Annotated in this window: 210 protein-coding genes, 1 tRNA gene and 3 pseudogenes (2 of these 214 only partly in view); 88 read left to right on the top strand and 126 right to left on the bottom strand. The window is 58.3% G+C overall.

The features are described from left to right. The 4 genes from BCF11_RS21360 to BCF11_RS21345 all read left to right on the top strand — a co-directional run. Positions 1-1154, top strand: the 3' portion of a protein-coding gene (locus BCF11_RS21360; RefSeq protein WP_158229250.1) for an alginate lyase family protein. 154 nt of this gene lie to the left of the window's left edge; the window shows 1154 of its 1308 coding nt (coding positions 155-1308); its start codon lies off the left edge, out of view; the stop codon is at positions 1152-1154. A gap of 75 nt (positions 1155-1229) precedes the next feature. Continuing rightward, complete coding sequence (locus BCF11_RS21355; RefSeq protein WP_098496522.1) at positions 1230-3509, top strand: carbohydrate-binding protein; 2280 nt, start codon at positions 1230-1232, stop codon at positions 3507-3509. A gap of 97 nt (positions 3510-3606) precedes the next feature. After that, positions 3607-4704, top strand: a complete 1098-nt coding sequence (locus BCF11_RS21350; RefSeq protein WP_233212580.1) for a chitosanase — start codon at positions 3607-3609, stop codon at positions 4702-4704. 97 nt (positions 4705-4801) lie between these two features. After that, complete coding sequence (locus BCF11_RS21345; protein ID WP_098497626.1) at positions 4802-5296, top strand: GFA family protein; 495 nt, start codon at positions 4802-4804, stop codon at positions 5294-5296. Positions 5297-5502: 206 nt separating this feature from the next. On the opposite strand, the gene BCF11_RS21335 is transcribed toward BCF11_RS21345, so the two are convergent. The 3 genes from BCF11_RS21335 to BCF11_RS21325 form a co-directional block, all read right to left on the bottom strand. After that, entirely contained in the window at positions 5503-6537 is a 1035-nt protein-coding gene (locus tag BCF11_RS21335) for an MBL fold metallo-hydrolase (protein WP_098496520.1), read from the bottom strand. Between the two features lie 164 nt (positions 6538-6701). Then, positions 6702-7004 carry a hypothetical protein gene (locus BCF11_RS21330; protein WP_098496519.1) on the bottom strand — a complete coding sequence of 101 codons (303 nt, stop codon included), beginning with the start codon at positions 7002-7004 and terminating at the stop codon, positions 6702-6704. A gap of 13 nt (positions 7005-7017) precedes the next feature. Continuing rightward, complete coding sequence (locus BCF11_RS21325) at positions 7018-8064, bottom strand: NAD(P)-dependent alcohol dehydrogenase (RefSeq protein ID WP_098496518.1); 1047 nt, start codon at positions 8062-8064, stop codon at positions 7018-7020. Between the two features lie 192 nt (positions 8065-8256). Between BCF11_RS21325 and BCF11_RS21320 the strand changes: the two genes are divergently transcribed. Further along, positions 8257-9162: an AraC family transcriptional regulator gene (locus BCF11_RS21320; protein WP_098496517.1), complete on the top strand. Its 906-nt coding sequence runs from the start codon at positions 8257-8259 to the stop codon at positions 9160-9162. A 37-nt stretch (positions 9163-9199) separates the two neighbouring features. On the opposite strand, the gene BCF11_RS21315 is transcribed toward BCF11_RS21320, so the two are convergent. Both BCF11_RS21315 and BCF11_RS21310 read right to left on the bottom strand, forming a co-directional pair. Then, entirely contained in the window at positions 9200-9748 is a 549-nt protein-coding gene (locus BCF11_RS21315) for a metal-dependent hydrolase (protein ID WP_098496516.1), read from the bottom strand. Positions 9749-9890: 142 nt separating this feature from the next. Then, positions 9891-10205, bottom strand: a complete 315-nt coding sequence (locus tag BCF11_RS21310; RefSeq protein ID WP_143751403.1) for a hypothetical protein — start codon at positions 10203-10205, stop codon at positions 9891-9893. A gap of 183 nt (positions 10206-10388) precedes the next feature. Between BCF11_RS21310 and BCF11_RS21305 the strand changes: the two genes are divergently transcribed. From BCF11_RS21305 to BCF11_RS21260, 10 genes are all read left to right on the top strand, one after another. Beyond that, positions 10389-11408: a DUF2157 domain-containing protein gene (locus BCF11_RS21305; RefSeq protein ID WP_098496514.1), complete on the top strand. Its 1020-nt coding sequence runs from the start codon at positions 10389-10391 to the stop codon at positions 11406-11408. After that, on the top strand, positions 11405-12493 hold the full coding sequence (locus BCF11_RS21300; protein ID WP_158229249.1) for a DUF4401 domain-containing protein: 1089 nt from the start codon (positions 11405-11407) through the stop codon (positions 12491-12493). Before BCF11_RS21305 ends, BCF11_RS21300 begins: the two co-directional genes overlap by 4 nt. Then, entirely contained in the window at positions 12490-13041 is a 552-nt protein-coding gene (locus tag BCF11_RS21295; protein WP_098496512.1) for a GDYXXLXY domain-containing protein, read from the top strand. Before BCF11_RS21300 ends, BCF11_RS21295 begins: the two co-directional genes overlap by 4 nt. 119 nt (positions 13042-13160) lie before the next feature. Next, on the top strand, positions 13161-13628 hold the full coding sequence (locus BCF11_RS21290) for a tyrosine-protein phosphatase (protein ID WP_199110986.1): 468 nt from the start codon (positions 13161-13163) through the stop codon (positions 13626-13628). A 210-nt stretch (positions 13629-13838) separates the two neighbouring features. Then, entirely contained in the window at positions 13839-14165 is a 327-nt protein-coding gene (locus BCF11_RS21285) for a CzcE family metal-binding protein (protein WP_158229248.1), read from the top strand. 175 nt (positions 14166-14340) lie between these two features. Next, entirely contained in the window at positions 14341-15579 is a 1239-nt protein-coding gene (locus BCF11_RS21280; protein ID WP_098496509.1) for an efflux RND transporter periplasmic adaptor subunit, read from the top strand. Between the two features lie 14 nt (positions 15580-15593). Continuing rightward, complete coding sequence (locus BCF11_RS21275; protein WP_098496508.1) at positions 15594-18758, top strand: efflux RND transporter permease subunit; 3165 nt, start codon at positions 15594-15596, stop codon at positions 18756-18758. A gap of 1 nt (position 18759) precedes the next feature. After that, a complete protein-coding gene (locus BCF11_RS21270; protein WP_098496507.1) occupies positions 18760-20259 on the top strand; it encodes an efflux transporter outer membrane subunit in 1500 nt (499 codons plus the stop codon). Between the two features lie 305 nt (positions 20260-20564). Next, positions 20565-21245, top strand: coding sequence for a response regulator transcription factor (locus BCF11_RS21265; protein ID WP_098496506.1), 681 nt, complete (start codon positions 20565-20567; stop codon positions 21243-21245). After that, a complete protein-coding gene (locus BCF11_RS21260) occupies positions 21238-22665 on the top strand; it encodes an ATP-binding protein (RefSeq protein WP_098496505.1) in 1428 nt (475 codons plus the stop codon). The genes BCF11_RS21265 and BCF11_RS21260 overlap by 8 nt, the downstream gene beginning before the upstream one ends. 55 nt (positions 22666-22720) lie before the next feature. On the opposite strand, the gene BCF11_RS21255 is transcribed toward BCF11_RS21260, so the two are convergent. Further along, positions 22721-24787 carry a sensor histidine kinase KdpD gene (locus BCF11_RS21255; RefSeq protein WP_098496504.1) on the bottom strand — a complete coding sequence of 689 codons (2067 nt, stop codon included), beginning with the start codon at positions 24785-24787 and terminating at the stop codon, positions 22721-22723. Positions 24788-24821: 34 nt separating this feature from the next. After that, complete coding sequence (locus BCF11_RS21250) at positions 24822-25538, bottom strand: response regulator transcription factor (protein WP_098496503.1); 717 nt, start codon at positions 25536-25538, stop codon at positions 24822-24824. Between the two features lie 344 nt (positions 25539-25882). Here BCF11_RS21250 and BCF11_RS21245 point away from each other — a divergent pair, with 344 nt between their 5' ends. Next, on the top strand, positions 25883-27148 hold the full coding sequence (locus BCF11_RS21245; protein ID WP_098496502.1) for an SPFH domain-containing protein: 1266 nt from the start codon (positions 25883-25885) through the stop codon (positions 27146-27148). Beyond that, positions 27145-28557, top strand: coding sequence for a hypothetical protein (locus tag BCF11_RS21240; RefSeq protein ID WP_098496501.1), 1413 nt, complete (start codon positions 27145-27147; stop codon positions 28555-28557). The genes BCF11_RS21245 and BCF11_RS21240 overlap by 4 nt, the downstream gene beginning before the upstream one ends. 125 nt (positions 28558-28682) lie before the next feature. On the opposite strand, the gene BCF11_RS21235 is transcribed toward BCF11_RS21240, so the two are convergent. Together BCF11_RS21235 and BCF11_RS21230 are read right to left on the bottom strand one after the other, a co-directional pair. Then, positions 28683-28880, bottom strand: coding sequence for a hypothetical protein (locus tag BCF11_RS21235; protein ID WP_143751402.1), 198 nt, complete (start codon positions 28878-28880; stop codon positions 28683-28685). A 69-nt stretch (positions 28881-28949) separates the two neighbouring features. Continuing rightward, positions 28950-29174, bottom strand: a complete 225-nt coding sequence (locus BCF11_RS21230) for a hypothetical protein (RefSeq protein WP_098496499.1) — start codon at positions 29172-29174, stop codon at positions 28950-28952. A 14-nt stretch (positions 29175-29188) separates the two neighbouring features. Between BCF11_RS21230 and BCF11_RS27720 the strand changes: the two genes are divergently transcribed. From BCF11_RS27720 to BCF11_RS21215, 3 genes are all read left to right on the top strand, one after another. After that, positions 29189-29563, top strand: a complete 375-nt coding sequence (locus tag BCF11_RS27720; RefSeq protein ID WP_143751401.1) for a hypothetical protein — start codon at positions 29189-29191, stop codon at positions 29561-29563. 353 nt (positions 29564-29916) lie between these two features. Further along, positions 29917-31515, top strand: a complete 1599-nt coding sequence (locus tag BCF11_RS28400) for a carbohydrate-binding protein (RefSeq protein WP_233212578.1) — start codon at positions 29917-29919, stop codon at positions 31513-31515. A 128-nt stretch (positions 31516-31643) separates the two neighbouring features. Next, positions 31644-32489, top strand: a complete 846-nt coding sequence (locus BCF11_RS21215) for a 2OG-Fe(II) oxygenase (RefSeq protein ID WP_098496498.1) — start codon at positions 31644-31646, stop codon at positions 32487-32489. A gap of 135 nt (positions 32490-32624) precedes the next feature. Here the strand turns inward: BCF11_RS21215 and BCF11_RS21210 are convergent, their stop codons facing one another. From BCF11_RS21210 to BCF11_RS21185, 5 genes are all read right to left on the bottom strand, one after another. Beyond that, on the bottom strand, positions 32625-33383 hold the full coding sequence (locus BCF11_RS21210; RefSeq protein ID WP_098496497.1) for an MHYT domain-containing protein: 759 nt from the start codon (positions 33381-33383) through the stop codon (positions 32625-32627). Positions 33384-33805: 422 nt separating this feature from the next. Further along, entirely contained in the window at positions 33806-35497 is a 1692-nt protein-coding gene (locus BCF11_RS28395) for a carbohydrate-binding protein (protein WP_233212577.1), read from the bottom strand. A 974-nt stretch (positions 35498-36471) separates the two neighbouring features. After that, positions 36472-36729: a hypothetical protein gene (locus BCF11_RS21195; RefSeq protein WP_098496496.1), complete on the bottom strand. Its 258-nt coding sequence runs from the start codon at positions 36727-36729 to the stop codon at positions 36472-36474. An 18-nt stretch (positions 36730-36747) separates the two neighbouring features. Continuing rightward, positions 36748-37164, bottom strand: a complete 417-nt coding sequence (locus BCF11_RS21190) for a cyclic nucleotide-binding domain-containing protein (RefSeq protein ID WP_143751400.1) — start codon at positions 37162-37164, stop codon at positions 36748-36750. A 407-nt stretch (positions 37165-37571) separates the two neighbouring features. After that, positions 37572-38705 (bottom strand): ABC transporter substrate-binding protein, encoded by a 1134-nt coding sequence (locus BCF11_RS21185; RefSeq protein ID WP_098496494.1) that lies wholly within the window; start codon positions 38703-38705, stop codon positions 37572-37574. A 283-nt stretch (positions 38706-38988) separates the two neighbouring features. Between BCF11_RS21185 and BCF11_RS21180 the strand changes: the two genes are divergently transcribed. After that, positions 38989-39903 (top strand): LysR family transcriptional regulator, encoded by a 915-nt coding sequence (locus BCF11_RS21180; RefSeq protein ID WP_098496493.1) that lies wholly within the window; start codon positions 38989-38991, stop codon positions 39901-39903. 74 nt (positions 39904-39977) lie between these two features. Here the strand turns inward: BCF11_RS21180 and BCF11_RS21175 are convergent, their stop codons facing one another. Next, positions 39978-40937, bottom strand: a complete 960-nt coding sequence (locus BCF11_RS21175; RefSeq protein ID WP_233212576.1) for an NADP-dependent oxidoreductase — start codon at positions 40935-40937, stop codon at positions 39978-39980. A gap of 309 nt (positions 40938-41246) precedes the next feature. Here BCF11_RS21175 and BCF11_RS21170 point away from each other — a divergent pair, with 309 nt between their 5' ends. Beyond that, entirely contained in the window at positions 41247-41888 is a 642-nt protein-coding gene (locus tag BCF11_RS21170) for an NAD-dependent dehydratase (protein WP_233212575.1), read from the top strand. Between the two features lie 517 nt (positions 41889-42405). On the opposite strand, the gene BCF11_RS21165 is transcribed toward BCF11_RS21170, so the two are convergent. The 6 genes and pseudogenes from BCF11_RS21165 to BCF11_RS21145 all read right to left on the bottom strand — a co-directional run bounded on the left by BCF11_RS21165 (position 42406) and on the right by BCF11_RS21145 (position 54373). Then, positions 42406-42798, bottom strand: coding sequence for a transposase (locus BCF11_RS21165; protein WP_098496491.1), 393 nt, complete (start codon positions 42796-42798; stop codon positions 42406-42408). 279 nt (positions 42799-43077) lie between these two features. Further along, positions 43078-51057: a YadA-like family protein gene (locus BCF11_RS21160; RefSeq protein ID WP_369827866.1), complete on the bottom strand. Its 7980-nt coding sequence runs from the start codon at positions 51055-51057 to the stop codon at positions 43078-43080. Between the two features lie 93 nt (positions 51058-51150). After that, positions 51151-51255: pseudogene (locus BCF11_RS28705) on the bottom strand (ESPR domain-containing protein); the annotation flags it as partial. A 488-nt stretch (positions 51256-51743) separates the two neighbouring features. Further along, positions 51744-53090, bottom strand: coding sequence for a winged helix-turn-helix domain-containing protein (locus BCF11_RS21155; protein ID WP_098496490.1), 1347 nt, complete (start codon positions 53088-53090; stop codon positions 51744-51746). A gap of 594 nt (positions 53091-53684) precedes the next feature. After that, on the bottom strand, positions 53685-53903 hold the full coding sequence (locus tag BCF11_RS21150) for a hypothetical protein (RefSeq protein ID WP_098496489.1): 219 nt from the start codon (positions 53901-53903) through the stop codon (positions 53685-53687). 29 nt (positions 53904-53932) lie between these two features. Then, positions 53933-54373, bottom strand: a complete 441-nt coding sequence (locus tag BCF11_RS21145) for a transposase (protein ID WP_098496488.1) — start codon at positions 54371-54373, stop codon at positions 53933-53935. A 332-nt stretch (positions 54374-54705) separates the two neighbouring features. Between BCF11_RS21145 and BCF11_RS21140 the strand changes: the two genes are divergently transcribed. Then, positions 54706-54990: a hypothetical protein gene (locus BCF11_RS21140; RefSeq protein ID WP_098496487.1), complete on the top strand. Its 285-nt coding sequence runs from the start codon at positions 54706-54708 to the stop codon at positions 54988-54990. A 164-nt stretch (positions 54991-55154) separates the two neighbouring features. Next, the gene (locus BCF11_RS21135) at positions 55155-55481 is read left to right on the top strand and encodes a transposase (protein WP_098496486.1); all 327 of its coding nucleotides are present in this window, start codon (positions 55155-55157) and stop codon (positions 55479-55481) included. Between the two features lie 31 nt (positions 55482-55512). Here the strand turns inward: BCF11_RS21135 and BCF11_RS21130 are convergent, their stop codons facing one another. From BCF11_RS21130 to BCF11_RS21110, 5 genes are all read right to left on the bottom strand, one after another. Beyond that, the gene (locus tag BCF11_RS21130) at positions 55513-56850 is read right to left on the bottom strand and encodes a winged helix-turn-helix domain-containing protein (protein WP_098496485.1); all 1338 of its coding nucleotides are present in this window, start codon (positions 56848-56850) and stop codon (positions 55513-55515) included. A gap of 277 nt (positions 56851-57127) precedes the next feature. Beyond that, positions 57128-57853, bottom strand: coding sequence for an alpha/beta fold hydrolase (locus BCF11_RS21125; protein WP_098496484.1), 726 nt, complete (start codon positions 57851-57853; stop codon positions 57128-57130). A gap of 143 nt (positions 57854-57996) precedes the next feature. Continuing rightward, positions 57997-58920 (bottom strand): LysR family transcriptional regulator, encoded by a 924-nt coding sequence (locus BCF11_RS21120; protein ID WP_098496483.1) that lies wholly within the window; start codon positions 58918-58920, stop codon positions 57997-57999. A 497-nt stretch (positions 58921-59417) separates the two neighbouring features. Beyond that, positions 59418-60752, bottom strand: coding sequence for a tetratricopeptide repeat protein (locus BCF11_RS21115; protein WP_098496482.1), 1335 nt, complete (start codon positions 60750-60752; stop codon positions 59418-59420). Between the two features lie 632 nt (positions 60753-61384). Continuing rightward, on the bottom strand, positions 61385-63247 hold the full coding sequence (locus tag BCF11_RS21110; protein WP_233212574.1) for a protease pro-enzyme activation domain-containing protein: 1863 nt from the start codon (positions 63245-63247) through the stop codon (positions 61385-61387). A gap of 936 nt (positions 63248-64183) precedes the next feature. Here BCF11_RS21110 and BCF11_RS21105 point away from each other — a divergent pair. The 5 genes from BCF11_RS21105 (at position 64184) to BCF11_RS21090 (ending at position 68775) form a co-directional block, all read left to right on the top strand. Further along, positions 64184-64807: a saccharopine dehydrogenase NADP-binding domain-containing protein gene (locus BCF11_RS21105; RefSeq protein ID WP_233212573.1), complete on the top strand. Its 624-nt coding sequence runs from the start codon at positions 64184-64186 to the stop codon at positions 64805-64807. A 112-nt stretch (positions 64808-64919) separates the two neighbouring features. Then, the gene (locus BCF11_RS21100; RefSeq protein ID WP_098496480.1) at positions 64920-65891 is read left to right on the top strand and encodes a glycosyltransferase; all 972 of its coding nucleotides are present in this window, start codon (positions 64920-64922) and stop codon (positions 65889-65891) included. A gap of 141 nt (positions 65892-66032) precedes the next feature. Continuing rightward, entirely contained in the window at positions 66033-66764 is a 732-nt protein-coding gene (locus BCF11_RS21095; RefSeq protein WP_143751399.1) for a class I SAM-dependent methyltransferase, read from the top strand. A 1034-nt stretch (positions 66765-67798) separates the two neighbouring features. Then, the gene (locus BCF11_RS27705; protein ID WP_143751398.1) at positions 67799-68053 is read left to right on the top strand and encodes a hypothetical protein; all 255 of its coding nucleotides are present in this window, start codon (positions 67799-67801) and stop codon (positions 68051-68053) included. Between the two features lie 278 nt (positions 68054-68331). Then, complete coding sequence (locus BCF11_RS21090; protein ID WP_158229247.1) at positions 68332-68775, top strand: tetratricopeptide repeat protein; 444 nt, start codon at positions 68332-68334, stop codon at positions 68773-68775. Positions 68776-68857: 82 nt separating this feature from the next. Here the strand turns inward: BCF11_RS21090 and BCF11_RS28390 are convergent. From BCF11_RS28390 to BCF11_RS28385, 3 genes and pseudogenes are all read right to left on the bottom strand, one after another. Further along, positions 68858-69208, bottom strand: a pseudogene (locus BCF11_RS28390) (IS21 family transposase); the annotation flags it as partial. Between the two features lie 117 nt (positions 69209-69325). Continuing rightward, positions 69326-69520: a hypothetical protein gene (locus BCF11_RS28210; RefSeq protein WP_199111232.1), complete on the bottom strand. Its 195-nt coding sequence runs from the start codon at positions 69518-69520 to the stop codon at positions 69326-69328. Positions 69521-69598: 78 nt separating this feature from the next. Further along, positions 69599-69778 (bottom strand): annotated as a pseudogene (locus BCF11_RS28385) (hypothetical protein); the annotation flags it as partial. Between the two features lie 133 nt (positions 69779-69911). Here BCF11_RS28385 and BCF11_RS28380 point away from each other — a divergent pair. Beyond that, positions 69912-70310: an NAD(P)/FAD-dependent oxidoreductase gene (locus tag BCF11_RS28380; RefSeq protein ID WP_143751397.1), complete on the top strand. Its 399-nt coding sequence runs from the start codon at positions 69912-69914 to the stop codon at positions 70308-70310. Between the two features lie 397 nt (positions 70311-70707). Next, the gene (gene arr / locus BCF11_RS21070; RefSeq protein ID WP_098496475.1) at positions 70708-71142 is read left to right on the top strand and encodes an NAD(+)--rifampin ADP-ribosyltransferase; all 435 of its coding nucleotides are present in this window, start codon (positions 70708-70710) and stop codon (positions 71140-71142) included. On the opposite strand, the gene BCF11_RS28700 is transcribed toward arr, so the two are convergent. The 6 genes from BCF11_RS28700 to BCF11_RS27700 all read right to left on the bottom strand — a co-directional run bounded on the left by BCF11_RS28700 (position 71094) and on the right by BCF11_RS27700 (position 74089). Beyond that, the gene (locus BCF11_RS28700) at positions 71094-71495 is read right to left on the bottom strand and encodes an elongation factor Tu (RefSeq protein ID WP_098496474.1); all 402 of its coding nucleotides are present in this window, start codon (positions 71493-71495) and stop codon (positions 71094-71096) included. The two genes, arr and BCF11_RS28700, sit on opposite strands and share 49 nt — an antisense overlap. Positions 71496-71684: 189 nt before the next feature. Beyond that, positions 71685-71969 (bottom strand): hypothetical protein, encoded by a 285-nt coding sequence (locus tag BCF11_RS21060; RefSeq protein ID WP_199110981.1) that lies wholly within the window; start codon positions 71967-71969, stop codon positions 71685-71687. A gap of 390 nt (positions 71970-72359) precedes the next feature. Then, a complete protein-coding gene (locus BCF11_RS21055; protein ID WP_143751396.1) occupies positions 72360-72716 on the bottom strand; it encodes a hypothetical protein in 357 nt (118 codons plus the stop codon). Continuing rightward, positions 72709-73185, bottom strand: a complete 477-nt coding sequence (locus BCF11_RS21050) for a hypothetical protein (RefSeq protein WP_098496472.1) — start codon at positions 73183-73185, stop codon at positions 72709-72711. Before BCF11_RS21050 ends, BCF11_RS21055 begins: the two co-directional genes overlap by 8 nt. A 42-nt stretch (positions 73186-73227) precedes the next feature. Then, entirely contained in the window at positions 73228-73560 is a 333-nt protein-coding gene (locus tag BCF11_RS21045; protein WP_369827806.1) for a DUF6678 family protein, read from the bottom strand. Between the two features lie 22 nt (positions 73561-73582). After that, a complete protein-coding gene (locus BCF11_RS27700) occupies positions 73583-74089 on the bottom strand; it encodes a hypothetical protein (RefSeq protein ID WP_143751395.1) in 507 nt (168 codons plus the stop codon). A gap of 103 nt (positions 74090-74192) precedes the next feature. On the opposite strand from BCF11_RS27700, the gene BCF11_RS21035 reads away from it, so the two are divergent. Next, positions 74193-75370 (top strand): IS3 family transposase gene (locus tag BCF11_RS21035; RefSeq protein ID WP_098493244.1). Its coding sequence is split into 2 segments (ribosomal slippage): positions 74193-74454 and positions 74454-75370, totalling 1179 coding nucleotides; the frame shifts between segments, so codons are not numbered across the junction. Between the two features lie 65 nt (positions 75371-75435). On the opposite strand, the gene BCF11_RS21030 is transcribed toward BCF11_RS21035, so the two are convergent. After that, positions 75436-75918: a hypothetical protein gene (locus BCF11_RS21030; protein WP_098496470.1), complete on the bottom strand. Its 483-nt coding sequence runs from the start codon at positions 75916-75918 to the stop codon at positions 75436-75438. 60 nt (positions 75919-75978) lie between these two features. Next, positions 75979-76491, bottom strand: coding sequence for a hypothetical protein (locus BCF11_RS21025; RefSeq protein ID WP_098496469.1), 513 nt, complete (start codon positions 76489-76491; stop codon positions 75979-75981). A 1367-nt stretch (positions 76492-77858) separates the two neighbouring features. On the opposite strand from BCF11_RS21025, the gene BCF11_RS28695 reads away from it, so the two are divergent. Next, complete coding sequence (locus BCF11_RS28695) at positions 77859-78131, top strand: tyrosine-type recombinase/integrase (RefSeq protein WP_158229246.1); 273 nt, start codon at positions 77859-77861, stop codon at positions 78129-78131. A 97-nt stretch (positions 78132-78228) separates the two neighbouring features. Here the strand turns inward: BCF11_RS28695 and BCF11_RS21005 are convergent. The 11 genes from BCF11_RS21005 to BCF11_RS20955 all read right to left on the bottom strand — a co-directional run bounded on the left by BCF11_RS21005 (position 78229) and on the right by BCF11_RS20955 (position 90534). Continuing rightward, a tRNA-Ser gene (locus BCF11_RS21005) sits at positions 78229-78318 on the bottom strand. A gap of 148 nt (positions 78319-78466) precedes the next feature. Beyond that, complete coding sequence (gene serS / locus BCF11_RS21000; RefSeq protein WP_098496465.1) at positions 78467-79768, bottom strand: serine--tRNA ligase; 1302 nt, start codon at positions 79766-79768, stop codon at positions 78467-78469. Positions 79769-79935: 167 nt separating this feature from the next. Beyond that, positions 79936-81546 (bottom strand): ABC transporter substrate-binding protein, encoded by a 1611-nt coding sequence (locus BCF11_RS20995; RefSeq protein ID WP_098496464.1) that lies wholly within the window; start codon positions 81544-81546, stop codon positions 79936-79938. Positions 81547-81557: 11 nt separating this feature from the next. Then, positions 81558-82562 carry a peptide ABC transporter ATP-binding protein gene (locus BCF11_RS20990; RefSeq protein WP_098496463.1) on the bottom strand — a complete coding sequence of 335 codons (1005 nt, stop codon included), beginning with the start codon at positions 82560-82562 and terminating at the stop codon, positions 81558-81560. After that, entirely contained in the window at positions 82559-83596 is a 1038-nt protein-coding gene (gene dppD, locus BCF11_RS20985) for a dipeptide ABC transporter ATP-binding protein (RefSeq protein WP_098496462.1), read from the bottom strand. Before dppD ends, BCF11_RS20990 begins: the two co-directional genes overlap by 4 nt. A 16-nt stretch (positions 83597-83612) precedes the next feature. Further along, positions 83613-84545: an ABC transporter permease subunit gene (locus BCF11_RS20980; protein ID WP_233212571.1), complete on the bottom strand. Its 933-nt coding sequence runs from the start codon at positions 84543-84545 to the stop codon at positions 83613-83615. Next, positions 84542-85552, bottom strand: coding sequence for an ABC transporter permease subunit (locus tag BCF11_RS20975; RefSeq protein WP_061939440.1), 1011 nt, complete (start codon positions 85550-85552; stop codon positions 84542-84544). The genes BCF11_RS20980 and BCF11_RS20975 overlap by 4 nt, the downstream gene beginning before the upstream one ends. A gap of 100 nt (positions 85553-85652) precedes the next feature. Continuing rightward, positions 85653-87263 (bottom strand): ABC transporter substrate-binding protein, encoded by a 1611-nt coding sequence (locus BCF11_RS20970; RefSeq protein ID WP_369827805.1) that lies wholly within the window; start codon positions 87261-87263, stop codon positions 85653-85655. A gap of 127 nt (positions 87264-87390) precedes the next feature. Continuing rightward, entirely contained in the window at positions 87391-88779 is a 1389-nt protein-coding gene (locus BCF11_RS20965; protein WP_098496461.1) for an aminopeptidase P family protein, read from the bottom strand. Positions 88780-88991: 212 nt separating this feature from the next. After that, on the bottom strand, positions 88992-89606 hold the full coding sequence (locus BCF11_RS20960) for a helix-turn-helix domain-containing protein (protein ID WP_098496460.1): 615 nt from the start codon (positions 89604-89606) through the stop codon (positions 88992-88994). Between the two features lie 388 nt (positions 89607-89994). After that, positions 89995-90534: a transposase gene (locus BCF11_RS20955; protein ID WP_098496459.1), complete on the bottom strand. Its 540-nt coding sequence runs from the start codon at positions 90532-90534 to the stop codon at positions 89995-89997. A 171-nt stretch (positions 90535-90705) separates the two neighbouring features. Here BCF11_RS20955 and BCF11_RS28050 point away from each other — a divergent pair, with 171 nt between their 5' ends. The 3 genes from BCF11_RS28050 to BCF11_RS20940 all read left to right on the top strand — a co-directional run bounded on the left by BCF11_RS28050 (position 90706) and on the right by BCF11_RS20940 (position 93632). Then, the gene (locus BCF11_RS28050) at positions 90706-90864 is read left to right on the top strand and encodes a hypothetical protein (RefSeq protein WP_158229245.1); all 159 of its coding nucleotides are present in this window, start codon (positions 90706-90708) and stop codon (positions 90862-90864) included. 495 nt (positions 90865-91359) lie between these two features. Further along, complete coding sequence (locus tag BCF11_RS20945; protein ID WP_098496457.1) at positions 91360-93105, top strand: hypothetical protein; 1746 nt, start codon at positions 91360-91362, stop codon at positions 93103-93105. Next, entirely contained in the window at positions 93102-93632 is a 531-nt protein-coding gene (locus BCF11_RS20940; protein ID WP_143751394.1) for a hypothetical protein, read from the top strand. The genes BCF11_RS20945 and BCF11_RS20940 overlap by 4 nt, the downstream gene beginning before the upstream one ends. Positions 93633-93707: 75 nt before the next feature. Here BCF11_RS20940 and BCF11_RS20935 read toward each other — a convergent pair whose 3' ends face one another. The 6 genes from BCF11_RS20935 to BCF11_RS20910 all read right to left on the bottom strand — a co-directional run bounded on the left by BCF11_RS20935 (position 93708) and on the right by BCF11_RS20910 (position 102220). Continuing rightward, positions 93708-95972, bottom strand: coding sequence for a TonB-dependent receptor (locus tag BCF11_RS20935; RefSeq protein ID WP_158229244.1), 2265 nt, complete (start codon positions 95970-95972; stop codon positions 93708-93710). A 508-nt stretch (positions 95973-96480) separates the two neighbouring features. Then, positions 96481-97440, bottom strand: a complete 960-nt coding sequence (locus BCF11_RS20930; protein ID WP_098496454.1) for a FecR domain-containing protein — start codon at positions 97438-97440, stop codon at positions 96481-96483. After that, positions 97437-97937 carry a sigma-70 family RNA polymerase sigma factor gene (locus tag BCF11_RS20925; protein WP_098496453.1) on the bottom strand — a complete coding sequence of 167 codons (501 nt, stop codon included), beginning with the start codon at positions 97935-97937 and terminating at the stop codon, positions 97437-97439. The genes BCF11_RS20930 and BCF11_RS20925 overlap by 4 nt, the downstream gene beginning before the upstream one ends. 904 nt (positions 97938-98841) lie before the next feature. Then, positions 98842-99576 carry an aspartate/glutamate racemase family protein gene (locus BCF11_RS20920; RefSeq protein WP_098497620.1) on the bottom strand — a complete coding sequence of 245 codons (735 nt, stop codon included), beginning with the start codon at positions 99574-99576 and terminating at the stop codon, positions 98842-98844. Positions 99577-99646: 70 nt separating this feature from the next. Further along, positions 99647-101104, bottom strand: coding sequence for an NCS1 family nucleobase:cation symporter-1 (locus tag BCF11_RS20915; protein ID WP_098496452.1), 1458 nt, complete (start codon positions 101102-101104; stop codon positions 99647-99649). Between the two features lie 42 nt (positions 101105-101146). After that, positions 101147-102220: a porin gene (locus BCF11_RS20910; protein WP_098496451.1), complete on the bottom strand. Its 1074-nt coding sequence runs from the start codon at positions 102218-102220 to the stop codon at positions 101147-101149. A 514-nt stretch (positions 102221-102734) separates the two neighbouring features. Here BCF11_RS20910 and BCF11_RS20905 point away from each other — a divergent pair. Beyond that, positions 102735-103448, top strand: coding sequence for a GntR family transcriptional regulator (locus tag BCF11_RS20905; RefSeq protein WP_098496450.1), 714 nt, complete (start codon positions 102735-102737; stop codon positions 103446-103448). A gap of 347 nt (positions 103449-103795) precedes the next feature. Here the strand turns inward: BCF11_RS20905 and BCF11_RS20900 are convergent, their stop codons facing one another. Beyond that, positions 103796-105103, bottom strand: a complete 1308-nt coding sequence (locus tag BCF11_RS20900) for a replication-associated recombination protein A (RefSeq protein ID WP_098496449.1) — start codon at positions 105101-105103, stop codon at positions 103796-103798. Between the two features lie 192 nt (positions 105104-105295). On the opposite strand from BCF11_RS20900, the gene fdxA reads away from it, so the two are divergent. Further along, positions 105296-105622, top strand: coding sequence for a ferredoxin FdxA (fdxA, locus tag BCF11_RS20895; protein WP_098496448.1), 327 nt, complete (start codon positions 105296-105298; stop codon positions 105620-105622). A gap of 116 nt (positions 105623-105738) precedes the next feature. Here the strand turns inward: fdxA and lolA are convergent, their stop codons facing one another. After that, positions 105739-106437 carry an outer membrane lipoprotein chaperone LolA gene (gene lolA, locus BCF11_RS20890; protein WP_098496447.1) on the bottom strand — a complete coding sequence of 233 codons (699 nt, stop codon included), beginning with the start codon at positions 106435-106437 and terminating at the stop codon, positions 105739-105741. A 5-nt stretch (positions 106438-106442) separates the two neighbouring features. Continuing rightward, positions 106443-108794, bottom strand: a complete 2352-nt coding sequence (locus tag BCF11_RS20885) for a DNA translocase FtsK (RefSeq protein ID WP_098496446.1) — start codon at positions 108792-108794, stop codon at positions 106443-106445. A gap of 361 nt (positions 108795-109155) precedes the next feature. On the opposite strand from BCF11_RS20885, the gene trxB reads away from it, so the two are divergent. Further along, complete coding sequence (trxB, locus tag BCF11_RS20880; RefSeq protein ID WP_098496445.1) at positions 109156-110112, top strand: thioredoxin-disulfide reductase; 957 nt, start codon at positions 109156-109158, stop codon at positions 110110-110112. Positions 110113-110242: 130 nt separating this feature from the next. Further along, entirely contained in the window at positions 110243-110887 is a 645-nt protein-coding gene (locus BCF11_RS20875; RefSeq protein WP_098496444.1) for a Smr/MutS family protein, read from the top strand. Between the two features lie 28 nt (positions 110888-110915). Here BCF11_RS20875 and BCF11_RS20870 read toward each other — a convergent pair whose 3' ends face one another. Together BCF11_RS20870 and BCF11_RS20865 are read right to left on the bottom strand one after the other, a co-directional pair. Next, positions 110916-111458 carry an N-acetyltransferase gene (locus BCF11_RS20870; protein ID WP_158229243.1) on the bottom strand — a complete coding sequence of 181 codons (543 nt, stop codon included), beginning with the start codon at positions 111456-111458 and terminating at the stop codon, positions 110916-110918. Between the two features lie 68 nt (positions 111459-111526). After that, a complete protein-coding gene (locus BCF11_RS20865) occupies positions 111527-112669 on the bottom strand; it encodes a PA0069 family radical SAM protein (protein WP_098496442.1) in 1143 nt (380 codons plus the stop codon). Between the two features lie 101 nt (positions 112670-112770). Between BCF11_RS20865 and BCF11_RS20860 the strand changes: the two genes are divergently transcribed. The 5 genes from BCF11_RS20860 to BCF11_RS20840 all read left to right on the top strand — a co-directional run bounded on the left by BCF11_RS20860 (position 112771) and on the right by BCF11_RS20840 (position 116852). Then, positions 112771-113991 carry a helix-turn-helix domain-containing protein gene (locus BCF11_RS20860; protein WP_098496441.1) on the top strand — a complete coding sequence of 407 codons (1221 nt, stop codon included), beginning with the start codon at positions 112771-112773 and terminating at the stop codon, positions 113989-113991. 46 nt (positions 113992-114037) lie between these two features. Continuing rightward, the gene (locus tag BCF11_RS20855; RefSeq protein ID WP_098496440.1) at positions 114038-114715 is read left to right on the top strand and encodes a hypothetical protein; all 678 of its coding nucleotides are present in this window, start codon (positions 114038-114040) and stop codon (positions 114713-114715) included. Positions 114716-114827: 112 nt separating this feature from the next. After that, on the top strand, positions 114828-115439 hold the full coding sequence (gene gstA, locus BCF11_RS20850; protein ID WP_098496439.1) for a glutathione transferase GstA: 612 nt from the start codon (positions 114828-114830) through the stop codon (positions 115437-115439). A gap of 29 nt (positions 115440-115468) precedes the next feature. Beyond that, the gene (locus tag BCF11_RS20845; RefSeq protein ID WP_098496438.1) at positions 115469-116239 is read left to right on the top strand and encodes a thioredoxin family protein; all 771 of its coding nucleotides are present in this window, start codon (positions 115469-115471) and stop codon (positions 116237-116239) included. 31 nt (positions 116240-116270) lie between these two features. Next, positions 116271-116852, top strand: a complete 582-nt coding sequence (locus BCF11_RS20840; protein ID WP_098496437.1) for a hypothetical protein — start codon at positions 116271-116273, stop codon at positions 116850-116852. On the opposite strand, the gene BCF11_RS20835 is transcribed toward BCF11_RS20840, so the two are convergent. After that, on the bottom strand, positions 116814-117341 hold the full coding sequence (locus BCF11_RS20835; RefSeq protein ID WP_098496436.1) for a hypothetical protein: 528 nt from the start codon (positions 117339-117341) through the stop codon (positions 116814-116816). The two genes, BCF11_RS20840 and BCF11_RS20835, sit on opposite strands and share 39 nt — an antisense overlap. 16 nt (positions 117342-117357) lie before the next feature. Between BCF11_RS20835 and BCF11_RS28520 the strand changes: the two genes are divergently transcribed. Then, positions 117358-117960 (top strand): winged helix-turn-helix transcriptional regulator, encoded by a 603-nt coding sequence (locus BCF11_RS28520; protein WP_369827803.1) that lies wholly within the window; start codon positions 117358-117360, stop codon positions 117958-117960. 82 nt (positions 117961-118042) lie between these two features. Here BCF11_RS28520 and BCF11_RS20825 read toward each other — a convergent pair whose 3' ends face one another. After that, on the bottom strand, positions 118043-118762 hold the full coding sequence (locus BCF11_RS20825; protein ID WP_098496435.1) for an SDR family oxidoreductase: 720 nt from the start codon (positions 118760-118762) through the stop codon (positions 118043-118045). 106 nt (positions 118763-118868) lie between these two features. On the opposite strand from BCF11_RS20825, the gene BCF11_RS20820 reads away from it, so the two are divergent. The 4 genes from BCF11_RS20820 (at position 118869) to BCF11_RS20810 (ending at position 122124) form a co-directional block, all read left to right on the top strand. Continuing rightward, on the top strand, positions 118869-119768 hold the full coding sequence (locus tag BCF11_RS20820; protein ID WP_098496434.1) for a LysR family transcriptional regulator: 900 nt from the start codon (positions 118869-118871) through the stop codon (positions 119766-119768). A 263-nt stretch (positions 119769-120031) separates the two neighbouring features. Next, positions 120032-120886: an AraC family transcriptional regulator gene (locus BCF11_RS20815; RefSeq protein ID WP_098496433.1), complete on the top strand. Its 855-nt coding sequence runs from the start codon at positions 120032-120034 to the stop codon at positions 120884-120886. Between the two features lie 199 nt (positions 120887-121085). After that, positions 121086-121253, top strand: coding sequence for a hypothetical protein (locus BCF11_RS28200; protein WP_199110971.1), 168 nt, complete (start codon positions 121086-121088; stop codon positions 121251-121253). 25 nt (positions 121254-121278) lie between these two features. Next, on the top strand, positions 121279-122124 hold the full coding sequence (locus BCF11_RS20810; RefSeq protein ID WP_233212569.1) for an isocitrate lyase/phosphoenolpyruvate mutase family protein: 846 nt from the start codon (positions 121279-121281) through the stop codon (positions 122122-122124). Between the two features lie 53 nt (positions 122125-122177). Here BCF11_RS20810 and BCF11_RS20805 read toward each other — a convergent pair whose 3' ends face one another. From BCF11_RS20805 to BCF11_RS20795, 3 genes are all read right to left on the bottom strand, one after another. Continuing rightward, the gene (locus BCF11_RS20805) at positions 122178-125180 is read right to left on the bottom strand and encodes a beta-galactosidase (RefSeq protein WP_098496431.1); all 3003 of its coding nucleotides are present in this window, start codon (positions 125178-125180) and stop codon (positions 122178-122180) included. A gap of 234 nt (positions 125181-125414) precedes the next feature. Beyond that, positions 125415-125924 (bottom strand): hypothetical protein, encoded by a 510-nt coding sequence (locus BCF11_RS20800; RefSeq protein WP_098496430.1) that lies wholly within the window; start codon positions 125922-125924, stop codon positions 125415-125417. Positions 125925-126048: 124 nt separating this feature from the next. Continuing rightward, on the bottom strand, positions 126049-128943 hold the full coding sequence (locus BCF11_RS20795) for an autotransporter serine protease (protein ID WP_098496429.1): 2895 nt from the start codon (positions 128941-128943) through the stop codon (positions 126049-126051). A gap of 477 nt (positions 128944-129420) precedes the next feature. Here BCF11_RS20795 and BCF11_RS20790 point away from each other — a divergent pair, with 477 nt between their 5' ends. Beyond that, positions 129421-130272 carry a LysR family transcriptional regulator gene (locus BCF11_RS20790; RefSeq protein WP_098496428.1) on the top strand — a complete coding sequence of 284 codons (852 nt, stop codon included), beginning with the start codon at positions 129421-129423 and terminating at the stop codon, positions 130270-130272. 23 nt (positions 130273-130295) lie between these two features. Here BCF11_RS20790 and BCF11_RS20785 read toward each other — a convergent pair whose 3' ends face one another. From BCF11_RS20785 to epsL, 21 genes are all read right to left on the bottom strand, one after another. Then, on the bottom strand, positions 130296-131411 hold the full coding sequence (locus BCF11_RS20785; RefSeq protein ID WP_199110969.1) for an agmatine/peptidylarginine deiminase: 1116 nt from the start codon (positions 131409-131411) through the stop codon (positions 130296-130298). Between the two features lie 177 nt (positions 131412-131588). Next, positions 131589-132218, bottom strand: a complete 630-nt coding sequence (locus BCF11_RS20780; protein WP_098497617.1) for a bifunctional 2-polyprenyl-6-hydroxyphenol methylase/3-demethylubiquinol 3-O-methyltransferase UbiG — start codon at positions 132216-132218, stop codon at positions 131589-131591. Positions 132219-132271: 53 nt separating this feature from the next. Beyond that, positions 132272-132721, bottom strand: coding sequence for a GNAT family N-acetyltransferase (locus BCF11_RS20775; protein ID WP_098497616.1), 450 nt, complete (start codon positions 132719-132721; stop codon positions 132272-132274). A 125-nt stretch (positions 132722-132846) separates the two neighbouring features. Continuing rightward, positions 132847-133875, bottom strand: coding sequence for an acyltransferase family protein (locus BCF11_RS20770; protein ID WP_158229242.1), 1029 nt, complete (start codon positions 133873-133875; stop codon positions 132847-132849). Positions 133876-133890: 15 nt separating this feature from the next. Then, on the bottom strand, positions 133891-135291 hold the full coding sequence (locus BCF11_RS20765) for a phosphomannomutase/phosphoglucomutase (protein ID WP_098496426.1): 1401 nt from the start codon (positions 135289-135291) through the stop codon (positions 133891-133893). A 32-nt stretch (positions 135292-135323) separates the two neighbouring features. Further along, positions 135324-136745, bottom strand: a complete 1422-nt coding sequence (locus tag BCF11_RS20760) for a mannose-1-phosphate guanylyltransferase/mannose-6-phosphate isomerase (protein ID WP_098496425.1) — start codon at positions 136743-136745, stop codon at positions 135324-135326. A 6-nt stretch (positions 136746-136751) separates the two neighbouring features. Continuing rightward, the gene (locus BCF11_RS20755) at positions 136752-137882 is read right to left on the bottom strand and encodes a sugar phosphate nucleotidyltransferase (RefSeq protein ID WP_098496424.1); all 1131 of its coding nucleotides are present in this window, start codon (positions 137880-137882) and stop codon (positions 136752-136754) included. Positions 137883-137956: 74 nt separating this feature from the next. Next, a complete protein-coding gene (locus BCF11_RS20750) occupies positions 137957-138703 on the bottom strand; it encodes a WecB/TagA/CpsF family glycosyltransferase (protein ID WP_098496423.1) in 747 nt (248 codons plus the stop codon). Positions 138704-138771: 68 nt separating this feature from the next. Beyond that, the gene (locus tag BCF11_RS20745) at positions 138772-140241 is read right to left on the bottom strand and encodes a lipopolysaccharide biosynthesis protein (RefSeq protein WP_098496422.1); all 1470 of its coding nucleotides are present in this window, start codon (positions 140239-140241) and stop codon (positions 138772-138774) included. Between the two features lie 19 nt (positions 140242-140260). Then, the gene (locus tag BCF11_RS20740; protein ID WP_233212568.1) at positions 140261-141097 is read right to left on the bottom strand and encodes a glycosyltransferase family A protein; all 837 of its coding nucleotides are present in this window, start codon (positions 141095-141097) and stop codon (positions 140261-140263) included. A gap of 49 nt (positions 141098-141146) precedes the next feature. Next, complete coding sequence (locus BCF11_RS20735; protein ID WP_098496420.1) at positions 141147-142172, bottom strand: glycoside hydrolase family 5 protein; 1026 nt, start codon at positions 142170-142172, stop codon at positions 141147-141149. Beyond that, on the bottom strand, positions 142169-143251 hold the full coding sequence (locus tag BCF11_RS20730; RefSeq protein WP_098496419.1) for an acyltransferase: 1083 nt from the start codon (positions 143249-143251) through the stop codon (positions 142169-142171). The genes BCF11_RS20735 and BCF11_RS20730 overlap by 4 nt, the downstream gene beginning before the upstream one ends. A gap of 30 nt (positions 143252-143281) precedes the next feature. Further along, positions 143282-144403 (bottom strand): glycosyltransferase family 4 protein, encoded by a 1122-nt coding sequence (locus BCF11_RS20725; protein ID WP_233212567.1) that lies wholly within the window; start codon positions 144401-144403, stop codon positions 143282-143284. Further along, positions 144393-145700, bottom strand: coding sequence for a polysaccharide polymerase (locus BCF11_RS20720; RefSeq protein WP_098496418.1), 1308 nt, complete (start codon positions 145698-145700; stop codon positions 144393-144395). Before BCF11_RS20720 ends, BCF11_RS20725 begins: the two co-directional genes overlap by 11 nt. A 17-nt stretch (positions 145701-145717) precedes the next feature. Further along, the gene (gene epsG, locus BCF11_RS20715) at positions 145718-146590 is read right to left on the bottom strand and encodes a chain length determinant protein tyrosine kinase EpsG (protein WP_098496417.1); all 873 of its coding nucleotides are present in this window, start codon (positions 146588-146590) and stop codon (positions 145718-145720) included. A gap of 21 nt (positions 146591-146611) precedes the next feature. Then, complete coding sequence (epsF, locus tag BCF11_RS20710) at positions 146612-148003, bottom strand: chain length determinant protein EpsF (protein ID WP_098496416.1); 1392 nt, start codon at positions 148001-148003, stop codon at positions 146612-146614. Positions 148004-148079: 76 nt separating this feature from the next. Beyond that, positions 148080-148871 carry a polysaccharide export protein EpsE gene (epsE, locus tag BCF11_RS20705; protein ID WP_233212566.1) on the bottom strand — a complete coding sequence of 264 codons (792 nt, stop codon included), beginning with the start codon at positions 148869-148871 and terminating at the stop codon, positions 148080-148082. Between the two features lie 52 nt (positions 148872-148923). Further along, positions 148924-149829, bottom strand: a complete 906-nt coding sequence (locus BCF11_RS20700; protein ID WP_158229241.1) for an EpsD family peptidyl-prolyl cis-trans isomerase — start codon at positions 149827-149829, stop codon at positions 148924-148926. A gap of 154 nt (positions 149830-149983) precedes the next feature. Beyond that, positions 149984-150499, bottom strand: a complete 516-nt coding sequence (locus BCF11_RS20695) for a hypothetical protein (protein ID WP_098496413.1) — start codon at positions 150497-150499, stop codon at positions 149984-149986. Between the two features lie 95 nt (positions 150500-150594). Continuing rightward, entirely contained in the window at positions 150595-151977 is a 1383-nt protein-coding gene (locus BCF11_RS20690; RefSeq protein ID WP_098496412.1) for an undecaprenyl-phosphate glucose phosphotransferase, read from the bottom strand. A gap of 9 nt (positions 151978-151986) precedes the next feature. After that, positions 151987-153243 (bottom strand): XrtB/PEP-CTERM-associated polysaccharide biosynthesis outer membrane protein EpsL, encoded by a 1257-nt coding sequence (epsL, locus tag BCF11_RS20685; protein WP_233212565.1) that lies wholly within the window; start codon positions 153241-153243, stop codon positions 151987-151989. Here epsL and BCF11_RS27695 point away from each other — a divergent pair. The 3 genes from BCF11_RS27695 (at position 153237) to BCF11_RS28690 (ending at position 155501) form a co-directional block, all read left to right on the top strand. Next, complete coding sequence (locus BCF11_RS27695; RefSeq protein WP_143751393.1) at positions 153237-153437, top strand: hypothetical protein; 201 nt, start codon at positions 153237-153239, stop codon at positions 153435-153437. The genes epsL and BCF11_RS27695 overlap by 7 nt on opposite strands. A 990-nt stretch (positions 153438-154427) precedes the next feature. Beyond that, positions 154428-155111 (top strand): phosphatase PAP2 family protein, encoded by a 684-nt coding sequence (locus BCF11_RS20680; protein ID WP_158229240.1) that lies wholly within the window; start codon positions 154428-154430, stop codon positions 155109-155111. A 90-nt stretch (positions 155112-155201) separates the two neighbouring features. Continuing rightward, the gene (locus BCF11_RS28690; RefSeq protein WP_199110966.1) at positions 155202-155501 is read left to right on the top strand and encodes a hypothetical protein; all 300 of its coding nucleotides are present in this window, start codon (positions 155202-155204) and stop codon (positions 155499-155501) included. 7 nt (positions 155502-155508) lie between these two features. Here the strand turns inward: BCF11_RS28690 and BCF11_RS20670 are convergent, their stop codons facing one another. From BCF11_RS20670 to BCF11_RS20650, 5 genes are all read right to left on the bottom strand, one after another. Continuing rightward, positions 155509-156885, bottom strand: coding sequence for an LLM class flavin-dependent oxidoreductase (locus BCF11_RS20670; protein ID WP_098496410.1), 1377 nt, complete (start codon positions 156883-156885; stop codon positions 155509-155511). 8 nt (positions 156886-156893) lie between these two features. After that, positions 156894-158099 carry an SfnB family sulfur acquisition oxidoreductase gene (locus tag BCF11_RS20665; protein WP_098496409.1) on the bottom strand — a complete coding sequence of 402 codons (1206 nt, stop codon included), beginning with the start codon at positions 158097-158099 and terminating at the stop codon, positions 156894-156896. A gap of 4 nt (positions 158100-158103) precedes the next feature. After that, complete coding sequence (locus tag BCF11_RS20660; protein WP_098496408.1) at positions 158104-159348, bottom strand: SfnB family sulfur acquisition oxidoreductase; 1245 nt, start codon at positions 159346-159348, stop codon at positions 158104-158106. A 358-nt stretch (positions 159349-159706) separates the two neighbouring features. After that, entirely contained in the window at positions 159707-160045 is a 339-nt protein-coding gene (locus BCF11_RS20655; protein WP_038487829.1) for a P-II family nitrogen regulator, read from the bottom strand. A gap of 180 nt (positions 160046-160225) precedes the next feature. Then, positions 160226-162280 carry an NAD(+) synthase gene (locus tag BCF11_RS20650; protein ID WP_369827802.1) on the bottom strand — a complete coding sequence of 685 codons (2055 nt, stop codon included), beginning with the start codon at positions 162278-162280 and terminating at the stop codon, positions 160226-160228. Between the two features lie 147 nt (positions 162281-162427). On the opposite strand from BCF11_RS20650, the gene BCF11_RS20645 reads away from it, so the two are divergent. Then, positions 162428-163603, top strand: coding sequence for a GNAT family N-acetyltransferase (locus BCF11_RS20645; RefSeq protein WP_233212564.1), 1176 nt, complete (start codon positions 162428-162430; stop codon positions 163601-163603). Positions 163604-163629: 26 nt separating this feature from the next. Further along, entirely contained in the window at positions 163630-164508 is an 879-nt protein-coding gene (locus BCF11_RS20640) for an EamA family transporter (RefSeq protein ID WP_098496405.1), read from the top strand. Here BCF11_RS20640 and BCF11_RS20635 read toward each other — a convergent pair. Beyond that, positions 164495-165409 (bottom strand): LysR family transcriptional regulator, encoded by a 915-nt coding sequence (locus tag BCF11_RS20635; protein WP_098496404.1) that lies wholly within the window; start codon positions 165407-165409, stop codon positions 164495-164497. The genes BCF11_RS20640 and BCF11_RS20635 overlap by 14 nt on opposite strands. A gap of 96 nt (positions 165410-165505) precedes the next feature. Between BCF11_RS20635 and BCF11_RS20630 the strand changes: the two genes are divergently transcribed. After that, complete coding sequence (locus tag BCF11_RS20630) at positions 165506-166390, top strand: EamA family transporter (RefSeq protein WP_098496403.1); 885 nt, start codon at positions 165506-165508, stop codon at positions 166388-166390. Positions 166391-166458: 68 nt separating this feature from the next. Here the strand turns inward: BCF11_RS20630 and ppa are convergent, their stop codons facing one another. Continuing rightward, complete coding sequence (ppa, locus tag BCF11_RS20625; protein WP_062114092.1) at positions 166459-166998, bottom strand: inorganic diphosphatase; 540 nt, start codon at positions 166996-166998, stop codon at positions 166459-166461. 408 nt (positions 166999-167406) lie between these two features. Between ppa and BCF11_RS20620 the strand changes: the two genes are divergently transcribed. Genes BCF11_RS20620 through BCF11_RS20595 form a run of 6 tightly spaced genes read left to right on the top strand, consistent with a single transcriptional unit; the run spans position 167407 to position 171737 of the window. Then, complete coding sequence (locus BCF11_RS20620; protein ID WP_098496402.1) at positions 167407-168060, top strand: GbsR/MarR family transcriptional regulator; 654 nt, start codon at positions 167407-167409, stop codon at positions 168058-168060. A 7-nt stretch (positions 168061-168067) separates the two neighbouring features. Continuing rightward, positions 168068-168295, top strand: coding sequence for a cytochrome oxidase putative small subunit CydP (gene cydP, locus BCF11_RS20615; protein WP_098496401.1), 228 nt, complete (start codon positions 168068-168070; stop codon positions 168293-168295). Next, positions 168292-169878 carry a cytochrome ubiquinol oxidase subunit I gene (locus BCF11_RS20610; RefSeq protein WP_098496400.1) on the top strand — a complete coding sequence of 529 codons (1587 nt, stop codon included), beginning with the start codon at positions 168292-168294 and terminating at the stop codon, positions 169876-169878. The genes cydP and BCF11_RS20610 overlap by 4 nt, the downstream gene beginning before the upstream one ends. 12 nt (positions 169879-169890) lie before the next feature. Beyond that, entirely contained in the window at positions 169891-171030 is a 1140-nt protein-coding gene (gene cydB, locus BCF11_RS20605) for a cytochrome d ubiquinol oxidase subunit II (RefSeq protein ID WP_098496399.1), read from the top strand. A 21-nt stretch (positions 171031-171051) separates the two neighbouring features. Continuing rightward, positions 171052-171225, top strand: a complete 174-nt coding sequence (gene cydX / locus BCF11_RS20600) for a cytochrome bd-I oxidase subunit CydX (RefSeq protein ID WP_061540764.1) — start codon at positions 171052-171054, stop codon at positions 171223-171225. Beyond that, positions 171222-171737: a DUF2867 domain-containing protein gene (locus tag BCF11_RS20595; RefSeq protein WP_098496398.1), complete on the top strand. Its 516-nt coding sequence runs from the start codon at positions 171222-171224 to the stop codon at positions 171735-171737. The genes cydX and BCF11_RS20595 overlap by 4 nt, the downstream gene beginning before the upstream one ends. Before the next feature lie 9 nt (positions 171738-171746). Here the strand turns inward: BCF11_RS20595 and BCF11_RS20590 are convergent, their stop codons facing one another. From BCF11_RS20590 to BCF11_RS20575, 4 genes are all read right to left on the bottom strand, one after another. Next, positions 171747-173657 carry a sigma-54-dependent Fis family transcriptional regulator gene (locus BCF11_RS20590; RefSeq protein WP_098496397.1) on the bottom strand — a complete coding sequence of 637 codons (1911 nt, stop codon included), beginning with the start codon at positions 173655-173657 and terminating at the stop codon, positions 171747-171749. A 193-nt stretch (positions 173658-173850) separates the two neighbouring features. Next, entirely contained in the window at positions 173851-174249 is a 399-nt protein-coding gene (locus BCF11_RS20585; RefSeq protein WP_098496396.1) for a DUF779 domain-containing protein, read from the bottom strand. 77 nt (positions 174250-174326) lie between these two features. After that, complete coding sequence (adh, locus tag BCF11_RS20580) at positions 174327-175847, bottom strand: aldehyde dehydrogenase (RefSeq protein WP_098496395.1); 1521 nt, start codon at positions 175845-175847, stop codon at positions 174327-174329. A gap of 257 nt (positions 175848-176104) precedes the next feature. Further along, positions 176105-176356 (bottom strand): hypothetical protein, encoded by a 252-nt coding sequence (locus BCF11_RS20575; protein WP_098496394.1) that lies wholly within the window; start codon positions 176354-176356, stop codon positions 176105-176107. Between the two features lie 142 nt (positions 176357-176498). Between BCF11_RS20575 and earP the strand changes: the two genes are divergently transcribed. Beyond that, positions 176499-177668 carry an elongation factor P maturation arginine rhamnosyltransferase EarP gene (earP, locus tag BCF11_RS20570; RefSeq protein WP_098496393.1) on the top strand — a complete coding sequence of 390 codons (1170 nt, stop codon included), beginning with the start codon at positions 176499-176501 and terminating at the stop codon, positions 177666-177668. A 138-nt stretch (positions 177669-177806) separates the two neighbouring features. Continuing rightward, on the top strand, positions 177807-178376 hold the full coding sequence (locus tag BCF11_RS20565; protein ID WP_098496392.1) for an elongation factor P: 570 nt from the start codon (positions 177807-177809) through the stop codon (positions 178374-178376). A 241-nt stretch (positions 178377-178617) separates the two neighbouring features. Here BCF11_RS20565 and BCF11_RS20560 read toward each other — a convergent pair whose 3' ends face one another. Next, positions 178618-179109, bottom strand: a complete 492-nt coding sequence (locus BCF11_RS20560) for a MarR family winged helix-turn-helix transcriptional regulator (RefSeq protein WP_098496391.1) — start codon at positions 179107-179109, stop codon at positions 178618-178620. A gap of 114 nt (positions 179110-179223) precedes the next feature. Between BCF11_RS20560 and BCF11_RS20555 the strand changes: the two genes are divergently transcribed. Beyond that, complete coding sequence (locus BCF11_RS20555) at positions 179224-180147, top strand: EamA family transporter (RefSeq protein ID WP_098496390.1); 924 nt, start codon at positions 179224-179226, stop codon at positions 180145-180147. A gap of 40 nt (positions 180148-180187) precedes the next feature. Here the strand turns inward: BCF11_RS20555 and BCF11_RS20550 are convergent, their stop codons facing one another. Further along, positions 180188-181435: an MFS transporter gene (locus BCF11_RS20550; RefSeq protein ID WP_098496389.1), complete on the bottom strand. Its 1248-nt coding sequence runs from the start codon at positions 181433-181435 to the stop codon at positions 180188-180190. Between the two features lie 264 nt (positions 181436-181699). After that, positions 181700-182134 (bottom strand): Rrf2 family transcriptional regulator, encoded by a 435-nt coding sequence (locus BCF11_RS20545; protein ID WP_062114065.1) that lies wholly within the window; start codon positions 182132-182134, stop codon positions 181700-181702. Positions 182135-182240: 106 nt separating this feature from the next. Between BCF11_RS20545 and BCF11_RS20540 the strand changes: the two genes are divergently transcribed. The 4 genes from BCF11_RS20540 (at position 182241) to BCF11_RS20525 (ending at position 186115) form a co-directional block, all read left to right on the top strand. Beyond that, positions 182241-182528: a helix-hairpin-helix domain-containing protein gene (locus BCF11_RS20540; protein WP_098497613.1), complete on the top strand. Its 288-nt coding sequence runs from the start codon at positions 182241-182243 to the stop codon at positions 182526-182528. Positions 182529-182594: 66 nt separating this feature from the next. Further along, on the top strand, positions 182595-183509 hold the full coding sequence (locus tag BCF11_RS20535; protein ID WP_098496388.1) for a LysR family transcriptional regulator: 915 nt from the start codon (positions 182595-182597) through the stop codon (positions 183507-183509). A gap of 235 nt (positions 183510-183744) precedes the next feature. Further along, positions 183745-185061, top strand: coding sequence for an MFS transporter (locus BCF11_RS20530; protein ID WP_098497612.1), 1317 nt, complete (start codon positions 183745-183747; stop codon positions 185059-185061). Positions 185062-185125: 64 nt separating this feature from the next. Then, complete coding sequence (locus tag BCF11_RS20525; protein ID WP_098496387.1) at positions 185126-186115, top strand: M14 family metallopeptidase; 990 nt, start codon at positions 185126-185128, stop codon at positions 186113-186115. 81 nt (positions 186116-186196) lie between these two features. Here BCF11_RS20525 and mmsB read toward each other — a convergent pair whose 3' ends face one another. From mmsB to BCF11_RS20510, 3 genes are all read right to left on the bottom strand, one after another. After that, positions 186197-187090 carry a 3-hydroxyisobutyrate dehydrogenase gene (gene mmsB / locus BCF11_RS20520; RefSeq protein ID WP_098496386.1) on the bottom strand — a complete coding sequence of 298 codons (894 nt, stop codon included), beginning with the start codon at positions 187088-187090 and terminating at the stop codon, positions 186197-186199. A 72-nt stretch (positions 187091-187162) separates the two neighbouring features. After that, the gene (locus BCF11_RS20515) at positions 187163-188662 is read right to left on the bottom strand and encodes a CoA-acylating methylmalonate-semialdehyde dehydrogenase (RefSeq protein ID WP_098497611.1); all 1500 of its coding nucleotides are present in this window, start codon (positions 188660-188662) and stop codon (positions 187163-187165) included. A 75-nt stretch (positions 188663-188737) separates the two neighbouring features. Then, positions 188738-189961: an ABC transporter substrate-binding protein gene (locus BCF11_RS20510; RefSeq protein WP_098496385.1), complete on the bottom strand. Its 1224-nt coding sequence runs from the start codon at positions 189959-189961 to the stop codon at positions 188738-188740. Positions 189962-190107: 146 nt separating this feature from the next. Here BCF11_RS20510 and BCF11_RS20505 point away from each other — a divergent pair, with 146 nt between their 5' ends. Then, positions 190108-191052: a LysR family transcriptional regulator gene (locus BCF11_RS20505; protein WP_098497610.1), complete on the top strand. Its 945-nt coding sequence runs from the start codon at positions 190108-190110 to the stop codon at positions 191050-191052. A 26-nt stretch (positions 191053-191078) separates the two neighbouring features. Here BCF11_RS20505 and BCF11_RS20500 read toward each other — a convergent pair whose 3' ends face one another. Continuing rightward, complete coding sequence (locus tag BCF11_RS20500) at positions 191079-192095, bottom strand: hypothetical protein (protein WP_143751392.1); 1017 nt, start codon at positions 192093-192095, stop codon at positions 191079-191081. Between the two features lie 196 nt (positions 192096-192291). On the opposite strand from BCF11_RS20500, the gene BCF11_RS20495 reads away from it, so the two are divergent. Further along, a complete protein-coding gene (locus tag BCF11_RS20495) occupies positions 192292-193128 on the top strand; it encodes a GNAT family N-acetyltransferase (protein ID WP_098496383.1) in 837 nt (278 codons plus the stop codon). A 12-nt stretch (positions 193129-193140) separates the two neighbouring features. On the opposite strand, the gene BCF11_RS20490 is transcribed toward BCF11_RS20495, so the two are convergent. From BCF11_RS20490 to BCF11_RS20475, 4 genes are all read right to left on the bottom strand, one after another. Then, positions 193141-193692 (bottom strand): DUF1439 domain-containing protein, encoded by a 552-nt coding sequence (locus tag BCF11_RS20490; protein ID WP_233212563.1) that lies wholly within the window; start codon positions 193690-193692, stop codon positions 193141-193143. A 143-nt stretch (positions 193693-193835) separates the two neighbouring features. Next, complete coding sequence (locus BCF11_RS20485; RefSeq protein WP_098496381.1) at positions 193836-194363, bottom strand: hypothetical protein; 528 nt, start codon at positions 194361-194363, stop codon at positions 193836-193838. Positions 194364-194411: 48 nt separating this feature from the next. Continuing rightward, a complete protein-coding gene (locus tag BCF11_RS20480; RefSeq protein WP_233212562.1) occupies positions 194412-195305 on the bottom strand; it encodes an alpha/beta hydrolase in 894 nt (297 codons plus the stop codon). A gap of 104 nt (positions 195306-195409) precedes the next feature. After that, complete coding sequence (locus tag BCF11_RS20475) at positions 195410-196420, bottom strand: quinone oxidoreductase (protein ID WP_098496379.1); 1011 nt, start codon at positions 196418-196420, stop codon at positions 195410-195412. Between the two features lie 97 nt (positions 196421-196517). On the opposite strand from BCF11_RS20475, the gene BCF11_RS28685 reads away from it, so the two are divergent. From BCF11_RS28685 to BCF11_RS28045, 3 genes are read left to right on the top strand one after another with little or no spacing between them, the layout of a single operon-like run. After that, a complete protein-coding gene (locus BCF11_RS28685; RefSeq protein ID WP_369827800.1) occupies positions 196518-196928 on the top strand; it encodes a LysR family transcriptional regulator in 411 nt (136 codons plus the stop codon). Between the two features lie 12 nt (positions 196929-196940). Then, entirely contained in the window at positions 196941-197393 is a 453-nt protein-coding gene (locus BCF11_RS28680; protein WP_369827865.1) for a LysR substrate-binding domain-containing protein, read from the top strand. A gap of 41 nt (positions 197394-197434) precedes the next feature. Then, the gene (locus BCF11_RS28045) at positions 197435-197596 is read left to right on the top strand and encodes a hypothetical protein (protein ID WP_158229239.1); all 162 of its coding nucleotides are present in this window, start codon (positions 197435-197437) and stop codon (positions 197594-197596) included. Between the two features lie 199 nt (positions 197597-197795). Here the strand turns inward: BCF11_RS28045 and BCF11_RS20465 are convergent, their stop codons facing one another. Next, entirely contained in the window at positions 197796-198836 is a 1041-nt protein-coding gene (locus BCF11_RS20465; protein WP_143751391.1) for a cytoplasmic protein, read from the bottom strand. 480 nt (positions 198837-199316) lie between these two features. Next, positions 199317-199841, bottom strand: coding sequence for a heme-binding protein (locus tag BCF11_RS20460; protein ID WP_098497609.1), 525 nt, complete (start codon positions 199839-199841; stop codon positions 199317-199319). Between the two features lie 400 nt (positions 199842-200241). Between BCF11_RS20460 and BCF11_RS20455 the strand changes: the two genes are divergently transcribed. Together BCF11_RS20455 and BCF11_RS20450 are read left to right on the top strand one after the other, a co-directional pair. Then, complete coding sequence (locus tag BCF11_RS20455) at positions 200242-200688, top strand: SRPBCC family protein (RefSeq protein ID WP_098497608.1); 447 nt, start codon at positions 200242-200244, stop codon at positions 200686-200688. 19 nt (positions 200689-200707) lie between these two features. Continuing rightward, positions 200708-201127, top strand: a complete 420-nt coding sequence (locus tag BCF11_RS20450; RefSeq protein WP_098496377.1) for a hypothetical protein — start codon at positions 200708-200710, stop codon at positions 201125-201127. 110 nt (positions 201128-201237) lie between these two features. On the opposite strand, the gene BCF11_RS20445 is transcribed toward BCF11_RS20450, so the two are convergent. Then, positions 201238-201732 (bottom strand): hypothetical protein, encoded by a 495-nt coding sequence (locus BCF11_RS20445; protein WP_098496376.1) that lies wholly within the window; start codon positions 201730-201732, stop codon positions 201238-201240. 649 nt (positions 201733-202381) lie between these two features. Between BCF11_RS20445 and BCF11_RS20430 the strand changes: the two genes are divergently transcribed. The 5 genes from BCF11_RS20430 (at position 202382) to BCF11_RS20415 (ending at position 206886) form a co-directional block, all read left to right on the top strand. Further along, positions 202382-202981 (top strand): GNAT family N-acetyltransferase, encoded by a 600-nt coding sequence (locus BCF11_RS20430; protein WP_098496373.1) that lies wholly within the window; start codon positions 202382-202384, stop codon positions 202979-202981. 239 nt (positions 202982-203220) lie between these two features. Next, a complete protein-coding gene (locus BCF11_RS27690; protein ID WP_143751390.1) occupies positions 203221-203667 on the top strand; it encodes a hypothetical protein in 447 nt (148 codons plus the stop codon). Positions 203668-203968: 301 nt separating this feature from the next. After that, positions 203969-204613 (top strand): thiopurine S-methyltransferase, encoded by a 645-nt coding sequence (tmpT, locus tag BCF11_RS20425; RefSeq protein WP_098496372.1) that lies wholly within the window; start codon positions 203969-203971, stop codon positions 204611-204613. A gap of 508 nt (positions 204614-205121) precedes the next feature. Further along, complete coding sequence (locus BCF11_RS20420) at positions 205122-205466, top strand: zinc ribbon domain-containing protein YjdM (RefSeq protein WP_098497607.1); 345 nt, start codon at positions 205122-205124, stop codon at positions 205464-205466. 76 nt (positions 205467-205542) lie between these two features. Continuing rightward, on the top strand, positions 205543-206886 hold the full coding sequence (locus BCF11_RS20415) for a TAXI family TRAP transporter solute-binding subunit (RefSeq protein ID WP_098496371.1): 1344 nt from the start codon (positions 205543-205545) through the stop codon (positions 206884-206886). A 29-nt stretch (positions 206887-206915) separates the two neighbouring features. Here the strand turns inward: BCF11_RS20415 and BCF11_RS28365 are convergent, their stop codons facing one another. After that, positions 206916-208028: an energy transducer TonB gene (locus tag BCF11_RS28365; protein WP_233212561.1), complete on the bottom strand. Its 1113-nt coding sequence runs from the start codon at positions 208026-208028 to the stop codon at positions 206916-206918. Continuing rightward, entirely contained in the window at positions 208025-208654 is a 630-nt protein-coding gene (locus tag BCF11_RS20405) for a hypothetical protein (protein ID WP_143751389.1), read from the bottom strand. The genes BCF11_RS28365 and BCF11_RS20405 overlap by 4 nt, the downstream gene beginning before the upstream one ends. Here BCF11_RS20405 and BCF11_RS27680 point away from each other — a divergent pair. Together BCF11_RS27680 and BCF11_RS20400 are read left to right on the top strand one after the other, a co-directional pair. Then, complete coding sequence (locus BCF11_RS27680; RefSeq protein ID WP_143751388.1) at positions 208653-208937, top strand: hypothetical protein; 285 nt, start codon at positions 208653-208655, stop codon at positions 208935-208937. The two genes, BCF11_RS20405 and BCF11_RS27680, sit on opposite strands and share 2 nt — an antisense overlap. Positions 208938-209077: 140 nt before the next feature. Then, positions 209078-210046 carry a hypothetical protein gene (locus BCF11_RS20400; RefSeq protein ID WP_369827799.1) on the top strand — a complete coding sequence of 323 codons (969 nt, stop codon included), beginning with the start codon at positions 209078-209080 and terminating at the stop codon, positions 210044-210046. Positions 210047-210091: 45 nt separating this feature from the next. Here the strand turns inward: BCF11_RS20400 and BCF11_RS20395 are convergent, their stop codons facing one another. The 6 genes from BCF11_RS20395 to BCF11_RS20370 all read right to left on the bottom strand — a co-directional run bounded on the left by BCF11_RS20395 (position 210092) and on the right by BCF11_RS20370 (position 217100). Continuing rightward, a complete protein-coding gene (locus BCF11_RS20395) occupies positions 210092-210757 on the bottom strand; it encodes an energy transducer TonB (protein WP_098496368.1) in 666 nt (221 codons plus the stop codon). 149 nt (positions 210758-210906) lie between these two features. Further along, positions 210907-211236, bottom strand: coding sequence for a DHCW motif cupin fold protein (locus tag BCF11_RS20390; protein WP_098496367.1), 330 nt, complete (start codon positions 211234-211236; stop codon positions 210907-210909). Between the two features lie 55 nt (positions 211237-211291). Continuing rightward, a complete protein-coding gene (locus BCF11_RS20385; protein WP_098496366.1) occupies positions 211292-212293 on the bottom strand; it encodes an XdhC family protein in 1002 nt (333 codons plus the stop codon). 129 nt (positions 212294-212422) lie between these two features. Further along, on the bottom strand, positions 212423-213724 hold the full coding sequence (locus BCF11_RS20380; protein ID WP_098496365.1) for a c-type cytochrome: 1302 nt from the start codon (positions 213722-213724) through the stop codon (positions 212423-212425). Next, positions 213724-214275 (bottom strand): (2Fe-2S)-binding protein, encoded by a 552-nt coding sequence (locus BCF11_RS20375; protein ID WP_098496364.1) that lies wholly within the window; start codon positions 214273-214275, stop codon positions 213724-213726. Before BCF11_RS20375 ends, BCF11_RS20380 begins: the two co-directional genes overlap by 1 nt. After that, positions 214272-217100, bottom strand: coding sequence for a xanthine dehydrogenase family protein molybdopterin-binding subunit (locus tag BCF11_RS20370; protein WP_098496363.1), 2829 nt, complete (start codon positions 217098-217100; stop codon positions 214272-214274). The genes BCF11_RS20375 and BCF11_RS20370 overlap by 4 nt, the downstream gene beginning before the upstream one ends. 322 nt (positions 217101-217422) lie before the next feature. Between BCF11_RS20370 and BCF11_RS20365 the strand changes: the two genes are divergently transcribed. Further along, positions 217423-218553: a glycerophosphodiester phosphodiesterase gene (locus BCF11_RS20365; protein ID WP_098496362.1), complete on the top strand. Its 1131-nt coding sequence runs from the start codon at positions 217423-217425 to the stop codon at positions 218551-218553. 236 nt (positions 218554-218789) lie between these two features. Here BCF11_RS20365 and BCF11_RS20360 read toward each other — a convergent pair whose 3' ends face one another. The 3 genes from BCF11_RS20360 to BCF11_RS20350 are packed head-to-tail and all read right to left on the bottom strand — an operon-like array spanning position 218790 to position 222860. Then, positions 218790-220244, bottom strand: a complete 1455-nt coding sequence (locus BCF11_RS20360; protein WP_098496361.1) for an NAD-dependent succinate-semialdehyde dehydrogenase — start codon at positions 220242-220244, stop codon at positions 218790-218792. Between the two features lie 54 nt (positions 220245-220298). After that, positions 220299-221405, bottom strand: coding sequence for an ABC transporter ATP-binding protein (locus BCF11_RS20355; protein ID WP_098496360.1), 1107 nt, complete (start codon positions 221403-221405; stop codon positions 220299-220301). Between the two features lie 21 nt (positions 221406-221426). Then, positions 221427-222860: an aminotransferase gene (locus tag BCF11_RS20350; RefSeq protein ID WP_098496359.1), complete on the bottom strand. Its 1434-nt coding sequence runs from the start codon at positions 222858-222860 to the stop codon at positions 221427-221429. Positions 222861-223057: 197 nt separating this feature from the next. On the opposite strand from BCF11_RS20350, the gene BCF11_RS20345 reads away from it, so the two are divergent. The 3 genes from BCF11_RS20345 (at position 223058) to BCF11_RS20335 (ending at position 225969) form a co-directional block, all read left to right on the top strand. Then, complete coding sequence (locus BCF11_RS20345; protein WP_233212697.1) at positions 223058-223855, top strand: transketolase; 798 nt, start codon at positions 223058-223060, stop codon at positions 223853-223855. Positions 223856-223858: 3 nt separating this feature from the next. Further along, positions 223859-224842 carry a transketolase family protein gene (locus BCF11_RS20340; protein ID WP_098496357.1) on the top strand — a complete coding sequence of 328 codons (984 nt, stop codon included), beginning with the start codon at positions 223859-223861 and terminating at the stop codon, positions 224840-224842. A 395-nt stretch (positions 224843-225237) separates the two neighbouring features. After that, positions 225238-225969: a GntR family transcriptional regulator gene (locus tag BCF11_RS20335; RefSeq protein ID WP_098496356.1), complete on the top strand. Its 732-nt coding sequence runs from the start codon at positions 225238-225240 to the stop codon at positions 225967-225969. Between the two features lie 9 nt (positions 225970-225978). On the opposite strand, the gene BCF11_RS20330 is transcribed toward BCF11_RS20335, so the two are convergent. The 5 genes in view from BCF11_RS20330 to BCF11_RS20310 are tightly spaced (at most 24 nt apart) and all read right to left on the bottom strand, a layout consistent with a single transcriptional unit that may run on beyond the window. Continuing rightward, positions 225979-226722 (bottom strand): SDR family NAD(P)-dependent oxidoreductase, encoded by a 744-nt coding sequence (locus tag BCF11_RS20330; RefSeq protein WP_098496355.1) that lies wholly within the window; start codon positions 226720-226722, stop codon positions 225979-225981. Beyond that, a complete protein-coding gene (locus tag BCF11_RS20325; protein WP_098496354.1) occupies positions 226710-227654 on the bottom strand; it encodes an aminotransferase class IV in 945 nt (314 codons plus the stop codon). The genes BCF11_RS20330 and BCF11_RS20325 overlap by 13 nt, the downstream gene beginning before the upstream one ends. 4 nt (positions 227655-227658) lie before the next feature. Next, positions 227659-228474, bottom strand: coding sequence for an ABC transporter permease (locus tag BCF11_RS20320; protein WP_233212560.1), 816 nt, complete (start codon positions 228472-228474; stop codon positions 227659-227661). Positions 228475-228484: 10 nt separating this feature from the next. Beyond that, positions 228485-229723, bottom strand: coding sequence for an ABC transporter permease (locus BCF11_RS20315; RefSeq protein ID WP_098496353.1), 1239 nt, complete (start codon positions 229721-229723; stop codon positions 228485-228487). Positions 229724-229747: 24 nt separating this feature from the next. Continuing rightward, on the bottom strand, positions 229748-230686 hold the 3' portion of the coding sequence (locus BCF11_RS20310) for an ABC transporter substrate-binding protein (protein WP_233212559.1). The gene runs 174 nt beyond the window's last position; the window shows 939 of its 1113 coding nt (coding positions 175-1113); its start codon lies off the right edge, out of view; it ends in the stop codon at positions 229748-229750.

The raw sequence follows: 230686 nt of genomic DNA, 5'->3' as shown, positions 1-230686 counted from the left end.
CAGCCAGTGCGGCCGCCTTCAAGCATCCCGGCGTGCTGGTCGACCTTGCGCGCCTGAACTACATCAAGAACCAGATTAATGCCGGCGCCGAGCCCTTTGCCTCGGCCTATGACGCGGCCAAAAACACGACGCAAGGATCGCTCAGCTACCGGGTGCAAGGACCGCCCGCCAGCCACGTGATCGAATGCGGCTCCGGCTCGGTGCCGGATCATGGCTGTTCGACCGAAGACAGCGACGCCGCTGCCGCCTATACCCAGGCGCTGCTGTGGTTCATCTCTGGCAATGCCACCTACGCCAAGAATGCGATCGCCATCATGAACACCTATGCGCGCAACCTGAGCGGCGGGCATACCGGTTCCAACGCTCCCCTGCAGTCGGCATGGACAGCAGAAAAATGGCCGGCAGCGGCGGAAATCATCCGCTACACCTATAGCGACTGGGCGCCGGCCGACGTCGCCGCCTTTCAAAAAATGCTGTCGACCCAGTACCTGCCCTACATCAATAACAACCAGGGCGCCGGCAAGAACGGCAACTGGGAACTGAGCATGATCGACGGCATGCTCGGCATCGCCGTATTCACCGAAGACAAGGCATTGTTTTCCTCGGCAGTCAGCTTATGGAAGAAATGGGTGCCTGCTTATTTCTACAACCAGGCGCAAGACGGCAGCGCGCCGGTAAAATTCAGCGGCAGCCCGAGCAACTGGAACGGACAAACTGCCTTCAACGCAGCCACCAGCGGTGTATCGCAAGAGACCTGCCGCGACACCCAGCATGTGCAGCTCGGCATGGCGGCCACCTTCAATGGCGCCGAGACCGCCTATATCCAGGGCACCGATCTGTACACGCCGATGCAGGCGCGCCTGACCACGACGCTGGAATACCATGCACGCATGCTGCAAGGCGTGCGCAACACCTCGCAGACCGACAGCGTCCCCATCCCCGCCGGCTTCCCCGGCCTGTGCAACGGCAGCTATATCCCGGTACTGAAAGGCACCATGGAACGGGGCTATAACGCCTATCACAACCGCCTCGGCGTTTCATTGCCGCAGACATTGAAACACCTGGTCAACGATGTCAGGCCGGCAGCCAGTCCTGACGATTTGCACGACGTCATCCTGGAAACCCTGACGCATGGCGGCAGCCCCGCGAAATAACGCCCGCTGCCGGAGTTGCGCATGGAGCAGCGCGTTGCAACTTCTTGCCGCACACCACAAAACCGACTGGAGAACATGTTGAACACTGACGCCCTCGAATACTTATTCAAAAACTTCACGCTGGCGCTTGCCAGCGCCTGCATCCTGGGCGCCTGCGGCGACGGCGGTAGCGCCAGTTCAAGCAGCGTCGCCGGCAGCGCGAAAAGCGCGGTCGCTGCTACTGCCGGTTCTCCTTACGGCGGCACGCCATGGCCGTTGCCAGGAACAATTCAGGCGGAAAATTTCGATAATGGCGGACAAAATGTCGGCTACTACAACGCCGCCAACACCAACCAGGGCGGACAGTATCGCAGCATCGAGGGTGTCGGCATCGAAGCCTCCAGCGACAGCGGCGCCGGCTACGACGTCGGCTGGACTACGGCCGGCGAATGGCTCAACTACACGGTCAACGTCGCGGCGGCTGGCAGCTACACGCTGCAAGTGCGGGTCGCCAGCCTGGGCCAGGGCGGCAACTTCCATGTCAATGTGGACGGCGCGGCAGCGACTTCGCAGCTGACGATCCCGGATACCCAGGGCTGGCAGAACTGGCAGACGCTCTCTTCCAGCATCAGCCTGACGGCCGGCCAGCACGTCATCCAGCTGTACATGGATAGCGCCGGCAGCAGCGGCGCGGTCGGCAACTTCAACTGGCTTGCCATCGGCAGCGCCGGCGCGGCGCCTGATTTCGGGCCTAATGTGCTGATCTTCGATCCCGGCATGTCCGCCGCCACCATCCAGGGCCGGCTCAACACAGTGTTCAGCCAGCAGCAAAGCAATCAGTTCGGCAACGCCCGCTATGCGCTGCTGTTCAAACCCGGCGCTTATAACGTCGACGTCAATGTCGGTTTCTATACCCAGGTCCTGGGCCTGGGAAATTCGCCTGACGACGTCAACATAACCGGCGCGGTACACGTCGAAGCCGACTGGGACAACGGTAATGCGACGCAGAATTTCTGGCGCGGCGCCGAGAACATGGCGATCAATCCGAGCGGCGGCCTGGACCGCTGGGCGGTATCGCAGGGCTCGCCGTTGCGCCGCATGCATATCAAGGGCAACCTGGCGCTGGATGACGGCGGCTGGTCCAGCGGCGGCTTCCTGGCCGACTCCAAGGTCGACGGCCAGGTCCAGTCCGGCGGCCAGCAGCAATGGTTCACCCGCGATTCGCAAATCGGCAGCTGGAGCGGCGCCAACTGGAACATGGTGTTCGCCGGGGTTGATGGCGCACCCGGTGGCGTTGTCTGGCCAAATCCGCCCGACACCGTGCTGGCGACCACGCCTGTGGTACGGGAGAAGCCTTTCCTCACCATCGATGCCGGCGGCAACTATAACGTCTTCGTTCCTGCGCTTGCCAGCAACAATCACGGCGCCAGCTGGGCCAACGGCGCCGCAGCCGGCCAGTCGCTCTCCATCAGCGGTTTCTATATCGCCAAGGAAAGCAGCGATACCGCCGCCAGCATCAACGCTGCCCTGAGCCAGGGTAAGAACCTGATCCTGACGCCCGGAATCTATCATCTCAACGATACGCTGCGCATCACGCGCGCCAACACCGTGGTGCTCGGCCTCGGCCTGGCAACGCTGCTGCCCGATAACGGCGTGGCCGCCATGTCGGTGGCCGACGTCGACGGCGTCAAGATCGCCGGCATCCTGTTCGATGCCGGTCCGGTCAGTTCGCCTATCCTGCTGGAAGTCGGGCCGACGGCAAGCAGCACCAGCCATGCCGCCAATCCGACCTCCCTGCATGACCTGTTCTTCCGCATCGGCGGCGCCGCCGTGGGCAAGGCCGCGGTCGGCCTGAAAATCAATAGCAGCGACGTCATCGGCGACGATTTCTGGATCTGGCGCGCCGACCATACCTACGGCGTCGGCTGGACCAGCAACACCGCCACCAACGGCCTCATCGTGAACGGCGCCAATGTCACTATCTACGGCTTGTTTGTAGAGCACTTCCAGCAATACCAGACGCTCTGGAACGGCAACGGCGGCCGCGTCTATTTCTACCAAAGCGAACTGCCCTACGATGTACCGGACCAGGGCAGCTGGATGAACAGCGGCAAGAACGGCTACGCCTCCTACAAGGTAGCCGACTCGGTCACCAGCCACCAGGCATGGGGAGTGGGCATCTACTGCTACTTCAGCAGCAACAGCAGCGTCAAGGTATCGAGCGCGATCGAAGCGCCGGCCTCCGGCTTGAACGGCGCCATGTTCCACAACATGACGACGGTTTCGCTGGGCGGCGTCGGCGAGATCACGCACGTCATCAACCAGTATGGCAATAGCGCCAACGCCGGCTCCAACGTAGTCCGGCTGACGCAATAAAGATGCGCAGGTTTACCTGCTCGGGGATTGTTCTAGTTGACAAATGTTTGGCTTAAAAAATTGATCAACCGCGACATCATTCATTCTGGAGAATAATTTGCCTAATTTACCCATGAAGAAAATATCGAAAGCCCTGCTGCTTTCCTGCGGCCTGCTGGCCTTGTCCCTGAACGCCGGGGCGCACGGCCTGGCGGCCGGCAGCCAGGCCAGGCTGGACGCCAGGATCGCCCCCTGCGACGCCGCCTGGACAGTCGGCGCGGTGTACAGCGCCGGCAGCAAGGTCAGCTACGGCGGCGTCAACTACAGCGCCGCCTACTGGACCCAGGGGAACAATCCGGCCGGCAGCAGCGGCGCCAGTGCAACGGCACAGCCGTGGATCAGCGGCGCCAGCTGCCAGCAGGCCAAAGCGGCAGCCAACGACCACGATGCAAATTTCTCTCCGGCCACGCTGCAATTCCTGAAAACCAATACCGGTCTGGACGGCGAGCAGTGGGACAACATCATGAAGCTGATCAACAAGCCGGAACAGGATTCTCTCAACTGGACCAAATACTACGGCTACTGCGAAAACATCAATGACGACCGCGGTTATACCATCGGGATTTTCGGCGCCACCACCGGCGGTCCCAACGATGAAGGTCCGGACGGTCCGGCGCTGTTCAAGGAATTCGATGCCGCCAGCGGCGCCGCCAACCCGTCGATCGCAGGTGGCCTGGCGCGCGCCGGCGCGCATGGCAACATGCAAGGATCGATCTTGAAGATCACCGACAGCAAGACGGATTTCTACAAGAAGATCGAGGCGCTGCAAAACAACCCTGCATGGCGCGAAGCCATGTGGCATACTTTTTACAATGTCTATATCAAGTACAGCCTGCAGCAGGCGCGCCAGCGCGGCTTCACCTCGGCGCTGACCATCGGCTCGTTTGTCGATACGGCGCTGAACCAGGGCGCCAGCGGAGATTCCGGCACGCTGGAAGGCGTGCTGTCGCGTTCGGGCAAGAGCACCGATGAAAAAACTTTCATGACCAGCTTCTACGCGCAACGCAGCAAGATCGTCGACACCAATCAGTACAACCAGCCGCCTAACGGCAAGAACCGGGTAAAAGAATGGAGCACCCTGTTGGGTCTGGGAGAAACCGATCTCAAGAATGCCGATGCGGATGTGGTCAAGGTGACTAACTGGACCATGAAGTAAGCCTGGGGACGCCCGGGCCTTGAGCGGCCCGGGCGCGGTGCGCTGATCCGGCTAGTCGATGTCGATGTCGATGCAGCATCACCATCAGGAGATAGCGATGAAACTCAAGGGATCCTGCCATTGCGGCGCCGTCCGCTTCAGCCTGGACAGCGCTACGCCCTACCCTTACCAGCGCTGCTATTGCTCGATCTGCCGCAAGACCCAGGGCGGTGGCGGCTACACCATCAATATCGGCGGCGACGCCAGCACCTTGAAAGTGACCGGCGGCGACGACGTCAGCGTCTACCACGCCAAGCTCAAGCGCAAGGGCGAGCGCCGGGTCCATACCAGCACCGCGCAACGGCATTTTTGCCGGCGCTGCGGCAGCGCCTTGTGGCTGTTCAGTCCGGAATGGCCGGAGCTGGTGCATCCGTTTGCCTCCGCTATCGACACGCCGCTACCGACGCCGCCCGAACATACCCATCTGCTGCTGGCCTACAAAGCGCCCTGGGTTGAAGTCAAAGCCGGCCGCAAAGACCAGCAGTTCGCCGAATTCCCGCATGAGTCATTGGCGGATTGGCATGAGCGGCTGGGCTTGCTGGACGCTGACTAAGCATGCTTGTTTTTGACTCGGCACGGGCGGCGTCAAAAGCGTTGATCAAACCGATCATGTAGTCCATGCGGAGCTGTTCCTGCGCAGTAGTTTTACGTCCCCACAAACCATCAAATTCCGCCACGATCAGCAGGTAGTCCTGCTCGCAAATAATAGCTTTATCCATGTCATCCCCCGGCAAAGTTGTAATTCAGCCGTCCGCTTGATCATCCGGCGTCCTGCTCGCGCCACCAGCGCCGCCCGACTTGGGGCGCGGCGACGCTCAGCATTTCACCCATCTGCGGCGTGCTGACCGGCACGCCCTTCTCCGCGGCGAGCGCGACGATGCGCTCAAACGGGTCTTGCCACGGGTGCAGGGCAAGGTCGAAGGTGCCATTATGCACCGGCAGCAAATGCTTGCCGCCCAGGTCCAGGTGGGCTTGCAGGGTCTGTTCCGGCTGCATGTGGACATCCGGCCAGTCATGGTCGTAGGCGCCGGTTTCTATCATGGTCAGGTCGAACGGGCCGTAGCGCCGGCCGATCTCCTGGAAGCCGTCGAAATAGCCGCTGTCGCCGCTGAAGAACAGGCGCAGGTCGTCATCGATGATTACCCAGGAGGCCCACAATGTACTGTTGCCGTCGCTCAGGCCGCGTCCGGAAAAATGGCGCGCCGGCGTCGCCGCCAGCTGCAATCCGCCGACCCGGGTGCTTTGCCACCAGTCCAGCTGCTGCACCTTCTCCGCCGGGATGCCCCACTTGATCAACGTATCGCCCACGCCCAGCGGCGTCAGGAAGTGCTTTACCTTGCCGGCCAGCTGCAGGATGGCGGCATGATCCAGATGATCGTAATGATCATGCGACAGGATCACGCCCTCGATAGGCGGCAAATCGGCGATGCCGATCGGCGGCTGGTGGAAGCGCTTGGGACCGATCCACTGCAGCGGCGAAGCGCGCTCGGAAAACACAGGATCGGTCAGCCAGAATGCGCCGCGCAGCTTCAGCAGCATGGTTGAGTGACCGAGGCGGAAGAGCGAACGGTCCGGCGCCGCCAGCAGCTGCGCCGTGCTGATCGCCTGCACCGGGATCGGCCGCGCCGGCACGGTGCCGGCCGGCTTGTCGAAAGCGAAGCGCCACAATATCTGCAAGGTCTTGCGTAAGCCGTTCTTGTGCATAGGTTGGCGATTCCTGAACTTGCCGTCGCGCCGCATTGAATATTGGATGGGGAGAGCCGTATCAAAGGCCTCGAGGGTTTCGCTTGCCATGCTGGTTGTCCTGTCCGGATGTCGGTTATTTGACGATTTCTGCTGAAAACTGAAATACGTTACACTACACAGTGTAGTTTATAACATAAAAAAGTAAACTTAGCAGTGCAAATAATTTATATACGGAGCATGGCAGCCATGGCTGGTCCAAGCAGCTAGCGTTTCTATCGCGTCATCCGGTGTCGCACCGGCGCCACGGTCCACGACACCGTATCCTGGGCTATCATTTCGTGCACCGGCGAATCAGCCAGTTCGTCCATCAACCGCTGCATGGCATCCGTACCGTGGGCGACGCTGTCCCAGATCAGCATGTCAACGATGGTGCCGTCCTCCCGCTCAGCCAGGCGGCGCGACTGGAATCCCGGCTGACGCTTGAGCCAGGCGTCGACGCCGGCATTGGCGATGATGAAGTCTGCGCAGGAATAACCTGCCAGCTTGAAGGTGGTGATTTCTATTGCTTCGTTCATATCATGCTCCTGGTCAGTCTTGCAACGAGGCGATGTCGATCACAAAGCGATAGCGCACATCGTTTTTCTCCAGCCGCTCGTAGGCATCGTTGACATCCTGGATGCGGATGGTTTCGATGTCAGCGACAATGCCGTGGCGGCCGCAGAAATCCAGCATTTCCTGGGTTTCCTTGATCGAGCCCATGAGCGAGCCACTGAGGGAGCGGCGGCCCACCACCAGCGGCAAGGCGCTGACCGGAATGGCCTTTTCAGGAATACCGATAATCACCAGCGAGCCGTCGATGGTCAGCAGATTGAGATAGGCGTTCCAGTCCAGCTCGGCGGAGACGGTGCAGATGATCAGATCAAAGCTACCTGCAAGCGTCTGGAAAGTATCCGCCATGCCGGTCGCGTAGCAGTGATCGGCGCCGAAACGCAGGGCGTCATCCGCTTTCGACAGCGACTGGCTAAGCACCGTTACCTGGGCGCCCATGGCATGGGCAATCTTGACCCCGACGTGGCCGAGGCCGCCCATGCCTACAATAGCGACGCGTTTACCGGGGCCCGCTGCAAAGCGGCGCAAAGGCGAATACATGGTGATGCCGGCGCACAGCAGCGGCGCTGCCGCATCCAGCGGCAGCCGGTCTGGGATCGCCAACACATAGCCCTCCTTGACGACGATGGATTCAGAGTAGCCGCCGTAGGTCAGGCTGCTGCCGTCGGCTTCCAGGCTGTTGTAGGTCTGCACCAGGCCGGGCATCAGATGTTCCAGCTCGACGTTGCGCGTGGCGCAGCTGGTGCAGGAATCGACAAAGCAGCCGACGCCGACCCGGTCGCCGGCCTTGAATTTCCGAACCTTGGCGCCGACCGCCGTCACAATGCCCGTGATCTCATGGCCAGGCACCATGGGAAACATCGAAAATCCCCAGGCATTGCGCGACATGGAAACATCCGAATGGCAGATGCCGCAGTACTTGATCGAGATGGCGACATCGTCGTCCGCCGGCAGGCGCCGCTGTATCGTGAACGGGGCTAAGGGGCTGCGCGTGGCGGCAGCGGCGTAGGCTTTGGTGTAATTCATTGCGTGCTTTCTCAGGTGACAAGGCGGGATGACTTGATGTGCTCAATCCTACGGCAGAGGAATGGCCCATCGTTATCATGATCCTGTGCATCTCATGCACGATCCTGCAAATGGATGAACATCCGCGGGCGGCAACCGCAAGAGTCAGGTAGCATCACTGCAGCTATCCCGTAAAGAGAAAGACACACGTTAATGAATCCGCCATCCGAACGTTTCCAGGAGATCGCCGCGATCATCGGCCGCCATGCGACGGCTGACAGCGAATATGCGACCGCGATCGGCAACCTGTTCTTCAACCGCCGCTCATCCCCCACCCTGCCCCTTCATGTCAGCCAGTGGCCGTGCTTCGCCTTAGTGGCGCAAGGCGCCAAAAGCATCATGCTGGGCGCTGACACCTTCAACTACGGGGTCGGCCAGTTTCTGCTGGTGTCGCTCGACCTGCCGGTCGTATCGCGCGTCACCGAGGCCAGTCCGGAACTGCCGCACCTGGGTCTGGGCATGGCGATCGACGGCGCCAAACTGGCCGACCTGATGAGCCGGATCGACGTCCCGGCGGCCGCCGCAGCTGCCGGCAAAAGACTGGGCGTGGCAGTCAACACGGCATCGCCAGACCTGCTGGAGGCGACGCTGCGGCTGCTGCGGTTGCTGGACCGGCCGGCGGATATTCCCGCCCTGGCGCCGCTGATCGAGCAGGAAATCCTGTATCACCTGCTGACCGGCCCCTGCGGCGCGCAACTGATCCAGATCGCCATGGCCGACAGCCCCGGCAACAAGATCGCGTTATCCATCAGCTGGCTCAAATCCAACTACGGCGAGCAACTGCGCATGGCGGAACTGGCGCAACACGTAGGCATGAGCGTGTCGTCGCTGCACCACCACTTCAAGGCGGTGACCGCCATGACGCCGGTGCAGTATCAAAAGCAGCTGCGCCTGCACGAGGCCAGGCGCTTGATGCTGGTCGAGAAGCTGGATGTAGGAACCGCCGGTTATCGCGTGGGATACCAGAGCCCGTCCCAGTTCAGCCGCGAATACGGGCGGCTGTACGGCATGCCGCCGCAGCGGGATGTGGAACGGTTCAGGAAAGCGGCGGCGGGATAAAAGTCGGATTCAACCTTAGAACCAAACCGGGCAGAAATCATTTTTTCCCGGAATAATAGCGCCGGCTCAGCGTACGCGAGAAAACCAGCGTGGCGCAGACAATCGCCGCCGGCAGCCATACCCATGACAGCTCAGACATCATCACCGTTATCCCTCGCGGGCTAAGGATACGATTGAGGCTAAGCGGCGACACTTCGATCACCTGCCATGGCATAAAGAAGCGCGCGCTCGACCACGGCCACAATATGGCGACGCCAAGCCCGCCGTTGGTAAACATGTCCAGCACCCCGTGCGATGCGGCGCATATGGCAACGAACAGAAATGCCGTACGGCGCGTGGCTTGCAGGCGCGCCGCAAACACTGCGGCCAGCGCAGCCAGCAGGATTGCAAACACGATAGAGTGACTAATCCCACGGTGACCGAAGGCATCAGCATATGGCACGTGAAAGCGGAATGCCAGCACGTCGAAGTCGGGTAAAACGGATGCGAGAATGCCGGCGATGAGCAGACGGCGAGGAACTATGCGCGCGCCCAAGCCAATTCCGAGGGCGAGTGGCACCGCAGCATGCGAAAGGATAGTCGGCATAGTTATAAAGTTTTGACAGCGGATTATGTGTGCGTGTGTTGGCTGACTTCGACTAGTCGTCGCGTCCCCTATCTGCTTTCTTGCAAAACCCAGTGATGGCCAGCACAAGATTTCATTTCGCAGATTCCAGGTCACTTCTTTTTCATTTAAGCTGTTTGCGCAAACCACGATAAAGCCACCACAAGAACGCCAGCCCCAAGGTCAGCTGAGCAACCGCAGCCACAATGTTTGTCCGGACCAGTGCTTCGTTACCTGCTGCTTCGTACGTGCTTCCAGCGGCTGACAGCAATATAGGATAAGCAACCGGCGCGACCAATGCTTGCACCCCTCCCAGCGACAGCACGGCCGCAACGAAAAACAAAAATGGGCGCGACAAAGTACTCCAACTGATCACAGTAACCGCAGCAGCCAGAATCAGCGGGAGACAAGCCAAAACAATGGTCATGATGGTCGACATGAAAACCCTAGCGATAAAGCGCAAAAATTCCGCTCGATAGCCCTTAGTGATTCTGGGGCCGGCCGAACGGATATTGCAAAAAAGAAATTACTGCCGTATCCTGCCATGGATATATTGAAATGACAACATTGAATTGATGGCGCGCCCTCCCCGCTATCAATCATCCTTAAATGGAGGCCAACGATGAATGCACGCAGCATTCTTGATCACTGGCAGGACAGCGGAGCACTCGACCAGCCGGGCTATCGGCGCGCGCTGCTGGCTTTGCATCTGGCGCCTGACGCCGAGCGCTGGCGCCGGCTTGCCGCACTGCTGCTGTTGATCAGCGGTGCCCTGTGCTTGCTCGCCGGCACCGTGATGGTATTCGCTTCCAATTGGCTGACCTGGCCGCGCCTGGCGCGGGTCGGCGTCGCCGAAGCCGGCTGGCTGGCGCTGCTGGCCTGGGCTTTCCTGGCCCGGCCTGACAGCGATGGCCGGCGCTGGGCGCTGTTTGCCGTAGCTGCCATGTCCGGCATCTGGCTGGCGGTGATCGGGCAAACCTATCAGACCGGCGCCGATGCCTGGCAGCTGTTTGCGCTGTGGGCGGCGCTGGCCTTGCCATGGGCGCTGCTGGCCAATTTCGCACCGCTGTGGGGCTTGTGGATCGTCATTGCATCGCTGGCGCTACAGCTGTGGCTGCCGCATGCGCCGTGGCGTCCGGCGCTGTCGGCCTGGAGCCTGTTCGATGAAGCCAACCTGCCCTTGATCGGCTTCTGGCTGGCGGCGCTGGCCCTGGTCGAAAGGCTGCAAAGCGCGGCGGCGCCATGGACCGCGCGCATCTTGTCGCGCCTGCTGGGATTAGGATTGGCGCTACTGCTGACGATCCAGGCCAGCATGGTGCTGGCTGGCGCACATCAGCATGTTTTCGGGCTCTCGGCAGCCAGCAGCAGCCCCGTAATCCTGGCCTTATGGTTGGCCTGCGTGGCTGCAGCGCTCTATTTTTATTTACAGCGGCGCGATTTGTTGCTGCTGGCGCTGCCTTTGTTTTCTGTCTGGGTCGCTATGCTGGCCTGGGTGGTCGGTTCCGCCCATGGCGACAACTGGCTGTATCCGGTTTCCATACTGGCGATAGGCGGCCTAGGCGCCATCGGCTGGTGGCTGCACGCCCGCTACCAGGAATGGCAAGCCGCGCCGCAACCTGCACTAATGGAGGCGGCACAATGAGCCAGCCAAACGACCAGATTGCCGGCTGGGACAGCGTGATCGCCGGCTTGCGCGAGAGCGGCGCGCTGCGCCAGGACGCTGCCTTGCCTGAGCACGATGATGCCCTGCCTTGGTCGGTCATGATCCTGCAAACCATCGCAGCCTGGATTGCCGCCGGTTTGCTGGTGGCGGCAGTGGTAGTGCCGGCCTTCATCGCCAGCAACGAAAGCGCCTGGATCGTTTGCGGCGTGCTGCTGATAGCCGTTGCTACAGCCGTGATGCGGCTCAAGCGGCAATCGTTTTTCCTGCCGCAGATGGCGGTGCCGGTAGCGATTGCCGGCGCCGTGCTGGTCGGCGCCGGCCTGAAGCCGGACTCGTGGGAACTACCGGCCTTCGTGCTGGCGCTGATCCTGTTCGTACTGTCCGGACATCGCCTGCTGCGTTTCATTGCGGCTGGCGTCATGCTGGCGGTGCTGTGGTACTGGATGACGCCATGGCTGGGACGCTTCGACGTAAGCAGGCAAGAGCTGGCTGCCTGGAACTGGCAGCTGGCGCCGCTACGCAATCTGCTATTTTCGCTGGCGCTATGGTGGCTGTGGGCCCATCCGCTGAAACTGTTCGGCCTCGGCCCGGCGGTCTGGCAGCCGGTGCGCCATGCCTTGCTGTGGTTCTGGCTTGGCGCACAGCTGTGGCAGACCACGGTTTGGCACGTCTTGATCCGGGTCACAATCAACACAGATCAATGGCTGGCGCCAAATGGACTCTGGCTTGCCTACCGGCTGCTCGATCTACTGCCGTTGCTGCTGGTCGTCTTCATCACGCTGCGCCGCAACCCCGGATTGGCGGCCAGGGTCTGGCCGCTGGCGGTGCTGTTGCCGCTCTGCGTATTGTCGCCAGCGCTGGCGACAGCGGCGCTGGTGCTGTGGATCGGCCTGGCCGAAGGCCGCAGCTACCTGACAGCGCTCGGCATTGCCGCTGCACTGGCCGGCTTCGGCGCTTTCTATTACTACTTGAACTGCCCTCTGCTGTACAAGGGACTGCTGCTGATGGCGAGCGGCATCGTGCTGTTGCTGGTGTGGCTGTTCATGTCGAGGAGAGCAGCATGATGCGCTGGCGCCTGCCCCTTTTCATAATCGCTGCGCTGACCACCTTGCTGTTCCTGAACGGCATCGTCTGGCGGCATGAACAAACCCTGGCGCAGGGCCGCGCCATATTGCTGCCACTGCGTCCGGTCGATCCGCGTTCACTGATGCAGGGTGATTACATGGCGCTTGACTATCAACTGACGCAACAGCTGACTAATGAACTGGTCGTCGCAAAAGCGCCCCCGACCCCAGGTCAAGCGCTCGATGTAATACTCGGCACCGACGTCGACGGCGTTGCGCAGTTTCTGCGAATGGCCCAGGCCGGCGAACAGCCGCAAGCCGGCGAAACCCTGGTGCGCTTGAAATGGGAAGACAATGGCGCACACCTGCCGAGCAACAGTTATTTCTTCGCCGAGGGAGAAGGCGCCCGCTTCGCCCTGGCCCGCTACGCGATCTTCCGCGTGGCGAGCGATGGCACAGCCTTGCTGGCTGGCCTGGCGGACCAGCAGCACCAGGCGATTCCCGACCGCATCAAGAAAACTCTGGCAACTACCAACAGCAAACAATGACATCTCATTTCCTGAAACGCTTGGCCCAATCAGCCCTGCTGATCCAATTTGCCTTTGCACCACATGCGCAAGCAGACACAGGCCAAACGGCCGTCCGCAAACCAGAATGGGCTCAGGCGGTGGACACCTCGGCCAATCTCTATTTGGTCGACAAGAATTTCTATCGCAGCGCCGCCTTGCGGCCCCAGGACATCAAGACGCTCAACCAGCTGGACATCAGAACAGTGGTCAACCTGCGCTCATTCCACTCGGATGACGGTTTACTAAAAAATACTGGCATCAAGGCCGTGCATGTCGGCATCAACACCTGGGAAATCAACGATAAGAATGTGATCGACGCCTTGCGCGCGATACGCGCCGGCGCCAAGGAAGGCCCGGTCTTGCTGCATTGCTGGCACGGCGCCGACCGGACCGGCCTGGTCACCGCCATGTACCGCGTCGTATTCCAGGACTGGACCAAGCAAAAGGCGCTGGAAGAGCTGACTGAGGGCGGCTACGGATACCACTCGCTTTGGAAAAATATTCCGAAATATATGGCCGCCGTGGATGTCGAAAAGATACGTAGAGGTGTTGACAGCAAAAATTAGATAACTTGCCGCTGCCTCTCCTGCAGCGGATCGGCTTGCCCCCATCCTGGCGCGACACGGCCATGCTTGCCGGGCAAGTCCGCAGGTCTCGAACATTAACAATCGTTAATGAACCGCCAATCCGGGGTTAACCCGTCATCGTGCAAAGTGTCACTGCCGCTCTTCACAAAACTGCGGACTACACCATTCCTTTTTTTACTGGAGCACATCATGACTTCGAGATTCCTGATTCCTACCCTGCTTGCCTTGACACTGTCCGTCTCGGCCGTATCGTCCATGGCCGCAAGCAATCACAGCCTGCTCGGCGAAGCTGCCGCCACGACTGCAACCAGCCGCGTCATCACCATCACGCCAGACACCAAATACATCAACGTGCAAGGCGGCCAGGCGGTCCAGTTCAATGCCGGCGGCAACACGTTCACCTGGACTTTCAACGGTCCGGCCAAGTCGTTTGAACTGAACCGCGTCGCGCCTGCCGGCCTGCTTGACCATCCGGTCAGAGTCTATGTTTCGCCTAACCCGCTATATAACGGCTAAGGCGCTCTGAGCGCGGCAATACCGCGGAGCAGCGCTGCGGCAACAATACAGCCTGCCCGCTTTCATCCAGCCCCGGCTACTTTTCTTCAAGCATGGCGCGCGTTACCGAAACTGACGCGAAATCACGCCGCATCAATGGTTTCGGCAATTCGATAAGGCAAATGGGGCTGGAATTATGCATACAGCTAAAACAAATAGATATTCAGTCGGCCTGGCCGCCGCGCTGGCCATCCTGGCGCTCGCCGGATGCTCTCCCAAAAAGCCCGCGGCTGTACAGACAGCGCCGCCGGAAGTCAGTGTAGTCACGGCACGCCGGACCAGCGTCCCGGTCACCATGGAGCTTCCTGGTCGCACCTCCGCCTACCTGATTGCGCAGGTACGCGCCCGGGTCGACGGCATCGTGCAGAAGCGCAGCTTCCAGGAAGGCGCCGACGTCAAGGCCAACCAGGCGCTGTATCAGATCGATCCGGCCCCATACCAGGCTGCCTTGAACAGTGCACAGGCGACGCAGCAAAAGGCGGAAGCGAACCTGGCCGCGACCAGCTCGCAGGCGGAACGCTACAAGATCCTCATCGGCGGCAATGCTGTCAGCAAACAGGCTTACGACAACGCTGTCGCCGCGCAAGGCCAGGCTGCCGCCGACGTCGCCGCCGCCAGGGCCGCGGTCGCCAGCGCCAGCATCAACCTGGGATACACCCGGGTAGTCGCGCCTATCAGCGGCCGCAGCAGCATTTCACAAGTTACCCAGGGCGCCTACGTGCAAGGCAGCGCCGCGACGCTGCTGACCACCGTCCAGCAGATCGATCCGATCTACGTCGACCTCAACCAGTCCAGCGTCGCCGGCCTGCAGTTGCGGCGCGACGTCGCCAGCGGCCAGTTGACCCCGAACGGCGCCGGCCAGGTCAAGGTGGCGCTGACGCTGGAGGATGGCAGCCAATATCCCTTGCCCGGCACGCTGCAGTTCAACGGCGTCACGGTCGATCCGAGCACCGGTTCAGTCACGGTGCGTGCGCTTTTCCCGAATCCGAAATATGTTCTGCTGCCGGGCATGTTCGTACGCGCCCGCATCGAGCAAGGCGTCAACGACAAGGCCATCCTTGTACCTATCCAGGGCGTCAGCCATAACCCGCAAGGACAGGCGACCGCGCTGGTGGTCGGCCCCGACAACAAGGTTGCGCAACGGACGATCCAAACGCAAAACACCTTCGACAACCAATGGGTGGTCACCGGCGGCCTGAACGAGGGCGAAAGGATCATCGTCAGCGGCGTCCAGAAAGTGCAGCCCGGCATGCTGGTGCGTGCGTCCGAGACGCAGGGCCAGTCCGGGCTGCCAGTGGGAAAACTGGCGGCAAGCAACGCTTCTGCCGCAGCGCAAACCAGCATGCCTGCGCCCACCATCGTCGCAGCTAAATAGAGGCAGACCGAGCAATGGCAAAATTCTTCATCGAGCGGCCGATCTTTGCGATCGTGCTTTCCATCCTGATCATGCTGGCGGGAGGGATATCCATTTTCTCGCTGCCGATCGAACAGTTCCCTCCTGTCGCCCCGCCTACGGTCCAGATCAGCACCACCTACCCCGGCGCTTCCGCCACCACCGTGCAAAACACCGTGGTGCAGGTGATCGAACAGCAGATGAACGGCATCGACAACCTGCTGTACATGGCGTCCAGCAGCGACGACACCGGCCAGTCGACCACTACCCTGACCTTCGCCGCCGGCACCAATCCCGACATCGCCCAGGTGCAGGTGCAAAACAAGCTGCAGCTGGCGGTGCCGCTGCTGCCGGCGCAGGTGCAGCAGTCCGGCGTCAAGGTCACCAAATCCAGCAACGCCTTCCTGATGGTGATCGGCTTTGTCTCGGCCGACAACAGCATGAACAAGTTCGACATCGCCAACTACGTGGTATCGAATGTCCAGGACCCGCTCAGCCGCATCAACGGCGTCGGCAACATGAACGTGTTCGGCACCCAGTATGCGATGCGGGTCTGGCTGGATCCGACCAAGCTCAACAGTTATTCGCTCACCCCGCTTGACGTCACCGCCGCCTTGCAAGCCCAGAACGTGCAGATCTCCGGCGGCCAGCTGGGCGGCACGCCGGCAGTGCAGAACCAGCAGCTGAGCGCAACCATCACGGAATCCACCCTGCTGCGCACCACCAAGGATTTCGGCGACGTCTTGCTCAAGGTGCTGCCGGACGGCTCGCAGGTGCGCCTGAGCGACGTCGCCCGCATCAACCTCGGCGCCGAGAGTTTCAACGTCGACAATCAATACAACGGCCAACCGGCTTCCGGCATCGGCATCCAGTTGGCGCCGGGCGGCAACGCGCTGGTCACGGCGGATGCCATCAAGGCCCGCATCAAGGAACTGGAACCGTATTTCCCGCACGGCTTGAAGGTGGTCTACCCGAACGACGTCACGCCCTTCGTCAAGATCTCGATAGAGGAAGTCGTAAAAACCCTGCTGGAAGGCATCGTGCTGGTGTTCCTGGTGATGTACCTGTTCCTGCAGAACGTGCGCGCCACGCTGATTCCTTCGATCACGGTGCCGGTGGTGCTGCTGGGGACCTTCGGCGTGATGTCGGCGCTGGGCTTTTCGATCAATACCTTGTCCATGTTCGGCCTGGTGCTGGCGATCGGCTTGCTGGTGGACGACGCCATCGTAGTGGTGGAAAACGTCGAGCGAGTAATGCACGAGGATGGCTTGTCGCCGCTGGAAGCAACCCGCAAGGCGATGAGTCAGATCAGCAGCGCCCTGATCGGCGTGGCCATGGTGCTGTGCGCGGTGTTCGTGCCGGTGGCGTTCTCCAGCGGCACGGTGGGCGGGATCTATCGCCAGTTTTCGCTCACCATCGTCGCCTCCATGCTGTTGTCGGTATTCGTCGCGCTGTCGCTCACGCCGGCCTTGTGCGCCACCATCCTGAAGCGCCCCAGCCAGGATCATAGCGAGAAAAAAGGCGGCTTCGGCTGGTTCAACCGCAACTTCGACAAGGGGCGCGACAAGTATGTCAAGGGCGTACGCCACGTCGCCGCCCGTTCCGGCCGCTGGCTGCTGGTCTACCTGGCGGCGCTGGTCATCGTCGGCGTGATGTTCGTGCGCCTGCCGGCCTCCTTCCTGCCGAATGAAGACCAGGGCTTCCTCTTCGTCCAGGTGCAAACGCCGCCGGGCGCCACCCAGGCCCGCACCGGCCTGGTGCTCAGCGAAATCAGCGATTACCTGCTGAAAGACGAGGCGGCCATGGTCGACGCCACCTTTGTCGTGAACGGCAACAACAATGCCGGCCGCGGCCAGAATCAGGGCCAGCTGTTTGTCCGCTTGAAGGACTGGTCGCTGCGCAACAAGCCCGAACTGACCGCCAAGGCGCTGTCGGACCGCATCGACAAGCATTTTTCCGCGAACAAGGAGGCCGACATTTTCGCCTCCAGTCCGCCGCCGATCCGCGGCCTGGGCAGCGCCGCCGGTTTCGATTTCGAACTGGAAGATCGCGGCGGCCTTGGCCATGAGGCCCTGGCCAAGGCGCGCGACCAGCTGCTGTCCCTGGCGAAACAGGACCCGGCCCTATCGCAAGTGCGCTTTACCGGCGAAGCCGACAATCCGACCATCAAGGTAAATATCGATCGCGAAAAAGCCGCCGCCCTCGGCGTCAGCGCCGCCGACATCGACCAGACCTTCTCGATTGCCTGGGGCTCGCGCTATGTCAATAATTTCCTCGACACCGACAACCGCATCAAGAAAGTCTACGTGCAAGCCGACGCGCCTTACCGCATGAACCCGGACGACATGCAGCAGCTCTACGTGCGCAGCAGCAGCGGAAGCATGGTGCCGTTTTCCGCCTTCGGCACGATGGAATGGACCTACGGTCCGCCGCAGCTGCAGCGTTATAACGGCGTCGAGGCGATGGAGATCCAGGGCCAGTCGGCGCCAGGCCAGAGTTCCGGGAAAGCGATGGCTGCCATGGAAAAGCTGGTCAAGCAGCTGCCGGCCGGCATCGGCTACGAGTGGACCGGCACTTCAAAACAGCAGGCGCAGTCAAGCTCGCAGGCGCCCTTGCTGTACGGCTTGTCGATCCTGGTGGTGTTCCTCAGCCTGGCCGCCCTGTATGAAAGCTGGTCGATCCCGGTTTCGGTGATCATGGTGGTGCCGCTCGGCATTCTGGGTGCGCTTTGCGCGACCTCATTCATGGGCTTGTCCAATGACGTTTATTTCCAGGTCGGGTTATTGACCACGATTGGCCTGTCGGCCAAGAACGCAATCCTGATCGTCGAATTCGCCCGCGAACTCCAGACAGAAGGCCGCACCGCACTGCAGGCGGCGATCGAAGCAGCGCATATGCGGATGCGGCCGATCGTCATGACCTCCATGGCCTTCGTGCTTGGCGTATTGCCGCTGGCGCTGGCCAACGGCGCCGGCTCCGCCAGCCAGAACGCCATCGGCACCGGCGTGATCGGCGGTACCTTGGCGGCTACCTTCGTCGCCACCTTCATGATTCCGATGTTTTACGTGGTGGTCGCCAACAAGCTGGGCAAGAAAAAGAAAGCACCGGCGCCGGCAGCGTCGCCGCGGATTGCGGCCGATCCAAGTGCGAGAGGACATTAAAATGGCACGATATATACATGCGAAACATGCGAAACATACGAGATATCTCGTCAGCGCGGTTTTGCTGACTTTCATCGCCGGCTGCTCGCTGCAGCCGGTATACCAGCGCCCGGTGTTGCCGGTGGCTGGCGCCTTTCCGGTCGGCCAGGCCTACCAGGATCCCGTCGCCAGACCAGGCGCCACAACCCTGCCGGCGGCGGATATCGGCTGGCGTAATTTCCTACCTGATCCGCGCCTGCAGCGGCTGGTCGAGCTGGCGCTGCAGAACAACCGGGATTTGCGCGTCGCCGTGCTGAACGTTGAAAAAGTCCAGGCCCAATATCGGATCCAGCGCGCATCGCTGTTCCCGCAGGTCAACGGCAATACGGGCCTCTCGGATTCGCGCACGCCAGCCAGCGTCGCGTCCAGCCACAATCCTACGGTCTCCCATGACTATTCGGCAGGTCTGTCCGCATCATGGGAAATCGATTTCTTCGGCCGCTTGCGCAGTTTGTCGGACGCGGCGCTCGAACAATACCTGGCCAGCGCCCACGCACGCCAGGCCGCTGAGATACTGCTGGTGTCCCAGATCGCCGACCAGTACCTCGCCACCCTGGCTTACGACGAACAGCTGGCGCTGACCCAGGGCACCCTGCAGACTGCCCAGGCTTCATACAAGATCGTGAAACTGCAGTTCGATACAGGCACGGCGTCAGAACTGGATTTGCGGCTGTCGCAAACCACGGTCGAACAGGCTCAGGTCAACTATTCGGCTCAGGTGCGCTTGCGGGCACAGGCTGAGAACGCCTTGGTGCTGCTGGTCGGCCAGCCCTTACCGCGCGACCTGCCGCAAGCAGTCAAGCTGGACGCCCAGCCCATCCTGGCGGATATTCCCGCCGGCTTGCCGTCGGACCTGTTGCAGCGGCGTCCGGATATCTTGCAGGCGGAAGCAGTCCTGCGCTCGGAGAACGCCAACATCGGCGCCGCCCGCGCGGCGTTTTTCCCGCGCATCTCGTTGACCGGCACCCTGGGCAGCGCCAGCGCGACCCTGGGCGGGCTGTTTGCCGCCGGCTCCGCCGCCTGGTCCTTCATACCGGCGCTGACCCTGCCGATCTTCAACGCCAGCGCCAACCAGGCTAACCTGGACGTGGCGCGGATCCAGAAGGATATCGGCATCGCGCAATACGAGAAAACCATCCAGACCGCTTTCCGCGAGATATCCGACGGCCTGGCTGCGCGCGGCACCTACGACGACCAGCTGGCGGCGCAGCAGCGTTACACCGATGCCCAGCAGCGCCGGTTCGAGCTGGCCAACATGCTCTACACCAACGGCAGCGACAGCTATCTGAATGTGCTGACCGCGCAGACCGATCTTTACGCTGCTCAGCAGGCCTTGATCACGGCGCGCCTGAACCGCCTGACCAGCCTGGTCGACCTGTATCGCGCGCTGGGCGGCGGCTGGCTCCAGCATAGCGGCGATACAGCGCGCAGCGCCGCCAGCCAAGCACCGAAAGCGGGCTGATTGTGCTGAAACCGTTCCGGCATTAGTATTCCATCAGGCGCGGCACGGAATGCCGCGCAAAAAAACATTTTTTACCTGGAACCGTCAAGCCGAATTTATTGAGAATATCCTAAAACGGAACAAGCCCTCATCCTGAAAATCGATGCCGCAGGGTGGGCACTCCATGCCCACGCAGTGCTGCGAACATTCGCGCTTCGGGCTTCGCGCCCCGCTACGTCCGCGTGGGCACGGAGTGCCCGCTCTAGCGGTGATTTTCGGTGGTTTAAGGAAGCATCAATAAGTTGGATTTAAGCTGAGAACATGCCATGAAGCTGCTGATCGTCGAAGACAACGAGCGCGTCGCCCTGTTCCTGAAGAAGGGGCTGAGCGAATCAGGACACACGTCCGACCATGCCGACAACGGCCGCGACGGCATGTTCCTTGCCGCCAGCGAGCCCTATGACGCCATCATCATGGATCGCATGCTGCCAGGCGGCATCGACGGCCTGGCCATCATCGAGGCATTGCGCGCCACCGGCAACAAGACTCCCATCCTGATCCTGAGCGCGCTTGCCGCCGTCGACGACCGCATCCGCGGCCTCAAGAGCGGCGGCGACGACTACCTGGTCAAGCCGTTTGCCTTTGGCGAATTGCTGGCGCGGCTCGACGCCCTGCTGCGCCGTTCGCAGGACGCCCGCTCCGAAACCACGCTGACGGTGGGCGACCTGTACATGGACCTGCTGTCGCACAAGGTAAGCCGCGGCGGCAAGGCGATTGTGCTGCAGCCGCGTGAATTCAAGCTGCTCGAATACCTGATGCGCCACGCCAACCAGGTGGTGACACGCACCATGCTGCTGGAAAACATCTGGGACTATCATTTCGACCCGCAGACCAATGTGGTCGACGTCCACGTCAGCAAGCTGCGCCAGAAGATCGACGCCGGCATCGAATGCCAGCTGCTGCGCACCATCCGTAACGCTGGCTACATGCTGACCGCCGATGATTGACTCCTTGCGTTTCTCCGCGCGCTCGGTGGCGCTCAGCTTTGTCGCGGTGAGCCTGGTGGTTCTTGCATTCTTCGCCTCGCCGCTCTGGTATGCCTGGCGCGAAACGGTGGAAGAAGACCGGGCCCGCCTGCTGCAGGCCGATACGCACAGGCTGGAAAACGTCTTCAATATGCAAGGCGTGGCGGCGCTGACCGCCGCCATCAATGTGCAGGTCGGAACCCAGGCAGCCGGCGCGGAAGACCTGATCGTGCTGGCCGATGCCTCGCTGAAGCGGCTGGCCGGCAACCTGCCGGCGTGGCCGCATGAAGTATCCGATCTGGTTGCCGATGCGCCCGGGCCGCAGGCCTCCTCGATCGACATCAACGGAATTCCGACCCGGGTTGTACTGCTGCACACCAGGCTGCCGGGCGGCTATCACCTGCTGGTCGCAAACGACGTTGCAAAATATCGCGGCCTGGAAAATCTTTTCCTGTATGGCCTGATATGCGCTACCGGCATCATTCTGGTGCTGGGCGTGGTTGGCGGGATGCTGGTCCGGCGTACGCTGCTGGCCAAGGTCGGCGACATCAACCTGGCGGCCTCCGCCATCATGCAGGGAAATTTTTCGCACCGGCTGCCGGCTTATGGCGGCGAAAACGAACTCAACACCCTGGTCGAGACGGAAAACCGCATGCTGGACCAGATCGAGCAATTGATCAGCGGCGTCCGCAACGTCTCGAACTCGATTGCCCATGACTTGCGCACGCCGCTGGCGGAACTGCGCTCGCGCCTGGAGGAACTGGCGCTGACCCGGCCCGGCCCGGAGCAGACTTTCAACGAGATCGACGGCGCCATCAGCGACGTCGATCGCGTCATCGATATCTTCAACGCCCTGCTGCGCCTGGCGGAAATCGATAGCGGCGCGCGCCGTTCCGGTTTCGTCGACGTGGATGTCGCCAATGTAGCCAGCGAAGTGGCAGAATTTTATCAACCGCTGGCGGAGCTGCAGGGACGCACGCTGTCTTTTACATCGTCCGAGCCGCTGGTGCTGGCCGGCGATCCGCTGCTGCTGGCGCAGGCGATTGCCAATCTTGTCGACAATGCGCTGAAGTACGCACCGGAAAACGGCAAGATCAGCGTCGAGACTTCGCGCGCCCCGGATGGCGCAATCCGGATCGCGGTGTCGGACGACGGCCCCGGCATCCCCGACGCCGAGAAAGCGAAAGTACTGGAGCGCTTCTATCGCGGCGACACCAGCCGCGGCACGCCGGGTGTCGGACTGGGGCTGAGCCTGGTGGCTGCGGTTGCCAAATTACAGGGCGGTGTCCTGACCTTGAGCGACAATCATCCTGGCTTGCGGGTCATGCTGGTTCTCCCCTCGCCGACGAATTTGCTTAACGTCCCGCATCAGCACAGGCACACATCATCTGGCATTGCATGACGCATCCAATGTAGCAAAAGAAAAACTCTCCCATGCCAGAATGCCAATGAAAACATCACACCCGTTGCAATCCCAGTGAAAACACCACGCCATCCGCGACATTTTGGGCGGTAATGGTCCCGCCCATCTTGGCCATATAAGTCTTGGCGACAAACAGCCCTTGCCCCCGGCTGCCGTTGGCGCCGGCGTCAAGCTGGTCGGACACGCCGTATTCGAAAATCTTGTCGATCAATTCATCAGCGATATTCGGCCCGTAATTATGGATGGCGATGGTGGCTGCGGTTTCGGTGGTTTTCAGGTCGATGGAAATCACGGAGCCCGCTTCGCGGCAACGGTCGGCATTGCGCAGGACATGGGTTACCACATCCTCCAGGGAATAGTCATCCGCCCTGACCATCACGCCCTGCTGGCCGCCGGAGAAGCTGACATCTGCGATACCGACCAGCGGCGCATTGTCGGCGACGTTGCCGAGAAAAGCGCCGATGTCGATGGCCGTAACCTGCAGCACCGTGGATTGGAACGCCTCGCTGGGAGAGGCGCTGCCATACAGCACCCGCACTGCCTGCTGCATGCGGTTGATGTAGCGGCTGCTCTGGCTTTCGGCGGCGCCGTGCAGGGCCATCAGCGATTGCAGCGGCGACATGATTTCATGGCCTACCGCATGCCACATTTCTTTTTCCTGCTCGGCGCGGATTTCCTCCCGCTCAAGGTCTTCCTTGACGCGCCTGAGCAGGTCATGCAGGCAGCTTGCCAGCACGCCAAGCTCGTCGGCGCCGCGCAGATCGGTCAGGTCGAACTGGTCGAGCCCGCCTGAACCTTTGACGATCTTCGACACCTTGGCTGCGCGCCGGGTCAGCAATGTGATGCGGCGAATGATGCCAATCTCGATGATCAGCCAGGCGACGAACAAGGCCAGCAGCATGGCGCCGACAAACCACGATACCCGCGCAGCCACCACCCCCAGGCTGCGGTTGACGCTGCGTTCGTCGCCCGTCAGGGTCACATCATAGATCCCCGTCGAAGTCACGACAGATTCCCGGCTTTCGTTCGGCGGCCCGACTTCGTCCACTGGCAGGCGGCGCACCAGGCGGCTTAGCAGGCGCGAGCTATCGTCCGGATGATCTTCGGCCCCGGCCAGGCTGACCAGGTCGGCGCCGTCTGCCGCGCCGCGCTTCCTGATGCGCAAGCTCTCGCCCGGCAACAGCAGCGAGGCAAGGTCGCCCACGGAAAATGCCCTTGCTGCGCCGGCGCTTTTACTGTCGAACAGCAGCGGGCCGTCGCCCGGGGGCAAGACTTCGATCCGCACCTGGATCTTGTCCAGGTCGGCCGGCGGCCAGACCGGATTCTTTTCCTGGAACAGGGCATCCTGCAAGACGCCGACCGGCAGGCGCAACGAGAAAAAAGAACTGCGCGGGCAATCGGCAGCGCCCTGCCCGGGCTTGCTGCATAAGGTGCTTTGCCAGATCCAGCCGCGGAAATCCTTGACCGGCCTCGCTCCCACACGACCGCTATCGTCATCGAGAAAGCCGGTCAGGCGGCCATGCGCGCCACGCGTTTGCACGGCATTCGGATCGCCGTTCTTTTCAAACGGCGCAATCCAGCGGTAGGTCTGCCCGCGCAGCGTTACCGTCACCCGCAGGCGATGGGCGTCGCCGATATCCTGCTCGCCGCGCTGGTGCGGCACCAGTTCATCACTGACGAAACTGCCGGCCGCATAAATGAAGCCGCCGGCCCAAGGGTTGTTGCCGACGGCCACGCAGAGCGCGCCGTCGTCGCCATACTGCACCAGGCAGCCGGACATGGTGATGGCCTGCCGCACCTTGTTCTGGTCGTCGAAATCGAGCGAGGGAAACGGCAGCAATACCGGATGCAGCGCATCCGCGCCGCCATTTTCGGCGCGCGGATTCAACAACGCCAATTGTCCGGCCGGATGGCGCAAGGTGGCCATGATCTGGTCGCTGGTCTTGCTGAAGCTGGTCTGGTAATTCTTGTAGCTCAGTTGCTTTTCCTGCTGCAGCACGTACAGCGCCAGCGCCACCGTAGCCACCGCCAGCAGCAGGAAGGCGCCGCGAAACAGGATACGCAAGCGGTATTGGGCGAGATTCGGAAAACTGATCTTCATGTGCAGTCATTCCCGCTGTTGAAGTGGCCGCGCATCACTTTTCCTGGTCGACCCAGCGAAAGCCGCGCATCGGGATATTTTCAATGCAGGAGAACTCGGCATCGACCTCGCGAAACGCATCGCGGATGGTGCTGACGTGCTTGCGGATATTGTCGCGGTTGCGCCCGCTCTTGACCACCTGGAACAGCTGCTCATAGGTCACCACCTGGCCGCGGTGCTCGTACAGCGCCGCCAGCAAGCGTTGCGCCGTCAGCGGCAGGTTGATGCGTTGCGCGCGCCAGATCGGGGTCTTCTGGCGCAGCGGGTCGATCGACAGTTCATTGCTGCTGGCCGGGGGCATGTTCTCCTTCGCGCCGTTGCGGTCCTTGGCTGCGCGCAGGATTTCCAGGAAGGTATCGATGAAATCGGATTCCTCGAAGGTCGCCTTTTGCAGGTAATCCCAGGCGTCCAGCGCCTTCATGATGCTGCGGTAGATGGTGGCCGGCATGGCCGACACCACCAGCACCGGCGTTGCCTGGCCCTTGTTGATGGCATTGATGATGGCGACGCCGGCATGGCGCTCGCGCCCCAGCTCGATGTCGAGCACCACCAGGTCGTAATTTTCACGCGCCAGCGCCGCCTCGGCATCATCGCGCGTGTACCACTGGTCAACCTGGATGCCAGGCTTGGCCGCCTCGATCCAGCCTTTGAGCTGGTTGCTGGTCGGGATGTCGTCTTCGATCACCGCTACTTTTTGTGCCTGCTTTGACATTTTTTCTCCGCTGCTTCCGCTATCAATGACGCCCCTCCTCTCCCACTTCTTTGGCGGCCCACCCTTGCCTTGTGCATCTGCAAGGAGAGGACACCCGCGTGCGGGATTGAGGATTCATGAAAGTATCCACGCTTTCCCATGAAAAGTCTGCGCCGCGCTGTGAGTATTTCTTCACACGGCTTACCGGACTGCGACGTTGCGGAGCATTCACCACCCCCGGATAACGCGACTGCCCCTGCCTGCCCATTGTTACTTCCGCCACCTGGAGCGCAAGATTCTTCCCAGGGAAAAGCATTGCATGCCGCTCCCGACCATCGAATTACCACATCAACCAGGGGAATATCATGTCTGAACGGCTCGAATCACTGTTACAAGGTCTGCTTGCACTGCTCACCACAACCATTGCGGCAATCGGCGCCACGCTGGCCGGCCTGGGCCGTGCCGCGCGGCGCGCCTGGATACTGTTGCTGGCAATCGGGCTGATAGGCGGCGCCGGCTACGAACTGTTCACCCATCCGCCGTTCAAAACCCTGGAGCCCGGCGAAGTCGGCATCCGCTCCAACAAGCTTACCGGCGCCGCTACCGAGGTAAAAGAAGGCCTGGTGGTGATCATCCCCGGCCTGCATGAGTTGCGGCGCTACTCGCTGCTGGACCAGGTATACCGCCCGGTGCGCAGCAGCAAGGCCAATGGCGAAGCGCCGTTCCAGTCGATCGAGGGCCTGTCGCTGGGCGTCGACCTGACCATACGCTACGCCATCGATCCGGCCAGGCTGGCAAGCATCGCCAAGGAATTGCCTGCCGATATCAACGGCGAAATCGTCGAGCCCATGGTGCAAGGCGTGATCTACAAGTCCTTCACCCGTTATTCGGTGCGCGACATCTTTTCCACCAAGCGCGGCGAGATCCAGAAAGAAATAGAAAACGAGCTAAAACCGAAACTGGCGGCCGACGGCATCATCCTGCGCGGCGTGCAGATGGGTCAGGTCGACCTGCCGCCGGAATACCGCCAGGGCATGGAAAAATTGCTGGCCGAGGAGCTGGAAACCGAAAAAATGAAATACACGCTGGAACTGAAGAGCAAGCAAGTCAAGCAAACCGAGCTGGAAGCCGAAGCCGAGAAGGTCAAGCGCGAAAAATCGGCCGAAGCAGCCGGCAACGAACAAATCATCGCCGCCAAGGCCCAGGAAGAAGCCATGAAACACGTGCTGCCGTTCAAGCAAAAACAGATCGAGCAGCGCCAGTATGAAGCCGAAGCCGAAAAGGTGTCGCGCATCAAGACCGCCGAAGGCAGCGCAGAAGCGCGCCGCATCGAAGCCACCGGCGAAGCCGATTCGCGCCGCAAACTGGCCGACGTCGAAGCCTATCGTCTGGAAACGGTCGGCAAGGTCACCAGCGCCCAGCTGGAACGCGATGGCGCGCTGATCACGAAGAACCCCTTGCTGATCCAGAAAACCATGGCCGACAAGCTGTCCGACAAGATCTCGGTGATCATCGCCGCGCCCCCAGCCAGCGGCGGCTTCATCGGCTCGGCCCTGCTCGGCAGTACGCAGGCGGTTGCCTCCCAAAACCCGCAAACCAGCGCTGCCGCTACTCAGGAGACACAACAATGATGCTCGCCGCCCTGGCCCTGATCGCCATCGTCACCCAAGATAGCGCCGCCCTGCGCGCCGCGCCGCGCGAATCAGCCCAGCAGCAGGCCGTGCTGTGGCAAGGCGACAGCCTGGAAGTGCGCGGCGAGAAGATGGATTACCTGCAGGTCTACGACCACCGCCGCGAACGCGGCGGCTATATCCGCGCCTCGCAAGTACGCACCCAGTCGCTGGAACCGAAAGACGCGCCCGACTTGCTGGCAGTGGTGCGCTTCCTGCGCGACACGCCGGGTGCCGAGGCGCTCGGCATCAGCTACGCGGCGGCCTACCTGAAAGCGGCGCCGGCCGAAGCCATCGGCCCCGAATCGTTCGATGCGCTGGGCGTCATGGCGGATCGCCTGGCGCGCCGTGCCTCCGCCAAACGCGGCAAAACCGACGACACTGTATTGTCAGCCCACCTGGAAGTGGCATCCAGCTATGGCATCGGCATGCAAGGCTTCGAGCGCGACGGCCGCGTCCAGCTTTGCTACAACGGCGAAGCCTTCCGCCGCGTGCTGGCCATGAAATCGAACGACGGCCAGCGCGCCCGCGCCGCCCTGGCGCTGACCCGCCCCGAATGCGTAGACCCTGCCATCACGCCCACCGAGCGCAACAGCCTGGATGCCTGGCGCGCCGACATCCTCGACCGTGTGCAGCTGACCGATTTGCCCGAGTACGAAAAAAACCGCCTACGCCTGCGCCGCGCCAGCGTCTGGGCCAGTATCGCCTTCGAGCGCGCCAGGCAGCATCAGCCTGCGCAGGAAGTCGCCAACCGCGCCTTGCAGGAACTGGCCGGCGTCAACAAGGAAGAAATCGCAGAACCGGACACAGGTGCTTATACCGACGCCGCCGTACGCGTCGCCGCCTCGCGTTGGGCGGCGGAACCTGAACCCGTCAGCGCAGTCGGCAACGGCCTGGCGGTCGTCACCACGCCGGGCGAAAGCGGCGAAACCTGCGTCGCGCTGGTAGACGCCAAGCACGATCAAAAAAATCCGCTCGTCAAGCGCTGCACCTACGGCCTGGTCTGGAAAGCCTCGGCCAGCGTCAACGCCCAGCAAAGCGCACTGGCGCTCGCCGTGCAGCCGCTAGCTTCATGGCGCGAGCTGTGGGTATTTCATCAGGGAGAAAAAGGCTGGACTATCGACATCCTGCCGCCGGCCGCCAATGCGCCCGATGTCGGTTACCTGGAATTTGCCGGCTGGGTGCCGGGTAGCGCCAAGATGCTGGCGGTGCGTGAAGCGCGCGTGGATGGGCGTTTCAAGCGCAGCTTTGAAGTGATACGGATGGATTCCATGGATGTCGAGAAACAAGCCGACAATCCACGCTCGCTGAGCTTGTTTTATCGCTGGCAGGATCCGGCGTGGAAGCGCGGTACCCTGAGTATGCGGTGATGGCGGACAGCTAGGGAACACAGGTTCGCAATAGTGCGGCGGGCGCAACTCCAACGCCCGCCCCCCGTCCGGCAAGAGCCGCCGCATACGGTCCGCAGAACAGGCTGTCCATCATGGGGAACAAGTCATTTGCGGTGGTCAATCATCCATTTAACCTTGCGCTTAGCTTCGCTAAATGCTGTTTCTTCGCTGTCCAGGAGCAGATCCTTGCACTTGCAAACCGGCCCATTCTGAATTTGATAAGACCAGGTCCATCCACCATTTCTCACCTCTGAAACATCGATCGAATAATGGAGGCCTTTGTATTCAAATTGATGCGTCATGTTCGCCATGCTGCCGGGAAGAGAGTTCTTGTACAGCCAGTCTTGCAAGATCGTGATGACAGCATGGAATCACTTACCGCCGTCGATCAGATGTTTCGCGAACGCCAATCCTTGATCGCGAGCGGCGTGCCATGTATTGGACGGCTCAAGCTCCGGCGCTTGCTGCAATACTCCGTCTATCAAAACGGCCCAGCAATACTTCCCGCCTCGGGCAATCGTGCTGGTGACTTTGATCGCACTTCCTTTATGCTCCGTCTCGAATTGCGGCATATATTTCCCATAGATAGTTTTCAAAAGGAAAATTTACCATGTCAAACAGACACTTCATACTGGTAAAAATACAAGCTATTGCTGTAGGATGCGGCGCCGACTGCTGTTTATCGCATTTTGGTATTCCTGATGATGACAGGTTTCTCCAGGATACAGCAGACATACATTCTTTTCTTATATCTAAGGCCACTTGCCGAAATCGCGAAAAGTGGTATCTCACATACTTGATGCGACATTCTTTTTTTCGTTTAACGCCTATGCTGATTTCTATTACGAGCATTGCAAGAAAAGAAGATTTTTTGATTGAATCTCGTCGCCTCATGGCATTAATTTTGTATAAAAATTTTCCACTCGCTTTTCAAATTCATCACACTTCTGAAATTGAAATTTCAGATGTTTTGCAAGTGGCATGATAGTCATAGTAAATTTCCTAAACCACTTGACTACCATTTTTGGTGATCTCATCCTCAGTCCAGCTGCAAGTTTGAAAATTGTATAAACATATAACAGACTCAGCTCAGGGAGTACGTGGATGTTTGCTGGATGTGCGGAAAATTGGCAACAGTGCGGCGGGGAACAGAAGTGACAGACGGGATATCGCCTGCCTGCACGACGATGACGTTATCTATCCGAGTTATGGAAAAACGCTTGCAGGCCTATATATCCTTATAAAAGGCTGCGCAACTTTCATCCCGCATATTTGTTTTCATTCTCACGCTCTGGCTTACTTCTCGTACATCATTATTTTATCGAGGAGAAGAGACGCATGAGAACAAGAGTATGCAGCACCTTGGCGCTGGGACTGATCAGCGGGATGCTGGCAGGTTGCGGCAACGGCGGTTCGTCAGACGCTGCGGCCACCAGCCAGAAGCAGTTTGTCGCCAGCGCAAAATCCAGCGTGCCGGTTTGCGCCGCCGCGTGGGATGCTGTCACCGCCTATAACAAAGACAATATTGCCAGTTATAGCAATGTCAACTACACCGCAAACTGGTGGACGCAAGGGAATAATCCTTCCACCAGCAACGGTGTTAGCGGCAGCGGACAACCGTGGACATCCGACGGTGCTTGCAGCGCTCCAACCCCGACGCCTACTCCAACGCCCACACCGACTCCGACTCCGACTCCGACACCTACACCTACACCTACACCTACACCTACACCTACACCTACACCTACACCTACACCGACGCCAACTCCGACGCCTACCCCGGCACCTGGCTGTGTGCTCTGGACTGACGGCGGTTCTTATACGGCCGGCGAAGTAGTCAGCTATAACGGTTCGACATATACGGCATTGGTCACTCAAACCGATTATGCCGGCGCGGGCTGGAATCCGGCTGCATCGCCGACCTTATGGAAAGCAGGCGGCGCTTGCGGCACACCTACTCCAACACCAACGCCGACTCCAACTCCAACTCCAACTCCAACACCGACTCCGACTCCGACTCCAACACCAACACCAACAGGTTTTGTGTTTAGCCCATACAAGGATGTCACGGCCGATGCAAACTGGAATACCGGCACAATGCAAAGTACGGCAACCGGCACATCGTTGCCCGTCACCACCGCCATGCCATCGCATAACACCGTGCTCACCTGGGCGTTTGCAACTGCCGGCTGCGGCTCGGAGAGCTGGGGTGGCATTTCGCCGGCTATGATCGCTTCCAACGTGCAGTCCTTCGTGTCGGCCGGCAAGAAATACATAGTCTCCACCGGAGGTTCTGCAGGAGCATTCACCTGCACTTCTGATGCTGGCTTCGACACCTTCATCAGCACGTATAACTCCGCCAATCTGATCGGTATTGATTTTGATATCGAAGACGGCCAAAGCCAATCCGACATCAACAATCTGGTGGCGCGCGTCCAGGCGGCCCAGGCCAAGTACCCGAACCTGCGCTTCAGCTTCACCATTGCGACGAATGCAACCAGTCAGAGCGGTTCGTCGGTAGCGGTGGACATGGGATCGGCTTCGCCTAACCCGCTGGGTTCGATGGGCATAGCGGTGATGCAGGCGATTCAATCCGCCGGCCTCAAAAACTACTATGTCAACCTGATGACAATGGATTACGGCTCAACTGGCGCGGCCACCTGCGTGGTAAGCGGCGGTGCTTGCCAAATGGGGCAATCGGCGATTCAGGCGGCGATGGACTTCCATGGCTACTATAAGATTCCATATAGCCAGATCGAACTGACGCCGATGATTGGACCAAACGATACTGCTGGCGAGACTTTCACCATCGCCGACGTAGATACCTTGTCAGCATGGGCCAAAGCGAACGGGATCGCCGGCTTGCACCATTGGTCGTTCGACCGTGATACAAGCTTGTCATACACCAACGAGTTCATCAAGGCTCTCGGACTTTGATTGGAAGTTGCTTTAGTACGGAGCCGGCTCGCGCGAGCCGGCTTTTTTGGCGCCTCAGCTTACGACAGGCAAACAGCATGGCGTTGCGCCAATCCAGGCTCACTCAATTTAACAGCCCCTAGGAAATCATGACAAAATCGGCACTTTCCTCTCTTCCCAACGAATGGCAAAGCTGGATTACGGAAAACCTTGCCCGTTCCTGCGAACCGGATGGCATGGTCAGTTTGCTGGTGCGCGACGGTCGCTTCGATATCGGCCTGGCGCGCGCGGCAATCGAAGAAGCCAGCAATGGCGCCTTTACCGCCGACGTTCCTGCTGCCAAGGAAATGCCCTATATCGATACATCGGCAAATGTCATACGTACCGCCGATCGCGAGGTAAAGGTTTTGCTGACCTTGCGTCAACCGCATATTGTATTGCTGGGCAACGTGCTGAGCGACGAGGAATGCGACGCGATGGCTGCCTATTGCGAGCCGCGCCTGGTGCGCTCCCCGGTGGTCAATGACGCCGACGGCAGCATGCAATTGCATCAGAATCGCAGCAGCCGCGGGACGATGATACAACGCGGCGAAACGCCACTGGTCGCCCGGGTGGAGGCGCGCCTGGCCGCGCTTGCCCATTGGCCGGTCGAGCGCGGAGAAGGCATGCAAGTCCAGCATTATCAAGCCACCAATGAATACCAGCCGCATTTCGACTGGTTTGATCCTGCATTGCCGGGTCCCCGCAAGCACATGGATCATGGCGGGCAGCGCCTGGGAACCTTTATTCTGTATCTGAGCGGAGTGGAAAGCGGCGGCGGCACGTCATTTCCCTCGATCGGACTGGAAGTCTTTCCGAACAAGGGCGGCGCCGTATTTTTCCTGAACACGGATAAACAGCATCTTCCCGATACGTTAACCTTGCATGCAGGCAGTCCGGTGATCGAGGGTGTGAAAGTGATTGCCAACAAATGGCTGCGAGCGCGCAATTATTGATACGCTTTTCAGCAAAAAAATTAATAAGCACATCGCCGTTGGCGATGTGCTGTTGTCGATCTCAGCATGAGGCATCAAAGTCGACGCCGCCATGGCGCCGTAAAATCATGCTTTCGATCCTGCCTACGCATTCAGTCAACTGACCGACACCTTGGCATCATTGATGCCACGCCCCGATACCACCCATAATATATATAGCAGCACCACCGAGGCAACGCCAAAGACCCAGATGCCAAGGTCCTCGCCGCTGATCTGGAATAAGCGTGATGGCGTGTCGGCATTGCAAATCATGCTGGCGGCGCTCATGCCGATATAGTGCATGCAGCATACTGCCAGCCCCATCACTATAGCGGCTATGAACCGATGTGACAGTTTGGTCAAATTGAACGCCAGCCACAGCGCGGCTGCCGCTGCAATGATCGCAATGACCACCGAAATGCCGACGGTGACTGGATCCAAGGTCATGAATGCACTCAAGCGCATTGCGTACATCCCCATATAGTGCATCACGCATACGCCCAGTCCCGCCAGAAAACTACCTGCCAGCCAACCGGATACTGTAAATTTCCCGCCCTTCCCGGCCAGATAAAGAGAGGCCCCAGAAATCACAATCGCCGCAACCAGCGATATGACAGTCAACAACAAATCATAGGTAATTGGTATTGCCAGACGATAGGCCTGCATACCGATGAAATGCATTGACCAGATACCGATGCCACCAAGCGCCACCGCGGCGCAAGTGGCAAATTCCCGATCCAGCGTGCCGTTTTTACGAAACATCCATTTAGCGGATTGCAAGGCGAGCAGAGAGCCAAGAAATGAAGTGAAATAAGACAGAAGTACCAAGGCCAGTGAATATTTCGGCACCAATAACTGACCTAATGCTGATTCCATCGCACATTCTCCTTTTTTAAGTGAAATTTTGGCGCCCTCCCCGTTTTCGGGCGCGTTAAAAACAGAACAGCGAGCATAAAAATGTCAGCTATGCCGCGGACTGGTTTGTCCTCAGATACACCCGGGCAATTCCGTGTTCCTGGCAGCGATGGCAAATCCAGCGCCGGGACTTGTTACGCATTACAAAGCCGCCATTCTGAACCGGCACTTCGCCCTGATGGTGTGCGCAAAATCTCATCCCCGTGACTTTCGCGGTTGCCAGGGTTATCAACTCCAGTCTGTCAGGCCGCTGCAGATCAGTTGTCATGAGCAATCTTCTTTCCACGATAATGAAGGACATCCGTCGTCGGGCAGGCAAACCGTGACGGGCGTGCTAAAAGAGCCGACTCTTGCGAGTCGGCCCTGCACTGAAATGACCCTGACTACAAACCAAGATCGCTCAGGAATGCCTTGCTAAAGCCCAGCGTTCCTGCCGATCCATAGGTATTGCAGGTCGGCGAGGCAGAACCCGGCGCGCAGTCTGTGTCGCGATCGACAGACCAGAAATGCACACCGGCCAGCCCGTTTTGCTTGGCGAAGCTCGCCAAGGTCGCGGCGTCGGTGATCGAGAAGGTTTCATTGCTTGAGTCGTTGCCGCCTATCATCGGCGTTACCTCAATCTGGCTGTACGGGACGCTGTACTGGTTGTGCAGATCGATTGCCGCCTGCACCGCTGACGCTCCCATATCGCAAGCACCGCTGCTGCTGGTCATGCAATTGCCGCCAGCCGGGCTGCCGTAATCCATGGCCATCAGATTGATGATGTAGTTAGTCATGCCATAGGTCTTGATGGCACTCATCACCATTCCGCCGTAATAGCCAAGCGCCGGTGAAACGTTGCCTCCCAATGTCGCCACGGTGAAGCTGAAGCGCAGGTTCGGATAGGTCTTCTGGGCAGTCACTGCGCGCTGGACAAGATTGTTGACATCGGCCTGCGATTGACCTGCTTCGATATCAAAATCGACTCCCACCATGTTAGCGGAGTAGAAGGTCTTGATAAAGGTCGCAAATGCGGCATCACTGGTGCAGGTGAAGGAACCGGCCGAGCCGCCTGTCGAGACAATGTATTTTTTGCCGGCGCTGACCCAGGCTGGCACGTTGGACGCCACCATGGCCGATGTCATGTTGGTTGCGCCGTTGTTGGCGGTGCCCCAGATTTCACTGCCGCAGGCGCCGGTAGCGAACGCCCAGGTCACGGCTGGGAGGTTCGATGGCATCGCAGTCAGCAGCGACTGCGAGGCGCCGGTGACATTCGTAGTCAGCACGTTTGTCGTGGCATTGAAAGCCAGGCTGGTGTCCTTGTATGGACTGAAGACAAATGCCGCTGGCGTTGGTGTTGGCGTTGGTGTTGGCGTTGGTGTCGGCGTTGGCGTTGGCGTTGGCGTTGGTGTCGGCGTTGGCGTTGGCGTTGGCGTTGGCGTTGGCGTTGGCGTTGGCGTTGGCGTTGGCGTTGGTGTCGGTGTCGGCGTTGGTGTCGGCGTCGGTGTGCTGCAGGTACCGCCTGCTTTCCATAAGGTCGGCGATGCCGCCGGATTCCAGCCCGCCCCGGAATAATCGGTTTGAGTGACCAATGCCGTATATGTTGTACCGTTATAGCTGACTACTTCACCGGCCGTATAAGAACCGCCGTCCGTCCAGATCACACAGCCAGGTGCCGGGGTAGGCGTCGGTGTCGGAGTTGGCGTCGGAGTTGGAGTTGGAGTTGGAGTTGGAGTTGGAGTTGGAGTCGGAGTCGGAGTGGGCGTTGGAGTGGGCGTCGGGGTTGGTGCGCCGCAGGCGCCTTGCGAGGTCCATGGCTGTCCGCTGCCGGTAACGCCGTTGCTGGTAGACGGATTATTCCCCTGCGTCCACCAGTTTGCCAGGTAGTTCACGCTGCTGTAGCTGGCTGTTGCGCCGGTTTGATAGGCGATAGTGGCATCCCACACGGCGGCGCAAGCCGGCAAGCTGGCCTTCGCGCTAGAGACGAATTGCTTCTGGCTGCTACTCGCGGCGTCTTGCGTACCACCGTCGCCGCAAGCTGCCAGCAAGCTGCCGATCAGTCCCATCAATACGGTATTGCATACTTTTGTTTTCATGCGTCTCTTCTCCTCGATCAATAATGATGCGCCAGCAGCAAGTCAGAATTGGAGAATGAAGACAAACATATGCAATGGGAATCAGACTTCGTCCCACAAAGGCACAAAGACCAGAACACATTTTTCCGTAACTTGGATAGAGTACGCCGTCGCCATGCAAGCAGCAGATCGTCTCTAACCTCTGTCCCCGACCGCACCGTTGTCAACTTCCCGAGAATCCGACAAGCGTCTACGCTCCCCAAGTAAAGTCATTTATATTTTTTTGCAGCTGGCTGAGAATGCGACCTGCGAAATTGAACGTCAAGTGGTTTGGAATATTTTTCGGGCTTACCATGCCACTTGCAAAGCATCAGAAATTTCAGCTATAAACTTCTACCAACCTCAATATATAGAAGAAATTTTTCATTCGTGATTCGACGTTGCTCAGCTATGCGTTTCCATCAAAAACGCACTCTGTTCCGTCAATTGCACGAAAATTCCGACAGTAGTGGGAAATGAGAAAAGACTGCAGCGGCAGCGCGTGCCATACCACTTTCTTGATTTCATTATGTGGTCTTAGATATGGAAATGTCATCTGAGATTGTCTCGACACCATCGGCTACATTCGTAATGTCGCCAGGTTCGCCTTGATAGCTATCCAGCTCTCAAGGTGAATTTTCAGATCACTCAATATCGTGAGTGGGAGATTGGAGTGATCGATGTGGCATTATTCGACGCTGGCATCTTCGTGACCAAGTCTCCTTGAGGGACATCGCCGGGCGCTCAGGCATCTCCAGAAGCACCGTCAGGCGTTATTGACGCGCTGCCGTCATAGAGCCGGCTTATCTGAATTTGCATCTTTGCAAATTCCTCCCCTATACACCTTAAGCAATCCATAGACGCGCAATCTCACGAGCCAAGCCGTGTAATCCGTGACCAGTAAGGACACCCAGCTTTTACACTTTTCCACCCAAATCATCTCGGCGCTAGTTGGTTCAATATTTCCACCTGATATAGAGAGCCACCGCCACCGGGATCAAAAATACCACAAGGAAAATGGGTAGTTCATCGGCCACCGGATAGCCGGCCCGGGCCACCCCGAACCACAGGTTCGCCGCCGCTCCGAACAGCCACAACACAATGAACACCACGACCGCAGCGCCGATAGCGCCAGGTCCGCCGAGCATACGCCCGATACCGAGACAGATAACCAGCAACAACAGACCGGATGCGATCACCTTAACGGTATGCATGGGACATTTCCTTTTTGGTCAAGGTTTGAGAATCTCGGAATAGAATTGCACGCCGCGCCGCAAATGCAGGTCGAAATCGAAACCCTGGCGTATCATCTCGTTGAAATCTTCCAGCCGGATCTCCATCACGTAACTATCGGCGCTAGCCACCAGGCGCGAAGCAACGGCAGCTGTGTGTACTGTGTCAGCGCCGTACCAGTTGCCCGGATCCGCGTGACCGATTGGATACTTGCGACCGTCCGTCTCGATTTGCCAGCCGCCGTCCAGCAGCACCCAGAAACTGCCGGGGTCGCTGCCGCTACCAGTAATGAGATTGCCCTTGGCGGCTTCCCATTCCTTCGAATGGTCGATGACCCATTGCAGCTGCTTGCGGTTGAGTCCGGTGAAGAATGGCGTCTTAGCCAGCAGATGCAGATAGGTGATGGATGGTTTCATACTGCCTCCTTGCGATGCCAACGCGGCGATTTTCGGACTGGCTGCCGCTGCCATTGGCAGCACCGAATGCTGTGCGACTTGCAGATCTGCGCTCAAGCGGTCACCCGCGGGCTGAGCAGATCTTCCAGGGCGATGCCGCGTGATGCCCCCGTGACGATCGCTGCTTGTTGACTTGTGTTGTTCACTTGAAATTCCTTGATGCTGGTTTTTAGCGTTACTGAAAAGCCGCTTCGTCACTTCCGATGAATTTTTTGTGCAACGCAGCAGGTACATCATGCCGGTTGATTTATTGTAGATAAACCACCTGAAACTGATTTCACAATTCAGCAACCATCAACAATCGCCTTAACTCCCGTGCGAGAAAAGCAGCTGATGTTTCAGGCATCCGATTTCGAGAATATGGAGTGCTATTTTGTTACGCTCTGTAGCACGGTAAGCTTGCCGTTGCGCATACCGACGATTTGCATCGCCGTATGCGCATGATTATTTTTATCCATGGCGAAGGCTCCACCAGAAAGAGACGGCATTGTGCTCGCCTTCAACGCTGCCTGAATGGCCTGCGGAGCATCGGAACCGGCACGACCGATGGCGTCGGCGATTAGTCTTGTCGCTTCGTACGCGAAGAACGCGCGTTGTGTTGGTGCAATGCCATATTTGTCTTGATAGGCGCGAGCAAAGGTTGCCACCTCCGGGACCAACGGCGTGAACGCGGATATTCCCGACGCTTGCTCAAATTCACGCGAGGCCAGGAATTTGGGAGAAAGGGTCGCTGCGGCAACTGAAAAATCAATGCGCCCTGCCAGAGGAATTTTTCCGCCGCTTTGCTCATAGGCGCGGAGAAATGCGGCGCTCGAATTGGTCAGCACTGTAAGGATACGATCCGGGGCAGGCGCCGCAAGCTTCGCGATGACATCATCGATGTCCGTTGCACCACTCTTGATTACTTGCGTGGCGACGGCAGCAATTCCCGATTCAGCGGCAACCGATTCCATGGCATGCGCGCTTGCAAGACTGAAGGCATTGTCGTCCGCGACAATTGCCACGCTGCGAACGTTCTGCGATTTCAACCAGCGCATCGTGGCCATTGCGATGTCCAATTCTGACGGATTGGTCTTGAAAACATACTCGAAACCACCAATGCCCCCCGCAGTAACGAATTCCTGCCCGGCAGAGATATCGATCACAAATGGAATACGCGCAGCGTTTGCGATCGGCATCACTGCTTTTGTGACAGGGGTTGCCAAGGCGCCCAAGAGTACCGAGACGTGTTGTTGTTCAATAAGGCGTCGCGCCGCGGCAATTCCGGTCGCTGGATCTGCAGCGTTATCGGCGTAGCTCGCTTCCAGCTGGCGGCCAAGCACACCGCCAGATTTGTTAATCTCGTTTAGCGCCAATTCGACGCCATACTGTTCGCTTTGTCCACGATCAGCGTTTGGCCCGCTCAGGATGGTTGTCACTCCAATCCGGACCGGAGGGGCGCCGAACGCGGGCACTCCCGCAAACACGCAGCACGATGCCAGTAAGCTCAACAAAAATTTCATTTCCAACTCCCTGTTTCAGTTTTCTCTTAACGAAAAAATTGTACTTGCCCCAGATACCAGTGAATATGCTCTATTGGAAGATTCAGTATTGACTGGCAGTGAGAACTGATAGCCTTGCAAGCTCGCGGCAAGCTGCTCTACGCGCCCAAGTCCGGCGGTGACTGTGCCGCCGACAATTTCGCCGTGGCCAGCGCACCGGCAGGCTCCCGGGTTACGCTCCCACTCAGCGACTGATAATATGCTGAATAATATTTCCAGTTCACACCATAGGTGTTAAATAACCATGCTTGATCGCGTAACAGGAATGCAGGTTTTTTCTCGCGCCGCCCGGGCAGGAAGCCTGTCGGCCGCCGCGCGACAGCTGATGCTGTCGCCAGCGATGGCCACCAAGCACGTGGACGCGCTGGAGCAGCGCTTGGGCGTGCGATTATTCCACCGTAGCACCCGCAAGCTCACGCTGACCGAAGCGGGACAGCAGTACCTGGAGGTTTGCAACCGATTGCTGCCTGATCTGGAAGAAGTGGAAGCCGCGATTACATCGCAGCGCCTGGAAGCTACCGGGCTGCTACGGCTCAATACACCGCTGTCATTCGGCGTGCGTTACGTGGCGCCGCTCTTGCCAGCTTTTAACAAACAACATCCAAGAGTCACCGTGGATCTCGGATTGAATGATCGCGTGGTCGACCTGATCGAAGAAGGCTGGGATCTGACGATACGGGTGGGTCCGTTAAAAGACAGTCGCCTGGTGTCCAGAAAACTGGCCGACAGCGCCATGATCGTTTGCGCAGCTCCCGGTTATTGGGCGCAGCATGGACACCCGAAGCTCTGGTCCGACCTGCAAGCCCACAACTGCCTCAGCTTCACGCTGTCAAACCTGTCGCGGCCGGACGAGTGGCATTTCGGCAAGGCTGGAGATCGGCGCGTTGCTGTGAAGGGAACTTTGCGCACCAACAATGGCGATGCACTGGTCGCTGCCGCCGTCGCCGGGCTTGGCGTTCTTTACGAACCAGAGTTCATCGTCGCCAATGCTATCCGGGGCGGCGAACTGGAGCGGGTCACACTGGATGCCGACAGCGCAGATCTCGGCGGCATACATCTGGTCCGCTCGTCGGACCGGGCGCCGCCGGCAAAGGTCCGTGTCATGACAGACTTCCTGCTCGCGGCGTTCAACGCCAATCCTCCCTGGAAGATAAGCTGATATCTCGCACTCTGTCCGGCGCCCTGCTTCCCTATCTGAACCAGATACCAATCATCTGCCAGAGCATTTCGCATTTATCCCGCAACATGAACCAACACCTTACCCACAGAATGTCCCGACGCAACATGTTCAAGGGCACTACCAGCTTGTTCAAAGCGATATACTCTATCAACGACCACTTTCAGCTGTCCGCTTGCCACCAGCAAAGCGATCCCATGCAACGTTGCCGAATTGTTGGCAAGTGGCGCAAAGGCACCGCGAATCTTGCCACGAATATCGCCACGATTCCCAATCACGCGATCGATTAGCGAAACCAGAACGCCATCTGGCTTGATAACGCTCCACGAGCGTTCTTGCGTTTCCCCACCGATCGGATCCAGCACTAGGTCGACGTCTGTCACGTGCTGCGTAAAATCGTCTTTCTTGTAGTCGATTACTTCGTCTGCTCCCAAATTTTTGATCAGTTCATGATTCTCCAGAGATGCAGTAGCAATCACGTATGCGCCGGCCAGTTTTGCCAGTTGTACGGCAAACGAACCCACGCCGCCAGATGCAGCATGGATCAAGATTTTTTGTTTGACGCGCAGACATCCTATATCGAACAAAGCCAGCCATGCCGTACCAGCCGCCGTAGGCAAAGCCGCCGCACTCTTGAAATCAACGGCCTCCGGAATTGGGCACAAACCGTGCTCAGGAGCGATGGCGTATTCGGCGAATGCCCCGCCAACCCGAGCATCAAGGCGGCCAAACACTCTGTCACCGCATTTGAAACGTTGAACCAGCTCGCCGGTTGCCTCGACTACTCCTGAGATGTCAGTCCCGACGGTATAAGCAAAATCCAAAGGAAAGATGGTTGCCATCTGGCCGGAGAGCAACTTAAGGTCGAGAGGATTTGCGCCGGCAAACTCTATTCGCACTCGCACTTCATGCGGTCCTGGCCGCCTGAGCTCGCACGCCAGCATCCTTACATTATCAAGCGATCCATATTCGCGGAAGCGCAAAGCCTTCATAATTTTCTCAGTCATTAAAGTCATGTTGAATGCAACCCATCTGCAGAGATGGAAAACCTAGTCACATTCAAATCCTACATTTCATCCCCTTAATTGATAACCCAGCACCATTAAATTCAGTTCGCACCAGCAGAAGGAAATGTATCGCCTAGGTAAGCGCCATAATGTCATCCACGCAGCAGGTGCGGTGCTGATACGAGCATTTTTTCCCAGACATCGACTGAAAAAAAATGTCTTCAAGTGCGGCAATCCAGTTTTTAGTGCGACAGACACTTGGCAGGAATCCAGAGCCACGACCGGCGTGCTCCGGCAGGCAAGAAAACGTTAGAGGTAATGAAATCCATGAAAATTTTGGTTCTAGGCGCAACAGGACTCGTTGGGGGAGAAGCGCTCCAGCGCGCCTTGGCAGATAGTCGAATTGAGCAAGTCATTGCACCGACACGACGCCATCTCCCGCGTCATGTGAAACTCGTAAACCCGGTCGCGCCTGAACTCGGCTTGCTGCTGCCGGATGCCGCACATTGGGCTGTGGATGCAGTCATATGTGCGATCGGGACTACCATCGGAAAAGCCGGATCGAAGGTGGCCTTCCGTCACGTGGACTACGAACTGCCGATTGCTTTCGCAAAACTGGCCCATCAGCAAGGTGCGCAGGCCTTCGCGCTGGTTTCTTCTCCCGGCGCTTCGCTTTCCATACCTTTGTACTATTGCCGCACCAAAGGCGAACTTGAGAGAGACATAGTAAACATCGGCTTCAAATCCCTCACGATCGTACGTCCTGGCATGATCGGCGGCGCACGGGATGAGTTCCGGATCGCGGAACGAGGAGTGCACGCATTGGCAACGATCCTGCGGCCGCTGCTGCCACGAGGGCTGCGCATCAATCCCGCCGCCAATATTGCAAAGATCCTTGTAAAGTCGGTCATTGCCCCCGAACCTGGCCGCCGCATGATCACTTCAAGGGATCTTGTATAGAGTTGCCTGCCTTGTTCCTTTGCTTGCTGAATTGCCCCTCTCAAGCTGATTCAGCCGCCATTACCGCGTAAACGCCGCAACGCAGTCATTGTGTTTCATTGTTTAGCGCTTTCTGGGTGTAAGACCGAATGGCATTTTCATTTTCTAGAACTGGTAGGGTTGACACCTTTTCCCACACTACGACCCGCACAAACAGGAATGACATAGCCGAAAAGATTCGAGACCACCTTAGCTGAACGGCATTATTTCCACAGATACCTTTTATCGGATCAAGCAATTCATTGAACAGCTGTCCGGAAAAAGGTAGGGACTTACTATATAAGCGTTCCACGCTGCCAGGCTGCCGATTGAATTTGCGACAGATACGACGCTGAGCGAAATCCCTCCGGCGATTCAACTGCAAGGCCAAGTCGGCAGATTTTCCCGTGTGCCGTTGCACCAGGAACGGGACTCCAAGTCGCCGGGCTTCGCCGTGACCGGCAGACTCCGAATGGAATTCACTCGACATTTTCTTGTGTCAAATATGAGATGACTTATAAATTTCTCTCGCCATTTTCCTGTCGGCCATCCTCTTTGCCATTGCTTTTCGATGCTCGCAGTGATCTTCTATTTTCTGCACTAACGCGCATAACTCGCAATCATCACGCAGATCTTCGACCAGCTCACGCCAATAGCCACTTTCGTTCCAGCGTTTCAAGCGTATAAAAACGGTATTCCATTTCCCGAATTTAGCTGGCAAATCCGTCCATGCACATCCAACTGAAAGATACCAAAGCAATGCATCTATAAACAGACGGTTATTACGCTCAGGACTTCCAAAATCTCTCCCTTTACTTAACAACAACGGCTCCAATTTTTCCCATTGATCATCTCGAAGAGCCGAGGCTGATTTCAAATCCGATTGACTCATAAAATAATCTCCGGGAAGCCCTGAAAAATTGAAGGAAATGACAAATACGAAGCAAAAATGTAAGTAACCTGCAAACTAATTAGACTGATTGGCATTATTAACTAGAGCAGAAATTTTCATGTTTTCTTAAAACGAATGAGCGCCCAAGGACGCTCATTCGAACCACACGCAAACACGGATATATGTCTCATTCGAGAATGAGTACGCTCATCACTTCATCAACTCCTTCCGGGGACCAGAAAGAAGCAACTTTGCGTCAAGCGATTTACCTGCTTATGGCTACCAGGAAAAGCCAACTCCAGCATTGATCAACGTGCGCGTACCGGATGTCGTGCTAACACCGAATTTGATAACGGCGTTCTGACTGACGCGGGCGCTGGCGCCGATAGACAGTGCCGTGTAACCAGCATAACTACCGATTCCCGCACCTAATGCGAACGTCTTGCCGCTATCAACCTGTGGAAGACCTGCCAGAGCCCCTGCCATCGCCACTCCGCTAAAGGCTATGCGCTGCACGTCTCCAACCTGGCTTTGTACAGCCGACAACTGTGAGACATTCACGGCATCGGTTGGATTGACACCTGCCGCCACGTTGGTGATACGACGCTCACTGCCAGGAGATCCCACAGATACGGTATTGGCTTGATCCGCTATCGAACCGGCGCCCAAGGCCACCGAATTGTTCCCGGTGGCTTGCGCCCCTGCACCCGTGGCGACCGAGTTATTCCCCGAGGCCAGCGAATTCTGACCAATCGCGACAGTAGGATCGCCAGTCGCCTGGGCGTTATTACCGATCGCCACCGATCCGGCCTGCGAAGCCAAGGCACGGAAGCCCACAGCAGTGGTATTGGCATCGGTTGCCTGTGCGTTGGAACCGAATGCCGTTGCGCCATCTTTGGTGGCCTGCGCGCACAAACCGGAACCGGTCGCATCGACACCCTTCACCGTGCTGCACGTTGCCGGCGTCACATTGTTGATTACCGTGCCGTTAGTGCCACGCGTCTGTACCGTGCCGTCGCTGTTGACGCCGCCGATCGTAGTGGCGCCAATCGTCGAACCATTCGCGGCAGCGGCAGTAGACGCGTCCGCCAGCGGTTTCAACGATGTCGACAATGAACCGACACCGACCAGGCTTGTTGAGAGCGTGGTCAATTGCCCCAGCCCGGTTGATATTGACGCAACACCGGTTGACAAGGAATTGATACCGCTCGTCGCCACGCTCAAGCCGCTTGAAGTTGAGGTCGACAGCGACGATACGCTACTGTTCGTGGTGCTCAGGCCGGTTGACAGCGAATTGATGCCGCTTGTGGCTGTGCTCAAGCCCGTCGAAGTCGATGTCGATAACGCCGACACATTGCTGTTGGTTGTACTCAACCCCGTTGACAGTGAGTTTACCCCGCTTTGCGCCGTACTGATCCCGGTCGACGTTGAGGTCGACAGCGATGTCACGTTGCTGTTCGTCGAGCTCAAGCCGGTTGACAGCGAATTGATGCCAGCCGACGTTGAAGTAGACAAAGACGATAACTGACTGAAATTGACAGCATCGGTTGGCTTCACACCAGCAGCCACATTGGTAAAAGTCACTGGCGTTGTCGCGCCAAGACCTCCCAAAGTAACGCTGGTGTGACCTGGATTGTCATATTGAACCGAGTTGGCAACCCCTGTCGACAGCGACGACACATTGTTGTTGGTCGTGCTCAGTCCTGTTGACAACGAGCTGATGTTGCTGGTGTTGGTGCTGATGCCGGTCGAAGTCGAGGTCGACAGCGACGTCACGTTGCTGTTGGTCGTGCTCAAGCCAGTCGATAGCGAACCCACATTGCTATTCGTTGTACTCAGGCCAGTCGACAGTGAGTTGACGCCGCTTTGTGTCGTACTGATACCGGTCGAGGTCGAGGTCGACAGCGAGGTCACGTTGCTGTTGGTCGTGCTCAAGCCAGTCGACAACGAACCAATATTGCTGGCGTTCGTGCTGATACCGGTCGAAGTCGAGGTCGACAGTGAGGTCACGTTGCTGTTGGTTGTGCTCAAGCCGGTCGACAACGAACCGATGTTGCTGGCGTTGGTGCTGATGCCGGTTGAGGTCGAAGTCGACAGCGATGTCACATTGCTGTTGGTCGTGCTCAGACCAGTCGACAACGAACCGATGTTGCTGGCGTTTGTGCTGATACCCGTCGAGGTCGAGGTCGACAGCGACGTCACGTTGCTATTGGTGGAGTTCAAGCCCGTCGACAACGAACCTACATTGCTATTCGTTGTACTCAGACCAGTGGACAACGAATTCACACCACTTTGTGCCGTGCTGATACCCGTCGATGTTGAAGTCGACAGCGAGGTCACATTACTATTGGTCGTGCTCAGCCCTGTCGACAACGAACCGATGTTGCTGGCGTTCGTGCTGATGCCAGTCGAGGTAGAAGTCGACAGCGACGTCACGTTGCTGTTGGTGGAGCTCAAGCCGGTCGACAACGAACCCACATTGCTATTCGTTGTACTCAGGCCAGTGGACAGTGAGCTCACACCACTTTGCGCGGTACTGATGCCGGTCGAGGTCGAGGTCGACAACGAAGTCACATTGCTGTTAGTCGTGCTCAGGCCAGTCGACAGCGAACCGATGTTGCTGGCGTTCGTGCTGATGCCGGTCGAAGTCGAAGTCGACAGCGAAGTCACATTACTATTGGTGGTACTTAGCCCTGTCGACAGCGAGCCGATGTTGCTGGCGTTCGTGCTGATGCCAGTCGATGTCGAGGTCGACAGCGAGGTCACGTTGCTGTTGGTCGTGCTCAGCCCGGTCGACAGCGAACCGATGTTGCTGGCGTTGGTGCTGATACCGGTTGAGGTCGAGGTCGATAGCGACGTCACATTGCTATTAGTTGAACTCAAGCCAGTCGACAACGAACCCACATTGCTATTCGTTGTGCTCAGCCCTGTCGACAACGAACCGATGTTGCTGGCGTTTGTGCTGATACCCGTCGAGGTCGAGGTCGACAGCGACGTCACGTTGCTATTGGTGGAGCTCAAGCCCGTCGACAACGAACCTACATTGCTATTCGTTGTACTCAGACCAGTGGACAACGAATTCACACCACTTTGTGCCGTGCTGATACCCGTCGATGTTGAAGTCGACAGCGAGGTCACATTACTATTGGTCGTGCTCAGCCCTGTCGACAGCGAACCGATGTTGCTGGCGTTCGTGCTGATGCCGGTTGAAGTCGAAGTCGACAGCGAAGTCACGTTACTGTTAGTTGAACTCAAGCCAGTCGACAACGAACCCACATTGCTATTCGTTGTGCTCAGACCGGTGGACAACGAATTCACGCCGCTTTGCGCTGTGCTGATACCGGTCGAGGTCGAAGTCGACAGCGACGTCACGTTGCTGTTGGTGGAGCTCAAACCCGTCGACAGTGAACCCACATTGCTATTCGTTGTACTCAGACCAGTGGACAGCGAATTCACACCGCTCTGCGCTGTGCTGATACCTGTCGAGGTCGAAGTCGACAGCGAGGTCACATTGCTGTTGGTCGTGCTCAACCCTGTCGACAGCGAACCAATGTTACTTGCATTGGTGCTGATACCAGTCGAAGTCGAGGTCGACAGCGATGTCACGTTGCTGTTCGTCGTGCTCAGCCCTGTCGACAGCGAACCGATGTTGCTGGCGTTGGTACTAATGCCAGTCGAAGTAGACGTCGACAGCGAGGTCACGTTACTGTTGGTCGTGCTCAGGCCAGTCGACAGCGAACCGATGTTACTGGCGTTGGTGCTGATACCAGCCGAGGTCGACGTCGACAGCGATGTCACGTTGCTGTTGGTCGTACTCAGGCCAGTCGACAGCGAACCGATGTTACTGGCGTTGGTGCTGATACCCGTGGAGGTCGACGTCGACAGTGACGTCACATTACTATTGGTCGTGCTCAGGCCAGTCGACAGCGAACCGATGTTGCTGGCGTTGGTGCTGATGCCGGTCGAGGTCGAAGTCGACAACGACGTCACATTGCTGTTGGTCGTGCTCAGGCCAGTCGACAGCGAACCAATGTTGCTTGCATTGGTGCTGATACCAGTCGAAGTCGAGGTCGACAGCGATGTCACGTTGCTGTTCGTCGTGCTCAGCCCTGTCGACAGCGAACCGATGTTGCTGGCGTTGGTGCTAATGCCAGTCGAAGTAGACGTCGACAGCGAGGTCACGTTACTGTTGGTCGTACTCAGGCCAGTGGACAGCGAACCGATGTTGCTGGCGTTGGTGCTGATGCCGGTCGAGGTCGAAGTTGACAGCGAAGTCACGTTGCTGTTGGTGGTGCTTAAGCCAGTCGAGAGCGAGCCCACATTGCTATTCGTTGTACTCAAGCCAGTGGACAGCGAGTTCACGCCGCTTTGTGCTGTGCTGATACCTGTCGAGGTCGAAGTCGACAGCGAAGTCACGTTGCTATTGATCGCGCTCAGGCCAGTCGACAAGGAACCCACATTGCTATTCGTTGTACTCAAGCCAGTGGACAGCGAATTCACGCCGCTTTGCGCTGTGCTGATACCCGTCGAGGTCGAAGTCGACAACGACGTCACATTGCTGTCGGTCGTGCTCAAGCCAGTCGACAGCGAATTCACGCCACTTTGTGCCGTGCTGATACCCGTGGATGTCGACGTCGACAGCGACGTCACATTACTATTGGTCGTGCTCAGCCCTGTCGACAGCGAACCGATGTTGCTGGCGTTGGTGCTAATACCGGTCGAAGTTGAAGTTGACAGCGAAGTCACGTTGCTGTTGGTTGTGCTCAAGCCGGTCGACAACGAGCCCACATTGCTATTCGTTGTACTCAGACCAGTGGACAGCGAATTCACACCGCTCTGCGCTGTGCTGATACCTGTCGAGGTCGAAGTCGACAGCGAGGTCACATTGCTGTTGGTCGTGCTCAGACCTGTCGACAGCGAACCGATGTTGCTGGCGTTCGTACTGATGCCAGTCGAGGTAGAAGTCGACAGCGACGTCACGTTGCTGCTGGTGGAGCTCAAGCCGGTCGACAACGAACCCACATTGCTATTCGTTGTACTCAGGCCAGTGGACAGTGAGTTCACACCACTTTGCGCGGTACTGATGCCGGTCGAAGTCGAGGTCGACAACGAAGTCACATTGCTGTTAGTTGTGCTCAGGCCAGTTGACAAAGAGCCGATGTTGCTGGCGTTGGTGCTAATGCCGGTTGAGGTCGAAGTCGACAGCGAGGTCACGTTGCTGTTAGTTGAACTCAAGCCAGTCGACAACGAACCCACATTGCTATTCGTTGTACTCAGACCAGTGGACAGCGAATTCACACCGCTTTGCGCCGTACTGATACCGGTCGAGGTCGAAGTCGACAGCGACGTCACGTTGCTGTTGGTCGTGCTCAGACCAGTCGACAGCGAACCGATGTTGCTGGCGTTCGTACTGATGCCAGTCGAGGTCGAGGTCGACAGCGACGTCACGTTGCTGTTGGTCGTGCTCAAGCCTGTCGACAGCGAACCCACATTGCTATTCGTTGTACTCAGACCAGTGGACAGCGAATTCACACCGCTTTGCGCCGTGCTGATGCCAGTCGAGGTCGAAGTCGACAGCGAAGTCACATTGCTATTCGTCGTGCTCAGACCCGTGGACAACGAACCGATGTTGCTGGCGTTCGTGCTGATACCCGTCGAAGTCGAAGTCGACAACGAGGTCACATTGCTGTTAGTCGTGCTCAGGCCAGTCGACAATGAACCCACATTGCTATTCGTTGTACTCAGACCAGTCGACAGCGAACCCACATTGCTATTCGTCGTGCTCAGACCAGTGGACAGCGAATTCACACCGCTTTGTGCCGTGCTGATACCGGTCGAGGTCGAAGTCGACAGCGAAGTCACATTGCTGTTGGTCGTGCTCAGCCCTGTCGACAACGAACCGATGTTGCTGGCGTTCGTGCTGATGCCGGTCGAAGTCGAAGTTGACAGTGATGTCACGTTGCTGTTAGTTGAACTCAAGCCAGTCGACAACGAACCCACATTGCTATTCGTTGTGCTCAGACCAGTGGACAACGAATTCACGCCGCTTTGCGCTGTGCTGATACCGGTCGAGGTCGAAGTCGACAGCGACGTCACGTTGCTGTTGGTGGAGCTCAAACCCGTCGACAGTGAACCCACATTGCTATTCGTTGTACTCAGACCAGTGGACAACGAATTCACACCACTTTGTGCCGTGCTGATACCCGTCGAGGTCGACGTCGACAACGACGTCACATTGCTGTTGGTTGTGCTCAGCCCCGTAGACAACGAACCGATATTGCTGGCGTTCGTGCTGATTCCGGTTGAAGTCGAAGTCGACAGCGACGTCACGTTGCTATTGGTGGAACTCAAGCCAGTCGACAACGAACCCACATTACTATTCGTTGTGCTCAGGCCAGTGGACAGCGAATTCACGCCGCTTTGTGCCGTACTGATCCCAGTCGACGTTGAGGTCGAAAGCGAAGCCACGTTGCTGTTGGTCGAGCTCAAGCCAGTCGACAACGAACCCACATTGCTATTCGTTGTACTCAGACCAGTGGACAGCGAGTTCACACCACTTTGTGCCGTACTGATACCGGTCGAGGTCGAAGTCGACAGCGACGTCACGTTGCTGTTGGTGGAGCTCAAGCCGGTCGACAACGAACCTACATTGCTATTCGTTGTACTCAGACCAGTGGAAAGCGAATTCACACCGCTCTGCGCTGTGCTTATACCTGTCGAGGTCGAAGTCGACAGCGATGTCACATTGCTGTTGGTCGTGCTCAGCCCTGTCGACAGCGAACCGATGTTGCTGGCGTTGGTGCTAATACCGGTCGAAGTTGAAGTTGACAGCGAAGTCACGTTGCTGTTGGTCGTGCTCAAGCCAGTCGACAGCGAACCGATGTTGCTGGCGTTCGTGCTGATGCCGGTCGAAGTCGAGGTCGACAGCGATGTCACGTTGCTGTTGGTGGAGCTCAAGCCCGTCGACAACGAACCTACATTGCTATTCGTTGTACTCAGGCCAGTAGACAGCGAATTCACGCCGCTCTGCGCTGTGCTTATACCGGTCGAGGTCGAAGTCGACAGCGACGTCACGTTGCTGTTGGTGGAGCTCAATCCGGTCGACAACGAACCCACATTACTATTCGTTGTACTCAGGCCAGTCGACAGCGAACTCACGCCGCTCTGCGCTGTGCTGATACCCGTCGAGGTCGAAGTCGACAGCGACGTCACATTGCTGTTTGTTGTGCTGAGGCCAGTGGACAGCGAATTCACGCCGCTTTGTGCCGTACTGATACCGGTCGATGTCGAGGTCGACAGCGAGGTCACATTGCTATTGGTCGTACTCAAACCCGTCGACAGTGAACCCACATTGCTATTCGTTGTGCTCAGACCAGTCGACAGAGAGGTCACGTTGCTGTTGGTGGAGCTCAGCCCAGTCGACAACGAACCCACATTGCTATTTGTTGTACTCAGGCCAGTTGACAACGAATTCACGCCACTCTGCGCTGTACTGATACCCGTCGAGGTCGAAGTCGACAGCGACGACACGTTGCTGTTGGTGGAGCTCAAGCCGGTCGACAGCGAGCCGATTTTGCTAGCATTCGTGCTGATACCCGTCGAAGTCGAAGTCGACAGCGATGACACGCTGCTATTAGTCGTACTCAGACCTGTGGACAGCGAAGTCACGTTGCTGTTAGTCGTGCTCAAGCCAGTCGATGTCGACGTTGATAACGAGCTTAACTGGCTAAAATTTACTCCGTCAGTCGGGGCGGCACCTGCCGCGACATTAGTAAGTTTACTTCCCGCTAGGCTGGCTCCACTAGCAAATGTCGCAAGGAGGCTAGTGGAAAGCGTTCCTGTTACGACTGTATTACCGTTTAAATTTATACCTGATGGACCGTAAAGTGTTATGACTCCGACACCGTTGTTCGCATTTGAACCGACCCATAAATATGCTTTACTGCCTGTCAGACCACCACTAGCGTTAGGACTTTCCGCAAGAATTACACCGGTGTTTGTTGCTAATGTCCCACAATTTCCCTCGCCTCCTGTCCAGCTGCTTGTCGTCCACTGATTAGTACCGATGATGGTACCTGTAGCAGTGCCTGCAGCTGTAGTGCCAGTAACAGGAATAGAAATGGGAACATTAACGTTGCCAACGGTGTATTGACCAGAAGTAGTGACTACTTGACCAGTAGTGCCATATGCATTTGGAACGCCTGAACCGCCTCCACCGAGGCAGTTACCAATGGCGCCCGCCCATGCAATATTCACCATGCCTCCCACAAGGAAGATAGCTGCCCCTCCTCTAACGATCGACCTTGCAAGAAAACCTGATTCTGCTGTATTGGGTAACTTGGAAAGCTCTGACCCAGAAACGGTAGTCGCTCCCGCACCGTTACTCTTTGCCAACTCACCAACTACACAATAGTCACCCGTGACTTTGCTCCAAATAATCCGATAGATTCTGTTCATTTTTATCTCTCCCAAAAATCGTCAATTCAACTCAGATATATGAAATCTGCTCGACACAAGCTCCTCTATCTGACTTGTTGAAATCGAGATAATCGCTTCATGAACCACTAAATCCGCGAGCAATACATTCAATAATTGATAATGTAGGTGGATTTTTCTAAGTTGCGACCTCACAAAACAATGCTTAACGAAACCATCAGGAAGGCGTAAGCATTTGTTGTTTTTGCACTAGATAAAATAGAAAATGGCCTGCTGAAAAAGCCATGACATTGAAAATGCAATGCAAAAGGCAAATGCACTTTTGTCAAAGCGAATTCAGATGCATAGCGCAAAGGGAATTATTGGGGATGTACTCAGCGATACGAGAAGACAGCCGGAGTCAAGCTATAAAACACCTAACTATCATTAGCAAAATATTCTTCTCATCGGCAAAAATGGGCGCGCGTAGCACGTTTCGCCTAGTCCCGACAATCACAGTAATCCACGGATCACGTATTGGATGGTGATTGGCTCGAAAATATGTGCGCAAGAATGGCCGAGTATTCCGAACGCTGCTTAAGCGCCGCATTTTCAACGAAGCTCAACAAAATCGGCAAATTTCCATATCCGACATGCGCAGCCTCTTTCACTCGAAGCACCGCGTCGTCAACCAGGTCAAGCGCAATCAAGGCCGCCAGATGCGTTACGCGAATGTTGACGCTGGCCGTTGCCTGCGCAGCAATGAGTTCCAATGCGCCTTCCCTGTCGCCGCATTGCGCAAGCACGTATGAGATTGTTCCCGCGGCGTAGATCCAGGAAGAGCGGCTTAAAGTTATGTGCCGCGCGGCGTGCGCCAGTTCCGGCTGGGGATCCGCAAACGCCAGCATGCCCAGCAAATACAGATAGACTTGCTGACTGTCTGGATGGATGCGATATGCCTCGCGTGCGTGCCCGACTATATCGCTGGCGCTTGCGCCGGCAGCGGCCAGGGCCCGCGCATGCATGATCGATTGTTCGGGCGAGAAAGGATTCAATTCGATGGCGGAGCGGAACGCCGTGACGGCATCGGCAGCTGCGCCAGTCGCGAGCAGATGCAAGCCATGATTGAAATGCGTGGCAGGACTTTCCGGCGCCAGAAGCAAGGCTTGCTCATGCATCAGCCGAGCTTCATTAAACCGCCACTTGCCATCGAGAAGATAAGCCTTTTGTGAATGCAAACCCGATGCGCCTGGCTCGGCGCGCTCAATAGAGGCCAGTATTTTCAGCGCTTCGTCAATCGCTTGCGGACTGCCAGGCGTTCCACTGATCGCCCGGTTAGCCTTGCATTGGGCCAGCACCAGTTGCGCCGGGATGTAATCGGGGGCTTGAGAGATCACATGGTTGATGATCGATTCCGCTCTATCATAAGCCGTTGGCGAATGATTTTGGAGAACTTGCTGCGCGTAGAAACACGCTGCCGCTACTGAAGGGTGCACCTTGACCGTACCGGATTGCTGGCCACGATCGGCTGGAAACTGAGTCGATGCATCAACATCACCTGGCTGGATGCTCAGGCGATATCCGAGCCCGTACAATGAATCAATTTTTATCATGCCAATATGCGAGAGTACTCGCCGTAGCTGCGCCATGCAACGCGCGAGACTTTCGTTTGACATCCGCCCATTCCATACATGCAGGGCAAAGTCTTTTTTTGAAACCGACTTCGGCCATGCCTGGAGCAAAAGACTTAATGCCCCCCTCTCCTTGGGCGGCAAATCGAGTACTGAATTTTTATAAGCCACAAATCCATATTGATCGACCATAAGCCCAATAGATGCGGGAGCAATGCCCGAAATGTTCCGATGCCAGGGCTGCATTTTCTTTTCTTGTAATATTCGAAAACAACTATTGCTTTTATCTCTCACTGCTCAATATTTTCAACCCAAGCCCGACCTCACAGTCGGCGACATAGGACTTATTCTTTTCAAGAATATTGAAAATCGCTTTACCTTCAGTCCTGTTCTCAGACAGATTTGACCTGGGAAGCTATCGTTTCATCCCAAACGCTATCGAGATCTTTGCTAATGCTATATGCACTTTGCGCCTTTGTAGCGACAATAAACACTAGCTTACAAAATCATCATGAAGACGTAATTATTGGTCGTTGCCGCCCTACTCCTTCTGCTCGACACATATCATCTCCCACGCTCTTATCAGCCTACGGCATCAACGATAATTTCGTAAGGATTCGGTTAGCAATCCCGATAAAAGACACGCATGGCGCCAGATGGATAGCGTGTTCAGCAGCGACACATACTCACACATCACGCCAGTGAAAGCATCGCCAAGAAGGAAGTCCAGTGGTTCTTCTAATGCCAAGATCTGAGCAATCTGAGCGCATTATTTAATTGCCGTCATGATCGCATAAGCAATCGCAAAAGCTAAGCAAGACTCGTCGGCCACGTCTGCTTCTACCTGGCGCTCCACTCGGCCTGGCGCTGCCTGATTTCTTCCAAAGCATCTTCAAGCATTCGACGCGCCTCGACTTTTTTTCTCGCGACAATTTCACATTTCTCTCTTTCTGCATGCATATGAATGCTGGCGTTGTCATCCGCTTGAGTGCCCTGAAAATCAGCCGTCAACTTCTCTTCCAATTTTTCCGCATTAACGATATGTGCAAATCTCTTCATTTTCGTTCAGGATTTTAAATCGGCATTAGTCAAACGGCATCCACCAGCGACAGCCAATGACTGTCTGCCTCACTATCGTTAGACGCTGCTGTTTCTTTTCCAATGTGCGTTACCGATGCCCGATAAATCTCGCGCTCGGCTCTCCTGGTTTTTCTTCTCGCTGCGCTTTGCGTCTGTTGGTCAGCGTATGCCGCAATGCGCCTGATTACGCCAGACAACTCTGTGTCATCCCTCAGATCTTCAAGCATTTGGCGCCAGCAGCCGCTCTGGTTCCAACGCCTGAATCGCATGTAGACGGAATTCCACCCGCCAAATTCAGATGGCAATTCGCTCCAGCAGCATTTGCCGGAAATATGCCAAAGCACGGCTTCGATAAACAGCCGATTATTACGCCCGCTGACTCCAGGATTACCCTTTCTGCCAAGCATTAGCGGCTCCAATTTCCCCCACTGATCATCTCGAAGAAACATGACTGGCACCCATTACATAAGAGAGATAAACCGACCGTCACGCGGCCGACACTGAATGTAATATAAATGATTATTTTCTTCGTGTGACATACAAAAACAATGATTAACTAAATCATCAGGAAGACGTAAACATTGATGAATCTTCGTCTTCAACACAGTGCGCGCAGCACCCGCGAAAACAAAAAGACACGCCGAATACTTGCCGGCGAGCATTGAGTGTTACCAAATAAGATTGGAATTGATAAGCATTGTGAAAGATCGCACAAAGCAATGGACTGATGGCAGCTTGATCTCTAGGATGATTTCCTTAATCATCATGCCGTCTAAACCATATGAAAATTATCTCCAACGACAAAGTGCTCGATGAATGCATCGATAAAATCTCAAACCTGGCAGCGCTTACGCTTTACGGCATGAATGCTATCGGCCAGGTGCATGTCGCGATCAATGAAGTTTGCCGTTATCTGATTCTGAAAAAATCAGGGGATCCGGAAATCAATCTGTTGGCTTTCAAAAATCGCTTAGTGACCTTGAGTCATCTCACGCATCCCAGCCTGCCGGCTTACAAAAAAGTCATCGACTATGCGGCGTCACTGATCGTTATAGAGGCGCCTTAATTTTCCGCTCCACTGAAAATTCGGAGCATCGCTCGTTATAGTGAGCACATATTGAAAAATTCCACTGGGGCTGATCATGACGCACGTCATCGCCGCCATGCTGTCGACACGATCTCGGATGACAACAGTGGGTTAGCCAGGCTTAAATTATTACTGGACAGTAGATGTTGATATACGGCGAAAAACTAGCTGACGATCATTGGAAAAAAATAGACTTCATTCTATCGCGCCCTAAAAGTGCGCATCATTTTCGAAAAGACAATCGCCTATTCATTGAAGCAGTATTGTGGATAGTGTTAAACCATGAATCATGGCGCAATCTGCCGCCCAGGTTTGGCAAATGGCCTGCCCATTACCTCCGCTTGCTCGACTGGCATCAGCGTAAAATCTGGCACGCTTTGGCACACAGTCAGATTGAAGATCGAGAACTGCAATTTCTATTGGATAAAATCGTTCTGTTCTGCGAGCGCTTCGATCAAAACAGGCAATGAAGCAATAGAATATTTCTCCCGTCGATATCATTCATCCCTTAGGCATGCGGGCAAATACCTTGGCGTGCACCTGGGCGTAATCCGGATGTTGTTTCAATGCAGAAGATTCTGGAATATTGAGTAAAAATGGCAAGACGCCAAATCCGGTTTCAGCAGCAGCCTTCACTTTTATCATCGCCTCGTCAAGCATTCCCATGGCGACCAAAGCCGCCAGATGTATCCCATGAATGCTGCTATGCTCTTCAATGATCTCCAGCGCTCCTGCATGATCACCGCAACGCGCAAGTATGTAAGCTACGCCCCTGGACGTGAGGGCGTGCGCATAGCGGTTCTTTTGCACGAAATGACGTGCGGCGTGGGCGAGTTCCGGTTGCGGGTCCACCCAGGCTAAGGTATAGAGCAGGATCACATAAGTCCAGGGACTGTCCGGATGCGCTGAATATGCGCTTCGTGCTTGCGCCAGTACTTCGGCCGGATCCATGTTTGCACAAGCGCAGGCGCGTACCAGCATGGTGGCGATGTTCGCTGAGAACGGATTGAGTTGAGCCGCGAAACGGAAAGCGTTGACAGCCTCGGATCCGGCATTAGTGTAGATCAGATGATAACCATAGCGATAATAGGCGGCGTCATCGTCGGGAGACATTTGCAAGGCCTGTTCGTGCGCAACCCTGGCCTCATCGAAATGCCACTTGCAATCAAGAAGATGCCCTCTCAGTGATTGCAAACCTTGCAGATATGGCTCGGTATCTTCGACGATTCTTAATTGGCCAAGAGCATCGTCAATTTGTGACCGCTGTATATTCGCATCGAAAAAACCCCGTTCGGCGACGTATTGTGCGAGCAACAGTTTAGCCACCATATAGTCGGGAGCCTTGGAGACGACATTCTTGAGTATTGATTCAGCCTGGGAAAAGGCATCTTGCGAACGGCGTTCAAATAATTGCCGGGCGTGGATGCAGGCTTCAATTAGCGCAGCATGGGGTTTTGCCACATCGGATTTGTGAGGGGAATGAGCCATCGCCGGCACAGCGGACAATCGCCGCACTTTGTCCGACAAAATCGCCAGGCGATAACCTTGACCATAAAGGGAGTCGATCTGCACGATGCCAAGATTGGAGAGAGCTCGACGCAGCTGCGTAATACAGCGGGCCAAACTTTCGTCCGACATGCGCCCGGCCCAGACATTTTTTGAAAAATCTTCTTTTGAAACGACTTTCGGCCAGGCATTCAGCAACAGACGGAAGGCGCCGCGTTCTTTGGGGGGTAAAAACAGAAGTGAGTCTTTGTAAGAAACAAAACCATCCCGGTCTATATCGAACCCGGCTGACACAGGATCTACATCGGCAAGTGTGCCTGATGAATTATGCATTTGACTGACCCAAAAAAAATCATGCGATTTTTGCAATCATCGACAAACAAATGTGCATCATTTCCATTCTAGCGGCTATTCAATACTGATTATTACGTTTCCTCGCGAAATTTGCACTATAGCTGGCGAGCCGGATTCCCTCGGTTCGTTACCGACCAGGGCGATAGAGGTCGCGGATGTCGCTTGGGAATCCGAGCTATTTCGGCTTCACAATGCGCCTATGTGACGCCAAAGATATCCGGCGCGAATCTTGACGGCGCCTCTATTTGCAGAGTCCTTACAGCGATGCCCGCTCCAGAAACTTCCTGATCTCGAAAGAGTAGGCGCCAGGATGCGAGAACCTGAACATGTGACCGGTGCGTGGCATGATTACTTCCTGCGAAGCCTTTATGCCTTTCCGGAGGATCCCCGCGGCTTCTTCGCCGATCAGCTTATCTTCTTCGGGAGTCAGGATCAGCGTGGGGACATCGATCTTCTTCAGCAGGGCCGTATAGTCCGCCTTCTCGATCGAGCGTATGCGGTTGACGTAGGCCTTATGCGGCGTCTCGCTGATGAAGAGAGCGCGACTCTTTGCGGTTGACCAAGGTATCTCGCCCTCCTTGTCAAACGACGAAGCCAACTGCGCTGCGTGGAACCGAAGGGTCGCTTGTCGGTAAAAGGACCCGGGGAAGAACGATACAAGTGCTGCCAGCGGCTTGAGCAACGGCGAGGTAATCGGGTTCTTGGCAAAACCGCCAGAGAGCACCAGGCCCTTCAGGCCCGCCGGCTGCCGCGTCGCAAACGCGATCGAGGAGACCGCGCCATACGAATCGCCAACCAACACATAGCGCTCGAGGTCCTTCACCTGGTCAGCGATGAAGTCGGCCAAGGTCTCCAGTTCGCACACGTCGTCGGGCAAACGAATGGTGCGCATGGAGCGATTCTGTAAGTAGGTCAACTGGTCAAGCTGCCACGGAGCTCCTGAGAAGCAAGGGATCATCACCAAGGTGGGTTCTGTTTTCATGGGGTACTCCTAGATGGTTAAATAAACGACAACCGAATTCTAGGAGGCCAGAAGCATTCGATCCAATGGCATTTACGCAGCATGTCGATGCACAAGATTCATATCCTCTTGGTCGCTCCCACCGCGGCAGGCCCCCGCCGCTGTCAGTCGGCGATCATCATGTTCGTAATCCACTGAACGGCGGGTTCGTTGACGCGCCCTCGGGCTCGAACAACGAGCACCTCCCAGGTTGGTAGCGCCAAAGGCTGCTCAAAAAGGCTCAGCTGCGCAGTCTCCTGCATCCGCAGTGCGACCCGCTCGGCGATAACTGCTATCGATAGCGAAGCGCCGACCATGAACGGAACAGCCAGAAAACTGGGACAGGTGGCGTTCACCTTGCGGGTACGACCGAGGGCCTCCAGCGCATCGTCGACAGCGCCCCGCGTATCGCCGCGCGGCGATACCAGAATGTGAGGCAACCGAGCGAAGTCATCCAGTTCCATGTGCAGCTTCTTGCCTCGCTTGACCAAAGCCGGGTGCCCCTTGCGCGCGATGCCGACGAAACGCTCCTTATGGATAAGCTGGCAATCAAAACGCTGCGGGATCTGGGCAAAAGAGCCCGACCCTAGCACAATGTCGAGATCGCCGCTGTCTAACATGCGCAGAGCGGATTCGAGATCGGCTGGCCTGAACCTCAGCACGACACCCGGCGCCGCAGCTTGGATCTTAGCCAGAACGGGGGCGATGACGGTCAATATGGCGTGATCAGTGGCTGCTATTGAAATCATCGCTTGCAAACGGCCTGGATCGAACGGGCCACGTGGACTGGCGACGAGCCTGACCGACTCGAGCACCGCCGTCACTCGCGGCATTAACTCGACGGTCAGCGGCGTCGGTTCGATCCCGCGGGGGTTACGAATGAAAAGCTGGTCATCAAAGGCCGCACGCAGCCGCGATAAAGCATGGCTGGTTGCGGACTGGGACAAATGCAATCTTTCGGCGGCGCGGCCGACGTGTCTTTCGGCCCAAAGCGCCTCAAGTACAACCAAAAGGTTGAGATCGAAATGCGTCAGATCTAGTGGTTTCATGCTTTGCTGGCCTCTTCGTTCATAACCGGGTTTACCACAACAATTTTTACTCATGCAATCAATGAGGTTGCCGCTATCTGATTCTAAAAGAACGGGAGATCCCGAGTTCAATCTATTGGCTTTCAAAAGCAGATTAGTGACCTTGCATGATCTCACGCATCCAAGCCTGCTAGATTACAGAAAAGCCCTCGACTATGCGGCGTCGCTAATCGTTATGGAAGCATCTTGATTTTTCGTTCCATTGAAAAAATTTGACTTCATTTTGTCGCCACCTAAAAATGCGCATCATTTTCAAAAAAATCGCGTGTTCATTGCCGCAGTATTGTCGATAGAGTTAAGCCGTGAATCGTGACGCAGCCTGCCTGCCAGCATTGGCTGGCTGGCGATGCTTTAAAAGATTGTCGGGAGTCTGCCGATATTTTTACTTCAGAAGATCTGGCAATGGCGGTGCCAGCGCAGGATAATGCCACGTCAATTTTATTCAGTTGCGCTCTTCATTATTTCGTGGGAACACGGCCAAATACCTTAGCCTGCACCTGGGCATAATCTGGATGCTGTTTCAACGCATCGCATTCCGGAACGCTGATTGAAAAAGGCAAGACGCCAAATCCGGTTTCAGCAGCGGCATTAACTTTCTCCATCGCCTCGTCGAGCATTCCCATGGCGACTAAAGCCGCCAGATGTATCCCATGGATACTGCTATGTTTCTCAATGATTTCCAGCGCTCCTGCATGATCGCCGCAACGCGCAAGTACGTATGCCACGGCCCTGGACGAAAGGGCGTGCGCATAACGGTTCTTTTGCACGAAATGACGCGCCGCATGGGCGATTTCCGGTTGCGGATCCACCCAGGCTAGCGTGTAGAGCAGATTCACATAAGCCGAAGGACTATCCGGATGAGCTGAATATGCGCTTCGCGCATGAACTAGCACTTCGGCAGGATCCATATTTGCGCAAGCGTAGGCACGTACCAGTCCGACCGCCATATTCGGCGAGAATGGATTGAGCTGAACGGCAGAACGCAAAGCGCTGACGGCCTCGGACGGAGCATTACTGGTCAGCAGATGAAAACCATAACGATAATAGGCGACGTCGTCGTCAGGCGACATTTGCAGCGCCTGCTCGTGCGCGGCCTTAGCCTCATCGAAATGCCACTTGCAATCGAGGAGATAGCCCATCTGTGATTGCAGGCCTTGCAAATATGGCTCGGCATCTTGCACGGCCCTTAATTCGCCAAGAGCATCGTCGATTTGTGAGCGCTGTATGTTCCCGTCGAAAAACGCCCTATCGGCTACGTATTGTGCGAGCAGCAGTTTCGCCACCATATAGTCGGGGGCCTTGGCGATGACATTTTTGAGTATTGATTCGGCTTGAGAAAAGGCATCAGGCGAACGACGTTCAAGTAATTGCCGGGCGTGGATGCAAGCTTCGATTAGTGCGGCATGCGGCTTTGCTGCCTCGGATTTTCTGGATTGCGGGGCCGCCGGCAATGCCGGTAATCGCCTCACTTTATCCGACAAGATCGTCAGACGATAACCTTGGCCATAAAGGGAATCGATCTGCACGACGCCAAGATTGGAGAGACCTCGGCGCAGTTGTGTAATACAGCGCGCCAGGCTTTCGTCCGACATGCGCCCGGCCCAGACATTTTTTGAAAAATCTTCTTTTGAAACGACTTTCGGCCAGGCATTCAGCAATAGACGAAAGGACCCGCGTTCCTTGGGGGGCAAAAAAAGCAGCGAGTTTTTGTAAGAAACGAAACCATCCCGGTCTATATCGAACCCGGCTGACATAGGATCTATATCGGCAAGCGCGCCTGATGAATTATGCATTTCAGTGATCCAAGATATTTCACGCGTTTTTTACAATCATCGGCAGCCAAATATGCATCATTCTTATTCTATCGACTATTCAATGCCGATTGTTACATTTCCCTGCGGGATTTGCACGATAGCTGGACTTCCCTGGAAGTAGCTCCCAAATGAACAGGCGCAATTCTTACCTTATCTTTGCCTACAGGATAATTGTTAGTGCGGCTAAAAAATGGGTTTTCATCACTCGGGAGTGACGCTATGACTCGCACGATGCAGCTTGACCAGGCAAGTGCGCCATTCACCGGCGCAGCGGGGTGACGGCCACAGGATCAGAATCGCCGGGGTCCAAGGACTTGCAACGCCAATGATGTTTGACGCCAGGAGAGGAAAGCGGCATCGTTCGCTTTTCAGCAATCGCCGCCATCACAAGTCAGGTGCATGAGCTTACGTACCTGAGAGAAGAACGAGTCAGAAGGGACGAGACAGCTATCGACTTTTCTTCGGTGACCGATTTCGCCATTCCCTCAATTCCTATAATTAATCATAGATTAATCATAGCGAACACTCGCCCACTACGCAGGCAGCCAGCCTTCGGACCGGATGATCCGAAGGCCGATTTCAAACAAACTCACTACGATCACGCCGAATGATTAACGCGCAAAATCCAAAGTGTTCTTAACAAAAGTATTGAGATTGGAAATGTTCAGGCTACCGAAACCGGTAGTTGCATCCCACCCTTGAGCTGCTTTGTAACCATTTGCATTGGTAGTGCCGTTTGTGCCCGAGATAACGTCGTGCAACAAAGCTGAGTTAGCTGCCAACGGAAAGTACTTGTAGAAACTTGCGGCTGGAAAACCCAATCCGTTGGCGTTAGCCGATTGCAGGCGTGCCCATATGCCAGCGAAAATTGGCGCAGCTACACTAGTGCCGCGAAGGCCGGTGATCTGATTGTTGTAGACAATATTAATGCCAGCGGCATCAAACGCGATGTCAGGCAGGCCTCGATTGGCTTTTCCAGTTAAGCCCTGCCAGGCGGGTGCAGGCTCGTATTTGCTGAAACCGCCACCGGTTGCCCATAAACGTCGATTAAAATCATAGCCGCCTGAATATGAACCAATCGTACTCAGTCCATCATTCCAAACGGTTTCACTACTGTATACGCCGGCATTGGTGTACACAGCCGTGCCGCCAACCGCAATCACATAGGGTGAACTTGCCGGCCAGCTGACATCGTAGCTCCCTGGGCTCGTCACAACCCCTGCCGATCCAGAAACAGGACTGAATTGGCAATTGTAGGCACCTGCATCTCCTGCCGCGATAGAAAAAGTCTGGCCTTGCGCAACCGCCTGCCTGAATACATTGTCTGATGCGGCAAAACCGGTGGCGTTGAATATCGACGATTCACAACCGCCAATTGAAACGTTAATGACCTTGGCCACGCCATCGATTACCGCCTGGTTAAAGGCAGCAATCAGATTATCAGTACCGAAGTCAGGCGACACATAAAATGTCATTTGTTTTACGGCGCCGCCAGAAGCTCCGATGATTGCTTGACTATCCAGACTCCACTCGTCTTGACCATTGACAGCGGCGTAGCTACTGCCCACTGGACCGGTCTGCACCACCTTCGTATTCACGGCTGCAAAGCCGTTGCTCGTTGTAAATTGGGTTAAGTCGTTGAGGGTTGGCGCCAGATTTCCCACCGCGATAATGGCAACGGCCGTCGTCGATGCAGTTGGCGTGTTTCCTCCGTTATACACAGCGGCAATAGCTGCCGCATTTGGCGAAGCTTTTACCGGCGTAGCATTTGGCACAGCCGCAGCTTTGCCCTGCGACGCCAGGCTTGTTTCCGTTGTAGGGATTTGAGAACTTAATGTGTGCGCGATGGCGACATTTTGCAGCCCTAGCACAGACCCGATAATACTACCCAGTGCCGCCGGTACTTGTACTACGTCCGTATTCGCAAACACGCTGCGGCCCTGATGCTGAAAGCGTTTCAGCGAAGTGCGAAAGCCTTTCTGAACTGTTGCAGCTGTGCCGTCTGCAGACACTAGCTGGCGATTTGGCGAGACCGTGATATTGACGAAACCGGACTTGCTTAAGTGCTTCACCACCTTATCTACATCTTGTTCTGTCGGTGCGAATTTTTCGGAAAATTGTGCCGGCGTCAGAACTTTTCCATATGAAGCGCTTCCAGGCGTATGCAATTCTTGCAAAAACTGGTCGAGCTTGGCTTCATTACGTAAATTCAAGCTTACCGTCACATGCACCGGCTCGCCTTGCACCAATTCCACCGCTGCTTCTGACGGCGTCTTCTGATTGACATCAGTCGCCAAGCTCCGTTGTTTCGCTTGCACGTACTTCAAGAATGCTTGCGTCTTGGTTGGCACCCAAACACTGTTATCCGTTATTGCAGCATGGGCGGATACGGATGAAAATGCCAGGGACAATGCCAACGATAATGCCGAAACCCGGGCAACCAAAACATCATTGCTTATTTTTTTCGATTTCATGTAACGACCCTCTTGAATGGGACAGATAAAAATGCCGTAGCCTTGCATGGCGATGAGCGATGCAAATTGACCAGGCGCAGGAATCTGTATCACCTGTCGCAAGGACTCGACAGATGATGCAGAAGATAACGGACCGACAGTCCGCTAACTGGATGGCTGCAGCGTTATCGCTACCTGTGCCGGAAATCGTGAAAGAGGAAGTGGAATGCGCGGTGCGCTAAGTCTTCGGATGAAGATGCGCGAGGAGCGAGGTAAGTCAAGCTGAATTTGGTGTGAGCCATGATGTTTCCCTTTTGAGGATAAGCAGCGGCACTCTCATGAAGTAGCCGCCGCTCCAGAATAACGGTGATGCAAAATTCCCTGCACATTGAATTCTTAACGAGTACTAACTTGAGCAATATTCCCACATCGAAATAAAAAAGTACTCGGCAAAGTGTCTATTTTCGAAAACATCATGAAGACGTAATCATTCGTTGTTTTGAGATCACCCATCGTCGTACCAAATCCCATCTGTTCTTTCTGCAGACGCAAACAGATCAGCATTCGAGACTGCATTCCATGCGGGAAAACAGGAAAAGATTGGCAAAATTCAGAGTTGAATCCTCCATGGCAAACGCGTGCCTTCCATTTCAGAAAGGTGGCAAGATCCGCCAAATGTGTACTGAAAAATACAGAGGATTACCAAACAATAATGAAATTCATAAGCATTGTAAAAGCGTACTCAAAGCAATGGACTGGCGGCATCTTGCCCTTTAGGATCATTTACTTCGTCAGTGCGCGGCATGGATTGAACGCAAACGATCAATGGCATTGATGATCGCGTCGATGGAATCAACATGTTAGTAACACCGACTTCCTGCTAATGAAAATATCATGGACCATGCGCAGGGCGCGATGGATGAGGTTCGCCGCTAAACCCATAAAATCTGTAGCTACATGTCTATTAAATTGATTCTCATTGGCGCCGGCAACATCGGCGACGCTATCCTCAACCTGTCGCGCAGCCGCGACTATATCCTGACCGTGGCCGACCGCGATCCACAGCGCCTGGAATACGCGAAACAAGCGGGCTTTCCTAACATCACCACGATCCTGGCGGATATTTCGCACGCCCCTACCGTGACCAAGCTGATTAGCGGCCATGACGTCACCTTGCCGGCCTGCCCTCACTTCCTGACCCCGGTCATCGCGACAGCGGCCAAAGCCGCCCACTCGCACTACTTCGACCTGACCGAAGATGTCGAGAGCACCTGTTTCGTCAAATCGTTTGCCCAGGATTCGACCACCGCCTGCGTACCGCAATGCGGCCTAGGCACCCTGCGCAAAAGCTGGCAAGGCCGGATCCAGAACCTGGATTACAAGACCGTACGCTACCCTGGCCATCGCGACATCATCAAGATCCTGGTGCGCGATTTGCGACTTGGCAAGCTGGAACGCCGTCCGATCCTGAAAGAAGTGCTGGAAACCTCGATCCCGATCGCCAAGCAAGACGTGGTGCTGACTCTTGTGAGGCGTAACCATATCCAGATATGGTGCGGGTTAGCAAACGATAAATATTGATTCAGCGTCGACAAATTTCGAAGATGTTTTTGTCTTTTTCAACGACTTATTAAGGATTGATTTGTAATCGACTCGTTTTTTTAAAATCACAGGGTCCAACAGGAAAAAATCTATGCCGAAAGTATCAGTAGTCATACCGACATTCAATGCTCATCTTCACATTCAGGCGACCTTAAATTCAATACTCACGCAGCAAGATGTCGATTTCGAAGTATTGATACTAGATGATGCAAGTACCGATAACACGCTTGATTTAGTCCGAGCCGTTGGAGATAAGCGAGTCAAAATTCATCGTCATGAAAATAATCAGGGCCGCATAATCAATGTCAATCGCGCTTTCGACTTAGCCCGCGGTGAGTATATCGCGCGCCTGGATCACGACGATCTTGCGGCCCCGGAACGCATGCTCCAGCAAACAAGGTTTCTTGACGAACATCATGACATCATGGTTGTCGGCAGTCAGATCCGGCATTTTGGGCTCGAAGAAGGATGCAGTAATTTCCCGCTTGATGATGGGCGTATCAAAGCACGCTTCGTCAGCGGCAATGCATATCTTGCCAATCCCAGTGCCATGTTTCGCCGCGCTTTCGTCCAAAAACATGCCCTCAGATACGACCCTAACCTTTATATAACAGACGACCTGGGTTTTTGGTTTGATTGTCTGCTGCTGGGAGCACGGTTTGCCAATTTACCTAGTGTATTGACCTCATACCGTATTCATGGCGGCATGACTTCATTCAATCTGAATACGGATCTCCTATATCGAGGAAAAGAACGGCTGTACGCGCGCATGTTGCCCGCCTTCTTCCCTCAGCTTAGCGGGCATGATATACGTCATCTGATGCCGCTGTACAAGTTAAAATTCGATACTCCACTCGACTTTGAGTCATTGAGTGCATTACATCGAGCCGCAGCGGTTGCGTTACGCGAAGTTGACCAGCGCTGGGGATTGGACGTTGAAGAAACTAAGACTTGCCTAGTATCATTGCTGAACCAACGGCGTGCCGAATGGACTCGTGCCAATTATCTGGATGTCAAGGATATAGCTGCTCTAGACCGTTTGTTTTATCAAGAGCTAAAGTGACGCACCTGCACCGCTCGTTCAAAATATTTTGATCATTTCCGATTTGATTTTCTTCGAAACGCCAAAATCAGAAATCGTGAAAAATAATTTAAACTGGCTCCAAGAAAACACACATTAAGTAAACAGCAATAACCTATATTTTTGAAGACTGGAGAACCTAAAATTCCTACTGAAAACAATGAATTGGCCGAATATTTCCACGGCAATCAAGGACGCTACATGCGGAAGTGGCAGCATTATTTCGAAGCGTACGAATGGCATTTCCAGCGTTTCAAAGGGAAGCCGCTTCATCTCCTCGAAATTGGCTGCTATCACGGTGGGTCCCTGCAAATGTGGCGACACTATTTTGGTTCGCAGATTCATGTACATGGAGTCGACATCGATGTGCGATGCAAGCAATTGGAGGAAGCTGGTGTATCTATCTATATTGGCGACCAAGGCGACGACAATTTCCTGAGCCAGCTTGTCTCGCAATTACCTCCACTCGACATTATTATCGACGATGGCGGGCATTTCATGCATCAGCAAATAAAGTCCTTTGACGTGTTGTTTCCACATCTCAAAGATGGCGGCGTATATGTATGTGAAGATCTGCATACCAGCTACTGGGCCAGCCATGGCGGTGGCTACCGCAAGCGGGATACTTTCATAGAAATGTCAAAAGATTTAATCGACCAGCTCAATGCATGGCATTCAAAAGATGCGGAAAGTTTCGCGGTCAATGAGCAAACTCGACATATGCATTCACTACATTTTTACGATAGCATGCTGGTCATCGAAAAACGCGAGCGGACACGTCCTACTGAACATGAATCGGGAAAACGTGTCTTCGACTCGGATCCTACTGGGGAACCTTATACCAAGAGGGTGTAAAAAACTGTAATAGCCACGATCTGATCTGACATTCTCCGGTTTGACGTGTGCTGTCGTGTGATCAAATTCAGTTGTTCAGTGTCGTGACTTTATCTTGCCAGACCTACCCTAGCAACGAAGGCGCAATCGCTGCCAATGTCACGCCAGTCATTCTAAGCTCCGTCAGCTGGGCTGCTACCTATTTGCGGGTACACGGGAAAACACCTCGCGACTGCTGCGCAAAGGCAGCAACCCAGTCGTACGATCCCTCAAAGCACAACGCATAATGAGGCTTGGTCACGAAGGCGAACGCATAACTCTGGTGACGTCAACCAGTGCCTTGATCGCGTGACTCCTATCTCAGGAGATCACCATTTATGTTCATGCGCAGATTGTGCGCAAAAAAGCGCAAATCATTTTCTATTAATGATGAATTTGAAAACTCTTGTGAAATGCCATGCAAGCGAATAGACAGGCAGTCTATCTATCCCTAATATTCTCTTAAATTATATCAATGGCAGTTATGTTTTCTGGAGTAGGCAATTGGGGGCCAAGTTAGAAAATTATTTGGACAATAAATATTTCAAGAAAATTGAAACGCTGGCAGCTTTGTCGCTCTACGGTCAAAACGTCAAAATCGCGACTCATCACATCGTCTAAGATATTTACGACACCGCCAAGAAAAATTCCGACAATCCGAAAAAATATTTGCTGGCGTTAAAAGACCAATTAACTACCGCAGCCAATCACACACATCCCAGCATGTCGGGTTACAAATCGACCTTGGAATATGCAGCTTGGCTGATTGCCATTCATAAAGCCTGAGCAGTTATTGATTGTCGTTGTGACTTCTTCGCATGTGCGAAGTTAAGTGCATTGCGATGTTGTAATAAAAATGAGATGGGACGCAATGTTTTTTGTGAATTTTCCAGCAGAAATTTTAATGGTTGGTTCGTTGTTTACTGCCCTTCCGCTGCATGCAGAGGAAACACTGATAGCAGATCTGCTCGCCAGCGCCATGGAACGTAAAAGTGTGACATAGAAATCTATCCGATATGCCAATTGCAAAAAAATCCGGCACAGCCAAGGATCAAGACGGAACATGGAGCCATGCTGCGTTAAAAGCCGAACATATGGCGCTGATAAATGCCGGCAGCATTGCACCTATACGGATGTTGGCCAACAGGTATGGCGTTTCTGTGACGACGATAAAGGAAATCTTAGCTGAAAATGCTGCAGCAAATGCAAGCAACGATCCCCCTATCCTTCACAGCCATGATCCGTTTGGACGTTGCAAGCGTATGGTTTGAGCTTCCTTTTATCAAGCAATGACTCAAGAAACTACAGCTGTTATGAAAACATCGAAGACGACAAGTGCGTCTACGCTACAGGAATCTGGTCAAGCCGCAGACCGACAATCATCTGTCGCTTCTGTAGTACCTCGATTATTTTTAATGAACTATACGAGGCCGACTTACGGTAGTCCGGTACAAGTCAGCTATTTCTGGGCTTCAAAATTAATCTCGGCGGGACGATCAAAGATATGACCCGCTTGGAATGAATGGATATAGAAGGGACTGAAAAACTCATGAAAATACTGACGAAATCATTGCTGTTGCTTCTGCTGGCATTTGGCGGAAGTCCGCTGGCATATGCACAAGAAGATAACTGGGGAACTTTGAATAACGAAGCCGTGGCACTGAGCCAGCAAGGGAAATTTGCTGCAGCCGTCGTTGCAGAGAAGGCAGCTCTCCAGATTATCCAGGGAACAGCCACCTCACTACCTCTGGACGTCGCAGGAATAATGAGTAATCTTGCGTGGCTATATTCCGCCCAAAAACAATACGCGCTGGCAGAGTCATTTCTCAAGCGTACGCTGGCGATAAAGGAGAGCATACTTGGTCAAGATCACCAGGACATCGCCAATACACTCAGCCAGCTGGCCATGGTATACCGTCAAACCGGACGAGAGGAAAATGCTGAACACGTCGAAAAACGTGCTGCAGCTATTCTTGCATTAAAACCCCATTGAAAGAAGCGACAATCCGCTATCCAATAGCGAAACTGACAATTGACGAAGACAATTCCACCTCAATTCCCAAGGGTGTCTTTTCTATTACTGTGCCTTTACTTGCCGACTTGCCCCTATCTTGTTGATCCAGTAGCCACTGTCGCGCAAAGGCGGCAACCCGGTCGTAAGACCCCTCAAAGCCTAGCTCACATAGATCAGCATGGATCTGTTTCAAGCTACGGCGTTGCTTTCGAGATTTGGTCGCTTCGGTATTAAGCCAAGTTGAAAGTTTGAAGGCGCACTGATCAAGAGCACTGGGAGTGCGTCGATCCCGATAAGCCGGCTCTATGACTTCTGAGCGTAGATAGCGTCTGACGGAGCTTCCGGAGATCCCCAAGCGCCTGATGATCTCCCTCAAGGAGACCTGGTCACGAAGACGCCAGCGTCGAATAATGCGACGTCGATCACTCCAATCTCCTACTCACTATATTGAATAGGATTGTGCCCCACTGCAACGATGACGTTTCCTGGTGCGCATAGGCTTATACGCCCTCGCTGACACGCCTCCGAATCAATCCTTCGGTTTAAGCTTGCTTGCTGAGTCGATCGCCTTCAAGATCGGCAAGCTGCGGATGTGCGCCACCTCCTCCATCGATACCTCGCTGGAACGGTGCGCGAATTCCAGCACCGTGCGCAACTGCTCTTCATTGAACTGCGCCCATACGGCTTCGGTACGCTGAGCCAGCCGCTCATAGTAGATAGCCATCTGACGCACACGCTCTTCGCAGGCCACGACGCGCACCTTGCGGCGGTCGGTCGGGTCGGCTTCGCGCCGGACGAAGCCGGCCTTCTCCAGCCGGTCGACCAGCCCAGTGATGGCGCCCGTCGTGAGTCCGCACGCTGATCGATCCGCAGGCGCCGGGGCCGCAGTACACCGGCCTGCTCGGATTCGGCGGTCGTGCGATGGGCAGCGGCGCAATCGGCCGCCCCGGCGCCATGCACTTCGTGCATGGAAAGCGCGCATTTCTCGGCCACTGGACGGAGCCGGATGGCAGCACCATGTGGTTTGGCAATCTGCCGCACCCGATGCCGTTGACTGCGGCAGAGGCGAGGGCCGTGCCGGCGGCGCATTGCTCGCCCACACGAGTCCCGAGCAGTTGCTCGTCGCAGGCGCGGGAGAAATCCTGCCGCCGGTGCCGCAGTGGCATCGCAGCCGCATGGTGTTAGTCGGCGACGCCGCGCACGCGCCATCGTCAAGTTCAGGCCAGGGAGCGTCGCTCGCCATGGAGAGCGCCATCCAGCTGGCGCGCTGCCTGCCCGACCTGCCCGACGCTGCCACGGCCTTTCTCGCCTACGAGCAGCTGCGCCGGCCCAGGGTCGAGAAAGTCGCCGCGGACGCCGCCAAGACCAACAATAGAAAGGCCTCCGGGCCGGTGGCCAAGGCATTGTTCAGCCTTTTGATGCCGCTTGCGATGAAGACCTTCTTCACACCGGAAAAGATGTTCGGTTCCTTGCATGGCTATCGCATCGATTGGGACGATGTCGTGACAGCATAATTGCTGAACGCCGGATTGACGCTGCAATGGCCGCGCCCAGATCTAATCGTCGACCTTGGCGCCCCAGCAGTGCCGCCGCAGATAGAAGAAACACGCGGCGCGTTGAATATCCCTGCTCGGTAGACATAAGCCCGCCGTGTAAGTAGACTTCACCAGTCTTGCTATTGCAACACAACTGCCGGGTGAACAGTGTCGACTCCATCGACCGGCGTGCTCAGGCTTGACGCATTTCATGAATAATTAGCATTGCATAAGCGCTCAGATCAGATCCAACGCTAGCAATAATGCGGATCTCGGAGCTTGCTTATCAACCGTCCACATTACATGCCGGCCAGTTCTGCCTGTATAAGCATCAGCTGGACGTCATCTATGACTTGCCCAGAAGAGGAAGAGAAATATGATTAAGAGCGAACCGGTGGCAGCCACCGACGATCTGAGTGCACAGCGGCTCTACCATGGCACCCGGGCTGACCTGAAGCCGGGAGACCTGATCGAGCCCGGCTACAGCTCTAACTACGGCAAGAGGAAGACGGCGACCTACGTCTACCTGAGCGCCACCCTGGAGGCAGCCACCTGGGGAGCCGAGCTAGCGCTCGGCGAAGGTCGCGGCAGAATCTACATAGTGGAACCGACCGGCCCGATCATGGATGACCCCAATCTGACGGACAAGAAATACCCGGGTAATCCGACGAAGTCGTACCGCTCCCGGGAGCCGCTACGTGTCGCGGGCGAGGTCACGGATTGGCAGGGGCACTCCCCCGAAGCACTCCAGGCTATGAAGGATCACGTTGAGGGACTTAGGCTGCTTGGCGTTGAGGCAATTGACGACTGAGCTGATGGTTCATCGAGGATCTTATCCGTTTTTGAGCGAGTTGCCGACTCTTCAAGTGCAATAATTCGAGTTACTCTTCCTCTCCCGACGGTTCGTGCGCCCTCTCTAATTTCGAACGTCATATCGGGATAAATCTTCCCAAGGTGCTCTGCCGGACTCAGGAACCCCAAAAAAGCTCTGACGGTATCTCCGGGATTGACTTGTTTGACGTCAGGGTAAATGTGTCTAGCGTCCCAATCACGCCCATCGTAGTAAATCTGTGGTCGATAGTCGTCAAATGCAGGAGAACTCCTCCCACCTTCGGCAGGCGTTAGAAAGTAAATTTCCGCTTCGATATCGTGTGGAAGTTTCATCGTAATTTGAGCCAGTAATCATGCAATGGTGAATGTGCTTTCGCTATTCAATGCCATGGCTGGCCCGACCGATCGGAATAGGCCGACAGCTGAAATTCGCATACTAACCTAGAGCCGGAATAATTAATTGGACTTAGTCATGCTCAGCGTATGCAAGTGAAAACAGCATATTTTCACACTCTCAAATAGTTAGCTAGTTGAACCATTGGCCGATATGACGTGGATAAATCGTTTGCCATCTTCGACGTTGAGGATCTGATCTATGTGCTCAATATTTTTCAAGGCACTTGAAACATCAAAGCTTTTACCGTCAATTACAGCGAGCGCCTCGTTGTGTAAAGCGTATGCAAAGTGAGCCGCCACGCGAACTTCAAGCGATCCTTGGTTTTGGCTTCCGAGGAACCCAGATAGGAGAAGGCGGATATGGTACAGGGCATGAGCCAGCAACTTCTCTTCAGATATATTCTCGGACATAAGCACTTCCAACATGTGGGAAACCGAACTGAGCAAACATTTCTTTACGATTTGATTGCCTGAATAATATCACTTTGGTGCTTCCGCCCATTGATCCCAATTAGTCGTTTTGAACGAATCACGACAGACTCAATTCAATCAACTGCAGGTGCTCAATGATTACACTGACATTGCGTTGGTCTCCCATCTTTTGGGGATTGAATTCGCGTAAAAATCGAAACCAACTGACCAGACTGGTTTTTCGTCGCACAATATTTTTTGCAAGATTGTTCTGGCGTGGGAACGTCGAACGAATAAAGACAATATAAAAGCGCAAGGACCAACACTATTGGCAAACTAAATCCGATTGCAACAATCGCCGGAATAGGGATCGAATGCTTATTTTTCACATCACTCTTCAATTCCCACATATTTTCTTTTGGGAGTGCCAGTCCACCATCCCAACTTCCGCCCAGGCTTATCTGACGTATTCGAATCCTCACGCGCCACGTCAAGTCTGTAAGGACGCACGGTCAGAAACGTTGCAGCCAGCGCTAGAGAGAAAGCCGATAGAAAGAAATTCTCCAAGGCGCTAACTCCCGGAGTGGACAGGCCAGCGCCCCAAAATTGAAGCAATGCTGCTAGTCCAAACGCAAACCCCACAAGCAACGCCATAATCCCGAACAGACGTGCGAAAATGTTTATCAAGCTCCAGTGCAGGGTTTCGTATCTATTTGCCGATACAAGGCGGGATAGATCTTCATTCATATGCAGCGCTCTCGTAATCATCCAGCATCTTGTAGAGCGCTAGTAGTTCCACTTCATGAGCGGCGTCCCCTTCAATCTCGTCCACGCGATTTCTGAGTAGATGCCACTCGCTTTCTCCTTTGATCTTTCCACGGCGAACTATCATCTCTCGCTTCTGCCGCTCTTTTTCGAAAAAAACAGGCATATGAATCTCCACCACTCTATAAAATATTTTAAGTGCCACACCTTGAATATCTTCTGACAGCTTAAAATTAGTGAGGAGCAGCGGCGTTTCTCTTAAGCCCTGCTCGCAGCCTGCAACAATCGCTGAACGCTTCACTTGGGGATTAGCTTTCGCTGTTTGGATGAACGGTATAAAGGAATCAAATAGGTCTATTAATTTTTGATCGCCGAGAGCTCTATACTCCGCTGCGAGCTCTTCGTAGGTATCGACAATTGTGTCCAGCTTTGTTTTTGACTTGTTTTTCATATTTAAAATACGGATGTAACTTCCAATCTCCGATGGATGGAACTACAAATAGCTTATGGCAGCACCTAGTTCACCATATCCGAAAATACGAAAACCGATATCCGTCTGCTCTCCAGGTACATGCATTGGCACCAAAAGATCAAGGAGTATTTTTCGCTGCGCTGCCGAGTCGACCGCAATTTCAACCCAGCGAATCGTTTTATATCCGCCTAAGGGAAAGTGGTAAAACCATTCCGAATCCCAACCGGAAAGGTGGTCACTCTGAACATCCAAAATGCGCCACTTCGGCGAGGCTTGGCCCAGTTTGCACATTGCACGTCGCAGTTCATTCCACTTCGTTTCATTCATCAGAGAAAACACAGTACGGCCTATCATCCTTTCAAGTCGCCCCCATTAGCTATAGTCGAAACTGAATATCATGCGAACAATGGTATCGTCCACCTGGATCGACGGCTCTCAACCTGCCTATTTTCTCCCAAGTGGAATTCCAATCGGCTTCGCCAGTAATAGCTATCCCTGGGTACGCTCCGCCCTCCTGTTTGAAGATTCTCCATATTGGCAGCTCTGTAGCTGCCATCGAGTCAAAGAAAGCTTCAACAAAGGTGGAGAACCATTCACAATCCATCCCAAGTGACATGTGGTCATGGCCAGCTAGACCAACGAGTCCCCAGGGGGTTTTAGGACCAAAACCAAATTCGCAATGACCAATGCCTGTACCGGATTTTTCGTGATCCAGAATAGACCAACATGGATATTTTTCGCCAATGCCTCCAAAGTCCCAATCTCGCAAAATCGATTGCGGCGTAACCAATAGAGTGCGAATGTGATGCACAACACCTGCATCATGAATACCTGCAAGTTCGCTCTCGATCAATTTATTTATCTCAGTGGCGGTTACTGACATTCTGAAACCAATCCAATAAAATTAGCTTTTCATACTGAGCTTTCCCTGAAATTTCGTCTTCCACAGGTGACGTAAAATTGACGTTACTTTGGGAAGGCAAGAAATGAAGATTTCAAGAAGTTCATACACGGCGGAATTCAAGGAATTGGCAGTCAGACGGGTCAATGCCTGCGAGTCCTTCGCGGCGACAGCCAAGGAACTTGGTCTAAGCGAACAAACGCTGCGCAACTGGGTCAAGGCCGCTAAGGCTGGCAAGTTGAACGGCGCTGGTAGCAAGGTTGTGACACCGGAAGAGATGGAATTGTCGCGCTTACGTGCCGAGAATGCCAAGCTCAAGCGGGAGAACGAAATCATAAAAAAGGCAGCGGCGTACTTCGCGAAGGATGTTCTGTGAAGTACGCCTGGATCGATGCGCAGACTAATCGATTCGCGCTGAGGGAAATGTGCGATACGCTCGACGTGAGCATCAGCGGTTACCGAGCCTGGAAGAGTGGCGGCACGCCCGATCGCAAGCGCCTGACGGCCGGCCAGACGCTGGCCATGATCCGCGCCATCCACGCCGAGGTAAAAGGTGCTTATGGCAGTCCTCGGATGATCCGCGAGTTGCGGTGGCGGGGCTACACGGCGAGCAAGGGACGCGTAGAGCGGTTGATGCGCACGCACGGAATTCATGCGCGCCACAAGCGGCGCTACCGGGTTACGACCGAATCGAAGCACGGTTTGCCAGTGGCGAGAAACCTGCTTGACCGCGATTTCGCGCCGGCGGCGCCGAATCAGGTTTGGACGGCCGACATCACCTACTTGTGGACCGATGAAGGCTGGCTGTACCTCGCCATCGTTCTGGATCTGTTCAATCGGGAAGTGATCGGCTGGTCGCTCAAGCCGCGTATGACGACTGAGTTGGTGGCAGACGCGCTGACGATGGCCTGGTTCCGCCGACGTCCTGCGCCCGGCGTCCTGCATCATTCGGACCGCGGCAGCCAGTACGCCAGTCAGGCCTACCAGGACAAGTTGCGTGAGTTCGGTATGACGTGTTCGATGAGCCGCAAGGGAAATTGCTGGGACAATTCGCCGACTGAGAGCTGGTTCAACAGTTTCAAGAACGAACGTTACCATGGCCTGCGCTACACCACCCAGACTGAAATGAGGGCGGCCAGTTTCGAATACATCGAGGTGTTTTACAATCGCAAGCGGCAGCATTCGACCCTCGGTTATAAATCGCCGCTCCAGTTTCTACAGCGCTGGATCAGTGAACAGAATCAGGAAAAACGAGCTGCATAGAAGTCGTCTGTTGGAAGACGAAAAACAGAGGGAACCTCATACCAACTTAACTGCACTACAGCTCATTAGCAGAGTCGCTCTGTAGTTCCCGGCTGTACGCAATTTTCGGAATAGATGGAGTCAATTTCGTGCAAGAAGGATTCACGGCCTTTCTCCAATGCGGTTAGCGTTGGTCTATCTTTTAAATCAATGGTCGCAATCGCGCCATTCTTTGTCATTGGATATCCCAAATCAATGAATTGATCGCCCTCTTTGCGATTGCGACCGATCCAGTAGCCAATAAATACTGAATCCGGTTTTCCAGTAGCACCGTTATAGCCGACATCAATCTTCGCGACCTTGAATTGCCTGGGGCGAACTCGTTCCGCATAGGCCAGCACGTCTCTTACGCTGGAGCCATCGGCGGTTTGATGGTTATTAACATTCAAGATCCATTTTGCCTCGTCACTTGGCTTGAGTACGGCCGGCTTCCAAACTCCAGCTGACAACGCCACACTCGACACTAACAAACCACAAAAAAATACCAACTTCAAAGTAGACTCTTTCATTAATTAATTTCCTTGTTCTTCTGCCCTACAACATCTGATGGCAGGTATTGGGGATGCCGACTAAATTGGCCACACCACTGTGCCAAGTCTATCCTCGGGCTCTAGCAACACCACGGTTTTTTTGCGGAGCTCACGGGCTGTTTCGCTCGCGCCAGCACTTAACCAACGACACAGAGTGTCAGCCAAATCCGCACCCGGCAACACTTCGATTGCTCGGCTCATGAGGTCCACTCGACGCCCCTGAAAACCTGGCCTAGCTATCTCGGATTGTCCAAACTTCGGATTCCCAAAATCCACGGACTTCAGCCGTTTTGAATACCAGCGACGCTCGGGATGGGCAGCAAAAAATGTGTAAACATCAAAGTCGTTGATGCCGGCAGTTGTGTCCGTGTAGTGGACCGCAGCTCCTTGGCAAAGGGCTACTCCGATGACACGATCGGCGTAAAGTCGGGCCCATTCTGGGTACTTCTGAAAAAAGGCGTGCCTATCTTGTCGTGCAAGATCGAGGAGGCGGCGAAGGTCTCCTGGCTCAATCGGCTTGAACGAGAGCAGTGCAGGATTGCGATTTTTCATGCCTCAATAGCGCCCTGTAGGGTGGCAATCATTACCCCAAACGATTTTTTGTATCAGATCTCAATCTTACGGGTCGCCTGAGAGCACGCGCCGCCTAGAAATTCACATAATTCATTTGCAAATTATACAATCAAGAAACGATAATGTGCAGCAACATTATCAGCCATGGTCGAATCGAGATGTCCGCGAATCAACCATTAGACTCCAGGGGGAAAAGTGATCACTGATTCAATGAGTGCCATTAAGGTAAACGACATTTCCAATGGCTCGCAGCTTTACAAAACTATCGAAATTGAGCCGTCATTTTTTTCAGTATCTCTTTTCAAGCTCGCTATCATGTCTATCTTCACGGCGGGAATTTATGAGATTTACTGGTTCTACAGAAACTGGCGGATCATCAAGATCCGAGAGAACTCCAACATAGCTCCAGGCGTTAGGTCCGTATTCTCGGTCTTTTTCTGCTATCAATGCTTTTCCCGCATTCACAAATATGGCGCTAATATCGGAGTGCAATCAGTTGTGCCTCCCATTGCATGGGCCGCAGGATGGGTGCTAATTACAGTCGCTGCCCGACTTCGAGAGCCGTGGCTGTTGTACTACCTGCTTTCGTTCATTTACTTGCTTCCGATGCAGGCACATGTAAATCGGATAAATGCGGCAGTAGATTCTCATTACGCCGAAAATTCCAAATTCAGCCGATCGAATTGGACAGTGATTGTCATAGGGACGATCATGTGGGGACTCATAATTGTTGGAGTCAACCAACCCAAGTTCTAGCCGCTGGATGCCCGATAGCTTATTGACAGTGAACTCAGGTTTAATATCAGTGCGCTAGTCCATAACGATGCTCAATCCGGGCACTGAAGGAAATCGGATAGATCGACTAAGCCTTCGCGACTATAAAAAAAATATGTCGTCAAGAGTCTCATACAAATCAACAGCGCTTGGCAAGCTATCATGGAGACCAGAGCTGCCTGCAAGTTCTTTGCTGCCAAGGGCGTCAGAGCAAATGAGGACGACAAGCGCTCATTCTCGCCGGCGTCGATCAGAAACCGAATCAGATATTTGACTGCGGCATGCCGGTACGGATGGAAATACCATAACATGTGCAAGGACGATCCGGCCTCCAGGGTTACCGTACCTGTAGTCAAGAATGAACGACAGGAATACGCCAGCCGTGCGCGGATGCTGATGCTGATGCTCTCTAGGGCATGCACCAATCGCCCTACACGCTTGGCAATAAGGATTGCCTTCTATTCTGGCCTCAGACTTGGTGAGATACTGCGTGCCCAGATTCGAGGCCAGACGTTTTACCTGATGGATACCAAGAACGGCGACCCGCGGGTGATTCCTACCAGCCACGTATTTTGGTCTGCGTCCGGCACTTCAACCAAAAAACACCAAAGATCACGATTCAGAGGGCATTCCAGCGCGCCAGGCAAGTTTGCGATTTGGTGCATATTCACTTCCATGACCTGCGCCATAGTGCGGCCAGCGAGCTGATTAATGCTGGTGTGGACCTATTTACGGTCGGCCGTGTACTGGGTCACAAGGACCCGCGCAGCACTCAGCGATACAGCCATCTGGCGATCGATACGCTGACAGTTGCCGTCGGGAAGATCGGCCGGAAATCGACATAATGGCAAGAAAATCCCCCCACAAAAGAAAAAAGCCACCGATTAGGGTGGCTTTGATTTCTTGCCCATGCTCTGAAACCCGCATGGATACTACGTGTACTGGCGGAGAGGGTGGGATTCGAACCCACGGTACGATTTAACGTACGCTTGATTTCGAGTCAAGTACATTCGACCACTCTGCCACCTCTCCGGTTTTCGGTCGACTTGCTGTGTTTAATGCAGCAAAGCGCAAGATTATAGCAGGCTTTTTTTGATATTGGGAAGCCTTTTTATTGCTTCCCCGTCACAGCCGGTTTGCCCGCTTTCACGCGCAAAAATAAGCCCGTTAAATCAATTACTTATACGCTCAATTTGGTAATGCCGCCCATATACGGATGCAGCACTGCCGGGATTTCCACGCTGCCATCGGCTTGCTGGAAGTTCTCCAGGATCGCCACCAGGGTGCGGCCGACCGCTAGGCCGGAGCCGTTCAGGGTGTGCACCAGTTCGGTCTTGCCTTGGGCATTGCGAAAACGGGCTTGCATGCGGCGCGCCTGGAAGGCTTCGCAATTGGAGATCGAGGAAATTTCTCGGTAGGTATTCTGTGCCGGCAGCCAGACTTCCAGGTCGTAGGTCTTGGCGGCGCCGAAGCCCATATCGCCGGTGCACAGCGATACCACGCGATACGGCAGGCCGAGTTTCTTCAGGATGTTTTCGGCGTGGCCGACCATCTCTTCCAGTGCTTCATAGGATTTTTCCGGATGGACGATCTGCACCATTTCGACCTTGTCGAACTGGTGCTGGCGGATCATGCCGCGAGTGTCACGGCCGTAACTGCCGGCTTCGGAACGGAAGCATGGCGAATGGGCGGCCATCTTCAGCGGCAGCGTTTCGCCGGCGAGGATTTCGTCGCGCACGATATTGGTCAGCGGCACTTCCGCCGTCGGGATCAGGTACAGCGCGGCAGCGTCGGCGGCTTGCTCGCCTTCCTGGCCGCCCTTCTTGACTGCGAACAGGTCTTCCTCAAACTTCGGCAGCTGGCCGGTGCCGCGCAGCGAGTCGGCGTTGACGATGTAGGGTGTATAGCATTCGGTGTAGCCGTGCTCTGCGGTCTGGGTATCCAGCATGAACTGGCCGAGCGCGCGGTGCAGGCGGGCGATGCCGCCCTTCATGACCGAGAAGCGTGAGCCGGTGAGCTTGGCGGCGGTGTCGAAATCGAGGCCGAGGGCGGCGCCGACGTCGACGTGGTCGCGCGCTTCGAAATCGAAGCTGCGCGGCGTGCCGACCTTGCGCACTTCGACATTGGCGGCTTCATCGGCGCCGACCGGCACCGATTCGTGCGGCAGGTTGGGCACGGCCAGCAGGAAGGTGCTGACCTGTTCCTGCACCTGGTCCAGGCGGGTGGCGGATGCCTTCAGTTCGTCGGCGATGCCGGCCACTTCGGCCATGACGGCGGAAGCGTCTTCGCCCTTGCCTTTCAGCATGCCGATCTGTTTGGACAGCGAGTTGCGCTGGCTCTGCAATTCTTCGGTGCGGGTCTGGATTTGCTTCCGTTCGGCTTCCAAGGCATTGAAGCTGGCGACGTCGAGCTTGTATTTGCGCGTGGCGAGGCGGTCGGCGGCGCTGGCGATGTCTTTGCGAAGAAGTTGGATGTCGATCATGGACGTAGGTAAATGGACGAAAGAATAAGCCGCCATTGTACCAAGCCCGGCCAGTGCTCGGCCAGCCAATCTGATTGAATGAAGTTATCAGAGACACAACAACAAGTCAGGCGGCGCGGGGGCAGGCACAGCCCCTGGCCCTGCGCCCTGCCCGCTTATTTGCCGGATTACTTGCCCAGATCGACCTTGCTGAAGTCGTGCAAGGCGAACGCCGACATCTTGAAGCCGATCACCTGCTTGCGGATCGGCGTATGCGTCAGCGAGTGCGCCAGCGGGATCCATGGCGCTTCTTCATGCGCGATCACCTGCGCCTGCTCATACAGCTTGCTGCGCTCGGCCTGATTGGTGCTGAGCTTGGCTTTCTGGATCAGCGCTTCGAAATCCTTGTTGCACCAGCGCGCGGTATTGCCGCCGCTGCGCACCGATTCGCAGCCGAGCAAGGTGGCGAAGAAATTGTCCGGATCGCCGTTGTCGCCCGACCAGCCGAACATCATCGCCTGCTGCGCACCCTGCTTGCTGCGCTTCAGGTATTCGGTCCATTCGTAGGTGTTGAGCCTGGCCTTGACGCCGATCTTGGCCCAGTCGGCCTGGATCAGCTCGGCCATGCGCTTGCCGTCAGGATTGTAGGGACGGGTCACCGGCAGGTAGGACAGCTCGACTTCGACGCCGTTGGGATAACCGGCCTTGGCCAGCAAGGCCTTGGCCTTGACCGGATCGTAGGCGTAGTCCTGGACCTTGTTGTCGTAGGACCAGAGCGTCGGCGGGATCGCATTCTTGGCGATCTGGCCGGCGCCCTGGTACACCGTTTTCAGAATCGTCTGCTTGTCGGTGGCCATGTTAAGGGCCTGGCGCACCAGCTTGTTGTCGAAGGGCTTTTTCTCGACATTGAAGGAGATGTAGCCGACGTTCAGGCCTTCCTTGGTCAGCAGGGTGATCGCCGGATCGTTTTTCATCAGCTCGATATCAGCCGGCTTGGGAAACGCCATCACCTGGCATTCATTGGCCTTGAGCTTGGCGTAGCGCACCGAGGCGTCCGGCGTGATGGCGAAAATCAGGCTGTCCAGTTTCGGCCGCCCGTCCCAATAGGCGTCGAAGGCCTTATAGCGGATCACCGCGTCTTTTTGATAGGAGACCAGCTGGAACGGGCCGGTGCCGATCGGTTCGCGGTCGATCACGTCTGCTGTCCCCTCAGCCTTCATCTTGTCGGCGTATTCGGCGGACAGAATCGAAGCGAAGTCCATGCCCAGGTTGGCGATGAACGGCGCTTCCGGGTGCTTCAGCTTGAATACCACGGTGTAGTCGTCAACCTTGCTGACCTTGTCGACGATCTTGTCCATGCCCATGTCGAGGAAGTAGCTGAAGCTGGCGCCGGTGGACAGTTTATGGAAGGGATGATTGACGTCTGCCATGCGGTTGAACGAAAACAGCACGTCGTCGGCGTTGAAATCGCGACTCGGCTTGAACTTGGCGCTGCTGTGGAACTTGACGCCCTTGCGCAGCTTGAAGGTGTAAGTCAAGCCATCGTCCGACACGGTCCACGATTGCGCCAGCGCCGGGATGATCTTGGTGGTGCCCAGTTCAAAGGCAACCAGGCGGTTGTACAGCGGTACAGAGGAGGCATCGAAGGTGGTGCCGGTGGTGAACAGCTGCGGATTGAAGCCTTCCGGGCTGCCTTCCGAGCAAAACACCAGGGTCTTGGCCGCCAGCGCCACATTGGTGGCGGCGCCAAGCAGCGCCGCCATGCTGATAGCAGCGGCCAGTTTCAACTTCTTGCTCATTCTCACCCTTCTTAATGGATTTCTTCTACCCGATGGCAGGCCACCATGCTGCCGCCGAACTCGCGCAACAGCGGCACTTCCTGGCGGCAGCGTTCGACAGCATACGGGCAGCGGTTATTGAAACTGCAGCCGGGCGGCGGCGCCAGCGGCGACGGCAGTTCTCCCGGCAGCATCATCTTTTGCTGGCGCTGCGCCGGATCGATGCGCGGCGTGCTGGCCAGCAGCGCCTTGGTATAGGGGTGCAGCGGACGGCTGAACACTTGCTGCTTGCTGCCGTGCTCGACGGTCTTGCCGAGATACATCACCAGCACGTCGTCGGCGATGTGCTCCACCACCGATAAATTATGCGAGATGAACAGATAGGCGACGCCGCTGGCTTGCTGCAGATCCATCAGCAGGTTCAGCACCTGCGCCTGGATCGAGACGTCCAGCGCCGACACCGGTTCGTCGGCCACGATCACCTTGGGGTCCAGCATCAGCGCGCGCGCAATTGCTACCCGCTGGCGCTGGCCGCCGGAAAACATGTGCGGATAACGGCTATAGTGCTCCGGCCGCAAGCCGACCTTGGCCATCATGGCGCGCGCTTTTTCGGCGCGCTCGGCATGGTTCAATCCGGTGTTGATGATCAGCGGCTCTTCCAGCATCTGGCCGACTTTCTTGCGCGGATTCAGGCTGGCGTAGGGATTCTGGAAAACCATCTGCACCAGCGGCCGCACCCGCTTCAGGGTGGCGTGGTCAGCGTCGGCGATATTGGCGCCATCCATCCACAGCTCGCCGCCGGTAGGTGGTTCGATCATGGTGATCTGGCGCGCCAGGGTTGACTTGCCGCAGCCGGACTCGCCCACCACCGCCAGCGTCTTGCCAGGCTGCAGGGCGAACGACACGCCATCCAGCGCGCGCGCGGTAGCCTTGGGCTTGAACAAACCCTGCGATACGCTGTAGTGCTTGATCAGGTTCTTGGCTTCCAGCAGGACCACGGGGCTGGCGATTTCGTTCATATTGGAATTCATCATCATGCTGTCCCACTGCTTAGCAATGCTTCAGGTGTTTTGCGGGAAATCTCGAACCAGCCGTTAGTCGGGCGGCCTTCTTGATCGAGCGGAAAATGACAGCGCACCTGCTCCTGCGGCGCACCCAGCAATTCAGGACGCTGCTCACGGCAGCGGTCTTGCGCATAGGCGCAGCGCGGACTGAGCAGGCAACCGGTGGGCCTATCGTACTGGCCCGGCACCACGCCAGGGATGGTCTGCAGACGGGCGCGGCCGATATTGTGTTCGGGCAGCGCCGCCAGCAAGGCCTGGGTATAAGGGTGCTTGGGGGCGTTGAAGATGTCTGGCACGCGGCCGGTCTCTACGACCTGGCCGGCGTACATCACCATCACGCGTTGCGCGGTCTGTGCCACCACGCTCAGGTCGTGGGTGATCAGCATCAGCGCCATGCCGCGGTCGCGTTGCAGTTGCAGCAGCAGTTCCAGCATTTGCGCCTGCACCGTGACATCCAGCGCCGTGGTCGGCTCGTCGGCTATCAGCAGGCGTGGGTTGCAGGCGATCGCAATCGCCACCATCACGCGCTGGCTCATGCCACCCGACAGCTGGTGCGGGTAAGCATCCAGCCGGCGCTCGGGATCGGGAATGTCGACCTGCTTGAGCAAGGCCAGCGCTTTGGCGCGCAATTCCTTCTTCGAGCCGCCCTGATGTACACGCAGGGTTTCCATCAGCTGGTACGCCACGGTAAACGAGGGATTGAGGCTGGTCATCGGATCCTGGAAGATCATCGCGATATCCTTGCCCAGCAGACCGCGCCTTTGCTTGTCCGGCATGGTCAGCAGGTCGCGGCCGTCGAAGGCCATGCGCTCGCCCTTGACCCGGCCGGGATAGTCGATCAAGCCCATCAAGGCCAGCGAGGTGACGCTCTTGCCGGAGCCGGATTCGCCGACGATGCCGACCACTTCACCGGCTTCGATGCTGAGGTCGAGGCCGTCCACCGCGGTGAACGGCGCTGCCGTCGAGCCGAATTCGACCCGCAGCTGTTTGATTTCAAGCAGTGCCATAATATTCAGTCTCGCCTTATCGTTTCAGTTTCGGGTCGAGCGCATCGCGCAAGCCGTCACCCATCAAGTTGAACGCCAGCACCGAGATCAGAATCGCCAGACCGGGGAAAGCCACTACCCACCATGCGCTCTGGATGAATTCCATGGCGCTGGCCAGCATCGATCCCCATTCCGGCGTCGGCGGCTGCGCGCCCATGCCGAGGAAGCCGAGTGCGGCCGCATCCAGGATGGCGGAAGAGAAGCCGAGCGTGGCTTGCACGATCAGCGGCGCCAGGCAGTTCGGCAGCACGCAATTGAACATGATGCGCAAGGTGCCGGCGCCGGCGATGCGCGAGGCGCTGACATAGTCGCGCGACATCTCGCCGATCACCGCTGCCCGCGTCTGCCGCGCATAGTGCGGCAGCATCACCACCGCGATCGCATACATGGCGTTCATCAGGCCCGGGCCGAGGATCGCCACCACGGCGATCGCCAGCAACAGGCTAGGCAAGGCCAGCATGATATCCATCAGGCGCATGACAGCGATTTCAACCATGCCGCGGAAATAACCCGCCAGCAGGCCAAGCAGCACGCCGGTGGTGAGCGACAGCGAGATCGACACCAGCCCAATCAATAAAGACAGGCGGACGCCATGGATCAGGCGCGACAGCATGTCGCGGCCGACCGGGTCGGTGCCGAGCAGGAACTGGCTACTGCCGCCCGTCTGCCATACCGGCGGCACCAGGGTCGACTGGCGGAACTGTTCGATCGGCGAATGCGGCGCGATGATATCTGCGAACAGCGCCATCAGGACCATGGCGACGATGACCACCAGGCCGATGACGGCGCCGCGGTTCTGGCTGAAGTAGCCCCAGAATTCGCGCAGCGGATGCGGCGGCGCGCTGGCGGCCGCCTTGGGCAGGGAAATGGCTTGCGGCGCTGGCGCCTGCGTTGTATCGGTATGGTTCATGAGCGGTGGCGAATGCGTGGATTGATTACGCCGTACAGCAGGTCGACGGCCAGGTTGACGAGGATGATGGTGATCGCCGACAGCAGGATGCCGCCCTGCACTACCGGATAATCGCGGCGCTGGATCGCCGCCACCAGCCACTTGCCGATGCCCGGCCAGGAAAAGATGGTTTCAGTCAGGATCGCGCCGGCCAGCAAGGTGCCGACCTGCAGGCCGACCACAGTCACTACCGGAATCAGCGCATTGCGCAAGGCATGCACGCCGACCACACGCCATGGCGACAGGCCTTTGGCGCGCGCGGTGCGCACATAATCCTCGCGCAAGACTTCCAGCATGGCGGAGCGCGTCATGCGCGCAATCACGGCCAGCGGGATGGTGCCGAGCGCAATCGTCGGCAGGATCAAGTGCGATAGCGCCGACTTGAAGGCGCCGCTATCGTCCGACAGCAGGCTGTCGATCAGCATGAAGCCGGTGACTGGCGGCACGTCGAACAGGATATCGATGCGGCCGGAAACCGGAGTCCAGCCCAGCGTCACGGAGAACAGCAGGATCAGCAGCAGGGCCCACCAGAACACCGGCATCGAATAACCGGTGAGAGAGGCGCCCATCACCGAATAGTCCAGCACGGTGTTGCGCTTGAGCGCCGCCAGCATGCCAGCCGGCAGGCCGATGATCAGCGCAAACAGGATCGCGCAAAAGGACAGTTCCAGCGTCGCCGGGAACAGGGTCTTGAATTCGCTCAGCACCGAGGTATGGGTCATGATCGACATGCCGAGGTCGCCCTTGAACAGATTCCCCAGGTAATTGAAATACTGCATGTAGATCGGCTGGTCCAGCCCCAGGTCGTGCGCCATTTGCGCATAGCGGGCCGGGTCCATGCCGCGTTCGCCGGTCATGGCTTCGACGGCGTTGCCGGGGATCAGATGTATCAATAAAAACACCAGCAGCGTGATGCCGAGAAAGGTCGGAATGACCAGGCCGACACGGCGCAGGAGGAATCCAAACATGGGAATACCTATCGTGATAAAAAAATGCGAGTGCTACAAAGACGGGGCAGAGCAGCTAGCGCGTTATTGCCGCGCTGGCCGGCCCTGCCCCGTTGCGACCTTACTTGCCGGCCAGGTCAACCTTTTCGAAATGATGGTGCGCGAACACCGCCATCTTGAAGTTCAGCACTTCCTTGCGGATCGGCGTGAAGCGCACCGAATGGGCCAGGTCGATCCATGGCGCTTCTTCGTGCAGGATCACCTGCGCCTGCTCATACAGCTTGGCGCGTTCGTCCTGTTTCGGCGTCAGCTTGGCTTTCTGGATCAATGCTTCGTAATCCTTGTTGCACCAGCGCGCGGTATTGCCGCCGCCCTTGACGCCTTCGCAGCCCAGCAACGGCGCGAAGAAATTGTCAGGATCGCCGTTGTCGCCGGACCAGCCGAACATCATCGAGTGCTGGTCGCCCTGCTTGCTGCGTTTCAGGTACTCGGTCCATTCATAGGTAGTCAGCTTGGTCTTGACGCCGATCTTGGCCCAGTCGGCCTGGATCAGTTCGGCCATGCGCTTGCCGTCCGGATTGTAGGGACGGGTCACCGGCAGGTACCACATCTCGACCTCGACGCCGTTCGGATAGCCAGCCTTGGCCAGCAATTCCTTGGCCTTGACTGGATCGTAGGTGTAATCCTTGATCTTGTCGTTATAACCCCACAGCGTCGGCGGGATCGGATTCTTGGCCGGGACGCCGGCGCCCTGGTAGACAGTCTTGAGGATAGTCTGCTTGTCGACCGCCATATTGAGCGCCTGGCGCACCAGCTTGTTGTCGAACGGTTTTTTCTCGACATTGAAGGAGATGTAGCCGATGTTCAAGCCCGGCTTGGTCATCATGGTGATGGCCGGTTCGGCTTTCATCAATTCGATGTCAGCCGGTTTCGGGTACGCCATCACCTGGCACTCGTTGGCTTTGAGCTTGGCGTAGCGCACCGAGGCGTCCGGCGTGATCGCGTAGATCAGGCTGTCCAGTTTCGGACGGCCGCCCCAGAAAGCGTCGAAAGCCTTGTAGCGGATCACCGCATCTTTTTGATAGGAAACGAACTGGAAAGGACCGGTGCCGACCGGCTCGCGGTCGATCACTTCCGGCGTGCCGGCCTTCTTCATGTTGTCGGCATACTCGGCCGACAGGATGGACGCAAAATCCATGCCCAGGTCGGCGATGAACGGCGCTTCCGGATGTTTCAGCTTGAACACCACGGTGCTGTCGTCGACTTTTTCAACCTTGTCGACGATCTTGTCCATGCCCATGTCCAGGTAGTAGCCGAAGCTCTGGCCGGCGGCCAGCTTGTGGTAAGGATGGTTGGCGTCGCCCATGCGGTTGAACGAGAACAGCACGTCGTCGGCGTTGAAATCGCGGGTCGGCTTGAACTTGGCGCTGCTGTGGAACTTGACGCCCTTGCGCAGTTTGAAGGTGTAGGTCAGGCCGTCGTCGGAGACGGTCCAGGATTCCGCCAGGCCGGGAATCGGCTTGGTGGTGCCCAGTTCGAATTCGACCAGGCGGTTGTACATCGGCACCGACGACGCATCGAAGGTGGTGCCGGTAGTGTACAGCTGCGGATTAAAGCCTTCCGGGCTGCCTTCCGAGCAGAACACCAGGGTCTTGGCGGCAGTCGCATAACCGGCGCTGGCGCACATGACGGCGAGCAGCGCGGCCTTGGCAATCAATTTTCTTTTCATCATAGGTCTCTTTCTTTCGTTAGGTTATGGTGAAACTGATTCATTTAACAACAATTCATATCGAGTGCACAAGCTTGAATCTGTATTACATTCAGATGCCGTTTTTATATTGCAAACACACATGGCCCGCTCAGGCCGCCATCAAGGCTTCGATCTCGGCGCAGGTCTTGGGAATCGCCGGCCCCAGCACGCGTGCGCCGGAGCTGGTCACCAGCACGTCGTCTTCGATGCGGATGCCGCCGAAGTCCAGGTATTCGGCGAACTTCTCGTAATTGATCAGGTTACTGTGGCGCGCCTCGTCCCGCCAGCGCTGAATCAGCACCGGGATGAAATAAATGCCCGGCTCGACCGTCACCACCATGCCGGCCTGCAAAGGCTTGGCCAGACGCAGGTTGCGCAGGCCGAACAACTCACTGCGGCTGACGCTGGCGTCATAGCCGACCCGGGTTTCGCCCAGGCCTTCCATATCGTGCACGTCCAGTCCCATCTGATGTCCCAGGCCGTGCGGGAAGCAGATCGCGTAGGCACCCGATTCAACCACCTGCTCCGCCGTGCCGCAGAAGAAGCCGAGCTCGGACATCGCCGCCACCATATGGCGCGCGGCCTGCTTGTGTACTTCAAGATAAGAAACACCTGGCCGCATCATGTCGATGGCGAGCTGCTGCGCCGCCAGCACGATCTGGTACAGGCTGCGCTGGCGTTCGCTGAAGCGGCCGCCGACCGGGAAGGTGCGGGTAATGTCGCTGGCATAGCCGAGCACGCTGGAAGCACCGGCGTCGTTGACCACCAGGTCGCCGCTGCGCAAGCGGTTGTGATGATCGCGGTTGTGCAGGATCTCGCCGCTGCGGGAAAAAATCATCGGATAGGCGGCTTGCAGGTCGTGGCCGCGCATGATGCCTTCCATCGCCGCCACCACCTGATACTCAAAGGTATCGGCCTTGGCCAACTGCATGGCGGCGAGGTGCATGTCGCGCGTGACGCTGAGGGCGTTCTCGATTTCCTGGATTTCGGCGTCGCTCTTGATTTCACGCAGCGCAATCACCGCCGTCATCAAGCTCTCGGAAGCGCCGGCCTGGCATTGCGCCGGCGTGCAGTCCAGCAGCCTGGCCAGTTCAAGTATGGTTTCGCCGCGATACGGCGGCAGGTAGTGAATCGTGCGGCCCTGGCTGCGCGCCTGCGCCAGCGTTGCCGCCAGCTCGCCGGCCTGCTGCACGCGCTCGATGCCTGCGCTGCGGGCGCGCTGCGCTAGCGTGTCTTGCGGACCAACCCAGATGACCTCGTTCAGGCCGGCGTCGTCGCCGAACAGGATGTCGGCATCGGCATCGATGTCGATCAGGCCGGCCAGCTCGGGCTGGTCGAGGCCGAAAAAATAGGAAAACGAAGAATCCTGACGAAACCAGTAATGATTGTGCGGATAGTTCATGGAGACATCGGCATTCCCCGGGAACAGCAGCAAGCCGGAGGAAAACTGCTGCTTCAGCCGGCGCCGCCGCTGCGCGTAGACCGTCGGCTCAAACATGAGCACCCCGCAGGTTGCCGTGGCAATCGCGGCCGGCTATTGCTTGCATCCATTCCCGATACATCGTCTGCTCCATTACCACTCCATCACAACTGCAATTCCTGCATATAAGTATTACGTAGCCGCAGGCGCTGGACGCCTGCGGCTACACCCGTCTTGCAAGTGCAAAAACCATGCCATAAACCGGCCAGAATCGCCTTACAAGTAAAGCCTCAAAAGAATTCGGTGCCGCGCAGCAGATGTTTCTGTACCGCGGGTTCAGGCTGCTGCGGCCCGTCGAACAGGGATACGGTGCCGACCCAGATCACTTCGGCCACCTGGTTTTCATGCGGCAGCGATTCGATGCTGTGAGGGATGTTGGCGTCGAAGTGCAGGCTGTCGCCGACATTCAGCACGTAGTTGTCTTTGCCTACCGTGTAGCCGACCCGGCCGCTGAGCACATAGATCATTTCATCGCCTTCGTGCGAGACCATTTCTGACTTGTAGCCGGCCGGCATGGTGAATTTCACGGAATGCACCTGGCTGCCGGGGAACACAGTCGACAGCCGCTCGTACTTGACGCGGCCGCTGGCCACCGAGTACGGCTGGCGCTGGCCGCGATAGGTGTCGGGCTGCAGTTGCGCGGGTTGCTGGATCAGATCGCCGATCGACACGCCCAGCGCCTTGGCGATCACCACCAGCGAGGTGATCGAGGGACTGGTGAGATTGCGCTCCAGCTGTGAAATAAAGCCGGCGGTCAAGCCGGTTTCGGTGGCGAGTTCCACCAGCGTCTTGTTGATGGCATGACGCCGCGTGCGGATAGAGATCCCCAGCTCTGGTATTTCCATTCAATTGTCTCCGGCCTGTACCTGATGTTTATCACATTCAAATCGGAAAGCACGATCTGCGCCGTGCTAATCCGACAGTAACTTTTTAATATTTATAATATTTAATATGGCAACTACGATAACGTTTACAGCTGTTGTATCCTCGGTCAGGCGTCGGAAATTATAGTCAGACTAAAACTGGAGTCAAGGATCTTTTTTAGATTACCTTAGAACTGCGGAGAAATGATAGTTTGAGGGGATGAGCGCGGCCGGCAATACGCATATTGCGTAGCCCCATAACGGGGCGCGCGGATGCCATTGAGCAGTCTGGTGGATGATAATTGGCCGGCAGCGCTCCAGCCTGCCTGGCAAACCCGGCGCTATCGCCTCACGGCGGCAGCGCCCAGGCTTATTCCGGCGACAGTTTCTCGTTCACCAGGCTGAGCCAGTGCAAGGTCGAGTCGTCGCCCGCGGACTGCGCCGCTTCGGTCGTGGCGTGCTTGACGGCCGCATCGTAAGCCTCGCGGCTGACACGCCTGGAAGCGCGCTGCCTGATGCGCAGGCTCCATTCATCGCCATAGTCGACGATGTTGTCGAACGCTGCCCGCAGCTTGGGGTCGTCCGTGATGTTTTCGGCGAGGCGGCGCCAGAGATTGCCCTGGTTCCAGCGCATGAAGCGCATGTAGGCGGTGTTCCATTTGCCAAACCGCAGCGGCAGATCGCGCCACAGGCGGCGGCTGCCTGAAATCCACAAGACGGCATCGATGAACAGGCGATTGTCGCGGCCCCTGGCGCCGGCATCGCCCTCTTTTCCGCGCAGCATGGGCTCCAGCTTCTCCCATTGCTCGTCTTTCAACTTCACATACGATGCAGTAGCAGTATTTTGTTTTTTCCCCGAGAAAACCGTGTTCTCGGCATGGCCCTGATTGATTCCGTAGATGCTCGACATGGCTGCTCACTTCTTTTCGGTCACGATATTAGGACTTCTAACTCCCCTACCTTGCTTGCCCCGCAAGGACGCAAAAAAGGGCCATTCCGGCTCAAAATAATTTGTAACAGCCGCACCGGGTGCTGCAGCGGGCAATCACGCGCGCTGCTTCAGCAATGCCGCATTCTGGCTTTGGATATTTTTCTGACAACGGAAACAAACCCAGCGCCGGACTTTATTGCGCATGACGAAATCGCCCTCGCCGGCCGCTACCTGACCTTGATGATGCGAGCAAAAACGCCGGCCGGTCGCCTCGGCAGCGGCCTGGGTCAGCAACGAAAGCCGGTCTGATCTATCCACATAGGCAGTCACGCTCGACTCCTTTCTTTCAATTCAAAAAATATAGCACCCGGCTCGCGCCTGGCCATTCGCTTGCAAGTGGCATCGGTGCCGATGTTGTCGACGCTGATATCCGCTTTCACTAGGGATGCCCATCCAGAAAGGAAAAAGGGCCATGTTCCGGCCCGATTATTTGTAACTGTCTGCGACAGAAAATGCCGCCATGACGCCAGCATCGATCAACGATCGATCGCACCCCGGGCAAAAAACATTTATCCGGTTTGGCCTCTTTTATATTTTCGCGGGGCAACCTAAATAAGGACTGTTGATAAAACCGCTATGAAAGGTTTTGCAATCGACGACCGAGTGCTCGCTTCTAAACTATAAATCAGGAGTTTTGCATATGGGCGGTTACAGAGAATGGCCAGATTCGGGGCTGTATGTCTTGCTTGCCGGCGTCATGCCGGCAGCCGAAATGAATGCTTCTTTTCATATTCGGGGACAGAGATGAGCGACACAAATCAAGCGCAAGGCAAGCTGGCGATGATGAGCTTGGCCGCGCTGCTGCTTGCGGGCTGCGGCGACGGCAACAGTTCGGCGCCGGCCGCCAGCTCAGAGAATGCGCAAAATCAAAGCATGGCAGCGGCGAAAAATCCGCCTGCGGCAGCCACCGTATCCGGCAGGATCACCTACGATTTCGTGCCGGCGGTGGCCAGCAAGGACGGTCAGGGCCAATGGCTGGCCAAACTCGACTACGCTAAGACCGTGCAAAAGCCGGCGCGCAATGTCGTGGTCGAACTGATCAACGATAAAAGCAGCAAGGTATTGCTGTCGACCGAAACCGACGCACATGGCAGCTACAGTTTCCAGGCCCCGCTCGACACCGCAGTCCACGTGCGCGCCAAGGCGCAGATGCTGCATACTGCCGGCAAGGTCGCCGGGCCGAGCTGGAATTTCGCGGTGCGCGACAACTCATCGGACGGCTACGGCGTCACGGTCGACGGCGCCGCCTTGTTTGCAATGGATGGCGCCAGCTTCAACAGCGGCAGGAAAGCCAGCATCCACGACCTCAATGCGGCCTCCGGCTGGGATGCGGCGACAGGAAGCTATGCCAATCCGCGCAGCGCCGGGCCGTTCGCCATTCTCGACACGGTCTACAGCGCCAGCCACAAGGTGCTGGAAGCCGACAAGAACCTGAGCTTCCCGCCCCTGAATATATTCTGGAGTCCGGGCAGCGATGACGGCACCTTCTTCAACGGCGCCGGCGACAAGACCATACACGGACTGCATATCCTCGGCCATGAAGATGTCGACACCGACGAGTATGATGCCGGCGTCATCGCGCACGAGTGGGGGCACTATTTCCAGGCCAGCTTTTCGCGCGACGACAGCACCGGCGGCCCGCACAGCAGCGCCAACCTGCTCGACATGCGGCTGGCGTTCAGCGAAGGCTGGGGCAATGCGTTTTCCAGCATGGCGCGCAACGATCCGATGTATGTAGACACCCAGGGCGAGCAACAGGGCAAGGTCGGCGTGGTGTTCAAGGTCGACCAGATCCCGGACGATGCCGCCAAAGCCTGGTTCGGCGAAGTCGCGGTGCAGTCCGTGCTGTATCGCCTGCATCAGTCGCCCGATATCGGCTTCCTGCCGATCTACCAGGCCATGGCGGCGCAAAAGAAATCGCCCGCCTTCACCAGCTTGTTTTCCTTCGCCACCGCGCTGCGCGGCAATGTCAATGCCGCCGGCCAGGCCACGCTCGACAATCTGCTGGCGGAAATCAACACCGTCAACAGGGATCAGCTCGACATGTTCGGCCTCAGGCAAGCCGATCTGCCGCCGGCGGTGATCGCTGCCAACAAGGGATTTGTGCTGCCGGTGTATACCGCGCTGGAAGCCGGCGTAAAATCAAAGGCCGGTACGGTCGGCAAGGATGCGACGGTATGCACCACCAGCGCCTACGGCAAGAACAACAAGCTGGGCGTTTATCGCTACCTGCGCTTCAGCCTGCCGCAGAAAGGCAAGCACACGGTGCGCATCAGCGCCGACGGCGGGCTGTATCCTTCCTTCCAGCTGTACAGCAAAGGCCAGCCGATCGCGGGCAATATGGTGAAAGATCCGAATCTCGGCGGCGCCTACGATGTCGATTATGACCTGCCGGCGCAGGACGATTATGTCGCCACCATCAACGCCAGCGCCAATAGCGGCTGCTTCAAGATCCTGCTTGCACAGGTCAAAACCGGAGAAATGCAATGACTGTCCTCATGAAAAATAGCCTGCTGGCGCTAGCCGTGCTGACTGCGCTGGCTTGCGGCATGCAGCATGGCATCGCCAAACCCCTGCCGGAGATCGCGCAAAAAGCGACGGACGCCCGCCATGGCGAAAAAGTCAGCGCCGCAGTCACCGTCGAACTGGCGTCCGGCAGCACAACCAGCAAGAACGCCACCCTGCCAATCCTGCTGCAATTTACTACCGACCAGCCGAATACCCCGCTGCACGTGGAATACCGCAGCAATGCCGGCTTGTCCGTGGTCACGCTGGGCAGCGCCAACCTGGTCAGCAACCAGGATGGGGTGGTCACCGATACGCCCAACGTCCGTGCCGCGGCCGACGGCGTGTATGAGCTGAATGTGTTCGTCACGCTGGGCGACCGCACCAAGGCGGTGTCGCTACCGGTCACTGTCGGCAACGCCAGGGCGGTCCGCAAGATGGCAGGCAAGGCGCTGCGCACGCCGCAGGGTGAGAACCTGACGGTAATGCCGGCGCAGGAAAAGGTGCGCTAGGCGCTGCTGCCGGTGCGGGGAGCTGGTAAGTTTTTATCGGTTCCCTGTTGCCGCCAGGCGCTGCGCTTGCCCAAGTCAGAAATTATAACGGCCGGTTAACACGAACACCCTGCCCGGCTCAAAGCCGATGCCTTCCTGCAGATTGGCGAAGCTGCCGTACAGGCGGCGGTTGAGCAGATTGCGAGCGCCGAGGGTGAGCGACCAGCGCTTGGTGGCGTAACGCAGGTTGCCATCGAGCGAAACCTGGCCACCGATATGCTCGCCGCTGTTGCTGGGATAACCGGTGCGGGCAGTCACTCCAATTCCGTAGCCCCAGCCGCGCCAGGCTGGCGTCTGCAGGTCGTAGCTGCTCCAGAAGCTGGCCTGGTGGCGCGCAATCAGCGAAGGTTCGACCACGAAACCGGCCGGCTGTGCGTAGCGGAAGTCGGTGTAGCTATAAGACGCGATGAGATTCCAGCCTGGCAGTGGACTGCCGGCCAGGTCGAACTCCATGCCGCGGCTGATGGTGGGCGGTAGCAGTCCAGTGTACAGGTTGCCGTCGGCATCGTAGGCAAAGCCGTAAAGCACATTCGCATGGGATGCCCGGAACACTGACGTCGTCAGTATCAGGCGTTCATCCAGCAGATTCAGCTTGACGCCCGCTTCCAGCGATTTACCGTCCGTCGGCGGCAGGTTGTACAGGCCAGGCGCGCCGCCGCCGTAGCGGATGCCCGACGGCTGCGCCTGCAGCACGAAACTTTTTTGCCGGTTGGCGTACAGCGTGACGTTATCGTTCAACTGGTAGGACAGCCCGATATTGTAGACCGGCTTGCTCTGCGGATGCAGCGACGTGACTTTCTCCGTTTGCGGGTCGGTGGCGTGCGACCAGGCGCGAGTATAGCCGAGATTTGCCAGGAAACGCCAGCGCCGCCAGCTCAGCTGGTCCTGCAAAAACCAGTTGTTATAGTTCAGCGTCACCGCCGGGCCGAACGGCGTCAGATTGGTTGCCGGCACTTCCGGCAGGCTGCTGCGGGACAGCGTCGCCATCATGGGTGGACCTATTTCCGCCATCGGCACCGCTCGCCAGCTATAGCTGAGCGCTACGCCTGCCAGCACCGTATGCTTGACCTGGCCGCTATGAAAAGTGCCGTGCACGCTGTTTTCCAGATTCCAGCCGTAGGCGCTCGATTCCAGCGCCTGCGTCTGGCAATCCCGCAATCCGGCATCGGCTGCGTCGCTTTGCACGCAGTTATATGAACGCGACGACAAGCGCGTCCGCATATAGTTGCCCTTGCTCTGCCAGCCCCAGTTGCCGCCCATCTTCTGCTGTACGTCATAGCTGGCGCCGACGCTGGTGCTCAGCAAGCCATCGTCCACCACGCCGATCGGGCCGAGGCCGCCGTTGGCCTGCTGGTTGCGCTGATAATTGATGCCGACCACGGCCACGGTGCCGTCGCGGCGATAGCCCAGCGACGGCGCGAAATAGACGTCGCGCGAACTGTCGTAGCGGTCGATCGCATCCGAGTCGTGGCTGCCGGACAGGATCACCCTGTGCGTCCAGGCCTGGTCATCCGACAGCGCGCCGGCCAGGTCGAGCGCATAGCGCTGGTGGCCCTGGGTTCCCATCTCCACCGTCAGTTCCCGCACCGGCTCGGCCTGCGGCCGCTTGGTGATGATGTTGACCAGCCCGCCCGGCTCCATGTCGCCGTTGGCGACGATCGAATCGGCGCCTTTGATGACTTCTATCCTGTCGATCGCCGCCAGCGGCGTATGCAGCGGCGAACTGGCATTGTCGATGCGGGATGGGCCTTGCTCCAGGCCGTTGATGCGGGTCGGCGCCAGGAATCCGCGGATATACACCGTGGTATCGACGCCGAGGTTATAGATATTGACGCCGCTGACGTCGTGCAAGGCATCCAGCACCGATTGCGACTGCTGGCTGGCCAGCGCCTCTTGCGTCACCACCTGCACCGATTGCGGAATCTGGGAAAGCGGCATGCTGGTGCGGGTGGCGCTACTGCTGCTGACGGCGGCAAAACCCTGTACGGCCGCGCCATCGGGCGGTGGAAAGACAATCATCTCCATCAGCAGCGCATCGTCCCTGGCGGCGCCTGCCGCCATCGGCACATCGGCCGTCTGCAACGGCCGCTGCGCCGATGGCGCCGCCTGGCGCCGCAACGCATAACCGCCCTCGGCCTTGGCGACCGCTTCCAGCCCGGTGCCGCTCAGCAGATGAATGAGTGCGTCGGCCACGGCATGAGTTCCATTCAGGCCGGGACTGAGCTTATCCAGCACCAGCGCCGGATCATAGGCAAGCGAAACGCCGGCCCGCGCGGCAAAGACCGCCAGTACCTGGTTCAACTTGCCTGCGCTTATTGCATAATTTTTTGCCTGCTGCGCGGCTTGGGCGCATGCCAGCTGAGGGGCGCCAAAGCCTGCCGACGCCAGGCACCAGCAGGCCATATGTAGGCGCATGACCACAGAAAGCGGCCGCGATGTATCAAAAATCCGTCGCCGAGAATTTTGTAGAACCATACGAATTGCTTTCTCGGTTAGCTATCAGAAGCGCCTGCCCGGCAAACCCCATCGCATAAAATCGCATGAAAAAGGAGGCTGCTCTGTCAGGTCAAACCACACCACATCAAATTTCAAATCCGCCGCATTGGAATATATTGGAAGATACGCCCTGCCAGCTAGTGTAGTGTTTCGCATGTAATGGCGCTTAAGAAATGGTGGATTTTCGTGCCAGGCTAGGCGGATGGCCGCCCCGCGCAAACCGGAGCGATAGTGGGCTATCGCGAGGATTTGCAACGACGCATGGCGCGAAAAGACGCCGTTTATTAAGTGTCATTATGTGCGAAACACTACACTAGGCTTTAGTCACAGTCACCCAATAGCGGCTTATTTTCTCTACGCGCACCGGCAGTACCTTGCTGAGCAAATACAGCACCTGGTCCGTGTCGTTCAGCTGGAATGCTCCCGACACCAGCTGATCGGCTACCGCCGGATCGCACACAAGACGGCCATGACGATAGCGCGCCAGCTCGTCGATGAAATCGGCAAGGCGCATTTTCTCGGCAACCAGCACGCCTTGCGACCACAGCGCCAGCGTACCATCGGCCTTCTGCACCGGCTCTACGCCTTTGGCAGTAAATGCGCATTGCTGGCCAGCCTTCAGCAGCAGCGCCTTACCCTCCGATTTTTGCGGAACAACTTCGACGGCGCCCTCGAACACCGCCACATGACTGCGCATGCCTTCTTGCCGGACATCGAAACGGGTACCCAGCGCACGCAGCATGCCGTGCCGGGTCTGCACCAGGAACGGCCGCGCCGGGACACGCTGGTCGCGTCCGCTGCTGACCAGCATCTCGCCGGTGTACAGCCGCACCAGCCGCTTGGCGGCATCGAATTTGACGTCGACCGAACTGGCCGTGTTCAGCACCAGCCGGGAGCCGTCGGACAACGCAACATCGCGCTGTTCGCCGGTGCCGGTCTGATACTCGGCAGTCCACTCCTCCCACGGCATCCTGGTCGCCAGCCACGCTACCGGGGCCGCTGTCAGCAGCAGCGACAAGGCTTTCAACGCCGTGCGCCGCTGCTGGTACGACACCGGGCGATCGAGCACCGGCATGCCAAGCTCGGCCGGGATGTCGCTGAATGCACTATTGATTTTTTGCGCGCACAGCCAGGCGCGCTGATGCTCGGGGCTGCGCGAACGCCAGCGCTGCCAGGCTTGCTGGTCGGCTTCGGTCGCTTCGCCGCCGTGCAAGGTCATCAGCCAGGTTGCGGCTTCGCGGATGATCGCGGGATTGATTTGCGTGTCGTTCATGGCAGGGAAAACATCAGGCATTGTTCAAAGCCCAGCACCATGTGGCGCTTGACGGTGCGCACTGAAATGTCGAGGCGCTCGGCAATCTCGGCATAGGTCAGGCCTTCCAGCTGCGACAGCAGGAAAGTGCTGCGCGCCTTGGCCGGCAGCCGGTCCAGCATGGCGTCGATTTCAAACAAGGTTTCAAGCAGCATTGCACGATATTCCTGCGACGGCGCCAGCGCCTCAGGCACTAAGGCCAGCGTTTCCAGATAGGTGCGCTCGAGGGCATCGCGCCTATGGGCATTGGCGACCAGGCCCTTGGCGATGACGGTCAGGTAGGCGCGCGGCTCCTCGATCACCTCGATCGCCGACTTCAGCAGCACGCGCACGAACGTATCCTGGGCAATATCCGCGGCGTGGTCGATATTGCCTAGACGCCGACGCAACCATCCTAGCAACCAGTTATGGTGCTCGATATATAAGGACTGTATCGATGTAGCCTCAAGCTTGGGCATAAGCGGCTCTCCTATGTGGCTCTTTTGCAGCATTTTTCGGCATATGACTGACAGCTTCCCTCATGGGATATGCGCTCTGCCAACCGCTGGCAGGGCTAAGCTTAAAATCAGGGATGCCGGCAATTGCGTAAAAACAGCTTGGCTTTTTTCAGTACTGACGCTCCTGCGACGCCTCCTTGCAAAACCAACACATTGCAAAAAAAACGCGTACTGAATTTTAGCTCTACTTAATTCAAGACCAAAATGTAGGGCTAATTTACGCTGGCCGTCAATAAGACAAAAGGGACATAACAATATAATTCTCGCTAAACATTTAATTATTTGAACATTTGCTTGGCTTGCTGTTAACAAGTCCGCAAACGGCGAAGACGATTGTTACCCTGCAGCGCACTCGCCATTTGACATTCAGACAGACAGGGTTGTCTATGGGACGGCGCGATGAACACAACAGAGTAATGAAAGAAGCCGCTTCACTTCACGAATAGAAGCAATATCGAGGCCAAGCGCGGCTGATTTCTGTTGGATTCCCTTATCGCAAAAAACATATATATATAGAACAAAAAAATCTATAGAAAGATAAATGGCCGCTTCTTTGTCTCAAACGCAGCTGGCGGCAGGCGCGATGCCATAAGGACATCAAAAAAAGATGGTGCGGCATGCGAAACGCAGGGTGATTACGTGAAGGTATCGTGATTGACAATGAAATTATGTAGGGTGGACACATCGTGCCCATCCTACGGCAATAGCAAGCATGCCCCGATTTGGTGCGCAAAGCATGTCACTGAGAGGAAGCAAAGTCCAAGTCTGTGCCTCGGCTAGAAGCACAGGCTTGGGCGCGTCGCGACGGACGGAATGAACGACGTCGCCTGTCGCAAGGCCACTATCGGCCAGGACCATGCGCGGTTCAGGATCGGGAAAAACTTTCCAGCAAGCCGCTATACGGCTTTTTCAAGGGATAGGCAAGATCGCCGCGCTTGCCGGTCTTCAGGCCCAGCTGCACCAGGCTTTCCGCCAGCTTCACCGCCACCGCCACGCCGTCGATCACGGCGATGCCCAGTTCTTCTTCGATGGCCTGACAGAGATCGGTCATGCCGGCGCAGCCGAGCACAATGCTGTCGACCCGGTCCTGCTGCATCGCTTGCCGGCACTCTTCCAGGATGATGCGGTAGGCAGCCGACCCGGGTTGCTCCAGCTCCAGCACATTCAGCTTGCAGGCGCGCACCCGGCGGCAGAAGCGCTGCATGCCATAGCGCTCGGCCAGATGCCAGGCGATGCCGCAAGTGCGTTCGAGGGTAGTGACCACACTGAAGTTGGCGCCGATCAGGCTGGCGGCATGCATCGCCGCTTCCGCGATGCCGATCACCGGGCCGCGTGCGGCCTCGCGCGCGGCGTACAGGCCGGGGTCGCCGAAACAGGCGATCACATAGGCATCGACGGCAGCCGCTTCGCCCAGCCTGATTTCCTCCAGGATGCCCGGTACGCTGAGCGCCTCATCGTAATGGCTCTCGATGGAGGCCGGCCCCATGCCAGGGCTGACCGCCACGATCTCGGTGCCGCCGGCCGCAACCTGGCGCGCGCACTGACCGATTTTCCTGGTCATGCTCCAGGTGGTGTTCGGGTTGATGATTTTTATTTTCAAAATAGAATGCCGGAAAAGACGCCGCCGCAGCGGCATGGCCGGCCTGGCGCTGCCAAGCCGGTTGCAGCGACTAATTGGCTACCGCGGCGGCCGGCAGCGCCTGCCTGACGCTGATGGTCCAGTAGATCAGCAAGCCGCAGCCCATGCCGATGAACCAGGTGAAATTGGCCAGGCTGCCGAAAGCCGGCACCAGCACGCACAGGATCGGAATGATGGCGGACGGGATCAGCGCCATGATGGCTTTCGGGTTGTAGCCGTTGCTGTACCAGTAGGCGCCCTTTTCATCCATGCTGTACAGGTCGTCGACGATCACCTGCTGTTTCTTGACCAGATAAAAATCAGCGATCAGGATGCAGAACAAAGGACCGATGAAAGAACCGAGGATATCCAGCGTGTAATGGATCACGTGCGGATTGTTGAACAGGTTCCACGGCGTGATGAAAATCGAGGCCACCGCAGCAATCATGCCGCCCATGCGCCAGCTGATCTGCTTCGGCGCCACATTGGAAAAATCGAAAGCCGGCGAAACGAAGTTGGCGACGATGTTGATGCCGACCGTGGCGATCATGAAGGTCAGCCCGCCCAGCACCACCGCGAAGGTGTTGTCGATATGGCCGACCATTGCCACCGGATCGGTGATCAGCTTGCCGTACAGCGGCAGAGTGGCGGCGATGCAGATCACCGTCAGCAGTGAAAAGCCGAGGAAATTCACCGGCAGCCCCCAGAAATTGCCGCGCTTGACCGACTTGTAGTCCTTGCCATAGCGCGAGAAATCGCCGAAATTGAGCATCGGCCCGGAGAAGTAGGACACCACCAGCGCGATCGCATTGATCATGATCGGCAGCGCCGCCGCGCCACTGTACTTGATGCCGCCCAGGTTGAGGTCGATATTACTCCATCCGGCCTTGCTGATCAGCCACGCCGCCAGCAGCAGCATCACCACGTAGACTGCGGGGCCGGCCCAGTCGATGAACTTGCGGATCGCATCCATGCCGGTCCAGAACACGATGGCTTGCAGCACCCACATCACCATGAAACCGAGCCAACCGAGGTAAGACAAGCCGGCAAAGCCGTATAGCTTGAGGTCGGCGTACTGCGCCATCTGCGGAAAGAACTTGAGCACGATCAGCAGGAAAGCGCCGGAAGCCAGGTAGGTCTGGATGCCGTACCAGGCCACCGCGATCAGGCCGCGGATGATGGCCGGGATATTCGCTCCCAGCACGCCGAAGGTAGTGCGGCAGATCACCGGATAAGGAGCGCTGGTGATCTGGCTCGGCTTCGCCACCAGATTGGCGAAGCACTGCACGATGACGATCCCGACCAGCAGCGACACCAGCACCTGCCAGCTGCTCAGCCCCAGCGCAAAAAGGCTGCCGGCGGTGACATAGCCGCCGACGCTGTGCACGTCGGACATCCAGAACGCAAAAATATTGTAGCTGCCCCAGGTCTGCTTTTTCAGCGGCGCCAGGTCTTCATTGGTCAGCCTGTCGTGGTACGAAGGCTTGATGATTGCATTGTGCTGTTCCATCGTTGCTCCTGATCCGGTATGTGGGTGATTGGGGACTCAAATTCAAAACAGATGGCGGATGCCGAGCGCGAGCGCGGTCTGGCTTTGATTGGCGAAGCCGCCGCCGGCCGCCGTAGAGTCGGTGCCGACCAGCGTCTCCGAGGCGCCGCCGGCATTGCTCAGGTGCGCCAGGTTGGCGATCAGGCTGGTGCGCTTCGACAAGCTGTAGATGGCCAGCAGCCGCGCTACCTTGCTGCTGTTCGCCAGAGTGGTGTTCCTGCGGTAGATCACATCGGCCGAGCAGGTAAAGGCTGGTGTGAGTGCATAATCCAGGCCAGCTTCGACCGCATAGGCCTTCCTCGCTGTCAGCGATGGGATGGACTGAAACACGCCGGGACCGGAAATATCGCTGTGGGCATAGCCCAGCCGGGCGGTCAGCACGCCCAGGCCGTAGCTGGCGCCGAGCGTGGCCAGCTTGTAGACGCTGTCGCCGGTGGCCACGCCAGCACTCTGCTCATGGTCGTAAGCCGCGGCCAGCAGCAAAGGCCCTTGCTGGTAGCAGGCCGCCAGGTTGTAGACCTGGCCGCTGCGCACGCTGCCGGCGGCCTCGCCCAAGCCCAGCATGGCGCCGCCCTGGAACCCGGCCAGCGATGGCGATACATATTTGACGGTGTTGTTATAGATTTCACTGACCGCATCGAATTCGGAAAACTTGAAAATCGCGCCCGAGTTGTAGCCACCCTTGAAGACGCTGCCGACCAGCCAGTCGTCGTTGAAGTTCCATTGCTTGCCGAAGGTCAGCGCACCGGAACCGCTTTCCAGGCCGACCAGAGCGTTACGGGAAAACAGCTGGCCGCCGGCGGATTGCGCGCCGTTGCCAGGATTGAAGCCGGCCTGCAGATTGAAGACCGCGTTCAGGCCGCCGCCCAGATCTTCCTTGCCGCGGAAGCCGACGTTGGACACGCCGAGTATGCTGTCCGCCTCGCCCAGCTTGCCCTGGGCGCCATTGCCGGCATTTCTTGCGTAGGAAATCCCGGTATCGATCACGCCCGATACCGCCACGCTGGTTTGCGCCAGAATGCTGCCCGTCATGCCCAGCAATACGATTGCTGCTCCCAGTTTGCATAGTGGGTTCATCTTTATCCTTGTTGTCTGTGTAGTTCGCTACCCTTGTCCGGCAAGCGCTGCCGTCAACCGCGACAGCACACTTGCTTCCCCTTCGGCCATCGGCCTGGAAAGATGCACAATAAAAATACATATTGCGCACAATCCTGAATCTACACAAAGCCAGAACCGTGCCAAGCCAGGTCTCTGGCAGGCGCTTTAATCGTATGACATAGGGGAGATGACCAGGAAACGCAGACGTGGCCGAAACAAAACGATGGCTCCGGCAGGTTCACTGGCGCACAGATTACGTGCATGCGGAACCAGCTTTGTGCACAAAATTATTTTTAGTGCGCTCTGGATGCGCACTTGGCAAGGCGGAAAAAACATTGCCCGAGATTTTCAGCAGAGCGTGCACGTCACGAGCTTAGGATTTATACTGTGGCAATACTTTGAAGAATTTTTCTCGATCCATGTATAAATTGCGCACAATCCTGAATCACATCCTTTCCAGAACACAGCAAAACCCGCCGGCGGGGAATCTGCCATGAGCGCCGTTTCCAGGATCGCGCAAGACGACTTGAGCAACGACGAGATCGATGCACGCATCCATCAGTCCATCATAGACGCCATCCTGGATCATCAGCTGCCGCCGGGAACCCGACTGGTGGAAGCGCCGCTGTGCGAAGCCTTCGGCGTCACGCGCGGCACCTTGCGGCGGGTCTTCGTCAAGCTGGCGCACGAGCGGGTGATCGACCTGCAGCCGAATCGCGGCGCACTGATCGCCACCCATGACGTCAAGGAAGCGCGCGAGGTCTTCGAGGCACGCGGCATCCTCGAAAGCGGCTCGGTCAAAAGCCTGGCTGCCAAGCGCAAGGTCTTGCCGGAATTGCGGGCGCTGGTGAAACGCGAGCACGCCCTGCGCGAACAAGGCAACTGGGGCGCCTGGATCCGGCTGTCGGGAGAATTCCATATCAAGCTGAGCGAAGCCAACCAGAACCATATCGTCAGCGCTTACCTGCGCACCCTGATTGCGCGCACCTCGCTGCTGATCGGCCTGTATGAAACGCCGAAGCGCAACAGCTGCTCGGCGGACGAGCACGGCGCGATACTGGATGCGATTGAACAAGGGGATGGCGAGCGCGCGGCCAAGCTGATGGAGCATCACCTGGGCGAGTACGCCTCCGAACTGCTGACCGAGGCCACTCCGCCCAAGGAAGTGGATTTCGCCAAGCTGTTTGCGCCGGTACGGACACTGTGACGGCCCAGCCTGAATTACTGAGAATTTCATAAGACACGACCAAACCGTAACCCTGTTTTTCGTCGCGCTTAATACACGCAGCTAATTAGGGTCAGAGTCAAATTTCTGCGCGTTTTTTTGCAGAAAATTGACTCTGACCCTAATTAGCGGGCCACGGAGTGCATGCCTCGTCGTCAGAAAACAAAACCATGTAATGCGCCCTGTCTTTCTCCGAATCCGTCATGTGGGGTCAGAGTCGAGTTTCGCGATAAAGCGCCGCGAAAATCGACTCTGACCCCAGATGACTCCGTCTGCGTAGCGCCAGGTTTGTCAAATGCGATTCATGAATCTTGAAACTTCAATAGCGCCTATCTGCCGCCCCTGGCGTCGTCATCGAGACTCCTGAGGAACTGCATTTTCTCAGCAATCTTGGCTTCCACGCCACGCGGCACCGGCTGGTACCAGCGCGGATCTTCGATGCCGTCCGGAAGATAGGTTTCTCCTGCGGCGTAGGCATGCGGTTCATCGTGCGCATAGCGGTACTCGTGGCCGTAGCCGAGTTCCTTCATCAGCTTGGTCGGCGCATTGCGCAGATGCACCGGCACTTCGCGCGACTTGTCCTTGCGCACAAATGCCATGGCCTGGTTGAAAGCGTTGTAGCCGGCGTTGCTCTTAGCGGCGATCGCCAGGTAGATGACCGCCTGCCCCAGCGCCAGTTCGCCTTCCGGCGAACCCAGCCGCTCGAAGGTGGCGGCGGCGTCGGTGGCGATCTGCATCGCGCGCGGATCGGCCAGGCCGATATCTTCCCAGGCCATGCGAATGATCCGCCGCGACAGGTACTTGGGATCGGCGCCGCCGTCCAGCATGCGGCATAGCCAGTACAGCGCGCCGTCCGGGCTGGAGCCGCGCACCGATTTATGCAGGGCGGAAATCTGGTCGTAGAAATTATCGCCGCCCTTGTCGAAACGGCGCGCATTCAAGGTTAAGGCGTTTTCCAGGAACTCCGCCGTCACCTGCATCACGCCGGAGGCCTTGAGCGCACTGCCGCTCTGCTCCAGCAGATTGAGCAGGCGGCGGGCATCGCCGTCGGCATAGCCGATCAGGGTGTCCACGGCCGCATCGTCAAACTGCAGGTGCGACAGCACGCGCTGCTGCGCACGCCTCAGCAGCTGCTTCAGCTCGTCTTCGGTGAGCGCCTGCAGCACATACACTTGCGCCCGCGACAACAAAGCCGAGTTGACCTCGAATGAGGGATTCTCGGTAGTGGCGCCGATGAAGGTCACCAGCCCCGATTCTGCATACGGCAGCAGGGCATCCTGCTGCGACTTGTTGAAGCGGTGGATTTCATCGACGAACAGGATGGTGTGCTTGCCCTGGGCCAGGTACTGCTGCGCCTGCTCCATCGCCGCGCGGATATCCTTGACCCCGGAGAATACCGCCGAGAGAGGGATGAACTCGCAGTCGAAAGCATGCGCGGTCAGGCGCGCCAGCGTGGTCTTGCCGACGCCCGGCGGCCCCCACAGGATCATGGAATGCGGCCGCCCCGATTCGAACGCCAGCCGTAGCGGCTTGCCCGCCCCCAGCAGATGGCTTTGCCCGATCACTTCATCCAAAGTCTTGGGTCGGAGCGCTTCGGCCAGTGGCGGAGTGGGTGCTACTGTAAAGAGATCGGACATGAAGATGGTTCTGTGAAAAACTTGGTTTGAAAAATGAAACAGGATGATGCATAAACGCAATCCAGTCTAGCCAGGGGCACTTGCTCGCCGTTGCCGGCGCAAAAACCGCAACTGTGAGAGAATTCCGCTCGATTTCGATGCCAACGCCAGCCTCGCCATTGCACGCTAGCCCCAACCCGGACCCGTACTATCATGACTTTTGTTGTCACCGATTCCTGCATCCAGTGCAAGTACACCGATTGCGTCGAAGTCTGCCCCATGGACTGCTTCCGGCAGGGGCCGAACTTCCTGGTGATCGTGCCCGAGGACTGCATAGACTGCTCGATGTGCGTGCCGGAATGCCCGGTCGGCGCCATCTACAATGAAACCGACCTGCCGCCGGAGCAGCGCCACTTCATCGAGATCAACGCCCGCCTGGCCGCACTCTGGTTACCGATCACCCGTTCGCAATCACCCTTGCCTGACCACGAAGCCTGGCGCGAAGTCGCCAACAAGCTGGAGTTCCTGGAACAGGCGTAGGGTGGGCGCTCCGTGCCCACGCAGTGCCGCCGACATTCATGTCCCGGAATGTGTCTTGGACATTCGCGCTCCGGCTCTGCGCCCCGCCGCGTCCGCATGGGCACGGAGTGCCCACCCTACTGATTCAATACGTCCGCGCCCTTGGGCACGACAAACTTGAACTGCCCGGCCGACAAAGGCGGATTCTTGACGAAATTCTTGAAGGTCAGCAGCGACACCTGGCCAAACGAATCCCGCAGCTCCATCGCCAGCGGTATGCCGTCGCGCAAGCCGATGCCGATATGGTCGAAAGTCGTGTCCTTGGCTTTCGGCGTCGCTTCCAGCCACTCCATGCCATCCTTGGCCTGACCTTCTTTCAGGATGAAATTCTTTTCCAGGTCGTTGCTGCCGAATAGGATTGCCGCCGGCGACGAGCCGAGCGCGTTGCCCAGGCTCTTGGTGGTGACCTGGTTCAGGTCCTTGTCGTAGATGAACAGCTTGTCGCCATCGGCCTGCAGGATCTGCTCGTACGGCTTTTGATAGGTCCAGATGAACTTGCCCGGCCGCGCGAAAACGAAGATGCCGCTGGAGGTACTGGAAACCTTCGGCGTCTTGCTGCCGGCATCGATTTTCACCAACTGCTGGTAGAACTCGCCCTTGGCCGACTGCGTGCTGCTGACGAAGGACTTGAACTGTTCCAGCGCGCTGGCGCCGGCCAGCGAAGGCAGCAGCGCCATGCTCAGCGACAGGCCGATAATCAGACGTCCGGATTTGAATCTGGCGAACATATTGTTCCTGCGGACGCCGATCGGGCTGGCGGTAATTTTCTTTTGCATATTTGTTACTCCGTATTGCTGTTGCCATTACCCGCCGGCACCAGGATTTCTCGGTTGCCGTTGGATTGCATGGTTGAGACCAGGCCGCTGGTTTCCATCTGCTCCAGCAAGCGCGCCGCACGGTTGTAGCCGATGCGCAGATGGCGCTGTACCAGAGAAATCGAAGCCCGCCGGTTCTTGAGTACGACTGCCACCGCCTGGTCGTAAAGTTCGTCGCCTTCGCTACCGCCGGCGGCTGCGCCGCCGACAGCGCCGTCGCCGCCGTCTTCCAGCACGCCGCCTTCCAGTATGCCTTCGACGTAATTCGGCTCGCCTTGTTCCTTCAGGTAATCGACCACCCGGTGCACTTCCTCATCTGAGACAAAGGCGCCGTGGACGCGGATCGGCAAGCCGGTGCCGGGCGGCATGTACAGCATGTCGCCCATGCCCAGCAGCGCTTCCGCCCCCATCTGGTCAAGAATCGTGCGCGAGTCGATCTTGCTGCTGACCTGGAAAGCAATGCGGGTCGGCACGTTGGCCTTGATCAGGCCGGTGATCACGTCTACAGATGGGCGCTGTGTCGCCAGAATCAAGTGGATGCCAGCCGCGCGCGCTTTCTGGGCGATGCGGGCGATCAGTTCTTCCACCTTCTTGCCCACCACCATCATGAGGTCGGCCAGCTCGTCGATGATGACCACGATGGTCGGCAGCTTTTCCAGCGGTTCCGGCGCGTCCGGCGTCAGGCTGAACGGATTCGGGATTTTCTCTTCGCGCTTGTCGGCGTCGATGATCTTCTGGTTGTAGCCGGCCAGGTTGCGCACGCCCAGCTTCGACATCAGCTTGTAGCGCCGCTCCATCTCGTTCACTGCCCAGTTGAGCGCATGGCCGGCCTGGCGCATGTCGGTCACCACCGGCGCCAGCAGGTGCGGGATGCCTTCGTAGATCGACAGTTCCAGCATTTTCGGATCGATCAGGATCAGCCGCACCTGGTTCGGGTCGGATTTATACAACAAGGAAAGGATGGTGGCGTTGATCCCCACCGACTTGCCCGAACCGGTGGTGCCCGCCACCAGCAAGTGCGGCATCTTGGCCAGGTCGGCCACCACCGGATGACCGGCGATATCCTTGCCGAGTGCAATGGTGAGGCTGGAGACGCCATCGTTATACACCTTGGAGCCGAGAATCTCGGTCAGGCGCACAATCTGCCGTTTAGGGTTAGGCAATTCCAGGCCCATGTACATCTTGCCCGGAATGACTTCGACCACGCGGATCGAGGTCAGCGACAGCGAACGCGCCAGGTCGCGCGCCAGGCCGACGATCTGGCTGCCCTTGACGCCGGTCGCCGGCTCGATTTCATAACGCGTGATCACCGGCCCCGGATGCGCCGCCACCACCGTCACCTGGACGCCGAAATCGGAGAGTTTTTTCTCGATCAGGCGGCTGGTGAACTCCAGCGTTTCGACGCTGACGGTCTGCTGCGCCGGCGGCGCTTCATCCAGCAGCGACAAAGGCGGCAGGTTGGTGTCGGGCAGGTCTTCAAACAGGGCGCTCTGTTTTTCCTTCTGCACCCGCTCGGATTTCGGCACCGCGACGATCTGCGGCTCGATGCGGATCGGCGGCGCCACCACGATCTTGGCGCGCTCCTGCACCACCACCTCTTCGCGCTTGACGGCAGCGACCTGGCCGACCTTACGGTCCTGGCGCGCGATGTAGAAATTCTTCAGCCATAGCACACCGTTTTCGATGCCGGCGCCGATGCGCTCCGCCACCGTCAGCCAGGACATATGGAAAAACAGGCTGATGCCGAGCGCAAACAACAGCAGCAGAAACAAGGTGCCGCCGGTGAAGCCAAGCGCATTCTGCGCGCCGCTGCCGATCAGTTGGCCCAGCACGCCGCCCGGCGCGCGCGGCAGCTGCACATGCGCCGCCAGCCATTGCATGCGGGTATATTCGAGGCCCAGGCTGCCGACCAGGATCAGAACGAAGCCGGCGCCACGGATCAAACCTTCGTGGCGATGTTCGGGCTCGGCGTTTTTCTCCACCACGAAGCGCTGCGAAATACGCCGGTAGCCCTGCCACAGGGTGCGCAGCAGCAGCGCGCACCACCACCAGGCAGAGGCGCCGAAGACGAACAGCATCAGGTCGGACACCCAGGCGCCGACACGGCCGCCCCAGTTATGCATGCGCGGCACCAGAGCGCCATGCGACCAGCCGGGATCGGACTTGGAATAGGTGGCGAAAATGATGAGCAGATAGGCCGTGATGACCGCATAGATGATCCAGCGCGCTTCATACAACAGCCGCACCAGACGGCTTGGCAAAGGCGCCGCGTCCTGCGGTTTGGCGTTGCGGGTATAGGCTTGGCTTGTTCTAGTCATAAATCCGGTTGATGTTGCTTTAGTGTTGCTTCTTGAAAATGGTTTAAGACCTTACATCTCGCATAAGTTCCATGGATAAACCCTGCTTCAATCATGCATGGCAAGTTGAAATTATGCACCCAATACCTATATATATAACCAGTGTTTGATGTTTCCAGTTGCAACATGCGTAAAAAACAAGCCTGGCGCGTGCGAATTTTGATGCGCCGCACACGTACAGCGGCTTGCTCGACTATAATCTTACCGAGTTTTTGAGCGCCATTTGATGATCTTGACAATATTTATCCGCCACAAGCGTGCATAAAACGGCATTCTTCAAATCCAGGACGCTCCCGACATTTGTTACCTAAGGCCTTCTTCCATGACTACTACCAAACCCGCCAAGCACGCCCATGTACTGATCCTCGGCTCCGGACCCGCAGGCTACAGCGCCGCCGTCTACGCCGCGCGCGCCAACCTGAAGCCGGTGCTGATCACCGGCGTCGAGCAAGGCGGCCAGCTGATGACCACGACCGACGTCGAAAACTGGCCGGGCGATCCGCATGGCGTACAAGGCCCGGAACTGATGCAGCGCCTGCTCAAGCACGCGGAAGAATTCAACACCGAAATCATTTTTGACCACATCCACACTACCAAGTTGTCGGAAAGGCCATTCCGCCTGCTCGGCGACAATGGCGAATACACCTGCGACGCCCTGATCATCGCCACCGGCGCCTCGGCCCAGTACCTCGGCCTGCCGTCGGAAGAAGCCTTCATGGGCAAAGGCGTTTCCGCCTGCGCCACCTGCGACGGTTTCTTCTACCGCGGCCAGGAAGTGGCCGTGGTCGGCGGCGGCAATACCGCTGTGGAAGAAGCACTGTATCTGTCCAACATCGCCAGCAAGGTCACGCTGATCCATCGCCGCGACAAGTTCCGCGCCGAACCGATCCTGGTCGACCGCCTCAACGCCAAGGTGGCGGAAGGCAAGATCGTCATCAAGTACAACTACACGCTGGACGAAGTCACCGGCGACGCCAGCGGCGTCACCGGCATCAACATCAAGTCGGTAGCCGACGGCAGCATCACGCCGATCACGCTGCACGGCGTTTTCATCGCCATCGGCCACAAGCCCAACACCGGCATTTTCGACGGCCAACTGGAGATGCATAACGGCTACATCAAGACCAAAACCGGTCTCGAAGGCATGGCGACAGCGACCAGCGTGCCGGGCGTATTCGCCGCCGGCGATGTGCAGGACCATATCTACCGCCAGGCCATCACCAGCGCCGGCACCGGTTGCATGGCAGCGCTGGATGCACAGCGCTTCCTGGAAGACTAAGGTTCACGGGTGGGCACGATGTGCTCACCCTACTCGCTGATGGCGGCGGCGCTGCTTATTGCCACTACCTCGCCACCATCGTCAGTTTGCTGCACACCGCCGCCTTTCACTATTAGCAGACGCACATATCATGGCCGGCCCGATCAAAGACTTCAGCGCCCTCAAATCGCTGCGCAAGGAAATCAAGGCGCAGGACGAAGCACGCCAGGCCGCCGCGGCTGAAGCCAAACGCCGTGAGCAGGAAGCGCGGCGCGACGCCGACATCTTCCGCAGCAGCATCGGCAACGTCAAGCCGCTTGCCGTACCGCCCAAATTCACGCCCGCTATCCCGCGCCCACTGCCGATAGCCCGCCAGCACATCGCCGACGAACAAGCCGCGCTGGAAGAATCTCTGTCTGACGATTTCAACATCGAAACCCTGCTCGACACCGATGACACGCTCAGCTTCGCCCGTAACGGCATCGGCCCCGATGTCATGCGCAAGCTGCGGCGCGGCCACTGGACCATCCAGCAGCAGCTCGACCTGCACGGCCTGCGGCGCGAAGAAGCGCGCGAAGCCCTGGCCGAATTCCTGCGCCTGGCTGCCAAGCGCGGCTGGCGCTGCGTCCGCATCATCCACGGCAAGGGCCTGGGTTCGATCAACAAGGAACCAGTGCTGAAATCCAAGGTGCGCAACTGGCTGGTGCAAAAGGATGAAGTACTGGCCTTCTGCCAGGCCACCGCGGCCGAGGGCGGTTCAGGCGCCCTGCTGGTGCTGCTCAAAGGCCAGCTGTAAACCTCGCGCCGCCTGCTTGCATAGCATTTCAATCGCGTGACGGGCAGGTTTTAGCCGCCTTATTGCGCGGAAAAGTCAGCCGCATGGCAACCCGCTGCCCCAGCCCCGCTTCGGCCTCCTGCCTGAGCGCCGCCGCCAGGAAATCCGGCGCTGCCCCCAGCGTGACAAAGCCGAATTTGCGGTACAGCGCCTGGCTGGGCGCGAACTCCAGGAAAGTGGTCAGGTATAAAGTCGGAATCGCGCGCGCATTGCCCCAGGCAACGACCGCCGCCAGCAAGGCGCTGCCTATGCCGTGCCGGCCACAGGCAGGCAGGACGTCGAGTTCCGCCAGCACCGCCACCTGGCCATGCATGGCGACGCAGGCAAAACCGAGCACCGTGGCGGCGCTGTCCTTTGCCACCCACAGCATGGCGGCCGCTTGCGCAGCCATGAGTTTTTCAGGCGCCATCGTTTCGCCGCGCAGATGCAGCGGCAGCAACCGTTCAGGGAACAGCCTCGCGGCCGCCCTCTCCACCGCGGCCAAAGCCGCAACATCATCCGCCGCCGCCAATTCAATCCGGTAAGCCGTCACGCCCGCCCTCCATCCACCGCACATATCATCGTTCACTGCTCCACCCGTGCTCGCACCAAGGATCATGGTTAAAACAAATCCATCTGCGGCGTCGGCTTCCGTTCCGAAAGCAGCTGTGGACGCTTGAACTGAGAGCTGTCCAGCTTGGAGAACGAACCGCGCTGGACCAGCCCGCAGCGCGCCGTCGCCTTCTTGTAGCGCTGCCGCAGTAAATCGGCCCAGATGCCTTCGCCGCGCATGCGCGTACCGAAATCCGCATTGTAGTCGGCGCCGCCGCGCATTTCCCGGATATGGTTCATGACTCTTTTCGCGCGATCCGGGAAATGCGCATTCAGCCAATCCTGGAACAACGGATTCACCTCCCACGGCAAGCGCAGCACAATGTAATTGGCGCACACTGCGCCGGCCTCGGCTGCGGCTTCGATAATCCGCTCGAGGTCCGGCTCGTTGATGAAGGGAATCAGCGGCGCGATGCTGACACTGACCGGGATGCCGGCTTCGGCCAAAGTCCTTATCGTGCGCAAACGGCGCGCCGGCGCGGCAGCGCGCGGCTCCAGCGTACGCGCAATGACGGGATCCAGCGTAGTGATGGTGACCGCCGCCACCGCCTGGTTCTTGGCCGCCATCGCCGCCAGCAAATCGATATCGCGCTCGATCAGCGACGACTTGGTTATCAGCGCCAGCGGATGTTCGCAATCGTGCAAGACCTGCAGGATGCGGCGCGTCAAGCCAAGCTCGCGTTCGCAGGGCTGATAGGCGTCGGTATTGACGCCGATGGCGATCGAGGCCGGCACATAGGATGGCGTGGCCAGCTCGCGCAGCAGCAGCTGCGGCGCATTCATCTTGGCAAAAATCCGGCTCTCGAAATCCAGCCCGGGCGACAAGCCCAGGTAGCTGTGGGTGGGCCGTGCAAAGCAATAGATGCAGCCGTGTTCGCAGCCGCGATAGGGATTCAGGGAAACGCCGAACGGCAGGTCCGGCGAGGCATTGCGGCTGAGGATGCTTTTTGCCTGTTCCTCGGTCACGATGGTGCGCACCACGGGCGGCTCGAGCTGCTCATCCTCGCCGTCCCAGCCGTCGTCGAAATCTTCGCGCTGGTCAGTTTCGTAACGGCCTTGCATATTGCTGGTCGCACCCCGGCCTTTGCGCACCACGCTGGCTCCCTGGAAATGCATTACCTGGGCAGGATGTTTCTTTTGCTGATCCGACATCGAAGCACCAATTACTGTATGTATATACAGTATATTAGCGTAAACCTGGCAAATGCAACAGCATGCGGGGACGTCGTGGCGCGGCAGTGTATTCTATCGCCATGGACTCCTTGATAGCCGCCTCCGCGCGCGCCCTCGCTGCCGGCGACATACTCGGCGCCCTCAAGCGCGTCGCCCTGCGCGACGACCCGCCGGCGCTGGCCTTGCGCGGCATCGCCATGGCCCAGCTGGGCGAGCACCCGCGCGCCCGCGAGCTGCTGCGACTCGCCGCCCGCGGCTTCGGCGCCAACGAGGAGCTGGCGCGCGCACGCTGCGTGGTGGCCGAGGCCGAGGTGGCGCTGGCCGCGCGCGACCTCGGCGGCTCGCCGCGTACGCTGACGGCGGCCCTGGCCACGCTTGAAGCGCACGGCGATCACGCCAACGCGTTGCAGGCGCGGCTCATCGCGGTACGCAAACTCTTGCTGCTTGGCCGCCTGGACGAAGCCGAGGCGGCGCTGGCGCCGCTCGATGCGCGCGGCCTGCCGCCGTCGCTGGCGGCAGTGGCCGAACTGGCGGCGGCGGAGCTGGCGCTGCGCTCCTTGCGCATCGTCCCGGCACGAGTGGCGCTAGCCCGTGCGCATGAAGCGGCTGGACACGCAGGCGTGCCAGCGCTGCTGGCCGAGGTGGCGGAAGCGCGGGCTACGCTCGATCGTCCTGCCGCCCGCCGCCTCTGCGCCGACGGCGAGCAAATGCTGCGCCTCGACGAGGTGGCGGCGCTGCTGGCCTCCGACGCGCTGGTGATTGACGCTTGCCGGCGCGGGCTGGGCACAGGCGCTGCGTGGCAATCGCTGGCGCGCCGGCCGGTGCTGTTCGCGCTGGCGCGCGCGCTGGCCGAGGCCTGGCCTGGCGATGTTGGGCGCGTAGCCTTGATCGCCCGTGCATTCGGCACCCGCCACCCCAACGAATCGCACCGGGCGCGCCTGCGGGTCGAGATCGGCCGTCTGCGCGCACTCGTCACAGAACTGGCGCAGATCGAAGCTACCGCGCAAGGTTTCGCCCTCAAACCGCTAGCCGAGCGCGCCGTGGCCGTGCTGGCGCCGCCCATCGATGGCGACCAGGCGGCGCTGGCAGCGCTGCTGGCCGACGGCGCGGCCTGGTCGACCTCGGCCCTGGCGCTGGCCCTGGGAGATAGCCAGCGCACCGTGCAGCGCGCGCTGGCCGAGATGGAAGCCGCCGGACGAGTACGTTCAATCGGGCAGACGCGGATGCGCCGCTGGCTGTCGCCGCCGCTGGCGGGATTCACGACAATCTTGTTACTCCCCACTACGCTGCAGATGGAATAGAGTTGTCTTACGGCGCCGATCCGAGATGCGCCATCAGGAGCCAGCAATGAGCCAAAAAACCAGCAAAGACAAACCCCAGGCGACAGCACACATGGCCGAGATCGTGCGCGAATACGGCCCCTTCGCCGGCGCCGCCAGCATAGCCGGCGTGACCCACGACGGCCAGCGCGTCTGGGCCGCCACCGGCGCCAGGCTGATTGCCTTCGATCCCGAGAGCGGCGAGCCCACGCGCGCGCTAGACTGCCCCTGCGACGCCGGCACCGCCTTCGACGGCAGCCACCTGTATCAGATCGCCGAGCAGCGCATCGACAAGATCGACCCCGCCAGCGGCAAGGTGCTGGCCTCGATCCCGGCGCCCGGCCACGGCAACGACTCCGGGCTGGCCTGGGCCGAGGGCAGCCTGTGGGTGGGCCAGCACCGCGACCGTAAGATCCACCAGATCGATCCGGCCACCGGCGCCATCATCCGCACCATCGAGTCCAACCGCTTCGTCACCGGCGTGACCTGGGTCGACGGCGAGCTGTGGCACGGCACATGGGAAGGCGACGAAAGCGAAATCCGCCGCGTCGACCCTAACAGCGGCGCCGTGCTCGAGCGGCTGGAAATGCCGCCCGGCGTCAACGTCAGCGGGCTCGAATCCGACGGCGCAGGCCTGTTTTACTGCGGCGGCGGCGGCAGCGGCAAGGTGCGCGCCGTGCGACGTCCGAAAGCAGCCGGGTCGTAATCACCGTAGCAGCACATCGAGTTGGACCATGTCTCCGGCGCAGCCGAGGGCCCTCGCACGCCAGTCTGATTCAGGCATTGTCCTGATCAACCCCAATCCAAGGAGCAAGACCATGAAGCTGTACTACATTCCATCCGCCTGTTCGCTGTCGCCGCACATCATTGCCAACGAACTTGGCCTGACCATCGAACTGGTGAAGGTCGACAGCAAGACCAAACGCACTGAACACGGCGAAGATTATCTCGCCATCAATCCCAAGGGCTATGTGCCCGCCTTGCAGCTGAACGACGGTCGTGTGCTGACGGAAGGTCCGGCCGTGGTGCAATACCTGGCCGACCTGAAGCCGGAAGCGCAGCTGGCGCCCGCCAACGGCAGTATGGCGCGCTACCGCCTGCAGGAGATGCTGGGCTACATCAATTCAGAGCTGCACCAGGGCTATCTGCCCTTGTTCTACCCAGAGACCAGCGATGAAGGACGCGCCAATCGCATGGCCCATCTGCGCAAGCACTACGGGCTGATCGACGCCACGCTTGGCTTCACGCCATTCCTGCTGGGCGAACAGTTCAGCATCGCCGATGCCTATCTGTTTGTGGTGACGCGCTGGTCGGCGTTCGTGAACTTCGACCTGTCGCCGTTCCCGCACCTGCAAGCGTTCCAGGAACGTATTGCTACCCGTCCCGCCGTGCAAGCGGCGCTGCATCGCGAACAAACAGCTAACACCTGAACCCTTTTCCATCAGACCAGGAGCAGATCATGAACACCACTATTTCCGAAGCAAAAAGCCATCCCGTCGTCTCCAGCGAGCACTGGCTAAGCGAACGCAAGACGCTGCTGGCGCGCGAAAAGGAATTGATGCGCCTGCATGACCAGGTTGCGACCGAGCGCCGCGCGCTGCCGTGGGAGCGCGTCGAGAAAGACTACGTATTCGACACCGCCGAGGGCCGGCGCACGCTCTCCGACTTGTTTGACGGCCGCCGCCAGCTGCTGGTGCAGCATTTCATGTTCGGCCCGGGATGGGAGCAAGGCTGCCCCAGCTGCTCGTTCATGGCGGACCACACGGATGGCATGAACGTCCACCTGGCGCAGCGCGACATCACGGTGATCGCCATTTCGCGCGCACCGCTGGCCGACATCGAACGCTTTCGCCAGCGCATGGGTTGGCAGTTCAGGTGGGTGTCCTCGCATGGCAGCGATTTCAACCACGACTTCAACGTCAGCTTCACGCCGGAGCAACTGGCCAAGGGTGAGGTCTACTACAACTACGGCATACGGCCTTTCCCGGCCGAGGAGGCGCCTGGCGTCAGCGTGTTCTACAAGGACGACGCCGGCCAGGTTTTCCACACCTACTCGACCTACGGCCGCGGCGTGGAGGTCATGATGGGCGCGTATAACATGATGGACCTCACGCCCAAGGGCCGCGACGAGCGAGATGTGCCGCACAAGATGGAGTGGGTGCGCCACCACGACCGCTACACATCGGGACAGGGTCCCGCGGCCGCTTCCTGCTGCGCTACGCGAACCTGAAGCGCAGGCAGCCTGAACCAGTGAGCAGCTCATGTTGAATCTTTGGCCATGGCTGGCGGTCGCAGGGCTTGGCGCTGTTCACGGGCTAAATCCTGCCACCGGCTGGATGTTTGCCGCCGCCTGGGGCGTGCAGTCGCGCGACCGGGCACAGGCGCTGCGCGCCCTGGCGCCGATCGCGCTCGGGCACGCCGCATCGGTCGCGCTGGTGGCCGCCACGGTAGCGCTCGGCCTGGCGATGGATCGCATCGTGCTGCAAGCCCTGGCGGGCGTACTGCTGGCTGCCGTCGCGATATATCACCTGGCGGGCCGCAAAACCAGGCGAACACGGACGCCGGCAGGTCATGCCGGGCTGGCGCTCTGGTCTTTCATGATGTCCACCGCGCACGGCGCCGGCTTGATGCTGGTGCCGGCGCTCATCCCGCTGTGCATGGCAGACGCGCCGGCACGCGCGATCACCGCATCCGGCTCGCTGACGCTGGCGCTCGCTGCAGTGGGCGTCCACACGGCGGCAATGCTTGCCGTCACCGGCGTGATTGCCTCCGCGGCTTGCCGCGGCTTCGACGCCGGCGCGCGCTTACTGCGCCGCGTGGGCGAGGAAACTGGTGGAGCGTGAAGTACGCAACAACATCGCAAACACCATGACATGGGTCCAAAGCAAGAGGGGAACGCAGACAGTCGGGATAAACCAGGCGGCACGGAGAGAAGAAGTCTCGATGCCTACGCCGATCGCGCCTTGGTAGTAGGCGAACAGCAGATCAGCAAAACCCCACAGGCCGAAGGCCCAGATCGCGATGCGCGCATAGCGCCCTGATCCCATCATCAAGGCCAGCCATGCCAACGCCATCGCAACGAGATCGCCGTACGCCGCGGGTGCGGCGAATCCCACGCCAAGATTTGGATCGACGACGCCCGGCACGATGAAGGCCAAGCCTATGAACCGGAACAGATGCAGATGCAGAATCGGCCGTACCGCCGCGTGCAAGGGCAACTCGCGCATGCGTGGCCAGACATAGCTGAGGCAAACCGCGCCCCACGCGAGCAGACCGAAGGTAACGCTCGCAGCGAAGGGAAGTAAAGTTGCAAGATTTCTGACGGGTTCCATACAAGCCTCCAGCAAAATGTTTTGCGACATGGATCGCAGAGAGCGACGCCTGACCTTGCGTCAGCACCTATGCCTTGCCGTTGTAAGTTGGCGCTTTATTATGACTTGCAAAGTGCAAGTTCATACTTGCATTTTGCAAGTATTTTGGATAAAGTCAAGGAACGGACAGCAAAAAAACCGATTCTGCCCCAGCAACCGTTATCCAGGAACTTCCTTGCCACTCACTAAGCAGGGCGCTGCCCGCCCCCCAAACAACGCGGGCCCGGCTCAAAGCGAGCATCGTCGCTCGGTATGTCCGGTCGCGTGCACCTTGGACCTTTTAGGCGACAAGTGGACTCTGCTTGTAGTGCGAGATCTGCTGAGCGGCAAGTCGCATTTCAAGGAATTCCTCGCCTCGCCGGAGAAAATCGCGACCAATATCCTTGCCGAGCGGCTCACCAGGCTTGCTGCCAACGGCCTGGTCGAACGCTACCCGTCCAGCGATATTGCCGGCAGGGAGGCCTATCGATTGACTGAAAAAGGACGTTCGCTCAGTGGCTTAATGGCCCAGATCAAGGCTTGGGGACTGGGTCACATCGATGGCACTGAAGCACGGATGCGGACGGACAACGAAAATTGATATTTCCCTAATCGTTTCAGCTATCCGCGCGACGATTCGCATGCGGTAAACGCACTTAATAGACAGCCTGGCTAAACGTCCTTCAGACCAAAACGCCACCGCCATCGACCACAATCATCTGCCCGGTGGCAAAAGCGTTGTTCATCAAGTGAAGATAGGTCTGCGCGATATCGTCGGCTTCCCCGACCCGGCCAAGCAGTAGCTGCTCGCCAACGCGACGATACATCGCTTCGCGTTCATTCTCGGGGATGTTGGACCACAGCGGCGTACGCACGAAACCGGGACTGACGATATTAACCCGGATCGGCGCGAGTTCGACCGCGAGTGCCCGCATGAAGCCTTCCATCGCGCCGCAAATGCTCGCACCTGTCGTCCAGCCTTTCTGCGGCCGCGCGCTGGCGATGCCACTGGTGAGCACGATCGATCCGCCGCGCCGAATATTCGGCGCCGCCGCTTTCACCGCCGCAATCGCGCCAAACACGCGCACATCGAAAGCCGCGCGCACGGCATTCATGTCGGTGCACGCCAGTTCACCAATTTGCAGGCTATCGCCAGCCGTATAGACCAGGTGATCGAAACTGCCGATTTTTGCGAACAGCTGGTCCACCGAAGCGGCATCATTCAAGTCCGCAACCTGGCCGTCGGCGCGCGCACCTAGTTCCGCAACCGCCGCCGTAACCTTGTCCTGGCGCGAGGACGACACCACCACCGTCGCACCGTGCGCCAGTGCGGCGCGTGCCGTGGCAAGCCCGATTCCAGAGGTACCGCCGAGTATCACAACTTTCTTGTTCTGCAGATTCATGATGAGCCTTTATTGGTTGCGTCAAACGACGTGCATAAATTATGATTAAATAGCCAAATTTGATAAACGACGATTTATTTATTTCACTCACAAATAGGATTTATGAATGGATCGCTTCGCCAGCATGTCGATCTTTGTCCGCGTCATCGAGCGCGGCAGTTTCGCCGCCGCTGCGGAAGGCAGCGGCATGACCGCAACGATGGTAGGCAACCACATCCGCGCGCTCGAACGTTTGCTCGGCGCACGCCTCCTCAACCGCACCACCCGGCGGCAACACCTGACCGAAATCGGCCGCGCCTACTATGAACAGTGCGTCAGCATTCTGGCGCAGCTGCAGTCGGCGGAAATCGATGCGCGCGACATGCGAGCACGGCCGCGCGGACGCCTGCGGATAAGCGCGCCAATCATCTATGCCACCTGCAAACTCGCGCCGGCCATGAGGGAGTATCTCGATTGCTATCCCGATGTGCATGTGGAGCTGGCGCTAAGCGATCGCGTGGTCGATCTTGCCGATGGGGGCTTCGATGCGGCGATCCGCGTCGGCCCCTTGCCGGATTCGAATCTGATCGCGCGACCGTTGGCGCCCTCATCGCGCATTGCCTGCGCAGCGCCTGAGTATCTGTTAAAACATGGAACACCGGCGACGCCGAAGGATCTGGAAAACCACCATTGCCTCGCTTTCGGATTTGACAGCGGCCCTGAACGCGACTGGCGTTTTATCCTCGCTGACGGCTCGCAACAGACGGTGCGCGTACCTGGCCGCCTTGACATCAGCGGCGGCCAGGCCCTGCGCGAAGCCGCTGTCGCTGGTCTCGGCATCACCTTGCTGCCCGAGATGATGCTGGAGCACGATATCGCCGAAGGAAGACTTATCCGATTGTTTGCCGAGCTGTCGGCGCCGACGTTTCCTGTACATATTGTCTACCTGCCAGAACGTAAGCTCACGGCCAAGCTCGCTAGCTTTGTCGACTTCGTGATTGCTCGATTCGGACCTCGTCCAGAGTGATGACGATAGCCTTATTTCATGCATTCAATATGCCGAAAGCTTTTGAGCCGTGCGAATCGAAGCGTCCGGCATGCTGTCACATCGTTGCATCCGATCCGGTGAGCCTGTATGCATCTGGCGAGAGTTGGTAAATCGATCTTTTATTTTTGATATGACAACTAAAGATTTTGATAGCCGCTTTGGCCGCTGTGTAGTTCAATAGCACAATGCATTTGCCGATACGCACACACGCCATTTGAATCGCCCGACCTATGGAGAGCGCCATGGACGACGACAGCGGGAATGAAAGACAGGAAGTCACCTTCCAGACCCTGCTAAAGACGCCGGCAATCGCCGTCAAGGACGTTTGTTGCCTGGGCAATTGCAAACATAAAAGCTCCTCGGAATGGTCCTCCGCCACCCACCTGGTATTCCCCTACCGCGGCGTCTATGTGCGCCATGTCGGCAGCGACAGCGCCGTCGCCGAGGCCAACCAGGTTCTCTTCTTCAATGCCGGCCAGGAGTATCAGATCAGCCACCCGGTCAGCGGCGGCGACGGCTGCCTGTCAATCGCCATTGACGCCCCTTTGCTGCTGGAGCTGATGCCCGGGGAGCTGCTGGAAACGCGGGAAAAGCCTTCCTTCAAACGACAGCAGCAACGCATCGATCCGCGCGCCCAGGCGTTGGTTGCGCTGCTCAGGCACAGCCTGCACAACGGCGTCATAGAATCGCTGGAAGCGGAGACCCTGATGTTCACGCTGGTGCGGCGGGCCATGGGACTGAACGCAAAATACAGCTCCAGCGCCAGCCATGGACACCGCAAGCTGGTCGAGAGAACCAAGCTGGTGCTGACCAGCGATCTCTCGCGGCGCTGGACGCTAGCCGAGATCGCTGCGGAAACCGGCGGTTCGCCGGTCTATCTGACCCAGGTATTCCAGCAGGTCGAAGGGATGCCGCTGTATAAGTATCAGATGCAGCTGCGGCTGGCGCGCGCGCTCGACCTGATTCATCAATACGACGACCTGTCCGCCCTCGGCCTCGACCTCGGGTTTTCCAGCCACAGCCATTTCAGCGCCGCCTTCCGCCAGGCCTTCGGCCGCTCGCCCTCTGCCTTCAAGCAAACCGCTAGCCAACGCTAGAGTGCAAGCCCGGCCGGCGATGCGGCCTGGATTGCCAATCCTCCAATTCATCCTCCATTCGGTACTGCCTTGCCATCGCACCTCCCGTCCGTACCGGATTCTCGATCCATCGTCATTTCACTAAAGAATTCGATAGTCGTCTTTTGCCCCGCGTAGTCCAATGCATTACCCGGCCTTCGGGTATTTCAGGAGACTCACCATGAACGAACAAACCTGCGCCGCATGCGACTACAAACTCGACGACACCAGGATCCTGGTCAACATCGGCGGCAAGCCGGTCGAAGTCTGTTGCGAGGAATGCGCGACCAAACTACGGGAGGCGGAAAAATCGGCCAAGGCCGCAACTCGGCAGCCAGCCAATAACTGATTGAAACCACAAAGAGCAGAAAGACATGACGAAGCAAAAGCCAGCCTTGGGGCTCGGCCCGATAGGCTGGCTTTTTTCAGAAGCGAGATCAATCATGATGAATTCCAAAGAAAAAGCAGAGCATTTCCACCAGCTGCACCGTCCTCGAGAGCCTCTGGTGCTGTTCAACATCTGGGATCCCGGCAGCGCAAAAGCCGTTGCCGCAGGCGGGGCGAAGGCGCTCGCTACAGGAAGCTATTCGGTGGCCAATGCAGGCGGCTACGACGACGGCGAGAAAACTCCCCTCGATATTGTCATCGGCAACCTGCACAGAATCGTTCAGGCTACGGATCTGCCGGTCACCATCGATCTCGAGAGAGGCTACGGGGCAACGGCAAGCGGGGTGGCTGCATCGATAGAACGAACCATCAGGGCCGGCGCTATCGGCTGCAATATAGAGGACAGCCTTCCGGGAAACGGCAAATTGCGCCCTGTCGAAGAACAGATGCAGAGGATCCGTCTGGCTCGCACTGCCGCCGACGACCAGAAACTCCCCTACTTCATCAACGTGCGCACCGATGTGTTCTTCCAGGGACTGCCGGCAGAACAGAATGAAGCGATGCTGGCCAGCGCAATCGAGCGCGCGCAGGCCTATGCCGAAGCCGGCGCCAATGGCATCTTCGTGCCCGGCTTGGCCGACGAAAAACTGATTGCCCGGCTGGCGGCTGCCGCGCCGCTTCCCCTCAACATCATGGTCAATCAAAAAACGCCGTCGCTGAGAAACCTGGCGGACGCCGGCGTTGCGCGCCTCAGCTACGGTCCGGATCCTTATCTGCGCATGATGAAGCTGCTTGAAGCCGCAGCGAGGGATGCAATCTCCATCCAGCATTAACGCAAAAAAACGCGCCGGGTGGGCAAAAAAAGATTTGCCCACCCTACCTGCCGTTAGCCGACCTTGGTGAACTTCCAGCTTTGATTGCCGCCGCCATTGTCATCCCACAGCGTGATGGCGGAGACGTTCGTGCTGCCGTAGCTGGTCGGTGACGTGCCGGAATTATTGTCGTCGATCACGCGCCCGCTCTGCACGCCGCGAATGCCATAGCTGACGCCATCCGAGCGCGGCACCAGCGCGAACTGCTGGTTGGCGCCGCCATTGCCCTGCCAGATTTCCAGCGCCGTGCCGTTGGCGGTCTGCTGGCCGGTCACGTCCATCGCCAGGCCGCTCTTGATATTCGTCAGCTGCCAGGTCCCGTTGCTGGCGATAGTCAGACGCCACTGCTGTTCCTGGCCGCCGCTGGCGGCGGCGATGCCGAGCCGGGTGCCTGCCACGGTGCCGCCCTGGTAGCTTCCCAGCATCAGGCTGCTGATAGCGCTGGTGATGGTATAGACGCCATTGTTGACGAGGGCGGGAATGAAGCGCCATTGCTGGCTGAACGGCCATTGCTGCTGCGGATCGTCGACGGCGTTGACCAGGATGTTGGCGACCGAGCCGGAAGATGAAATGGAAGTCGCGGATTTCGAGGCGCCGTTCACATCCAGCCGCAGCTGGCTCTGCTTGACCGCCAGGGTATAGACGCCGATGCTGACGCCGGCCGCCTGCCAGCTCTGGTTGGCGCCGCCGTTAGCGCCATACAGGATGACCGACGAGCCCGGCGTCGAACTGTTGTTGGCCACATCCAGCACCGCACCGCTGCTGGCGTTGGCGATCTTCAGGTTGCCGTAACTGTCGGTGGTCACCGTCCACCCTTGCGTCGCGGCCGCGCTCAGCGGCTGCAGGCCTGGATAGGTGTAGGTCGAACCGGCCACTGCCGGCAGCACATCCAAGTACAGGCCGCTGTTGACGTTTTGCAGGAAATAAGTCGTGTTGACGACCGGCGGCGGCACCGCGGCAGTACTGACCGGGCTGGTGATGTTTTGCGGCAGGGCGCTGCTGCCATAGAAACTCAGGCTGCCCGCACTGCCCTGCGTAAACTCAAACACCACGATCGCATTACTGCCGCTGTTCAACCACACGCCAGGACAGTACAAGCGCTTCTGCGGACCGGCCGCGGTCCAGTAACGGCCGAGATTGTAGCCATTCACGAAGACATAGCCGGTACCCCAGGCCGACATGTCGATATACATGTCTTGCGGCGTCGCGATGCTGAGTGCGGCTTTGGCGAAGAAAGGCTGGCCGGCGGCGGGCGCCGCGGCGCTGAAGGCCAGCGCGCCGATCTGGCTGGCCGACAGCGGCGCCAGCGCCATGCTCCAGTTGCTCAACGCAACGCCATTGGCGTAGACATTGCCGGACAAGCCCTTGCCCTCGGCATTCATCCCGCCCGCGCCGTAATTGACGCGGCCGAACGGCAGGCAGACTATCTGCAGCGTGGCGTTGGGCGCCGCATTGCTGATCGTCAGCGAGGTGGTCGCCGCCAGCGCGCCGTTGGCAATCGTGCTGAGCACCACGCCAGGCACCCGCGCGCCGTTCACAAAGACCAGGGCATAGTCGGGCGCGCGGTCAAAACTGATCTTGATGCTGCCGCCGGCGGCCGGCAATGTAGTCTGGTAAACCGCGACGCCGGAGGGATAAACGCCGGCGCTGGCCGGCTGGTTCTTGTTGAGGGTCAGCGCCATCGCTTCCAGCGTTTGCGGCTGCGCATTCTGGATATTCAGGTTCAAGCCGGACAGCAAACTGCTGAAAGTCAGCTGGCTGGCCGCCACCCCGGCTATGTCGCCATCATTGATATGGGCGATGCCGGCCGGCGCGCCGGAAAAAGGAACATTGTAGGAAGCATTGGCGACATACGCTCCCTGGATCGGATAGAAATTCGGATTGGCGGCGCCGGATTCAGACACCGGCGCGCCGTAATCATACGAGGTCATCGGCGGCTGGCAGGAGGAATCGCTGACGCCGTTGGCGCCGGCGGTGAAGCCGAAGTTGGTGCCGCCATGAGCAACATACAAAACAAAGGAGCATTTCGCAGTGGTGAGCGAAGTGACCTGGTTAACGAAATCGCCTACATGCACGGTTTGTTTACCGTCTCCCCAGGCACAAATCCAACCCGGATAGCATTCCGCGCCAAACGCGCCGACACCGTAATTACTGGCGGCAGTGGCATAGTTGCCGGCAGAGGAGCCGTCCGCGGTCATGCCGTAGGCGGTATTGGCCGGCATGGTGATGCCGTTGTTCTTGAAGCCGCTGGCCCAACCGTCGCACACGCAGAATTTTTCCGCATAGCCCAATGCCGTCCATTGCTGCGCGATCGCATTCGGGTAGGTGCCATCGTCGGGCGACCAGGAAGTGTATTCATTCTCCACCGCCACCAGCATGATGGGGCCTCCGGCAGCCAGGGTGCGGCCTTTGACCACGTTGTTGTACAGCGCGGCATTCCACTTGTTGACCGCCGCCATGTAATTGGGGAAGTTGCCGCGTATCTGCAGCTTGCCGGAACTGTCGCGGAATTGCGAATCGGCCAGCATGCGCGGCGGCAAACCGCCGAAATCCCATTCGGCGCAAACATAAGGACCGGGACGCAGCAACACCCACATGCCGTTCTGCCCGCACAGGTCGATGAAATGGCCGATATTCTTATCGGCGGAAGTGAAGTCGAAACTGCCGTCCGACAGCTCGTGGAAATTCCACATGACGTAGAGCGAGATCGTGTTGCAACCCAGGGCCTTGATCATCTTGATGCGATGGTCCCAGTACTGGGACGGCACCCGCGCCGGATGGATTTCGCCGCCGAAGAACTGGAACGCGGAACCATCCATGAGCCAGTTGCCGCTGCTGTTCCAGGATAAGGTGTGGTTGCCGCCGCTGGCGAACACCGCATTGCCTGTGCCGCCGGCTGCGGCAGCGAATGCCTTCGCGGCCGGTGCATTGGATGAAGTGCTATCGCTGCCGCCGACGCCACAAGCTGACAGCAGCGGAGTCACTACGGCATAGCCCAGAAAATCTCGTCTTTTCATTGCAGGTCTCCTTTTTTATCGTCACGACACTGCGCATGTCTTGCGACTGTAAAATCCATCTGCAGCATCGCCGAGGTAACAATCAAGCGGCCATGGCAATGCCGACACGCGGTCTCGATGACTTCAGATAGTAGTCAGGGTGCTGCAATCAATCCAATGAATTTTTACAGCGCACGAATACCGGTTTCGGCATCGTTGCCGGTTGCGCTGCAACAAACGACATCAGGCATCAGTTCAGCTGAGACCGCATGCGACCTTGTATTTCTTGCCCAGCGAATCGCACAGAAAACTGGCATCGTAAACCATGCCTGAAATATCCGGCTTGCTCTTGAATAGCATGATGGTATTGGTTTTGCGCGGCTTGCTCATGACGAAAGTCTGTCCGGCGTAAGTTGTGCTGCTGGCTGAGCCATAAGTCGAACTACCTAAGCTGTTAGCGCTGGCGTCGGTCTCGGTGTATGTCGGCGTCGTGAAGCTGCTGCGTTGCTCGCGCGCCTGCGCATCGATGATCACAAAATGCGTGAAGCCGTTCTTGAGCGTGAGTTCGGCGCTGCGCAGCAAGGCCATTTCTTCGGCTTGTTCGCTCGGCGTGTAAGCGTTGCCGCGGAATGAAACGCTGAAAACATTGGTATCCAGCTGGGTTTCGCCAAAGCCGCCGCCCAGTCCTCGGGGCTGATAGCTGGATGCACAGCCGGTGAGCAAGGCGACGATAGAAATGAAAATAGTGAAAGTAATGAAACGCATGATTGAAACTCCTGTTAATTGGATGCTGCACGAAGCTGCTTGAAGTGGCTGACAAGTTCAGCCACCGGTTATTTATTCAATTTGGCGCGAGACGGGCCATACCGCGCCCGGCCGCGACCGATGATCAATCCAGGTAAACCCGTACGCCGGTAGACATGACGTTGTTCAATATCCCTGCCTGGCCGAACTGCGCATCATAGTTGGCGTACCAGCCCCATCGGCGGCTGACGTCGGTAGCGATGCCGATGCCCAGCCAGCCTGTGTTGCGCGCCAGGCCGATGCCGCGCACCAGCACATCCACCCTTGCCGCGCCGTTGTAGGCAGCGGAGAAATCCAGCTTGCCGCTGCCGAATGCGCGCTGCCAGGCTGCGTACATTTGCAGATTGCTTTTGCCGGCAAACCAGTTGAGCTCCGACTTGGCGCGCACCCCCAGGAGGCTGGCGGTTTGCTGGTAAGACTGGCTGTCCGCGCGCAAACCGAACGGCCCGCCGCTTTCGCTGAAGCCGCCGCGCTTCACGCGGTCATACGACAAACCGGCGAACGGCGTCATGCTGGCTTCTTCGGAGAGCGGCTGTTCAAAGCCGCTTTCGACATACGTCGACAAGACGCTGTCGGTATGGCGTGCGGTCAGCTTGTCTGTTTCTGATCCGAGCAAGGCGGTGCGGCTGACGCGGCTGTCGACCGTCGCCATGCCGGCGCGTCCGCTGACGTAGGCTTGCTTGCCACCGGCTGCAAATGCATGGCGTCCATACAGAGACACGCCGATATTCTGGCTTTTCGACTGGCCGCCGAAGCGGTCGAAACTGGCTTTGCTGTCGGAATAGGCCAGCGCTGCGCCAACAATGGCCTGCTCATTCAGGCGGGTATCGACGCCGAACTGGCCGCCCCACAGCGACGTATCGGCGCTCGCATAGCCGTCCTGCGCCAGCTTGCCGGCGCTGCCCATCCCGCTGGCCCAGAAACCGGTGGCCGCCGCACTGCCTTGCTTGCCATCGCCCAGCTGCGCCAGGCGGTTCGACAGATCGCGGTTCACGGCTTGCGATTGCTGGAAAGTCAGCGCTTGCGCCGAGCCATGGATTTGTCCCGACAAGCTATCCAGCACGTCCGCTGCCGCCGCCAGGCTGCTGGTGCGCTGCAGCGCCGCGGTGCTCTCCAGGAAGGATTCATTGCCGCTGGTGTTGCCTGCAGCGACCAGCTGGTCGGCGCTGCGCATCACCTGTTCAATATTTTCCGCCGCATTGCTGCGCGTAGCGTCGCCATGGAATGCTTGCGCGGCGAGCTGTTCCAGATTTTTCCGCCGGACGGTCAGGTCGACGGCATGTTCGCCATACATCAGGCTGCCGTGGAGCAAAGGAAGATCCGAAGTCGTCTGCGTTTCACTGTCGATCACTTTGAAACCCACTTCCGGCTTGAACGCTCCAGTGATCCCTTGTGCTGCCGTCAAGACGCGATCCTTGCTGCCTTGCGATGTTATATAGCCGAACGATTTCTGGTCCTGCGGCGGAGTCACCACGAGACTGCCATCCAGCGTGGCTTTACCGTCTATGACCAAGGGCGCATGCATTTGTTTTTCCAAAACAGCGTATTTTTGCGACGAATAATTGCCGCCTATGCGCAAACCCTTGCCAGCCACATCCAGTGTGCCGGCAGGATTGCTCACGTTGCCGCCGACCCTGCCGCCATCAGCCCGCAAAGCACCGCTTGGGCCGATCGCTACGTTGGAGCGCACCGAACCGGTTATATTCAGCACGCCATTCTTGATACTGCTATCCCCTGCATAGGTATTTTGTCCCGCCAAGGTCAACGTGCCGGTTCCCTCCTTGATCAAGCCGGCGTTGCCAGCGATGTCGTTGCGGAATACGGAGCTGGCATCGTCAAAATCAACCGTGACGTTTTTTTTCAGCGCCAGTTCCTCATCGAACAAGGCTGGTCCGTTAACCGCTTTACCGACGTTGAGTAAACCCCAGCCGTAGATTTCAGGATCGCCTATATCGGTAGCGGTCGACAAAAGAGTCTGTCGCAGCAAGCTTCCCGTCATCCATGGATAAGCCTGCTGCACCAAGGCTGCCGCGCCTGCCACGGCTGGCGCGGCAAATGAAGTACCACCCTGACGATATTTTCCCGTGACAGAGTTGAAATCCCCCGGCGCGGCCAGGCACCATTTTGCCGCGTCGCCACAGCGATTGGCATACGAGGAAATCCGGCCCTTCTCCGGCCCCTCCGCATTGACTGCGGTAACGGCCAGCCAGCCCTGCTCCAAACTCTTATCTAATGCAGGCAGACCGGGGTGAATACCGGGATTAAGCTGTTCGTCATTCCCGGTGGCCCAGACAAACAACATGCCCTGCCTGACATAGTCGCGGAACATGCGCACCCGCTCGCGATCCTCCTCATTCGCCTTTCTGATGTCTCCTGACGCCAGCGACAGATTGACGATGCGTACGTCGTTTTCCAGGAAATCGTCAAGCATCGCGGTGCTGATCCGTGCCCGGTTGGGCTCGCCGGCGGGACCTCCCGCGGCGCCAAGCATGGAGACGCCAGGGGCAACGCTGCCGCCCAGCACTTCGGCTACTCGTGTGCCATGCGTGCTGCCGTTGCCCTTGCCGCCGTTTTCATAGAAGCGGGTCTTGATGCGATCCCCCATCTGATCAGGCCATGCGGCGAAATCGCTGTCGATAATGCCGACTGTGACGCCCTGCCCTGTATACCCCTTGGCATGCGCCTGCTTGATCCCGGTCAGGTTTTCAGTATCGAAGCTCATGCGCGGCGTACTCTCCACGGGAATTGTAGTTACCACTGGTGTCGTCACTGGCGTGGTCACCGCCGGTATGGTTGTGAGCGGCGTTGGCGTTACCGGAGTGGTCACTGCCGGCGTCGTGGTCACCGGCGTCGGCGTCAGCGGCATACCCTTGCCGGCGACCGACGACGGCTTGGACGGATTCTGGCTGCCGCCACCGCCGCAGCCGATGAGGAGGAGGGAAACGGCGATGCATGACGCGTCTTTTTTTGTAAACAACATAATTCGCTTTCTAAAAATACAGCGCAAAAATTACGACACACATCCTCCCCACCAATGGGAAAACGGTAGAATCCTTCGCTGCTGGAGTTAAACGGCGGGCGGCTTTCAGGCCACGCCGATGAAATGAAAATCTCAAAAAATCAGCCGCGCTCGACATGCAGACATGCGACGCGATGTGATGGCGATCAGTATGGATGGCTTTCCCATCCGCTCAAAACCAGTAACTATTGATGAAAACGATAGATCGCCGGACAGCCTTGCGCCATGCCGCTTTCCTTCGCCACACGCCTATCAAATACAGGATCGCAAGCGTCGAAATTGAATTTATTTCCTGACAATCTTTTTGCCTTTTAATCCGCAATTGAAATCAGCCGCACGTACAGTTATCGCGATAAAATCCAGAGGCGAAATAATCCCAGGCGCGCACAAGCCGCGTTTGCGAGAACAATGACAAATCAATGAAGGGAGCGACAGATCGTGCAACACATATCGGAAGCATTGGTCGCCTTTGCCGCTGTCGCCACGGCCGGCTCATTCAGCGCGGCAGGCCGACAGCTGGGCAAGAGCCAGTCCACCATCAGCTCCTCGATCGCCTACCTGGAAATCGATCTCGGCGTCACCCTGTTCGACCGTTCCACGCGCAAGCCGACGTTGACGGAACAAGGCCACATCATCCTGCGCAACGTGCAGGAAATATTCGCCGCCGCCGACCGCCTCGACAAGACCGTCAGCCAGCTTGCCGACGGCCTGGAGGGCAAGCTGAGCATCGCGCTGTCCGATCTCTATCAATCGGAGCGCTATGAGAGCGTCCTGCTGGAATTCGAGAAGCGTTATCCGGGCGTCGATTTCGAATGCCAGATCGCCGAGAGCGACGACCTGGTGCATCTGGTGCAAAGCGGACGGGTGCACTTCGGCCTGGTCCCGACGCAAGCCGCCTATCCTTCCGACGTCGCCTCGCAGACACTGAGCGAGCACTCCGACATAGGCTTGTTCGCCGCCCGCAGCCATCCGCTGGCTGGCATGCGCTCCATCAACCGGGCGACGCTGGATGAGTTCCGCGAAATCCGACTGGATCCGGTCGCCAAGAATCCGGCCACGGTAAGCGGCCGCTACTGGTCGTCCGGCAGTTATTTCATCGTGCTGGAGATGGCTGAGCTTGGCGTCGGCTGGGCCGCCATTCCACGCTGGCTGGTCAAGCGCTTTTCGGGCGGCACCTTGCAGGAACTGAAGACGCCTGGCTGGCCCAAGCAAATCGTGATCGACGCCATCTGGTCGCGGCAGCGCCCGCTCGGCCCGGCTGGCACCTGGCTGCTCTCCGCCCTGACCTGAGCCGGTTCACGGCACGGCGGCTCTCAGGCCAAGGCTGGCTGCTGCTGAGTCACGCAGTGGATGCCGCCACCGTTTTCGCAAATACGATCGACATTGAGCTGGACAATTTTACGGCCGGGATACAGGCCAGACAGAGTCCTGGCTGCGGCCATGTCCGCGTGCGCGTCGCCGAACTGCGGCATGATCACGGCGCCGTTGCATACGTAGTAATTCACATAGCCGTTGAAGAAGTCATCCCGATCCGACCTGCAGGTTCGCGAGCGGCGTATCGTCGCCACCTCGATTTGCCGTCCGCGCGCATCGGTCGACGCCCTCAGCTGCGCAACCGCGTTTTCGGCCATGCGCGCCTCCTCGCTGCGGTCGCCCTCGGGCATCAGTTCAACCAGCGCCAGTCCCGGCCGGATAAAACGCGCCAGGCCGTCGATATGTCCGTCGGTAATATCCTGCCCGCGAATCCCAGGCAGCCAGATCACCTTGCTGGTTCCCAGCGCAGCATGGAGACGGCTTTCCAGCTGCCTCTTGCGGAGCCCCGCATTGCGGTTGTCATTGAGCAGCGAGCTCTCGGTGGTAAGCACAGTGCCGTCGCCATCGACCTCGATCGCGCCACCCTCGCTCACCAGCCCTGCGCGCAGCCTTGGAATATGCTGGCGTTCAGCGATCCGGGCCGCAATCCTGGCGTCCTCTTCATGCCGCTGCTTGCCGCCCCAGCCATTGAAGTTAAGATCCACCAGCACCTCCGCGCCTTGCCCATCCACCGCAAAGATCGGACAGGAATCGCGCGCCCACATATCGTCTACCGCCACGGGCAGCACCTTGACCGTCGTGCCGCATAGACGCTGTGCGTTGCCGACCTGCGCGGGCCGCGCCAGCATGAACACTTCTTCGAATTGCGCGATGGTCGCCGCCAGCTTGGCCAGGTCGTGACGCACCAGCGCCAGATAGTCTTCGTTGCCGTAACTTGCGGTGAGCTCAGGCCATTGCATCCAGGTCCGCAGGTGCGGCGCGGATTCTTCCGGCATACGCACGGGCCCGGCCGGCTCAGCTGCGGCAAGGCTGGCTGAACCGGCTTGCGCCGGCAGGATGCCGAAATGAACCCCGCAAGGGAAAAGAAATTTGAGTAAATTACGCGCTACCATCATGATAGAAACTCCACATCAGTCCGTTAAATTGCGCCGCGAAAAATACCGCGGCGAGCTGGGGATCATTATGTGCAGCTTCCCTGCTTGCGCAAAATTAGTAACTATTGGCGGGATCGATAGATGAGACGAGTGATGAAGCGCTGGCGATGCAAGCGGTGAGCAGCGCCAGCCTGGCGCTTAAACCGGCTTGCGCCAGACGCTCGCCAGCCATGGCTGCTGCTCGCGCGGCAGACCGTCAGGCCGGTAATAATGCTCAAGTTCGACGAATCCGGCCGCCGCCATGAAGCCTTGCCAGGCAGCGAGGTCGTGATAGCTGCCGTAGCGGCCGTGATTCCAGCCTTCGTCATTGTTGCCGCGCGGGTTGGAACTGAACAGCACGCCGCCAGGCTTGAGCGTGGCGTGGAACTGCAGCAGCACGCGCGGCAGTTCCTGGCTAGGGATGTGAAACAGCGCAGCGTTGGCAAAGATGCCGTCGAAGCGGCCGTCGGGAAGATCGAGATGGAGGAAATCCTGATGCCAGACTTCGCAGCCGCTGTCGGCGCGCGCCATTTCCACGAAACGGGCGGCGCCTTCGACGCCAATGGCTGTGTGGCCGAGCTTGCTGAAGGTGCGCAGATCGCGGCCTGGACCGCAGCCGACATCCAGGATGGTGAACGGCGCCGTACCGTTGATGTTACGCAGCAAGGCCGCGATATTCTGGCTGACGTCGTGGTCGCGCGTGCCTTCGCGGAAGTCTTCGGCGCGCAGGTTGTAATGCTCCAGCGTGAGAGCGGCAATTTTTTCCAGGTCGGCGGGCAAGAGGTTCATGAGGCGTACTGTAGCGCATCCGGCCAGGATGCGTCCAGCGGTCATACCTGCGTTCACGCTGCAGGATCGGCGCTCCCGCCGGACTCGAAGACGATATACTCGCCGTCTTCGCCTATGCCTCTGCCGGTTTCAGCAAATCCGCTGGCGCGATAGAAAGCCGCCGCCGCGTGATTCCGCAACAGGCATTTCAGCACATGGCGTTGCCCGGGCCAGCCCGGAAGAGCAGCCAGCAGCGCACATCCGACTCCCCTCCTCTGCTGGCCGGCGCCGACATACAGATGGTGGATGAAGTGATCCGCTTCCCAGACCGAGATGAAGCCGGCTAGCGCGCCTTGTTCATCCTGCGCCAGCAGGATGGTTTCCCCTTGGGTCTGCTGCTGCAGATCCGCCAGACTAAAAGATGCAATCTCCAGCCAGGTATAGGTCTGACGGCGCGAGGTCAAGAACAGCTCTTGCAATGCCGGCTGATCGTCAGCGGCGGCAAGGCGTACGGTAATCGGCATGCTGATCCAGCCTTCCATAAAATCGATCGACGCATCAAGCCACCGGTTTCGGCAGCGAAAAACGCAACACGGCAGTCTACCGCAGTTGAATTCATAGCGTTTTGCGAAAAAAACCTTGCAACGGGTTATATGCGGATCGGCAGGAAACGCAAAATATACATCAATGGCAGGCAAAGCAAAATAGCCATGGCGCTACTGAAAGCACTCCAGCCGAGCGCGTAATGATAGTCGCCCGGAATGGCGTGCAGGGACAAGGCAATACCGCGCACCAGCCCCAGGAAAACGAAATGCGCAGGAAAGATGATCAACGTATTTTCCGAAAGCCAGCTGGCTATCCTCGATGCCGGCAACAGCTTTGCGATTGACAACGCCGCGGCAATCCCCAGCAGCGAGGTCGGCAGGTAGAGCGCCGGCCGCATGCCGAAATACATCGTGGCCAGATCGACCCTGTCGTTAAACGAGCCGCTCCAGACAAGCAGCGCCGATGCCATCAAGCTGAATAGGATCAGATGCGTGATCCCGGCCCTGCTGAACCAGGCGTTCTCGCGGGCCAGCTGCCCCAGCGCATAAAAGGACAATGCGACCCACATGCTGTCCAATCCAAGCAGCAGCCTGTAAGACGGATGATTGCAGAATATCGTGACGGCAATCCCAAGCGCGGCGAAGCAGCAGGCCGCGGCGGCCGCCGTCAGCAGCTTGCGCGCGGCCTGGTACAGGATGGCGGTCAGAATCAGGCAAGGGAAGAACCAGAGCGGTGGATCGATATAAAGATCAGTCTCCAGGCCGGTCAGCAAGCCTATCAGGGGTTGATACCAGGCGCGGCCGACAGACAATGCGGCTTTTTCACCTATATTGCGGGTTAGCAGCCAGTAGCCGAAGGCGAAGCAGAAAAAGAAAAGGTACGGCACGGCCAAGGCGCGCAGTGTTTTTTTTAGATTACCGCCGACGCTCTGCTGCAGCTTGTCCGGCTTGAGCAAAAAACCTGAAATGAAAAAAAACAGCGGCACGTGAAAACTGAATATCAGGCGCACCAGGTAGTCCGGCAGGCCTTTGCTGTGGCCGACAACCACCAGGACGATGCCGATCGCCTTGGCGTTGTCGATGAATACATGACGATCGGACGAAGCCTTAACGGACGAACGATGATCTTGCATCGGGATAATCTTCATCTAAATGGCGGCGGGAAACGGCAATTCCGCGTCCGGCTTGGCAGCCAGGATCACGCGCTTGAATTCAGACTGGATGCGCGCCAGCGCCCGCTCCGACTCAGCCTCAAAACGCATCACGACCACCGGCGTGGTATTGGATGAACGCGCCAGGCCGAAACCATCGGCGTATTCAACGCGCAAACCATCGATCTTGATGATCTCTTCCGCGCCAGGAAAACTCGCCTCGTCCTGCAATTTTTCGATCAGGGCGAAATTCTCGCCCTCCTCCAGTTTCAATTGCAGTTCAGGCGTGCTGGAGGATTGCGGCAAGGCGTTCAGCAGCGCGGACGGATCGCTTTCGCGGCTCAGCAGCTCCAGCAGGCGCGCACCGGCATACAGGCCGTCGTCGAAACCGTACCAGCGATCCTTGAAGAACACGTGGCCGCTCATTTCACCGCCCAGTGGGGCGCCGGTTTCCCGCATCTTGGCCTTGACCAACGAGTGGCCGGTCTTCCACATCAAGGGCTTGCCGCCGTGTTCCGTGATCCATGGCGCCAGGTGACGGGTGCATTTGACGTCATACAGGATCTCGCGGCCGGGATGGCGCGTCAGCACGTCGGCGGCAAACAGCATCAGCTGCCGGTCCGGATAGATGATCTGGCCATCCTTGGTGACGACGCCAAGACGGTCGCCGTCGCCATCGAATGCCAAGCCGATTTCCGCATCGGAGTTTTGCAGGGCGCGGATCACGTCCTGCAGGTTTTCCGGATGCGCCGGATCGGGATGGTGGTTGGGGAAAGTACCGTCCACTTCGCAGAACAGTTCCTGTACCTCGCAGCCGAGTGCACGATACAGCTCGCCGGCAAAAGCGCCGGCGACGCCATTGCCGCAATCGGCCACGATCTTCATCGGCCGCGCCAGCCTCACATCGCTGAGAATACGCTGCAGGTAGGCATCCTTGATGTCGTGCCGCCGATAACTGCCGTTGGGCGCAGCCACGGTAGCCCCGTTGCTGCCATTGACGATGGCTTGATAAAGCTGCTGGATGGTCTCGCCATAAATCGCCTCCCCTGCCAGCACCATCTTAAAACCGTTGTAGTCGGGCGGATTGTGGCTGCCGGTGACCATGATTCCGGATTGCGCACCGAGTACGTGGGTAGCGAAATACACCATGGGGGTCACCACTACGCCAAGATCTATGACACCCACACCTGCATTTTGCAAGCCCGTCGCCAAGGCTGCGCTCAGTTCCGGTCCTGACAATCTGCCGTCGCGCCCAATAATCACGACGTTTTCTCCTCTGGCGCGGGCAGCGATGCCGAATGCCCGGCCGATCTGGCGTGCAATCCCTTCGTCGAGCGTAGCGCCGACGACGCCGCGGATGTCATAAGCCTTGAATATGGATTTTGATAGTTGCACTATGTTTTCCTCGAAATGAATGCCAAATGAATGCCTTAACAGCGTTTATAAATGTCTTCGAAGCGGACGATATCGTCCTCGCCCAGGTAACTACCCGACTGCACCTCAATCAGGTGCAGCGGCAATTTCCCGGGATTTTCCAGCCGATGCTTGACGCCGATGGGAATATAAGTAGATTCATTCTCGGTAAGGAATTTCTCCTCTTCGCCGCAGACAATGCGCGCCGTGCCGCTGACCACCACCCAATGTTCAGCGCGGTGGTGATGCATCTGCAGTGAGAGTTTGCCGCCCGGATTAACCGTAATCCGTTTCACCTGGAAGCGGTCGCCGGCGTCTATGCCTTCATAGCAGCCCCACGGCCGGTAGACGCGCATGTGATTCATGTGTTCGGTACGGCTGTCTTTCCTCAGGGCGTCGACGATTTTCTTGACGCCTTGCACCTGGTCCTTGTGCACCACCAGCACCGCGTCCTTGGTTTCCACCACGATGGTGTCTTTTACCCCGATCACCGCCACGAAACGACTTTCCGCGCGAATCATCGAATCGCGCACGCCGTCTGCATAGACGTCGCCGCGCAATACATTGCCGTCGTCATCGCCGTCCATGATTTGCCATAATGCGGACCAGGAGCCGATATCGCTCCAGCCTATCGCCGCCGGCACCACCACCGCGTGCCGGGTATGCTCCATGACCGCGTAATCAATGGATTCAGCCGGGCACTTGGCGAAGGCCGCCTCATCCAGTCGGCAAAAATCCAGATCCCGGTAGGAAGCGTCGAAAGCCAGCTGGCAGCTGTCGGCGATAGCCGGCCGGAATTCGCGCAACTCAGCCAGGTAGCGCGCCGGCTGGAACAAGAACATGCCGCTGTTCCAGCTATACGCGGCATCGGCGAGAAAAATCTCTGCATTCGCCTTGTCCGGCTTTTCGACGAACTTCTCTACCGCATGACAGCCGTCGATGCCGCTGTAGGCGGCTTTGGCGCGGCGAATGTAGCCATAGCCGGTTTCCGCCGCGGTCGGCACGATGCCGAAGGTCGCCATGGCGCCCTTCCCGACTGCCTGCGCCGCATGCTGGACGGCGCCATGGAAGGCTTGCGGATCGCCGATCACGTGGTCTGCCGGCAGCACCAGCATGATGGCATCCTTATCGTGCTGCAGCAGGTAGTGCGCCGCCACCGCAACCGTCGGCGCCGTATTCTTGGCTTCCGGCTCAAGCAGGATAGCCAGCGGAGCGATGCTGATCGCGCGTAGCTGCTCGGCTACCATGAAACGATGTTCATTGCCGCAGGTGAGCAGCGGCGGCATCAGTTCCGGCCAGTCCGCCAGCCGCAGCAAGGTTTCCTGTAGCATCGAATATTGCGAGCGCAGCGCCAGCAACTGCTTGGGTATGGCTTCGCGCGAAAGCGGCCACAAGCGCGTTCCGGAACCTCCGGCAAGGATCACTGGATATATTTTCATGTCAGCTCATTCCAGGGAGGTTACCGGTTCCAGCAGGCGGTCGCGGGCGTCGCCCCAATCCTGTACCCTGGCCTCGGACAAACGACGCATCTCGCCGCCACGGTTTACGCTGTATTCCTTGAATACGATTACCTCCTCCAGCCGCGCATCGCCGAGGACGCGGGTGTATTCGAACAGCACGCTGCGCTCCACCTGCGCGCCGCTGCAGATATGGCTGCCGTTCCCTATCCAGGTCGGGCCGACGATCTTGCAGCCGGCGTCTATGCGGCAGCCCGAGCCGATATACACCGGTCCTTCAATGGTCGTCCCATGCCAGTCTATGCTGGTGTTGAGACCAGCCCACAAGCCATCGGCAATTTGCTTTCCCGGGATATCCAGCTGCGCCACGTGACCCTGCAATACGCTTTGCAGGACACTCCAGAAGTCGGTCACGGTGCCGATATCGGTCCAGTTGAAAAACCGCTGCTGCGCATAGAACGGCAGGTTTTTCTTCGCCATCAGCGGAAACAGCTCGGAGCCGATATCGAACATCGTGTCGGCCGGAATCAGGTCGATCACCTCCGGCTCAAAGATGTAGATGCCGGTGCTGGCAAAATTGGACAGGGCCTCATGCTGCTCCGGCTTTTCCTGGAACGACTGCACCCTGCCATCCTGGTCCATCACCACCACGCCGTAGTTGTTGACCTTGTCCCAAGGCACCTCCTTGGTGATGACGCTGGCCATGGCGCCCTTGTTCTTGTGCTCGAACAAGGCCGATGCGAGATCCAGGTCGATCAAGGCGTCGCCGCAGATGACGATGGTGGTGTCGTCGAAAAAATGTCCGAATTGCTGGATCTTCTTCATGCCGCCGGCCGAACCCAGCGGCTCCGCCACCACTTCTCCGCGCTCGTTGGTATAGCCTTCGAAGGAATAGCCGATCTGCACCCCGTACTGGCTGCCGTCGCCAAAATATTCTTCGATCTTGTGATGCAGGTAACTCACGTTCACCATGATCTCGCGCACTCCGTAACTGGCCAGATATTCAACCAGGTAAGCCATCACCGGCTTGCCCAGGATCGGTATCATCGGCTTGGGCAGGTCGTAGGTCAGCGGACGAACGCGCGTCCCTTTGCCTGCTGCCAGAATCATTGCTTTCATTTTTCACCTCGCGTGGATTTGAACAAAATCAGGTCGGACGGCCGCCCTGCGGCGGCCATTTCCGGGCGGTTTCTTCAGGTTTTTTGGCTCCCGCTGTCATACCTGCGGCACAGCAGCAGGAATTTCAGGATGTCGACGGTATAGCGGCGCAACAGGCGGCGCGGCTCAAGACATAGGCGATACAGCCATTCGAGCCGCATCTTTTGCACCAGCCGCGGCGCCCGCGGCTTGTAATCGCCCCAGAAATCGAACAGGGCGCCGACGCCGATGACGACTTTTGCATCCAGCGCCTGGCGGTTGGCGAGTATCCATTCTTCCTGCAGCGGATTACCTAGCGCAACCAGTACGATTTCCGCCTGCGCCCGGTTGATCTCCTCAACCAGGCCGGCGCGCCGCTGCTGCAAGCAGGCATAGCCGTCGCAACTGCCGACCACCGTCTGTTTCAGCGTCGCGCGCACATGCTCGACCGCCTTGGGCAGGATCTCCGGCTTTCCTCCCACCATGAATACACGCTTGGGTTCATCCGCCCCAGACAGCAGTTGCGGTATGAAGTCGGTGCCGTTCAGGTTTTCCTTGAAGGCGTGGCGGCGGAACAGGAAGGCGGCGATATCCATGCCGACGCCGTCATTGACTATCGTCACCGAACTGTTCTTCATCTTGTCCAGCAGATGGTTGCACTGGACGATGAAATTTGTATTGGCAAAAAACAAGGTGATCTTCTTGTTCAACCACATCGCGTACAGCAGATATCTGGCCAGCACGGGGGATGTGGTCGTCACTATCGGAAAACCTGCAATCGGAATTGTCTTCTTTGTGTTCATGAAAAATCTCTCCTAAACCGCGTCGCTGAAGACGCGGAAATATCCATGGCTGCACACCGTTCCGCTGCTTATCGCATACGGCCAAGGCGCATGGCTGAAAGCAGCAAGCCGTGCCAGGAAGCGTTAACCGTCCTGATCTGCCAGCCGGTGACGGCTACCATGAACGGGTACAAAAAACAGGCAATAAGAACACCGCCCGCAACTAGAGTCACGTTGCCAAGACCTGGCGGAATCAGCGACAAATAAAGCACCAGCCCCAAAACCAGAATGATGCTGCCCACCAGCGGCGGCGCCAGCGCATACCACATCGCCCGCGCGTTCAGGCCAAGCGCACGGTTCAGCAGGATCTGGGATATCGGGAAAACCAGCAGGTAGGCGCCGCAGAACGACAAGCTCATGCCGAGCAAGCCGAAGCGATAGAAATTCACCGCCAATAGGGTCGCCAGCGTCAATTGCGCGATGCCGAGCAGCACCGGCACACGGTTCCTGCCCAGGGAGAAAAACAGGTAGTCGTTCAGATGGACGATAGACGACAGCAGGTACAGCAAGGCCAGCACGCCGACTATCGGCGCCGCCGGCAGCCATTGAGCGCCGAATACGGCTGCCACCAGAGGTTCTGCCAGCACAGCCTGGAAACACAGCAAGGGCGCCACGCAAAACAGCGTGATGCCGACAATCTTCAAATAGCCGCGGCTGAGCGCCGACAGGTCGGCGCCGGCATCGGAAAATACCGGCAACGCGACTTTCTGCATGGAGCTGGCGATCACCATGTACACCGACGAGGTCACGCGTTTTGCCAGGTTGTACAAGCCGGTGGCGTACGGCCCCAGGAAAATGCTCACCAGCAGCGAATCGCCATTGGTATTGGCAAAGCTCAAGACACCGGTCAAGCCAACCTGGCGGATGTCGTTCCAATATTTATTGTTCAAGCCGCGGTCAAGCACGATGCGCGGCAGCCAGCGGCTTTGCGCCACAATCAGCGCCAGCGCCAGACCGGATCCAGCCACCTGCTGCACCACCAGCGACATCGCGCCCCAGCCGCTGGCGGCAAGCCCAATGCCGACTACGCCGCCGGTCAATACCGAACCGATCGAGCGGATCGCCAGCTGGCGGAACATCATGTTGCGCACCAGCCTGGCTTCATAGGCTCGCATCAGGCCGAAAAACAGCACCGAAAGGCTCATGCCCTGCAATACCGGCTTCAGTTCCGGCGCCCGGTACATGGAGGAAACCACGCCCGCGGAAAAAAACATCAAGGCGGTCAGCAGCAAGGCAGTCGTCGCACAACAGGTAAACACCCAGGAATAAAGCCTGTCGTCCGGGACGCCGCCGCGTATCACCGGCATGGCAATCGCATCGAACACCACCAGCCGGGTAAACAGGATGAACAGATGGGCGACTGTCAGCAGGCCGAACGCATCCGGCGCCAGAAAGCGCGCCAGCACCGCAAAGATCACGAATGAAATGACTTGCTGCGCGAGATTGTCCACGATCGACCAGATCGATCCGGAGGCTAAGCCAGTGGTCTTCTGATTCATAACACTCCCATCTTTGTTGCTACGCGCGCCAGCCGCGCATGCGCGCCAGCACGCTCAGGTACTTGAACCTGGCCTTGAGAAAATTACCGCTCGCCAGCGCCACCAGGACACCGCAGCAAGTCCTGATGCAGGTAACCGGGAAATACCAGAACGGATAGTGGTTGATGCGCATCACGCGCCCTATTCCCGCTTCATATTTCTGCTGCCGGCTGCAGGCGCCGGCATCGAAATGACTGGTCTTTACCGGATGATGCAAAGTCATGTCAGCCATGAATTTCAGCTTGAACCCATGGCGCAGGCTGCGCAGAAGATAGTCGGTGCCTTCCGCCGCCCCCCACACCGTACCCGCGCCGACGCCCAGCGTCTGGTCGAACGGCCCGATCGCATCGATAACGCGGCGGCGCAGGAAAATGCTGAATTCAATCGCGCCGCGCCATACGTTATAGCGGTCCAGCAGCACGCTGCTTGCCAGCCAGCGGCCCTCGGTATTGCCGTTGCCATCGGTGAAACGGCCGGTAATCCCGTCCAGTTCCGGATGGCCGTTCAATACAGTTGCGACCTTTTGCAGCAAGCCCAGCGGGTACCAGCAATCGTCGTCGGGGAAGGCAATCACGTCTCCATCCACCCGTTCCAGCCCGAGATTGCGCGCGCGCGATACGCCGCGCGCCGGCGCCCGCACATGGCGCAGCGAGAATTTCTGGCGGTAGCGCTGCAGCAGCGCCACCAGCCTGTCATCGTCGTTCTGGTCGACCACGATCAATTCAAAGTTGCGGTAGTCTTGCGCGTCCAGCGATTCCAAAAAACGCACAAGTTCCTCAAACCGTCCTACCGTAGCTAACACCAGCGAAAATTTCATTTGCATTCCTTTCAGTCTTGCTATCTGGCCGGGCATGGTCTGCCGGGCGCTATTGCTTGTCCTTGGACGGCATGGCATTTTTCAAGATCGACATTTGCGGCCGCTCGCCGCCGCCGTCCGGCTGCAGGCTGAACGGATAAGTCCCCAGCCATTGCCCCGCGGCCCAATAGGTCCAGCCGCCCCAGGCGGGGTTGCCTTTGATTGCATCCACCATCGCCGACAAGGCTGCCAGGCATTGCTGATTTGCCGGCACGCCGAATTCGCCCAGGAACAGGCGGCGCCTGGTCGAGGTGGCCCAGAGGGCGACGTTGGCCATGATTGCGCTCAAGCGGGCCGGCTCTACGCAATCGTTGCCGGTGCCGGAAAAATTCGCGTCCGCGTACTGATGGACTTCGATCATGTAGTTATCGGCGGGATCGTGAAAGAAGCGGAAGGCGTCGGCATTGGAAACCACGCCGTCTTTTGCATACCAGGAGTGGGCGCCGCTCCAGCCGCCGCCGGGAACCATGATCAGATGCCGCGAACCTTTCCTGCGCAAGGCGCTCAGCGTCTCTTGCGCGGTTGCCGCCCATTCCGCGGTCGGCAGCTTGGCCGGTTCGTTCATCAGGTCGAAGGCGACGTTGGCTGGATCCCTGAAATTGGCCAGCAGGCGCTGCCAGAGGTCGACCAGGGCCGCGCGCGGCACTTGCGGCGAACCGATAGGCTTGCCGCGATATTGACCATAGTTGTGCACGTCGAGGATCAGGCATACGCCGATTGAACTGGCGGCCGCGACGCTATCCTTGATACGCTGCAGTTCGGCCTGGTCCAGTTCGCCGAACAGCTGCGGCTGCACCCTCTCCCATAGAAACGGCAGGCGGAAGGTGTTCATGCCCATGGCTTGGAACAGGCGCATTTCGTCCAGGTCCGGATACACGTAGTCGGTGAATACCTTGCCGGGCAATTTCTCGGCAGCGAACTCGGCGCCGCTCAAGTTGACGCCGGCCAGCGGCTTGCCGTCCAGGCAAGCGGCCAGCACCGGCTGGCACATCAAGGTAAAAGCCAGGGCTGCGGCGGAAAACAGGCATTTGATCATCTGATATCACCTCCTAAAGGCATAGCCCGAGGGCTGGCCGCCGTCGGAAACAGGGTAAGGAATTTCCGCTTGAATACAGCGCCCACGGATCTGATCAAACGCGCTCCGGGTTTTTCCAGCAATCGATAGCTGAGCCATGAAAGCAAGAGGACAAGCATTGTCAAGGGAAGCAAGATGAAGAGTTGGAACGGCCCAGGATGGATTTTGCGGAGCAGGTAAATAACCGGCATATGCAGCAGATAGATGGAGAAACTGCATTCGCCGCATAGAAGCATGACCCTGTTTGCGAAAAAGCCGTTGCCGACGGCAGAGGGGAAAGACAGGCTGAATACCAGCAAGGCGCCGAATACGGCGGTCAGGATGCTGTTGTAGAACTCCTGGTTGCCGGAAAACGGCAGCACCAGCCATCCCGCCGCAATCGAAACGAGCGCGGCAATCGCTAGCGCATGCAGGACGGCGAACAGTTTGCGGCTCTGGTCGGCGCTCTGGATATGAGATCGCATCAAGCCGGCAACCATGCCGAACAGGAAATAATGCAATTTCGAGCCGACGAAGGTACCCGGGAAAATATCCCGGTACGACAGCAGAATCACGCTGGCCAGGACCAGGAACAACAGGCCGGCGACGTCGGCGCGGATCAGGTAGCGGCTGCTGGCGGCCCAGGCCAGCACGAACAGGAAGTAGAACTCCACCTCCGGCGTGATGCTCCAGAATACCGACACATTGCCCGAGAAGAAAATATGGCGCAGGATATTCTTGCCCGATATTCCATAGACGAAATTCGGATCGAGGTTGACGTAGATGAAAAAGGACAGCAGCAGGATGACAATATAGGCGGGCGCGATGCGGGAAAAACGGGAAACCGCATAGTCGACCACGTTGAGCGCCGAAAATCTCTTGCCGAGGTAGAGATAGGCCATCAGAAAGCCGCTCAAGGAAAAGAAGACCGTCACGCCGATTTCCCCGGAAAGATGGTTTTTCCAGGGCAGCGCGAACCAGTCCAGTGCGTGGCCGTACACCACCAGCAGCGCCGCCAGTCCGCGCAATCCCGTGATGGCATCGATTTTTTCTCTATCCATGGTTTGCCCCGGATGCCATGAGCTGCCGCCTCAACGCACCAGCTCCTTGTATACGTCGATATATTTTTCCGCGATGTGCCGCCAGTTGTAGCGTTCCACGAACTGTTGCATCTGCGCTCGCCGCTGCAGGTAATCCATCTGCGTCTCTTGGTGCAGGGCCAGCAAACGCCTTATGTTTTGTTCCTGGTTTTGCGCTGACAGCAGCAAGCCTGCTCCGGATTGTTCCAGCAGGTTGCGGAATGGCGGAATATCGCTCAAGACCGGCGTCAAGCCGGCGCTCATCGCCTCGATCGGTGCGATACCGAAGCCTTCATGCCTGGACAGGCAGATGAAATAGCTGGATTGCGCTATCAGCGCCGCCAGTTCATGATCGGACGGATTGGCAACGATCTGCACCGCGTCCGCCAGCTGCTCCCGCTTTGCCCATGCCTGCAATTCTTCCGCGCTGTGGTCATATTCGCGGCCGGCGATGATCAGTTTCCAGCCAGGCTGGCGCCGCGCGAGTTGCTGGAACAGAGCCAGTGTCTCGAGCAGGCCTTTGTTGATCGACCAGCGGCCGAAATAGATCAATGTCCGTGTCGGCGCGAGCGCCGACTGGCCGCTGTATTTTTCGACATTGACGCCGTTTTCGATCACGGCCAGCTTGGGCGGCTTGACGATCCCGGAAAACATGTCGCCGTCGTTGTCGCTGGTAGCGATGATCTTGTCGTAGGCCATGGATGATGCGCGCGTGACCGTGTTGAAATAGATTTTCTTGAGCCTGGAGGCGAACCTGGTGTGGAAGAATCCGCCATGGGTCGAGGCCACCAGCGGCCGCCTGTGCAGGGGCCGGGTCAGCGCCAGGTAATCGAAAAAGAAGTCGATGCCGTGCACATGGATCACGTCGGCATCGGCAACGTGTTCCAGCACGCTTGGGCACACCGGATATCTGCTGCTGCCGTGGAACGGCAGGCGCACCACGGCGACACCGTTGACCATGGCTTCGGCGCTGAGGAATTCGGCTGAATTCCTGAACAAGCGGTTGAGCGTGACCACTTTCGGCAGCTGGCCGTGGTGATCGCGCTGCTGCCTGGCGATATTCTGCACCACGTCTTCCATGCCGCCGATGGAGGGAGAATACTGGCGCACGATGTGCACGACTTTAATAGGCATTTTTTTGCTCCTTTGTTTTATCCGCCGGCCGCGTTGCCGCACCAGCCGGGGATGAGGAAGAGGAAAAAGCGGCCGCCTTGCCTGCGGTGCAGCCGACCAGGAACCAGAGGATGCCGGCGGTCTTCAAGGCAAACAGCGAAGTGCCGCTGACACAGAGGATCAGTGAGATGTACAGTGTGATGTAGGTGCGGAAACGGTCCCCCCGCTGGTCCTCCATCTTGAGCATCCAGAACGGACACCAAAGCAGGAAACACAGCGGCAGCCCAAGCCGCGTCAGCAAAGAGGGATAGCCCATGTCGCCGAAATTGGTGTTGTAGCCGTCCAGGCCGAGCAGCATGCCGACATTCAGGTTGAGCAGCGTACGGCCGCTCACATATAGCCGGCCCAGGAAACTGTCGCTATAACTGCCATCGAAGAAAGCGCCTATCAGCAGCAGCATCAGCGCGCTCAGCAAGGGCAGCACGATCAGCCAGGTGTTGCGGCTCCTGGCCAGGGGCGAACAGCGCAGCGCGATCAGCACCGCGACTGTGATCATGCCGTAACGCGAGTCGCTCATGACAATCATGACGGCGGCGGCCAGCAGGAAAAAAATCGTCTCCTTGATTTCTTCACGCCGTTTCGCCAGGCCCCAGGCCGCAATGATCACGGCAAAATTTCCAAGCGAAACCGGCTCCAGGAAAATCGAGGATATGCGGTGGCTGCCGAGCAGCGCCGGCAATATGGTGCGGCCGATTCCCTCCGGCCGTATGCCGTTCAGCCCCAGCACGCTGTCCTTTGCCCAGTTGGAGCCGGCGGCCAGGCCGCCCTGGTTGACGTAATAGGAAAAAATATTGAAGATGCGCGAATAAAAATCCAGGAAAAACCATTCAAGGAAGCCGAATGCCAGCACCAGCAGCACTGCCAGCTTGAGGACACGGTCGGCATACCGTATATCGCCGATCTGCCGCCCGAGCCCGTAGAACAGGATGGGAATCATCACATCCCGGAATCCTTTCGGATCGAGCTGGTTGCGCATGATCGCCAGCAGGAACAGATAGGCCGCCGTCAGGGCGGCGACGGCGACCAGTTCCAGCCGAATGTTCTTGCTCAGCACCACCATGCATGACAGGTAGATGACAAATTCCGCAAACACCACGCCGGCGGTGGAAATGGCGTGGACATTGGTATGGATGGCGCACAGCGCCGCCTGGTACAGCAGCGCCGCGATGAGTATCCACCACGTCAGCCGTTCGGCCGGCAGCGACAAGCCGGCCGAACGCGGAAAAAAGAAATCCCTGATGTTGGCAAAACCTTGCATGCGTTTGCTTCCCTCTATTAAAAACTGACCAGCACCGAACCGACCACTTCCGTGCCGCTGCGGCGCAGCTGGTCGCTGAAAGCGCTGAGATCGGCCGTCCGGGTATGGTCTTTGCGCACCACCAGCAGCACGCCGCCGGCGCGGGCGGCGATGGTCAGAACGTCGGCTGCGCTGGAACAGGCCGGCGTGTCATACAGGATGACGTCGAAACGGCTGCGCAAGGTCTGGTTCAAGGCGTTGAAGCTGGAGCGATTGATCAATTCCTGAGGATTCGGCACCGTCGCTCCGGCCGGCAGCAGCGACAGGTCGGCGAACGACTCGGCGACCGCGAGCGGCTCCAGGCCGGAGCGTCCAGCCAGCACGTCGGCCAGCCCATGGCCGGCGGCCAGGTTGAATATCCGGTGCTGGCGCGGCTTGCGTAAATTGGCGTCCACCAGCAGAGTCTGCATGCCCAGCTGCGAAAACACGATGGCCAGGTTGGCCGTCAGCAGGCTGGTGCCGTCGCCGGCATTGACGCTGGCGATAGCCAGTGTCTTGCGCGCCCCGGTAAACCAGCGCAGCATCAACTGGCTGCGCACCGAACGCAGCATTTCGACTTCCGCGCTGAAGGGCTGGTAGGCGGCGACCAGGGCCGCCGGATAGTTTCCGGGGCTTTCCTGATAGGGATAGTCGAACTGGCGCGACAGCACTTGCTGGATATCCAGTTCGCTGATCAGGCCCAGCTGTTGCGCCGCTTCGCCGAAACGCAGCCCTTGTTCCTGCTGCAGGCGCCTTACGCGTTCGGCCTGTTCCAGCGTGAGTTTCCCTTGTTCTACCAGCATGTGGCCCATATTGCCGTCCTTGCGGGACGCCATTGTGCTGCCGAAGAGTGGACTGACTGGTTTATTCATTTTGTTTCACCTTTCCGGCGATCATCGCGATAAAAACAGCTGAGGCAATGCGATCCTGCGTGCCGGCTTGCGCCAGACGATGGTGCCCAGCAGCGGTGCGTCCAGCACGTTGAGCAGGTCGCTGCCGCTCCTGATGCGGCGGTTCGCCATTTCCGCCAGCACCGCCAGGGCCAGTCCAAGCATGCTGCCGAACAGCAGCGACAGCACCATGTTGAGCGGAACATTGGGACTGGCGGGACGGCTCGGCACGGTGGCCGGGCTCAGCACCGAGACATCGGACTGGTTCGACTGCCCTTCCAGTTCGGTCTGGCTCAGGCGCTGGGCGGCGGCGTCGTAGGCATGCTGCGCACTCTCGACATCCTTGGCCAGCACCGACAGTTCGTCGCGGGCGCGGTTGAGCTGCAGCACCTTGGCGGTTTGCGCCGACAATGCGGCGCGGATTTCGGCCGCGCGCTGGCGCTGGATGCGGGCATTGTTGGCGGCGCCGGCATTGGTGGCGCCGATGCTGCTGTTGAGTGCGGAGCGCAACTGGTCGACCTCTGCCTTGGCAGCCTGGTACTGCGGGTGGTTGCGGTCCAGGTTCTGCGACAGCAAGGCGAATTTCCCTTCTGCCGTCGCCAGCGACGCTTTCAGGTTCTGCACCAGTACGTTCGAAATCACGTCCGGCGAATCGCGGCCGCCGCTGCCCATCGCCTGGCTGCCGCGCGACGAGGCTTCCGCCCCCTGCCCTTGCGCCAGCACCAGCTGGCTCGACAATTCATTGAGGCGCGTGGTCTCGACGTCCAGGTGACTGTCGGCACTGACCAGGCCATGCTCTTGCTGATAGCGCGACATCTTGTCCTGGGCTTGTTCCAGTTCGACGCGCAAGGCCTTGGTCTGCTGCGTGAAATATTTGGCAGCCTGCTGCAAAGGCTCGACCTTGATCTGCAGGTTGAGCTGCTGGTAAGCGGCTGCGATGCCGTTCGCCACCTGCGCCGCAAATGCCGGATCGCTGCCCTTGGCGGTGATTTCTATCATGCTGCTCTCGCGCGAAGGCGCTACTTCGATCATCTTCAACAGAGAATCAGCCAGCCACTCGCGGATCGAACCCTTGCCGTTGGCCAGCTGCCTGAAGCGCTGCTGGGTGACCGGATTGTCGGCCAGGCCAAGCATGTCGACCGCCTTCAAAGCCACGCCTCTGCTGCCGACGATATCGACCTGGGTGGCGATATAACCGGACACCAGCTGCGCCGGCAGCACATGGCCGGACACCGGGTCGGTGCCCTTGTAGTTAAGCAGCAGCGTCGCCGATGTCCGGTAGATCCTGGGCAAGGCGAAGCTGACCGCGGCAGTCGCCGCCACCGCGATCAGCAAGGTCAGCAGGATCACCCAGTAGCGTGCGCGCAGGATGCTTAGAAGCTGTGGGAAAGTCATGAGAGCTCCTCTCTAGTAGCGGCCTGAAAATGGCAATGGCTCCAAATGCGGATCAAAATACGGATCGGAATAAGCATCAAAACAGGCTCTCTTTCACATACACGACATCGTCCGTCTGCAATATTTCGTCGCGCGTGGCGTCTATCATCAGGAAATTGCCCTTGCTGTCGCGCCGCTTGATGCGCACGCCACGCTCGGTGCCGCGCGGCGTCAAGCCGCCCCCGATCGACAAAGCCTGGGCGATAGTCATGTTGCGTTCCAGCCGGTAGCCGCCGGGATGCTGCACTTCGCCATAGATATAGAATTTGGGCGCGCGGTCGACATAGATCATGTCGCCGTTGACCAGGTCCAGGTTCGCTTTCATGTCCGCCGCCTGTATCATGTCCTGCAGATTGACCACCTGCTTGCTAGTCTTGCCGCTGCGGGTGCGGACCACCACAGCGGTATCGCCGCCCTCAGGACCGACGCCGCCAGCCATCGCCAGCATGTCGGTCACGCTGCGCTTGCCGGCAATCGCATAGCGGCCCGGATGCAGCACCTGGCCGAGTATCGACACCTGCTGGCTCTGCAGCTCGGTCACCGTGATATTCACTTCCGCCTTGCGCAGGAAGCCACCCTCGATCAGCATGCCGGAGATTTTTTTCTCAGCCTCGGCGGCCGACAAGCCGCCGATGCCAACCGCACCTATCAGCGGAAACGTGATGTTGCCGGCATCGCTGACCTTGGTTTCCAGGCTCAGGTCGGGATTGCCGAACACCGAAATCTTCAAGCCGTCGCCGGGACCGATCGGCGTATCCGCCGCGTTGGCGGAATTGATCGAAAGCGCCATCAGAAGCGCCAGCAAACACAGGTAAATTCGTCTTATCATGATGGCCATCCCATTCATTTATTGTTGATTCCGGCAGGCAGCGTCAGACTGTTCATTTGAGCCCCGCCACACCAGACACTTCCATGCTCTTGCGCACCTCGGCCTGCTGCTTGCCTGGTGACGTCGCCGCCACCGGCAGGCCCTTGCTATCGATGCTGTTAGCCGGCTTCTCCATGTACTCAAGCCTGGCCGCCGAACGCAAGCGGGTGATTTCCGAAGTGGCAATTTCCTGCATCTTCTTGTTCATCAGGTAACGCTCAATCTGCGGCCGGGCGACGTCCGGCGCAACCGGGCTATCCCGCAGTTCGGTCAGGACGCACAATAAATCGCGTTGCCCGTCCTTCATGACAAACAGGCGGCTCCTGCCCAGCGCCTGCAGCTTGCTGCCTATTTCTGCCGGCAGCTCTGCGCTGCTGTAGGAATATTGTCTTTGCGCATGCGCGATCTTGTTTTGCCGCAGCCATGCAGCCACCTGGCTGAGCGACTTCGACGAATCCATCATGGCTTTCAGCGGCGCGCTGAAGTCGCGGTCGGCAATGATCAGCTGTTCGACCTCAAACATCTTGCGATGGGCAAACATCTCCGGATGCGCCTGAAAATAACCTTCGACTTCCGCCTTGCCAGGCTGCTCCTGGTTGCCCGCCCTGGATTCGAGGTAAGCCTGCACAATGGCCTGGGTCTTGAAACGTTCGATAATCTGTCGCAATGCCGGGTCGCGGTCGATCTTGTTGCGCAAGGCTTCATCCAGCAACAGCTGGCGGTCGATCAAGGCTTCCATGGCTTGTTCGCGCATGGCTTGCCGCGGCGCGGCGCCATCCTCCTGCAGCCTGCTGGCGTAGCGCAGTTCGGCCTCGAGCTGCGGCGCGGTGATCTCTTCGCCGTTGATCCTGGCCACTACCTGGCCGCCTTTCTTTTTCTGATCGTCGCAGCCAGACAAATTTATTGCGGTAAGCAGCATCAGAATGCCTATTCCTTTCACGCCTAGCACCTTATTGACGAGAGACTTACTACCGATACGTTCAGAACACCTCAAGATCCGACTCCTCCGACTCCTGTTAACAAGACAATTCCCGGCGGCGTGGCTGCGGCCGCTGCACCGGTGGCGGTTTGGATCAGACTGCATGTTGCCCGGCCAGCCGTGACGCCGAACCGAAACCGATGGAGGTGCGCATGGGGCGGCGGCGCAGCTGGTACAACAGGAAGCTGAATGCGATTAAAAGCATGGCCCAGCGCGCCGGCTTCTGCGGCGGCTTTGCCCTGAAGTCCTTGAGGAAATAAAACAGCAGGTCGTCCGACGCATTCATGCCGGCCACCGCCTTCCTGGGAGCCTGGACCAGCTTGGGAGTGCTGGAAAAAGCCACGGGAACGATGCCGGCGGCGGACCGGGCGCGACCGCCCTGTGCAGAAAATGCATCCTCCCTGGCCGCTGCGGCGGGCTCCGGCGCCACCATTTCAGCGATCGCAGAAGCAGAACTGGCGGCCTCGGTTTGCGCTTGATAGGCATACACTGCCGACGAATTTCCAGCCTCTTGCTGTTGCCCGTTCAACTGAAAAACCGGGGCCGCGGCCATCAGCGGGCCGCAATAGGCAGCCAGCAGCAAGCTCATCGATAGCACAATTTTCTTCATGATTCTCTCCTGACAAAGTCCAACGTATTTCTTCAATTTCCTGATTCGGGAAAGCGGAAAATGATTCCTTCCGTGTGGCGCACAGCCTGATACACCTAGTAAGCACTATCCTTCTTCAATACCTCTTTGACCGTGCGCACGATGATCCACAGGTCCAGCGCCAGCGACCAGTTGCGCAGGTATTCCAGGTCGAACTCGATCCGCGAGCGCATTTTGTCCAGCGTGTCGGTTTCGCCGCGGTAGCCGTTCACCTGCGCCCAGCCGGTGATGCCCGGCTTGACCTTGTGCCGCAGCATGTAACCCTTGATCAGCTTGCGATACATTTCGTTGTGGGCGACGGCATGCGGACGCGGGCCGACGATGCTCATGCGGCCCTGCAGTACATTGAAGAACTGCGGCAATTCATCCAGCGATGTGCGCCGCAGGAAGCCGCCGAAGCGCGTCACGCGGGCATCGTTCTTCTTGGCCTGGTCGACTACCGCGCCGTCTTCGGCAACTGTCATCGAACGAAACTTATAGACGATGATTTCTTCACCGTTCAAGCCGTAGCGGCGTTGCGCAAAAATGATGCGTCCGGGTGAAGAAAGTTTTACCCCGATCGCAATGGCGAGCATGATGGGCAGCAGCATGATCTGGATCAGCAGCGCCAGGACTATGTCGCTGCCGCGCTTCAAGACACCGCGCAAGCCGATGAAAGGGGTCTCGCAGATGCCGATGACCGGAATCCCTGCGATGTGGTCGAGCCGGGCCTGTATCAGGCCGAAGGTATAGATATCGGGTACGAAATAGACCGACGCCGTGGTATCGCGCAACTCCTCCATCAGAGCCAGCACCCGTGGCTGCGCCGACATCGGCAGGCAGATGAATATGGTGCGTATCTTGTGGGCGCGCACATAAGCGCCGACGTCTGCGATGGCGCCGAGATGCGGGCAGCTCATCCCGGACGGGCGGGCGGCCTGGTTGCGATCGTCGAAGAAGCCGCGCATGTCGATGCCGGCATTGCTGCCTGAGGCCAGGCACTTGAGCACATCGTCGATCGGATCGTTGGAACCGACGATGATCGCCGAACGCAGCTTCAGCTCCTTGCCGAAATGGAAGGCCAGCATATGCGCCGTCAGGCGGCTCAGCAGCAATGCGAACGGCGCCAGCAAAAACCAGGCCAGGATGACACGCTCGGAAAACTCGTAGCGCAACCCGGTTCCCTGCCCGATCAGGACCAGGACGACGACGGTGGCCGCCCAGCCCATGAAAATATCGCCGGCATACGCTAGCTGCTTGCCTATATGCAGGGTGCGGTAGAGGTCGATCTGTTCGTAGACATAGGAAGAGATGAAGAAGGCGATGATCATCAGCAGCAGGTAGTCGCCGGTGAATATTTCATTCTGCGTCAGCACGATCAGGTACAGCGAGCCAAGGATGATGGCCGGATCAAGCAGGCGCTTGAAAAACGAAACCAGCGGGATGTCGTTCTCAGTCATTTCCCACCTCTAGAATGCATAGCGCGTATTGAGCATCACGCCGTTGCTGACAAAACCGCCTGGCGCATTTCTCAAGGTCTGCGTGCTGCGGGTGCCGGACAGCTGGACGCGCCAGCGCAAGGTCGGGTTGTAGACCACGCTCAGCGCGGCATCGCGCAATACATCGTTTTGATTGATGGAACCGAAGGTGCCGGATCCGGAGGATGGTCCGAAATCTCTTTTTTGATACTTGTACTGCGCCACCAGCTGGATTTTTTCCGAATACTGCCAGGTCGACCCCAGGCTGGCGCCATGGTTCAGGGAATAGACGGTGGAGAGATCGTCCACCGCGCCTATCTCGCGCCAGCCGGCGACCGAGAGCTGAATCTTGCCGGTCGGCGACCAGTCGGCGGAGAGACGCGTGTTGACGCCGCTGAAATTCCTGACTGGAAGCGCATCCTGCTTGCGGCTGACCCAGCCGCCAAGGAAGTGCAACTGCGTCTTGCCGCTCAGCAGCCAGTCTATCTTGGCTTTCACTTCATCCTGGTTATAGCCGTTGAACACCAGCAAGCCGTTGTCCAGCTCAGGATTGGGGAAATCGGCATGCGTATGGCGCAGCTGGAGGCCGATCGTGCTGCCGCTGGCGGCCAGATAATCCAAGCCGAGTTCGGTCCGGTTCTGGTTGTTGGCGGCAGGCTGCTGCGACGCCAGGTCGTATTTCAATTTGCTGTACTCCAGGCCGCCGCGCACGCGCCAGCTCGGATGGAACAGCCAGGAACCGTCGGCGTAGACTTTTTCCTGCGTACGTATATTTCGCTCCAGCAGATGGAAGTCGATGAACGGCGTCAGTCCTTCCGAATAATTGGCGCCGATATTGCCTTCGAAATGGTCGCCTGCATGCCAGTTCCAGTTTGCGGCGAGATTCTTGTCGAGGTGATTGAGCTGGTCGAAGTGGTTGTAATCAACCTTGGCAACGTTCAGGTTCGCCGTCAGGTGCTGCCGGCTGAGCGTCTTGTCCACCGCCAGCCCGAACAGATAACGTTGCGTGGTGTCGGACAGATCGCTGCCTATTCCCATCGCCTGCGCCGCCGCCGAATTCTGCAGCCTCAGCAGATTGCTGTCGTAGCCGATGCTGTAACCGGCGTAGGGTGTGACCGCATCCGCCGGCGGCTGGATGATGTCGGCGGGCGGCATGATATCGGTTGGCACCAGGTCAGTGGCGCTGGCCTGGGTTGCGACTGCGGCACAAGAGCATATCGGTATCAGAAAAACGATCTGCCATGGCATACGGTAAAACTCGCTACAGGATTTTGAGCGCCTGTTCATTACACACCTCTCTAACGCAGCAGCTGCGTCATAAATGCATCGATCCAGGCTGGCTTGATATTGATATTTTTTTACCAGGCAAATGGCGCGGCGGAATTTCCCACCTATGGATCGATTCGCTGTTTTTGGAAAACCATCAAGCGATCAAAGATTGAGTCTTTCGAAGAAACCGGATCTATCGCCCTGCTTGCGGGCGGAATTCCGGCCTGGTCATCAGTTACGGAAAACTGAAACTGTGCGACAGACAACAATGCTGCTTGCCATCAGGCTGCTGACGGCAACTGTGATAGGGAATGAAACAAGAGTGGGCGGAAGGAAAAACAGGAAATGCCGTACAGGCGCTTGCGCACGATACTTGACATACGGACATCGATTTTCAGGGAACGCTTTACATCTTGTGCATCGGCTGCAAGCAATCCAGGGTGAGTGGCATTCTTACAAAAATGGTGAGCGGTTTTTCGCATGATATTCCCCTTAACAAGATACTTATGGAGCCAGCTGCGGCTCATACTGTAATTTGAATAAAGTTGGCACCAACGTCAGTTTCTTACGATCTGAGAACGTCAGGTTTCGATCTGCATTTTTGAAATAATCGCATTGCGAATACATGTTGCAGGACAACATAATGACCCCCGTCTTAGAAACTTAGTTCGTCATTGAAACGATTTGTTACATCTTACTTTTTATCAGTTCTCACGTTGACAACTACTTCGTTGACTGTTTAAAAATACATAAAAACATCAAATTTCCAATCCGACAAATTTTTATTAAAATGCCTCAAAACGCATTAAATATAAGCTTCTCAAGCGATTAACGCATGTCCATAATATGTCGCCAGAGCGTAAATTTCCATGTCGCGGAAAAATTATCGCGAGTTATTTTTGACCTTCGAAAAAACTCCGGCGCTGCTAACCAGACATTGGTTTTCGCAAGGAAACAATTGATTGTGCGAAGCAGCAAATAAATCTTAAAAAGTACTTTACACAAATCAATGCCACGGATTAAATCAAGAGAACGGAATAAATCATATAAATCATATATTCATTAAAATCAGCTACCTTCCAAACATAGAACCGGATAACTAAATTAATTACTCAAAAGAAAGGCAGGAGATGATGTGGCACAATTACGCGGACCTTGCGGTGATGAACTGGATATCTCAATTCACGGCCGCGTCGGCTCCTTTCAACCAGATCGTTCACTACATTTCAGGCTCCAATTTGTTCAAGGGCTTGCCGATCATGGGCATGCTTTGGTACTTCTGGTTCAGGGATACGGATCCGAAATCAGGCAGCAGGCGCATCATCATCGCCACCTTGCTGGGCTGCGTGCTGGCCGTGCTGATCGCCAGGGTCGCGAACAACATCGGCCCTTACCAGCCGCGTCCTTTCGCCAGCATCGCGCTCTCCAATCACCAATACGTCGGCTTACCGCTGCCGGAAAGCCAGGCTTTGTACATATGGAGCTCCTTTCCCAGCGACCACGCCGCCTTGTTCTTCAGCCTGGCTACGGGAATTTTCCTGATCTCAAGAAAGGCAGGCCTGTTGGTCTACCTGTATGTCCTGCTCTTCATCGCATTGCCTCGTGTATATCTTGGCTTGCACTACCCTACCGACATCATTGCCGGCGGCATCCTGGGAATAGCCTGCGTAGCGCTGTCCAATCGCAGCAGCGTCATCGCCTTATATGACAAGCACAGCACCATGCTGCTGGACAAATATCCGGCGGCCTTCCAGACCGCCTTGTTCATCATCAGCGTTGAAATAGGCACGCTGTTCGGCGACATCCGCCTTCTTCTCGAGGGCATAGTGAAATACTTTCCAAAATAGGGTTATCCGGCCACCTGATATTCCACTCCGCGCATTGGGCAAGCGCTGCATCAATGATCGTGCGCGAGGAATTTCCTTGGGGGAATGGCCATGTTATTGCGTAATTCTGCCTCGGTCTGTACGCCAGCTAACAGAGAAGGCAGTGCAAAGACAATGAACCATTTTCTAGATGAAGTAGCGCTCATCCCGGCCAAGGATGGCTTGTTCGACGAGGCCTGCAATATCGGCGCGGGCAGCAAGAAGTTCCTGCAGGACTGGATCGACTGCTATCTTGCCTGGGTAAAAACACAAGGCCTGATTGGTTTTTCTTCGCCGCGCGCTCAGGTCAGGCACGGGCACAGCTGCCGACCCTGCGAGCATGATCGACAAACAAGACTTGTCATGATTTAGGAAAGTATCAATCGCAGCGGACCGCCTGCCGGTAGCCTGCTGCCGGATGCCTGCCGGGCAAGGTTGGCTGCCCGGCCTCAAACAATTTCTCGCGCAAAGTCCCCTCTTCGTAATCCAGCTTGTAAGAACCGCGCGCCTGCAATTCAGGGACCACCAGGTCGACGAAATCCTCGAAACTTTCCGGCGCCACCGTGCGCGTCAGGTTGAAACCGTCGATATCGGTATCCCTGACCCAGGCTTCCAGCTGATCCGCCACCTGCTGCGGCGAGCCGACGATGGTCACATAGCGCCCGCCCAGCGCCAGCTGGTCCAGCAGCTTGCGCACGGTCCAGCCGGCATCGGCGGCTGTCACTGCCTTGGCGGAGGACTGGATGGCGTTGCTGTTGGCCGGCTTGATGGCGTCGTCGATGCCGTACTTGGAAAAATCGAAGCCGGTGCCGGCGGCGAAGTGGGCCAGGCCGGCTTCTGGATTGGCGTAACGGCAGTACTCGGCATATTTTTCTTGCGCCTCGGCGGCGCTCGGCGCAACGACGACCGAGATGCCCATGAAGATTTTCAGGTCGCCGCGCTGGCGGCCAGCCCTCTCTGCCTGGTCGCGCAGGTCGCTCACCAGCTTGCGCGCCGCCTCCGGTTTCTGGCTGGAGATGAAGACGCATTCGGCATGTGCCGCGGCAAACTGCTGGCCGCGATCGGAGGCGCCGGCCTGGTACAGCACCGGAGTGCGTTGCGGCGATGGTTCGCTGAGGTGATAGCCATCCACCTGGTAATGCTCGCCACGATGGCTGATGCGGTGCACCTTGGCCGGATCGGCGAAAACACGGCGCTGGCGGTCGCGCAGCACGGCGCCCTCTTCCCAACTGCCTTCCCACAGCTGGTACAGCACCTGCATGAATTCTTCCGCCCGTTCATAACGGGCATCGTGTTCCGACTGCTCGCTCAGCCCCATGGCGCGCGCCGCGCTATCGAGGTAACCGGTGACGATATTCCAGCCGATGCGGCCACGGGTCAGGTGATCGAGGGTCGACATGCGGCGCGCGAACAGATACGGCGCTTCATAGGTCAGGTTGACGGTGACGCCGAAGCCCAGATGTTTGGTGACGGCGGCCATGGCCGACACCAGCAGCAAGGGATCGTTGACCGGCAGCTGGATAGCTTCGCGCACGGTGAGGTCGGCCGAGCCCTGGTAGACATCGTAGACGCCGACGATATCGGCCAGGAACAGGCCGTCGAACTTGCCGCGTTCCAGCAGCCTGGCCTGTTCGGTCCAGTATTCGAGGCTGGTGTATTCGGTGGAACGGTCGCGCGGATGCGTCCACAAGCCATGGTTGATGTGCCCGACGCAATTCATGTTGAAGGCGTTCAGGCGGATTTGCTTCTTCGGCATAGGTTGGTTCAGATGGCGCCGTGGCGCGGCGGATTTTTTTCGTTGAGATAGTAGTTGCCGACCGCGTGATACTTCCAGCGCACCGGATCGTGCAGCGTGTGGGTGCGGGCGTTGCGCCAGTGGCGGTCGAGGTTGTGCTCCGCCAGCGTGGCTTGCGTGCCGGCCAGCTCGAACAGCTTGCTGCCAGCGGCCAGCGATATTTCCGTGCTCAGTACGCGCGCTTCCGCCACTGCAATCGAAGCTGCCGCCACCGATGCCACGGTCGGATCCCAGGCGGCGGCATCGACCGCCGCGCCGGCCAGCTCCAGCAACGCTTCCGCACCGGCCAGCCGCACCGCCAGGTCGCCGAACTCGCGCACCGTCAGCGGATCGTCGATGGCGCGCTCGACCTTGCTGTCGATCCAGGCGCGCGAACGGGTCCGCACGAATACCGCGGCGTCATGCAAGGCGGCGCGGGCGATGCCGGTGTCGATCGCCGCATGCAGCAGCTGCGCCACCGGACCCAGCGAAGTCGGCCGCTCGAAGGCGCTCTGGAACGGCAGCACTTCTTCCACCGTTACCCAGACATTGTCGAACACGACGGAACCGCTGCCGGTAGTACGCTGGCCGAAACCGGACCAGTCGTCGATCACCTTGACGCCCTCGGTGTCGCGCTTGACGATGGCCAGTTGCTGGACGCCGTCGTCGTCGATCACCGAGACCGGAATCCGGTGCGCATACAGCGCCCCGGTGGCATAGAATTTACGGCCATTGATGCGGAAACCGTCGCCATCCTTGCTCAGCCGGGTACGCCGCTCCTGCGAAGTACGCGTGCCGAGTTCCGCCAGGGCGTTGCCGAAACGCTCGCCGGCCAGGATACGTTCGAAGTAATAGCGCTTTTGCGCTTCGCTGCCGTTGACCCGCAAGATCTCGACCGCATAGAAGTGGTTTTGCGGGATTTGCCCGAGCGAGCCATCGGCCGCGGCAATAGTGGCGATCACCTCGGCCAAGGTGACATGCGAGACGCCGGCGCCGCCATAAGCGCGCGGCACGGAAATCCCCCACAGGCCGGAACGGGAAAACTGCTCCAGTTCATGTAGTGGCAGCCGCCGCTCGCTATCGCGCCGGCTTGCTTCGCGCGTGAATGAAGCGGCCAGCGCACGCGCTGCCGCAATGGCTTGGATATCGTCGAGAATGCGCACCACCGGACCGGCGGCGTTGATAGAAGTCGTCATGGCGTCAGTTCCAGGAATGCCGTGCGGGTGCGATGCCGTTCAGCAGGTAATTGCCGATGGCGTGCAGCTTCCAGCGCACCGGATCGTGCAAAGTATGGGTGCGGGCGTTGCGCCAGTGGCGGTCCAGGTTATGTTCCGCCAGGGTCGATGCCGAACCGGCCAGCTCGAACAGCTTTTCGCTGGCGAGCAGGGCTATCTCGGTGGTCATCACCTTGGCTTTGGCGACCGCAATCGAGGCGCGGGCGGAGGCATCGGTGTCGATCGCTACAGTTGAAATCTGGTCCAGCGCGACAGCGGCCTTGGCCAGCAGTGCATTGGCCGCATGTAGGCGGATCTTCAGGTCGCCGATGTCGCGGATGACGTAAGGATCGTCGCTGGCGCGCTCCACCCCGCTGTCGGCCCAGGGCCGCGAGCGGCTGCGAACAAATTGCACGGTGTCTTCGATGGCGGCAGCGGCGATGCCGGCGTCAATCGCGGCCTGGATCAGTTGCGATGCCGGCCCCTGGATGCTGACTTGCTCGGCCAGCTTCTGCAACGGCAGCACGTTTTCCGCGGCCACCGCCAGGTTTTCCAGCAGCACCGTGCCGCTGGCGGTGGTGCGCTGGCCGAACCCCGACCAGTCGTCGACGATGGTGAGGCCGGGCGTGCCGCGCTTGACGAACACCAGCACCGGCTGGCCCTGCTCGTCGAGCGCCTTGACCGGCACCCAGTGTGCGAACAAGGCGCCGGTGGAATAGAATTTCTTGCCGTTGAGGCGATAACCGTTCGGCGTTTCAGTCAGGCGCGCCTTCATCTCCAGGATATTCCTGGTGCCGCGCTCCGGTCCGGCGTTGCCGATGCGCAGGCCGCTCAGGACGTCGCTGTAGATGCGCGCCTTTTGCGCGGCGTCGGCGCTGTGCGCGACCACGCCGAGGATGCCGAAATGGTTTTGCGGAATCTGTCCCAGCGCCGGATCGGCGGCGCACAGCAGGCGGAACACTTCAGCCAGGGTGCGATAGGAAACCTGGGCGCCGCCGAACTCGCGCGGCACCGTGATGCCGCCCAGTCCGCTGGCGGAGAATTTTTCGATTTCCGCCCAAGGCAGACGGCGCTGGCGGTCGCGCGCGCTGGCGTCGACGCGGAACTCGGCGGCCATCTCGCGCGCGATGTCCAGCGCTTCCTGGTCCGTGCTGATGCGGTGGGCCGGCAAAACCCGGGGTAACAGGTCTGCCTGGCTTGCATCCGTTGCAATTGTCGCGATAGACGACATGAATCACCTCTCTGGTAGCGCAGTTGGCGGCAGCTTGTGGCTGCCGTCGGTTGCCAAGAGAAAACGATAGCGCGCAGAGGAGGCAGGCGTCCAATAAGAAAAACGCGTGAGAGTATGCGGAAATTGTTTTGCCGGCGTTCAGCGGATGCTGATTGCATGCGGCGCAATCACGATGGCGGAACTAGAGGGCTTGCTCAAGGACAGGAAAAGCGTTACTGCGGTGAGCCTGGAGCCGCGGCCAGTCATCCAGTACATCGAACGACCGCGGCCAGATATGAGAACTGAGCAGAACTTGAAGGGAAGGAAGTACGACTACTCAGGCTGCGGCAAGAACTGCATCAACCTTGCTCATGCAAACTCAAACGGCATCAGGGCCGGTTTCGCCGGTGCGGATGCGGATCACCTGTTCGATATTGCGCACGAAAATCTTGCCGTCGCCGATCTTGCCGGTGCGTGCCGCCTTGATGATGGCATCCACTGCGCGCTCGGTCAGGGCGTCGTCGATCACCAGTTCGACTTTCACCTTCGGCAGGAAATCGACCACGTATTCGGCGCCGCGGTACAGTTCGGTATGGCCCTTCTGGCGGCCAAAGCCTTTTACTTCAGTCACGGTGAGGCCGGTGACGCCGACTTCGGCGAGGGCTTCACGCACCTCGTCCAGCTTGAAGGGTTTGATAACGGCAGTAATTTGCTTCATGGCAACTCCTTTAGGCATTAAATATAAATCTGTTGCAGTGTGCTTGTCGTCCAGGCGCGATTCCTGCCCGGATCAAGCGCAATCTCGTAGAGTATATGAAAAACTCTATTTGTCTATACGCGGCAATCAATAACTCTGTTTTTAAGAGAGTTATGCAACATAAGCTGAATTGTAGTGCGCTCAGTCCGGAATCTTCGCCAGATCATCCAGCCATACAGTCGCTTCCGAGTCGCTGGGCGCGCGCCAGTCGCCGCGCGGCGACAAGGAACCGCCGTTGCCGACCTTGGGCGCGTTCGGCACGCAGGAACGCTTGAACTGGCTGCTGCGGAAAAAACGGTCGAGGAAAATCCCCAGGTTGCGCTTGATGGCCGCCAGGTCGTACTGGTTCCTGGCGACGGCTTTATCCTCATGCGGCCAGTTGCCCTTGCTCTTGTCGTGCCACGCCGAAAACGCCAGGAAAGCCACTTTCGAGGGCGCAAAGCCATAGCGCAGTATGTAATACAGATTGAAGTCTTGCAATTCGTAAGGGCCGATGACGTTTTCCGTGATCTGCTCCGGCTTGCCGCTGGCCTTGCCCGGCACCAGTTCCGGGCTGATTTCGGTATTCAGCACATTTAACAAGACATCGGAACCGAGATAGCCGATGGCGCCGGTGTCGGCCACCCAGCGCACCAGATGGGAAATCAGGGTCTTTGGCACGCTGGCGTTGACGTTGTAGTGCGACATGTGGTCGCCCACGCCATAAGTACACCAGCCCAGCGCCAGCTCGCTCAGGTCGCCGGTGCCGATCACGATGGCGTGATGGAAATTGGCCAGCCGGAACAGGTGGTTGGTGCGCTCCCCGGCCTGGACGTTTTCAAAGGTGATGTCGTACTGCTCCTGGCCGGCGGCGTAGGGATGGCCGAGGTCCTTCAGCATTTGCAGGCAGCTCGGGCGGATGTCGATTTCCGCCGCCGTGCTGCCGACCACCTGCATCAGTTGCCGTGCCTGCTGCAAGGTGCGGTCGCTGGTGGCGAAACCGGGCATGGTGTAAGCCAGGATATTGGAACGCGGCAGGTCCAGGCGATCCATGGCCTTGGCGCAGACCAGCAAGGCGTGGGTCGAATCGAGCCCGCCGGAGACGCCGATCACCACCTTGGACAGCTTGCTGGAGGAGAGCCGCTGCACCAGCGCCTGCACCTGGATGTTGTAGACCTCGGTACAGCGCTCGTCGCGCCGTTTGCTATCGGCCGGCACATAGGGGAAGCGCTCGACCTTGCGTTCCAGCGGCAAGGCCTGGTCCAGCGGCAGCGCCAGTTCAAAACGCACCACATCGAATTTCGCCACTTCCGCCGCATGGCGCCGCACCGACTGGCCGAAGGTGGTCTGCCGCATGCGTTCGCGTGACAAGCGTTCCAGATCGATATCGGCAAAAATGATATGCGAGGCATCCAGGAAGCGTTCTGATTCCGCCAGCAGTTCGCCGTTTTCATAGATCAGGGCTTGGCCGTCCCAGGCCAGGTCGGTCGACGATTCGCCCTTGCCGGCCGAGGTGAACAGATAGGCCGACACGCAGCGCGCGGATTGCTGGGCAACCAGCTGGTGACGATAAGCGGCTTTACCCACCAGTGCATTGGATGCGGACAGATTCACCAGCACGCTGGCGCCGGCCAGCGCGGCAAACGACGATGGCGGAATCGGCACCCAGACGTCTTCGCAAATCTCGGCATGGAAGCGCAGCAGCGGCAGGTTGGCGACCTCGAACAGCAAGCCGGCGCCGAAGGGAACCCTAGCTCCCAGCAGCGGGATCTCGCGCACCGCCGTGTTTTCAGCGGGGCTGAATTGGCGCAATTCGTAAAACTCGCCATAGTTGGGTGGATAGCTTTTCGGCACGATGCCCTGGATCCTGCCGCCGGCGACGACAGCCGCGCAATTGAACAACTGATGCTCAACCCGCAAAGGCAGGCCGACGATCATCACCAGCGAGAGTTCGGCCGAAGCAGCCACCACGTCGGCCAGCGCCGCTTCGCAGGCATCCAGCAAGGCGCGCTGGTGAAACAGGTCGTCGCAGGTATAAGCAGACAAACCCAGCTCCGGAAACGCTACCAGCACGGCGCCCTGCTCTTGGGCCCGGCGCGCCATGCGGATGGTTTCGGCGGCATTGAAAGCCGGATCGGCCACCCGGCAGTTGGGCACGGCGACCGCGACGCGCGCGAAATCATGGGAGTAAAGGTTGAGAAATTTATTGGTTGTCATCATTCTTCCTGCGCTCTGCGTGATGCTTTCAATTATCGCATGTAATGCCCTCTGCTCAGGATGGCGCGGCAGAGCTGCGGCGACGGTGCTAAACTTCTCGCTTATTTCCGTTTCCGCCCTCATCCTCATTCACGGCTCGTCCAGTCCTTGACCAATACCACAACAGTACGGAATACCGGCCAGTTCGCCACCCGCATCGTCGCCTCGCTGAGCGAAGTCGGCCAGGCGGCATGGGACGAACTGCTGGGCCTGCAAGCCGACGCCAATCCCTTCCTCTCCTTCGCCTTCCTGCACGCCTTGCATGAAAGCGGCAGCGCTTCGGAAAAATCGGGCTGGCAGCCGCAGTACATCACCTTGTGGGACCAGGCAGGAGGGCTGGCGGCGGCGCTGCCCTTGTACGTCAAGTACCATTCCTACGGCGAATACGTGTTCGACTGGGCATGGGCCGACGCCTACCAGCGCAACGGCCTGGACTACTATCCCAAGTTGCTGTCGGCGATTCCGTTTACGCCGGTGACCGGCGGCCGCCTGCTGGCGCGCGACGCCGCCGCCCGGGCGGCGCTGGTCCAGGTGCTGCAAGCACTGCGGCGCGACACCCAGACTTCCTCCACTCACATTCTGTATCCGCCGGCGGAACAGGCGGAAGCCTTGCAACAGGCCGGCTTCATGCTGCGCAGCGGCGTGCAGTTCCACTGGCTCAATCCCGGCTATCGCGATTTCGATCAGTTCCTCGCGACGCTGGAACGCAAGAAGCGCAAGAACATCGCGGCCGAGCGGCGCAAGGTAGCCGAAGCCGGCGTGCGCCTGCGCCGGGTGCGCGGCATCGACGCCACGGAGGCGGACTGGGCGTTTTTCAACCGCTGCTATGCGCACACCTACGCCGAGCATCGCTCCACGCCCTACCTCAACCTGGATTTCTTCCTGCGCATCGGCGCCAGCATGCCGCACAACATCCTGCTGATCGTGGCCGAGCGCGACGGCCGGCCGATTGCCTCGTCGCTGCTGATCCATACCGGACAGACCCTGTACGGCCGCTACTGGGGCGCACTGGAATTCGTGCCCTGCCTGCATTTTGAAACGGCCTACTACCAGCCGCTGGAATTCTGCATCGAGCAAAAAATAGCCTGCTTCGAAGGCGGCGCTCAGGGCGAACACAAGATGGCGCGCGGCTTCCTGCCGCAGAAAACCTGGTCGGCGCACTGGCTGGCGCATCCGGGTTTTGCCGACGCCGTGGCGAATTTTCTGGAACGGGAATCGGACGGCATCGACAGCTACATGGATGAGCTGAACGACCGCAATCCTTTCCGCTCAGCCCTGCCTTAACAAGCCACATCACTTCAAGAACAGCCATGCAACCGACCGATATCTTGCTAGCCTTGCTGACCGTCATGATCTGGGGCATGAATTTTGTCGTCATCAAGATCGGCCTGACAGGCTTGCCGCCGCTGCTGTTTTCGGCGCTGCGCTTTGTCTTTGCGGCGTTTCCGCTGGTGTTCTTCATCAAGCGGCCGGCGATACCCTGGCGCTATCTGGCCGGCTTCGGCCTGTTCCAGTTCGCCCTGCAGTTTTCCTTGCTGTTCTCCGGCATGCAGCTCGGCATAGGCGCCGGCCTGGCCTCGCTGGTGATCCAGTTGCAGGCGTTTTTCACCATCGGCCTGGCGGTGCTGCTGCTGGGCGAACGGCCGCTGCTGACGCAATTGCTGGGCGCGCTGGTCGCGCTAGCCGGCATCGTGCTGGTCTCCACCCATCTGGAAGCGCAAGCTACCGTGATCGGCTTCCTGCTGGTGATCGGCGCCGGCCTGAGCTGGGCCAGCGCCAATATCGTCACGAAGAAGATCGGCAAGGTCAATCCGCTGGCGCTGATGAGCTGGGGTTCGCTGATGGCGGCGCCGCCTCTGCTGCTGGCTTCGGCGCTGCTGGAAGGCCCGGCTGCCTGGCATGACGCCTTTATGCACTTTGGCTGGACCTCGGCGGCGGCGGTGTTTTACCAATCCTATCCGAACACCATCGTCGGCTACGGCATCTGGACCATCCTGATGCGCAAGTACCCGGCGGCGACGGTGGCGCCGTTCTCGCTACTGGTGCCGCTGGTGGGCATGCTGAGCGCCGCCATCCTGCTGGGCGAAGCGCTGCAGTGGTGGAAGATCGCCGCCGGCCTGTTGGTGCTGGGCGGGCTTGCCCTGAACCAATTCGGCGCGCGCCTGCTGCCGCTGCTCAGGCGCGCGTAGCGATTAGGCCCAGCCCCTGCTCGACGGCGTCGAGGAACAACCTGACCTTGGACGACAGATAGCGGTTCGGCAGATAAATGCCGTACAGGCGACGCTGCGGCAACGGCGCATATTGCGGCAGCAGCCTGATCAGTTTCTTTTGCGCCAGGTCGGCGCCGGTCATGTAATCCGGCAGCAGGCCAATGCCCATGCCGCGCAGCACGCACTGGTGCAGCCAGACGCTATTGTTGCAATTGATGTGCGGCGTAATCCTGATTTCGTGACGCGATCCAGGCTTGCCGTCGACTTCTTCAAACTGCCAGATGTCCTTGGCACCCATGATGTTGTCGGCCAGGCAGTCGTAGGCTGGCAATTCCTCCAGCGTCTGCGGCAAGCGCCGCGTGGCAAAATATTCGGCGCTGCCGACCACGCTCCAGCCGACCCGGTACAGCATGCGCGCATGGACGTTCTCCGGCGGCGTATTGGCGATGCGCAGCGCTACGTCGATGGAGCGTTCGGCGAGATCCAAGAACTGGTCAGACAGCGTCAGCTCCAGCTCGATTTCTGGATGCTGCTGCATGAAATTGCAGACGATATCCGGCAGGCAGACATTGGCGAAATTGGCCGGCGCTGTCACGCGCAAGATGCCTTGCGGCGAATCCTGCCGCCGCAGCACTTCCTGCTCGGCCTCCGCCACTTCCGACAAGATCGCCTTGCAGCGCCGGTAAAACACCTCGCCGGCCTCGGTCAGGCTGAGGCTGCGGGTGGTCCGCTGCAGCAGCTTGACCCGCAGCTCGCGCTCCAGCGCGCTGACCTGTTTGCTGACATGCGAATTCGACACTTCCAGCCGCGCCGCCGCGATGGAAAAGCTGCCGTGATCCGCCACCGCGACGAAAGCCACCATTCTTTGCAAATCGATCATATTTTCTATATAGAACTAATGATTTTATAAAACCTGATTTAATCATCATACAGAAACAATAAACTGGCTTCATCTTTCTTTTACGGAGCACCCAAGATGCAAGCCACCGACGTCTTCCTGGCAATCCTGACGGTCTCGATCTGGGGCCTTAACTTTGTAGCCATCAAGATCGGCCTGCAGGGTTTGCCGCCTATCCTGTTTTGCGCGCTGCGCTTCATTTTCGCGGCGCTGCCGCTGGTGTTCTTCATCAAGCGTCCGGCCATTCCATGGCGTTTGCTGCTTGCCTACGGCGGCCTGCAGTTCGCCGGCCAGTTTTCCTTGCTGTTCATCGGCATGAAGCTGGGATTCGCGCCAGGGCTGGCGTCGCTGGTGATGCAGCTGCAAGTGTTTTTCACGGTGGCGCTGGCGGTGCTGATACTGGGAGAGCGGGCGCGCGCGGCGCAAATTTTCGGCGCCCTGGTTGCCTTCGCCGGCATGGGCGTGGTCGCCGCCCATCTGGATGGCACGGCAACGGTGCTCGGCTTCGTGCTGGTGGTCGCGGCCGGACTCAGCTGGGCCGGCGCCAATATCGTCACCAAGCAGATCGGCAAGGTCAATCCGCTGGCGCTGGTGGCATGGGGTGCGCTGATGGCGGCGCCGGCGCTGTTGCTGGCATCGCTGGCGTTTGAGGGTGCGGCCGCCTGGCAGGATGCGGCGCAGCGCTTCAACTGGACCTCGGCCGGCGCCATCCTGTTCCAGTCCTATCCGACCACTATCCTCGGCTTTGCCATCTGGTCGACCTTGATGCGCAAATATCCGGCCGCCACGGTGGCGCCGTTCTCGCTGCTGGTGCCGGTGGCCGGCATGCTGAGCGCCTCCCTGATATTGGGAGAGGCGCTGCAGCCGTGGAAAATCATGGCAGGGCTGCTGGTGCTGTGCGGCCTGCTGCTGAACCAGTTCGGCGGCCGCCTGGCGCTGCTGCTGAAAACCGCCAGGCCATGAAAAAAGCGCACCGTGGTGCGCTTTTTCAGTAAACCCGGCCCGCTCAGGCAGGCCTCGGTTCCGGCAAATTACGCCGCGATGGACTTCTTGTAAGCCTCGACGCCCGCCAGGATTTCCTTGCGCGCTTCGTCAGGGCCGAACCAGCCGTCGATCTTGACCCATTTACCCTTTTCCAGGTCCTTGTAGTGTTCGAAGAAATGCTGGATCTGCTTCAGGCGCAGTTCATTCATGTCTTCCGGCTTTTGCCAGTGGGTGTAGATGCTCAGCACCTTGTCGACCGGCACCGCCAGCAGCTTGGCGTCCTGACCGGCTTCGTCCGACATCTTCAGCACGCCCACCGGACGGCAGCGCACCACCACGCCCGGGAACAGCGGGAACGGCGTGATCACCAGCACGTCGACCGGATCGCCATCTTCCGACAAGGTTTGCGGGATATAGCCGTAGTTGCACGGGTAGTGCATGGCAGTGCCCATGAAGCGGTCAACGAAAATCGCGCCGGATTCCTTGTCTACTTCGTATTTGATCGGATCGGCATTCATCGGGATTTCGATGATGACGTTGAAATCGTTTGGCAAATCGCGCCCGGCCGATACTTGATTCAGACTCATGGTGTGCTCTCGTCAATAATTAAAAAATTTGCTGGTGGACTGTAACAGCCGATTCGAGAGTGAAAGACGCGTACACGGCACGCAGGGCAAGGCGCAAAGCGGAGCAATAGCGAGGCTATTGCGAGCATTTGCAACGCCGCCATGCGGGTCGTGTACGTGGCAGGCGCTCTCGAATCGGCTGTTACAGTCCACCAATACCTTTGCAACCTTAAATTATAACGGCTGATAGTCTTATCGTGCGTTGCAACATCGAGTTATGTTGCACTTGATCGATATCTTTTAAGCAACTCACTAGCACTTCGTTGCAGGTAAAACATTAATCGGGGCGGATGCTGCGCCTCAACATGTTCCTTGCAAGCATTCCTGTTTTGTCTTATATTTCAGTAATTACTGAAAATTCAAAACATCATGCACACCATCCCTCCGAGCAATACACCTGCCGTCAGCACTCCGCCCACCCCATTGACGCCCCTCACTCAGCGCTTCATCTCGCACTTCGGCGAAATGGGCAGCCGCTGGGGCATCAATCGCACCGTCGGACAGATTTATGCGTTACTTTATGTCCTGGGGCAACCTTTGAATGCTGACCAGATTGCCGAATACCTGACGTTTTCCCGCTCCAACGTCAGCATGGGATTGAAAGAATTGCAATCGTGGCGCCTGGTCAAACTACTGCATCACCCCGGCGACCGTCGCGAGTATTTCGAACCGCCGAAAGATATCTGGGACATTTTCAAGACTTTGCTGGAAGAACGCCGGCGCCGCGAAATCGAGCCGACCTTGTCGATGTTGCGCGATGCGCTGCTGGAAACCCCGGCTAACGAGACCGACCAGCAGGCGCAGCAGCGGATGCGCGAAATGTACAACCTGATCGAGCTGTCCAGTTCCTGGTTTGACGATGTGCAGCGGCTCTCGCCGGAAACCCTGGCTTCGCTGATGAAGATGGGTTCCAAGGTCAAGAAGCTGCTGGATGTACGCGACAAGTTCCGCATGCCCGGCTCGGGCAGCAAGACCAAGAGCAGCAACGACCACCCCGATGTGCTGCAGAACGCTAAGGAGTAGACGTCCTATGTCTTTCGCCTTGAACAAACGCTTTACGCGCCTGCCGCTGGCGGTCGAAATCACCCTGATTTTGATCGTCAAGATTGCGCTGCTGACCGTGCTCTGGAAGGCCTTTTTTTCCGAGCCGCAGACCAAGAAAATGCGCATGCCGACTGACCTTGTAGAACAGCACATGCTCAGTCCGCAACCCGCCGCAATCCCTTCCCATCTACCCCCTTCTGAGGCCCGCCAATGATTCCTATCGATGAAGTCGTCGCCCTGTCGCGCCTGCAGTTCGCTGCGACCGCGATGTTCCATTTTCTATTCGTGCCGCTCACCCTCGGGCTGGCATGGATCCTGGTCATCATGGAGTCGGTCTATGTGATGACCGGCAGTCCGGTCTACAAGGACATGACGCGCTTCTGGGGCAAGCTGTTCGGCATCAATTTCGCCATGGGGATCGCCACCGGCATCACCTTGGAATTCCAGTTCGGCACCAACTGGTCGTATTACTCGCACTATGTCGGCGACATCTTCGGCACACCGCTGGCGATCGAAGGGATGATGGCCTTCTTCCTCGAATCGACCTTCGTCGGCCTGTTCTTCTTCGGCTGGGATCGCTTGTCGCGGGTCCAGCATCTGCTGGTCACCTTCCTGGTGGCGCTGGGCTCCAGCCTGTCGGCCTTGTGGATCCTGATCGCCAACGGCTGGATGAACAATCCGGTCGGCGCCGAGTTCAATTATGAAACCATGCGCATGGAGCTGACCAGCATCGTCGACGTCATCTTCAATCCGGTGGCGCAGGTGAAGTTCGTCCACACCCTGTCCGCAGGCTATGTCGCCGCTTCCATGTTCGTGCTGGGCATCTCCGCCTTTTATCTGCTGCGCGGCCGCGATACCGCCTTCGCCCTGCGCTCGTTTGCGATCGCGGCCGGCTTCGGCCTGGCCTCGACCCTGTCGGTGATCGTGCTCGGCGACGAATCCGGCTACACCGCGGGCGAAGTCAACAAGGTCAAGCTGGCGGCGATGGAGGCCGAATGGCATACCGAACCGGCGCCGGCCGGCATCACCGTGGTCGGCTGGCCCAACGAGAAAGAACAGCGCACCGACTATGCCATCAAGATCCCGTATGTGCTGGGCCTGATCGGCACCCGCTCAGCCGACAAGCAGATCACCGGCATCCAGGATCTGAAGAAGGAACATGAGGTACGCATCCGCAACGGCATGCTGGCCTACGCAGCCCTCACCCGCCTGAAAGGCGGCGACAAGTCGCCCGAGGCGGTGGCTGCCTTCGACCAGCGGAAAGACGATCTCGGCTACGGCCTGCTGCTGAAGAAGTACACGCCGAACGTGATCGACGCCACGCCGGAACAGATCGGTATGGCGGTCAACGACACCTTCCCGAAAATCGCGCCGATGTTCTGGTCGTTCCGCCTGATGGTCGGGCTGGGCATGCTGTTCCTGTTCATCTTCTCCTGCTCGTTCTACTTCCTGATCCGCAAGCAGCTGGCCAAGCAGCGCTGGCTGCTGCGCCTGGCGGTGTACAGCATCCCGCTGCCATGGGTCGCGATCGAGCTGGGCTGGCTGCTGGCGGAATACGGCCGCCAGCCATGGACCATCTCGGGCGTGCTGCCGACCCACCTGTCGGCTTCGACCCTGCAGCCTGGCAGCCTCTACTTCAGCCTGGCCGGCTTCCTCGGCTTCTATGGTTTCCTGTTCATCATTGAAATGATACTGATGGTGAAATACGCCCGCCGCGGCCCGAGCAGCCTGCATACCGGCAAGTACCACTGGGAACGTCTGGCAGCATCCACTTCCGATTCGAGCGCCAAGGCATAAGGAGAAACCGCCATGTTTGACTATGAAACCTTGAAAGTAATCTGGTGGGGCTTTGTCGGCGTGCTGTTGATCGGTTTCGCCCTCACTGACGGCTTCGACTTCGGGGTCGGCATGATGCTGCCCTTTATCGGCAAGACCGATGCCGAACGCCGGGTCGTCATCAATTCGATAGGCAGCACCTGGGAAGGCAACCAGACCTGGTTCATCACCGCCGGCGGCGCCATCTTCGCGGCCTGGCCGCTGGTCTACGGCGCGGCGTTCTCGGGTTTCTATGTGGCCTTGATGCTGCTGCTGTTCTCGCTGTTCTTCCGCCCGGTCGGCTTCGACTATCGCAGCAAGGTGGCCGATACGCGCTGGCGCAATGCCTGGGACTGGGGCTTGTTCGCCGGCGGGTTCGTGCCGCCGCTGATTTTCGGCGTCGCCTTCGGCAACCTGTTCCTCGGCGTGCCTTTCCACTACGACGACACCATGCGGGTGGAATACACCGGCAACTTCTTCCAGCTGCTCAATCCCTTCGGCTTGCTGGCTGGCCTGCTGAGCGTCGCCATGCTGCTGATGCACGGCGCGGCTTACCTGCAAGTCAAGACCGATGCCCTGATCGCCCAGCGGGCGCGCGGCGTCGCCAAGGTCGCCGGGCTGGTGACAGTGCTGTTGTTCGTGGCAGGCGGCTTCTGGGTGGCTTTCGGCATCCACGGCTACCGCATCACCGGCATGCCGGACGCCAACAGCGCCTTCATGCCTATTGTCAAGACCGTGACTACTGCCAACGGCGCCTGGCTCGACAACTACGCACGCTGGCCTGCGATCTGGGCCTTGCCGATCATTGCAGTAGCCGGCGCTTTGCTGTGCGTAGTGTTCAGCGCCGCCAACAAGGCCATGGCAGCATTCCTGTCCAGCGGCCTTTGTGTGACCGCCATTATCCTCACTGCCGGCGCCTCGCTGTTCCCGTTCATCATGCCGTCTTCGCTAGCTCCCAACAGCAGCCTGACGATCTGGGATGCGGTATCCAGCCACAAGACGCTAGGCATCATGTTCTGGGTGGTGGTCATCATGCTGCCGATCATCATGCTTTATACAAGCTGGGTGTACCGGGTCATGCGCGGCAAGGTCACGCTCAAGCATATCGAAGACAACGAACACACTGCTTATTAAGCGCACGGACAGGAGAAGATTATGTGGTATTTCGCATGGATATTAGGAGTCGGCCTGGCGCTGGCGTTCGGCATCATCAACGTTATGTGGCTGGAGGCCAATTACGCCTTCGGCAGCAGGGATGAAGAAACCACGCGCGAACGCTTTGAAAGCGCGGCGGCCGAACATGAACAAGCACGGGCGCGCAAGAAATGAGCGCCGCCTATGCCGTGGCAAACCTGGTTGCCCCCAGCGCGGAGTGCGAGGCGCTCTTGCCTGACCATGATTTTGTCGATGCCTACCAGGTCCTGGCCAGCCTTCCCGGCCTGAGCGCCAGACAGGCCGCCGAGGCCATCATCAAGCATCCGCCCGGCTGGATCAGACAACTGATGGCGACCCGCAACCGCGTGATGAGTTTGTTCCGGCTGCGCACGGTGGAATTCGGCGTCGACGATCCGCGTGCGCTGCCGCATACGTTGGGCGGCTTCCCGCTGGTGGCGCAATCGGATCGCGAAGTGGTGCTGGGATTCGACGACAACCACCTGGATTTCCGCATCAGCATCAGAGTCGCGCCGGACGGCCCGGAGGCAACGCAAGTGACGCTCTCGACCATCGTCAAGACCAACAACTTGCTGGGACGCAGCTATCTGGCGACGATCAAGCCTTTCCACCGGCTGATCGTGCGCCATCTGCTGGAGCATGCACGCTTCCGGCTGCAACCGCCCTGAGCCTGGCTATCAACGCAGGTTCAGCTTGCGGTACACCGTATTGCGCGACACCCCCAGGGCCTTGGCGGTAGCGGAAACGTTGCCGCCGCTGGCCTCAAACGCCTGCCTTACAGCCGTTTGCGCCAGATCCTCCAGGCTGCCGCTGCCGGCAGCGTTAAGCGCTGCCGGCGGTAACGCTTGCACGTCTTCCAGGAAATCGTCAGGCAAGTGCTCCAACCGGATCACGCGGTCGGCGCCGGCCATCACCACCGCGGTCCTGAGCAGGTTGCTCAATTGGCGGAAATTGCCCGGCCAGCCGTGGCGATGGAACAGTGCCATGATATCCGGCGCAACCGTACAGCAAGGCTCGCCGCCGGGCTCTTCCAGCAGCAGCTTGTTAACGATGGCCTCAAGGTCGGAACGTTCGCGCAAGGCCGGCAGCTTGACCACCAGCCCGTTCAGGCGATAGTACAGGTCCTCGCGGAACAGGCTGGCGGCAATCAGCTCGCGCAGGTTGCGGTTGGTGGCGCAGATCAGCGCCAGGTTGACCGGAATCGACTTGGTGCTGCCCAGCGGCGTCACCATCCGTTCCTGCAGCACGCGCAGCAGGCGCGCCTGCAAGGCCAGTGGCATATCGCCGATTTCATCCAGGAACAAGGTGCCGCCGTTGGCTTGCAGGATCTTGCCCTGGCCGCCTTTTTTCCGGGCGCCGGTAAATGCTCCCTCTTCGTAGCCGAACAGCTCAGACTCGATCAGCGTTTCCGGAATCGATGCGCAATTGACCGCGACGAAAGCGCCATGCCGGCGCGGTGAATCGTTGTGGATCGCCTGCGCCAGCAATTCCTTGCCGGTGCCGGTTTCGCCGGTGATCAGCACCGGGATGTCGCGCCCTCTTACCTTGTCCAGCTTGCCGATCAGCGCCGCCATCTGCGGATCGCCGGTATTCAGGTAACGCAGACTGGAGAGCCGCGGTGGCGATTTCGACGGCGCCGGCGCGGCGGCATCCGCCGCCGGCCGGACTTCGCTGAAATGCTGGAACACGCTGTTCGACAGCCTCAGCTCTGCTTTCGCAGACACTCTGACGCCGCTGTGCAGGCAAAGATCAAGCAAGCCCGGCGCCGCCGTTCGATAATGATCGAACAAGGTCGATACCGGCAAGCCGAACAGCGAGCTGAAGGTATGCGACTGCAATGCCGTCAGCGGCAAGCCGAGCTGGAACAAGGCGCTGCGGTTGGCGGACAGGAAACGCCCGCCCGGCGTAAAGCAGGCGATGCCCTCCATCAGCGTGCCGACGAATTCGGGACGGCTGTGGAAATGCAAGGTGACCGCATTTTCAAACGCGGCGGTAAACAGCTGGTTCTCGATCATCTGCGCCGACATCCGCACCAGCGCCATGGTGTGCTTGTGGTAGCTGTCGCGGTCGCCGCTGACATCCAGTACGCCGAGGATCTTGCCTTGGTGGTCGAAGATCGGCGCTGCCGAACAAGTCAGGAAATGGTTGGCCTGCAGGTAATGGGCGTCGGCATGCACCGTGGTCGGCGCCCGCTCCGCCAGCGCGGTGCCGATGGCGTTGGTGCCCTTGCTTTGTTCGGACCAGGCCACGCCCGGATTCAGCGCCACCCGCTCGGCCTTGACCAGGAAATCGTCGTCGCCCAGCGCATGCACGATGACGCCGCTGGCATCGGTCAGCAGCACCATGTTGTGGGTATTGATGATCTGCTCGTACAGCGTTTCCATGACCGGCAAGGCATGCGTGTACAGCGCATGGTTCTGCTCCAGCAGCAAGGACAGGGCAGCCGCGCCGAGCGGCCCGATATCGGGCTTGTCCTGCCGCGCCAGGCCGTACGCGCTGGAACGCTGGTGCGATTTCTCGATCACGCCGGGGTCGCTGGCCGCCAGCGCAAAGCGCTGCGCCGGCCGGTTGCATGAGAGGTCACTCATCGGGTCTCCTTCGGCCGGCAATGCCCGCCTGTGCGTCGGGCGCTGACGCGCCTCTAGAGGTAATTAACCCTTAGTCTACCTTCGAATGACTATCGATGTGATTAAACTGCGGCGCACGGCGCAGTATGGTCGCGCAAGACGGGGAAACCCCTGCCACCTGCCAGACAGGCGCCATGCAACCGGGACAGCGGCATCAGTTGCCAGACTGGCTACCCAATAACAAAGGAGTTTCGGCCACCCTGGCATATTCGTCATCGCTGAACAAGCGCGAGCGGCTGAGAAACCTGAGGCCGCTGCCGTTTTCCAGGGAAAACATGCCGCCGTTGCCCTGCACGACATCGATGATCAGCTGGGTGTGCTTCCAGTATTCAAACTGCTCTGCGCCGATGTAGAACGGCGCGCCGTCCAGGTCGCCCAGATAGACATCGGCATCGCCGACCTGGAATTCTCCCAGCGCGTAGCACATGGGCGAACTGCCGTCGCAGCAGCCGCCCGATTGGAAAAACATCACCGGACCATGCTTTTGCCTGAGGCTGCGCAACAGGTCGAGTGCGGCGGCGGTGGCGCTGACGCGGGCGATAATCGAGGGCATGATTGACCTTGCAGGTAGCACGCAACTGGTGGCAAAAACGGTCCTGCCTGCCGCTTGCCAGGCAGGACCGCGCGGCTTTAGAAAAAGCCCATGGCGTCAGGACTGTAGCTGACCAGCAGGTTCTTGGTCTGCTGATAATGATCCAGCATCATCTTGTGGTTTTCGCGGCCGATGCCGGATTGCTTGTAGCCGCCAAACGCTGCATGGGCCGGATACAGATGATAGCAATTGGTCCAGACGCGGCCGGCCTGGATCCCGCGCCCCATGCGGAAGGCGCGCGAGCCGTCGCGCGTCCACAGACCGGCGCCGAGCCCGTACAAGGTATCGTTGGCCAGCGCCAGCGCCTCTTCCTCATCCTTGAAGGTGGTCACCGACAGCACCGGGCCGAAGATTTCTTCCTGGAAGATGCGCATCTTGTTGTTGCCTTCGAATACCGTCGGTTCGACGTAGAAGCCGGCTTCGAAATCACCGCCCAGTTGCTTGCGCGCGCCGCCGGTGAGCAGCTTGGCGCCCTCCTGCTTGCCGATGTCGATGTAAGACATGATTTTTTCCAGCTGCTCCTGCGAAGCCTGGGCGCCGATCATGGTTGCGCTGTCAAGCGGATTGCCCTGCTTGATGGCCTTGACCCGTTTCAATGCCCGCTCAATGAAACGGTCGTAGATCGATTCCTGGATCAACGCGCGCGAAGGACAGGTGCAGACCTCGCCCTGGTTCAGCGCAAACATGGCGAAGCCTTCCAGGCATTTGTCGAAGAAGGCATCGTCCTGGTCCATCACATCGGCAAAGAACACATTGGGCGATTTGCCGCCCAGCTCCAGCGTCACAGGAATGATGTTTTGCGAAGCATATTGCATGATCAGGCGGCCGGTGGTGGTCTCGCCGGTGAAAGCGATCTTGGCGATGCGCTTGCTGGAGGCCAGCGGCTTGCCGGCTTCCAGGCCGAAGCCGTTGACGATATTCAGGACACCGGGAGGCAGCAAGTCTTGCACCAGCTCGATCCAGACCATGATCGAGGCCGGCGTCTGCTCGGCCGGCTTGATCACCACGCAATTGCCGGCCGCCAGCGCCGGCGCCAGCTTCCACACCGCCATCAGGATCGGGAAGTTCCAGGGAATGATCTGGCCGACCACGCCCAGCGGTTCATGGAAATGGTAGGCATAGGTCTGCTCGTCGATGGTCGCCACCGAACCTTCCTGGGCGCGGATGCAGCCGGCGAAATAGCGGAAGTGGTCGATCGCCAGCGGGATGTCAGCCGCAGTGGTTTCGCGGATCGGCTTGCCGTTGTCGATGGTTTCGGCGATCGCCAGCAATTCCAGGTTGGCTTCCATGCGGTCGGCGATCTTGTTCAGGATATTGGCGCGCTCGGCCGGCGAGGTCTTGCCCCAGGCGGCCTTGGCGGCATGGGCGGCGTCCAGCGCCAGTTCGATGTCTTCCGCGCTGGAACGGGCGATTTCGCAGAAGGTCTTGCCGATCACCGGGCTGACATTCTCGAAATACTCACCCTTGACCGGCGGCACAAACTTGCCGCCGATGAAATTGTCGTAACGTTGCTTGAATGGATTGCGGGTAGCTAGCTTGCTGATGTCTGCGAGATTCATGTCGTCCTCTGGCCTTGGTTGGAGTCATTGTCTGGAGTGGTTCTGAACAAACTACACCTGACATGGCGCAATGAACGTGCCAGCCGCCGGCGCGTGCCAGGAGCCGCCAAACAGCAGGCAAGAGAGGGGGAATATCCGTTTCGGATGGCTGTCTGGACACCAGGAAGATGTTCAGTTATTGAACAAGGATGTGGTACATGTGCTGCGAAATGCAACACCGGGACCAGCCGCTATATTGCGGCCGGGAGACGCCAGCTTCAGGCCGCGCAGCTTTCCTGCGGCGCCGCCGCTTCAGCGTGATCGGCAGGACCGACCTCATCGGCCGGCGCGCCATCGTCAACGCTGATGGCGATGGCGACCTGCTCCAGCTTGGTCACCGCCACATTCAGGGAATCGTTGATCTGCGCCCTGGTATGTTCCGGCATGGTTTCAGCGATCTGCGCCACCGCCCCTGCCAGATCGATCACCGCCAGCGTCAGGTTGGCAATCAGGTCTCGCTCATTCGTCATCTTTTATGGTCCTCATGGTCCTGTATTTGGGTCCTGTATCATACGGGGCTGGCATTATTACACTAGCGGACCAGATACGACACCGCCCTGCGATAAAAAAATGCCCGCGATTATTAATAACCGAATCTTGAATCATCAGACCATGCAGCCGAAATCCCCATCCGACCAGCGCCCGCCAACAACCCTGGCCTTGTTTTGCAAGGTCGTCGACAACTATGGCGACATCGGGATCTGCTGGCGCCTGGCGCGGCAGCTGGAGCAGGAACACGGGATTGCCGTGACCCTGTGGGTCGACGACTTGCCGAGTTTCCGGCGGATTTGCCCGGAAGTCGACGTCGATCGCGAACTGCAGCTGATCAGCGGCGTCACGGTACGCCACTGGCGCGACCAGCAAGGCGCATTCAGCGCGCAAGACGTGGCCGCTATCGTGATCGAGTTTTTTGCCTGCGACATCCCACCCGGCTACATCAAGGCCATGTCGGAACGCAGTCCGCGTCCGGTGTGGCTGAACCTGGAAGGACTGAGCGCGGAAGAATGGGTGGAAGGCTGCCATGCCTTGTCGTCGCCGCAGCCGCAATCCTTGACCAAATATTTCTTCTTTCCCGGCTTCACCAGCCGCACCGGCGGCTTGCCGCTGGAATCAGGATTGCTCCGGCAGCGCGGGGCATTCCAGCAGGATGCGGCGGCGATGGCCGTTTTTCTCGGGCAATTCGGCGTCACGCCGGCAGAGATGGCATCCCTCAAAATCTCCCTGTTCTGCTATCCCCAGGCCCCGGTTGCCGAGCTGTTCGCAACCTGGCAAAACAGCAGCCGGACGATCACCTGCCTGGTGCCGGAAGGCGTGGCCGCCGATGCCGTCCAGGCATTTCTCGGACAAGCCGCGACCGCAGGCGCCAGCGCCACCCGCGGTGGGCTGACGCTGCGCGTACTGCCCTTCGTGCCGCAACCTGATTACGACAAGCTGCTGTGGGCCTGCGACCTCAATTTCGTCCGCGGCGAGGATTCCTTCGTGCGTGCGCAGTGGGCAGCAAAACCCTTCATCTGGCATATCTATCCGCAGGACAAGGATTTGCACCACGTCAAGCTGAATGCCTTCCTGCAGGCCACTAGCGCCAAAACTCCCAGCCTGGTCGCGTTTTCTTTGGGATGGAATGGCGCCGCCGGCGAAGCCGTCGACTGGAACGCGGCATGGCGCCGCTTCGAGGCTGAACTACCGGAAATTGCCAGACTGTCTACTAATTGGGAGCAACAACTGTTGGCAAATGGCGACCTCGCCTCCAATTTATGCAAGTTCGCCGAAACAGTTAAGTAAGGGGCATGGAAAAATGGGTTAAAATATAGGGCTAATTTTTGACGCATTCTAAAATTCAATCATACGTGGGCTTGCGGTGCTTCCTGCCAGTAGGCTACAGATGATTTTTATGCAACCTACTTTTTACGTATATTCGCTATGAAACCAGCAAAAGAAATTCGTGTCGGCAACATCATCATGGTTGACAGCAAGCCTATGATCGTCCTGCGCTCTGACGTCAACGGTTCGAGCCGCACGGGCTTCACCTACAAGTGGAAACTGAAGAACCTGCTGACCAACGCCCCGATGGAAAACGTTTTCCGCGGCGACGACAAGTTCGACGTGGTCGTGCTCGACAAGAAGCCGGTCACCTATTCGTACTTTGCCGATCCGCTGTTCGTGTTCATGGACGCTGATTACGAACAATACGAAATCGAAGAAGAAAACCTGGGCGACGCCCTGCACTACCTGAAAGACGGCATGGAATGCGAAGCCGTGTTTTACGACGGCAAGGCAATCTCGGTCGAACTGCCGACCACGATCCAGCGCCAGGTGATCTACTCGGAGCCAGCGGTCAAGGGCAACACTTCGGGCAACGTCCTGAAAGAAGCCAAGATTGAAAACGCCATCGAAGCCAACCAGCACATCGTCATGGTGCCGCTGTTCGTCAGCTCCGACGACGTGATTGAAATCGACACACGCACTAACGAGTTCAAGAAGCGCGCTTAATAGCCTCTTCTGCTTGAAAAAAAACGCTGCCGATCATGGGCAGCGTTTTTTTCGCCCATTCATTTTATTGGAATGAGTGCTCAATCTCATATCAATAAAAAAGACAATTGGCGATAGCGCATCTTCGCCAACCCACCCGACACAAAACTCAGTCCGGGGTTAAATCAACATCGAAATATGAGCGATCATTCAGTCTAATTTCGAAGGCCGCGCCTCCGGAAAGGCGCAGCTCGCCTAGATCTCAGGATTCCAGCCCGACCAGCAGCTGCCGCAGCAAGCCCGCCAGCTGCGCCTGATCCTGGGCATTCATGTGCGCCAGCAAGCGCTGCTCATTGCCCACATGGGCCGCCACTGCCCGCTCCGCCAGCGCCAGGCCGGCGGCGGTCAGCGTGATCAAGACACTGCGCCGGTCATCCGGATTGTGGGCGCGCTCGACCAGCCCGGCACGCTCCAGGTGATCGATGCGGTTGGTCATGGTGCCCGAGGTAATCATCAACGACTGCAGCAGCGCATTCGGCGACAGCCGATATGGCGCCCCCGCCCGACGCAGGGTCGCCAGCACATCGAACGACCAGCTGGTGAGGCCGAACGGCTCCAGGCCGTCATTGACGCCGCGCTCCAGGTAATGCGACAGGCGGCTGATGCGGCCGATCACGCCCATCGGCGAGCTGTCTAGGTCCGGACGCTCGGTTTGCCACTGCTCAAGAATCTTATCAACCTTATCCGTTGTCATTGCGCACACTCTATTCAAATGATGATTGGATACAAGACCATATCTTGACATCAAGAGATCTTCCTGTAAAATGTATTTATCTTGACGTAGAGATAGTTCACATAGAGATATATCATGAGAAAAAATTCACTTCTTGGCGATATCCTCCTGACCGCGATTGCACCGGCCATCTGGGGCAGCACCTACCTGGTGACAACCCAGCTGCTGCCGGCCGGACATCCGCTGATGCTGGCAATGCTGCGCGCGCTGCCGGTCGGCCTGTTGCTGCTGGTCTTGCTGCACAAGCTGCCGAGCGGCATCTGGTGGCTGCGCGTGTTCGTGCTGGGCGCACTCAACTTCACCATTTTCTGGTCGCTGCTGTTCGTCTCGGCCTACCGCTTGCCGGGCGGCGTCGCTGCCACAGTCGGCGCCATTCAGCCGCTGCTGGTGCTGCTGTTTTCCTGGCTGATGTTCAAGGAAGCGCCGCGCCGCCTGGGGTTGCTGGCCGGCGCCGCCGGCATCGTTGGCGTCGCTTTGCTGGTGTTGACGCCATCCGCTGCGCTCGATGGCTGGGGCGTAGGCGCCGGCTTGCTGGGCACGTTGGCGATGGCGATAGGCACCGCGCTCAGCAAACGCTGGCGCGCACCGGTATCGCCGCTGACTTTCACTGCCTGGCAATTGAGCGCGGGCGGCTTGCTGCTACTGCCGCTAGCGTTATGGCTGGAACCGCCGTTGCCTGCGCTGAGCACGCAAAACATCGCCGGCTTCATCTATCTGGGCCTGGTCGGCGCCGGGCTGACTTACTGGCTGTGGTTCCGCGGCCTGCAAAAACTGCAGGCCGCAGCGGCAGCGTCGCTCGGTCTGTTGAGCCCGGTAACCGCCACCGTGCTGGGCTGGCTGGTGCTGGACCAGCAACTGACGCCGCTACAGATACTGGGGGCAGCGATCATCCTGCTCAGCGTCTGGCTAGGACAATGGGCGGCACGGCCAACGCCAGCCAAACCGGCGCGCACCAATGCAACAAGGCCGCAGCGCCATGCTGCCCCACTGCGGGGTTAGCAAGACGGAGCGGCCTTGGCCGACTTGATGATTTGCTTGATTACTTGCTGAGTATTTCCGCCAGCTTCTTGTTACCCATGCCAAAGCTGGCAATCACCGCCAGGCTGGTCATCGCCAGGAATCCACCCAGCCACAGCGTGGCGGAAATTCCCACCGCATCGACCACCACGCCACCAGTGAAGGAACCCAGCGCGATCGCTACCTGGACAATACTGACGAACAGCGCCGAGCCGGCCTCCGGCAAATCCGGCGAAGATAGCTGCAGCCAGATGCTGAGGCACAGCGGGATGGCGCCGAAGGCAACTCCCCAGGCCAGCACCATCACGGTCACCGCGGCCGGCGATGCATGCGCCAGCGGCAATGTCGCCAAAGCGACCAGCAGGATCGCTACCATGGCGAACAGCGAAGCCTGCAGATGACGTGTCACGGTCGTGGAGATCGCCAGGTTGGCGATAAAGCCGACAAACCCGAATCCCAGCAATACCGAGGTAATCGCCGACAGGCTGAAATTGTTTTGCGCGAGGAAAGGCGTGACATAGGTGTAGGACGAGAAATGCGCGCCAAACACCAGCGCCACCATCAGCAAGCTCTTGCGGGCAGTCGCCCGGCTCAGCAGGGCGCGCAGGTCGCTGAAACGGATCGCCGCTTTCGACGGCAAGGCTGGCAGCAGCAAGGCTTGCGCCGCCAGGGCCAGCGCCGCCAGCGCGCCGGTGGCGATGAACGATGCGCGCCAGGAATACAGGCCGCTGATGAAGGTGCCGAGCGGTACGCCGATCACGGTAGCGAAGGTAACGCCGCTGAGTATCATCGCGGTCGCCTTGGCCGCGTGCTCTTGCCGCACCAGCCGCCCCGCGGTCGCCAGCGCCAGCGTCCAGAAGCCGCCCAGGGCAGCCCCCAGCAAGGCGCGCCCCAGCAGCATGATGCCGAAGCTAGGGGCAAAGGCGGATACCAGGTTCGATGTCAGCAGCAGGATCGACAAGACAAGCAGGATGAAGCGGCGGTCGATGCGCCCCGCTCCCAGCATCAGGCCCGGCGCCGAAATGGCGGCGATGATGCCGGGCGTGGTCACCATCAGGCCCGCCGTGCCCGGCGATACGCCAAGATCGCTGGCGATCTGCGGCAGCAAACCCACCGGCAAGAATTCCGTCGTCACGAAAGCAAAAGCGCCTATCGCCACCGACACCACCGACAGCCAGGAGCGCAGCGGCGATGCCGCGCTGGCCGCAGGGGCCGGCATATCCAGAAGGCTGTCGTTTTGCGCGCTGAGCGCGGCCAGATTTTTTTCCATGTAAAACTCCCCTGCGCCTGGTTCAGGACCAGCGCTTAAATAAGTCGAATAAAAAATTGATTCAGACCAGCCGGCCTTGACCCACTACCACCACCACTACCGCTCGCCAGCTGCACTGCAATGGCATCGAAGCGATACGCCCCGATTAAACTGTATTATTTTAAGATACAGTTAAGAATATAAAAATAGGATCGAAATGATCCTCCTGCCCCCGGCAAGATTAACTGTAATGTACCAGAATACAGTTAACCGCAAAAAAACAGCCTATTTGCCAGTCTTGTCAGCAATCTTGTTAACCAGCTCGCACAGCTTTCTTTCCCGCAAAATATCCAGCAAGGCGCTTTCCACCTCCGACACCACCGGGTCCAGCACCATGTCCATGCCGCAACTGACCGGGCAGCACAGGTCTTTCGAGCGCGTATTGTGCTTTAGCACCGGCCCTTCCTCTACCGCCTGGTAAATCTCCGCCAGGTTGATGGCAGATGCCGGCCGCGCCAGCTGCACGCCGCCGCCCTTGCCTTCCTTGGTCACCACCAGCTTGGCCTTGCTCAGCTTGCGCAGCAGCTCGCGCACGAAAACAGGATTAGTATTGACGCTGGCGGCGATCGCCGTGGACGGGAAATACACTTCCCCGCCCCTGGTGGCGTACTCCACGCTGACTAAGATATGCGCCGCGACGGCAAATCGACTGGACTTCATACTGTAATTATATTCCATACAGATAATCGTGCAACGAATATCTTGGTATATGCTTATGAGGCTGCCGGCGCAAGCGGCTGATCACTATCAAAATGACGAGAACAACATGCCCAAGTACCTGGAAAGAGACGCCGTGGTGAAACTGGAGGACTTGCCGAATATCGGCAAGGCTGGCGCCGCCGACCTGCGCTGCATCGGCATCCTGCAGCCGGCGCAACTGATCGGCAAATCGCCGCTGCAGATGTATGAAGCCTTATGTGTCGCCACCGGCGCCCGCCACGATCCCTGCGTGATCGATGTGTTCATGTCGGTGGTGCGCTACATGGAAGGCGCCGAGCCGCTGCCATGGTGGTCGTACACAGCAGAGCGCAAGCGCCTGCTCAAGTCCGGCTAACGGACCAGACAGCTTGCCGCCGCATGCGGAGACGGCTATTCCTATTCCAGTATTACGAGAGTAAAAATGCAATTGACCTGGCTTGAAGATTTTGTCGAACTGGCTCGGACACGCAGTTTTTCTCGCGCTGCGGAAAACCGCTTTGTCACGCATCCAGCCTTCGGGCGCCGCATCCACGCACTGGAGCAATGGGTGGGCGCAGAATTGGTGGCGCGCACGCAGCCGCTGTCCCTGACCCCGGCTGGCAAATTGTTTCTCGATGCAGCGACACATGCGATCGATGTCCTGCACGCGGCCCGGGCGCAATTGCAGGATAGCGCCCAGCCTCCGGAGGAAATCTTGCGGGTCGCCACCGGCCGTACCCTGGCGCGCACTTTTTTCCCGGGCTGGTATGAAACGATCAACCAGCGTTTCGGCCCCTTTCCGGTCTCGGTCAGCACCGGTGGCGCGCAAGAGGTCATCTTGCGCTTGGCGAGCGGTGATGTCGACTTGCTGGTCATTTACTCCAGCCCGGCGACGCGCCTGCTGATTGATCCACAGCGTTACGAATCCGTCACGCTTGCGCGCGAGATGCTATTGCCGGTCAGCGCCTCGGATGCCAAAGGACAGCCCAAATTCCGTTTGCCGGCCGGCGATGCGGCAAGCCCCATTCCCTGGCTGGCCTTTTCGCAGTCGCTGACGCTGCGCGGCGTGCTCGCCAGGCATCTGGCCGGCTTGCCGAAAAAACTGTCGCTGCGCATGGGCTACCAGGCCGACTCCTACGAGTCGATCCTGGAAATGGCGAAGCGTGGCGCCGGCCTGGCCTGGCTACCGCAACGGCTGGTGCAGGACGATTTAAAGCAAGGCAATCTGCTGCTGGTCGGCGATGCCGACATGCGCGTCGGCTTCGATATTTCCCTCTATCGCATGCGGGGCAACGCCAATGCGCTGGTCAAAGCGATCTGGGAAGGCGTTTCTGCAGACGCCGTCGATGACCTGTGATATCAGATAGCAAAGCGCGATCGCAATAAAAAGCACAAGCCTGTGCCGAAACGGCAATCGGGACTGCCGTACGCTCCCTATACTTCCTGAAATTTTCAAAAATTGCTGACGCGATCCGCCGCAGGATGCTCTGCAGGCACAGCCGTCAGCCAGTCTTTGAAAATCAAAAAATAGCGCGCATCGTGCATTTTCGCACTAGATGAAACGCAAAAAACAACAATTCTGGAGCCATCGCATGTCATCACAGCCACGAACACTGGAAACCCGCAGCTTGCCGGTCAGCAAACCTGGCAATCCCTGGAAAGAAATCTGCGCGGCCAGCATCGGCAACGCACTCGAATTCTATGATTTGCTGATCTACGGCTATTTCGCGATCGTGATCGGTAAGCTGTTCTTTCCGGCAGCGGACGAAACCACTTCCTTGCTGCTAAGCGTCGGCACATTCGGGATTTCCTTCGTCATGCGCCCGCTAGGCGCCATTGTCCTGGGTTCCTATGCAGACCGGGCCGGACGCAAAGCATCGCTGACCGTATCCATCTTTGTCATGATGATTGGCACGGCGATGATTGCTTTTGCTCCGACCTATGCACAAATCGGCATTGCCTCTCCCCTGATCGTGATCGTGGCCCGCATGCTGCAAGGCTTTTCCACCGGCGGCGAATTCGGCGCGGCAACTGCATTCATGGTCGAGCATGCCGATGCCAAACGGCGTGGCTTCTTCGCCAGCTGGCAATTGTCGACCCAGGGACTGGCGACCGTGCTGGCCGCCGGAGTCAGCGCGCTGCTCAGTTTTACTCTGACAGAGAGTCAGCTGGACGACTGGGGCTGGCGGCTGGCGTTTGGCGTCGGTTTGCTGATCGGACCGGTAGGCCTGTATATCCGCAGCCAGATCGATGAAACCCCGGAATTCAAGAAGATTGCGGCGGCCAAGCCGGAACAGTCGCCGTTGAAAGTTGTCCTGCTGCGCGACCGCATCAATCTGCTGCTGGGCATAGGGGTGGTTTCCGGCGCTACCGCATTCAACTACGTGCATAAATTGTATATGCCCACCTATGCATTAAAACAATTGCACATTCCTGCCACTTCTTCATTTCTGAGCGCGATGGTGACCGGGCTGGTCTTGATGATCAGCGCGCCGCTGTTTGGCGCACTATCGGACCGCTACGGCCGCTTCCGCGTCTTGTCGATGGCGATGCTGACGATCGCCTGCACCTCCTATCCCCTGTTCCTCTTATTGACAACCTGGCCGACGGTCGGCACCTTGATGCTGGTCCAGGGCCTGGTCGGGATATTGATCGCTGCCTGCCTCGGACCTATACCTGCGATGCTGTCGGACATCTTCCCGACCAGTACCCGCGGCACCGGACTTGCCCTCAGCTATAACTTTTCCGTCACCTTGTTTGGCGGCTTCGCGCCGCTGATCGTCACCTGGATGATTGCCTTCACGGAGAGCAAACTGGCGCCCAGTTTTTATGTGATGGCGACGGCCTTGATCAGCATTGCAGCGGTGCTCGCGTTGGGGCGCCGGATGGCGCGGCGCGGACCGGTCTGAACCGGCTGCATTCTCATTTTACGCAGCAATTATATTCAGTTTTTTCGAACAGGAGCAACGCTTTATGAAAACCTTGGAACAGATTCGTGCAAAATTGCATGAATATCCGATCGAGGTGGCTTTTCCCGATATCGCCGCGTGGAAGACTGGCAATACGGGCGTCGATTACATGCATACTTTCGACAGCGGCGTGGCCGGTCCGCATGCCATGATCCTGGCGCTCACCCACGGCAACGAAGTCAGCGGCGCGATCGCCGTAGACCAGCTGCTGCGATCAGGAGTGCGTCCGGCAAAAGGTCGCCTCACGCTCGGCTTCGGCAACGTCGATGCCTATCGCCGTTTCGACAGCGGCAACCCGGATGCAAGCCGCTTCATTGACGAAGACATGAATCGCGTCTGGTCGGCGGCAAGACTGGACAGCGCCGATGACTCGCTGGAATTGCGCCGCGCGCGCGCGTTGCGGCCTATCGTCGACAGTGCCGATTTCCTGCTCGACCTGCACTCCATGCATGAAGCAGCGCCGCCGCTGATGCTCAGCGGCCCGCTGGCCAAAGGCATCCGTTTTGCCGCCGACATCGGCGTTCCCGAACACGTGATCGTCGACGGTGGCCATGCCAACGGCAAACGGCTGCGCGACTATGGCGCTTTCGGCGACCCTGCCAGTCCGAAGAATGCCTTGCTGATCGAAACCGGGCAGCACTTCTCGGTGCGCAGCAAGGACGTTGCGCTGGATGCGGCGTCTCGTTTCCTGAGCAAGACTGGCGTGCTCGCCGCGGCGGATCTGAAGGATTTCATGCTGCATGCCGAGCCTGCGCTGCAGCAGGTGCTGCAGGTAACGCAGGCAGTCATCGCCGACACGATGGATTTTGAATTCGCGCAGGATTTTCGCGGCCTGGAAATGATTGAACGCGCCGGCACCGTCATCGCGCGTGACGGCGACAAGCAAATTGTCACGCCTTATGACGATTGCGTGATCGTCATGCCGTCGCTGCGCCATCTCGGTCCGGGCGTCACCGTGATGCGCCTGGCCCGCGCGCTTGAGAACTGGCAGTGAAAAACGTCGCGCCTTGCCGCGGCGCTGGTCCGCGGCAAGCAAGCAAGGTCTTTTCAAGCCGGGATTGCTATCGTCCGCAACTCACTCGGCCTTGGCCAGCATGTTGAAAATGCTGGAGAAATCCAGGCCGCCGGCGCCGCTCTTGCTATGGATATCGTACAGGTTGCGCGCCAGCGCGCCCAGCGGCACGCTGCTGCCGGTCGACAGCGAATTCTCCACCGCCAGCCCCAGGTCCTTCAGCATCAGGTCGACGCCGAAACCGCCGCTGTAGCCCTTGGATGCCGGTGCATTTTCCATCACGCCTGGACAAGGGTTGTAGACTTCCAGCGCCCAGTTGCGGCCCGAGCTCTTGGCCATGATTTCCGACAGCACCTTGGGATCCATGCCGTTGGCCATGCCCAGCCGGATCGCTTCCGAAGTGCCTATCATCAGGATTCCCAGCAACATGTTGTTGCACACCTTGACGGTCTGGCCGCTGCCGTTGTCGCCGGCATGGAAGATCGCCTTGCCCATCTTTTCCAGATACGGCTTGGCCGCGGCAAAGCCTTCGTCCGAACCGCCGACCATGAAAGTCAACGTGCCAGCCAGCGCACCGCCGGTGCCGCCGGAGACCGGCGCATCGAGCATGACGAAGCCCTTCGCGTGCGCTGCCGCCGCCACCTTGCGAGCGGCGTCGGGAGCGATGGTGGAGCAGTCGATCAGCAAAGTGCCGGGCGCGGCCTGTGCCAGGATGCCGCTGGCGCCGAGATAGGCTCCTTCGACATGGCGGCTGGCAGGCAGCATGGTGATGATCACCTTGGCGGCGCCGACAGCGGCGGCCAGCTCATTGCCGGTGCTGCCGCCGCCGGCGGCAAATTTCTCGACGCTGGCGGCGACCAGGTCATGGCCGCTGACCTTATGGCCGGCTTTCACCAGGTTGAGCGCCATCGGCAAACCCATATTGCCGAGGCCGATAAAAACGATTTCATGGTTCATGGTAGGTCTCTTTCTTGCGTGGTCTTGCATGGCCTGCCGCCGTCGTTTTCACTATTGCGGCAGGCTGCCTCATCACTTCATGGAAATGGTGGTATTGATTTCGCCGCCATCCGCATCCGGCGCAAACCAGCGCGCGGTCACGGTCTTGGTCTGGGTCCAGAACTGCACCGCCTGCTTGCCGTTAGGACCGAGGTCGCCCAGCTTCGACGCGCGCGAACCGGTGAAGCTGAAGTAAGCCACCGGCACAGGAATCGGCACGTTGATGCCGACCTGGCCGACGTCGATCTCGTTCTGGAACTTGCGCGCCGCCCAACCCGAGGAAGTGAAGATCGAGGTACCGTTGCCGTTCGGATTGGCGTTGATGAAAGCGATCGCCTCGTCCAGCGTCTCCAGCTCGACCACGCACATGGCCGGACCGAAAATCTCTTGCGTATAGATATCCATTTTCTCGGTAACGCCGGAGAAAATCGTCGGCCCGACAAAATTACCCTCGGGATAGCCGGCCACCTCGCAATTGCGGCCATCCAGCAGCAGCTGCGCGCCCTGCTCCACGCCCGTGCCGATCAGGCGCTCGGTACGCGCCTTGGCGGCTTTCGACACCATCGGCCCGAGGTCCGCCTTACGGTCGCTGCCCGGGCCAATCTTCAGGCCGCGCGAACGCTCAACGATTTCCGGCAGCCAGGAGCGCGCCTTGCCGACCAGCAGCACCATCGAGTTCGCCATGCAACGCTGGCCGGCAGCGCCAAACGCCGCGCCCAGCAGGTTGTTGATGGCCTGGTCCTTGTTGGCGTCCGGCAGCACGATGCAATGGTTCTTCGCGCCCATCATGCACTGCGCGCGCTTGCCGGCTTCGCTGGCGCGGCGATAGATATGGGTGCCGACGCTGGTCGAGCCGATGAAGGAAATCGCCTTGATATCAGGGTGATCGCACAGCATGTTGGCGACGTCGGGGCCGCCATGCACCACGTTCAGCACGCCCGGCGGCAGCCCGGCCTGCTGCGCCAGCTCTACCAGGAATAGCGAGGACGACGGATCCTGCTCGGACGGTTTGAGGATAAAGGTATTGCCGCAAGCGACCGCCACCGGGAACATGAAGCAAGGCAGCATCACAGGGAAGTTGAAAGCGGTAATGCCGGCGCCGACGCCGAGCGGCTGGTTGATGGTGTAGACATCGACGCCGCTGGCGGCGTTTTCCGCCAGCTCGCCCATCTGCAGCGAGGTGATGGAACAGGCGTGCTCGACCACTTCCAGGCCGCGCATCACTTCGCCTTCGGCATCCGGCAGGGTCTTGCCGTGTTCGCGGGTGATCAGTTCAGCCAGCGGCGCGATATTTTCACGCAGTAGCTGCTGGAACTTGAGCATGATGCGCATGCGCTGCGCCAGCGAGGTATTGCGCCAGCTGGCGAAGGCCTGCTTGGCGTTGGCGACCGCATGGTCGACTTCCGCCTTGGTGGCGAACGGCACCCGCGCCACGACTTCCTGGGTGGCCGGATTGAGGACGTCGCGCCATTCAGTGCTGGTGGACTGTACAGTTTTGCCGCCGATGTAGAGCGGGACGTTTGGGATGGACATGATGACTTCCTTCAAAATGAAAAACAAAACATAGGCGAAAACAGGCGCAGTCCGGGCCGCCCCCGGATTGAATTTTTATTTGGTCAGGGAGCAGGAAGCATCCATAGGCTTGAACGCCTGCTGCGCCGGGATCGTCGACAGCAGCTTGAGATAATCCCAAGGTGCTTTCGATTCGGCCGGCGTCTTGACCTGGTACAGATACATGTCATGGATCACGCGGCCATCAGGACGGATGGAAGCATTGCGCATGACCGCATCGTGGATAGGAATTTCCCGCATTTTCTGGGTCACGACCTTCCAGTCGTGCGACTTGGTCGCCGCCGCGGCTTTCAGGTAGTGATACACGCTGGAGTAGACGCCGGCATGCACCATGGTCGGCTTGCTGCCTTTGTTGAGCGCTTCAAAGCGCTTGGAAAAGGCGCGCGTATCGCTGTCGAAATCCCAGTAGAAACCGTCGGTGTAGACCAGTCCCTGGGCATCGTTGAGGCCGAGCGCATGGACATCCGACAGGAACACCAGCAAGGCCGCCAGGCGCTGGTTCTTGCTGCCGACGCCGAACGAGCGTGCAGCCTTGATCGCATTCACCGTATCCTGGCCGCCATCTGCCAGGCCGATCACTTGTGCTTTCGAACTCTGCGCCTGCAGCAGGAAGGACGAGAAGTCGCTGGCGTTCAAGGGATGGCGCACCGAACCGACTACCGTGCCGCCCAGGCTCTTGACGACATCGCCCGCATCTTTTTCCAGCGATTGGCCGAAGGCGTAGTCGACCGTGACGAAATACCAGGATTTCTGCCCCATCTTGGTCAAGGCGGCAGCAGCGCCGGCCGCTTGCGAATAGGTGTCGAACATCCAGTGGAAGCCGTTAGGCGCGCATTCGGCGTTGGTCAGCACGGTGGTGGCCGGGCCGCTGTACATGGCGATGCCGCCCTTGTCGCGGATCAGCTTTTGCACCGCCAGCGCCACCGAGGAATTGGTGAGGTCGGCGATGGCGTCGACCTTGTCGCGGTCTATCCATTCACGCGCCTTGGAAGCGCCGATGTCCGCCTTGTTTTGGTGATCCGCAGTGAGCAGTTCGATCTTCATGCCCTTGCATTCGGCCTTCATGCAATCCTCGATAGCCATCTTGGCCGCTGCCACCGAGCCCGGCCCGCCCATCGCCGCATACGGACCCGACATATCGGTCAGGATGCCGACCTTGTAGACATCGCTGTCCTGGGCCTGCGCCTGGCTGAGCGCCAGCAAACCCGTTAACGAAAAGACCACGGCCGAACCAGCTGCAAGCAGCCTGCGCTTTGTCATCCTTGTCTCCTGTTTGCAAGGTGGCATGTAATGCATACCCTACGTCGTTTTTATAAAATTTTCTGTAGAGACATTCTGCATGTGCATTATTATTGGAACAATAGACAATAATCCACAATGGCTTTGCATTTTTGCAAAGCGAGGAGATGCAAGTGAAACCGACAAATGCGGCGCTGGACTGGGACAACCTGCGGGTGTTCCTGGAGCTGACGCGCAGCCAGGGGCTGGTGGAAGCCGCCAAGAAACTGGGCATAGACCACTCGACCGTATCGCGCCGCATGCGCCGCTTTGAAGAACAGATCGGCAGCCAGCTGTTCGAGCGCAACAACCAGGGCTACACACTGACCGCCGAAGGCCACCGCCTGATCGAATACGCGGAAAAGATGGAAAGCACCATGTACGCCGCCGCCGAGGAACTGAGCGGCCACAGCCGCCTGCTGTCGGGCCAGGTGCGGCTGGGCGCCACCGAAGGCTTCGGCACCTTCGTGCTGGCGCCGCACCTGGCGCACTTCTGCGCACGCCATCCGCACATCACGGTCGACCTGCTGCCAGTGCCGCGCTTCGTCAACCTGTCCAAGCGCGAAGCCGACATCGGCGTCACCATCGAACGCCCGCAGAGCGGCAACTATGTGGTCACCAAGCTGACCGACTACCTGCTCAAGCTGTACGCCACCCGCGCCTACCTGGAGCGCCACGCCCCGATCAAGACGCTGCCGGACCTCAACCAGCACGCCTTCATCGGCTATGTCGACGACCTGGTGTTCAGCGAAGAGCTGCGCTACAAGGAGAACGTCGCCCCGGCTGCCTTCCGCGCCTTCCGCAGCACCAGCGTGATCGCCCAGTACACGGCGGCGCGCAGCGGCCAGGGACTGGCGATCCTGCCCTGCTTCCTGGCCCAGCAAAGCGAAGACCTGGTGCCAGTGCTGGATGGCCAGGTCGATATCCAGCGCGCGTTCTGGTTGGTGGCCGCCACCGAAACCCGCAATGTGGCGCGGGTGGCGGCGCTATGGCGTTATCTGCGCGAGGTGATCGAACCCAACCGCCCCTACCTGATGGGCGAGTCGCGCGAGATGATCTATCAGGCCGACTGATGCGGAAGCGCGGGAAAATTACGACGCTACGAACGCGGCGCTACGCAGTGATTGATAAAGGCGCGTACTTTTTGAGAAGCGGCGCCCGGGATATCCACCTTGAAGCCGATGAAGGTGGCGTCGTCGCGCGCGGCCTGCATGGCGTGGCCGACTGAACGGCTGGCTGCTATGCGGCCGGCCTGCTCCGGCGTCAGCGTGAAGAAGGTTTGCAGCTCGCCCTTGTCAGCCACCACGCTGTCCGGATCCGGCAAGGCGAGCATGCCGCCGTCGAGCAATAGCGAATGCGCCCAGCGGCCGACAGCCATGGCGTCGGCTTTGTCGCCAACCTGGTAAAAGGTGAACATCTGGATCTTTTGCTGGTCGCACAGGAGGGCGATTTTGCCGCGACCGTATTCGGTGTCCTGCATGCCGCGCAAGTATTCGCCGCCATCGCTCACTTCCAGCGACCAGTCGGCAGGCAGACGGCCGTTGTTGACTACGTTCAGCGTCTTCAGTTCGGCAACGCTCAGCAGGTAGATGCCGTGTTCGCCCTGCTGCACCAGCAGGTCCAGCAAACCCTGTCCCACGCCCATCGCCCGGATGTAATGCGCGATGCCGGCCGACACGATCTGGCCGGTATCGAGGTCGCCGGCCGCCGGCCCGGAGGCGCGCGATACGCGATGCACGCCGTACTGCGAACCCTCGCCGACATAGCGGTAGACGCCGCCCAGGAAGGCCAGCGAACAGGCGCTGTAGCAAACGCCCGGCCGCGACACGGCTGACGCCAGGCCGGCGCCGCCTTGATTGCCGCGCCCCGCCACGTAGCGTCCGACATGCGTGTTGGCCCGGGCCTGTCGCAGCAGCTGGCCGATTTCCATTCCGGCGAACAGATCGCCGCCGGTCGAATCGAGATAGGCTGCCACGGCTGCCGATCCGGTCCGCGCCAGCGCTGCCCTTACCCGCGCCGGCGCCGCGGCATCGATTTCGCCATCGAGGCTCATGATCCACGGCGCATCAAAGCCGTCCGTCCCCGCCCGGCCCGGCCGATCCAGATGTACTGTCATGACAGCAGCACCGGCGCTGGCCGCGCAAAGGAATATCGAAACAGCAACAAGATTGCGCAACATCGAAACCATGGGGTCCGTTCTCATTTATTATTCGGGAATATGAGCAGTGTCTTTGCGCTCTGCATAAAATAATAGAACACAATGACGCCTGCGCCGAAGTAATTTCCCTTATCCCTCTTGCCCCGATCCCGCCATGATCCTGACCGGCCCCGAACTTGCCCGAGCACTTGAATTTGCCGAAGCCAGCCATTTAAGCAGACAGACCGACGCTTACCGTGAATGGAGCGGAGACCTGCGCGCCCGGGCTGTTGCCGTCTGCGGCGGCATCGCGGCGCTGACCGCTCCGGCCTTCGGGCGCAAGCTGAACCACGTCACCGGCTGCGGCATGGATGCGCCGCTGCAGGCAGCTGAACTGGCCGAACTGGAAAGCATGTATGCCACGCAAGGGCTGGAGACGCAGATCGACCTTTGTCCGCATGCGCACAGCGGTACGCTGGCGCTTTTGGCAGAACACGGCTATGCGGTCAATGCCTTCAGCAATACTTACGTGCGCAGCCTGGCTGCGGCAGTTGTGCGCACCGCCGCTGCTAACGGAATTGAAGTAATCAGCGACCAGGCCTGGGTAGTCGCCAGGTTTGCAACGCACTCGGTCGCGGGATTTTCGGTGCAGGCGGTAAATCGCCCGCCTGCGTTGCTGGAAGCGCTGGCGCAGATCGCGTTGCGGCGCAGTGATACGCGGCTGTTTGCCGCGACCGTGGATGGCCAGATAGCCGGCACGGCGGGAATGAGCCTGATAGAAACGCCAGCCGGCTTGCTGGCGCATTTGTACATCGCCAGCACCTTGCCGGCCTATCGTGGACGCGGAGTCCAACTAGCGCTCTTGCACGCCAGGCTGGATGCGGCGCGCAACGCCGGCTGTACGCTCGCCAGCGTCACTGCCCGGCCAGCCAACGCCAGTGCCCGCAACACCGAACGCGCCGGTTTCAGCCTGGCTTACACCAAGGCGACTTTCAGCAAGCGCCCGGCTTAGGCTAGAGTGCCGTCAGGTTTCATTGATCTGCACCGCGATGCCGTCTGCCTGCACCGTGATCTCGCCAGGCTCGAAGGTTTTCCCGCTCAGGCGCAGTTCATCGGCGGTAAAGGTATAGATCGGGTAATCCTTCAGCACCTGCTCGGCGACCATGGCGCCGATCTGGCTCAGTTGCTCCCGGTATTGCGGCGGCACGCTGCTGAAATCGATGGTGTCGACGGTGGGGCTGTCAAGACGGATGGCGCGCGTTGCCTTGTCGTACTTCAGGCGGCTGCTCAAGGTGATATTGCCGTTCAACGGCGTCGCCAGCAGCAAGGGGCTGAGCACACTGACATGCACCAACGTGACGACCCGGTTCTGCGGTGCATTGAGGCTCAGCTGCGGGCTTTTCAAATCGACGTTGAACACTTCCGCATAGCGCAGCCGCAGCGGAAATTTGCGCTCGATGGCGCTCTGCAGCTGTTGCTGCGTAAACGTGTATTCATTAGACCAGATGTTGTAGCCGGCCCAGGCGCCGCCGGCAGCGCCGAGCGCGCCCAGGGCCAGCAGCGATTTGATCAACATGCGTCGCTTCATAGTCATTCTTGTCACTTTCAAACGTCAAATGGCGGATGCCATTTTTCTAGCCAGCCGAACTTCGACCAGCGCGCGCCGGAAAAAATCCCTCGGCTTGCCCAATGACACCGTTTAAAGTCACGTTGCTGCACTTACTCTCCCTTGCGCAAGGCACGCTTTACCTTGATCATGTAACCGATGGCAAGCCCGCAAGCACCGAAAAAAACGATAGCCGATACCGCCGTCATCATTTGACCGGGAGACTTGGCGATATAAGCGATGAAGATGCCGCCAACCACAAACAACACTGAAAATACGAACAGCAGCCACAAGACAAACTGATTGTGCCCGATGGCTGAGTTTGCGTAGCCTTGTTTCAAGGTCAGCTTGTCGTCGCTATACGGATAAGCCGCAACCAAGGCTCTTGAACCGAAATAAAACCAGGCGCCGAAGATCGCTGCCAGCGGCAAGGCCCATATCCATCCGGCCATAACACAGACAATGATGACGGTCGGCAGCATGATCTTGTAATATCGTTTCACGAATCCGCGCACCTTGGCTTCCGCCGCCTCGTCCGGCAAAATCCGTCCCTTGCCTAGCACGCCCCACGGGTAAAAGACGGTGCTCCCATCCTGGCTCTTCTTGAAACTTGCATTGGTCAATCCGTCGAAATATCCCATCCTTGCCTCTCATGAGTAATGCGTTGACTTGCTACGATCCGGAAAAATTCATTTGCTGGCAAACGACCAGAACAGGCCGCGCGTGATAAGCGCCGGAAACACCGTCAGATGATCTTCGTCCTGGATAACCTCGGAACGCACCGAAAGATTGGGGTAGCGGCGCGATTTCAGCCGCGCTTCGAAATCCCTCATGTCCTTGACCATGTCGTTTTCCTTGTTATAGCGCGGATTGCGATCCTTGGACTTGACCGTTTCGAACGAGCCTATCAGCATGAATACCTGGGCCGGCATGTCTTTGTGGGAGGCGGCGTAGCTGCGCTCCATGTCGAACATGACCCGCTTGTCATACCAGAGAGACGGGCTGCCGAGGATGTATTGATTGAACATCTGCGGTTCGGTCAGCAGCATGTGCAGCCCCAGCAGCGAGCCATAAGAATGCCCGGAAAAAATCTTGCGGCTCATGTCCGCGCGGTAGTTCGCCGCGACGAAGGGGAATACTTCCTTTTCGATGAATTGCCGGTACGGTTCCGCTTGCCCGGTCGGCCGCTCGCCGCTGTTGTTGGTGGTGTCGGTCGGCGTGTAGTCGCGGTTGCGGCTGTGGACCGGGTCGTCGCCTTTGGCGTAGGACAGGCCGACCAGGATGAACTCTTCCAGTTTCTTGCCATTGTCGCTGACGCGGCGGTTGATGCTGCGTATCAGCGGAAAGGCATAGTTGGCGTCGGTGATGAACAGCACCGGATAGCGCTTGGTCGACGTCGCATAGGAAGCCGGCAGGCTGACGAAGATTTCATAGTCCCGGTGCAGGATCTTGGAAGGAATGCTCTGTACTTCGGTCCCCTCCAGCTCATAGGGGTGCATTGGGGTCGCCGCCTGCGCCGTCACGCAAGCCAGCGCCAGCGCGATCATGGGAATGCCGAAAAATCTACCGAGTTTCAATTGCACGATATCTGATCCCTGTGTGACTTGCCACATTGTTTACATAGGCTGACTGGCGAGTCTATTCAAGGATTATATTTCGTGCAAGCAAAAGTCAGAGGTGCGCCAACTTAAGTGGGCAACAGGATGACGCCGCCGGCGGTCTTGCCGCTTTCCAGCTGACGATGGGCTTCGGCTGCTTCCGCCAAAGGCAGCGTGAGTGAGACGTCCATGACAAGGCCCTGCTCCAGCCGGACCAGGGCTGCCTCTGCGCCTTCCCGGTAGCGGGACAGGTCCGACATGAAACGGAACACGCTCGGACGCGCCAGCGCAATGGAACGATAAGGGCCAAGCTCGCTGAGCGGCAGAATGGCGCTGTCTTCATTGCCGCTGAATGCCGCCTGGCCGACGCTGGCCGCCATGCCGAACGGGCGCACGGTCTGCAGCGTCTTGCTCAAGGTCTCGCCGCCGACGCCATCGACCGCAAAATCGACGCCGCGGCCGTCGGTCAGACGCATTGCTTCGGCCACGAAATCCATTTGCCGGTAGAGAATCGCCTCCTGATAGCCCTTGTTCCTGGCCACCTCGCCCTTGCCCGCGCTGCCGACAGTGCCGATCATGCGCGCACCCAGCGCCGCTCCCCACTGTCCCAGCACCTGGCCCAGTCCGCCGGCCGCCGCCTGGACCAGGACGGTGTCGCCGGCACGCACCCGGGCGACATGCTGGAACAGCATGTAGGCAGTGATGCCGCGCAGCAGAGTGCCGGCGGCCTGGATGTCGCTGACGCCTGCCGGAATCCTGATCAAGCGGTTCAGCGCGACATTGCGGGCAGTCGCATAGGCGCCGGCCGGCAGTCCGGTGTAGACCACGCGGTCGCCAACCTGCAGGTCGCTGCAATCCTGGCCGCCCGGTCCGCTACCTATGGCCTCGACCTCGCCGGCCGCCTCGACACCGAGCACTGCGGGCAGCTCAGGCAGGCGATACAGGCCGATGCGGTGATAAATGTCAGCGAAATTGACGCCGATGGCGGTATGACGCACGCGCACTTCGCCGGCGCCAGGCGGCGGCAAATCGATGCTTGCCGCCTGCAATACGCCGGCGTCGCCGGGCTGACTCATTCTGATTACCAATTCCTTGCTCATGATGTGCTCCAGGTTGAGGGATTGAGAAGTATGGTAATAAAAATATTTATGCACTGAAAGTCATCAAATATTCGCCTTTAATGTGCATAATTGCACCATGACAAATCTCAACTGGAACGATCTGCGCTACTTCCTGGCGCTGGTGGACAGCGGCAGCCTGACCGCCGGTGCGCGCCGGCTGAAGGTGGAACACACTACGGTGGCGCGCCGCATCGAGGCGCTGGAAGAGGCGCTCGGCCTGAGGCTGTTCGAGCGCCTGCAGCGCCAATGGAAGCTGACGCCGGAAGGAGAAAACCTGTTGGACGGCGCGCGCCGGCTGGAGCAGGAAGCGCTGGCCCTGGAGCGGGCAGCGGCCGGCGCCGCGCCATTGGCAGGCACCGTACGCATTTCCGCGCCGCCGGTCATCGCCAGCCATCTGCTGGTGCCGCAGCTGGGTTTCCTGCGCCAGTGCCTGCCCGGCATCGCCCTGGAAGTGGTGGGTGAAAGCCGCGAAGTCAACCTGACCTGACGCGAGGCCGACATCGCCTTGCGCCTGTCGCGGCCGACCGCGGCAGAGCTGGCGGTGCGGCCCCTGATCGAGATCGGCTATGGTCTTTACGGCGCCAAGGAATATCTCGCCGGCGCCAAAAAGGATGCCTGGGAATTCATCGGCTATGAAGAAAGCCTGCTCGCCACGCCGCAGCAGAAATGGCTGGAAAAGATCGCTGCCGGCCGCCCTTTCCCGTTGCGCTCGAACGACCTGAGCAGCCTGTACCAGGCGGTGCGTGCAGGCTTGGGCGTCAGCGCCCTGCCGCACTTCCTGGGACGCCACGACCCATTGCTGAAACTGGTGACCGCACCGGCCTGTCCGGTAGTGCTGACGGTCTGGCTGGTCATGCATCCCGAGGTACGCCGTTCGCCGCGCATACGGGCGGTGGCGGACGGGCTGATTGAACTGTTCGGGAAAGCCAGCGTGAAACGGCTGGCCGGGTAGCCCACGCCAGGCAGCGGCCGGACGGCCCCCGCCGGCAATGCATGGCACGAAGCACGCCACGTGATCAGCAAGGCAAACGCAAGCAGCAGTCCGCCGGCTGCGCCGCCGATGGGATCGCCAGCGGCAAGCTGTGCACGGTGCTGGACGAGTATGTCGAACGAACCATCGTATTCCGTGTACCGTGGCCGAGCAGCCGGCACTGAATGCCTAAGGCTGCGGATGTTCATCGATTTTCTGGTGGAGCGGTTTTTTTGCGACGAAAGATACGTAGCAAGACAGCTGCTCATGTGCTGTTGTTTCAGTATTTGAACTCAGAGGAAATTTTTCCTGGTTTGATCGTTGGGTTACCTGTATTCAGGATTGGAATTAACCTGTCGGAATACCGAGTTCATCGGCGCCGGTTCACTGAGCATCCGAATGCAGCGATTTTTCGGATGTCGCCTGCTCGGCATGCGCCCATTCCTTGCATTGCTGGAAGTCCGATATCTGATCCCATGCCGCCATCAAAGGCGGAGTATCCATGCGACCGATTAACTCTGCCGTTTTTGCCTTGTCGCCAGACAGGCAGGCGAATCTCGCGAAGTTATTGATATTCCAGTTATCCGGATATTTCTTCAATACGTCATCAATGCCTTTTTTCATCACCGGCCAATCAACAAGAGAATCGGAAAATAATCTATCGTCGTAGTGCGTTTGCGAGGCCACCCAATAAATGCGCGCATACATGCCAAAACCTTCAGACGACTGAGTTCGCTTGAGTGCTGCTTGCGCGAACTTCTCGATCGACTCTGCGCTGCCTCCCCATTTCGGTCCGTAGTATCCGATGGCGGCAAAGTAAATTTGATAAAAGGTAGGATATCGTTCCAGGCCTTCGTTAATTAACTCGGAGAACTCACGCTCTGGCCAGCTTTCCTGTTTAGCAACGACCGCCATGAGTTCGTACCAACTTGGATCTTTCGCCGCGATTGTTTTATGGGTTTCAAGATAGGTTCGCGCCTGCTGGGTGTACTCCGCGAAAGGCGCCCAATTCTGAGGCTCTACATCCTTTGCGTAGCCGTTCCCCCGGAAGCTCCATCCGTGATTGAGCAACATTTGTGCATATGCAATGTGGGCGGCGGGTGATTCAGGGTAGTGCTCAACCCAATTCCTGGCCCATTTCTCTGCCACAACCCAATAAGACGGATCCTTGTGGCGGGTGTCGAAGGACAGACTCATGGCAATGTTAAACACCGTCAGTTTCCAGATTCCGCTGGATGTTCTTGCCTGGGTGCTCAAGTAATCAGAAGAGAGAACCTCCAGCTCTTTTACGTTTTGTGTGTGCACCAGGCGTTTCACATATTTATTCATTGACGCCCGCTCCGATAGCTCATCGCAGCGCCCTGGAATTGAGATCACGAGGCCAATAGCCATCAAGAAAGACAAATACATCCGCTGTAATTTCATTATGTTCTTTGATGTAAAAAAGAATGTCGAATCAACGTGAAAAGTGCAGCACAAAAACCATCTGACTTTTGCGGTGAGCCGCCGCTCGGGTCTGAGAAACCACAAGCCGGCGAAAAATTCTGTGGGGTGGGAACGACATGCGCAATCCGGCAAAATGATTGCCAAGATGGGCAAGACCAAGCATCACTTGTTTTCTATATTTTTAACCATGGTCTTATCGTATAGCAGTCAACAATAATTGTCTACGGGCAACATTTAATAGGAGTAAAGATGCTTGCAATTTGGGTAGCCAAATATCGATGAGCCGGCGACCGCTAGGTGATTACTATTTAAGAGCGCGCTCGAAACCCGGAAATTTAAATCCCGCGCGGGTAATTCGGGGATATCGGACATCCTCTATGGCGGCAACAGGTCGAACTCGGCCTGTCGCGACCGATCATTCGGTTCGTTGCCTTCGGCTGCTGCGAACAGTGGCGCCCCCTACTTGATCGTATCGGCGGCAGCCTTGCACACAGCAGCATCCTGATCACCTGTGCCGCCGCTACAGCCGATAGCACCGACAAGCTTTCCCCCTTCTACGAGCGGAAACCCGCCCGGCGATGCCACCAACTGCGCATCCAGCGTTTGCACGTATCCATGTCCGGTCTCGAACTGGTTGTAGAAGACCCGGGTTTCACGACGAAATCTGGCAGACGTGCGTGCTTTGTTCTGCGATATCGCGATCGATGCGAATTGCGCACCGTCCATTCGCTCGAACGCGAGGAGATCGCCATGCATGTCGACGACAGCGATGTTCATTTTCCAGTCGTGCTTCTTGGCTTCAGTTTCCGCAATCGCGAGCAGCCTCTTCGCGCTGTCCAGACCAATCGCAGCGCCATAGGGAATCTCGAATGGCATCTTGTCGGGCGTCCCGCCCGCCGGAGGTTGTGAGACTGGGGTTTGCGCCGTCGCGGCGGCTGCCGCAGCCAGGCAGGCTGCATACGCGATCTGGATGAGGTTTTGCATCGCATCATCTCCCATGGGTTGGCGGGAGCCGCGTGCTTGAGGCTGTGTCGGAGCGCTTGGCACGCCGGGCCGATTGTTCCCACTGTAGCGCCACGCTGGGCGGCACGCAAGGGGCATTTGCTCATCGTGAGCGCAGCGGATTTGCCGCCCGGCGACAGCCACGCCATTTCAGTCAGTCAGACGCCTCAGGTGTATGCTAATGCCGTAAATCCTGATTTGCAGCTTTTCGCGAAAATTTAGTGCAGTACAAAAATGGTATCGAGATCCCGGAAACGCAGGCGGCATGCCGGCCTCGGATCTTGAACAGGGGCGGAGTCAGACCGCGGTAGCTAGAGCTATCCTGCAATACTGGCCCCATATCGAAGTTCCTCATCACAGCGCAGAGAAAGGCAAAGAAATCATGGCTACGAACACAATCCGGCTTCATCGCGTGCTCCGGGCACCTCCGGAGAGAATCTACCGGGCGTTTCTCGATGCCGACGCGATGACTAAATGGCTTCCGCCAAATGGTTTCACTGGCAAGGTCCACCATATTGATGCAAAAGTCGGCGGCACTTATAAAATGTCGTTTACGAACTTCGCCACAAGAAATAGTCATTCCTTTGGCGGGGAGTATCTCGAGCTAGTACCTAACGAACGAATTCGGCATACGGACAAATTCGACGACCCTAATTTGCCGGGGGAGATGCAAACGACGATTTCTTTACAAAAGGTTTTCTGCGGCACTGAAGTAAAAATTATGCAAGAAGGCATACCAGAAGCCATTCCACCTGAGGCTTGCTATCTCGGGTGGCAGGAATCGCTCACTCTTCTTGCGCAACTGGTTGAGGCTGAGATTTCTGAATAACCAGCAGGCAAGCGCAGCCATGAGTACCATCGCACCTTCGCTCGTCGCCGCCAGTGCAGCGATCATTCTGCTGCTGGGTCTCGTGCATCTCCTGTACACCTTCTACGGTCCAAAGCTGTTGCCCCGCGATCGTGAACTGCAAACACGCATGCAAGAGGTCTCGCCCGGCATCACGCGCCAAACAACGATGTGGAAGGCCTGGGTCGGCTTCAACGCTAGCCATAGCTATGGCCTCATCCTGTTCGGCGCCGTATATGGCTACCTGGCCCTTGCACACAGCGACCTCCTGTTCCAGTCCGTCTTTCTGCTCTCCCTCGGCTTGATACTGCTGCTCGGCTACGTCTTCCTCGCCAGGAGGTATTTTTTCCGCATCCCGCTGTGGGGCATCCTCTTGGCAACCTTTTTCTATGCCCTCGCGCTCATCGTCCGCTGGGTTTAATCTTCTTTCACGCGGATGCGCCTACAGCGGGCCGCTTCAGAAAATTGACATTTTTAACGTCTGAATTAACTCGCTGCCGACTGACTGCGCTGCTATTGGATTGCGCCACCCTAGGCGATCGGGTTGAATGACTTGTCAGGCCGGCGTACGAGCGCAGTCTTGCTGGCGGAAATGGCGATGGGAACACCAAACAGTAACATGTGAGACAACAGATCCAAGGTGCTGCCGACTGGCTTGAAAGTTACAGGGAATGGGAACGCGGAAAGCGGCAGCACAAGCAGCCGCATGGCGAGAAACACCACGACGCCGAACACAATGCCGGATACCAGTGGACGACTTAGCAAGGCCGGGACACGCCAGGCAACGACGAGGAAAACGGTAGTCCACAGGTATGCGAGGGCGAAATGAAAAATCGATCCAAGCGCCGCGGTGGCGGCGCCGCCCGAAAAGGCCGCGTTACCAAACGCTCCGCTCGCCACCATCTGCAACAGACGAATTGGGCCCATGCCGTTGTACGCAGCCAACGAGATGGCGAAAAGGATGTCGAGCGTACCGGCGATGGTGCCGCCTACAAGTAGCGCCCAGATTAGTGTACGTGGCTTCATTTTTATCCCCAGGGTCTAACGTTTGACATGAGCGGTGGCTGGATTCGTCATCTGTCAAAAATCGTCAGCAATGCATAGTGACGTGAATATTACGATGAATCGGCGTACTTCTCTCGATGTACGACCAACTCGCGGAGTAATCGCCTAACAGATTACTGCCACTAGGCGTCATGAAAATAGAAAAGCGTGATCGTTTTTGGCCGAGAAATAAATATATCGGCTGTCGTGAACGTGATCACTACCTGATCTTGTGCGTCCTTGGATAACGCATAGAAACGTAAATTACGAGGCGCGGGTTGTATTCCCGCAGCCTCCCATAATACAAACAACAGCACGGCCATGGGCGGGAATCGCCTGGAAAGTGGTTGCAATCATGCAGACAACGATCGTCAATGTCCGAGCCTGACGCCTATGCGCACATATTTGGCATCCCCCTCGCTTTTTCCACGGTTGAACATCTGCTTTCCGCTACGTTGATCGGCCGGATAAATCCACAGCCGAGAGTTGACACTGAATCATTCATGCAGGATTTTTCCGCTATCCTATCAACAATCTCCACGCCCATTTTCCGTAGCGTCTGATTTCGTACAGTTCTTGTTGCCACCCCACTTCATGTCGTGGGGCCAGGTTCCATCTGAAGGAAGAGACAATGGCCGAGTTTTGCGTGAAACCTCTGGACGTAAGCACATGGCCGCAATTCGTCAAAATGGTGGAGAAACACAAGGGCGTATGGGGTGGCTGCTGGTGCATGGCCTTTCATCCAGAGGGCGTAGACCGTTCAAAGACAGCCGTGCAAAATCGCGCAGAGAAGGAGCGCCGGGTCCAGCAAGGCCATGCGCATGCTGCCCTTGTATATGACGGCACAGCCTGTATCGGCTGGTGTCAGTTTGGGCCGACTGCAGAGCTGCCACGCATCAAGCACCTGCGAGCGTATCGAGAAGGACTTGCCGCTCTTCCGGATTGGAGGATTACCTGTTTTTTCATCGACAAGGCATATCGCGGCAAAGGCGTGGCTGCCGCTGCCCTTGCCGGCGCCCTGCAGGAAATCGCCCGCTTAGGGGGAGGTACGGTCGAAAGCTATCCGGAAGACGTGGAAGGCAGGAAGGTCTCGGCGTCTTTCCTGCACAATGGAACAGTAGCGATGTTTGAGCGACACGGCTTCGAGCGCCTGCGCCGTCTTGGAAAGGACCGTTGGTTGGTCGGCAAAGTCGTGAAACCGGACTCCCTTCGGGCGGGACAGAGTCCATAGCATCTGATGAATTTTCATTATGCGATAGATCAGTAATCGCCAAAAGCAGACACTCACGGCTAGAATCTGCTCTACGTGACCGGCAGCACCCGGTTACAACCGGTCAAAGACATATGACACTTATTTGATATTGCTTTACCAATTTTCCCGTGGCAGCATACGTCAGCCATTTTCTACAATGATTAATCATTTGTTAGGCACCGAAGGAAATTTTCGCCAGCTAACATGACTGTTACTCTATGCGTCCAATTGCGGTTGTTCTTTCGATTCTCGCCATCGCTGGCTATGGCCAGGCTTTCGCTGATTGCGCTGAAGTTCCTCCCGCCAACGCACAAAGTTTTATCCGGTCTCACAAGGTATTTCACTTCAATGGTGAGCCACCTTCCCGCGTCCAAGATGAACTCGCCGTATGGGAAACAACGGCGGGAACTAGTTGTTTTCTCTTGAACACTCTTGGGCCGAACTATCATGAATGCAATGTATTAAAAGCAGCCTCGACGATTCGTGCGAACGAAACTGAATTTAAAGAAGGCAGCTGTACGCTGACCTTTCAAAAAAACGGACGTATCGTGAAGCTCATTGCATCTCATGGTTGGGAGCGCATGGGACAAGGTGGCACATGTTCGCAAAACTATTGTGGCATGTACGGAGAAATCGAATCCGGCATCTTTCGTGAAAAGAAATAGCTAATTAATGTCAAACTCCGACGACAAATTTGCTAGCCGCGATAGTCGTTGAAGGTCCTGATGAAGAACGGTGAAAGGGCTGCAATGAGCCATCGGCAGCCAATCATGGGCGCGCGCAATCGGCCAAAAGTCCTTGTCCGCCATTGCGTTCAGCAATGCCTATCATTTCACCTATCGTAGTTAAGGCTTGACTTAAAGCTTACTTTAACTTGTATCCTGGCCCGGAACCCAACTTCGTACATTGCTTAAATCATTAAGTTGGCCTCACGTTATTTACACATCAAGAATTCAAGGAACCGATATGGAAGCAGGTTTTTGGCATAAAAAATGGGAACGAGGCGAGATTAATTTTCATGAGAGTGAAGTAAATCCGCTATTAACAGAACATTTTGGAAAATTAAATCCGGCAAATGGCAGTCGTGTGTTCCTGCCCTTGTGTGGCAAGACACGCGATATTGCATGGCTGCTTTCCCGCGGCTATCGGGTTGCTGGGGCAGAATTGAGCGAACACGCCATCAACGAACTGTTCAAAGAACTTGGCTTGGTGCCGCAAATATCCAAAGCCGGGGAACTGACACACTACAGTGCCAAGGATATCGACATATTAGTGGGCGATATTTTTGATGTGTCTGCTGAATATCTTGGGCCCATAGACGCGATATACGATCGTGCAGCTTTAGTTGCCCTGCCCCTTTCCACACGAGAGAAATATGCGTCGCACTTGATGAAAATAACCGGCGCAGCGCCGCAATTGCTAATCACTTATGAATATATGCAAGCGCTGATGGATGGCCCGCCGTTTTCAGTTAGCGCTGACGAAGTAAAGCAACGCTATGGTGCTGCTTACCAATTGACGCCTGTTGAAAACAAGGATGTCGCGGGTGGATTGAAGGGGAAAGTTGCGTCAACGGAGACCGCCTGGTTGCTCCAGAAAGCCAATAAATAATGCGCTGAGGCGCAACCGGTACGGCTGCAACGGGCGAAACCCGCATGCAGCTTGATTCCGGTCCAGCGCTTGACGTTCGACGGCATGCTGTTTGAAGTCGAGGCTATCGCGACTCTGAAATGCGAGACAAATGGTGAGAATTGAGACGCAAGTCGGCGCGGATATCCCGAATATCCACCTGACCAAACGTGCCAGCTCCAGTCCTGATGCCGTTTAGTTAAGATGCGAATAACTTCCGCGACGTCATTCCCGCGAACGCGGGAATCCATATTCAGCACCCTACTCAGCAATGTGGATCCCCGCGTTCGCGGGGATGACGGAGCTGCTGCGATGCCGCCAATAGCTGACGCTACCCTAGCGGCGGGCGCTTAAGCAGGGGCTGCAGCCAGCGGGGTTTTCCGCGATACTGCCGGTAAGCACGGCTGCGGGCACAAAAGCCGGCAAGTGCCGCGGCAGGTTGTATACTGTCGGCTTTTACGGCGCCAGCCTTACCCCGAAAGACAAGATCATGAGCACTCTGCCAGCCTGCCCCAAATGCAGCTCCGAATTCACCTATGAAGACAGCGGCCTCTATATCTGCCCGGAATGCGCCCATGAGTGGCCGCAGCAGGCTGCTGCCGATGCCGCCGGCGACAGCGCCAAGGTTTACCGCGATGCGGTCGGCAATATCCTGCAGGACGGCGATACCGTCACCGTCATCAAGGACCTGAAACTGAAAGGCTCGGGCGGCGTGGTCAAAGTCGGCACCAAGGTCAAGAACATCCGCCTGGTCGACAGCGATCACGACATCGACTGCAAGATCGACGGCTTCGGCGCCATGAGTCTGAAATCGGAGTTTGTAAAAAAAGTGTAATCGCGCGGGAGCCCTGACCGGGTCCCAAGCTGCAGTCTGGTTTCCGAGTTGCCCAACCAAGCGCTTTCCATAGCCCATGCCGAGACACAATCCAGCGCTGCACCGCATCCACAAACCGCCCATGACGGCGCGCCGGCTGCGCTTTCTGATCTTCGGCGGGATCGTCTTGCTGGCCTTGCTGGGCTGGGGCCTGGCAGTCGTCCTCAAGCCGGCGATCCAACGCACCATCGTCATCACCACCGGCGCCGACAAAGGCATCTACGCCGGTTTCGCCGAACGCTACGCGCCGCTGCTGAAGCGCGAGGGCATCACCCTGGATATCCGCAGCTCTTCCGGTTCGGTGGAAAACTATCAGCGGCTGACGGATCCCGACAGCGAATACGAAGTCGGCTTCATCCAGTCCGGCACCACCACACCGTCACCCGAAGACCAGCTGCAAACCATCGCCGCCGTGTCGTACGAGCCGATCTGGGTCTTCTATCGTGGTGATGTTGTCGTCAACCGGCTGGCGCAGCTGCGCGGCAAGCGGATTTCGATCGGCGTTCCCGGCAGCGGCCTGCTGACGGTTTCGCGCGTGCTGCTTGGCCACAGCGGCATCAGCGCCGACAACACCAGCCTGCAGGAAATGGATGCCTACAAGGCTTATCAAAGCCTGGAAAGCGGCCAGCTGGACGCCGCCTTCTTCATCGGCCGGCCGGATGCACCCATGCAGCAGATGCTGCTCAACAGCGACCTCAAGCTGATGAGCTTTGCCCAGGCCGATGCGCTGGTGCTGAAATTTCCTTCGCTTTCCAAGATCATCTTCCCGCGCGCCTCGACCAGCGTCGTCAACGACCTGCCGCAAGCCGATGTCACCATGCTGGCGGCGACCGCGCTGCTGGTCTCCAAGGACACGCTGCACCCGGCGCTGGCTTACCTGCTGCTGGAAGCAGCCAATGCCGCGCATGCGCGCGAAGACTATTTCACGCCGCGCGGCGTCTTTCCCAACCTGAACACCGATGATTTTCCCATCTCGGATGAGAGCACGCGCTACTTCAAATCCGGCCGCCCTTTCCTGCAGCGCTACCTGCCGTTCTGGCTGGCCAGCTTCATCGAGCGTCGCCTGCTGATCCTGCTGCCCTTCATGGCCTTGCTGTTCGGCCTGCTGCAGGCTTTGCCGCGCATGGTGGAAGCGCGCATGAAAAACCGGCTGGTGGTGTGGTATCGGGAGATCAAATCGCTGGAGGATGAGATATGGCAGAACGGGCAGCCAAGTCCGGAACAGATTGCGCAGTGGCGCGAGGATATTGAAAACATTGACGCCAACGCCAGCCAGATCCGGATTCCGCAGCGTTATTTCCAGGATGTGTACACGCTCAAGCAGGCGATCCGCGTAGTGCGCGACAGGATTTCCCGGGCTGCCGGCAAGATCGAGGAATAGATCTTACCGGCAGCCTGCAATGCTTGCTTTTAGTTCCAGGTCTCGGCTGAGGCTGAGGTTGAGGCTGCCTTGCTGACTGGCGCTGCCGCAGGTTGCTGCTGCAGCGCTACACCGTCCAGTTTCCAGACATATTGCATTCTCGTCTCGGACTGCACCGGCGCACCGTCGCGCATGGCCGGTACGAATTGGCACAGCGCCCAGGCTTGCATCGCGGCCTTGTCCAGAGCCGTGAAACCGCTGCTCTTTTCAAGAACAATATCCAGCACATGGCCGTTGCTGCCGACAGTCAGCTTGGCGCCGACGACACCCTGCTCTTCATTTTGCCGCGAGCTTCTCGGATAATCAGGCGCCTGGCAACTGTTCGGCTGCAAGTTCGGCTGAGAGTTGAGCTGAGAGTTGAGCGCGACGCCGGCAACTGCCGCGGGAGCAGCAACGCTGCGGCTAGCCACGGCCGGGATCACGTTCGGCTGGGCAGCCGCCCCGGTAAAACGTACATTGGTCACAGCTGTGACAACTGGTGGATTGACCGCACTGGGGATGCCGCTGCCGGCGCGCAGCGCTGTCTGGAAATCTCTGTCGGCAAACAGGTTTGCCAGCAGCTTCCTGATCGTGTCGATATAGTTGGCGCGCGCCGCCGGGATCGCAACCATTCCGATAACGGAAGACTCCCATTGGCTAGCGCCTGCCACAACCTTGTCGAAGGTCTTGGCGCCGCTTTGCGTGACGACGAAACGCGCGCTGATTTTGGCGGTGCCGGTAGTAAACGATGCGCCGTCAAGCGAATTTTCCAGCAGCTGTCCGGTAACGACTACCGGGGATGCCGCGTCAAACTTGCCGGATCCTTCCAGCTCGGCGCGCAACGCGGCCTTCAGGTATTCGGCGTAGGAACCGTTGTAAGGCGAGTTGTAAGAGCCGGCACGTATGCTCAGGCTTTCCAGCGACTTGTCCTTGGCCGTGAACTGGCCCACGGCAACCTTGCCGCCCGGGAGAGCCTGCAACGTGCGCACGTTGTCATTGGTAGGCTGGTAGTTTGGCGCCACCGCGGCGCAGCCGGTCAGCGCCAGCAGCACGGCGCCGATGCCGGTCATGGCCAGACGACGCACCAGGGTCATGGTTGAGGATGAGTTGATTATTGCGTTCAATTTAATTCTCCTGCGCGGCTCATGTCATTCAACAGATTCAATACCATGCCGTTCATGATGAGCGGAATAGCTTCGTCCTTGGCTACTGGCGCCAGATTGGCCGGGCCGTCGGCATTGCCGATGGTCGAATACAAGGCGTGCCGGTAGCTATGCTTTACTTCAGCCTGGCCGGGAACGTCATAAGCAGCATTCATCTGGAAGCCATCGGTGATCATGGTGCCTGCCAGGCCAAAAGTGAAGCCTGTCATGAAAGCCTTGCCGTTGGCATTCTTGGTGACCGGGAAATTATTAATGGTAATGAACAGCTTGCGGTCGGCGCTGGCTGGCGCCATCACGACGTCGCTGAACAGATTGGATTTTTTCAGGGTAGCCAGGATGATAGGCCGCACGCTGTCCGCCGCTTGCGGATTGATGACCCCATTGTTCTGGTATTCAAGGAATAACTGGACGCTCTGCCTCGTTTCAGGCTGCTTCAAGTCTGCAACCGTGACTTTGGGCAGGGTCGGATCGACGTATTGCTTGAGCGATATGCAGCCGGTGGCTAACAGGCTGAGGCTCATGACGCACATCAGGCTGGCTTGACGGCACAATCGTTCCAGGTCCCTATTCAGGGGGAGAAATGGCATGACAGTTTTCCTTGGTCTTTGGCTGGCGGTGGTTGCTGGGATAAATACTGCGGGGCAATTATACTTACCAACATTGCGAATACGAACATTGAATTACATTCATTTTTGTAACTGTGGTATTGGCGAAAACGCCCAGAAATACCAAGGCTTGAAAGACGTCGATAAACCGCGCACAAATGGAGATCCAGCCGCAGCGACATCGCCTCAGAATCATGATAAAAAAATAAAATTCCGTACTGAGATGCGCGCCCTGCCCATCCACCGCGCTTTCTGCCTCATATAAAGGTTTTCCTGATGAACCGCTTCCAACTCCTCGCTCTCGCCCTGGCTATCAGCGGCCTTGCCTCGCAGTCGCAGGCGGCAACGTAGACGCCGCCGGTATCGCCAGCGGCAGCGTCGACGGCGCCGATCCCGATCAAGGTCGTGGTGGTGGCGATGTTTGAAATCGGCGAAGACAGCGGCGATAAGCCCGGCGAATTCCAGGCCTGGGTGGAACGCCTGCCGCTGCCGCAAACAATTGCCTTCCCGCAGGGCTACCGCAATCTGCGCTACAACCCGGAGCAAGGTGTGCTGGGCATCGTCACCGGCATCGGCACGGCGCGTTCATCGGCCAGCATCATGGCGCTCGGCATGGATCCGCGCTTCGACCTGAGCAAGGCTTACTGGCTGGTGGCAGGCATCGCCGGCGCCAATCCCGACAGCATGTCCGCCGGTTCCGCCGCCTGGGCTGAATGGCTGGTGGACGGCGACTTGTCGCATGAGATCGACGCCCGCGAAATTCCCAAGGGCTGGTCCACCGGCAAAATCCCTCTGCGCTCGGCCCAACCTTTCCAGCAGCCGGTACCCGCCGATAATGAAGGTGCGGTGTACCACCTTAACCCGGGCCTGACTAACTGGGCCTACCAGCTGACCAAGGACACGCCGCTGGCGGACGATGCCGATCTACGGCAATTGCGCAGCCATTACAAAGGCTACCCGGCGGCGCAACAGCCGCCGAAAGTGATCAAGGGCGACCAGCTGGCCGGACAGACGTTCTGGCACGGCAAACTGATGAATGCATGGGCGGAGAAATGGGTGGACTACTGGACCCGCGGCCAAGGCAGCTTCGCCACCTCGGCGATGGAAGAAACCGGCACCGCGCAAGCGCTGACCTTCCTCAGCAAAGCCGGCCGCGCCGATATCAATCGTCTACTAGCGCTGCGCACCGCCAGCAACTACACCATGCTGTATCCCGGCAGGAGCGCAGCGGCCAGCCTGGCGAGCGAACATGAGGGCAGTTATTCCGCCTACCTGCCCTCGCTGGAAGCAGCCTTCAAGGTCGGCAGTCGCGTGACACGCGAATTGAGCGATCACTGGGACAAATATCGCGACAGCCTGCCGACGGACAAATAAGACCAGGGACGGGCGGCCGCATGCTTCCCGTCCTGTCCTGCCGGCTTATTCCACTTTCCATACATACTGCATGCGGGTGGCCGACTGCACCGGCTGGCCATCCGCCATCGCAGGCGTGAAATGGCAAAGGCTCCAGGCTTTCAAGGTAGCGCGGTCCAGCTCTTTGAAACCGCTGCTTTTTTCAATCGAAGCGTCGACCACACTGCCGTCGACGCCGATGATCAGTTTCACGTTCACCGTCCCCGTTTCTTCATTGCGCAGCGAAGTCCTGGGGTATTCCGGCTTTTCGCAATTGCCGGTCACGCGCGCGCTGGTATGCGCCGGTCCGGCGGGCGCGGTGGTTGCCGCCGCAGGAGACGGCTGGGCGACAGACGTCGGCAGCTCGTTGGTCGGCGGCTTGACACTGGTGACCGCGGCAATCACGTTTTCCTGAGGCTGCTGCGCCACCTTGACTTCAGGCGGCGGCACATACGGTGGCGGCGGCGCGGTGGATTTCGGCGGCGGCGGCGTCGGTTTGTCAGGCAGCGGCGGTGGTGGCGGTGGCTTGATTTCAGCGATGATCTTGGTGATCACCGGTTCCTGGATCACCTCTACCACTTTGCGGGCCAGACCTGTCACCAGTGCATATACGATCGCGATATGCATCATGACGACAATGCTGAAACCGACCAGTTTCCTGGCCGGCCGCTCCTGTTCCAGCATGAAATCCATTGCCGGACTCCTGTCTGCTCGCCTGGCTTTTTGACGATTCCGGCACCGGCGGCAAGCCAGCCACCGCTGTCCCGATTTGTTGTGGATCGTCTAGTTTCATACTAGCAGTTTAGGCGCTACAGTAAAGGGTGCACTGCAATATCCGGGGCTTAATCGACCACAAACAGCTTGGCGCCGACCGCGGTAAACGACCTGTGCGGCTCGGCGCCATCCGCCACCTGGTAGCTCATTCCCGGCTTCAGCATGAACTTGCGGCCGTCTTCCAGTTCCGTCTCCAGCTCCCCTTCCAGGCAGAACAGCACATGCCCCTTGCTGCACCAGTGGTCGGCCAGGTAGCCCTGCGTATATTCGACCATGCGCACCCGTATTTCGCCGAAATGGCGGGTGCGCCAGTAGGCCATCCCGTTTTCGCCCTTGTGTTCGGTCCGTTCAACGCTTGCCCAGTCGGTAGTTCCGAAAGGGATCTCAGTCATCTTCATGGTTGTCCTGTTTTGGCGCGTGTCGTTACAGTTGGAATCAGGCTGCCCCCGTCGCTCAGGGCCGCTCAATTATCCGCACATCATTGCCACCGATGGCGCAGCTGGAGGGCGAGGCCGCCACGCTGCCGCGATTACGCAACAGCACCAGTTCGGCCAGCACCGACACTGCAATTTCGGCTGGCGAGCGGCTCCAGATCTGCAGGCCGATAGGCGCATGCAACCGTGCTATCTGCTCGCTGCTCAGGTCCAGCGTCAGCAATCTTTCCTTGCGCGCTTCGGTGCTCGCCATCGAGCCGATCGCGCCGATGTAGAAAGCATCTGTCTTCAATGCTTCCATCAGCGCCATGTCGTCGACTTTCGGATCATGGCTGAGGGTGACGATGACGGTGCGGCGGTCGGGCTTGAAGGCCAGCACGACATCGTCCGGCATGCCGTCCAGCCAGGTGACGTCGTCGGCCTGCCAGTTGCGGCGCTGTTCTTCGCGCGGATCGTTCAGGTAGACCGAAAAATCCAGCGCCGGCGCCATTTGCGCCAGGTATTCCGAGACCTGGCCGGCGCCGATGATCAGCAGGCGCCAGCGCGGCCCGAAGACCTGCAGCAATTCTTCTTCATCGAAACGCAGCGCGAAATCGGCAGCGGTGGCTTCGACAGTGGCCACGCCGCTGCGCATGTCGAGCCGGCGCTGCACCAGCCGGCGACCGCTGACGGCCTCCAGCAAAGGCGTCAGCGCGGCGGCCGAGCTGAGCGGTTCGATCACCAGCTCCAGCGTACCGCCGCAAGGCAGGCCGAAACGGCGCATCTGCTCGGCGCTGATGCCATAACGGACCAGTTCGATTTTTTCCGGGAAGGCGGCGGCGAAGCGCTGCATCAGGTCGTCTTCGATGCAGCCGCCGGAAACCGAGCCGGTAAAATCGCCGGCATCGGTAATCGCGAACAGCGAACCTAGCGGCCGCGGCGCCGAGCCCCAGTTGCGCACCACCGTCACCATGGCGACCCGCTTACCCTGCTGCAGCCAGGCGGCGGCGCTCTTCAATACTTGATAGTCGACTGCATTCATGCTCGCTTGTTTCCTCTTTCAATTCTCACCAGTGTAATGAAAAACAGGATCGACCGCTTGCGCGATGGATCCTGTCGAATTGCTGGCGGCGATGGCCGTAGAGCGGGCACCCGCGCCCACCCACCCCGCTTAATGCGCGGCCGTCGTCAGTCTTAACGCCTTGACTTGATCGGCAGTGATGCTGCCCGGCTGGCCGCCCCAGGTCGCGCGCAGGAAATTGGACAGCTGCGCCAGTTCCTTGTCGTTCAGCTGGCCGGCAAATCCCGGCATGTCCTGCAGACTCTCGGTGCCAGGGAATTTCTGCGCTTCAATGCCATCCAGCATGGCGACGATCAGGTTATGCGGATCGGCGTTGCGCACCGTCGAATTGCCTTTCATCGCCACCGCCACGTGCGGCTTGCCATCGCCCTGGAAACCATGGCAGCCGGCGCACACCGCGGTGTACAGGCGCTTGCCTGCATCCAGTTCCATGGCGTCCGCGCTGATGGCTTTGACCGGCGCCGGCGGCAAGGGCTGGTCGCCCATCAGATAAGTCGTCACCGCGGCGAGGTCATCCTTGCTCAGGTACTGCGTACTCAGATGCACCACTGGGAACATTTCGCCATAAGCCGAACCCTGGGGTGCGATGCCGGTAGCGAAGAAGGTCTGCAAGTCCGCCGCGGTCCAGCCCACCGCCGCCAGACCGGCCGGCGTGATGTTCGGAGCGGCGACACGGCCGAGCGCGGAACCGCCCAGCGATTTCGACAGATCCAGCTGGCCGAAGGCGCCGCGCGGCGTGTGGCACTCTGCGCAGTGTCCCAGGGCGTTGCTCAGGTACTGGCCACGCAGCCACATGGCCGACTTGCCGGTAGACGCATCAGCCAGCTGGTCCCTGAGGAAAGGCACGTTCCAGAACATCATGCCGAAGCGCATGTTGTACGGGAATTTCAAGTCGGGAGCACGGGTCGGAACAGCCACCGGCTTTTGCTGCATCAGGTAGGCATAGATCGCGTCGCTGTCGGCCCGCGTCAGCGAGCGGTAGGAGGTATAAGGCATGGCCGGATACAAGTGCTTGTCCGGCGTGACGCCATCGTGCAGCGCCTTGTAGAACTGATCGGCGCTCCATTTGCCGATGCCGTGCTCCTTGTCCGGCGTGATGTTGGAGCCGTAGAACTTGCCGAACGGCGAAGCCAGCTCGACGCCGCCGGCGAAAGGCGCGCCGCTGGCCGTAGTGTGGCAGGCGGCGCAATCGGCAGCCTTGGTCAGGTAGCGGCCAAGGGCGATCTGGTCAGCGCTGCCGGGTTTCACCGGGTTTTGGTCAGCGGCCTGGCCGGTGGCCTGGGCGGACGCCGCAGCCGAGCTGCCGCCGTCGCAGGCGGACAGCAAGGTCGCCGCCAGCAGCGGCAGCGCCAGGCCGGCCAGGGCGTTGCGAAGATATCGGGCCTTAGTCATCACTTGGCATCCTTCACCAGTCCCGGCGTGCTCAGCACCACTTCCTTGACCGCCTCGAAGTAGCGGACGTAGCCGGTACAGCGGCAGATGTGATCGTTCAAGCCTTCGGTGATGGTGTCGTCGAGCTGGGCCTTGGTCACAGGCTGGCGCTTGAGCTTTTCCACCAGCACCGTGGCGGCGTTGACGAAACCAGGGGTGCAATAGCCGCACTGGAAGCTGTAGTGTTCCAGGAATTTCTGCTGGATAGGCGACAGCGCCACCACTTCGCCCTGCTCGTTGCGCTGGGCGTGGCCTTCCACGGTACGCACCTTCTTGCCTTCGAAAAAATGCGCGCCGGTGATGCAGGAACGTACTTCCTCGCTGCTGCCGTCCCGTTTGTCCAGGATCACCACGCAAGCGCGGCACAGACCCTGGCCGCAGCCCAGGCGTGAGCCGGTCAGGTCCAGGTATTCATGCAGGAAATCGATCATCATGATGCCTTCCGGCACCGGCACCGGGCCGACCGGCTTGCCGTTGATATGCATCGTGATGGGGTGTATGGTCATGCTCATGCCAGAGCCTCCTGAATATTTTGTTGGGTTACCGGCAGATCGGTGAAACGGTGGCCGATGGCGTGGGCGATGCCGTTGACGATGGCGCCGACCACCGGGATCATCACCACTTCGGCGATACCTTTAGGCGGATCGGTTTCGGTCAACGGCGGCAGCACTTCGCTGGTCTGGCTCCAGACCGCGACATCCTTGGCGCGCGGCAGCTGATAGCGGTTGAAGTTCCAGCTGCCGTTGCCGGGGCCGTCTTCATACAGCGGCAGGTATTCATGCAAGGCATGGCCGATGCCCATCGCCAGGCCGCCCTGCAGCTGGCCGGAGACCAGTTGCGGCGAGATCTGGTTGCCGCATTCCATGATCGAATGGTGGGTCAGCAGCTCGACCTTGCCGCTGGCTTCATGCACCGCCAGCTCGACCAGGGTGCCGACCGCACTGTAGTAAGTCACGGCGGCGTTGTTGCGCTGGGTCGGTGGAATCAAGACCTTCTTCCGGTTCAGTACTTCGTAGCCGCCGCCGGTAGTCATCTTGGCTTGCTGCGCCTTGGCGGCGCCTTCGCCGTAACGCACCGACAAGCCGTCCAGCGGCACCCGCACCAGATTGCCGAGAATTTCGAAATCGGCTTCGGTCCATTGCCAGCGATTGAAGACGTGCACCGTGGCGCCGGTCACCAGCCCCAGTTCATGGGCTTTCTTGACCAGCTGTTCGTAGGGCAGCGCTTGCAGGCCGGCGGCCGACAGCTTGCCGTCGACCCAGCGCGCATCTTCCACCCGCACCACCAGCGGCGCCGCCTGGCCGCCGCCTATGCCCTGACCCCAGATCGCCATCGCCGCCGGCCACAGGCCGTGCATGAAGATTACGCGCGCCGCTTCGCGCGTGCTGTGGGTGAAGTAGAAAGCCGAATTGGTGGCGCTGGCCGGCGAGGAGTAGCCCGGCGACCAGCGCGGATTGGCCGCCAGCTTGTCTTGCTCGGCTTGGCTCATGATATAAGGATCGCCGCTGGTGACCACCGGCAGATCGCTCCAGTCGGTGATCGAGGTGCGCACTTCATGAGCCGGCTTGCCCAGCCATTTGGCGCAGGCGATTGCCTGCGAAGTCGACATGCCGGTGCCGATTTCGGCGGCGCTGTGCGACAGATGGATCTGGCCGTCGGCGCTGATCTCGACCTTGGCGAACGAGGCCTCGGCGCCGGTGCCGAAGTCCTTTTGCACGCAGGCGAAGCCGACGCCGTAGCGGTAACCTGGATGGCTGATTTCGTACTCTGCTTTTTTCTTGGAACGGTTGACCCAGAGCGGATGCAGCTTGGCCTTTTGCAGCACTTCGTCGACCCGGATGGCGCCCGCCGGAATCGCACCCTGGGTGTTCTTCATGCCGGAACGCAGCGCATTCTTGAGGCGGAAATCGATGGCGTCGAGACCCAGCTTTTCAGCCATCTCGTCAATCATCATTTCGGTCGCCGCCATGCTTTGCAAGGTGCCGTAGCCGCGCGCCGAACCGGCGTCGATCGCACGGGTAGCAATCGCAACTGCCGCCAGGTCGTTCTTCGGGAAATAGTAAATCGATTGGGCTGCCGTAGCGCCCACCATCGCCACCGATGGCGAGAAATTGGCGCGGCCGCCGCCGTTGGCTTCGAATTCGCCCTTGAACGATTGCAGCAAGCCACTCTTGCGGTCGACCGCGATGCGGTAGTGCATCTTGAAAGCGTGACGCTTGATCGAGGTCTGGAACTGCTCGTAGCGGTCGTTAGCCAGGCGCACCGGCTTGCCATCCGCATACAGCGAGGTCAGCAGGCCGTAGAACGGGAAGTTGTAGTGATCCTTGGAGCCGTAGCCGACCGTGTAGCAAGGATGCAGGAACAGCTTCTTCAAAGGGAATTTTCCCTTCTTCATCATCTCGATGGCGCTGTCGACAACTTCTGCCGGCGATTGCGTCGGCACTACCATGTGCAGGGCCTGGTTGGCGCTGTCGTACCAGCAGTTGGCGTTGTCCGGCTCGAGCGCCGCGGTATCCACCGACTGCGTGTTGTAGTTGCGTTCCATGACCAGCCAGTCAGCCGGCGGGTGGTCTAGCTGCTCCTGGATCTGGGCGGCGTAGAACATGCCCTGCTCGCCCAGCTTGCCGTGCTCCTGGCCGTCCGGCCAGACCGGCTGGTGCTTGCGCATCATGCTCGGGAATACCGGCGCATTCTTCAGGCTGGAGAAGACATCGTCGTCGAACGATGTCGCGCCGCCCACCCGCACGAAGCGGAAGGTACCCCAGGGATCGCGCTCCAGCGGGCCGGTCACCGGACCGTACTGGATCACTTCATCCTTGAATTGCAGTTTGTCTTTGGCGAAACGGAAACGGGCGAAGTCGTTATAGATCAGGATCGCCACGGCGTGTCCCAGATAGGCCGGTGTCTTGCCGGCCGGCAGTAGCATGTCTTCGCCGTAAAACGCCGGAAAGGCCACCCCGTCGCGCGTCAGGTCGGCGGCAGTGACCACGCGGTCCGGCTTCAATTCTTCGCCGAGCATGCTCAGGTCGAAGCCCAGGAAGCTGCGGTCGGCCTTGGTGGCGCGCAGGATGAAGGCATGGGCTTGCTGGTTCGGCCAGTGCGGCATGTCGCGCGCGCGCACATCGCGGGCAAACACTTTGGCGCCGGTGACCTTGGCAATGCCATCGATACGGAACTTGACCTGACCGTTGCCGCTGTCCCACTGGATGGGCGTCAGGATTTTTTCTTCAAACAGGGCGGCGAATGCCTTGCCGCCCATGGGCGCTACGTAAACCGAGACTCCGGCGATTACGCTGGCCTTCAAAAAACTGCGACGCGAAAGGTCGAGTTTTGTCATGTATTTCTCCTCAAAAACCAGGGAACAGCCTCAGCGCCGCAGCCGTTTCAGCTGCCGGCGATGGTTGCGCATGTTCGTAAGATCCAGCGAAAGCCCCTGCCGGGCATTCATCTGGGGTCGGCATTTTATTACATTGGAGAACGGACAACATAATCACTATGACATGATGAGAATAGGTGATTTGGAGGCAATCGCAATCGCTTTTGTATTTAATTGTTATAAAACAAGCTATTACGATTTTCTTTTATTGAATGATTGTCATTCCGATGTCACAACTTACTTGTAGAATTAGCCACTCCTACCACCCTCACCTGTCCCCGCCATGATACGAACTAGCCTCCTCCCCCTGTCGCTGCCGCTGGCGCTGGCCGCCGCGCTTTCCCTTACCGCCTGCGGCAGCGGCGGCGGAGAACTGACTGCCGACAGCAAAGCCCTGGTGATCGGCCACCGCGGCGCCAGCGCATTGAGGCCTGAGCACACCCTGGCTTCCTACACCAAGGCGATTGAAGACGGCGCCGACGTCATCGAGCCGGATCTGGTGGCGACCAAAGATGGTTTCTTGGTCGCCCGCCACGAGAATGAAATTTCCGGCACCACCAATGTCGCCACGGTAACCAAGTTTGCCAATCGCAAGACCAAGAAGGTAATCGACGGCAATACGCTGGAGGGATGGTTCACCGAAGACTTCACCCTGGCCGAGATCAAGGAGTTGCGCGCCAAAGAAAGAATCCCGCAGATCCGCCCCGACAATACAAAATACGATGGCCAGTTCGAAGTGCCGACCCTGGCGGAAATCGTCGCCCTCGCCAAGGACATGTCGGCCAAGACCGGCCGCACTATCCATCTGTACCCGGAGACCAAGCATCCGAGCTATTTCCAGTCCATCGGCCTGCCGCTGGAAGAGCGCCTGCTGACGGTGCTGGCGCAGGACGACTACAGCGCCAAACGCGCCACCATCTTCATCCAGTCGTTTGAAACCGCCAACCTGAAAACCCTGCGCAGCAAGATCGGCAAGAACCATCCGACCTACCGCCTGATCCAGCTGATGGATGACGACAAGGTGCAGCCGCCCGACTTCGTGCTGGCCGGCAGCAAGCGTACTTATGGCGATTTGATGACTGCCGGCGGCATGCAGGAAGTGGCAGCCTACGCCGATGGTGTCGGCCCCTACAAGCTGAGCATCATCCCGCAGGACAGCAAGGGCGAGCTGGGCAGCCCCACCGCCCTGGTGAGCAACGCCCACGCCGCCGGCCTGCGCGTCCATCCCTACACCTTCCGCCCGGAAAACAACTTCCTGCCCGCCAGCCTGAAAAGCAACGGTTCGGCCGCGACCCGCAATGCGGATGGTTCGGTGGCGGAAATCCAGGCTTACCTGAAGGCCGGGATCGACGGCTTCTTTACCGATGATCCCGCAGTGGGGCGGCGGGCGGTGGATACCTTCAAACGCAGCTGATGTAGATTGACATATCCCTGTATGGCCGCAATCGGTCATACAGGATCACCTTTACAGGCGCTCAGTCTCGCCGTTCTTAGGCCGCCATTTCATCACGCGCTTTACGATTACCCCATCACCGTATTGCCAACTGTTTCCCGCTTAATTTCATGTTGCCTCCTCATGATTTTTTTGTGGATTTTGTGTTACATGCCTGGCAAGCCCTACAAGTCGATGCTTATACTATATGGATCAGATCATTCAATGCCGATACAAAGCTGTTTGATCACAATATAGTCTTCAATCCCATATTTAGATCCCTCGCGGCCAAGGCCCGATTGCTTGACACCGCCGAACGGCGCGGCCTCACTCGAAATCACACCCGTGTTGATGCCAACCATGCCGAACTCCAGCGCTTCGGCGACGCGCCACACGCGTCCTATATCACGGCTGTAGAAATAACTGGCAAGCCCGAATTCGGTGTCGTTCGCCATGGCAATAACTTCTTCCTCGGTATTGAAACGAAACACGCAGGCAAGTGGCCCGAAGGTCTCTTCCGCCGCGACTTTCATTGACTGTGTGGCGCCGGCAAGCAAGGTCGGTTCAAAGAACGTTCCACCAAGGGCATGACGCTTGCCTCCCACCACCAAACGAGCGCCGTTGGCGATTGCATCGGCAATATGCTCTTCGACTTTGTCGACTGCTGCCGCGTCGATCAGCGGCCCCTGCGATATATTCTCTAGCAAACCGTTACCGACAGACAAAGCTTTGATGCCAATGGCCAGTTTCTCGACGAATTCGTCATACACGTGATCATGCACATACAATCGATTCGTGCATACACAAGTCTGTCCGGCGTTGCGGAATTTGCTGGCGATCGCACCGTCCACCGCAGCCCCCAGATCTGCGTCATCGAACACGATGAACGGCGCGTTACCGCCCAGCTCCATCGAAACTTTTTTGATGGTACCGGCGGTTTGACGCATCAGAATGCGTCCAATTTCGGTAGAGCCGGTGAAGCTCAACTTGCGCACCGCAGGGTTGGAAGTCAGCTCACCGCCGATAGCATTGGCAGATCCAGTCAGCACTGAAAAAACTCCCGGGGGAATGCCAGCCGTCTGCCCCAGATAGGCTAGAGCGAGTGCGCTCAGCGGCGTCTGGCTGGCCGGCTTGACGATGATAGGACATCCTGCAGCCAAAGCTGGAGCGATCTTCCGAGCAATCATTGCCGCCGGAAAATTCCATGGCGTAATCGCAGCACATACGCCGATCGGTTCCTTGATGACTACGATCCGCCTTCCACCTTGCGGGCTCGGAATAGTATCGCCGTAGAGCCGCTTTCCTTCTTCCGCAAACCAATCGATATAAGCAGCTGCATAACGGATTTCATCGTGCGACTCTTGTAAAGGCTTGCCCTGCTCGCAGGTCATGATGCGCGCCAGGTCGTCGGCGTTGTTGAGGATCGCATCGTGAAATTTTCGCAAGATAGCCGCGCGCTCCTTGGCAGTCAATGTGCGCCAAGGTTTCCAGGCGACACGGGCGGACTCAATCGCCAGCAGTGTTTCGCTCGCGCCCATGCATGGTACGGTCGCGATGATTCCACCATTGGCCGGATTAGTGACTTGAATGACCTCACCGCTGCCGGCGTTGCACCAGACGCCATTGATAAATGCCTGGGTACGTAGCAGGGCTGGATTGATAAGTTGCAGCATGAAATATTCCTTAAGCGACGGGAGAAATTGAAGGTGTCGGCATCTCGTCCGCGATCATCGCGAAATCGTGGACTCCGGATAAACGTGGCAGTCGCGTGGATCCCATCCGAAGCTGATCGATTCGCCGATGACAATCTGCTTCGCCAGTTTCATGTCTGCCACTTTGAGAATCACGCTGTCCTTCCCGTCATAGCGAACATGTACCCGAACGTGGTCACCGAGGTAAACCAGGTCGGCAATCTGCCCGGTAAAATCCGTTGTTCCGTTTGCAACGGCCCCCAGTTGAATTTTTTCCGGACGCACCATTACCTTCACCCGTTCGGGCGCCATGCCCTGCAGGCCGGATGCCGGAGCTGTGATATGCCGGCCACCGTCCAGTACCACCGTGCATGTCTCACCATGCACCGCCTGCAGCCTGCCGTACAAGGCGTTGTTTTCACCAATGAAGGTCGCGACATAGGCCGTCCCTGGATGCTCGTACAGCATGTCCGGCGACGCAATCTGGACAATCTCGCCGCGCTCGAAGACGGCAACCCGGTCTGACATCGTCAATGCTTCGCTCTGGTCGTGCGTCACATACACCACCGTGACACCCAACTGGCGGTGTAATTGCTTAATTTCGTATTGCATGTGCTCACGCAAATTCTTGTCGAGTGCGCCCAGAGGCTCATCCATCAGGATCAATTCTGGTTCGAACACCATCGAACGTGCCAGCGCAACCCGTTGCTGCTGGCCACCGGACAGCTCGGATGGACGCCGCTGCTCCATGCCATGCAACTGCACCATGTCAATCGCCCGTTTGACCTTGTCTTCGAGCGCAACGCCGCCAATGCCGCGCATTTTGAGCGGATAGGCAAGATTTTGCGCAACACTCATGTGGGGGAACAAGGCATAGTTCTGGAACACCATGCCGATGCCGCGTTTGTGCGCAGGGACGCTCTCGATGTGCTTGCCGTTCATCCGGATTTCACCGCGCGTCGGCGATTCAAACCCGGCCAGCATCGTCAGCGTGGTGGTTTTACCCGAGCCGGAAGCGCCCAACAGAGTCAGGAACTCGCCCCGCCGTATGGACAAGTTCAGGTTCTTGATGACCAGATTGCTGCCGTCGTACGATTTCTGTACATCGATAAATTCGATCAAATTTTCTTGTGCGTTGCTCATGGTCTTTTCCAGGTCGGTGCGTTACGCTGGTTTGGCAAGCTCTGCAGCAGCCTCGTCGAGTGCAGCGGTCAATTTATCGACCATCATGTCGATCTCGTCGTCACTAATGATGAAAGGCGGGCTCAGTGCGATCGCGTCCCCCATGTTGCGTACTATCAGCCCATGCTGGCGGGTACGCTGTTCGACCATGGCGCCAACGCCCAGCATGGCTGGAAATGCCTGCCCGCTTGCTTTATCGATCAGCTCGACGCCCGCCAGCAAACCTGTGCCCCGCACTTCTCCGACCAATGGATGCGTGCGTAGCGCCGCCAATTTAGCGTGCAGGTATTCGCCCTTGCTGCCGACAACGCGCGGCGCATCCATTTCCTGATAAATAGTCAGCGCTTCAAGCGCCACCGCAGCGGCAACCGGATGGCCGGAGTAGGTGAAACCATGGCCAAACGGGCCGAGCATGCTGCTTTGATGTTCCAGTTCCGCATAAATTTTCCCGCTGACGATCACGCAGGAAATCGGCATATATCCCGAGGAAAGGCTTTTCGCGCAAGCCATCATGTCCGGCTCCAGAGCCATGGTTTCTGCGCCAAACCAGTTGCCGGTCCGCCCGAAACCGCAAATGATTTCATCAGCAAGCAGCAAAATATCGTGCTTGCGCAGCAATCCCTGCAGCGCCTCAAAATAACCGGCCGCTGGCACCACGACACCGCCGGCGCCCAAGATCGGCTCGCTGATCAGTGCGGCAATCGTCTCAGCTCCCTCTGCGACGATCAATTGCTCCAGCTGCGTCATGAGCCGTGCAACAAACGCAGCCTCGCTTTCTCCTGGCCGCCCGTTCTTGTAGAAATGCGGGCATTCGATATGACGAATGCCAGGCAACGGCAAGCCGAATGCGCGATGCATGTGCGGCAGCCCGGACAGGCTGGATCCCATGACGGTTGAACCATGAAAGCCTTTGTCGTGGGCAATGATCGTGCGCTTTTCCGCCTTGCCGCGAGCAGCCTGGTAATACCAGGTCATCTTGACCATCGAATCGATCGCCTCCGATCCTGACGAGGCAAAAAACACCTTTGCTTCCGGCAGCGGTGCAATGGCGGCGATCCGGCTTGCCAATTGCACGACGACATCGGGAACCCGGTGATTGAACGTGTGGTAATACGGCAGCCGGCGCAGTTGTCGTGCCGCCGCCTCCACCAGCCGCTGGTTGGAAAATCCCAGCGACGCGCACCACAGGCCGGACATGCCTTCTATGTATTTTCTGCCTTGCTCGTCAAAAACATGAATCCCTTCGCCACGGCTGACGATCAGCGGCCCGCGCGCCTGGTGCAGGCGCAGGTTGGTCTGGGAATGCAAGTGATGCCGGATATCGTCCCTGGCTTGCTCGCTCAATGCCGGAGCATCCGTACCAGCCCCTGAATTGCCTGTTTTTTCATTTTTTGCGACTTCGTGCGCTGCGGTCATTTTTTGTCCTTTTGATTGCATTAACGATTAAAATATATCATATATGATGTATAGTTAATCAATCAAAAATTTATTTATTTGGAAAATGTCATTCTCAAGGAGGTGTTATGACAGAAGTAACCGTGAAGTCTGCGCCAGCAAGTACGCAGGAATTTGCGCTGACCGTGGAAGAAGTTGCCCACTTGCGAGAGCGGGCGATGTTTATTCGATTGGAAACAATCCGCCTGATCGAAATTGCCAAAACCGGCCACTATACGTCGGTGTTTTCGGCCGCGGAGACTTTCGCCGCCTTGTATTACGACGTGATGCGCCTGCAACGCGGCAACCCGGCATGGCCGCAGCGGGATCGTTTTCTGATGGGTAAGGGTCACGCAGCGGTCGGCCTGTTTCCGGTTCTCGCCGATCTCGATTTTTTCCCGACATCATGGCTGGATCAGTACACACGCCTTGGCAGCCCGCTGGGCGATCATCCGGACATGTGCAAGGTGCCTGGCATTGATTTCAGCTCCGGATCGATTGGCCATGCCCTCTCGAACGGACTGGGCATGGCGTTGGCCGGCCGCTTCCATGGCAACGATTTCACCACCTTCGTCATGCTGGGCGATGGTGAAATGCAGGAAGGCCAAGTATGGGAAGCCGCGCTGGGCGCTGCCCATCACAAGCTTAATCGCCTGATCGCGATTGTCGACCGCAACGGCTATCAGTTGGACGGCGCGGTCGAGGATGTCATCGACATCGAACCGCTGGATGAAAAATGGCGCGCCTTTGGTTGGGAAGTCCACCACGTCGACGGCCACAATCTCAGCGAATTGACGGCCTTGCTGCGCCGTCTGCGCGCCGACGATCAGCGTACCCGTCCCGCCTGCGTGATTGCCAAGACAGTCAAGGGCAAAGGCGTGCATTACATGGAAACGGAACCGGGCTGGCATCTGGGCTATTTGACGCCGGAAGACGCCAAGCGCGCCATCGCGGAAATCAAAGGACAGGAGATCTAAACCATGCATCAGCCACTATCCAAAGACTCATGGCAATATCGCGGCCTGAACGAACTGACGCCCGGCTTGAACTATCTCTCCGACGGCCTGGCCACGCTGGTCGAAGCCGGTTATCCCGTCCTGGCGGGTTCTGCCGACCTCCAATATTCGAACGGCCTGGCGCGATTTGCAAAAAAATATCCTGAGCGCTACACCCAATTCGGCATTTCGGAGCAAAACATGGTCAGCGCGGCAGCCGGCATGGCCACTGCCGGCGGCATGCCCTTCGTCGCCACGTTTGCGTCATTCCTGGCGCTACTCTGCTGTGAGCAGATCCGCATGGATATCGCCTACTGCCAGTTGCCGGTGCGCCTGATCGGCCACCATGCCGGAATTTCGCTGGGATTTTACGGTACCTCGCATCACGCCACCGAAGACCTTGCGATCATGCGTTCGATCGCCAATCTCACGGTGGTAGCGCCGGCAGACGGTCCGCAGCTGGTTGCCGCCATCCAGGCCTCGGCCGAATATCCGCAACCGATCTACTTCCGCATCGGCCGTGGCCGCGATCCGCAAGTCTATGAAGACGGCGTCCCCTTTGCGTTCGGCAAGGCGATCGAACATTTGAGCGGGGAAGAGCTCACGATCATCGCCTGCGGCTCGATGGTGCATCCGGCGCTGGAGGCGGCAAAGCGCCTGAACGCTGCGCGTTGGTCGGTTGGCATGATCGACATGGCCACCATCAAACCGCTGGATCGCGAGGCCGTGCTGCGCGCAGCCGGGCGGTCGCGCAAATTGATGACGGTGGAAGAACACAATGTATTGGGCGGACTCGGCGGCGCGGTAGCCGAAGTCCTGGCAGACGAAGGCTGCGGCGTGCGACTGCTAAGACATGGCATCAAGGATGAATACAGCCTGATTGCTCCACCTAGCCATTTATACGCGCATTATCAGCTGGATGCGAACGGCATTGAGGCAGTGGCGCTGGGCGAATTGCAGCGGAACTGATCGTCACTGGCCTGTCTTTTAACGGCGTGCACATCTGCGCGCCGATTTTTATTGAAGCACCGACACAACAGACCTGATCTTTCCGCTATCTGCGGCGGCAAAGATCGGTTAACAGAAACCGGGATGAGGGCAATCGCATGAAGGAATCGCGTTTGGCTGTAAGGTGGGCACATCGTGCCCACGTGTGAATTCACTTCACGTACATGCTATTTCGGTGCCGGGTCGGTTGGCACTCCGGTTATCACGATCACGCGTGGGCACAAAGGCGTGCCCACCCTACGGCCATATCGGGCAAGCACACGTTTCACGCGATTGCCCTGTAACCGGGATGGCCTGAATGCAGTTTATCGGCATAATCGATTATACTGCAGCAACATATACGATATACAATTCCCGTGAACGAACAAATCTCCCCCATCGACAAAAGCAATATGTCCGCGCGTGTCTACAACGAGGTACGCGAGGCCTTGGTAGCAGGGCGTTTCCTGCCTGACGAACGGATACGCCTGCAGGATATGGCGGAACGTTTCGGCACCAGCGTAACACCCGTACGCGAGGCTTTGCTGAGGCTGGTCAGCGAGCGGGCGCTGCACATGCAGGCAGCAAAAATGATCAGCGTCCCCCCATTGAGTCTGGAGCGTTACCTGGAATTGCGCACCATCCGCCTGCAACTGGAACCGCTTGCAGCCGAATTGGCAACGGCACACATCGGTCCGGCCGAGTTGGCCAAACTGGTTGAGTTGAATGCACAGTTTGAACAAGCCGGCACGCAAGGCGACGCCGATGCGCGCATGGGCTTCAACCGCGCTTTCCATTTCGGCATCTACAATTTGTGCGGATTGCCGACCCTGCAGGCGATCATCGAAAATCTGTGGGCGTCGATGGGGCCGGTTCTGAAGGCTTACTTCCTGCACAACAAGGCCATGTCGTTGATTGATCCCGATCAGCACCGCAGCTTGCTTGACGCTTTGCGCAAGCATGACGGCAAGGCTGCTGCCGAAGCAATCCGCCAAGATATCCTGGGTGCGGCCCCCAGCATCATCAGCTTCCTGGAGGAAATCGAGGAACTGGAAAAAAGCAATGACATGAATGTTCGCGGCGCCAAAGCAAAGGAACCACGTTCATAGAACGTGATTCTAGGGCCTGGATTGCGCCGGGGTACGCAACCCGGCCGTCTCCCCACCATCGACGCTCAGCACCGCGCCATTGACATAGCTGGCGGCCGGCGACAATAACCAGTAAATTGCCTCTGCCACCTCGGCCGGCGCCGCCAGCCGGCCGGCCGGTATGCGATAAGTCAGCGCAGCCAATCGGGCACTGTCGGCGATGACCTGGTCCATCATGCGCGTGGCGATCTGGCCAGGGCACACAGCATTGAAGCGCACGTCCTTGCCGTATTCGAGCGCCAGCGCCTGTGTCAGCCCCAACACCGCGGCTTTCGATGCGCAATAGATGGCAAGGCCCTCTTCCCCAACCTTGCCGGCAATCGACGACACATTGACCACGGCTCCCCGCGCCGCAATCAGCCCGGGCAAGGCTTCACGCGAAAACAGAAAAGTCGAACGGGCGTTGGCGGCGAACACCCGATCCCAATCCTCGATGGCCGCTTCGTGGAACTTGGCGCGGGAAGAAGTGCCGGCGTTGTTAACCAAGCCTTTCAACTTGCCGCCGCCGAGTTCCATCGCCCGTGCCACGGCATCGATGCAATCCTGTTCGATCGATACGTCACTCCGCATGAAAGTGACGCCGGCAAGGGCGGCTTCCAGTGCCGCACCGGCAGCCTCATCGCGCCCGGTAAACAGTACGTGTTCGCCAGCTGCAGCCAAACGCCGGACAACGGCTTCGCCTATGCCATGGGTACCGCCGGTTACGATGACCATGTGCCGTTCTCCGTGGCGTTGATCGGATAATTCGTCACAGGCGTGCCCAGCCAGCCTTGTTCCTGGCGCCGCCAGTATTCCGCCATCAACAGCGAGGTAATCGGCCCCGGTTTGCCAGTGCCGACCGGCCTGCCATCAAGCACGCAGACCGGCATGACGCCACCGGCCGTACTGGTAAGAAATATTTCGTCTGCATTCATCACCTCCAGTACCGTGACCAGCCGCCATTCGCATGGGATGTTCAACAATACGCATAATTCGCTGACGGTGCGACGTGTCATCCCTTCGAAAACGCCGCGTACCGGGCTGGCCAGCACACCGTTTTTGACGACGAAGACGTTGAAGCCGGCGCCTTCGGTAACGTTGCCATGCCCATCATGCAATAGCGCCACGGTGGCTTGCCGGTCATATGCCTCGAAGATGCCCATGGTCAGATCCAGCCAGTGAAAATTCTTGATACGGGGATCCAGCGATTCCGGCGGAATCCGCGTCACGCTGCTCAGCACCATGGATAAACCCTGGCGACGTTGCGTTTCATTGGCGATCCAAACGAAGGGCGTGGCAAACGCATAGAAACGGTTGCAGCATTCGCGCGGATCGCGCGAGCCCGGCGGCGGCACGCCACGGGTACAGGTCATCTGCACGTAGGCGTCGCGCAAGCCGCTCAGACGCACACACTCGATCAGAATGGCTGCGATCTCCTCATGGCTATGCGGCAATGTCATGCGCAGGGCATGCATCGATGCGAAAAATCGTTCGATATGATCATCCAGCCGAAAAAAACTGCCTTTCCATACATGAGCGACATCGTAGGTGGCGTCGGAGCGGACAAAACCACGGTCAAGCAGCGGTATGCTGGCTTGACCGACCGGCATGTAGGCGCCATCCGTGTAGGCGACGCCGTCTTTGTTGCGAGGATCGAATAGTTGCATGTGCTTACCCATTGCTAGTGCGATGCCGGTTTGATTGACGAGCCATCCATGCTGCAAGCAGTAGAACGCCTACTGCCATGAGCAGCAAGAAGGACGACATCGCCAGGATGGAGGGATTGATGCTATCGCGAATACCGTCGAACATTTGCCGCGGCAGAGTACGTTGGCCGGGACCGCTGATGAACAGCGCGACAACAATTTCATCAAACGACGTCATGAATGCAAACAATGCGCCGGAAATCATGCCTGGTGCGATCAACGGGATCGCCACGTTGAAGAAAGCGCGCAGCGGCGATGCCCCAAGGCTGGCGGCCGCGCGCAGCAGATTCATATCGAAGCCTTGCAACGTCGCCGTGACTGTGATCAGGACAAACGGCGTTGCCAGCACAGTGTGCGCCAGCACCAAGCCCAGCAGCGTGGAGGCAAGACCAATCTGGCCGAACAGAAAGTACATACCCAAACCGCTGATCACCGATGGCACGATCATCGGTGAAATCATGAACGCCAGCAAGGTGCGCGCCGCCGGCAGATTACGCCGGGCGAAGGCTAACGCGGCCAGTGTACCGATCACGGTTGACAGCATGGTCGAGGCGACACCGACAATCAAACTGTTGCGCAACGCATCCATCCATGGCCCAGCTGTAAATACATTCTGGTACCACTGTGTCGAAAAACCCGGAATCGGGTAGGAAAGAAAGCTGCCGGCGCTGAACGAGAGCGGCACCACGGCAATCAAGGGTGCAAGCAGAAACACGATCATGACGGCGCCAAACACATAGTGCAGCGACTTGCCGATCAGGCATAGATGCAAATGACTCAAGAGAAAACTCCTAGCGCAATCCTACGATTTGACGGACGCCGATGCTACGTGCAGCGACTAGGTAGATGAGCATGATGCAACTCAGCATCACGATGCCCAAGGCTGATGCCATACCCCAGTTGATCGTGGTATTGGTATAGAACGCGATGAAGTAACCCAGCATCTGTTCCTTGGCGCCGCCAACCAGCGATGGCGTAACGTAATACCCTGCCGCGACGATAAACGTCAGTAGAGCACCGGCGCCGACGCCCGGCATGGTTAGGGGCAGGTATATCCGGAAAAAGCCGCGTACCGGGTGCGCGCCGAGCGATGCGGAGGCACGCATGAAATGCGGCGCAACCCCTTTCATCGCACTATAAATCGGCAACACCATGAACGGCAGCAGGATGTGCACCATGACGATGTACAAGCCGGTAGCATTGAATATCAGTTCTGCCGGCTGGTCGATCAGATGCAGGGCCAGCAGCAATTTATTCACCAGTCCGTCGTTTTGCAATACGACGATCCAGGCGGTGGTACGCGCCAGCAGCGACGTCCAGAAAGGCAGCAGCACCGCCATCAGCAGCAGGAAACCCAGCCGTTTAGGCGCCTTTACCATCAATGCCGCCAGCGGATAGCCGAGGAGTAGACATAACAAGGTGACGATGAAAGCAATCTTGACGGTCTTGAAAAGGATGTTCAAATAGATCCGCTGGTCTGCCGGCACACGGCTGATGCCGCCGTCGTTTGTCACACGCAAGTCGAGCGCCGTCAACAGGTAGTACGGCGTGTAGGCAGGCGCCAGGCGACGCAGAGCATGCCAGACTTCAGGGTCGCTCCAGCGTGCATCGATCGCCGCCAGCCGCAATTGCATGTCTGGCGCCGCTTCCGCCTGCGACAACTGCCTGGCCGTTTTTAGAATCAAGCTGCGATAGCCGCTGGCTTCGTAATTCAAACGCCGGGCCAGTTCGCCTAGCGGTTTGCTGCCGCCGGCGGCAATCAGATCGTCAGCGACTGCCTGATATGCCTCTGCCGGCGGCAATGCCGTTGTCCTTTGCCAAGCCGCCAAAGCCTTGACGGTGCGTGGCATGGCCTCGATCATTTCCGGATTGGCGACTGCGCGATAAAACATCATCCCTATCGGCAGCAAAAAAAATAGTGCGATATACAGCGTCAACGGCGCCGTCAGCCATAGCGAAATCATCCGCTTGCGCTGCGTCGATTGGCGTATCGCCTGTTGCAGTGATGCCGGAACAGAGAGCTTAGGCAAAACGCGATCCTTTCTTGTTGTCATTTACTGCGCAATCCATTGATTGAATCGCGCCATGATCTCTTCTTCATGATCTACCCAGAAATGGCTATCCAGCAGCAGCGCCGTCTTCATGTTCTGCGGCGCGGTCGGCAACTGTGCGAGGACATCCGGTTTGATCATGGCAGCTGTGCGCATATTGAGAATGCCGTATGGGATCAAGTCTGTGAACGTTTTTTGACGCTCAGCGCTCAGCATGGTATTGAGCAGATCAAGCGCGCTTGCTTTGTTGGGCGTGTTCTTGATGAGGGTCCAGTAATCCATGCTGTAGAGCTGATTGTCCCAAGCAATCGGAAAATGACTGCCTTCGCGGTTTGCAATCGCGATACGGCCGCTATAGGCCGCTGTAGCCACAACGGTTCCGGAAGCCAGCCATTCCAGCGGCTGCGCGCCGGATTCCCACCATTGGATGCTGGACTTGATCTGGTCCATCTTGGCGAATGCGCGGTCTTGTCCGGCTTTGGTGGCAAGCAATGTGTACACATCCGCCGGTTTAACGCCATCCGCCATCAATGCAATCTCCAGCGTCATCCGTGCCTGCTTGCGCAAGCCGCGCTTACCGGGCCACTTCTTTATATCCCAGAATTGCGCCCAGGTCTTCGGTCCATCCACGCCGAATTTTTTGCTGTCGTAAGTGAGCACTTCAGACCAGACAAACGCTCCTACACCACACTTGGAAAGGGCCGCCGGCGTGATTTCTTTGGCGTTTGACAACTGCTTGAAATCAATCACTTCAAGCAAGCCTTGCTCGCATGCCAAGGCCATTTCATTTTCATCCATCTGCACCACATCCCAAGTGATGTTGCCAGATTCCACCATCGCCTTTTGACGGGCAATGCCGCCGGTATAACTATCCTGCACGATCCGCTTCTTGCTCTGTGTAACGAATGGCTGAAAGTAAGCGTGGTTAAAGGCCTCTTGCGT

This window comes from Collimonas sp. PA-H2 (genome assembly GCF_002564105.1).
Taxonomy (GTDB): Bacteria; Pseudomonadota; Gammaproteobacteria; order Burkholderiales; family Burkholderiaceae_D; genus Collimonas.
This window is presented reverse-complemented; position numbering and strand designations above follow the sequence as displayed.

Coding starts and splice junctions, on each gene's coding strand:
- BCF11_RS21155 (WP_098496490.1), bottom strand. CDS start 53,090: ATGCAGCCCTGGCATCGGAACATTTCGGGCATTGCTCCCGCATCTATT.
- BCF11_RS27705 (WP_143751398.1), top strand. CDS start 67,799: ATGCCAATTGCAAAAAAATCCGGCACAGCCAAGGATCAAGACGGAACA.
- BCF11_RS20885 (WP_098496446.1), bottom strand. CDS start 108,794: ATGACTAGAACAAGCCAAGCCTATACCCGCAACGCCAAACCGCAGGAC.
- BCF11_RS20640 (WP_098496405.1), top strand. CDS start 163,630: ATGCAACCGACCGATATCTTGCTAGCCTTGCTGACCGTCATGATCTGG.
- BCF11_RS20755 (WP_098496424.1), bottom strand. CDS start 137,882: ATGAAAGCAATGATTCTGGCAGCAGGCAAAGGGACGCGCGTTCGTCCG.
- BCF11_RS20965 (WP_098496461.1), bottom strand. CDS start 88,779: ATGTTTGAGCCGACGGTCTACGCGCAGCGGCGGCGCCGGCTGAAGCAG.
- BCF11_RS20355 (WP_098496360.1), bottom strand. CDS start 221,405: ATGAGCAACGCACAAGAAAATTTGATCGAATTTATCGATGTACAGAAA.
- BCF11_RS20865 (WP_098496442.1), bottom strand. CDS start 112,669: ATGTCGGATCAGCAAAAGAAACATCCTGCCCAGGTAATGCATTTCCAG.
- BCF11_RS28045 (WP_158229239.1), top strand. CDS start 197,435: ATGGCACGAAGCACGCCACGTGATCAGCAAGGCAAACGCAAGCAGCAG.
- BCF11_RS21060 (WP_199110981.1), bottom strand. CDS start 71,969: ATGTCCGAGAATATATCTGAAGAGAAGTTGCTGGCTCATGCCCTGTAC.
- BCF11_RS20795 (WP_098496429.1), bottom strand. CDS start 128,943: ATGTTGTTTACAAAAAAAGACGCGTCATGCATCGCCGTTTCCCTCCTC.
- BCF11_RS21145 (WP_098496488.1), bottom strand. CDS start 54,373: ATGTTTCTTCGAGATGATCAGTGGGGGAAATTGGAGCCGCTAATGCTT.
- BCF11_RS21270 (WP_098496507.1), top strand. CDS start 18,760: ATGGCACGATATATACATGCGAAACATGCGAAACATACGAGATATCTC.
- BCF11_RS21255 (WP_098496504.1), bottom strand. CDS start 24,787: ATGAAGATCAGTTTTCCGAATCTCGCCCAATACCGCTTGCGTATCCTG.
- BCF11_RS21235 (WP_143751402.1), bottom strand. CDS start 28,880: ATGACGCATCAATTTGAATACAAAGGCCTCCATTATTCGATCGATGTT.
- BCF11_RS20535 (WP_098496388.1), top strand. CDS start 182,595: ATGCAATTGACCTGGCTTGAAGATTTTGTCGAACTGGCTCGGACACGC.
- BCF11_RS21175 (WP_233212576.1), bottom strand. CDS start 40,937: ATGACTTTAATGACTGAGAAAATTATGAAGGCTTTGCGCTTCCGCGAA.
- BCF11_RS20760 (WP_098496425.1), bottom strand. CDS start 136,745: ATGAAAATATATCCAGTGATCCTTGCCGGAGGTTCCGGAACGCGCTTG.
- BCF11_RS28400 (WP_233212578.1), top strand. CDS start 29,917: ATGAGAACAAGAGTATGCAGCACCTTGGCGCTGGGACTGATCAGCGGG.
- BCF11_RS20590 (WP_098496397.1), bottom strand. CDS start 173,657: ATGAGTGACCTCTCATGCAACCGGCCGGCGCAGCGCTTTGCGCTGGCG.
- BCF11_RS21315 (WP_098496516.1), bottom strand. CDS start 9,748: ATGCCGACTATCCTTTCGCATGCTGCGGTGCCACTCGCCCTCGGAATT.
- BCF11_RS20835 (WP_098496436.1), bottom strand. CDS start 117,341: ATGGAACCCGTCAGAAATCTTGCAACTTTACTTCCCTTCGCTGCGAGC.
- BCF11_RS20475 (WP_098496379.1), bottom strand. CDS start 196,420: ATGAGCAAGGAATTGGTAATCAGAATGAGTCAGCCCGGCGACGCCGGC.
- BCF11_RS21170 (WP_233212575.1), top strand. CDS start 41,247: ATGAAATCCATGAAAATTTTGGTTCTAGGCGCAACAGGACTCGTTGGG.
- BCF11_RS20750 (WP_098496423.1), bottom strand. CDS start 138,703: ATGAACACAAAGAAGACAATTCCGATTGCAGGTTTTCCGATAGTGACG.
- BCF11_RS20695 (WP_098496413.1), bottom strand. CDS start 150,499: ATGAAGAAAATTGTGCTATCGATGAGCTTGCTGCTGGCTGCCTATTGC.
- BCF11_RS20415 (WP_098496371.1), top strand. CDS start 205,543: ATGCCGAGACACAATCCAGCGCTGCACCGCATCCACAAACCGCCCATG.
- BCF11_RS20840 (WP_098496437.1), top strand. CDS start 116,271: ATGTTGAATCTTTGGCCATGGCTGGCGGTCGCAGGGCTTGGCGCTGTT.
- BCF11_RS21185 (WP_098496494.1), bottom strand. CDS start 38,705: ATGAAATTTTTGTTGAGCTTACTGGCATCGTGCTGCGTGTTTGCGGGA.
- BCF11_RS20775 (WP_098497616.1), bottom strand. CDS start 132,721: ATGCCGATTACCGTACGCCTTGCCGCCGCTGACGATCAGCCGGCATTG.
- BCF11_RS21030 (WP_098496470.1), bottom strand. CDS start 75,918: ATGAAAGAGTCTACTTTGAAGTTGGTATTTTTTTGTGGTTTGTTAGTG.
- BCF11_RS20595 (WP_098496398.1), top strand. CDS start 171,222: ATGAGCGCCGCCTATGCCGTGGCAAACCTGGTTGCCCCCAGCGCGGAG.
- arr (WP_098496475.1), top strand. CDS start 70,708: ATGATTAAGAGCGAACCGGTGGCAGCCACCGACGATCTGAGTGCACAG.
- BCF11_RS27720 (WP_143751401.1), top strand. CDS start 29,189: ATGTCAAACAGACACTTCATACTGGTAAAAATACAAGCTATTGCTGTA.
- BCF11_RS20620 (WP_098496402.1), top strand. CDS start 167,407: ATGCACACCATCCCTCCGAGCAATACACCTGCCGTCAGCACTCCGCCC.
- BCF11_RS21115 (WP_098496482.1), bottom strand. CDS start 60,752: ATGCATAATTCATCAGGCGCGCTTGCCGATATAGATCCTATGTCAGCC.
- BCF11_RS20855 (WP_098496440.1), top strand. CDS start 114,038: ATGAGCCAAAAAACCAGCAAAGACAAACCCCAGGCGACAGCACACATG.
- BCF11_RS27680 (WP_143751388.1), top strand. CDS start 208,653: ATGACAGTTTTCCTTGGTCTTTGGCTGGCGGTGGTTGCTGGGATAAAT.
- BCF11_RS20420 (WP_098497607.1), top strand. CDS start 205,122: ATGAGCACTCTGCCAGCCTGCCCCAAATGCAGCTCCGAATTCACCTAT.
- BCF11_RS21110 (WP_233212574.1), bottom strand. CDS start 63,247: ATGAAATCGAAAAAAATAAGCAATGATGTTTTGGTTGCCCGGGTTTCG.
- BCF11_RS20785 (WP_199110969.1), bottom strand. CDS start 131,411: ATGATGGTAGCGCGTAATTTACTCAAATTTCTTTTCCCTTGCGGGGTT.
- BCF11_RS21310 (WP_143751403.1), bottom strand. CDS start 10,205: ATGTCGACCATCATGACCATTGTTTTGGCTTGTCTCCCGCTGATTCTG.
- BCF11_RS21165 (WP_098496491.1), bottom strand. CDS start 42,798: ATGAGTCAATCGGATTTGAAATCAGCCTCGGCTCTTCGAGATGATCAA.
- BCF11_RS20910 (WP_098496451.1), bottom strand. CDS start 102,220: ATGAACCCACTATGCAAACTGGGAGCAGCAATCGTATTGCTGGGCATG.
- BCF11_RS21045 (WP_369827806.1), bottom strand. CDS start 73,560: ATGATAGGCCGTACTGTGTTTTCTCTGATGAATGAAACGAAGTGGAAT.
- BCF11_RS20365 (WP_098496362.1), top strand. CDS start 217,423: ATGATACGAACTAGCCTCCTCCCCCTGTCGCTGCCGCTGGCGCTGGCC.
- BCF11_RS20525 (WP_098496387.1), top strand. CDS start 185,126: ATGAAAACCTTGGAACAGATTCGTGCAAAATTGCATGAATATCCGATC.
- BCF11_RS20725 (WP_233212567.1), bottom strand. CDS start 144,403: ATGCCTATTAAAGTCGTGCACATCGTGCGCCAGTATTCTCCCTCCATC.
- BCF11_RS20980 (WP_233212571.1), bottom strand. CDS start 84,545: ATGAACCATACCGATACAACGCAGGCGCCAGCGCCGCAAGCCATTTCC.
- BCF11_RS20540 (WP_098497613.1), top strand. CDS start 182,241: ATGCCCAAGTACCTGGAAAGAGACGCCGTGGTGAAACTGGAGGACTTG.
- fdxA (WP_098496448.1), top strand. CDS start 105,296: ATGACTTTTGTTGTCACCGATTCCTGCATCCAGTGCAAGTACACCGAT.
- BCF11_RS21285 (WP_158229248.1), top strand. CDS start 13,839: ATGACTTCGAGATTCCTGATTCCTACCCTGCTTGCCTTGACACTGTCC.
- BCF11_RS20925 (WP_098496453.1), bottom strand. CDS start 97,937: ATGCCCAAGCTTGAGGCTACATCGATACAGTCCTTATATATCGAGCAC.
- BCF11_RS20815 (WP_098496433.1), top strand. CDS start 120,032: ATGGACGACGACAGCGGGAATGAAAGACAGGAAGTCACCTTCCAGACC.
- BCF11_RS20450 (WP_098496377.1), top strand. CDS start 200,708: ATGAGTACCATCGCACCTTCGCTCGTCGCCGCCAGTGCAGCGATCATT.
- BCF11_RS20670 (WP_098496410.1), bottom strand. CDS start 156,885: ATGCCGAAGAAGCAAATCCGCCTGAACGCCTTCAACATGAATTGCGTC.
- BCF11_RS20995 (WP_098496464.1), bottom strand. CDS start 81,546: ATGAGCAAGAAGTTGAAACTGGCCGCTGCTATCAGCATGGCGGCGCTG.
- BCF11_RS21345 (WP_098497626.1), top strand. CDS start 4,802: ATGAAACTCAAGGGATCCTGCCATTGCGGCGCCGTCCGCTTCAGCCTG.
- BCF11_RS20745 (WP_098496422.1), bottom strand. CDS start 140,241: ATGAATCAGAAGACCACTGGCTTAGCCTCCGGATCGATCTGGTCGATC.
- BCF11_RS20550 (WP_098496389.1), bottom strand. CDS start 181,435: ATGGAAAAAAATCTGGCCGCGCTCAGCGCGCAAAACGACAGCCTTCTG.
- BCF11_RS21325 (WP_098496518.1), bottom strand. CDS start 8,064: ATGAATTACACCAAAGCCTACGCCGCTGCCGCCACGCGCAGCCCCTTA.
- BCF11_RS20575 (WP_098496394.1), bottom strand. CDS start 176,356: ATGACGAATGAGCGAGACCTGATTGCCAACCTGACGCTGGCGGTGATC.
- BCF11_RS21330 (WP_098496519.1), bottom strand. CDS start 7,004: ATGAACGAAGCAATAGAAATCACCACCTTCAAGCTGGCAGGTTATTCC.
- BCF11_RS20395 (WP_098496368.1), bottom strand. CDS start 210,757: ATGGATTTCATGCTGGAACAGGAGCGGCCGGCCAGGAAACTGGTCGGT.
- BCF11_RS21160 (WP_369827866.1), bottom strand. CDS start 51,057: ATGGTGAATATTGCATGGGCGGGCGCCATTGGTAACTGCCTCGGTGGA.
- BCF11_RS21240 (WP_098496501.1), top strand. CDS start 27,145: ATGATGCTCGCCGCCCTGGCCCTGATCGCCATCGTCACCCAAGATAGC.
- BCF11_RS21210 (WP_098496497.1), bottom strand. CDS start 33,383: ATGGAATCAGCATTAGGTCAGTTATTGGTGCCGAAATATTCACTGGCC.
- epsG (WP_098496417.1), bottom strand. CDS start 146,590: ATGAATAAACCAGTCAGTCCACTCTTCGGCAGCACAATGGCGTCCCGC.
- BCF11_RS21320 (WP_098496517.1), top strand. CDS start 8,257: ATGAATCCGCCATCCGAACGTTTCCAGGAGATCGCCGCGATCATCGGC.
- epsF (WP_098496416.1), bottom strand. CDS start 148,003: ATGACTTTCCCACAGCTTCTAAGCATCCTGCGCGCACGCTACTGGGTG.
- BCF11_RS20660 (WP_098496408.1), bottom strand. CDS start 159,348: ATGTCGTCTATCGCGACAATTGCAACGGATGCAAGCCAGGCAGACCTG.
- serS (WP_098496465.1), bottom strand. CDS start 79,768: ATGATCGACATCCAACTTCTTCGCAAAGACATCGCCAGCGCCGCCGAC.
- BCF11_RS21355 (WP_098496522.1), top strand. CDS start 1,230: ATGTTGAACACTGACGCCCTCGAATACTTATTCAAAAACTTCACGCTG.
- BCF11_RS20490 (WP_233212563.1), bottom strand. CDS start 193,692: ATGTTGATCAAATCGCTGCTGGCCCTGGGCGCGCTCGGCGCTGCCGGC.
- BCF11_RS21300 (WP_158229249.1), top strand. CDS start 11,405: ATGAGCCAGCCAAACGACCAGATTGCCGGCTGGGACAGCGTGATCGCC.
- BCF11_RS28685 (WP_369827800.1), top strand. CDS start 196,518: ATGACAAATCTCAACTGGAACGATCTGCGCTACTTCCTGGCGCTGGTG.
- earP (WP_098496393.1), top strand. CDS start 176,499: ATGCAGCCGAAATCCCCATCCGACCAGCGCCCGCCAACAACCCTGGCC.
- BCF11_RS20370 (WP_098496363.1), bottom strand. CDS start 217,100: ATGACAAAACTCGACCTTTCGCGTCGCAGTTTTTTGAAGGCCAGCGTA.
- BCF11_RS20740 (WP_233212568.1), bottom strand. CDS start 141,097: ATGAAATTTTCGCTGGTGTTAGCTACGGTAGGACGGTTTGAGGAACTT.
- BCF11_RS21305 (WP_098496514.1), top strand. CDS start 10,389: ATGAATGCACGCAGCATTCTTGATCACTGGCAGGACAGCGGAGCACTC.
- BCF11_RS20650 (WP_369827802.1), bottom strand. CDS start 162,280: ATGACAACCAATAAATTTCTCAACCTTTACTCCCATGATTTCGCGCGC.
- BCF11_RS28520 (WP_369827803.1), top strand. CDS start 117,358: ATGTTTTGCGACATGGATCGCAGAGAGCGACGCCTGACCTTGCGTCAG.
- BCF11_RS21180 (WP_098496493.1), top strand. CDS start 38,989: ATGCTTGATCGCGTAACAGGAATGCAGGTTTTTTCTCGCGCCGCCCGG.
- BCF11_RS27690 (WP_143751390.1), top strand. CDS start 203,221: ATGCGTCCAATTGCGGTTGTTCTTTCGATTCTCGCCATCGCTGGCTAT.
- BCF11_RS28690 (WP_199110966.1), top strand. CDS start 155,202: ATGTTATTGCGTAATTCTGCCTCGGTCTGTACGCCAGCTAACAGAGAA.
- BCF11_RS20345 (WP_233212697.1), top strand. CDS start 223,058: ATGTTTATTCGATTGGAAACAATCCGCCTGATCGAAATTGCCAAAACC.
- dppD (WP_098496462.1), bottom strand. CDS start 83,596: ATGGCACTGCTTGAAATCAAACAGCTGCGGGTCGAATTCGGCTCGACG.
- BCF11_RS21100 (WP_098496480.1), top strand. CDS start 64,920: ATGCCGAAAGTATCAGTAGTCATACCGACATTCAATGCTCATCTTCAC.
- cydB (WP_098496399.1), top strand. CDS start 169,891: ATGTTTGACTATGAAACCTTGAAAGTAATCTGGTGGGGCTTTGTCGGC.
- BCF11_RS21260 (WP_098496505.1), top strand. CDS start 21,238: ATGATTGACTCCTTGCGTTTCTCCGCGCGCTCGGTGGCGCTCAGCTTT.
- BCF11_RS21250 (WP_098496503.1), bottom strand. CDS start 25,538: ATGTCAAAGCAGGCACAAAAAGTAGCGGTGATCGAAGACGACATCCCG.
- BCF11_RS27700 (WP_143751395.1), bottom strand. CDS start 74,089: ATGTCAGTAACCGCCACTGAGATAAATAAATTGATCGAGAGCGAACTT.
- BCF11_RS21295 (WP_098496512.1), top strand. CDS start 12,490: ATGATGCGCTGGCGCCTGCCCCTTTTCATAATCGCTGCGCTGACCACC.
- BCF11_RS20700 (WP_158229241.1), bottom strand. CDS start 149,829: ATGCTGCTTACCGCAATAAATTTGTCTGGCTGCGACGATCAGAAAAAG.
- BCF11_RS20545 (WP_062114065.1), bottom strand. CDS start 182,134: ATGAAGTCCAGTCGATTTGCCGTCGCGGCGCATATCTTAGTCAGCGTG.
- BCF11_RS20820 (WP_098496434.1), top strand. CDS start 118,869: ATGGATCGCTTCGCCAGCATGTCGATCTTTGTCCGCGTCATCGAGCGC.
- BCF11_RS20460 (WP_098497609.1), bottom strand. CDS start 199,841: ATGCAAAACCTCATCCAGATCGCGTATGCAGCCTGCCTGGCTGCGGCA.
- BCF11_RS21275 (WP_098496508.1), top strand. CDS start 15,594: ATGGCAAAATTCTTCATCGAGCGGCCGATCTTTGCGATCGTGCTTTCC.
- BCF11_RS20405 (WP_143751389.1), bottom strand. CDS start 208,654: ATGCCATTTCTCCCCCTGAATAGGGACCTGGAACGATTGTGCCGTCAA.
- BCF11_RS20875 (WP_098496444.1), top strand. CDS start 110,243: ATGGCCGGCCCGATCAAAGACTTCAGCGCCCTCAAATCGCTGCGCAAG.
- BCF11_RS21130 (WP_098496485.1), bottom strand. CDS start 56,850: ATGCATAATTCATCAGGCACACTTGCCGATGTAGATCCTGTGTCAGCC.
- adh (WP_098496395.1), bottom strand. CDS start 175,847: ATGAATCTCGCAGACATCAGCAAGCTAGCTACCCGCAATCCATTCAAG.
- BCF11_RS20900 (WP_098496449.1), bottom strand. CDS start 105,103: ATGTCCGATCTCTTTACAGTAGCACCCACTCCGCCACTGGCCGAAGCG.
- BCF11_RS20380 (WP_098496365.1), bottom strand. CDS start 213,724: ATGACTAAGGCCCGATATCTTCGCAACGCCCTGGCCGGCCTGGCGCTG.
- BCF11_RS20655 (WP_038487829.1), bottom strand. CDS start 160,045: ATGAAGCAAATTACTGCCGTTATCAAACCCTTCAAGCTGGACGAGGTG.
- trxB (WP_098496445.1), top strand. CDS start 109,156: ATGACTACTACCAAACCCGCCAAGCACGCCCATGTACTGATCCTCGGC.
- BCF11_RS21055 (WP_143751396.1), bottom strand. CDS start 72,716: ATGAATGAAGATCTATCCCGCCTTGTATCGGCAAATAGATACGAAACC.
- BCF11_RS20940 (WP_143751394.1), top strand. CDS start 93,102: ATGACTGTCCTCATGAAAAATAGCCTGCTGGCGCTAGCCGTGCTGACT.
- BCF11_RS21125 (WP_098496484.1), bottom strand. CDS start 57,853: ATGAAAACAGAACCCACCTTGGTGATGATCCCTTGCTTCTCAGGAGCT.
- BCF11_RS20385 (WP_098496366.1), bottom strand. CDS start 212,293: ATGAATGCAGTCGACTATCAAGTATTGAAGAGCGCCGCCGCCTGGCTG.
- BCF11_RS20350 (WP_098496359.1), bottom strand. CDS start 222,860: ATGACCGCAGCGCACGAAGTCGCAAAAAATGAAAAAACAGGCAATTCA.
- BCF11_RS20680 (WP_158229240.1), top strand. CDS start 154,428: ATGAACTGGATATCTCAATTCACGGCCGCGTCGGCTCCTTTCAACCAG.
- BCF11_RS21245 (WP_098496502.1), top strand. CDS start 25,883: ATGTCTGAACGGCTCGAATCACTGTTACAAGGTCTGCTTGCACTGCTC.
- BCF11_RS21090 (WP_158229247.1), top strand. CDS start 68,332: ATGAAAATACTGACGAAATCATTGCTGTTGCTTCTGCTGGCATTTGGC.
- BCF11_RS20730 (WP_098496419.1), bottom strand. CDS start 143,251: ATGGATAGAGAAAAAATCGATGCCATCACGGGATTGCGCGGACTGGCG.
- BCF11_RS20845 (WP_098496438.1), top strand. CDS start 115,469: ATGAACACCACTATTTCCGAAGCAAAAAGCCATCCCGTCGTCTCCAGC.
- BCF11_RS20945 (WP_098496457.1), top strand. CDS start 91,360: ATGAGCGACACAAATCAAGCGCAAGGCAAGCTGGCGATGATGAGCTTG.
- BCF11_RS20375 (WP_098496364.1), bottom strand. CDS start 214,275: ATGAGCATGACCATACACCCCATCACGATGCATATCAACGGCAAGCCG.
- BCF11_RS20960 (WP_098496460.1), bottom strand. CDS start 89,606: ATGGAAATACCAGAGCTGGGGATCTCTATCCGCACGCGGCGTCATGCC.
- BCF11_RS21140 (WP_098496487.1), top strand. CDS start 54,706: ATGAAAATTATCTCCAACGACAAAGTGCTCGATGAATGCATCGATAAA.
- BCF11_RS20455 (WP_098497608.1), top strand. CDS start 200,242: ATGGCTACGAACACAATCCGGCTTCATCGCGTGCTCCGGGCACCTCCG.
- BCF11_RS20665 (WP_098496409.1), bottom strand. CDS start 158,099: ATGACGACTTCTATCAACGCCGCCGGTCCGGTGGTGCGCATTCTCGAC.
- BCF11_RS20810 (WP_233212569.1), top strand. CDS start 121,279: ATGACGAAGCAAAAGCCAGCCTTGGGGCTCGGCCCGATAGGCTGGCTT.
- BCF11_RS20780 (WP_098497617.1), bottom strand. CDS start 132,218: ATGAACCTCTTGCCCGCCGACCTGGAAAAAATTGCCGCTCTCACGCTG.
- BCF11_RS20530 (WP_098497612.1), top strand. CDS start 183,745: ATGTCATCACAGCCACGAACACTGGAAACCCGCAGCTTGCCGGTCAGC.
- BCF11_RS20610 (WP_098496400.1), top strand. CDS start 168,292: ATGATTCCTATCGATGAAGTCGTCGCCCTGTCGCGCCTGCAGTTCGCT.
- BCF11_RS20635 (WP_098496404.1), bottom strand. CDS start 165,409: ATGATCGATTTGCAAAGAATGGTGGCTTTCGTCGCGGTGGCGGATCAC.
- BCF11_RS20905 (WP_098496450.1), top strand. CDS start 102,735: ATGAGCGCCGTTTCCAGGATCGCGCAAGACGACTTGAGCAACGACGAG.
- BCF11_RS20430 (WP_098496373.1), top strand. CDS start 202,382: ATGGCCGAGTTTTGCGTGAAACCTCTGGACGTAAGCACATGGCCGCAA.
- BCF11_RS20930 (WP_098496454.1), bottom strand. CDS start 97,440: ATGAACGACACGCAAATCAATCCCGCGATCATCCGCGAAGCCGCAACC.
- BCF11_RS28700 (WP_098496474.1), bottom strand. CDS start 71,495: ATGAAACTTCCACACGATATCGAAGCGGAAATTTACTTTCTAACGCCT.
- BCF11_RS20340 (WP_098496357.1), top strand. CDS start 223,859: ATGCATCAGCCACTATCCAAAGACTCATGGCAATATCGCGGCCTGAAC.
- BCF11_RS20505 (WP_098497610.1), top strand. CDS start 190,108: ATGCAAGTGAAACCGACAAATGCGGCGCTGGACTGGGACAACCTGCGG.
- BCF11_RS27695 (WP_143751393.1), top strand. CDS start 153,237: ATGGCATACGGTAAAACTCGCTACAGGATTTTGAGCGCCTGTTCATTA.
- BCF11_RS20770 (WP_158229242.1), bottom strand. CDS start 133,875: ATGCAAGATCATCGTTCGTCCGTTAAGGCTTCGTCCGATCGTCATGTA.
- BCF11_RS20735 (WP_098496420.1), bottom strand. CDS start 142,172: ATGATCAAATGCCTGTTTTCCGCCGCAGCCCTGGCTTTTACCTTGATG.
- BCF11_RS20970 (WP_369827805.1), bottom strand. CDS start 87,263: ATGATGAAAAGAAAATTGATTGCCAAGGCCGCGCTGCTCGCCGTCATG.
- gstA (WP_098496439.1), top strand. CDS start 114,828: ATGAAGCTGTACTACATTCCATCCGCCTGTTCGCTGTCGCCGCACATC.
- BCF11_RS20690 (WP_098496412.1), bottom strand. CDS start 151,977: ATGACTGAGAACGACATCCCGCTGGTTTCGTTTTTCAAGCGCCTGCTT.
- BCF11_RS20585 (WP_098496396.1), bottom strand. CDS start 174,249: ATGCCCTCGATTATCGCCCGCGTCAGCGCCACCGCCGCCGCACTCGAC.
- BCF11_RS20915 (WP_098496452.1), bottom strand. CDS start 101,104: ATGGAACAGCACAATGCAATCATCAAGCCTTCGTACCACGACAGGCTG.
- BCF11_RS20565 (WP_098496392.1), top strand. CDS start 177,807: ATGAAACCAGCAAAAGAAATTCGTGTCGGCAACATCATCATGGTTGAC.
- BCF11_RS20495 (WP_098496383.1), top strand. CDS start 192,292: ATGATCCTGACCGGCCCCGAACTTGCCCGAGCACTTGAATTTGCCGAA.
- BCF11_RS20975 (WP_061939440.1), bottom strand. CDS start 85,552: ATGTTTGGATTCCTCCTGCGCCGTGTCGGCCTGGTCATTCCGACCTTT.
- BCF11_RS20390 (WP_098496367.1), bottom strand. CDS start 211,236: ATGAAGATGACTGAGATCCCTTTCGGAACTACCGACTGGGCAAGCGTT.
- BCF11_RS20330 (WP_098496355.1), bottom strand. CDS start 226,722: ATGGTCATCGTAACCGGCGGTACCCATGGCATAGGCGAAGCCGTTGTC.
- lolA (WP_098496447.1), bottom strand. CDS start 106,437: ATGCAAAAGAAAATTACCGCCAGCCCGATCGGCGTCCGCAGGAACAAT.
- BCF11_RS28210 (WP_199111232.1), bottom strand. CDS start 69,520: ATGGCTATCTACTATGAGCGGCTGGCTCAGCGTACCGAAGCCGTATGG.
- BCF11_RS21215 (WP_098496498.1), top strand. CDS start 31,644: ATGACAAAATCGGCACTTTCCTCTCTTCCCAACGAATGGCAAAGCTGG.
- BCF11_RS20515 (WP_098497611.1), bottom strand. CDS start 188,662: ATGTCCATCCCAAACGTCCCGCTCTACATCGGCGGCAAAACTGTACAG.
- BCF11_RS20510 (WP_098496385.1), bottom strand. CDS start 189,961: ATGACAAAGCGCAGGCTGCTTGCAGCTGGTTCGGCCGTGGTCTTTTCG.
- BCF11_RS21120 (WP_098496483.1), bottom strand. CDS start 58,920: ATGAAACCACTAGATCTGACGCATTTCGATCTCAACCTTTTGGTTGTA.
- BCF11_RS20805 (WP_098496431.1), bottom strand. CDS start 125,180: ATGAAAAGACGAGATTTTCTGGGCTATGCCGTAGTGACTCCGCTGCTG.
- BCF11_RS21190 (WP_143751400.1), bottom strand. CDS start 37,164: ATGAAACCATCCATCACCTATCTGCATCTGCTGGCTAAGACGCCATTC.
- BCF11_RS20800 (WP_098496430.1), bottom strand. CDS start 125,924: ATGCGTTTCATTACTTTCACTATTTTCATTTCTATCGTCGCCTTGCTC.
- epsE (WP_233212566.1), bottom strand. CDS start 148,871: ATGATAAGACGAATTTACCTGTGTTTGCTGGCGCTTCTGATGGCGCTT.
- cydX (WP_061540764.1), top strand. CDS start 171,052: ATGTGGTATTTCGCATGGATATTAGGAGTCGGCCTGGCGCTGGCGTTC.
- BCF11_RS21105 (WP_233212573.1), top strand. CDS start 64,184: ATGTCTATTAAATTGATTCTCATTGGCGCCGGCAACATCGGCGACGCT.
- BCF11_RS28200 (WP_199110971.1), top strand. CDS start 121,086: ATGAACGAACAAACCTGCGCCGCATGCGACTACAAACTCGACGACACC.
- BCF11_RS20325 (WP_098496354.1), bottom strand. CDS start 227,654: ATGCAACTATTCGATCCTCGCAACAAAGACGGCGTCGCCTACACGGAT.
- BCF11_RS20485 (WP_098496381.1), bottom strand. CDS start 194,363: ATGGGATATTTCGACGGATTGACCAATGCAAGTTTCAAGAAGAGCCAG.
- BCF11_RS20825 (WP_098496435.1), bottom strand. CDS start 118,762: ATGAATCTGCAGAACAAGAAAGTTGTGATACTCGGCGGTACCTCTGGA.
- BCF11_RS21150 (WP_098496489.1), bottom strand. CDS start 53,903: ATGAAGAGATTTGCACATATCGTTAATGCGGAAAAATTGGAAGAGAAG.
- BCF11_RS20445 (WP_098496376.1), bottom strand. CDS start 201,732: ATGAAGCCACGTACACTAATCTGGGCGCTACTTGTAGGCGGCACCATC.
- BCF11_RS21280 (WP_098496509.1), top strand. CDS start 14,341: ATGCATACAGCTAAAACAAATAGATATTCAGTCGGCCTGGCCGCCGCG.
- BCF11_RS21135 (WP_098496486.1), top strand. CDS start 55,155: ATGTTGATATACGGCGAAAAACTAGCTGACGATCATTGGAAAAAAATA.
- BCF11_RS20465 (WP_143751391.1), bottom strand. CDS start 198,836: ATGAAATTACAGCGGATGTATTTGTCTTTCTTGATGGCTATTGGCCTC.
- BCF11_RS20500 (WP_143751392.1), bottom strand. CDS start 192,095: ATGACAGTACATCTGGATCGGCCGGGCCGGGCGGGGACGGACGGCTTT.
- BCF11_RS20555 (WP_098496390.1), top strand. CDS start 179,224: ATGAGAAAAAATTCACTTCTTGGCGATATCCTCCTGACCGCGATTGCA.
- BCF11_RS20630 (WP_098496403.1), top strand. CDS start 165,506: ATGCAAGCCACCGACGTCTTCCTGGCAATCCTGACGGTCTCGATCTGG.
- epsL (WP_233212565.1), bottom strand. CDS start 153,243: ATGCCATGGCAGATCGTTTTTCTGATACCGATATGCTCTTGTGCCGCA.
- BCF11_RS21335 (WP_098496520.1), bottom strand. CDS start 6,537: ATGGCAAGCGAAACCCTCGAGGCCTTTGATACGGCTCTCCCCATCCAA.
- BCF11_RS21025 (WP_098496469.1), bottom strand. CDS start 76,491: ATGAAAAATCGCAATCCTGCACTGCTCTCGTTCAAGCCGATTGAGCCA.
- tmpT (WP_098496372.1), top strand. CDS start 203,969: ATGGAAGCAGGTTTTTGGCATAAAAAATGGGAACGAGGCGAGATTAAT.
- BCF11_RS20560 (WP_098496391.1), bottom strand. CDS start 179,109: ATGACAACGGATAAGGTTGATAAGATTCTTGAGCAGTGGCAAACCGAG.
- BCF11_RS21195 (WP_098496496.1), bottom strand. CDS start 36,729: ATGCATACCGTTAAGGTGATCGCATCCGGTCTGTTGTTGCTGGTTATC.
- BCF11_RS20720 (WP_098496418.1), bottom strand. CDS start 145,700: ATGCAAGGTTTTGCCAACATCAGGGATTTCTTTTTTCCGCGTTCGGCC.
- BCF11_RS20990 (WP_098496463.1), bottom strand. CDS start 82,562: ATGATGATGAATTCCAATATGAACGAAATCGCCAGCCCCGTGGTCCTG.
- BCF11_RS28395 (WP_233212577.1), bottom strand. CDS start 35,497: ATGAAAACAAAAGTATGCAATACCGTATTGATGGGACTGATCGGCAGC.
- ppa (WP_062114092.1), bottom strand. CDS start 166,998: ATGAGTCTGAATCAAGTATCGGCCGGGCGCGATTTGCCAAACGATTTC.
- BCF11_RS21050 (WP_098496472.1), bottom strand. CDS start 73,185: ATGAAAAACAAGTCAAAAACAAAGCTGGACACAATTGTCGATACCTAC.
- BCF11_RS20955 (WP_098496459.1), bottom strand. CDS start 90,534: ATGTCGAGCATCTACGGAATCAATCAGGGCCATGCCGAGAACACGGTT.
- BCF11_RS20860 (WP_098496441.1), top strand. CDS start 112,771: ATGGACTCCTTGATAGCCGCCTCCGCGCGCGCCCTCGCTGCCGGCGAC.
- BCF11_RS20360 (WP_098496361.1), bottom strand. CDS start 220,244: ATGCTGCAACTTATCAATCCAGCCCTGCTACGTACCCAGGCATTTATC.
- mmsB (WP_098496386.1), bottom strand. CDS start 187,090: ATGAACCATGAAATCGTTTTTATCGGCCTCGGCAATATGGGTTTGCCG.
- cydP (WP_098496401.1), top strand. CDS start 168,068: ATGTCTTTCGCCTTGAACAAACGCTTTACGCGCCTGCCGCTGGCGGTC.
- BCF11_RS21265 (WP_098496506.1), top strand. CDS start 20,565: ATGAAGCTGCTGATCGTCGAAGACAACGAGCGCGTCGCCCTGTTCCTG.